The sequence below is a fragment of the Streptomyces sp. SAI-127 genome, from assembly GCF_029894425.1.
In the GTDB taxonomy this organism is placed as follows: Bacteria; Actinomycetota; Actinomycetes; order Streptomycetales; family Streptomycetaceae; genus Streptomyces.
The window spans coordinates 2,794,509-3,025,194 of sequence record NZ_JARXYJ010000001.1 but is presented as its reverse complement, the minus strand read 5'-3'; the positions used below and the strand labels follow the sequence as shown (position 1 = coordinate 3,025,194).

General features: G+C 70.3%; 176 protein-coding genes and 11 pseudogenes (2 of these 187 only partly in view). 118 read left to right on the top strand and 69 right to left on the bottom strand.

Annotated elements, in window-relative coordinates; translation table 11 throughout:
* On the top strand, positions 1-168 hold the 3' portion of the coding sequence (locus M2157_RS13765; protein ID WP_280862165.1) for a GntR family transcriptional regulator. The gene continues 528 nt to the left of window position 1, outside the view; 168 of the gene's 696 nt are visible here — the last part of the coding sequence; its start codon lies off the left edge, out of view; its stop codon occupies positions 166-168.
* Between the two features lie 127 nt (positions 169-295).
* Here M2157_RS13765 and M2157_RS13760 read toward each other — a convergent pair whose 3' ends face one another.
* The gene (locus M2157_RS13760; protein WP_007385204.1) at positions 296-577 is read right to left on the bottom strand and encodes an HPr family phosphocarrier protein; all 282 of its coding nucleotides are present in this window, start codon (positions 575-577) and stop codon (positions 296-298) included.
* 197 nt (positions 578-774) lie between these two features.
* Here M2157_RS13760 and M2157_RS13755 point away from each other — a divergent pair, with 197 nt between their 5' ends.
* Genes M2157_RS13755 through M2157_RS13740 form a run of 4 tightly spaced genes read left to right on the top strand, consistent with a single transcriptional unit; the run spans position 775 to position 6,163 of the window.
* Positions 775-3,618 carry a bifunctional GNAT family N-acetyltransferase/acetate--CoA ligase family protein gene (locus tag M2157_RS13755; protein WP_280865391.1) on the top strand — a complete coding sequence of 948 codons (2,844 nt, stop codon included), beginning with the start codon at positions 775-777 and terminating at the stop codon, positions 3,616-3,618.
* 42 nt (positions 3,619-3,660) lie between these two features.
* Positions 3,661-4,257 (top strand): DUF5998 family protein, encoded by a 597-nt coding sequence (locus M2157_RS13750; protein ID WP_266529629.1) that lies wholly within the window; start codon positions 3,661-3,663, stop codon positions 4,255-4,257.
* Positions 4,257-5,453 (top strand): alkaline phosphatase family protein, encoded by a 1,197-nt coding sequence (locus tag M2157_RS13745; protein WP_280865390.1) that lies wholly within the window; start codon positions 4,257-4,259, stop codon positions 5,451-5,453. The genes M2157_RS13750 and M2157_RS13745 overlap by 1 nt, the downstream gene beginning before the upstream one ends.
* Before the next feature lie 50 nt (positions 5,454-5,503).
* Entirely contained in the window at positions 5,504-6,163 is a 660-nt protein-coding gene (locus M2157_RS13740; RefSeq protein WP_280862161.1) for a thymidine kinase, read from the top strand.
* Between the two features lie 237 nt (positions 6,164-6,400).
* On the opposite strand, the gene M2157_RS13735 is transcribed toward M2157_RS13740, so the two are convergent.
* Positions 6,401-7,192 (bottom strand): VOC family protein, encoded by a 792-nt coding sequence (locus M2157_RS13735; protein WP_280862160.1) that lies wholly within the window; start codon positions 7,190-7,192, stop codon positions 6,401-6,403.
* A gap of 297 nt (positions 7,193-7,489) precedes the next feature.
* On the opposite strand from M2157_RS13735, the gene M2157_RS13730 reads away from it, so the two are divergent.
* Complete coding sequence (locus M2157_RS13730; RefSeq protein ID WP_280865389.1) at positions 7,490-8,347, top strand: sulfurtransferase; 858 nt, start codon at positions 7,490-7,492, stop codon at positions 8,345-8,347.
* A gap of 69 nt (positions 8,348-8,416) precedes the next feature.
* On the opposite strand, the gene sepH is transcribed toward M2157_RS13730, so the two are convergent.
* The 3 genes from sepH to M2157_RS13715 all read right to left on the bottom strand — a co-directional run bounded on the left by sepH (position 8,417) and on the right by M2157_RS13715 (position 12,394).
* Positions 8,417-9,445 (bottom strand): septation protein SepH, encoded by a 1,029-nt coding sequence (sepH, locus tag M2157_RS13725; protein WP_280862159.1) that lies wholly within the window; start codon positions 9,443-9,445, stop codon positions 8,417-8,419.
* A gap of 431 nt (positions 9,446-9,876) precedes the next feature.
* Positions 9,877-11,196 carry a D-arabinono-1,4-lactone oxidase gene (locus M2157_RS13720; RefSeq protein ID WP_280862158.1) on the bottom strand — a complete coding sequence of 440 codons (1,320 nt, stop codon included), beginning with the start codon at positions 11,194-11,196 and terminating at the stop codon, positions 9,877-9,879.
* The gene (locus M2157_RS13715; protein WP_280862157.1) at positions 11,156-12,394 is read right to left on the bottom strand and encodes an MFS transporter; all 1,239 of its coding nucleotides are present in this window, start codon (positions 12,392-12,394) and stop codon (positions 11,156-11,158) included. The genes M2157_RS13720 and M2157_RS13715 overlap by 41 nt, the downstream gene beginning before the upstream one ends.
* A gap of 167 nt (positions 12,395-12,561) precedes the next feature.
* Here M2157_RS13715 and M2157_RS13710 point away from each other — a divergent pair, with 167 nt between their 5' ends.
* Together M2157_RS13710 and M2157_RS13705 are read left to right on the top strand one after the other, a co-directional pair.
* Positions 12,562-13,689, top strand: a complete 1,128-nt coding sequence (locus M2157_RS13710) for a ferrochelatase (protein WP_280865388.1) — start codon at positions 12,562-12,564, stop codon at positions 13,687-13,689.
* 8 nt (positions 13,690-13,697) lie between these two features.
* Positions 13,698-14,513 carry an inositol monophosphatase family protein gene (locus M2157_RS13705; RefSeq protein WP_280862155.1) on the top strand — a complete coding sequence of 272 codons (816 nt, stop codon included), beginning with the start codon at positions 13,698-13,700 and terminating at the stop codon, positions 14,511-14,513.
* Positions 14,514-14,624: 111 nt separating this feature from the next.
* On the opposite strand, the gene M2157_RS13700 is transcribed toward M2157_RS13705, so the two are convergent.
* A complete protein-coding gene (locus M2157_RS13700; protein WP_020121920.1) occupies positions 14,625-14,789 on the bottom strand; it encodes a hypothetical protein in 165 nt (54 codons plus the stop codon).
* A gap of 413 nt (positions 14,790-15,202) precedes the next feature.
* Here M2157_RS13700 and M2157_RS13695 point away from each other — a divergent pair, with 413 nt between their 5' ends.
* From M2157_RS13695 to M2157_RS13680, 4 genes are all read left to right on the top strand, one after another.
* Positions 15,203-15,856 (top strand): response regulator transcription factor, encoded by a 654-nt coding sequence (locus M2157_RS13695; protein WP_030605557.1) that lies wholly within the window; start codon positions 15,203-15,205, stop codon positions 15,854-15,856.
* 6 nt (positions 15,857-15,862) lie between these two features.
* Entirely contained in the window at positions 15,863-17,101 is a 1,239-nt protein-coding gene (locus M2157_RS13690) for a HAMP domain-containing sensor histidine kinase (protein ID WP_280862154.1), read from the top strand.
* Between the two features lie 405 nt (positions 17,102-17,506).
* Positions 17,507-17,803 carry a DUF4193 domain-containing protein gene (locus tag M2157_RS13685; RefSeq protein WP_005481602.1) on the top strand — a complete coding sequence of 99 codons (297 nt, stop codon included), beginning with the start codon at positions 17,507-17,509 and terminating at the stop codon, positions 17,801-17,803.
* 13 nt (positions 17,804-17,816) lie between these two features.
* A complete protein-coding gene (locus M2157_RS13680; RefSeq protein ID WP_280862153.1) occupies positions 17,817-18,713 on the top strand; it encodes a hypothetical protein in 897 nt (298 codons plus the stop codon).
* 62 nt (positions 18,714-18,775) lie between these two features.
* Here M2157_RS13680 and M2157_RS13675 read toward each other — a convergent pair whose 3' ends face one another.
* Positions 18,776-19,240: a DUF3093 domain-containing protein gene (locus M2157_RS13675; protein WP_280862152.1), complete on the bottom strand. Its 465-nt coding sequence runs from the start codon at positions 19,238-19,240 to the stop codon at positions 18,776-18,778.
* 58 nt (positions 19,241-19,298) lie between these two features.
* On the opposite strand from M2157_RS13675, the gene M2157_RS13670 reads away from it, so the two are divergent.
* From M2157_RS13670 to M2157_RS13630, 9 genes and pseudogenes are all read left to right on the top strand, one after another.
* Positions 19,299-19,883: a PaaI family thioesterase gene (locus M2157_RS13670; RefSeq protein ID WP_280862151.1), complete on the top strand. Its 585-nt coding sequence runs from the start codon at positions 19,299-19,301 to the stop codon at positions 19,881-19,883.
* Positions 19,880-20,431 (top strand): dUTP diphosphatase, encoded by a 552-nt coding sequence (gene dut / locus M2157_RS13665; RefSeq protein ID WP_069761727.1) that lies wholly within the window; start codon positions 19,880-19,882, stop codon positions 20,429-20,431. The genes M2157_RS13670 and dut overlap by 4 nt, the downstream gene beginning before the upstream one ends.
* A gap of 1 nt (position 20,432) precedes the next feature.
* Positions 20,433-21,191, top strand: a complete 759-nt coding sequence (locus M2157_RS13660; protein ID WP_057611270.1) for a DUF3710 domain-containing protein — start codon at positions 20,433-20,435, stop codon at positions 21,189-21,191.
* 151 nt (positions 21,192-21,342) lie between these two features.
* Positions 21,343-22,519, top strand: a pseudogene (locus M2157_RS13655) (alginate lyase family protein).
* 97 nt (positions 22,520-22,616) lie between these two features.
* On the top strand, positions 22,617-23,309 hold the full coding sequence (locus tag M2157_RS13650; protein WP_062036008.1) for an ABC transporter ATP-binding protein: 693 nt from the start codon (positions 22,617-22,619) through the stop codon (positions 23,307-23,309).
* An 819-nt stretch (positions 23,310-24,128) separates the two neighbouring features.
* Positions 24,129-26,726 carry a sensor histidine kinase KdpD gene (locus M2157_RS13645; RefSeq protein ID WP_280865387.1) on the top strand — a complete coding sequence of 866 codons (2,598 nt, stop codon included), beginning with the start codon at positions 24,129-24,131 and terminating at the stop codon, positions 26,724-26,726.
* Positions 26,723-27,406 carry a response regulator gene (locus tag M2157_RS13640; protein ID WP_280862149.1) on the top strand — a complete coding sequence of 228 codons (684 nt, stop codon included), beginning with the start codon at positions 26,723-26,725 and terminating at the stop codon, positions 27,404-27,406. The genes M2157_RS13645 and M2157_RS13640 overlap by 4 nt, the downstream gene beginning before the upstream one ends.
* 222 nt (positions 27,407-27,628) lie before the next feature.
* Positions 27,629-28,027, top strand: a complete 399-nt coding sequence (locus M2157_RS13635; protein WP_037710883.1) for an OB-fold nucleic acid binding domain-containing protein — start codon at positions 27,629-27,631, stop codon at positions 28,025-28,027.
* Between the two features lie 3 nt (positions 28,028-28,030).
* Positions 28,031-28,795, top strand: coding sequence for a DUF3159 domain-containing protein (locus M2157_RS13630; RefSeq protein ID WP_280862148.1), 765 nt, complete (start codon positions 28,031-28,033; stop codon positions 28,793-28,795).
* 79 nt (positions 28,796-28,874) lie between these two features.
* On the opposite strand, the gene M2157_RS13625 is transcribed toward M2157_RS13630, so the two are convergent.
* Positions 28,875-29,552 carry a TrkA family potassium uptake protein gene (locus M2157_RS13625; RefSeq protein ID WP_057611264.1) on the bottom strand — a complete coding sequence of 226 codons (678 nt, stop codon included), beginning with the start codon at positions 29,550-29,552 and terminating at the stop codon, positions 28,875-28,877.
* Complete coding sequence (locus M2157_RS13620; protein WP_057611263.1) at positions 29,552-30,223, bottom strand: TrkA family potassium uptake protein; 672 nt, start codon at positions 30,221-30,223, stop codon at positions 29,552-29,554. Before M2157_RS13620 ends, M2157_RS13625 begins: the two co-directional genes overlap by 1 nt.
* A 381-nt stretch (positions 30,224-30,604) precedes the next feature.
* Here M2157_RS13620 and M2157_RS13615 point away from each other — a divergent pair, with 381 nt between their 5' ends.
* Both M2157_RS13615 and M2157_RS13610 read left to right on the top strand, forming a co-directional pair.
* A complete protein-coding gene (locus tag M2157_RS13615) occupies positions 30,605-32,653 on the top strand; it encodes an APC family permease (RefSeq protein WP_280862147.1) in 2,049 nt (682 codons plus the stop codon).
* A gap of 114 nt (positions 32,654-32,767) precedes the next feature.
* Positions 32,768-34,096 carry a class I SAM-dependent RNA methyltransferase gene (locus tag M2157_RS13610; protein WP_280865386.1) on the top strand — a complete coding sequence of 443 codons (1,329 nt, stop codon included), beginning with the start codon at positions 32,768-32,770 and terminating at the stop codon, positions 34,094-34,096.
* 621 nt (positions 34,097-34,717) lie between these two features.
* Here M2157_RS13610 and M2157_RS13605 read toward each other — a convergent pair.
* Entirely contained in the window at positions 34,718-35,086 is a 369-nt protein-coding gene (locus M2157_RS13605; RefSeq protein ID WP_280865385.1) for a hypothetical protein, read from the bottom strand.
* On the opposite strand from M2157_RS13605, the gene M2157_RS13600 reads away from it, so the two are divergent.
* The 6 genes and pseudogenes from M2157_RS13600 to M2157_RS13575 all read left to right on the top strand — a co-directional run.
* Positions 35,055-35,804, top strand: a complete 750-nt coding sequence (locus M2157_RS13600; RefSeq protein ID WP_280865384.1) for an SDR family NAD(P)-dependent oxidoreductase — start codon at positions 35,055-35,057, stop codon at positions 35,802-35,804. The two genes, M2157_RS13605 and M2157_RS13600, sit on opposite strands and share 32 nt — an antisense overlap.
* A gap of 511 nt (positions 35,805-36,315) precedes the next feature.
* The gene (locus M2157_RS13595; RefSeq protein WP_280865383.1) at positions 36,316-37,152 is read left to right on the top strand and encodes a helix-turn-helix transcriptional regulator; all 837 of its coding nucleotides are present in this window, start codon (positions 36,316-36,318) and stop codon (positions 37,150-37,152) included.
* A 246-nt stretch (positions 37,153-37,398) separates the two neighbouring features.
* A complete protein-coding gene (locus tag M2157_RS13590; RefSeq protein WP_280860308.1) occupies positions 37,399-37,992 on the top strand; it encodes a TetR/AcrR family transcriptional regulator in 594 nt (197 codons plus the stop codon).
* Between the two features lie 105 nt (positions 37,993-38,097).
* Entirely contained in the window at positions 38,098-38,835 is a 738-nt protein-coding gene (locus M2157_RS13585) for an NAD(P)-binding domain-containing protein (RefSeq protein ID WP_280865382.1), read from the top strand.
* Positions 38,836-39,040: 205 nt separating this feature from the next.
* Positions 39,041-39,784: an NAD(P)-binding domain-containing protein gene (locus tag M2157_RS13580; protein WP_280865381.1), complete on the top strand. Its 744-nt coding sequence runs from the start codon at positions 39,041-39,043 to the stop codon at positions 39,782-39,784.
* A 302-nt stretch (positions 39,785-40,086) separates the two neighbouring features.
* Positions 40,087-40,862: pseudogene (locus M2157_RS13575) on the top strand (IS5 family transposase); the annotation flags it as partial.
* A 12-nt stretch (positions 40,863-40,874) separates the two neighbouring features.
* On the opposite strand, the gene M2157_RS13570 reads toward M2157_RS13575, so the two are convergent.
* Both M2157_RS13570 and M2157_RS13565 read right to left on the bottom strand, forming a co-directional pair.
* Positions 40,875-41,267 (bottom strand): nuclear transport factor 2 family protein, encoded by a 393-nt coding sequence (locus M2157_RS13570; RefSeq protein WP_280865380.1) that lies wholly within the window; start codon positions 41,265-41,267, stop codon positions 40,875-40,877.
* 331 nt (positions 41,268-41,598) lie between these two features.
* Positions 41,599-42,252: a helix-turn-helix domain-containing protein gene (locus M2157_RS13565; protein ID WP_280865379.1), complete on the bottom strand. Its 654-nt coding sequence runs from the start codon at positions 42,250-42,252 to the stop codon at positions 41,599-41,601.
* A gap of 133 nt (positions 42,253-42,385) precedes the next feature.
* Here M2157_RS13565 and M2157_RS13560 point away from each other — a divergent pair, with 133 nt between their 5' ends.
* Positions 42,386-43,138, top strand: a complete 753-nt coding sequence (locus tag M2157_RS13560) for an NAD(P)-binding domain-containing protein (protein WP_280865378.1) — start codon at positions 42,386-42,388, stop codon at positions 43,136-43,138.
* 259 nt (positions 43,139-43,397) lie between these two features.
* Entirely contained in the window at positions 43,398-43,799 is a 402-nt protein-coding gene (locus tag M2157_RS13555) for a hypothetical protein (RefSeq protein ID WP_280865377.1), read from the top strand.
* A gap of 8 nt (positions 43,800-43,807) precedes the next feature.
* Here M2157_RS13555 and M2157_RS13550 read toward each other — a convergent pair whose 3' ends face one another.
* Positions 43,808-43,999 (bottom strand): hypothetical protein, encoded by a 192-nt coding sequence (locus M2157_RS13550; protein WP_280865376.1) that lies wholly within the window; start codon positions 43,997-43,999, stop codon positions 43,808-43,810.
* A gap of 50 nt (positions 44,000-44,049) precedes the next feature.
* On the opposite strand from M2157_RS13550, the pseudogene M2157_RS13545 reads away from it, so the two are divergent.
* A pseudogene (locus M2157_RS13545) lies at positions 44,050-44,283 on the top strand (hypothetical protein); the annotation flags it as partial.
* Positions 44,284-44,444: 161 nt separating this feature from the next.
* On the opposite strand, the pseudogene M2157_RS13540 reads toward M2157_RS13545, so the two are convergent.
* Together M2157_RS13540 and M2157_RS13535 are read right to left on the bottom strand one after the other, a co-directional pair.
* Positions 44,445-44,774 (bottom strand): annotated as a pseudogene (locus M2157_RS13540) (transposase); the annotation flags it as partial.
* A 182-nt stretch (positions 44,775-44,956) separates the two neighbouring features.
* Complete coding sequence (locus M2157_RS13535) at positions 44,957-45,538, bottom strand: helix-turn-helix domain-containing protein (RefSeq protein WP_280865375.1); 582 nt, start codon at positions 45,536-45,538, stop codon at positions 44,957-44,959.
* Between the two features lie 316 nt (positions 45,539-45,854).
* Between M2157_RS13535 and M2157_RS13530 the strand changes: the two genes are divergently transcribed.
* The 3 genes from M2157_RS13530 to cofC all read left to right on the top strand — a co-directional run bounded on the left by M2157_RS13530 (position 45,855) and on the right by cofC (position 49,858).
* A complete protein-coding gene (locus M2157_RS13530) occupies positions 45,855-46,328 on the top strand; it encodes a nitroreductase family deazaflavin-dependent oxidoreductase (protein WP_280865374.1) in 474 nt (157 codons plus the stop codon).
* A 282-nt stretch (positions 46,329-46,610) separates the two neighbouring features.
* Positions 46,611-49,199 (top strand): bifunctional FO biosynthesis protein CofGH, encoded by a 2,589-nt coding sequence (locus tag M2157_RS13525; protein ID WP_280865373.1) that lies wholly within the window; start codon positions 46,611-46,613, stop codon positions 49,197-49,199.
* Entirely contained in the window at positions 49,196-49,858 is a 663-nt protein-coding gene (gene cofC, locus M2157_RS13520; protein WP_280865372.1) for a 2-phospho-L-lactate guanylyltransferase, read from the top strand. The genes M2157_RS13525 and cofC overlap by 4 nt, the downstream gene beginning before the upstream one ends.
* 358 nt (positions 49,859-50,216) lie before the next feature.
* On the opposite strand, the gene M2157_RS13515 is transcribed toward cofC, so the two are convergent.
* Complete coding sequence (locus tag M2157_RS13515; protein WP_280865371.1) at positions 50,217-51,098, bottom strand: helix-turn-helix transcriptional regulator; 882 nt, start codon at positions 51,096-51,098, stop codon at positions 50,217-50,219.
* A gap of 172 nt (positions 51,099-51,270) precedes the next feature.
* On the opposite strand from M2157_RS13515, the gene M2157_RS13510 reads away from it, so the two are divergent.
* The 9 genes from M2157_RS13510 to M2157_RS13470 all read left to right on the top strand — a co-directional run bounded on the left by M2157_RS13510 (position 51,271) and on the right by M2157_RS13470 (position 60,531).
* Positions 51,271-52,287, top strand: coding sequence for a zinc-dependent alcohol dehydrogenase family protein (locus M2157_RS13510; protein WP_280865369.1), 1,017 nt, complete (start codon positions 51,271-51,273; stop codon positions 52,285-52,287).
* A gap of 84 nt (positions 52,288-52,371) precedes the next feature.
* A complete protein-coding gene (locus M2157_RS13505; RefSeq protein ID WP_280865368.1) occupies positions 52,372-53,055 on the top strand; it encodes an SDR family NAD(P)-dependent oxidoreductase in 684 nt (227 codons plus the stop codon).
* Positions 53,056-53,213: 158 nt separating this feature from the next.
* Positions 53,214-53,585 (top strand): cyclophilin-like fold protein, encoded by a 372-nt coding sequence (locus M2157_RS13500; protein WP_280865367.1) that lies wholly within the window; start codon positions 53,214-53,216, stop codon positions 53,583-53,585.
* A gap of 378 nt (positions 53,586-53,963) precedes the next feature.
* Positions 53,964-54,731 carry a glucose 1-dehydrogenase gene (locus tag M2157_RS13495; protein ID WP_280862059.1) on the top strand — a complete coding sequence of 256 codons (768 nt, stop codon included), beginning with the start codon at positions 53,964-53,966 and terminating at the stop codon, positions 54,729-54,731.
* Positions 54,732-54,767: 36 nt separating this feature from the next.
* Positions 54,768-55,181 (top strand): cupin domain-containing protein, encoded by a 414-nt coding sequence (locus M2157_RS13490; protein WP_280862058.1) that lies wholly within the window; start codon positions 54,768-54,770, stop codon positions 55,179-55,181.
* A gap of 229 nt (positions 55,182-55,410) precedes the next feature.
* The gene (locus M2157_RS13485) at positions 55,411-56,061 is read left to right on the top strand and encodes a (2Fe-2S)-binding protein (RefSeq protein ID WP_280862057.1); all 651 of its coding nucleotides are present in this window, start codon (positions 55,411-55,413) and stop codon (positions 56,059-56,061) included.
* Positions 56,062-56,073: 12 nt separating this feature from the next.
* Entirely contained in the window at positions 56,074-57,054 is a 981-nt protein-coding gene (locus M2157_RS13480; protein WP_280862056.1) for a xanthine dehydrogenase family protein subunit M, read from the top strand.
* A complete protein-coding gene (locus M2157_RS13475; RefSeq protein ID WP_280862055.1) occupies positions 57,051-59,246 on the top strand; it encodes a xanthine dehydrogenase family protein molybdopterin-binding subunit in 2,196 nt (731 codons plus the stop codon). Before M2157_RS13480 ends, M2157_RS13475 begins: the two co-directional genes overlap by 4 nt.
* Before the next feature lie 154 nt (positions 59,247-59,400).
* A complete protein-coding gene (locus tag M2157_RS13470) occupies positions 59,401-60,531 on the top strand; it encodes an XdhC/CoxI family protein (protein WP_280862054.1) in 1,131 nt (376 codons plus the stop codon).
* A gap of 6 nt (positions 60,532-60,537) precedes the next feature.
* On the opposite strand, the gene M2157_RS13465 is transcribed toward M2157_RS13470, so the two are convergent.
* A complete protein-coding gene (locus M2157_RS13465) occupies positions 60,538-62,010 on the bottom strand; it encodes an APC family permease (protein ID WP_280865366.1) in 1,473 nt (490 codons plus the stop codon).
* 50 nt (positions 62,011-62,060) lie between these two features.
* On the bottom strand, positions 62,061-62,786 hold the full coding sequence (locus M2157_RS13460; protein WP_280862052.1) for a GntR family transcriptional regulator: 726 nt from the start codon (positions 62,784-62,786) through the stop codon (positions 62,061-62,063).
* 138 nt (positions 62,787-62,924) lie between these two features.
* Between M2157_RS13460 and M2157_RS13455 the strand changes: the two genes are divergently transcribed.
* Together M2157_RS13455 and M2157_RS13450 are read left to right on the top strand one after the other, a co-directional pair.
* On the top strand, positions 62,925-64,352 hold the full coding sequence (locus M2157_RS13455; protein WP_280865365.1) for an amino acid permease: 1,428 nt from the start codon (positions 62,925-62,927) through the stop codon (positions 64,350-64,352).
* Positions 64,353-64,396: 44 nt separating this feature from the next.
* On the top strand, positions 64,397-65,572 hold the full coding sequence (locus tag M2157_RS13450; protein ID WP_280865364.1) for a pyridoxal phosphate-dependent aminotransferase: 1,176 nt from the start codon (positions 64,397-64,399) through the stop codon (positions 65,570-65,572).
* A gap of 52 nt (positions 65,573-65,624) precedes the next feature.
* On the opposite strand, the gene katG is transcribed toward M2157_RS13450, so the two are convergent.
* Entirely contained in the window at positions 65,625-67,841 is a 2,217-nt protein-coding gene (gene katG, locus M2157_RS13445; RefSeq protein ID WP_280865363.1) for a catalase/peroxidase HPI, read from the bottom strand.
* A gap of 24 nt (positions 67,842-67,865) precedes the next feature.
* A complete protein-coding gene (locus M2157_RS13440) occupies positions 67,866-68,312 on the bottom strand; it encodes a Fur family transcriptional regulator (RefSeq protein WP_266509129.1) in 447 nt (148 codons plus the stop codon).
* Between the two features lie 227 nt (positions 68,313-68,539).
* Here M2157_RS13440 and M2157_RS13435 point away from each other — a divergent pair, with 227 nt between their 5' ends.
* From M2157_RS13435 to M2157_RS13415, 5 genes are all read left to right on the top strand, one after another.
* The gene (locus M2157_RS13435) at positions 68,540-72,667 is read left to right on the top strand and encodes a bifunctional nitrate reductase/sulfite reductase flavoprotein subunit alpha (protein WP_280865361.1); all 4,128 of its coding nucleotides are present in this window, start codon (positions 68,540-68,542) and stop codon (positions 72,665-72,667) included.
* Between the two features lie 48 nt (positions 72,668-72,715).
* Positions 72,716-73,348 carry a hypothetical protein gene (locus M2157_RS13430; protein WP_280862048.1) on the top strand — a complete coding sequence of 211 codons (633 nt, stop codon included), beginning with the start codon at positions 72,716-72,718 and terminating at the stop codon, positions 73,346-73,348.
* Between the two features lie 41 nt (positions 73,349-73,389).
* Positions 73,390-74,103, top strand: a complete 714-nt coding sequence (locus tag M2157_RS13425; protein ID WP_280862047.1) for a YcnI family protein — start codon at positions 73,390-73,392, stop codon at positions 74,101-74,103.
* A 66-nt stretch (positions 74,104-74,169) separates the two neighbouring features.
* Positions 74,170-74,811, top strand: coding sequence for a hypothetical protein (locus M2157_RS13420; RefSeq protein WP_280865360.1), 642 nt, complete (start codon positions 74,170-74,172; stop codon positions 74,809-74,811).
* 200 nt (positions 74,812-75,011) lie between these two features.
* The gene (locus tag M2157_RS13415; RefSeq protein ID WP_280865359.1) at positions 75,012-75,596 is read left to right on the top strand and encodes a sigma-70 family RNA polymerase sigma factor; all 585 of its coding nucleotides are present in this window, start codon (positions 75,012-75,014) and stop codon (positions 75,594-75,596) included.
* Between the two features lie 119 nt (positions 75,597-75,715).
* Here M2157_RS13415 and M2157_RS13410 read toward each other — a convergent pair whose 3' ends face one another.
* Both M2157_RS13410 and M2157_RS13405 read right to left on the bottom strand, forming a co-directional pair.
* Positions 75,716-78,835: an FAD-binding and (Fe-S)-binding domain-containing protein gene (locus M2157_RS13410; RefSeq protein ID WP_280865358.1), complete on the bottom strand. Its 3,120-nt coding sequence runs from the start codon at positions 78,833-78,835 to the stop codon at positions 75,716-75,718.
* A 60-nt stretch (positions 78,836-78,895) separates the two neighbouring features.
* On the bottom strand, positions 78,896-79,375 hold the full coding sequence (locus tag M2157_RS13405; protein ID WP_280862043.1) for a MarR family transcriptional regulator: 480 nt from the start codon (positions 79,373-79,375) through the stop codon (positions 78,896-78,898).
* Between the two features lie 83 nt (positions 79,376-79,458).
* On the opposite strand from M2157_RS13405, the gene M2157_RS13400 reads away from it, so the two are divergent.
* Positions 79,459-79,974 (top strand): YceI family protein, encoded by a 516-nt coding sequence (locus M2157_RS13400; protein ID WP_280862042.1) that lies wholly within the window; start codon positions 79,459-79,461, stop codon positions 79,972-79,974.
* On the opposite strand, the gene M2157_RS13395 is transcribed toward M2157_RS13400, so the two are convergent.
* The gene (locus tag M2157_RS13395; RefSeq protein ID WP_280863758.1) at positions 79,955-81,625 is read right to left on the bottom strand and encodes a hypothetical protein; all 1,671 of its coding nucleotides are present in this window, start codon (positions 81,623-81,625) and stop codon (positions 79,955-79,957) included. The two genes, M2157_RS13400 and M2157_RS13395, sit on opposite strands and share 20 nt — an antisense overlap.
* A 268-nt stretch (positions 81,626-81,893) precedes the next feature.
* Between M2157_RS13395 and M2157_RS13390 the strand changes: the two genes are divergently transcribed.
* The 4 genes from M2157_RS13390 to M2157_RS13375 all read left to right on the top strand — a co-directional run bounded on the left by M2157_RS13390 (position 81,894) and on the right by M2157_RS13375 (position 84,527).
* The gene (locus tag M2157_RS13390) at positions 81,894-82,283 is read left to right on the top strand and encodes a cell division protein SepF (protein ID WP_280862041.1); all 390 of its coding nucleotides are present in this window, start codon (positions 81,894-81,896) and stop codon (positions 82,281-82,283) included.
* Between the two features lie 81 nt (positions 82,284-82,364).
* Entirely contained in the window at positions 82,365-83,561 is a 1,197-nt protein-coding gene (locus tag M2157_RS13385; protein ID WP_280865357.1) for an ATP-binding protein, read from the top strand.
* Positions 83,558-83,884, top strand: coding sequence for a nucleotide pyrophosphohydrolase (locus M2157_RS13380; RefSeq protein ID WP_266509161.1), 327 nt, complete (start codon positions 83,558-83,560; stop codon positions 83,882-83,884). The genes M2157_RS13385 and M2157_RS13380 overlap by 4 nt, the downstream gene beginning before the upstream one ends.
* A gap of 178 nt (positions 83,885-84,062) precedes the next feature.
* Positions 84,063-84,527 carry a DUF6099 family protein gene (locus tag M2157_RS13375; RefSeq protein ID WP_280862039.1) on the top strand — a complete coding sequence of 155 codons (465 nt, stop codon included), beginning with the start codon at positions 84,063-84,065 and terminating at the stop codon, positions 84,525-84,527.
* 196 nt (positions 84,528-84,723) lie between these two features.
* Here the strand turns inward: M2157_RS13375 and M2157_RS13370 are convergent, their stop codons facing one another.
* Complete coding sequence (locus M2157_RS13370) at positions 84,724-84,873, bottom strand: hypothetical protein (protein WP_280865356.1); 150 nt, start codon at positions 84,871-84,873, stop codon at positions 84,724-84,726.
* A gap of 174 nt (positions 84,874-85,047) precedes the next feature.
* Here M2157_RS13370 and M2157_RS13365 point away from each other — a divergent pair, with 174 nt between their 5' ends.
* The 3 genes from M2157_RS13365 to M2157_RS13355 all read left to right on the top strand — a co-directional run bounded on the left by M2157_RS13365 (position 85,048) and on the right by M2157_RS13355 (position 90,169).
* Positions 85,048-85,971, top strand: coding sequence for an LLM class F420-dependent oxidoreductase (locus tag M2157_RS13365; protein ID WP_280862037.1), 924 nt, complete (start codon positions 85,048-85,050; stop codon positions 85,969-85,971).
* 155 nt (positions 85,972-86,126) lie between these two features.
* Positions 86,127-87,605, top strand: a complete 1,479-nt coding sequence (locus M2157_RS13360) for a 3' terminal RNA ribose 2'-O-methyltransferase Hen1 (protein ID WP_280865355.1) — start codon at positions 86,127-86,129, stop codon at positions 87,603-87,605.
* A complete protein-coding gene (locus M2157_RS13355; RefSeq protein ID WP_280862035.1) occupies positions 87,602-90,169 on the top strand; it encodes a polynucleotide kinase-phosphatase in 2,568 nt (855 codons plus the stop codon). Before M2157_RS13360 ends, M2157_RS13355 begins: the two co-directional genes overlap by 4 nt.
* A gap of 53 nt (positions 90,170-90,222) precedes the next feature.
* On the opposite strand, the gene M2157_RS13350 is transcribed toward M2157_RS13355, so the two are convergent.
* Together M2157_RS13350 and M2157_RS13345 are read right to left on the bottom strand one after the other, a co-directional pair.
* Positions 90,223-91,116 (bottom strand): hypothetical protein, encoded by an 894-nt coding sequence (locus M2157_RS13350; RefSeq protein WP_280862034.1) that lies wholly within the window; start codon positions 91,114-91,116, stop codon positions 90,223-90,225.
* Entirely contained in the window at positions 91,113-92,117 is a 1,005-nt protein-coding gene (locus M2157_RS13345; protein WP_280862033.1) for an SPFH domain-containing protein, read from the bottom strand. The genes M2157_RS13350 and M2157_RS13345 overlap by 4 nt, the downstream gene beginning before the upstream one ends.
* A 120-nt stretch (positions 92,118-92,237) precedes the next feature.
* Here M2157_RS13345 and M2157_RS13340 point away from each other — a divergent pair, with 120 nt between their 5' ends.
* Entirely contained in the window at positions 92,238-93,461 is a 1,224-nt protein-coding gene (locus M2157_RS13340) for an arginine deiminase (protein WP_280862032.1), read from the top strand.
* A 115-nt stretch (positions 93,462-93,576) separates the two neighbouring features.
* Positions 93,577-94,584, top strand: a complete 1,008-nt coding sequence (argF, locus tag M2157_RS13335; protein ID WP_062036066.1) for an ornithine carbamoyltransferase — start codon at positions 93,577-93,579, stop codon at positions 94,582-94,584.
* Positions 94,585-94,587: 3 nt separating this feature from the next.
* Here argF and M2157_RS13330 read toward each other — a convergent pair whose 3' ends face one another.
* Entirely contained in the window at positions 94,588-95,040 is a 453-nt protein-coding gene (locus M2157_RS13330) for an ATP-binding protein (RefSeq protein ID WP_280862031.1), read from the bottom strand.
* 321 nt (positions 95,041-95,361) lie between these two features.
* Here M2157_RS13330 and M2157_RS13325 point away from each other — a divergent pair, with 321 nt between their 5' ends.
* Entirely contained in the window at positions 95,362-96,189 is an 828-nt protein-coding gene (locus M2157_RS13325; protein WP_280862030.1) for an enoyl-CoA hydratase family protein, read from the top strand.
* A gap of 2 nt (positions 96,190-96,191) precedes the next feature.
* Positions 96,192-98,468 carry a bifunctional salicylyl-CoA 5-hydroxylase/oxidoreductase gene (locus M2157_RS13320; RefSeq protein WP_280865354.1) on the top strand — a complete coding sequence of 759 codons (2,277 nt, stop codon included), beginning with the start codon at positions 96,192-96,194 and terminating at the stop codon, positions 98,466-98,468.
* 14 nt (positions 98,469-98,482) lie between these two features.
* On the opposite strand, the pseudogene M2157_RS13315 reads toward M2157_RS13320, so the two are convergent.
* The 3 genes and pseudogenes from M2157_RS13315 to M2157_RS13305 form a co-directional block, all read right to left on the bottom strand.
* Positions 98,483-98,759, bottom strand: a pseudogene (locus M2157_RS13315) (adenylyl-sulfate kinase); the annotation flags it as partial.
* A 47-nt stretch (positions 98,760-98,806) separates the two neighbouring features.
* Positions 98,807-99,619: a PaaX family transcriptional regulator C-terminal domain-containing protein gene (locus tag M2157_RS13310; RefSeq protein ID WP_280862028.1), complete on the bottom strand. Its 813-nt coding sequence runs from the start codon at positions 99,617-99,619 to the stop codon at positions 98,807-98,809.
* 15 nt (positions 99,620-99,634) lie between these two features.
* Positions 99,635-101,227, bottom strand: a complete 1,593-nt coding sequence (locus M2157_RS13305; RefSeq protein WP_280868198.1) for an AMP-binding protein — start codon at positions 101,225-101,227, stop codon at positions 99,635-99,637.
* A 137-nt stretch (positions 101,228-101,364) separates the two neighbouring features.
* On the opposite strand from M2157_RS13305, the gene M2157_RS13300 reads away from it, so the two are divergent.
* Together M2157_RS13300 and M2157_RS13295 are read left to right on the top strand one after the other, a co-directional pair.
* Positions 101,365-102,516: an acyl-CoA dehydrogenase family protein gene (locus M2157_RS13300; protein WP_280862027.1), complete on the top strand. Its 1,152-nt coding sequence runs from the start codon at positions 101,365-101,367 to the stop codon at positions 102,514-102,516.
* 16 nt (positions 102,517-102,532) lie between these two features.
* Complete coding sequence (locus tag M2157_RS13295; protein WP_280862026.1) at positions 102,533-102,931, top strand: RidA family protein; 399 nt, start codon at positions 102,533-102,535, stop codon at positions 102,929-102,931.
* Between the two features lie 118 nt (positions 102,932-103,049).
* Here M2157_RS13295 and M2157_RS13290 read toward each other — a convergent pair whose 3' ends face one another.
* Positions 103,050-103,244: a DUF5999 family protein gene (locus M2157_RS13290; protein ID WP_069761789.1), complete on the bottom strand. Its 195-nt coding sequence runs from the start codon at positions 103,242-103,244 to the stop codon at positions 103,050-103,052.
* Between the two features lie 241 nt (positions 103,245-103,485).
* Between M2157_RS13290 and M2157_RS13285 the strand changes: the two genes are divergently transcribed.
* On the top strand, positions 103,486-103,929 hold the full coding sequence (locus tag M2157_RS13285) for a DUF6299 family protein (protein WP_280862025.1): 444 nt from the start codon (positions 103,486-103,488) through the stop codon (positions 103,927-103,929).
* 45 nt (positions 103,930-103,974) lie between these two features.
* Here the strand turns inward: M2157_RS13285 and M2157_RS13280 are convergent, their stop codons facing one another.
* From M2157_RS13280 to modA, 4 genes are all read right to left on the bottom strand, one after another.
* A complete protein-coding gene (locus tag M2157_RS13280) occupies positions 103,975-104,181 on the bottom strand; it encodes a hypothetical protein (protein WP_266509228.1) in 207 nt (68 codons plus the stop codon).
* A 473-nt stretch (positions 104,182-104,654) separates the two neighbouring features.
* Positions 104,655-105,746 carry an ABC transporter ATP-binding protein gene (locus M2157_RS13275; protein ID WP_280865353.1) on the bottom strand — a complete coding sequence of 364 codons (1,092 nt, stop codon included), beginning with the start codon at positions 105,744-105,746 and terminating at the stop codon, positions 104,655-104,657.
* 22 nt (positions 105,747-105,768) lie between these two features.
* Entirely contained in the window at positions 105,769-106,632 is an 864-nt protein-coding gene (modB, locus tag M2157_RS13270; protein WP_280865352.1) for a molybdate ABC transporter permease subunit, read from the bottom strand.
* A complete protein-coding gene (gene modA, locus M2157_RS13265; RefSeq protein ID WP_280862022.1) occupies positions 106,629-107,453 on the bottom strand; it encodes a molybdate ABC transporter substrate-binding protein in 825 nt (274 codons plus the stop codon). Before modA ends, modB begins: the two co-directional genes overlap by 4 nt.
* Positions 107,454-107,664: 211 nt before the next feature.
* Between modA and M2157_RS13260 the strand changes: the two genes are divergently transcribed.
* Positions 107,665-108,354, top strand: a complete 690-nt coding sequence (locus M2157_RS13260) for a M24 family metallopeptidase (protein WP_280862021.1) — start codon at positions 107,665-107,667, stop codon at positions 108,352-108,354.
* 17 nt (positions 108,355-108,371) lie between these two features.
* On the opposite strand, the gene M2157_RS13255 is transcribed toward M2157_RS13260, so the two are convergent.
* Positions 108,372-108,764, bottom strand: a complete 393-nt coding sequence (locus M2157_RS13255) for a helix-turn-helix transcriptional regulator (protein WP_057611218.1) — start codon at positions 108,762-108,764, stop codon at positions 108,372-108,374.
* 476 nt (positions 108,765-109,240) lie between these two features.
* Here M2157_RS13255 and M2157_RS13250 point away from each other — a divergent pair, with 476 nt between their 5' ends.
* The gene (locus tag M2157_RS13250; protein ID WP_280862020.1) at positions 109,241-109,582 is read left to right on the top strand and encodes an acetyl-CoA synthetase; all 342 of its coding nucleotides are present in this window, start codon (positions 109,241-109,243) and stop codon (positions 109,580-109,582) included.
* 36 nt (positions 109,583-109,618) lie between these two features.
* On the opposite strand, the gene M2157_RS13245 is transcribed toward M2157_RS13250, so the two are convergent.
* Positions 109,619-112,285 (bottom strand): glycosyl hydrolase, encoded by a 2,667-nt coding sequence (locus M2157_RS13245; RefSeq protein ID WP_280865351.1) that lies wholly within the window; start codon positions 112,283-112,285, stop codon positions 109,619-109,621.
* Positions 112,286-112,687: 402 nt separating this feature from the next.
* On the opposite strand from M2157_RS13245, the gene M2157_RS13240 reads away from it, so the two are divergent.
* A complete protein-coding gene (locus M2157_RS13240; protein WP_280865350.1) occupies positions 112,688-112,831 on the top strand; it encodes a hypothetical protein in 144 nt (47 codons plus the stop codon).
* A 275-nt stretch (positions 112,832-113,106) separates the two neighbouring features.
* On the opposite strand, the gene M2157_RS13235 is transcribed toward M2157_RS13240, so the two are convergent.
* The 5 genes from M2157_RS13235 to M2157_RS13215 all read right to left on the bottom strand — a co-directional run bounded on the left by M2157_RS13235 (position 113,107) and on the right by M2157_RS13215 (position 118,638).
* Positions 113,107-113,676, bottom strand: a complete 570-nt coding sequence (locus tag M2157_RS13235) for a TetR/AcrR family transcriptional regulator (RefSeq protein ID WP_280865349.1) — start codon at positions 113,674-113,676, stop codon at positions 113,107-113,109.
* A 48-nt stretch (positions 113,677-113,724) separates the two neighbouring features.
* Complete coding sequence (locus M2157_RS13230; RefSeq protein WP_280865348.1) at positions 113,725-115,224, bottom strand: MFS transporter; 1,500 nt, start codon at positions 115,222-115,224, stop codon at positions 113,725-113,727.
* Between the two features lie 1,075 nt (positions 115,225-116,299).
* Positions 116,300-117,592, bottom strand: a complete 1,293-nt coding sequence (locus M2157_RS13225) for a transposase (protein WP_280865347.1) — start codon at positions 117,590-117,592, stop codon at positions 116,300-116,302.
* A 151-nt stretch (positions 117,593-117,743) separates the two neighbouring features.
* Positions 117,744-118,088: a hypothetical protein gene (locus M2157_RS13220; RefSeq protein WP_280862015.1), complete on the bottom strand. Its 345-nt coding sequence runs from the start codon at positions 118,086-118,088 to the stop codon at positions 117,744-117,746.
* Positions 118,089-118,158: 70 nt separating this feature from the next.
* Positions 118,159-118,638, bottom strand: a complete 480-nt coding sequence (locus M2157_RS13215) for a hypothetical protein (RefSeq protein WP_280862014.1) — start codon at positions 118,636-118,638, stop codon at positions 118,159-118,161.
* 761 nt (positions 118,639-119,399) lie between these two features.
* Between M2157_RS13215 and M2157_RS13210 the strand changes: the two genes are divergently transcribed.
* A complete protein-coding gene (locus M2157_RS13210) occupies positions 119,400-120,092 on the top strand; it encodes an LmbU family transcriptional regulator (protein WP_280865346.1) in 693 nt (230 codons plus the stop codon).
* Between the two features lie 61 nt (positions 120,093-120,153).
* On the opposite strand, the gene M2157_RS13205 is transcribed toward M2157_RS13210, so the two are convergent.
* Positions 120,154-120,798, bottom strand: a complete 645-nt coding sequence (locus M2157_RS13205) for an FMN-binding negative transcriptional regulator (RefSeq protein WP_280862012.1) — start codon at positions 120,796-120,798, stop codon at positions 120,154-120,156.
* A 271-nt stretch (positions 120,799-121,069) separates the two neighbouring features.
* Here M2157_RS13205 and M2157_RS13200 point away from each other — a divergent pair, with 271 nt between their 5' ends.
* Both M2157_RS13200 and M2157_RS13195 read left to right on the top strand, forming a co-directional pair.
* Entirely contained in the window at positions 121,070-122,422 is a 1,353-nt protein-coding gene (locus M2157_RS13200; protein ID WP_280862011.1) for a cation:proton antiporter, read from the top strand.
* 330 nt (positions 122,423-122,752) lie between these two features.
* Entirely contained in the window at positions 122,753-124,090 is a 1,338-nt protein-coding gene (locus M2157_RS13195) for a SidA/IucD/PvdA family monooxygenase (RefSeq protein ID WP_280865345.1), read from the top strand.
* A 90-nt stretch (positions 124,091-124,180) separates the two neighbouring features.
* Here the strand turns inward: M2157_RS13195 and M2157_RS13190 are convergent, their stop codons facing one another.
* Positions 124,181-124,417, bottom strand: coding sequence for an MbtH family protein (locus tag M2157_RS13190; protein ID WP_280862009.1), 237 nt, complete (start codon positions 124,415-124,417; stop codon positions 124,181-124,183).
* A gap of 395 nt (positions 124,418-124,812) precedes the next feature.
* Between M2157_RS13190 and M2157_RS13185 the strand changes: the two genes are divergently transcribed.
* From M2157_RS13185 to M2157_RS13170, 4 genes are read left to right on the top strand one after another with little or no spacing between them, the layout of a single operon-like run.
* Positions 124,813-125,763, top strand: a complete 951-nt coding sequence (locus M2157_RS13185) for a chlorinating enzyme (protein ID WP_280862008.1) — start codon at positions 124,813-124,815, stop codon at positions 125,761-125,763.
* Positions 125,760-127,382: an amino acid adenylation domain-containing protein gene (locus M2157_RS13180; protein WP_280865344.1), complete on the top strand. Its 1,623-nt coding sequence runs from the start codon at positions 125,760-125,762 to the stop codon at positions 127,380-127,382. The genes M2157_RS13185 and M2157_RS13180 overlap by 4 nt, the downstream gene beginning before the upstream one ends.
* Positions 127,379-127,651, top strand: a complete 273-nt coding sequence (locus M2157_RS13175) for a phosphopantetheine-binding protein (protein ID WP_280862006.1) — start codon at positions 127,379-127,381, stop codon at positions 127,649-127,651. The genes M2157_RS13180 and M2157_RS13175 overlap by 4 nt, the downstream gene beginning before the upstream one ends.
* A gap of 1 nt (position 127,652) precedes the next feature.
* Positions 127,653-128,417, top strand: a complete 765-nt coding sequence (locus M2157_RS13170; RefSeq protein WP_280862005.1) for a thioesterase domain-containing protein — start codon at positions 127,653-127,655, stop codon at positions 128,415-128,417.
* Here the strand turns inward: M2157_RS13170 and M2157_RS13165 are convergent.
* Complete coding sequence (locus M2157_RS13165; RefSeq protein ID WP_280862004.1) at positions 128,392-129,081, bottom strand: LuxR C-terminal-related transcriptional regulator; 690 nt, start codon at positions 129,079-129,081, stop codon at positions 128,392-128,394. The genes M2157_RS13170 and M2157_RS13165 overlap by 26 nt on opposite strands.
* A gap of 481 nt (positions 129,082-129,562) precedes the next feature.
* On the opposite strand from M2157_RS13165, the gene M2157_RS13160 reads away from it, so the two are divergent.
* From M2157_RS13160 to M2157_RS13125, 8 genes are all read left to right on the top strand, one after another.
* Positions 129,563-130,375: a hypothetical protein gene (locus M2157_RS13160; RefSeq protein WP_280865343.1), complete on the top strand. Its 813-nt coding sequence runs from the start codon at positions 129,563-129,565 to the stop codon at positions 130,373-130,375.
* A gap of 69 nt (positions 130,376-130,444) precedes the next feature.
* A complete protein-coding gene (locus tag M2157_RS13155; RefSeq protein WP_280865342.1) occupies positions 130,445-132,268 on the top strand; it encodes an FAD-binding protein in 1,824 nt (607 codons plus the stop codon).
* Entirely contained in the window at positions 132,265-132,540 is a 276-nt protein-coding gene (locus M2157_RS13150) for a hypothetical protein (RefSeq protein ID WP_280862001.1), read from the top strand. The genes M2157_RS13155 and M2157_RS13150 overlap by 4 nt, the downstream gene beginning before the upstream one ends.
* 96 nt (positions 132,541-132,636) lie before the next feature.
* The gene (locus tag M2157_RS13145) at positions 132,637-133,131 is read left to right on the top strand and encodes a YbaK/EbsC family protein (RefSeq protein WP_280865341.1); all 495 of its coding nucleotides are present in this window, start codon (positions 132,637-132,639) and stop codon (positions 133,129-133,131) included.
* A 234-nt stretch (positions 133,132-133,365) separates the two neighbouring features.
* Complete coding sequence (locus M2157_RS13140; protein ID WP_280868197.1) at positions 133,366-151,944, top strand: non-ribosomal peptide synthetase; 18,579 nt, start codon at positions 133,366-133,368, stop codon at positions 151,942-151,944.
* A gap of 3 nt (positions 151,945-151,947) precedes the next feature.
* A complete protein-coding gene (locus M2157_RS13135) occupies positions 151,948-160,080 on the top strand; it encodes a non-ribosomal peptide synthetase (RefSeq protein WP_280865340.1) in 8,133 nt (2,710 codons plus the stop codon).
* Positions 160,081-160,095: 15 nt separating this feature from the next.
* Positions 160,096-160,299 (top strand): ferredoxin, encoded by a 204-nt coding sequence (locus M2157_RS13130; protein WP_280861998.1) that lies wholly within the window; start codon positions 160,096-160,098, stop codon positions 160,297-160,299.
* Between the two features lie 438 nt (positions 160,300-160,737).
* Positions 160,738-160,887 carry a hypothetical protein gene (locus tag M2157_RS13125; protein WP_280861997.1) on the top strand — a complete coding sequence of 50 codons (150 nt, stop codon included), beginning with the start codon at positions 160,738-160,740 and terminating at the stop codon, positions 160,885-160,887.
* 121 nt (positions 160,888-161,008) lie between these two features.
* On the opposite strand, the gene M2157_RS13120 is transcribed toward M2157_RS13125, so the two are convergent.
* The 7 genes from M2157_RS13120 to M2157_RS13090 all read right to left on the bottom strand — a co-directional run bounded on the left by M2157_RS13120 (position 161,009) and on the right by M2157_RS13090 (position 168,732).
* Positions 161,009-162,415, bottom strand: a complete 1,407-nt coding sequence (locus tag M2157_RS13120) for a DoxX family protein (protein ID WP_280865339.1) — start codon at positions 162,413-162,415, stop codon at positions 161,009-161,011.
* 356 nt (positions 162,416-162,771) lie between these two features.
* Positions 162,772-163,620 carry a DUF4097 family beta strand repeat-containing protein gene (locus M2157_RS13115; RefSeq protein ID WP_280865338.1) on the bottom strand — a complete coding sequence of 283 codons (849 nt, stop codon included), beginning with the start codon at positions 163,618-163,620 and terminating at the stop codon, positions 162,772-162,774.
* 36 nt (positions 163,621-163,656) lie between these two features.
* Positions 163,657-164,913 carry a cytochrome P450 gene (locus M2157_RS13110; protein WP_280861994.1) on the bottom strand — a complete coding sequence of 419 codons (1,257 nt, stop codon included), beginning with the start codon at positions 164,911-164,913 and terminating at the stop codon, positions 163,657-163,659.
* Positions 164,914-164,958: 45 nt separating this feature from the next.
* Positions 164,959-165,750 carry an ABC transporter permease gene (locus tag M2157_RS13105; RefSeq protein ID WP_280861993.1) on the bottom strand — a complete coding sequence of 264 codons (792 nt, stop codon included), beginning with the start codon at positions 165,748-165,750 and terminating at the stop codon, positions 164,959-164,961.
* The gene (locus tag M2157_RS13100; RefSeq protein ID WP_280861992.1) at positions 165,747-166,715 is read right to left on the bottom strand and encodes an ATP-binding cassette domain-containing protein; all 969 of its coding nucleotides are present in this window, start codon (positions 166,713-166,715) and stop codon (positions 165,747-165,749) included. Before M2157_RS13100 ends, M2157_RS13105 begins: the two co-directional genes overlap by 4 nt.
* A gap of 579 nt (positions 166,716-167,294) precedes the next feature.
* A complete protein-coding gene (locus M2157_RS13095; protein ID WP_280861991.1) occupies positions 167,295-168,170 on the bottom strand; it encodes a DUF4097 family beta strand repeat-containing protein in 876 nt (291 codons plus the stop codon).
* Between the two features lie 31 nt (positions 168,171-168,201).
* Complete coding sequence (locus tag M2157_RS13090; protein WP_280865337.1) at positions 168,202-168,732, bottom strand: toxin-antitoxin system HicB family antitoxin; 531 nt, start codon at positions 168,730-168,732, stop codon at positions 168,202-168,204.
* Between the two features lie 338 nt (positions 168,733-169,070).
* Between M2157_RS13090 and M2157_RS13085 the strand changes: the two genes are divergently transcribed.
* From M2157_RS13085 to M2157_RS13045, 9 genes are all read left to right on the top strand, one after another.
* Complete coding sequence (locus M2157_RS13085) at positions 169,071-170,264, top strand: cytochrome P450 (protein WP_280865336.1); 1,194 nt, start codon at positions 169,071-169,073, stop codon at positions 170,262-170,264.
* A gap of 25 nt (positions 170,265-170,289) precedes the next feature.
* Positions 170,290-172,581, top strand: a complete 2,292-nt coding sequence (locus tag M2157_RS13080; RefSeq protein ID WP_280865335.1) for a prolyl oligopeptidase family serine peptidase — start codon at positions 170,290-170,292, stop codon at positions 172,579-172,581.
* Between the two features lie 11 nt (positions 172,582-172,592).
* The gene (locus M2157_RS13075) at positions 172,593-173,354 is read left to right on the top strand and encodes an alpha/beta fold hydrolase (RefSeq protein WP_280865334.1); all 762 of its coding nucleotides are present in this window, start codon (positions 172,593-172,595) and stop codon (positions 173,352-173,354) included.
* Between the two features lie 42 nt (positions 173,355-173,396).
* Positions 173,397-174,275, top strand: a complete 879-nt coding sequence (ddaH, locus tag M2157_RS13070; RefSeq protein ID WP_280865333.1) for a dimethylargininase — start codon at positions 173,397-173,399, stop codon at positions 174,273-174,275.
* Positions 174,272-175,216: a ParB N-terminal domain-containing protein gene (locus tag M2157_RS13065; RefSeq protein ID WP_280861985.1), complete on the top strand. Its 945-nt coding sequence runs from the start codon at positions 174,272-174,274 to the stop codon at positions 175,214-175,216. The genes ddaH and M2157_RS13065 overlap by 4 nt, the downstream gene beginning before the upstream one ends.
* Positions 175,217-175,379: 163 nt before the next feature.
* On the top strand, positions 175,380-176,975 hold the full coding sequence (locus M2157_RS13060) for an amino acid adenylation domain-containing protein (protein WP_280865332.1): 1,596 nt from the start codon (positions 175,380-175,382) through the stop codon (positions 176,973-176,975).
* Between the two features lie 27 nt (positions 176,976-177,002).
* Positions 177,003-177,263: an acyl carrier protein gene (locus M2157_RS13055; RefSeq protein ID WP_280861983.1), complete on the top strand. Its 261-nt coding sequence runs from the start codon at positions 177,003-177,005 to the stop codon at positions 177,261-177,263.
* An 18-nt stretch (positions 177,264-177,281) separates the two neighbouring features.
* Complete coding sequence (locus M2157_RS13050; RefSeq protein WP_280861982.1) at positions 177,282-178,229, top strand: chlorinating enzyme; 948 nt, start codon at positions 177,282-177,284, stop codon at positions 178,227-178,229.
* Between the two features lie 28 nt (positions 178,230-178,257).
* Positions 178,258-179,472 (top strand): alpha/beta hydrolase, encoded by a 1,215-nt coding sequence (locus M2157_RS13045; RefSeq protein ID WP_280865331.1) that lies wholly within the window; start codon positions 178,258-178,260, stop codon positions 179,470-179,472.
* 15 nt (positions 179,473-179,487) lie between these two features.
* On the opposite strand, the pseudogene M2157_RS13040 reads toward M2157_RS13045, so the two are convergent.
* Both M2157_RS13040 and M2157_RS13035 read right to left on the bottom strand, forming a co-directional pair.
* Positions 179,488-180,085: pseudogene (locus tag M2157_RS13040) on the bottom strand (amino acid transporter); the annotation flags it as partial.
* Between the two features lie 162 nt (positions 180,086-180,247).
* The gene (locus M2157_RS13035) at positions 180,248-180,799 is read right to left on the bottom strand and encodes a DUF1707 domain-containing protein (protein ID WP_280861980.1); all 552 of its coding nucleotides are present in this window, start codon (positions 180,797-180,799) and stop codon (positions 180,248-180,250) included.
* 138 nt (positions 180,800-180,937) lie between these two features.
* On the opposite strand from M2157_RS13035, the gene M2157_RS13030 reads away from it, so the two are divergent.
* The gene (locus M2157_RS13030; protein ID WP_280865330.1) at positions 180,938-181,195 is read left to right on the top strand and encodes a hypothetical protein; all 258 of its coding nucleotides are present in this window, start codon (positions 180,938-180,940) and stop codon (positions 181,193-181,195) included.
* A gap of 74 nt (positions 181,196-181,269) precedes the next feature.
* On the opposite strand, the gene M2157_RS13025 is transcribed toward M2157_RS13030, so the two are convergent.
* On the bottom strand, positions 181,270-181,788 hold the full coding sequence (locus tag M2157_RS13025) for a hypothetical protein (protein ID WP_280865329.1): 519 nt from the start codon (positions 181,786-181,788) through the stop codon (positions 181,270-181,272).
* 103 nt (positions 181,789-181,891) lie between these two features.
* Positions 181,892-183,847, bottom strand: a complete 1,956-nt coding sequence (locus M2157_RS13020; RefSeq protein ID WP_280865328.1) for an amino acid transporter — start codon at positions 183,845-183,847, stop codon at positions 181,892-181,894.
* 462 nt (positions 183,848-184,309) lie between these two features.
* On the opposite strand from M2157_RS13020, the pseudogene M2157_RS13015 reads away from it, so the two are divergent.
* Positions 184,310-184,450: pseudogene (locus tag M2157_RS13015) on the top strand (IS5/IS1182 family transposase); the annotation flags it as partial.
* A gap of 65 nt (positions 184,451-184,515) precedes the next feature.
* On the opposite strand, the pseudogene M2157_RS13010 reads toward M2157_RS13015, so the two are convergent.
* The 5 genes and pseudogenes from M2157_RS13010 to M2157_RS12990 form a co-directional block, all read right to left on the bottom strand.
* A pseudogene (locus M2157_RS13010) lies at positions 184,516-185,242 on the bottom strand (cation transporter).
* A gap of 1 nt (position 185,243) precedes the next feature.
* Positions 185,244-185,579: a metalloregulator ArsR/SmtB family transcription factor gene (locus M2157_RS13005; protein WP_280861975.1), complete on the bottom strand. Its 336-nt coding sequence runs from the start codon at positions 185,577-185,579 to the stop codon at positions 185,244-185,246.
* 143 nt (positions 185,580-185,722) lie between these two features.
* Complete coding sequence (locus M2157_RS13000; RefSeq protein WP_280865327.1) at positions 185,723-186,295, bottom strand: hypothetical protein; 573 nt, start codon at positions 186,293-186,295, stop codon at positions 185,723-185,725.
* An 82-nt stretch (positions 186,296-186,377) separates the two neighbouring features.
* Positions 186,378-186,620 carry a hypothetical protein gene (locus tag M2157_RS12995; RefSeq protein ID WP_280865326.1) on the bottom strand — a complete coding sequence of 81 codons (243 nt, stop codon included), beginning with the start codon at positions 186,618-186,620 and terminating at the stop codon, positions 186,378-186,380.
* 458 nt (positions 186,621-187,078) lie between these two features.
* Positions 187,079-187,429, bottom strand: a pseudogene (locus M2157_RS12990) (RHS repeat-associated core domain-containing protein); the annotation flags it as partial.
* Between M2157_RS12990 and M2157_RS12985 the strand changes: the two are divergent.
* Positions 187,414-188,177, top strand: a pseudogene (locus M2157_RS12985) (IS5 family transposase). The pseudogenes M2157_RS12990 and M2157_RS12985 overlap by 16 nt on opposite strands.
* A gap of 551 nt (positions 188,178-188,728) precedes the next feature.
* The gene (locus M2157_RS12980) at positions 188,729-190,141 is read left to right on the top strand and encodes a hypothetical protein (RefSeq protein ID WP_280865325.1); all 1,413 of its coding nucleotides are present in this window, start codon (positions 188,729-188,731) and stop codon (positions 190,139-190,141) included.
* A 322-nt stretch (positions 190,142-190,463) separates the two neighbouring features.
* Here M2157_RS12980 and M2157_RS12975 read toward each other — a convergent pair whose 3' ends face one another.
* Positions 190,464-192,038 (bottom strand): Na+/H+ antiporter, encoded by a 1,575-nt coding sequence (locus tag M2157_RS12975; RefSeq protein WP_280865324.1) that lies wholly within the window; start codon positions 192,036-192,038, stop codon positions 190,464-190,466.
* A gap of 244 nt (positions 192,039-192,282) precedes the next feature.
* Between M2157_RS12975 and M2157_RS12970 the strand changes: the two genes are divergently transcribed.
* Positions 192,283-194,802, top strand: coding sequence for an ATP-binding protein (locus M2157_RS12970; protein ID WP_280865323.1), 2,520 nt, complete (start codon positions 192,283-192,285; stop codon positions 194,800-194,802).
* 35 nt (positions 194,803-194,837) lie between these two features.
* Here M2157_RS12970 and M2157_RS12965 read toward each other — a convergent pair whose 3' ends face one another.
* Positions 194,838-195,368, bottom strand: a complete 531-nt coding sequence (locus tag M2157_RS12965; RefSeq protein ID WP_280865322.1) for a hypothetical protein — start codon at positions 195,366-195,368, stop codon at positions 194,838-194,840.
* A 240-nt stretch (positions 195,369-195,608) separates the two neighbouring features.
* On the opposite strand from M2157_RS12965, the gene M2157_RS12960 reads away from it, so the two are divergent.
* The 8 genes from M2157_RS12960 (at position 195,609) to M2157_RS12925 (ending at position 206,319) form a co-directional block, all read left to right on the top strand.
* On the top strand, positions 195,609-197,450 hold the full coding sequence (locus tag M2157_RS12960; protein WP_280861968.1) for an APC family permease: 1,842 nt from the start codon (positions 195,609-195,611) through the stop codon (positions 197,448-197,450).
* Between the two features lie 221 nt (positions 197,451-197,671).
* Positions 197,672-197,761: a K(+)-transporting ATPase subunit F gene (gene kdpF, locus M2157_RS12955; protein ID WP_037770757.1), complete on the top strand. Its 90-nt coding sequence runs from the start codon at positions 197,672-197,674 to the stop codon at positions 197,759-197,761.
* 8 nt (positions 197,762-197,769) lie between these two features.
* Entirely contained in the window at positions 197,770-199,434 is a 1,665-nt protein-coding gene (gene kdpA / locus M2157_RS12950) for a potassium-transporting ATPase subunit KdpA (protein ID WP_280865321.1), read from the top strand.
* The gene (kdpB, locus tag M2157_RS12945; protein WP_280861966.1) at positions 199,431-201,563 is read left to right on the top strand and encodes a potassium-transporting ATPase subunit KdpB; all 2,133 of its coding nucleotides are present in this window, start codon (positions 199,431-199,433) and stop codon (positions 201,561-201,563) included. The genes kdpA and kdpB overlap by 4 nt, the downstream gene beginning before the upstream one ends.
* Positions 201,564-201,568: 5 nt before the next feature.
* A complete protein-coding gene (locus M2157_RS12940; protein ID WP_280865320.1) occupies positions 201,569-202,237 on the top strand; it encodes a potassium-transporting ATPase subunit C in 669 nt (222 codons plus the stop codon).
* A 131-nt stretch (positions 202,238-202,368) separates the two neighbouring features.
* On the top strand, positions 202,369-203,052 hold the full coding sequence (locus M2157_RS12935) for a response regulator transcription factor (protein ID WP_280861964.1): 684 nt from the start codon (positions 202,369-202,371) through the stop codon (positions 203,050-203,052).
* 2 nt (positions 203,053-203,054) lie between these two features.
* Positions 203,055-205,601: a sensor histidine kinase KdpD gene (locus M2157_RS12930; RefSeq protein WP_280865319.1), complete on the top strand. Its 2,547-nt coding sequence runs from the start codon at positions 203,055-203,057 to the stop codon at positions 205,599-205,601.
* A 241-nt stretch (positions 205,602-205,842) separates the two neighbouring features.
* The gene (locus M2157_RS12925) at positions 205,843-206,319 is read left to right on the top strand and encodes an integrase (protein ID WP_348541789.1); all 477 of its coding nucleotides are present in this window, start codon (positions 205,843-205,845) and stop codon (positions 206,317-206,319) included.
* 130 nt (positions 206,320-206,449) lie between these two features.
* Here M2157_RS12925 and M2157_RS12920 read toward each other — a convergent pair whose 3' ends face one another.
* Positions 206,450-207,979, bottom strand: coding sequence for a UDP-N-acetylglucosamine 1-carboxyvinyltransferase (locus M2157_RS12920; protein WP_280861961.1), 1,530 nt, complete (start codon positions 207,977-207,979; stop codon positions 206,450-206,452).
* Positions 207,980-208,062: 83 nt separating this feature from the next.
* On the bottom strand, positions 208,063-208,263 hold the full coding sequence (locus M2157_RS12915) for a DUF4236 domain-containing protein (RefSeq protein ID WP_057611210.1): 201 nt from the start codon (positions 208,261-208,263) through the stop codon (positions 208,063-208,065).
* Positions 208,264-208,576: 313 nt separating this feature from the next.
* Between M2157_RS12915 and acnA the strand changes: the two genes are divergently transcribed.
* From acnA to M2157_RS12885, 6 genes are all read left to right on the top strand, one after another.
* Positions 208,577-211,294 carry an aconitate hydratase AcnA gene (acnA, locus tag M2157_RS12910; RefSeq protein ID WP_280865317.1) on the top strand — a complete coding sequence of 906 codons (2,718 nt, stop codon included), beginning with the start codon at positions 208,577-208,579 and terminating at the stop codon, positions 211,292-211,294.
* A 137-nt stretch (positions 211,295-211,431) separates the two neighbouring features.
* Positions 211,432-212,157, top strand: coding sequence for a response regulator transcription factor (locus M2157_RS12905; protein ID WP_280861960.1), 726 nt, complete (start codon positions 211,432-211,434; stop codon positions 212,155-212,157).
* The gene (locus M2157_RS12900; RefSeq protein ID WP_280865316.1) at positions 212,154-213,656 is read left to right on the top strand and encodes an ATP-binding protein; all 1,503 of its coding nucleotides are present in this window, start codon (positions 212,154-212,156) and stop codon (positions 213,654-213,656) included. Before M2157_RS12905 ends, M2157_RS12900 begins: the two co-directional genes overlap by 4 nt.
* A 121-nt stretch (positions 213,657-213,777) precedes the next feature.
* Complete coding sequence (locus M2157_RS12895) at positions 213,778-214,347, top strand: hypothetical protein (protein ID WP_280865314.1); 570 nt, start codon at positions 213,778-213,780, stop codon at positions 214,345-214,347.
* Positions 214,348-214,516: 169 nt separating this feature from the next.
* The gene (locus M2157_RS12890) at positions 214,517-215,098 is read left to right on the top strand and encodes an HD domain-containing protein (protein ID WP_280865313.1); all 582 of its coding nucleotides are present in this window, start codon (positions 214,517-214,519) and stop codon (positions 215,096-215,098) included.
* Positions 215,099-215,298: 200 nt separating this feature from the next.
* Positions 215,299-216,363, top strand: a complete 1,065-nt coding sequence (locus M2157_RS12885; RefSeq protein WP_280861956.1) for a lytic polysaccharide monooxygenase — start codon at positions 215,299-215,301, stop codon at positions 216,361-216,363.
* A 125-nt stretch (positions 216,364-216,488) separates the two neighbouring features.
* On the opposite strand, the gene M2157_RS12880 is transcribed toward M2157_RS12885, so the two are convergent.
* Both M2157_RS12880 and M2157_RS12875 read right to left on the bottom strand, forming a co-directional pair.
* A complete protein-coding gene (locus tag M2157_RS12880) occupies positions 216,489-217,697 on the bottom strand; it encodes an IS110 family transposase (RefSeq protein WP_280864096.1) in 1,209 nt (402 codons plus the stop codon).
* A 478-nt stretch (positions 217,698-218,175) separates the two neighbouring features.
* Positions 218,176-219,189: an acetylxylan esterase gene (locus M2157_RS12875; RefSeq protein ID WP_280865312.1), complete on the bottom strand. Its 1,014-nt coding sequence runs from the start codon at positions 219,187-219,189 to the stop codon at positions 218,176-218,178.
* Between the two features lie 203 nt (positions 219,190-219,392).
* Here M2157_RS12875 and M2157_RS12870 point away from each other — a divergent pair, with 203 nt between their 5' ends.
* The 6 genes and pseudogenes from M2157_RS12870 to M2157_RS12845 all read left to right on the top strand — a co-directional run bounded on the left by M2157_RS12870 (position 219,393) and on the right by M2157_RS12845 (position 227,453).
* The gene (locus M2157_RS12870) at positions 219,393-220,373 is read left to right on the top strand and encodes an ABC transporter permease subunit (RefSeq protein ID WP_280861955.1); all 981 of its coding nucleotides are present in this window, start codon (positions 219,393-219,395) and stop codon (positions 220,371-220,373) included.
* The gene (locus M2157_RS12865) at positions 220,367-221,239 is read left to right on the top strand and encodes a carbohydrate ABC transporter permease (protein ID WP_280865311.1); all 873 of its coding nucleotides are present in this window, start codon (positions 220,367-220,369) and stop codon (positions 221,237-221,239) included. Before M2157_RS12870 ends, M2157_RS12865 begins: the two co-directional genes overlap by 7 nt.
* Before the next feature lie 102 nt (positions 221,240-221,341).
* Positions 221,342-222,998: pseudogene (locus M2157_RS12860) on the top strand (extracellular solute-binding protein).
* Complete coding sequence (locus tag M2157_RS12855) at positions 222,998-224,509, top strand: glycosyl hydrolase (protein ID WP_280868196.1); 1,512 nt, start codon at positions 222,998-223,000, stop codon at positions 224,507-224,509. The pseudogene M2157_RS12860 and the gene M2157_RS12855 overlap by 1 nt, the downstream one beginning before the upstream one ends.
* A gap of 227 nt (positions 224,510-224,736) precedes the next feature.
* The gene (locus tag M2157_RS12850) at positions 224,737-225,447 is read left to right on the top strand and encodes a DUF624 domain-containing protein (RefSeq protein WP_280861952.1); all 711 of its coding nucleotides are present in this window, start codon (positions 224,737-224,739) and stop codon (positions 225,445-225,447) included.
* Positions 225,444-227,453 (top strand): beta-galactosidase, encoded by a 2,010-nt coding sequence (locus M2157_RS12845; RefSeq protein WP_280865310.1) that lies wholly within the window; start codon positions 225,444-225,446, stop codon positions 227,451-227,453. Before M2157_RS12850 ends, M2157_RS12845 begins: the two co-directional genes overlap by 4 nt.
* Here the strand turns inward: M2157_RS12845 and M2157_RS12840 are convergent.
* Positions 227,447-229,390 (bottom strand): alpha-glucuronidase, encoded by a 1,944-nt coding sequence (locus M2157_RS12840; protein ID WP_280865309.1) that lies wholly within the window; start codon positions 229,388-229,390, stop codon positions 227,447-227,449. The genes M2157_RS12845 and M2157_RS12840 overlap by 7 nt on opposite strands.
* Positions 229,391-229,410: 20 nt before the next feature.
* On the bottom strand, positions 229,411-230,686 hold the end of the coding sequence (locus M2157_RS12835) for a GH92 family glycosyl hydrolase (RefSeq protein ID WP_280868195.1). It continues 2,453 nt past the right edge of the window; only the last 1,276 of its 3,729 coding nucleotides appear in the window; the start codon falls outside the window, past its right edge — the gene reads right to left on this strand; its stop codon occupies positions 229,411-229,413.

Here is a 230,686-nt window from a genome sequence, read left to right as displayed (position 1 = left end):
GTGGATGCGGTGGCGCGCGGGGACGGCGAGCGCGCGCGGGCGATCACGGCGCTGCACACCGAGCGCTCGGGCGCGGTGCACCGGCTGCGGTTCGCCTCCGGGCAGGATCGCGCGGACCGTGTGAGGACCTCGCAACATCCTGTAAACGTGACAGGCCTGCGGCATTAACACGGGCGCCGTATACAAAGAGAGGGTAATTCGAGGGGGATTATTTCTGCTGCCCGCAAAAGGGAAATGCGAAGGGCCCGCCCGGTAATTCGGACGAGCCCCTCGGTGCTTTTTACGGCACTTTCCCTCAGACGGTCTCGGGAAGCTCCTCGAGCCCCTCGGCGACCAGCTTCGCGAGGCGGTCGAGGGCCGCGTCCGCGCCCTCGGCGTCGGAGGCGAGGACGATCTCCTCGCCGCCCTGCGCGCCCAGGCCGAGAACGGCCAGCATGGAGGCCGCGTTGACGGGGTTGCCGTCGGCCTTGGCGATCGTCACCGGGATGCCTGCGGCCGTGGCGGCCCGGACGAAGATGGAAGCGGGACGGGCGTGAAGGCCCTCGGCCCAGCCGACGTTGACGCGGCGCTCAGCCATGTGATGCTGCCCTTCGGTGTTCAGGGTTGTCTAGACCAGTTTCCCACACGTGAAGCGCCCCCGGACAGGACCTGAAGTCCCTCCGGGGGGAGTGGTCGGACCGCGGCCTCGGCCCGACTTCCGTCCTTGTGCGTCCTCGCGCGTTCTCCACAGACTGCCTCGCGCCGTTGTCGTACGCGAGCCGTACTCTGGGGCCCATGCAGAGCGCGTCGGACCGGCACGAGTACCCCGCCCACTGGGAGGCCGACGTGGTGCTGCGCGACGGCGGCACCGCGCGCATCAGGCCCATCACCGTCGACGACGCCGATCGCCTGGTCAGCTTCTACGAGCAGGTCTCGGACGAGTCGAAGTACTACCGCTTCTTCGCGCCCTACCCTCGCCTGTCCGCCAAGGACGTCCACCGCTTCACGCACCACGACTTTGTGGACCGGGTGGGGCTCGCCGCCACCGTCGGCGGCGAGTTCATCGCCACCGTACGCTACGACCGCATCGGCCCCGAGGGCATGCCCGCCTCCGCCCCCGCCGACGAGGCCGAGGTCGCCTTCCTGGTCCAGGACGCCCACCAGGGGCGCGGCGTGGCCTCCGCCCTCCTCGAACACATCGGGGCCGTCGCGCGTGAGCGCGGCATCCGGCGCTTCGCCGCCGAGGTGCTGCCGGCGAACGTCAAGATGATCAAGGTGTTCACCGACGCCGGGTACACCCAGAAGCGCAGCTTCGAGGACGGCGTCGTACGCCTGGAGTTCGACCTGGAGCCCACCGACCGCTCGCTCGCCGTGCAGTACGCGCGCGAACAGCGCGCGGAGTCGCGGTCCGTGCAGCGGCTGCTCACCCCCGGCTCGGTCGCTGTCGTCGGTGTCGGCCGCAGCCCCGGCGGCGTGGGCCGCAGCGTGCTCGGCAACATCCGGGACTACGGGTTCACCGGCCGCCTGTACGCCGTGAACAAGGCCTTCCCCGACGGGCAGAAGGAGCTCGACGGCATCCCCGCGCTCCGCTCGGTGCGCGACATCGACGGTCCCGTCGACCTCGCGGTCGTCGCCGTGCCGGCCGAGCAGGTCCCCGAGGTCGTCGCCGAGTGCGGGGCACACGGCGTGCAGGGACTCGTCGTGCTCTCCGCCGGGTACGCCGAAAGCGGCCCCGAGGGGCGGGATCGCCAGCGTGAACTCGTGCGGCACGCACGCGCGTACGGCATGCGGATCATCGGCCCCAACGCGTTCGGGATCATCAACACCTCCCCGGGGGTCCGGCTGAACGCCTCGCTGGCCCCCGAGGCGCCTCGCCCCGGCCGGATCGGCCTGTTCGCCCAGTCCGGCGCCATCGGCATCGCCCTGCTCTCCCGGCTGCACCGACGCGGCGCCGGCGTCACCGGCGTGACCGGCGTCTCCACCTTCGTCTCCTCCGGCAACCGCGCGGACGTGTCCGGCAACGACGTCCTGCAGTACTGGTACGACGACCCGGACACCGACGTCGTCCTCATGTACCTCGAGTCCATCGGCAACCCCCGCAAGTTCACCCGCCTCGCCAGGCGTACGGCGGCCGCGAAACCCCTGGTCGTGGTGCAGGGCGCGGGCACCGCCCCGCAGGGCCACGCCGTCCGCGCGACGCGCCTGCCGCACGCCACGGTCTCCGCGCTGCTGAGGCAGGCCGGCGTGATCCGGGTCGACACCATCACCGAACTGGTGGACACCGGCCTGCTGCTCGCCCGCCAGCCGCTGCCCACCGGCCCCAAAGTGGCGATCCTCGGCAACTCCGAGTCGCTCGGTCTGCTCACCTACGACGCGTGCGTGGCCGAAGGGCTCCGGCCGTCGACCCCGCTGGACCTCACCACGGCCGCCGCACCGGAGGACTTCCACGCGGCCCTCGCGCGCGCGTTGGCGGACGACTCCTACGACGCGGTGATCGTGACGGCCATCCCGGCGGTCGGCGAGGGATCCGCCGGCGACGCCGCGCTCGCCGAGGCGCTCAGGTCCGCGGCGGAGCAGGTCCCCGGCAAACCGGTCCTCGTGGTCCATGTCGAGCTCGGCGGCCTCGCCGAGGCCCTGTCCGCGGCGACCAGCACCGCGCCCCAGGCCGCCTCGGCCCCGCCGGCGATCCGCGCCGACCATCCCTTCCGCGCCCTGGACCGGCTGCGTGCCACGCCGGCCCCCGCGGAACCGCCCGCCGCCGAGACCCGCGAGCGCCTCATCCCCGCCTACCCCGCCGCCGAGCGCGCGGTGCGGGCCCTCGCCGACGCCGTGCAGTACGCCCAGTGGCGCCGGGAGGCCGCCGAACCCGGCAAGGTGCCCGAGTCCATCGACGCGGCCATCGACGAGAAGGGTGCCGCCGCCCTGATCGACGGCCTGCTCACCCGCGGGCAGGGCCTCACCCTCGGCAGCGAGGAGACCTGCGAGCTGCTCGGCACCTACGGCATCCAGGTCCACCGGGCCCTGCCCGCCACCACCGCCGACGCGGCCGTCCAGGCCGCCGCGACCCTCGGCTACCCGGTCGCCCTCAAGGCCACCGCCCCGCACCTGCGCCACCGCGCCGACCTCGGCGGCGTACGCCTCGATCTCGCGGACGAGGAGCAGCTGCGGCGGGCGTACGCCGAGCTGACCGAGTTGTTCGGCACCCCCGACGAACTGCGGCCCGTGGTGCAGGGGATGGCCCCGCGCGGGGTGGACACGGTGCTCCGGGCCGTCATCGACCCGGCCGCCGGCGCCGTGCTGTCCTTCGGACTCGCCGGGGCCGCCTCGCAGCTGCTCGGCGACACCGCGCACCGGCTGGTTCCGGTCACCGACCGGGAGGCGGCGACCCTCGTCCGCTCGATCCGGACCGCACCGCTCCTCTTCGGCTGGCGGGGTTCCACCCCGGTCGACACACCGGCACTGGAGGAGCTCCTGCTGCGGGTGTCCCGGCTGGTCGACGACCATCCCGAGGTCGTCGCGGTCACCTTGGAGCCGGTCGTCGTCGCCCCGCGCGGCCTGAGCGTTCTCGGCGCCTCCGTGCGGCTCGCGCCGCCGCCCGCCCGCGACGACCTCGGCCCGCGGACACTTCCCGCGTACTGAGCAGCGGCGAGCGGTGCCTCGTAGTCAGTGCGCCCCCGTAGGATGGACGTCATGGCCAAGACCAGTACGACGACCCAGGGGCTGCGAGCGGCGATCGAGCGCAGCGGCTACTACCCGGCCCTCGTGGCCGAGGCGGTGGAGTCCGCGCTGGGCGGCGAGCCCATCCGGTCGTACCTGGTCCACCAGGAGACGACGTTCGACCAGAACGAGGTGCGGCGGCACGTGACCGTGCTGGTCCTCACCGGCAACCGCTTCATCGTCAGCCACACCGACGAGCAGGCCGCGGACAGCACGTCCCCGACGCCGTACGCCACCACCTCCACGGAGTCCGTGAAGCTCGGCCGGATCTCGTCGGTCGTGGTCAGCCGGGTCGTCGCCAATCCGGAGCAGTACCAGCCGGGCACCCTGCCCCGCGAGGTCGTGCTGACCATCGGCTGGGGCGCCGTCTCCCGCATCGACCTGGAGCCCGCCGCCTGCGGCGACCCCAACTGCGAGGCGGACCACGGTTACACCGGCAGCTCCACGGCGGACGACCTCAGCCTGCGCGTCAGCGAGGCGGGGGACGGCCCGGACACCGTGCGCCAGGCGCTCGCCTTCGCCCAGGCCATCTCCGAGGCGACCGCGGACGTCACCCGCTGATGGCGCAGCCCGCCGCCTGGGACCACTCGGAACCCCTAGCCCTCGACACCGCGCCCGTCCCCGAGTACGGCACCGGCTCCCTGGCCGACCTGCTGCCCACCCTCGCCGCCGGCATGGCCGTACCGGACACGACCGCCGCGATCTCCGAGCTCACCCCCGCCGACCGGAACTGCGTGTTCCTGATCGACGGCCTCGGCTGGGAGCAGCTGAAGGCGCACCCGGACGAGGCGCCCTTCATGACCTCCCTGCTGGCCGACTCGCGCGGCGGCACCGGCCGCCCCCTGACCTCCGGTTACCCGGCGACCACCGCGACCTCCCTCGCCTCCGTCGGCACCGGCCGGCCGCCGGGCGCCCACGGCCTGCCCGGCTACACCGTGCGCAACCCGGCCACCGGCGAGCTGATGAACCAGCTGCGCTGGCAGCCGTGGACCAAGCCGCAGGTCTGGCAGCCGTACCCCACCGTCTTCCAACTCGCCGACCAGGCCGGCGTGCACGTGGCCCAGGTCACCTCGCCGACCTTCCAGAACACTCCGCTGACCAAGGTCGCGCTCAGCGGCGGCACGTTCCTCGGGCGGCTGTCCGGCGAGGACCGCATGGACCTGGCGGCCGAGCAACTCGCCGTCGGCGACCGCTCGTTGGTCTACACGTACTACTCCGAGGTCGACGGCGCGGGCCACCGCTTCGGCGTCGACTCCGACACCTGGCGCGGCCAGCTGATGTACGTCGACCGCCTGGTCCAGCGGCTCGCGGAGCAACTGCCGCCGAACAGCACGCTGTACGTCACCGCCGACCACGGGATGATCGACATCCCCTTCGACGAGCAGCACCGCATCGACTTCGACGAGGACTGGGAACTGCGCGCGGGGGTCGCCCTGTTGGGCGGCGAGGGCCGCGCCCGCCATGTCTACGCGGTGCCGGGCGCCGCTGGTGACGTCCTGACCTGCTGGCGTGAGGTCCTCGGCGAGCAGTTCTGGGTCGCTTCACGCGACGAGGCGATCGCCGCGGGCTGGTTCGGGCCGCCGGACCACTGCGACGAGCGGGTGTACGACCGGATCGGCGACGTGGTCGCCGCCGCCCGCGACGACGTGCTCCTCATCGCTTCCGAGCGGGAGCCGAAGGAGTCGGCGATGGTCGGGAACCATGGTTCGATGACCCCCGCCGAGCAGCTTGTCCCGCTGCTCGAAGTACGCTCCTGAGACCGACCCGGCCCTATCCGCCGCAGAAACCGAAAGGTGCTCGACCTCCCATGCCCGAGCTGGTGTTCTTCTCCGGAACCATGGACTGCGGGAAGTCCACACTGGCTCTCCAGATCGAGCACAACCGTTCGGCGCGTGGCCTGACGGGCATCATCTTCACCCGGGACGACCGGGCCGGCGAGGGCAAGCTGTCCTCGCGGCTCGGTCTGGTCACGGACGCGGTCGAGGTCGAGGACGGCCAGGACCTCTACGCCTACCTCGTCGACCACCTCTCCCAGGGCGGTCGCGCGGACTACGTGATCGCGGACGAGGCGCAGTTCCTCACGCCGGAGCAGATCGACCAACTGGCCCGCGTGGTCGATGACCTGGACCTCGACGTCTACGCCTTCGGCATCACGACCGACTTCCGCTCCAAGCTGTTCCCGGGGTCCCAGCGCCTGGTGGAGCTGGCCGACCGGGTCGAGGTCCTCCAGGTGGAGGCCCTGTGCTGGTGCGGCGCCCGGGCCACGCACAACGCCCGTACGGTCAACGGCGAGATGGTCGTCGAGGGGGCCCAGGTCGTCGTCGGGGACGTCAACCAGGCCGACGACATCGGCTACGAGGTCCTGTGCCGCCGGCACCACCGACGCCGTATGACCGCGGGGACGGCCCGCGCGGCCGCGCTGTCCCCGGACGTGCTGCCGGTCGCGTCGGCCGGGGCACGCTTCTGACCTGACGTCCTCGGGGCCGGTCTGCGCAGGTCGGGGTCCCTGCCGACGGCACCGGTCCTCGGTGCCGTGATTCCACAGCCGCGCGGACGCCCCTCCGCCGGCAACTCCTCGTGCGGGACGACCCGTCCGCCGTGGTGCTCCGCCACCCGCTCGGCGTGCTCTGCCCTCGTCATGCGAGGGCGGTGCCCTCGCCGGGGCAAGTGCGGCGCCGCCGGCACACGGCCCGCCCGAGAGGTCTCAGCGCGGGTTCTCGATCAGCGCGAACCGCGCCCCCTCCGGGTCCGCCACCGTGGCCACACGGCCGTGCGGGCTGTCGTGCGGGGGGCGCAGGACGTGGCCGCCCAGGTCGGTGAGGAGGCGGGTGGAAGCGGTCGCGTCTGCCACCTCGAAGTAGGTCATCCAGTGCGGCCCCCGGTCGCGGGGAAGGGTGTGACCGACGCCGTGCAGGCCGGCGACCGGACGGCCGCCGGCGTGGAGGGTGACGTAGTCGAAGCCGGCGGAGACCACCGGCTCCTCCTCGTAGCCGAAGACCGTCTCGTAGAACTTGGCGACGCCCACCGTCTCGAAGGTGAGCAGCTCGTGCCAGGCGGGAGTGCCCGGTACGCCCGCGACGGACGTGCCGAGGTGCGCCGCCGCCTGCCACACCCCGAAGACGGCGCCGGAAGGGTCGGAGCCGATCACCAGCCGTCCGGCGTCCCCGGCGTCCAGCGGTCCCACTCCCACCGTGCCGCCGCACAGGCGTACCGTTTCGGCGCTCAGGTCGATGTCGTCCGAGGCGAGGTAGGGCGTCCAGGCCACCGGAAGCTGGCGGTCGGGCGGCAGCTGGCCGATCCCGGCGACCTCCTGGCCGTCCAGGAGGGCCCGGACATAGGGCCCGAGCTGCTGCGGGCCCGGCACGAACTCCCAGCCGAACAGCGATCCGTAGAACTCCTGCGTCGCGGCCATCCCGTGCACCATCAGACTCACCCAGCAGGGCGTACCGGGCGTGTGCCGAGCGGGCGGGGCGGCCGACCCCCTTGCCTCGGTCATCGTCACTCTCTCCTCGGCCCCTCGCGGTGGCCGTGTCGTGTCCGCGGTCCGGACCTCCGTGCCGATGCTCGCACCACCCGCGGTGCCGCGCGCTCCGGGCACGCCGCCGCGAGGCCTCCTGTCCCAGGAGGGTGCCTGCCGCGCGGCTGCCTGACCGTTGCCACGCGATGGCCGACGGGTGTCGATCGGCTGTACAGCATGTGCCCGGTCCCGTACGCCTCGTGATCGGGCCTGTCCGGCGGAGCACAGTAGCCGGACATGGACGACGCGGCCACCCCGTGCGCAAGGATGGTGGCCATGAACGCCATCATCTCCGCATCCGAACTCGCGAGCGGCCTGGCCGGCCCGAACCCGCCCGTCCTGCTCGATGTCCGCTGGCAGCTGAGCGTGGCCAAGGCGGCCGGTGAGCCGCCCTTCGACGGCCGGGCCGAGTACGCGGCCGGGCACATCCCGGGCGCGGTCTACGTTGACCTGGACCGGGAGTTGGCCGGCCCGGCCGGCACCGGCGGGCGGCACCCGCTGCCCGACCTCGTCGAGTTCGGCGCCGCGATGCGCCGGGCGGGTGTCTCCTCGGGCAGGCCGGTGGTCGTGTACGACGGCGGACAGGGCTGGGCGGCCGCCCGCGCGTGGTGGCTGCTGCGCTGGACGGGTCACCCGGACGTGCGAGTCCTCGACGGCGGGTTGCCGTCCTGGCAGGGGTCGCTGCAGTCCTCCGTGCCGGGTCCGGCACTTGCCGAGGGCGACTTCGAGCCGGTGCCCGCGGCGGCCGGTCTCCTCGACGCCGACGCGGCCGCTGCGCTGGCCCGCGCGGGGGTGCTGCTGGACGCGCGCGCGGGGGAGCGGTACCGCGGTGAGGTGGAGCCGATCGACCGCGTCGGCGGCCACATCCCCGGCGCCCGGTCCGCGCCCACCACGGACAACGTCGGCCCGGACGGCCGCTTCCTGCCCGCGGAGGAGCTGAACGCCCGCTTCAAGGCCCTCGGTGCCGGCGACGACACCGAGGTCGGCGTCTACTGCGGCTCCGGCGTCTCCGGCGCCCACGAGGTCCTGGCCCTGGCGGTCGCGGGCATCCCGGCGGCGCTGTACGTCGGTTCCTGGTCGGAGTGGTCCTCGGACCCGGAGCGCCCGGTCGCCGTGGGACCGGATCCCCGGTAGCCCGCCCCTGTCCGGACCGCGAGAAAGGGCCGCACCCGGTGAGCGCGGCCCTCTTCCTCGTACGACCGACTACTCCTGCTTCTTCCGCCGCGTCCCGAACACGATCTCGTCCCAGCTCGGAACCGCCGCTCTACGGCCCGGACGGACGCCGTCCGCCTCGGCCTGGCGGTCGGTCGCGCCGATGAGGCGGTCGCGGTGGCTGGCCACCGAACGCGGCATGAGGACGTCCGCGTAGGCGGAACCGGCCGAGGCCGCGGGAGCCGGCGGCTCCTCCACCTCGGGCTCCGGATCGGGCGTTTCCTCGGCGGTCGCCGGCTCGGACGGCCGCTCCGGTACGACCATGTCGCCCCGGAAGCTCGGTACCGCCTCCAACAGGCTGGTCAGCGAGTCCCGTTCAGCGACGGCCTCCTCGACGGGCTCGGCCGGGGGCAGGCTCGGCCGGTCCAGGGCGCGGTCCAGCGGACGGTCGCGCGGCAGCCGTGCGATACGCGGCACGAACGGAAAGCTGGGCTCCGGCGCGCCGAGGTCCTCGGACTCGCCGATCAGCGAGCGCGCCTCCTCGTCGACGGCCTGGACGAGCCGCCGGGGCGGGTCGTAGGTCCAGCTCGCCGAGTGGGGTTCGCCCGCGACGCAGTAGACCAGCAGAACCTCCCAGGTGCCGTCGTCACGGCGCCACGAGTCCCACTGGACGGTGTCCTTCTCGGCGCCGCGCAGCAACAGCCGCTCCTGGACGGCCTCGCCGAGCTGCGGTCCGGCGTTCTCGCCGGGCCGGCGGACCGGAGTCTTGCGGGCTCGTTCGGCCATGAAGGCGCGCTCAGCGAGCACAGGGCCCTCGAAGCGCCGTACACGGTCTACGGGGATACCTGCGAGCTGGGCTACCTCTTCCGCGGTGGCACCGGCGCGTATACGCGCCTGGATGTCGCGGGGACGGAGATGGCTTTCGACCTCGATCTCGATCTGACCGAGTCGCGGACGGTCGCCGCGCACCGCTGCGCGCAGCCGCTCGTCGATCGGAAGCGTGTACTCCGTTGAGTCGGCAGCCTTCAGCACCAGCCGTGTGCCGTCATTCGAGACGGCCACGACACGCAGTTCGGGCATGGGGACCTCCCGGGTGGTGCCTGCCGACGTCACGTGCGTCGCTGCTTCCGCTAGTCGAGTGTGACCTGCCCGGGTGCAGCCTGCCACAACCTTGCCGAGTTGCCCGGCGTGTCGGGCACAGGCCCTGTATCGCCGTTATGGCACGGTTACTTATTCGCAACGCTGAGTGACCAACTCCGTCACCCTGTGCAACTAGCCCCCTCCCGGCGCCCTTTGAGATTCACGGACGCCCTGGCGGGAGACCGTACCCAGGGCTCGCAACAGTACTCCATTTGGGCCACCTGCGTGGATTGGCGCGCCACTCAACTTCGTTCAAGAAACGGCGCCCGGCCGTCCGTTGAGCGGTTTTCGGGATCTTGCACGTGGCGTACTTCACGGAATCGCCAGAAACGGAACTATTGGCATCCCGCGTACGTACGTCGATCGTCCCGCTACGGCCCCAACACCCGCCGCAGGTAGTCGTTCTGAAAGCGCCGTTCGGGGTCGAGCCGGTCCCGCAGCGCGGTGAACTCGCCGAAGCGCGGGTAGACCCCGGCGAAGTACTCCGCGTCGCGCGTGTGCACCTTGCCCCAGTGCGGGCGCCCCTCGTGCGCCGTGAAGATCCGCTCGGCGGTCGTGAAGTACGCCTGGTACGGCGTCCCCTTGACCATGTGGACCGCGATGTACGCGCTGTCCCGGCCCGAGGCGGTGGACAGCGTGATGTCGTCGGCGGGCGCGGTGCGCACCTCCACGGGGAAGCTGACCTTCAGTCCGGAGCGCTCGATCATCGTCCTCAGTTCGCGCAGCGTTTCGACGACGGCCTCGCGCGGGACGGCGTACTCCATCTCCACGAACCGCACCCGGCGGGGCGATGTGAAGACCTTGTACGGGATGTCGGTGTAGGTCCGCGCGGACAGCGCCTTGCTGGAGATCCGTGCGATCGAGGGGATCGTGCCCGGCACCGCGCGGCCGACCCACTGGGCCACCTGGAACACACCGTTGGAGAGGAACTCGTCCTCGATCCAGCCCTGGAGCTGCGGCACCGGCTTCTCGGGCCCCGCGCTGCGGTTGTTGCGCTTGGTGTTGGTGCTGCCGGTGTGCGGGAACCAGTAGAACTCGAAATGCTCGTTCTCGGCCCAGAGTTCGTCGAAGGCGCTGGTGACCTTGTCGAAGCTCATGGGCTCCTCGCGGGCCGTGAGCAGGAAAATGGGCTCGACGGCGAACGTGATCGCGGTGACGATGCCGAGCGCGCCCAGGCCGATCCGGGCGGCCGCGAAGACCTCGGGATTCTCCTTCTCGGAGCAGCTGAGGACCGAACCATCGGCCGTGACCAGCTCAAGTCCCCTGATCTGGGCGGCTATCGAGCCCGACTCGCGGCCCGTGCCGTGCGTGCCGGTGCTGGTGGCCCCGGAGACCGTCTGCTCCATGATGTCGCCCATGTTGGTCAGCGACAGGCCCTCGCGCGCGAGAGCCATGTTGAGCCTCTTGAGCGGCGTACCCGCCTCCACCGTGACGGTCATGGCGCCCCGGTCAATGTTGCGGATGCCGGTCAACAGTTGAGGGCGGATCAACACACCGTCGGTCGCGGCTATCGACGTGAAGGAGTGCCCGGTGCCGACCGCCTTCACCTTGAGACCGTCCTCGGCGGCCTTCCGCACGGCAGCCGCCAGCTCGTCGACCGAGGCGGGCGTGACCTCCCGGGCGGGACGCGCGGCCACATTGCCGCCCCAGTTACGCCACGTGCCGTTCTTCGCGCTCGCTGCCGTGCTCAACGCTGCCTCCCCGACGTGGAGCCGGCCTGCTGAGCCGGCGGTACCCCAGGAAACCGACCGCGACCGCGACGGCCCCGGACACCGCCGGAACCCCGTACCCGGCGCGCGCACCGGCCGCGTCGATCACCCAGCCGGCCACGGAGGAGCCGAGCGCGACCCCCACCGCGAGCCCGGTACTGATCCAGGTCATCCCCTCGGTCAGTTGCGCGCGTGGTACGTGCTGCTCGATCAGGGACATCGTCGTGATCATCGTGGGAGCGATGGACAGGCCCGAAACGAACAGCGCCACGGCCAGAAACGGCAAGTTTCCGACCAGTAGGAGGGGGATCATACTCACGGCCATGGCGCATATGCCCAGCAGCCAGCGAGGTTCGGGCCGTCCCCCGAAGTGCAGCAGCCCGAACACGAGGCCCGCGAGGCAGGACCCCGCCGCGTAGAGGGCGAGCACGAGGCTCGCGGCCCCCTTGTGGCCCTGCTCGTCGGCGAAGGCCACGGTGACCACGTCCACCGCCCCGAAGATCGCCCCGGTCGCCACGAAGGTGGCCACCAGGACCTGCAGGCCCGGTGCACGCAGTGCCGTGCGGCCGCCGTCGTGCTCGCGCGGGTGCGGGGCCGGTTCGGTGGCCCGCTGCGCGGTCAGCCAGAAGACGCCGACCGCCAGGAAGCAGGCGGCGAGCAGCGGACCCGCCTCCGGGAACCAGGCCGTGGACAGCCCGATGGAGATGATCGGCCCGAAGATGAAGCAGACCTCGTCGACGACGGACTCGAAGGAGTACGCGGTGTGCAGCTGCGGGGTGCCGCGGTACAGGGCCGCCCACCGTGCGCGGATCATCGCGCCGAGACTCGGCACCGAGCCGATGCCGACGGCGCACACGAACAGCACCCAGTCCGGCCAGCGGAAGTGCGCGGCGAGCAGCATCCCGGCGGACGCCACCAGCGCGACGAGCGTCGCCGGGCGCAGCACCCGCCGCTGGCCGTGCAGGTCCACCAGCCGGGAGACCTGCGGGCCGATCGCCGCGGCGGCCAGCGCGATGGTGGCCGACAGGGTGCCCGCGAGGCCGTACCTGCCGGTGAGCTGGGAGATCATCGTGACCACGCCGATGCCCATCATCGACAGCGGCATCCGGCCGACGAAGCCCGCGGCGGCGAAACCCTTGGAGCCGGGGGCGCCGAACAGGGCGCGGTAGGGGCTGGGCACAGGGGTTCTCCGGTCGGCCGGTGAGCAGCGGCTCGGGCAGTGGTAAGGCGCGAATGCGCCTCATACAGCTTACGAGTGAGGCGACCCTAACGCACCCGGTCGGCCGGGAACCCGGGTGGTCACCCCGCCGTTTCCCGGCTGTCAGCACCGGATGACAGGATCGACCCATGCGAGACGCGCTCGATGCCACCCCCTACGACGCCCTGCTCCTGCTCTCGTTCGGAGGCCCCGAGGGCCCCGACGACGTGGTCCCGTTCCTGGAGAACGTGACGCGCGGGCGCGGCATCCCCAAGGAACGCCTGAAGGGAGTCGGCCGGCACTACTTCCTGTTCGGCGGGGTCAGCCCCATCAACGACCAGAACCGCGCCCTGCTGGACGCCCTGCGCAAGGACTTCGCGGACCACGGCCTGGGCCTGCCGATCTACTGGGGCAACCGCAACTGGGCGCCCTACCTCACCGACACCCTGCGCGAGATGATCGCCGACGGCCACCGCCGCATCCTGGTCCTCGCCACCAGTGCCTATGCCTCCTACTCGGGCTGCCGCCAGTACCGCGAGAACCTCGCCGAGGCGCTGGCGGTCCTTCAGGCCGAGGGCCTGGAGCTGCCGAGGATCGACAAGCTGCGGCACTACTTCAACCACCCGGGTTTCGTGGAACCCATGGTCGACGGGGTGATCGAGTCCCTCGCCGAGCTCCCCGAGGGCGTCCGCGACGGCGCCCACGTCGCCTTCTCGACCCACTCGATCCCGAACGCGTCGGCGGACACCTCCGGTCCGGTCGAGGGCCATGGCGAGGGCGGCGCGTACGTCGCGCAGCACCTGGAGGTCGCCCGGCTGATCGCGGACGCCGTCCGTGAGCGCACCGGCGTCGACCACCCCTGGCAGCTCGTCTACCAGTCGCGCTCCGGCGCCCCGCACATCCCGTGGCTGGAGCCCGACATCTGCGACCACCTGGAGGAGCGCCACGGATCCGGCGTCCCGGCCGTGGTGATCGCCCCCATCGGCTTCGTCTCCGACCACATGGAGGTCCTCTACGACCTCGACACGGAGGCGAAGGCCAAGGCCGAGGAGCTGGGCCTGCCGATGCGCCGCTCGGCGACCGTCGGCGACGACCCGCGGTTCGCCGCCGCGATCCGCGACCTGGTCCTTGAGCGGGCCGGGGTGGAGCGCGGGCAGGAGGTCACGCCCTGCGCCCTCGGCGCACTCGGGGCCGACCACAACGTCTGCCCGGTCGGCTGCTGCCCGGCCCGTGCCGCCAAGCCCGCAGCCGCGGGCGTCGACAGCCCGTACGCGTGAGGAGCCACGTGACCGACCCCCTGCACGCGGAACTGCTTCGGCTCGCCCAGGAGGCGGCCCGTCGCGCCGGCGCCCTGCTGCGGGACGGCCGTCCGGCCGACCTCGCGGTCGCCAGGACCAAGTCCAGCCCCATCGACGTGGTGACGGAGATGGACATCGCGGCGGAGAAGCTGATCACGGACCTGATCTCCGAGCACCGCCCGGACGACGGCTTCCTCGGCGAGGAGGGCGCCTCCACCGAGGGCACGAGCGGTATCCGCTGGGTGATCGACCCCCTCGACGGTACGGTCAACTACCTCTACGGGCTGCCGACCTGGTCCGTCTCCATCGCGGCCGAGCAGGGCGGCGAGACCGTCGTGGGAGTGGTCGCGGCGCCGATGCGCGGCGAGACGTACCACGCGGTCCGGGGCGAGGGCGCCTGGGCCACGGGCGCGTGGGAGGGCGAGCGCAGGCTGACGTGCCGCCCGGCGCCGCCCCTGGACCAGGCCCTGGTGTCGACGGGCTTCAACTACGTCACCGAGGTCCGCACCCACCAGGCCGAGGTGGCCCAGAAGCTGATCCCCTTGCTCCGCGACATCCGCCGCGGCGGCTCGGCGGCGGTCGACCTGTGCGACCTGGCCGCAGGCCGCCTGGACGGCTACTACGAGCGGGGTCTGAACGCCTGGGACTACGGGGCGGGCGACCTCGTCGCCCGGGAAGCGGGCGCCCTGACCGGCGGCCGCCCCGGAGAACGCCCGAACCCCGGCCTCACCGTCGCCGGCACCCCCGGGGTCTTCGAGCCCCTCCAGGAGCTCCTGGAGGGCTTCGGCGCCTGGCACGACTGACGGACCGACTCCGGACCAACACGAGGTGAACGCGTCCGGACCCCGACGCGGCGGACCCCCGGCGCTGGATTCGCCGGGGGTCCGCCGTCGTGCCGCGAAGCCGATCAGACGCTAGGCGCTGACCTCCACACCGTGTTCGGCGGCGAGGCGGCGCAGGTCGTCGAGCTCTCCCTGCTCCACCTCGACGAGGAAGTCGTCGCCCTCGTTGCGAGCCCGTGTCAGATCGGTCTCGGTCGCCCTTATGCGCTGCAGAAGTCCTGCGGTGAATGCGTCCATGCTGCGCCCCCTCGTCCTGGGTCGTGGGTCGGTGGCACGGGGGTGTGCCGTTCGGAAGGGGCGATCACGTCTCCTGTAGGTGCCCAGCGCTGCCCTGCCGGGCGGCGACGGTGCCGGACACCCACGCCCGCTCTGCGGAAGCGGATCGCGTCGTGCCGCATGGTGGTACGGCACATGCAGAGCGTGATCGCGGGGTGTAAAGCCGTCCTCCCCCCGCTCCTTCCGACGGAAACCTCAACCGCGCGAGAAAATCCCGCATTCCCGCTCTCACACCCGTCTTTCAGCTGCCGCTCACCCGGCTTACAGCCGACTTATGGCCGAAAAGGGCAGGATGGAGGCCAACACTCACCCGGACCCCTGCCCGCGCGTTCCCGAAACGCGCTACGCGGGTGGACACAGGAAGGACAAGCGACGTGCGCGTACTCGTCGTCGAGGACGAGCAACTGCTCGCCGATGCGGTGGCCACCGGACTGCGCCGGGAGGCCATGGCCGTCGACGTCGTGTACGACGGTGCGGCCGCCCTGGAACGCATCGGAGTCAACGACTACGACGTGGTCGTCCTCGACCGCGACCTCCCCCTGGTCCACGGCGACGACGTCTGCCGCAAGATCGTCGAACTCGGCATGCCCACGCGCGTGCTGATGCTCACGGCGTCCGGCGACGTCAGCGACCGTGTCGAGGGTCTGGAGATCGGCGCCGACGACTATCTGCCCAAGCCCTTCGCGTTCAGCGAGCTGACGGCACGCGTGCGTGCCCTCGGCCGGCGCACCAGCGTGCCGCTGCCGCCGGTCCTGGAGCGCGCCGGGATCAAGCTCGACCCGAACCGCCGCGAGGTCTTCCGCGACGGCAAGGAGGTCCAGCTCGCCCCCAAGGAGTTCGCCGTCCTGGAGGTGCTGATGCGCTCCGAGGGCGCCGTCGTCTCCGCGGAGCAGCTCCTGGAGAAGGCCTGGGACGAGAACACCGACCCCTTCACCAACGTGGTGCGGGTGACGGTCATGACCCTGCGCCGCAAGCTGGGCGAACCCGCAGTGATCGTCACCGTCCCCGGCTCCGGCTACCGGATCTGATAACCCGTGGCCTCGACTCCCGCTCCTCCCCAGGCACCTCCGAAGCCCACCTGGGACCCCAGGCGGCCGGCACCGCCGCTGCCGTGGCTGCGCCCGACCATCCGCATAAGGCTCACGCTGCTGTACGGCGGCATGTTCCTGATTGCCGGCATTCTGCTGCTGTCGATCATCTACCTGCTTGCCGCGAACGCGTTGAACGTGGGGAGCAACCTGCCCTTCAAGATCGTCTCGGGCGGGGTGACCAGTGACATCTGCAAGCTGTCGGGCACTGAGCTGCCGGCGGACGAGCTCAACCACGCGCTGAACCAGTGCGTCAACGACCAGCGCCAGCACGCCCTGGACAACCTCCTCAGTCGCTCACTGCTGGCCCTGCTCGGCCTCGCGATCATCGCCTTCGCCTTCGGCTACGCGATGGCGGGACGCGTCCTGTCGCCGCTCGGCCGGATCCTGCGCACCGCGCGCTCGGTGGCGGGCTCGGACCTCTCCCGCCGTATCGAGCTGGACGGCCCGGACGACGAGATCAAGGAACTGGCCGACACCTTCGACGACATGCTGGAGCGCCTGGAGCGGGCCTTCACCGCCCAGCAGCGCTTCGTCGGCAACGCCTCGCACGAGCTGAGAACCCCGCTGGCGATCAACCGCACGCTCCTGGAGGTGCATCTGTCGGATCCGGCGGCACCCGTGGAGCTGCAGCAGCTGGGCAAGACGCTGCTGGCCACCAACGAGCGCAGTGAACAGCTCGTGGAGGGTCTGCTGCTGCTCGCCCGCAGCGACAACCAGATCGTCGAGCGCAAGCCCGTGGACCTCGCCGAAGTCGCCGAGCAGGCGGTCGACCAGGTGTACGGCGAGGCGGAGGCCAAGGGCGTGGCGATCCGCGGCGACCGGAACACTGCGGTCGTCCAGGGCAACGGCGTCCTCTTGGAGCGAATCGCCCTGAACCTGGTGCAGAACGCCGTGCGCTACAACGTGCCCGAGGACGGCTGGGTCGAGGTGACCACGGAGGTCCAGCACGGTCACGCGGTGCTCACGGTGTCCAACACGGGCCCGGTCGTGCCGGCGTACGAGGTCGACAATCTCTTCGAGCCGTTCAAGCGGCTGCGGGGCGCCGACCGCACCGGCAGCGACAAGGGCGTCGGGCTCGGCCTGTCCATCGTGCGGTCCGTGGCGCGGGCGCACGGCGGGCACATCACCGCTCAGCCGCGCGAAGGGGGTGGGCTCGTGATGCGAGTCACCCTTCCGGTCTGAGACCATGGCCCCCGCACTGAGATCGATACACAGGGATGTTCGCTTTGCGCGGAATTTTCTGGGCACCTGTTGGACCGCCCCATGTGTGATCGATCACAAGGGAGATTTTCCGGCCATCTACTCTCCGTGATCATGCACCCTGTCGGAAAGCCGGGATAATCCGGGTTTTCAGGGGTCCTGATCACGGGAAGTACACGGTGAGACGCCTTTGAAGTGCGGGATTCGGACCGTGTACGGTCCCGATCGCCATCCAACCCGATCACTCAAGAGGAGTCCGGTTGGGTGTCGATTGAGTAACAGACCTTGATGTGAGGCAAAATCTCCGCCTCGGGTCGGGCACAAGTCCGGCCTCTCACGCGTTACGTGCGCTGGAGACACCGCAGACACCCAGAGGGGGAGAGCGACATGGCTACGGATTACGACACCCCACGCAAGACCGACGACGACGTCGACTCGGACAGCCTTGAAGAGCTCAAGGCCCGTAGGAACGACAAGTCGACCTCCGCAGTGGACGTCGACGAGTTCGAGGCCGCCGAAGGCCTGGAACTGCCCGGAGCGGACCTCTCGAACGAAGAGCTGGCCGTCCGGGTACTGCCCAAGCAGCAGGACGAGTTCACTTGCATGAGCTGCTTCCTGGTGCACCACCGCAGCCAGCTGGCCCGGGAGAAGAACGGCCAGCCGATCTGCCGCGACTGCGACTGAGGGCGGGTCGGGCATGACTGGCTCGACCCCACCTTGGAAGCGCCGCTCTCCCCGGCAGGGAGCGGACCAGGGGCCGTCCGACGGCCCTCACCGCGCGCGTGACGACGAGCGGGGCTCTTCCGACACGGGAGCCTCGCTCGAACCGGTGGCCGACCGGGCTGACCTCCCGGCGCCGACCGATACGACCAGGACGCCCGCGCCCGTCGCCAGACGACGGGCGGCGGCGGTCCGGGACAGGGCCCGGGAAGGGGTCCGCAAGGGCGGCAGCCGGGCCAGGGCGGGTCTGGCGTACCTGGCCGACCGGATCATCGAGATCGCCCCGCGTGTCCCCGTACGGGACCTCGCGACCCTCCGCCGCCAGTTCCCCGGCCTCGGCCCCGAAGAACTCGCGGACAAGCTTGTCACGGGTGCTGCCAGCGCCACGGCGACGGTCGGAGCGGGGGTCGGAGCGGCGGCGATGCTTCCCGTGCCGCCGGCGATGCCGACCGAACTGGCCGCCGAGATCACCGGTGTGGCCGCGATCGAGCTGAAGCTGATCGCCGAACTCCACGAGGTCTACGGCGTACGGCCGCCCGGGAACCTCAAGGAGCGCAGCACCGCGTATCTGAACTCCTGGTCGGGAGAGCGCGGGATCGACGCGAGGAAGCCGTCGACCGTGAGCGGCGCGCTCAACAGCCAGATGAAACAGCAGCTGCGGCAGCAGATCATGAAGCGGACGATCCGCGACCTGCCGAACCTGATGCCGTTCCTGGTCGGCGCGGCTGTCGGCGCGGTCATGAACCGCCGGGACACCAGAAAGCTCGCCGAGCGGATCCGTAAGGATCTGCGCAGGATGCAGGTGCCGTGGGACGAACTGCCCCGGCTCCCGGCCCTGGAGACGCCTGCACATCCGCTGCAGCTGGAGAAGTAAGACTTCCGTGAGACTCGGGGCTCCACCGTCCGGACGGACGGGTGAAGTCCTGCACGAATGTTCTAGGCGGCGGCCGTCCGGGCGGCCTTCAGCGCCTCGGCCAGCAGCTCCGGCTCCCGCGTCGACAGATACAGATACGGCGTCGGGTCGTCCGGGTCGGTGACCTCCACCTTCAGCGCCCTGGGAATGTAGGAGCGCAACAGCAGGAAGGCGCGGGTGTCGGCCTTGTGGGTCCGCCAGGCCCGGGCCTCCTCCGGGTCCAGGATCTCCGCCTCGCCCAGCGCCGCCACCGGGATCTTCGCCTCGCCCGCGATGAGGGAGTCACCGACGACGCGGATGCGCAGCGAGCCGTAGGAGCTCGCGAGGATCGCTGCCACGGCGGTGCCACCGACCAGGCCGCCGAGCAGCGGAAGCGTCCCGAAGGGCAGCAGGATCAGCGCGAAGGCGACCCCGACCAGGAAGGAGATCAGCCACCAGGAGCGGGGGGCGGTGAGACGTTCGTCGTACGGGGCGGCGGAGGGCTGCATGGAACCAAGCTTGGCACGGTGTCCGGACCGGCTCGACGCGCGGGTAAGGTCTGCGCCTGTGAGTGGTACTTCCCCGGCTCTCAAGCCTCCCGCCGACGCGGCGCAACCTCTGCGACACCAGGACGCTCCCGCGCCCGGTGAGCTGCTCGGTGCGCACTACGGCCAGTGTTTCGGCTGTGGCGGCGAGCAGTCCCACGGGCTGCACCTGGAGGCGCGGGCCGGCGAGGGGGTCTCGGTCACCGCTGAGTTCACGGTGCGCCCCGCCCACCAGGGCGCTCCCGGGCTCGCGCACGGCGGCGTGCTCGCGACCGCCCTCGACGAGACCCTGGGCTCGCTCAACTGGCTGCTGCGCACCATCGCCGTGACCGGGCGTCTGGAGACCGACTTCGTACGGCCGGTGCCCGTGGGCACGGTGCTGTATCTGGAGGCCGAGGTGACGGCGGTGGCCGGGCGGAAGATCTACTCGACCGCGACCGGCCGGATCGGCGGACCCGAGGGGCCCGTGGCGGTCCGTGCCGACGCCCTGTTCGTCGAGGTCAAGGTCGACCACTTCATCGACAACGGCCGCCCGGAGGAGATCCGGGCCGCCATGGACGACCCGGACCAGGTCCGGCGTGCCCGTGCCTTCGAGGTGAACCCGTGAGCCGTGACCCCCTGAACGTGCTGATCCGGCGCGTCGACCCCGACGTACCGCTTCCGGCGTACGCGCACCCCGGTGACGCGGGAGCCGATCTGCGGACCACCGAGAGCCGTGAACTCAAGCCGGGAGAGCGGGCCGTACTCCCCACCGGGGTGTCTGTGGCGCTGCCGGAGGGGTACGCGGCCTTCGTGCACCCTCGATCCGGTCTCGCCGCCCGCTGCGGTGTCGCTCTCGTGAATGCCCCGGGGACGGTTGATGCCGGGTACCGTGGGGAGATCAAGGTGATCGTGGTGAATCTCGACCCGCACGAGTCGGTGCGGTTCGAGCGCTTCGACCGGATTGCCCAACTCGTCGTCCAGCAGGTCGAGAGGGTCCGCTTCCAGGAGGTCGCGGAGCTTCCCGACTCGGCGCGGGCCGAGGGGGGCTTCGGGTCCACCGGCGGTCACGCCGCCGTGGGCGACGGGGGCGATACAAGCGCTGAGGCCGCCGTGGGCGGCACAACGGGTGGGAATCGATACGCTTCGGTCGTATCCGACCGGGAAGGACAGTGACGTGTTCGGACGTCGCAAGAAGAAGGGTGCCGCCGAGGACGCGGCCGGCGAGGCCGAGCAGGTCGTCGACAGCGTCGACACTGAGGCGGACGACGTAGAGCGCGAGCGCGTACGGCTCGAGCCGGAGCCGCGCCCCGACGGGCCCTGGGACGACACCGAGGTCCGTGACCCCGCCGAGGGTCGCGTGGACCTGGGCGGTCTGTTCGTGCCGGGTGTCGACGGCATGGAGCTGCGGGTCGAGGTCGCGGGCGACGCCATCGTCGCGGCCACCGTCGTACTGCGCGACAGCGCCATCCAGCTGCAGGCCTTCGCGGCTCCCAAGCGGGAGGGCATCTGGGGCGAGGTGCGCGAGGAGATCGGCTCCGGCATCACCCAGCAGGGCGGCATCGTCGACGAGGTCGAGGGTCCGCTGGGCTGGGAGCTGCGTGCCCAGGTGCCGGTGCAGCTGCCGGACGGCACGGGCGGCTTCCAGGTCGTGCGGTTCGTGGGTGTGGACGGTCCGCGCTGGTTCCTGCGCGGGGTGATCTCGGGCCAGGGTGCGGTGCAGCCGCAGGCGGCCGGGCTGCTCGAGCAGATTTTCCGGGACACCGTCGTGGTCCGCGGCGAGGGCCCGATGGCGCCCCGCGACCCGATCGTCCTCAAGCTGCCGAACGACGCCCAGATGGTCCCCGAGGGCGTCCAGCAGCAGGACGAGGGCTCCCGCTTCTCCGGCGGGATGGGCCAGTTGCAGCGCGGACCGGAGATCACCGAGGTCCGCTAGTCGTACGACGTCGAGGGCCGTACCCCGTGAGGGGGTGCGGCCCTTTTCCGTGCGCGGGACCTTGACGCCGTATTGGTCTGTACCTACGGTCATCCGCCAACGCCTATGTTCATAGGGGCGCCTTACGTTCACATACGAGAACGGAGTCGCTATGCGTCATTCCGTACGGCTGGTGGTCGTCACCGCGTTCGCCGTGGGTGTCCTCGCAAGACCCGCCGACGCCGCCCCCACCGCCCCCGCCGCTTTCGTCCATCCCGGAGCCACGGTCTCGAAAGGGCAGTTGGACTTCGTCCGCAGCAAGGTCGACGCAGGTGCCCAGCCATGGAAGGGTGCCTTCGACACGATGCTGGCGAGCAAGTACGCGGACCTGAACCGCACGCCCAAGCCGCGGGCGGTCGTCGAGTGCGGGTCGTACTCGAACCCGAACCACGGCTGCACCGACGAGCGCGAGGACGCGATCGCCGCCTACACCGATGCCCTCGCCTGGTACATCACCCGGGACGAGCGGTACGCCAAGAAGGCCATCCAGCTCATGGACGCCTGGTCGGCGGTGATCACGGATCACACCAACAGCAACGCGCCCCTGCAGACCGGCTGGGCCGGCTCCTCGTGGCCCAGGGCGGCCGAGATCATCAAGTAACACGTACACCGGGAGTTGGGCGAACTCCGGACGCTTCGCGACCATGCTCCGCAGCGTCCATCTGCCCGAGATCATCAACGGCTCGAACTCCAACGGGAACTGGGAGCTGTCGATGATGGAGGCGGCCGTCGGCATCTCCGTCCTCCTCGAGGACAAGTCGTCGTACGACAAGGCCATGGCGAAGTTCCGCACCCGTACCGCGGCCTACGTCTATCTGGACTCCGACGGCGAGTTGCCGAAGACCGTGCCGAGCCAGAACCTCAACACCCGGGAAAAGATCGTCAATTACTGGCAGGGGCAGTCCACCTTCGTCACCGGGCTCACCCAGGAGACCTGCCGGGACCTCACGCACACCGGGTACGGCATCTCCGCGATCTCGCACGTCGCCGAGACGAGCCGTATCCAGGGTCAGGACCTGTACGGCACGGATGTGGGCGAGCGGCTGCGGCAGGCGCTGGGGTTCCAGGCCAGGTACGAGATGGGCACTGCCGTACCGAGTTGGCTGTGCGGCGGGTCGCTGAAACTCGGGCTCGGGCCGGTCACGGAGGTGGGGTACAACGCACTGCACCACAGGCTTGGCATGGGCATGACTAACACACAGGCGCTGACCGAGCGGAACCGCCCGGCCGGCAGCAACAACCTCTTCGTGGCCTGGGAGACGCTCAGCCACGGGGACAACCCGAACTGAAACCGTTGAAGGCCGGGCGCCGGACGGTGATACTGGCGCCCGGTTCCACGAGTTCACGGGGTTCGCGGGTTTTACGGGTTTCACGGGGGAGAGCGCAATGACTCAGGTGGTCACGGAGACCATGGTGCGGGTCGAGGACATCCACAGGTCGTTCGGCGAGGGGGCCGCCGCGGTGCACGCGCTGCGTGGGGTCTCCTTCGAGGTGCCGCGCGGTGAACTCGTCGCCCTCAAGGGGCGTTCGGGATCCGGGAAGACGACGCTCCTCAACATCGTCGGCGGGCTCGACCGGCCCGACCGGGGACGGGTCGAGCTCGACGGGGTCGACATCGCCGGGCTGGACGAGGACGGGCTGCTGGCGCTGCGCCGGGACCGCATCGGCTTCGTCTTCCAGTCCTTCGGGCTCATCCCGATCCTCACCGCCGCGGAGAACATCGGCGTTCCGATGCGACTGCGCCGGGTGGACGCACGCGCGCGTGAGGAGCGCGTCGAGCTGCTGCTGGCCCTGGTCGGCCTCGCGGAGCACGCGAAGCAGCGCCCCGGTGAGCTCTCCGGCGGCCAGCAGCAGCGCGTCGCCATCGCCCGTGCCCTCGCCAACAACCCCTCGCTCCTCGTCGCCGACGAGCCGACCGGCCAGTTGGACGCGGAGACCGGGCACGCCGTCATGGAGCTGCTGCGAGCCGTCGTACGCAGCGAGAACGTCACCGCGCTGGTGGCCACGCATGACGCGACCCTGCTGGATCTGGCGGATCGGGTGCTGGAGCTGGGGGACGGGGAGATCGTGGGGCACTGAGCGCGGCGCTCGCGGTGACGGCTGGGGCCGACTGGAGGAGCTCTGGGTCGCCCACGCCGCACTATGGGGCAAGCTCCGATGTGCTGCGCGGGCTCCAACCGCTCCTGACCTTTGAGGGCCACACCAGGTCCTGGCCTTCCCGCACCCTCCGCGCAGCGGTGAGCCGCAGCTGCTGGACCTCCAGGCGGCGGGTGTGACCGAGGACGCCGTGATGTAGCCGGGCCGAGCTGATCGAGGACCCGGAGAAGCTGTGGCTGCGCCCGGCGCTCGCGTGGCTCGGAATCGCCGAGCCCGGAGCCCCTGGGCACTGCTCGGGGACCGCGCGGGGCTGGTGGCGTAGCCTCCCGGTCCCGTCCGCGTTCCCCGGCCGGGGCGTTCGCCCGAGGGGCGCGTCAGAGTTGCGTCAGAGGCGGCCCTCCGCGCGTCGGCCGCGTGGCTCGTCCCCGCCGAACCTGGCCTCGGGGCGCTGCTCGGGACTGCGCGGGGCCGGTGACCCAGCCTCCCGGTACCGTCCGGGTGCTCCGGCCGGGCCTCCGCCTGAGGGGCACGTCAGTTGCGTCGCAGGCGGCCTCCCATTCCGGCCCCCGGGTGCCCGCAGGCGGCCTCCCATTCCGGCCCCTGGCGCCGGTCGGGGGCTGCGCCCGGGCCGGTGACGCAGGCTCCGGTACCTTCCGTGCTCCCCAACCGGGCCTTCGCCCGAGGACCGCGTCAGAGTTGTGTCAAAGGCTGGCTCCGTGTCGGTCCCGGGCCCCTTTGCCGGGATTGTTGGCCGTAAGGTCGGCGCTGCGTAGGCAGTAGTGAGCGGAAGACAATGGGCCCATGGGACGCGGCAGGCTTCGGATCTATCTCGGTGCGGCACCGGGCGTCGGCAAGACGTACGCGATGCTGTCCGAGGCACACCGCAGGGTCGAGCGGGGGACCGACTGTGTCGTGGGCTTCGTGGAGCACCATGGGCGGCCGCGCACCGAGGTGATGCTGCACGGCCTCGAAGAGGTCCCGCGCAGGGAGCTGGGGTACCGGAACGCCGTCTTCACCGAGATGGACGTCGACGCCGTACTGCGCCGTGCCCCCGCCGTCGCCCTGGTGGACGAACTCGCCCACACCAACATTCCGGGCTCGCGCAACGCCAAGCGCTGGCAGGACGTGGAGGAACTGCTGGCGGCCGGGATCGACGTGGTCTCGACCGTGAACATCCAGCATCTGGAGTCGCTGGGCGACGTCGTCGAGTCGATCACCGGAGTGCGGCAGCAGGAGACGGTGCCCGACGAGTTCGTACGCCGGGCCGAACAGATCGAGCTTGTCGACATGTCGCCGCAGGCGCTGCGGCGGCGGATGGCGCACGGCAACGTCTACAAGCCGGACAAGGTCGACGCGGCCCTGTCGAACTACTTCCGGCCCGGCAACCTCACCGCCCTGCGGGAACTGGCGCTGCTGTGGGTGGCCGACCGGGTCGACGAGTACCTCAAGCAGTACCGCAGCGATCACCGGGTCTCGAAGATCTGGGGTTCCAGGGAACGGATCGTGGTCGGACTGACCGGGGGACCGGAGGGCCGGACGCTGATCCGGCGGGCCGCGCGGCTGGCCGAGAAGGGCGCAGGCGGCGAGGTCCTCGCCGTCTACATAGCCCGCAGCGACGGGCTGACCTCCGCCTCGCCCAAGGAACTCGCCGTCCAGAGGACCCTCGCCGAGGACCTTGGTGGAACCTTTCACCATGTCATCGGCGACGACATACCGGCCGCGCTGCTCGACTTCGCACGAGGCGTCAACGCCACGCAGATCGTCCTCGGCTCCTCCCGCCGCAAGACCTGGCAGTACGTCTTCGGACCCGGTGTCGGCGCGACCGTGGCCCGGGAGTCCGGGCCCGACCTGGACGTGCACATCGTCACCCACGACGAGGTCGCCAAGGGGCGTGGACTGCCCGTCGCCCGGGGCGCGCGGCTCGGGCGGGCCCGGATCCTGTGGGGCTGGCTGGTCGGCCTGGCGGGCCCGGCGCTCCTGACGATCCTCCTCACCACCGTCGACCTCGGCCTCGCCAACGACATGCTGCTGTTCCTGGCGGTCGTCGTGGCCGCGGCTCTGCTGGGCGGACTCTTCCCGGCGCTCGCCTCGGCCGCGGTCGGCTCGCTGCTGCTGAACTACTTCTACACACCGCCCCTGCACCGCTGGACCATCGCCGACCCGAAGAACATCGTCGCCATCGTGATCTTCGTGGGCGTCGGCATCTCGGTGGCCTCCGTGGTCGACCTCGCCGCCCGCCGCACCCACCAGGCCGCCCGGCTGCGGGCCGAGTCGGAGATCCTGTCCTTCCTCGCCGGGAACGTGCTGCGCGGCGAGACCCGTCTGGAGGAGCTCCTGGAGCGCGTCCGGGAGACCTTCGGCATGGAGTCGGCGGCCCTGCTGGAACGGGCGAGCGAGGTCGAGCCGTGGACCTGCGCGGGCCGGGCGGGGATCGGACCGCCCGTGGAGCGGCCCGAGGACGCCGACGTCGACATGCCGGTCGGGGACCACATGGCGCTCGCGCTCACCGGCCGGGTGCTGCCCGCCGAGGACCGCCGGGTGCTGGCCGCCTTCGCCGCCCAGGCCGCCGTCGCCCTGGACCGCCGCAGGCTTCAGGAGGAGGCCGACCGGGCCCGCACGCTCGCCGAGGGCAATCGCATCCGTACGGCGCTCCTGGCCGCCGTATCGCATGATCTGCGGACGCCCCTGGCCGGGATCAAGGCGGCCGTCTCGTCGCTGAGGTCCGACGACGTGGCGTGGTCCGAGGAGGATCAGGCCGAGCTCCTGGAGGGCATCGAGGAGGGCGCCGACCGGCTCGACCATCTCGTGGGCAACCTGCTCGACATGTCCCGCCTCCAGACCGGCACGGTCACCGCGATCATCCGGGAGATCGACGTCGACGAGGTGGTGCCGATGGCCCTCGGCGGGGTGCCCGACACAAGCGTGGAGCTGGACGTCCCGGAGACCCTGCCGATGGTCGCCGTCGACCCGGGGCTCCTGGAGCGGGCGGTGGCCAACCTGGTCGAGAACGCCGTCAAGTACAGCCCGCCCGGCAATCCCGTCCGGGTGTCCGCAAGCGCCATCGCCGACCGCGTCGAGGTACGGGTCGTCGACCGCGGCCCCGGAGTCCCCGACGAGGCCAAGGAGCGCATCTTCGCGCCCTTCCAGCGTTACGGTGACGCCCCGCGCGGTGCCGGTGTGGGGCTCGGGCTCGCGGTGGCCCGGGGCTTCGCGGAGGCCATGAACGGCACCCTCAACGCCGAGGACACGCCCGGCGGAGGCCTCACCATGGTGCTGACGCTGCGCGCGGCGGACGCGCACGCGGAGCTCCTCGAAGCACCCTTCGCAGAAGCAGAAGCAGAAGCAGAAGCAGAAGCAGAAGCAGAAGCAGAAGCAGAACCCGAAAGGCAGGCCACATGACCAGAGTGTTGGTCATCGACGACGAGCCGCAGATCGTGCGCGCCCTCGTGATCAACCTCAAGGCGCGCAAGTACGAGGTCGACTCGGCGCACGACGGCGCCACCGCGCTCCGGATCGCCGCCGCCCGCCACCCCGACGTGGTCGTCCTCGACCTGGGCCTGCCCGACATGGACGGCGTCGAGGTGATCAAGGGGCTGCGCGGCTGGACCCGGGTGCCGATTCTCGTGCTGTCCGCCCGGCACTCCTCCGACGAGAAGGTCGAGGCGCTGGACGCGGGCGCCGACGACTACGTCACCAAGCCCTTCGGCATGGACGAGCTGCTGGCCCGCCTCCGGGCCGCCGTGCGCCGCGCGGAGCCCACCGGGGGCGGCGAGGAGGATGTCCTGGTGGAGACCGACGAGTTCACCGTCGACCTGGCCGCGAAGAAGGTCCAGAAGCACGGCAGGGACGTACGCCTCACCCCCACCGAGTGGCACCTCCTCGAGGTGCTGGTGCGCAACACCGGCCGGCTGGTCGGCCAGAAGCAGCTCCTCCAGGAGGTCTGGGGACCGTCCTACGGGACGGAGACGAACTACCTGCGGGTCTACATGGCCCAGTTGAGGCGGAAGCTGGAGGCGGACCCCTCGCATCCCAAGCACTTCATCACGGAGCCGGGTATGGGATACCGGTTCGAGAAGTGAGTTGCGGGGTCGGCTGGGGGTCCGGGGGTCGTCCCCCGGGGGATGCGGCATCACGGAGCCGGGTATGGGATACCGGTTCGAGAAGTGAGCTGCGGGGTCGGCTGGGGGTCCGGGGGTCGTGCCCCGGGGGATGCGGCATCACGGAGCCGGGTATGGGATACCGGTTCGAACGCCAGTGCTGCGGGTACAACGCTGTCGGCGCACCCCGGTAGGCTTTCGGATATGAGTGCTGTTCCGCGTTCCGAGAAGCCGGTGGGCCGGTTCCGGCGCATGCTCGACCGGCTCTCCTCGTCGCAGGAGGACCTGGAGTCCGAGGAGCTGCGGGAGGACACCGAGACCGCAGGCTGCACCCGGATAGGCGACTGTCACGACCGCCAGATCGTGACAGTTACTGGTACCTTGCGCACGGTCACCCTGCGGCCGCGCGCGGGCGTCCCGGCCCTGGAGGCCGAGCTGTTCGACGGCTCCGCCGCCCTGGACGTGGTGTGGCTCGGCAGGCGCTCCATCGTCGGGATCGAGCCGGGGCGCAAGCTGATCGCCTCCGGGCGGATCTCGATGAGCCGGGGCCGCCGGGTGCTGTTCAATCCGAAATACGAACTCCGACCCGTGGGACGGGAGTAGCCGGTGACGTCTCTCGACAAGCCGACCGAAGACACTCAGGCCGATGACGCACGGGCGGTGACCGAGGCAGCCCTGTTCGAAGCGTTCGGCGGCGTCCGGGGCATGGTCGAGACGGTTCTGCCGGGCCTGCTCTTCGTCACGATCTTCACGATCAACAAGGACCTGCACCTGTCGGCGATCGCCGCGCTCGCGGTGTCGCTGCTGCTGGTCGTGGTCCGCCTGGTGATGCGGGACACCGTCAAGCACGCCTTCAGCGGTGTCTTCGGCGTCGCCTTCGGTGTCGTCTTCGCGATGATGACGGGCAACGCCAAGAACTTCTATCTGCCGGGCATGCTGTACACGCTGGGCCTCGGCCTGGCCTACGTCATCACGACCCTCGCGGGTGTGCCGCTGATGGGGCTCATCCTCGGCCCGGTCTTCAAGGAGAACCTCTCCTGGCGGACCCGCAACCCGGGCCGCAAGAAGGCCTACTCCAAGGCCAGTTACGCCTGGGGCGCGATCCTGCTCGCCAAGTGCGCGATCCTCTTCCCGCTGTACTGGTGGGCCGACACCGCGCAGCTCGGCTGGGTCCTGGTCGCCCTCAAGATCCCGCCCTTCCTGCTGGCCGTATGGCTGACCTGGGTCTTCCTCGCGAAGGCGCCGGCTCCGATCGACGTGTTCGCGGAGATGGAGGCGGAGGAGAAGGCCGAGGAGGAGCGCAAGGCGGCGCAGGCCGCGGAGCGTGGGGACTCGGAGGCCGCTGCCGGGCGGCATCGGCGCGAGGCGTAGTTCCCGGTAGTTCCGTTACGACGACGGAGGGCGCCCTGCACACGCAGGGCGCCCTCCGTCGTCGTACCCCTCGAAGACCTCAGCCCGTCGCGTCCTCGCGGCGCACCGACAGCAGGTCCTCCAGTTGCTCCTCGCGGGCCTGGGCGGCCACGAACAGGAGTTCGTCGCCCGCCTCAAGGGAGTCCTCCCGCGACGGGGTGAGGACGCGGGTGCCGCGGATGATGGTGACCAGGGAGGTGTCCTCGGGCCACTCCACGTCGCCGACCGTCGTGCCGGCCAGGGCCGACTCCTCCGGCAGCGTCAGCTCGACCAGGTTCGCGTCGCCGTGGCTGAAGCGGAGCAGGCGGACCAGGTCGCCGACGCTCACCGCCTCCTCGACCAGGGCGGACATCAGGCGCGGGGTGGAGACGGCGACGTCCACGCCCCAGGACTCGTTGAACAGCCACTCGTTCTTCGGGTTGTTCACACGGGCGACGACCCGCGGGACGCCGTACTCCGTCTTCGCCAGCAGGGAGACGACCAGGTTGACCTTGTCGTCGCCCGTCGCGGCGATCACCACGTTGCAGCGCTGGAGCGCGGCCTCGTCCAGGGAGGTGATCTCGCAGGCGTCGGCGAGCAGCCACTCCGCCTGCGGGACGCGCTCGACCGAGATGGCGGTCGGCGCCTTGTCGATGAGAAGGACCTCGTGGCCGTTCTCCAGCAGTTCGCCCGCGATCGAGCGGCCGACCGCACCGGCACCGGCAATGGCGACCCTCATCAGTGACCGCTCTCCTCTTCGGGGCCCTCGGCGAAGGACGCCTCGACCTTCTCGATGTCGTCCGTGCGCATCATCACGTGCACCAGGTCGCCCTCCTGCAGCACGGTCTGCGAGGTGGGCAGGATCGCCTCGCCGAGGCGGGTCAGGAACGCCACCCGGACGCCCGTCTCCTCCTGCATCTTGCTGATCTTGTGGCCGACCCAGGCGGTCGAGGCGTGCACCTCGGCCAGCTGGACCCCACCGGTGGGATCACGCCACAGCGGCTCCGCGCCGGACGGCAGCAGCCGGCGCAGCATCTGGTCCGCGGTCCAGCGGACCGTGGCCACCGTCGGGATGCCCAGGCGCTGGTAGACCTCGGCGCGCCGGGGGTCGTAGATCCGGGCCGCGACGTTCTCGATGCCGAACATCTCGCGGGCCACGCGCGCGGCGATGATGTTGGAGTTGTCGCCGCTGGACACCGCGGCGAAGGCGCCGGCCTCCTCGATGCCCGCCTCGCGCAGGGTGTCCTGATCGAAGCCGACCCCGGTGACACGGCGACCGCCGAAACCGGAGCCCAGTCGTCGGAAGGCGGTGGGGTCCTGGTCGATCACGGCGACCGTGTGCCCCTGTTGCTCCAGGGTCTGGGCGAGAGCGGAACCCACTCTCCCGCAGCCCATGATGACGATGTGCACGACCGTCCTTCCGGTGTCAATAAGTACTGCTCAGCCACATCAGGGTCTCAGACCGACGCCCAAGCTACACACGGGCGGTAGGACGACGGCACCCCTGTGCACGGTTGCCCTGACTTCGTGTCGGTCAACGGCGGCTGATGCTGCGGACGCTCGCCAGAGTCAGGATGCCGAGGCCGACGAGGGTGGCCGCGGCGCCGATCAGCTCTGCGGTCGTGTGCATGGGACCTCCGGGGACAGTAAGGGGCGGGGTCTTGTCATATAGGCATGCCGCCTCTCTCACCTGCGGAATCCGTAGCCGGAGCGGGTCCGGATTTCACCCGGAGAGCAGATGCGGGGTGCCGGGTGGTTGCTCGCCCGTTCGAACGCTTACGCTTCACTGTTGTGTCCAAACTGACCGACGTGCCCAAACGGATCCTGATCGGGCGCGCACTGCGCAGTGATCGGCTCGGCGAAACGCTCCTGCCGAAGCGCATCGCCCTCCCCGTCTTCGCCTCCGACCCGCTGTCCTCCGTGGCGTACGCGCCCGGCGAGGTGCTGCTGGTCCTGTCCATCGCGGGTGTGTCGGCCTACCACTTCAGCCCCTGGATCGCGGTCGCGGTCGTCGTGCTGATGTTCACGGTGGTCGCCTCCTACCGGCAGAACGTGCACGCCTACCCGAGCGGCGGCGGCGACTACGAGGTGGCCAACACCAACCTCGGCCCCAAGGCGGGCCTCACGGTCGCCAGCGCCCTGCTCGTCGACTACGTCCTCACGGTCGCCGTCTCCATCTCCTCCGGCATCGAGAACCTCGGCTCGGCGGTCCCCTTCGTCGTCGAGCACAAGGTGCTCTGCGCGATCGCCGTGATCGTGCTGCTGACGCTGATGAACCTGCGCGGCATGAAGGAGTCCGGCTCGCTGTTCGCGATTCCGACGTACGTCTTCGTCACGGGCGTCTTCATCATGATCGCGTGGGGCGCGTTCCGCGGTCTGGTACTGGGCGACACCATGCGGGCACCGACGGCGGACTACCACATCAAGGCCGAGCACCAGGGCCTGGCCGGATTCGCCCTTGTCTTCCTGTTGCTGCGCGCCTTCTCCTCCGGCTGCGCCGCGCTCACCGGCGTCGAAGCCATCTCCAACGGCGTACCGGCCTTCCGCAAGCCCAAGTCGAGGAACGCGGCGACCACGCTCGCGATGATGGGCCTGCTCGCCGTCACCATGTTCTGCGGGATCATCGCGCTGGCCATGGTCACCAAGGTCCGCATGGCGGAGAACCCGGCCGTCGACCTGATCCACAACGGCGTCGCGCTCGGTTCCGACTATGTGCAGAACCCGGTGATCTCCCAGGTCGCCGAGGCCGTCTTCGGCAAGGGCAGCTTCCTGTTCATCGTGCTCGCCGCGGCCACGGCGCTGGTGCTGTTCCTCGCCGCGAACACCGCCTACAACGGCTTCCCGCTGCTCGGCTCGATCCTCGCCCAGGACCGCTACCTCCCGCGCCAGTTGCACACCCGCGGCGACCGCCTCGCCTTCTCCAACGGCATCGTGCTGCTGGCCGGTGCGGCCGGACTCCTGGTGTGGATCTACGGCGCCGACTCGACCCGGCTGATCCAGCTCTACATCGTCGGCGTGTTCGTGTCCTTCACGCTCAGCCAGACCGGCATGGTCCGGCACTGGAACCGCCACCTGGCCACCGAGAAGGACGCCGCTAAGCGGAGCCACATGATCCGCTCCCGCGCGATCAACGCCTTCGGCGCCTTCTTCACCGGGCTCGTCCTGGTCGTCGTCCTGGTCACCAAGTTCACCCACGGTGCCTGGGTGGCGCTGCTCGGGATGTGCATCTTCTACGCGACGATGACGGCGATCCGGAAGCACTACGACCGCGTCTCCGAGGAACTCGCGGCGCCCGAGGGCCCGAGCGACGACAGCCTGCGGCCGTCCCGCGTCCACTCCGTCGTCCTGATCTCCAAGATCCACCGCCCGGCGCTGCGGGCGCTGGCGTACGCCAAGCTGATGCGCTCGGACTCGTTGGAGGCGTTGAGCGTCAACGTCGACCCGGCCGAGACCAAGGCCCTGCGCGCCGAGTGGGAACGGCGCGGGATCGACGTACCGCTGAAGGTCCTGGACTCGCCGTACCGCGAGATCACACGGCCGATCATCGACTATGTGAAGGGGTTGCGGAAGGAGTCGCCGCGAGACGCGGTGTCCGTGATCATCCCCGAGTACGTGGTCGGGCACTGGTACGAGCATCTGCTGCACAACCAGAGCGCGCTCCGGCTCAAGGGCCGGCTGCTGTTCACGCCGGGGGTCATGGTGACCTCGGTGCCCTATCAGCTCCAGTCCTCGGAGGCGGCGAAGAACCGCGCTCGCAGGCGGCAGGAGTGGAACGCGCCCGGCTCGGTGCGGCGCGGTCCGGCCGAGCAGCGGGCGAAGGAGACGCCGGCGCCGAAGTAGACTGGATGGCTGTCGTCTCGGCCGCTTTGCTTTTGTGTCCGGCCGATTCGTGTCCGGTCCTTTCGTGGCCGGCCGCGTTCCCCTTTCCCCTTGACGTTGTGGAGTCACCCCGCCATGCAGGCAGAACCGAAGAAGTCGCTGGTGGGGCAGGAGTTCGAAGTCGAGGTCGGCCCCGTCGCGCACGGCGGGCACTGCATCGCCCGCACGGAGGACGGCCAGGTGCTGTTCGTCCGGCACACGCTGCCCGGTGAGCGGGTCGTGGCCCGGGTGACGGAGGGCGAGGAGGGGGCGCGTTTCCTGCGCGCGGACGCGGTGTCGGTTCTGGAGGCGTCCAAGGACCGCATCGAGGCGCCCTGCCCCTACGCCGGTCCCGGCCGCTGCGGCGGCTGCGACTGGCAGCACGCCAAGCCCGGCGCCCAGCGGCGCCTCAAGGGCGAGGTCGTCGCCGAGCAGCTGAAGCGGCTCGCGGGTCTCACCCCTGAGGAGGCCGGCTGGGACGGCACGGTGATGCCTGCCGAGGGCGACAAGCTGCCGGCGGGCGAGGTGCCTGCCTGGCGCACCCGCGTGCAGTACGCGGTGGATGCCGACGGCAACGCCGGTCTGCGCCGCCACCGTTCGCACGAGGTGGAGCCGATCGAGCACTGCATGATCGCCGCGCCGGGCGTGAGCGAGCTGGGCATCGAGGACCGCGACTGGTCCGGGATGGCGTCCGTGGAGGCGATCGCGGCGACCGGCTCCCAGGACCGCATGGTCATCCTGGAGCCCCGGCCGGGCGCCCGCCTGCCCCTCGTGGAACTCGACAAGCCCGTCTCCGTCATGCGCGTCGAGGAGAAGGACGGCGGCATCCACCGCGTCCACGGCCGCGCCTTCGTGCGCGAGCGGGCCGACGGCCGCACCCACCGGGTGGGCAGCGGCGGCTTCTGGCAGGTCCACCCGCAGGCGGCCGACACGCTGGTGAAGGCGGTCATGCAGGGCCTGCTGCCGCGCAAGGGCGAGATGGCGCTCGACCTGTACTGCGGTGTGGGGCTGTTCGCGGGGGCGTTGGCCGACCGCCTCGGCGACAAGGGCGCGGTCCTCGGCATCGAGTCGGGCAAGCGCGCGGTCGAGGACGCCCGGCACAACCTCGCCGCCTTCGACCGGGTGCGGATCGAGCAGGGCAAGGTGGAGGCCGTGCTGCCGCGCACCGGGATCACCGAGGTCGACCTGATCGTGCTGGACCCGCCGCGGGCGGGGGCCGGCCGTAAGACCGTCGAGCACCTGTCGTCCCTGGGCGCGCGGCGCATCGCGTACGTCGCCTGCGATCCGGCCGCGCTGGCGCGGGACTTGGGGTACTTCCGGGACGGGGGGTACCGGGTGCGGATGCTCCGGGTGTTCGACCTGTTTCCGATGACGCATCACATGGAGTGTGTGGCGATTCTCGAACCGGCTTCAAAGGCGCTCTGACCTGCGGCTTTCTTGGACTGCTCAGGTGCGTCGAGGTGTGCCCGACCTGTTTCCGTCAGTCCATCGCGTGGAGTGCGTCGCAGGCTCGCGCCACATGCCTCACCTGCTGCTTCGAACAGCGGGGTGCGGGCGATGAAAGCTCTGCCTCGGCTTCGTGAGGGGGCGGTGGAGGACGTGTCTTGACGCTCGTTCGACGCTGCTTCTGATGGGGCGTCACGAGGCTCGTGCGCCTGAAACAGCAGCGAGGTCAATGATCAAACTCAGACTGCACGCGGGCTCAGGAGTTGGACGCCAGGCGCGGGTCGAGTCCGTACTGATCCGGCACGCCAAGGTGGCCCCGCAGTGTGCTGGTCTCGTAGTCGCCACGTGACCTCACGGTCAGCGGTCTCGACACGCCTTGTCACGTCGGTCCAGAAGCCTTCGGATTGCGACCGACAACGCTGCCCGCGGCTCCGGGGTCGGTCTGGAGCCTCGACCGCGCCTGCCGTCCCCTCGTGTACGGGGCGCGGCGAGATGGTGAGTGACGTGCAGGCCCTCAGCGCAACGCGTGCCGTGCCGTCGATGGCACGGTCGATGACAGCGGCGGCGACGGCGGGCGCGGCGACTTTTACGGCTGCTGTCTCAGCACGCGCTCTTGGCGACGTGCCGGTCGATCAACCAGGCGGTCTCGAGCACGAGCAGGCTCGCCTGCGCGAAGTCGCTGCGTGAGCGCGCGACGAGCTCCTGGACGACGCCCTCGTCGGCGAGCGTTTTGCCGACGTGATGCGCCGGCGCGACTGCTCGGCCAGCGGCCCCCGTCCAGCTTCTGCAGGACCCGGCCCGACGGCCGGCGTTCTCTTCACGAGGCAGAGACCGCCGATCCATGGACAAACCTTCCTCTCCCGCCCTTGCGCGGGCGCTCTTACGGTCGAGGCTGCGGGCGCTCACCGGCCCGCCGTACCGAAGGAGCAGGACCCCCATGAAGATGACCGGCAACACGATTCTGATCACCGGCGGCACCTCTGGCATCGGTCTCGGCCTGGCGGTGCGTCTGCACGAGGCCGGCAACAAGGTGATCGTCGCCGGCCGGCGCAAGGAACTCCTCGACGAGATCACGGCCGAGCACCAGGGTATCGACGCGCTCGTCCTCGATGTCGCGGACCCCGACTCGATCGCCCGGGCCCGTGAGACCGTGGCGGCGAGCCACCCGGAGCTGAACGTCCTGGTCAACAACGCCGGCATTCAGCTGCTGGAGAGCGTCCTCGACCCGGCCGGACTCCAGGTCGCCGAGGATCACGTCGCGACCAATCTGCTCGGCACGATCCGGATGACGTACGCCTTCCTGCCGCTGCTGGTGGGCAAGGACGACGCGGTCGTCATGAACGTCACCTCCGCGCTGGCGTTCGTACCGTTCCCGATCACGCCGACCTACAGCGCGACCAAGGCCGCGCTGCACTCCTTCTCCGAGAGCCTGCGCATCCAGCTCGCCGGTGCTGACGCCGGCGTCCAGGTGATCGAGGTGGTCCCGGCGGGCGTGCGCACGACCCTGATGGGCCAGCAGGACAGCGAGCAGGCCATGCCGTTGGACGACTTCCTCACCGAGGTCCTCGATCTGCTGCGCGAGAACCCCGACGCGAAGGAGCTGGTCGTCGAGCCCGCAAGGTTCATCCGCGACGCGGTGGCCACCGGCTCCTACGACGACGTCCTCGCCATGATGACCGGCAGCTGACCGACCCGTAGTTGACCGACGCGGAACAGCAGCACGCGGGCGGGTCCCGTGGGGCCACATGAGGGACGAACGCGAGCCGGACCCGCTTCGGCGTGGTCCTCACCGAGGATGCGGAACGGTAAGGAAGCGTCTTCGGCTTCGCCCCGGTCGTCGCACGAGAGGGGGCCGGCTGCGTCCTGAGGGCCGACGGGCACGCGAGCGCCCGGCCGGCACGGCGAACATCGTCGGGCCGGCCGGGCCGGGCGACGAGGCCCGGGACCGGTCCCAAGCGGGCGTCCTTGACGGGGGACCGTCGCCGCAGGCCGTCTTCCGTACCGGCGGCCTGCGGCGCACTGCCAAGGGGCGGCGCATTGCCCAGCGGGTCATGCACGTCCGGTGACCATCGAGACTTCTCGCTGCGAGTGCCTCGACGTCGGCCGACCGAGTGGGCTTCGCGCAGGCGGGAAAGGACTGCTCAGCCATGGATCGGCGGTCTCTGGATAGCCGGGTGGGTTGCGGCGAGGATGAGGGCATGGACAAGAGAGAACTGGCGGCATTCCTGCGCCACCGGCGCGAGACGCTACGGCCCCGCGACGTCGGGCTGGTCGAGGGGCCGCGCAGGCGTACACATGGGCTGCGCCGCGAGGAGGTCGCGCAGCTCGCCGGCATGTCCACCGACTACTACGCCCGGCTGGAGCAGCAGCGTGCTCCGCAGCCCTCGGTCCAGATCACCGCGGCTCTCGCGCGGGCGCTGCGGCTGACCCTGGACGAACGCGACCATCTCTTCGTCCTCATCGGCCACAACGCTCCGGCCCGTTTCCACCGCTCCGAACACGTCAGCCCGACGCTGATGCGGGTCCTGGACCGACTGGACGACACCCCGGCCCTGGTGACGACCGACCTGGTCGACACCCTCGCGATGAACCCCTTGGCCGCCGCACTGCTCGGCGACCAGACCCGCCACACCGGTCTGGCCAGTAGCGGCTACTACCGTTGGTTCATGGACCCGGCCGAACGTCTGGTCTATCCCGAGGAAACCCACGAACGCCACGGCCGCGCCCAGGCAGCACGCCTGCGGGCCGCGCTGACCGCCGGCAGCGACACCACCCGAGCCGCCCGGATCCTCGCCGAACTCCAGGAACACAGCCCCGAGTTCGTCCGCATGTGGGAACTCCAGGAGGTCGCCCGCTACGGCGACTGCAAGACCCTCCTCCATCCCGAACTCGGCCGCATCGACGTCGACGCCCAGCTCCTGTACACCGAGAACCGCGCCCAGACCCTGGTGGTGCTGACCACGCGCCCCGGCACGGAGAGCCACAGCAAACTCGAACTGCTCTCCGTCATCGGACACCAGCAGCTCACCCCCTGACGTCCCGGGCCGGGGACCGGGCCGGGCTCGCGCGGCAGGGGCCGGACAAGGGCACCCTGGAATGGTGCAGCCGGCACGAGTTCTGCCCTGCACTCTGCGGCCAGATATGTCGGCCCCCGCACTGTCCGGGCTCCCGTGGTCGGGCCGCCGGTTTGACCGGATGCCGCCTCCGTTTTACTCTCGAGTGCATACGGAGGCGGCATCCGGTTTGGTGCGGTCGCAGGGTCACGGCAGGCGGGAGGGCGTATGAGCGCCGTCGAACAGCGGGGACGTAAGCCGCGCGCGGACGTTCAGCGCAACCGCGCGGCCCTTCTGGAGACCGCGCAGCGTCACTTCCTGCAGCACGGGGTCGGCACCTCCCTCGAGGCGGTGGCCAAGGAGGCGGGTGTCGGTCCCGGCACCCTGTACCGGCACTTCCCCACCCGGGAGGCGCTGCTGGCGGCGGTGCTGCAGACGCGGTCCGAGGAGCTGGTGGCCCGTCAGGCGGACATCGACCGGCTCGGCGACCCGGCCGAGGCGCTGGAGCAGTGGCTGCGGGCGATGGAGGAGTACTTCAGCGCCTTCAGCGGGCTGCCGGACCCGCTCATGGCCGCGGCCAGGGCGCAGGAGCCGGACAACCCGCTGACGATTCCCTGCGACATCCTGATCTCCGCCACCGACCAGTACGTGCGCGCCGCGCAGCTGTCGGGGCGGGTGCGTGCCTCGGTGCGGGGGCACGACCTGTTCCTCGCGGCCTGTTCCATCGCCTGGATCAAGGGCACCGGCACCGAGGAGGAGTCGCTCGACCGGCTCCGCACCCTCATCGCGAGCGGCTACCGCCAGCGGGACACCCAGGCGTAGACCGCCAGGCGCCCCGCCCCACACCCACATGGCCGGGCGGCACCACCGCACGGCCATCACCTCGTGCTGCCCGCAGGGGCGGCACGACCTCTCAAGGGACACATCATGAAAATTACTGTCATAGGCGCCGGTGCCATCGGCGGGAACCTCGCTGCCAAGCTCAGCACGGCCGGTCACGACGTCCAGGTGGCCGACGCCCGCGGCCCCGAGGCCGTCCGGGCACAGGTGCTGGAGTCCGGGGCCCGCGCGGTGGACCTTGCCGACGCCGTCCAGGGCAGGGATGCCATCGTCCTGTCGATCCCGTTCGGGGTGGCGGGCCAGCTGGCCGGCCTGTTCGCGTCGGTGCCCGACGAGACGGTGGTCATCGACACCGCGAACTACTATCCCGGCATGCTCAGCGAGCCGATCGAGGCGGTCGACAACGGTCAGGTGGAGAGCGTGTACACCGCCGAACTGCTCGGCCGCCCCGTCATCAAGGCGTGGAACGCCGCCCTGGCAGAGACCCAGCGGACCAAGGGTGTTCCGGCCGGAACACCCGGCCGCCTCGCCATCCCCGTCGCCGGTGACAGCGAGGAGGCGCGGCGCGTGGCCATGAGCCTGGTGGACGACACCGGCTTCGACCCCTACGACGCCGGCACCCTGGCCGACTCCTGGCGCCAGCAGCCCAACGGTCCCGCCTACTGCACCGAGTTGACCCTCGACGAGCTGCCGGCGGCCCTGGCCGCAGCCGACCGCGCCAAGGACGCGGCCATCCGCGACAGCCTCCCGGAACGCTTCGCCGCCCTCGGCGCCAACCCCACCGTCGACGACGTCGTCGAGATGAACCGCGCCGCCCACCGCTGAGACACCGACCTGCCCCTCGTGCACCCAACGACACGAGAGCGGCAGCGCCGGCACGCCACGAACACACACGACGAACACGAAGAACGGCGCTCACTTCGGCAAGGCCGCCATTACTCACCCGCACCACCGCGTCCGCGGCCGGCCCGCAGCTCCAAGAACCCCGGTCACCGAAACCGGGGTTCCTTTCCGGACAAGGAGTTTCACCATGAAGATCGGCATTCTCGGCACCGGGAACATCGGCAAGACGCTGATCAGGCGGTTGAGCGCGGCCGGGCACGAGGTGAAGGTGGCCAATTCGCGCGGCCCGGAGACGATCGAGGCGGACGTGCTGTCCTCGGGTGGACGCGCGGTGACCGCGGCGGAAGCCGTAGTGGACGTCGACGCCGTGATCCTCTCCATCCCCTTCGACCGCATTCCGCAGGTCGCACCACTGATGGCCAACGTGCCGGCTGACACGGTTGTCATCGACACGTCGAACTACATCCCGCATCGGGACAACGGAATCGCGGCGATCGAGGCCGGCCAGGCCGAGAGCGTGTGGGCTGCCCAGCAGCTGGGCCGGCCCATCGTCAAGGCGTGGAACTCGATCGGAGCCGAGTCGTTCGCGTACAGGAACAAGCCGACGGGAAGTGCGGACCGCATCGCGCTCCCCGTCGCGGCCGACAGTCCTCGAGAGCGTGAGCTGGCAATGGCACTCGTTGAGGACACCGGGTTCGACGCCTTTGATGCGGGGCCGCTCGCGGAATCCTGGCGGCAGCAGCCCGGCACGCCCGCCTACTGCACGGATCTCACCCGTCAGGAGCTGCCGGACGCACTGGCGACGGCCGACGCGGCGCGATCACCGAAGCGGCGCGACCTCGGGTTCGCCGTGGTCCAGGAACGCTTCGGGGCCGGCGTGCAACCAGACGCGGAATTCCTTGTCCGCCTGAACCGCGCAATTTGCATGTGAGCAGGGACGGGGGCTGACGCGGTGACCCGTCATTGTCGAAGTCGAACGGCTTATCGCTCTGTGTAGGAGTCTCACCATGTCATCCCCCCCACCAGACGCCCATTGGCGTGGGCATCGTCGGTCTTTCCGCCAGGCGCGGCTGGGCTTCTCAGACCCACCCTTTTTCGGGACGGCCGGAAAGCTGGCGGCGGCCGACGGGTCGACCTGATGGTGGTCACAGTGAAGGCGCGTCGGAGCCGCCCCCCGTCAGGTCGCGCTGGATCTGCCAGCCGCAGCGGAAGCCGTGAGAGGTCAGTGACGGGTTGCGGGCGGTGATCGACCGCTGTTGCCGAAGCACGAGCGGCGGTCCGGTAGCCGGGGCGTAAGCGGATCGATGACCGCAAGGCGCTCCAGGGTGTGCTGTTCGTCCTGTACGCAGGTGTCCAGTGGGAGTTCCTGCCGCAGGAGTTGGGGTTCGGTTCCGGTCCTACCTGCTGGCGGCGGCTGGCCGAGTGGCAGGAGGCCGGGTGTGGGAGGAGCTCCAGCGGGTGCTGCAGGACGGATTGCGGGCGGCGGACCGTCTCGACTTCTCCCGCGCCACCATCGACGCCTCTCATGTGCAGGCCAAGCGGGGCGACGCAGCCCGAAAGTCGGTCCGAGCCCGGTTGGCCGCGGGCGGCCGGGCTCGAAGCATCACGTGCTGACCGATGCCCGCGGCACTCCGCTGTGGGTGTCGCTGACCGGTAGCCACCGCGACGATGTCACCCAGCTTCTGCCGCTGATCGACAGCCTTGGGCCGGTGCGGGGCAAGCGGGGCCGCCCCCGGCGCAAACCCAGGATGCTGTGTGCCGACCGCGGTTACGACGACGACCTCTATCGCCGCCGACTGCGCGAGCGCGGCATCACACCGAAGATCGTTCGACGGAGCCGGCCGCACGGCTCGGGCCTGGGCAAGGTCCGCTGGAACGCCGAGTCCGCCATCGCCTGGCTCCATGGCCCTCGCCGCCTGTGGATCCGGTGGGAAGTACGCGACGACATGCACGACGCCTTCCTGCAACTCGCCCACTGCATGACACTCGCCCGCAAGCACCCGGCTTTTTTGAAAGCACCCCTAGAAGCGATGTGGCCACGTGAGATGGATGACCCGCCGGGAAATGCGCCAGCCGTCATCGGTGCGTCGCAGGTCGTCGGCGTAGACGACGCTGGCGACAGTGCCGCCCTCCAGCAGGCTCAGGCCTTTGGATCGGGCCCGCACCTCGTCGCCCGGGCCTTCCGACACGACGATGTTCGTCGTGTGGTGGGCTTTCGCGTGTCCGGGAGCGTTCATGAAGGCCGCGATCGCGTCCAGCCCGACGACCGGGTCGCCGCCGAAGACGCTGCCGTCCCACACCGCGTCTTGGGTGAGGCATTCGCCGAGACGGTCCAGTTCATGGTCGTCCATGATGTGCGCCCACAGCGCCACGGCCCTGCTGATTTCGACAGTGTCCTCATTCGTGGGTTTCACGTTCGGCTCTCCATTGTGTGCGCTGCTGGATCAGGCCTTGGCCCCGCTCAGCATGGCCGGCACCTGGTCGTAGGCGCCGTTGACCGCGGCGATTCCCTCCCTCGCCGCAAGGGCCGGGCGCGCCCGGCAGTCTCGACTATGGGGGTGTATCGGCGGGGGCGGGAGAGGACCACATATCCATGGACCGACAATCCTCCCCAGCTCCGGACGAGCTGGAGCGTCGGTCGGCTGGGTGCCGACCGAAGACCGCAGAGAGGAGGCCTGTAGGAGCCGGATTCGGTTGTGTCGGCAGCCCGCGCGTCGGTGACCTTCTGGCGCATGCCGGCCGGCCCTACCGGATCGTCGGCAGCAAGGAGTTGTGGACGAGTGCCGGGGGCAGAGGCCCGGTGCCGGTGGCGCACATGCCGTCGAAGGTGAGCCGCAGGTAGCGCCGCCAGGCCGACGGATCGGCAGCCAGCAAGGGTGCGGCGGCGTAGTACACGCCGCAGATCAGCAGCATCACGTCCTGCCCGTTCAGATCCGCACGGAGTGAGCCGTCGCGTTGCGCCCGCCGCGCCAGTGACCCGGCTGTTGCGATCAACTGCTCCTGTCCGGCCTGTATCTCCGGGTGCCGGACATCCGACACCATACGCAGGGCCTCCGCGAGCGCCCGGTTGTTTGCGTAGAGATCGACGCCCGCGCTCATGAACTGCAGCAGGGCGGCGTCGGCGTCGGCCTGCTCGGCCTGCTGGCGGCCCACTGCCACCAGCCCGTCGATTGCCTCGCCGATGATCGCGGCGAACAGGTCCTCCTTGGTGGGGAAATGCCGGAAGACGGTTCCCTTCCCGATCCCCGCCCGTGCCGCGATCTGCGCAATGGACGCTTCCGCGCCGTGCTCGGCGAACACCTCCGCGGCAGCCTTCAGCAGCGCCTTGCGCGTCCGTACCGCGTCGGCTCTCATCCGTCGCGCGGGAGGCGCTGCAACGGCTTCTTCTTCAGTGCTCATGGGTCCACTCTACGCAATATGACCGGGCGGTCCGGTTAGGTGGTACGGTAGTTAAAGTGACCAGCCGGTCCGGTTACGGTTCGTGGCTGTGACCGGTCCGGCATTCCCTCATTCCATTGGAGAACAGAGCACCATGAACAAGACACTCGCCTTCATCGGCAGTGGCACCATCGGCGGCATCTTGGCCCGCCTTGCTGTCGCCGCCGGCCTGGACGTCGTCCTGAGCAACTCCCGCGGCCCCGAGTCCCTCGCCGGTCTCGTCGCCGAACTCGGCCCCCGCGCCCGGGCGGCCACTCCCGCCGAGGCCGCCGAGGCCGGGGACCTGGTGGTGGTGTCCATCCCGCTGAGCGCCTATGAGCAGATCCCGGCAGAGCCGCTGGCGGGCAAGATCGTGATCGACACGCTGAACTACTACCCGGAGCGCGACGGCCGCATCGCCGAGCTGGACGCGAACGAGCTGACGAGCAGCGAGCTGGTGCAGCGCCACCTGGCCGACTCCCGTGTGGTCAAGGCGGCCAGCAACATCGTCTCCAGCCAGCTGTTCAGCCTTGCCCGCCCCTCGGGTGCGCCGGACCGCAGTGCCATGCCGATCGCCGGCGACGATGCCGCCGCCAAGGCAGAGGTCGTGGAGTTGCTCGACCTCCTCGGCTACGACGCGGTGGACATCGGCCCGCTCGCCGACAGCTGGCGCAGCGAACCAGGCACGCCCGTCTACGGCAAGGCCTACTACGGCGAAGTGCCCAAGGACGTGAGCTTGGACAAGACGATGGAATGGATTTTCCAGACCCCGGGCGTTCCGATACCCGCCGACCGCGTGAGGGAACTGACCGCCACGGCTGTCCGGGGCCCCGCGGGCGGCAGCTCCTCGGTCGACGCCTGGACCTGAGTGCAGAACATCGCGGAAGAGGTGGAACCGGAACTCCTGCCCGGGTCCGCACACCGACCCACCGCGGTGGTTCCGGCCGCCAGCGGGAAGACAGACGCCCGCGGCTGCCGCCCCGGCTGCGACTGCTGCGGCTGATCCGACACCTGCACGAGGCAGAGAGACCCCGGCCGTCACACGGCCGGGGTCCTCTTCGGCCCAGACCACCTCCGCGAGCGTGGTTTTCCCGCAGCCCCCCGAACCGTGCAGTCAGGCCACAGCGGTGATCCCCCGCGCCGAGCTGATCGAACTCGCCGTCGACCACTCCCTGCAGTGGATGCAGGACCAGATCGACGCGATCGACGCGCGGACCCCGCAGGACGTGGTCTCCGGCTACCTCGACATCTGGCGCAGAGTGGTCGAAGGCACGGACTTCCGCGCCGGCTGCACGATGGCCGGGGTCACGACCGGCGGACACGACCCCGCGATCCTCGATCGGGCCGAGGCCGCCTTCACCGCCACCGGCGAGGCGCTTGCCGCCCGGCTCGAACAGGTCGGAGTAGCGCCCGCCGAGGCCGCACAGCGCGCCGCCCTGCTGGTGATCGCCGCTGAAGGAGCCGTCATCCTGGCCCGCGCACGACGAAGCAGCGAACCACTCGCCCTCGTCGCCGCACAGCTCGGCTGAGCTCAAGCTCAGAACTTCGCGCTCTGCGTACCACCGCCGGCCACCGCCCTGCGGCCGCGAGGGAGCGGGGCGGAACCACTCGCCCCTGGGCTCGCCGCGTCCTTCCCGGTGATCTCCCGCTGCTCTCCGAGGAGAGCGCCGAAGAGCCCGGCTACGGCAAGGAGCGTCTCCACGACGGTCAGGGCGCGAGCCGCGTGCATCAGCGTGAGGCTGCCGCTCTGGTGGTGGTTCTGGAGACGGTTCGTGATCCATCGCGGGCTGGACCGTCGGCCGTTCCAGAGCGGAGCCCCGGACGCTCTCGTCGACTCCCTCTTCCGCCGCCAAGGAACTCGGCACCACCACCAAGCGAGACACGATCAACAACGCCCTGCGCGAGATCACCGCCCGTTACCGGCGCCTGCGCGCACCCGAGGACGCCCGGCAACTGGTGGCCGAAGGCGCCCTGGACATCGACATCCTCCTGGACAAGGCGCAGTACCGGCCGTGCCAGTCGCCGACTACCTCATCGACACCTCCGCCCTCGCCCGCGTCCTGCTTGGTCAACACAACCGAGTGGGAGGACCTGATCGCCGGCGGACTCGTCGCGATCTGCTACATCACCGAACTCGAGGTCGGGTCTGATGCAGGTTTGGGTGACAGGTTCGATCACGCGGCCTGGAGGGCCGGCGTGGTCATGACGGTTTCGTATTCGACAGGTGTCAGTCGGCCGAGCGAGGCCTGACGGCGGCGTCGGTGGTAGGTCCGCTCGATCCAGGGGACGTTGACTCGTCGGCGTGCGAGGGTCATGACGGCCTGGCTGTGCCGTTTGCCTTCTGCGCGATTGCGGCCGTAGAAGCGGCGGGACTCGTCGCAGCAGCGGATGCTGATCAACGCGGAGGTGTAGAAGGCGCGTTGGCGGCGTCGGCCGTAACGGGTGGGGCGTTGCAGGTTGCCGCTCACCTTCCCGGAGTCACGGGGCACCGGGGAGGCGCCGGCGAAGGCAGCTGGCCGGATTGACCTTCCCGCGCCCAGAGGCTCCGCCCCGGCACTCGGGGCGGAGCCTCCGCGTCCGTTGCCGCAGGCCCTGAGCCTGCGCACAGGAACTCGATCGACGGCGCACTCCACCAGGGCGAGCTGGTGGCCGACAGGGGACCTGGCATGCGCCGAGCAGCCGTGACTCAGCCTCGCGGTCCTGCGCCATGCAGCAGGGTGTCGATGACGAGCGCGGCCAGCGCGTCCGGGTCCTGCGCTGCCGGATCCTGATCGGCGCCGGGCCTGTTGAGGGCTTCGCTGAGGAGGGCGTAGTACACCTGCCGCGTCCACTCCAGGTCCGCGTCCGGAGCGAGCAGTCCCTCTCCCTGCACACGGGTCAGGAGTTTCATGGTGTGCGCGTCGATCTCGGCCCAGAGGGCGACCGCGGCGGCGGGGGTGCGGGCCGTGGCGTGGCTGAGGGTGTAGCGCCAGGTGTTCTTGACCCGCAGGACGTTCGCGGTCACCCGGTACAGCGCCACGAGCGCGGGGGCGGAGTCGGGCCGGGCTTCCTCGATCGCGTCGATGATCTGCTGCTTCGCGGAGACGGCGAGCGCCTCCAGCAGCGCCTGCCGGTTCGCGAACCGGCGGTGCACCGTGATCCTCGTCAGCCCCGCCGCCTCGGCGATCTGCTCCATGGAAGCGCCGGCGTCCTGGGCGAGGACCCGCTCGGCCGCCTCCAGAATCGCGCGCACACTGCGCTCGGCATCTGCCCGCAGTGCTCGGCCCATGTCTGTCTCCTGTCTGGTTCGCTACCCGGCTCCCTTGTAGAGGATACGTGAACGCTACGCATACCTCATTACTCGATTCTCCAGTGTTGCAACTCCAGATGTATTCGATACAGTGGTGACACGGATAAGGGTCGCCCGGAGCTTCATGTACCTGCCTACCCGGGGCTGGATCTGTCCAGCTCGACCCTTCGGTTCCTGTCCCGCAGGCTCTGCTGGTGCTGGCCCACCTGCGGTGCGGACACACCCAGCTCGCGGCCGGTTTCGGCATCGGAACCAGTACAAACGAAAACTCTTCGACAGTAGGGAGATAGGCGACATGCCACTTAAAGGCGAGTACGAGCCGAGCGCGATGCAACCGGTACGTGACCAGGTGGAGCTGTACGAAAGTTCCGGTGGTACGGAAGGATTGACGCTGAACGAGCTGATGGGTCCGGATGCGGGGCGGGACCTGCCTGTCGTCATCCTGACCACCCTGGGCGCGAAGAGCGGCAAGATCCGCAAGTCCCCGGTCATGCGGGTGGAGCACGACGGCTCCTACGTCGCCGTCGCCTCCATGGGAGGAGCCCCCAAGCACCCGGTCTGGTACCACAACGTGGTGGCCGACCCCCGGGTGGAGCTTCAGGACGGCCCGGTGCGCCAGGACGTGGTGGCACGCGAGGTGACCGGGGACGAGAAGACCGTCTGGTGGGCTCGCGCCGTCGAGGCGTTCCCGGACTATGCCGACTACCAGACGAAGACGGACCGGGAGATCCCGGTCTTCGTTCTGGAGCCGGCGGCCGAGGAGCACTGACACGGCACAGCTGGTTCAGATCCGAAGAGAGGCCATGGCGCTCGCCAACAGAGCGCCTCGTGGCGCACATCGCCCGCTCGGTGACCCAGCGGCGTCGCTCTCAGCGTTCGCTGGACTCGACGCCCTTGCGGGCGATGCGCCCCCGATCCGCTTGCCGCGCAGCCAGACCCCTGCCCCCAACCTCGCCTGGAAACGGACATCAACTCACGAACCGCCCTGTCCATATGCGGCAGCGCAGCGGCGGGACGGAGCACGAGACGCGAGCGAAAGAGAACGATTCCCATGATCCCGGCAGCCGGTCCCACCGAGAACTCGATGCGTCGCGCCCTCAAACGCGCCCGGGACGGCGTCGCCCTCGACGTCGCCGAGGCGGCCGTGCTGCTCCAGGCGCGCGGTGCGGCCCTCGCCGACCTCACCGCGTCCGCCGCCCGGGTCCGTGACGCGGGGCTGGAAGCCGCGGGCCGGCCCGGCGTCATCACGTACTCGAAGAGCGTCTTCATCCCCCTCACCCGGCTGTGCCGGGACAAGTGCCACTACTGCACCTTCGTCACCGTCCCCGGCAAACTGCGCCGTGCGGGCCACGGGATGTTCATGTCCCCCGACGAGGTCCTCGACATCGCCCGCAAGGGCGCCGCCCTCGGCTGCAAGGAAGTCCTCATCACCCTCGGCGACAAGCCCGAGGAGCGGTGGCCCGAGGCGCGGGAGTGGCTCGACGCGCACGGTTACGACGACACGATCGCCTACGTCCGCGCGATCTCGGTCCGGATCCTGGAGGAGACGGGGCTGCTGCCCCATCTCAACCCCGGTGTGATGTCCTGGACCGACTTCCAGCGGCTCAAGCCCGTCGCGCCGTCCATGGGCATGATGCTGGAGACCACCGCGACCCGCCTGTGGTCCGAGCCGGGCGGCCCGCACTACGGCTCCCCGGACAAGGAGCCCGCCGTACGGCTGAGGGTGCTGGAGGACGCGGGCCGGTCGTCCGTCCCCTTCACCTCCGGGCTGCTCATCGGTATCGGTGAGACGTACGAGGAGCGCGCCGAGTCGCTCTTCGCGCTCCGGAAGATCTCCCGGGCCTACCACGGCATCCAGGAACTGATCATCCAGAACTTCCGCGCCAAGCCGGACACCGCGATGCGCGGCATGCCCGACGCGCAGCTGGACGAGCTGGTGGCCGCGGTCGCCGTCGCCCGGCACATCATGGGCCCGGCCGCCAACATCCAGGCGCCGCCCAACCTCGTCGACAGCGAGTACGAGCGGCTCATCGGGGCCGGCGTCGACGACTGGGGCGGGGTCTCCCCGCTCACTATCGACCACGTCAACCCCGAGCGCCCCTGGCCGCAGATCGAGGAACTCACCGAGCGGTCCGCGGCGGCCGGGTTCGAGCTGCGGGAACGTCTGTGCGTCTACCCGGAGTTCGTGCGGCGCGGCGAGCCCTGGCTGGACCCGCGGCTGCGCCCGCACGTACGGGGGCTGGTGGACGGGGAGACCGGGCTCGCGCGGCCCGACGCCGTGGTCGAGGGGCATCCCTGGCAGGAGCCCGACGAGGTCTTCGTCGCCTCGGGGCGCACGGATCTGCACTCAGCCATCGACACCGAGGGCCGTACGTCCGACCGGCGCGACGACTTCGACGAGGTGTACGGCGACTGGGCCGAGCTGCGGGAGGCCGCCGCGCCCGGTATGGTCCCCGAGCGGATCGACACCGACGTACGGGCGGCGCTCGCGACCGCGGCCGACGACCCCACGAAGCTGACGGACGCCGATGCCCTCGCCCTGCTGCACGCGGACGGGCCCGCGCTGGACGCGCTGACGCGCATCGCCGACGACGTGCGCAAGGCGGCCGTCGGCGACGAGGTGACGTACATCGTCACCCGGAACATCAACTTCACCAACGTCTGCTACACCGGCTGCCGCTTCTGCGCCTTCGCACAGCGCCGCACGGACGCCGACGCCTACACCCTCTCCCTGGAGCAGGTCGCCGACCGGGCGCAGCAGGCGTGGGACATCGGCGCGGTGGAGGTCTGCATGCAGGGCGGCATTCATCCCGACCTCCCCGGCACGGCCTACTTCGACATCGCGAAGGCGGTGAAGGAACGGGTGCCGGGCATGCATGTGCACGCCTTCTCGCCCATGGAGGTCGTGAACGGGGCGACCCGTACCGGTATGTCCGTCCGGGAGTGGCTCACCGCCGCCAAGGAGGCCGGGCTCGACTCCGTCCCGGGCACGGCGGCCGAGATCCTCGACGACGAGGTCCGGTGGGTGCTTACCAAGGGCAAGCTGCCCACGGCCACCTGGATCGAGGTGATCACCACGGCGCACGAGGTCGGCATCCGGTCCTCGTCGACCATGATGTACGGGCATGTCGACCAGCCGCGCCACTGGCTCGGGCATCTGCGGACCCTCGCCCGGATCCAGCAGCGGACCGGCGGTTTCACGGAGTTCGTGACGCTCCCCTTCATCCACACCAACGCACCCGTCTACCTCGCTGGCATCTCACGCCCGGGTCCCACGGTGCGGGACAACCGGGCGGTCACCGCCATGGCCCGCCTCCTCCTGCACCCGCACATCCCCAACATCCAGACCAGCTGGGTCAAGCTCGGCACGGAGGGTGCGGCTGAGATGCTCCGCTCCGGCGCGAACGACCTCGGCGGCACGCTCATGGAGGAGACGATCTCCCGGATGGCGGGCTCGTCCTACGGCTCGTACAAGTCGGTCAGGGACCTGATCGCGGTCGCGGAGGCGGCCGGGCGCCCCGCCAAGCCGCGTACCACGCTGTACGGCGAGGTCTCCGAGGAGCGGCAGCGGGCCGCCGCCGTGTCCGACGGGCATCTGCCGGAACTCCTGCCCGTGCTGGAGAGGGACGAGAACCCGTGAGAGGGCAAACGTGGACGGCGATCGTCCCGGTCAAGTCGTTCTCGGTCGGGAAATCCCGTCTCGGCCCTGCGACCGTGCACCGGGAGCGTCTGGCACGCGCATTCTTCCTGGACACGCTTGACGCGGTGCTGAGCGCGGTCTTGGTGTCACACGTCATTGTTGTGACCGGCGGTGAGGATGCGGCAGCGGACGCGGCGAGCAGGAATGCGGAAGTGGTGCACGACTCGTCCAGCGGGGGGCTCAACCGCGCCATCGTGCGTGGTGTCACGAGCGCCCGGCGGACACTCGCCGGTTCCGCCGTGGCCGTCGTCACAGCCGATCTGCCGTGTCTTCGCGCGGCAGACCTGGACACGGTACTGCGAGCGGCGCAACGCCACCCGCGTGCGTTCGTCGCCGACCACACGGGCAGGGGCACGACGGTGCTGACCGCCCGGCGCGGACATCGCTTGCGACCGGCATTTGAAGGGCCGTCCCGGCAACGCCATCTGGACTCAGGGGCGATGGAGTTGCGTCTGCAGCGTGCTCCCAGCGCCCAACTCGACGTGGACACGATCGAGGACCTGGGAGCTGCGGCCGCCTTCGGCGTCGGCGCACACACCGCGCAACTGCTCGCCGTTCACCCCGGTCGGCGCTATGACGCCGTGACCGGCTGGAGTTGATGGTCAGGGTGTGTGTCGTCGCCGGTCCCTCATCCCGCCGGGCCGCCCGGGGCCGCCACCGTCCTCGGTCCGACACCTCAATCCGGATCGACGCCTCTTCATCGAGAAGCCGGAGCAAGACGTCGGCACTGCCGCTGTGCAGCTGAACGTTGGCTGTCAGCTCACTGACAATGATCAACAATGCGTCCTCCGTCTCGGCCGGCAGGCTCCGGTCCCGGCCGGTCTCACGGGTGAAGTGAGCTGGTCGCGGCGGCCTCTTCCGCCCGAAGAGGAGGGAGGGGCTGTTGGCCATGACGCTCATTTGACGGTGCTGGAGCCTGCGGCGAAGGGTGACTGACCTGCACGTCCTCGGGCGGGGTCAGCTGAGGGGGGAGGAGGCCGGCAGGTTCTGGTCGGCCGCCCAGGAGGCGAGGATGCGCAGCCGCTCGTGGGTGGGGGAGCCGGGTGCGGCCGTCCAGACGGTCAGGTGCTGGTCGGGGTCGGTGTTGGCGGTGAGGGTGTCCCAGTCCAGGACGAGTTCGCCGACGCCCGGGTGGTTGAGGGTCTTCGTGCCCACCGTGCGTGCGGCGACCCGGTGATCGCCCCACCACTGGGCGAACTGCTTGTCCCGCATGGACAGTTCGCCGACCAGCTCGATCAGGCGAGGGTCCTCGGGATACTTCGCCGCTTCCATCCGCAGCTGTGCCACGGCGATGTGCGCCGAGGTCTTCCAGTCCGCGTACAGGGTGCGCATCGCCGGGTCCGTGAAGATGATCCGCGGGTAATTGCGGTGCTTTTCCGGGACCTGGGAGAAGTCGGTGACCAGTGCGGCGGCCAGTGCGTTCCAGGCGAGGATGTCCCCGCGGCGGCCCTGCACGATGGCCGGGGTGGCGGTGAGGTCGTCCAGGACGCGCTGCAGCTGCGGCTGGACCCTCTGCCGGCCGCGCCGCCGGGTGCGGCCGGTGGTCTTGCCCGCGAGCTGGAAGAGGTAACCGCGCTCGTCGTCATCCAGATGGAGTACCTGGGCGAGAACCTCCAGCACGGGCGCCGATGCCTGCATACGGCCCTGTTCGAGACGGGTGTAGTAGTCGGTGCTGATGCTGGCGAGCTGGGCGACCTCCTCGCGGCGCAGCCCGGCCACCCGGCGGGGCTTGCCGCTCTCGGGCAGTCCGACCGTGCGCGGGCTCAGCTCGGAGCGGCGCTTCTTGAGGAATTCTCCCAGCTCATTGAGGGGAACGTTGGCGGTCATGCGTCCCAGCATGACACCGATTCCACTCGGGAAAGGGGGGAGAATTTACTCCCAGGATGTTCTCCTCCCAGGATGAATTTCTCCGCTTTTCGCGCCTGCTCTCGCGTGTGAGGCTCGATGTCGAGCGGCCGATCGCTGTCACCGGCTGCGGCTCACCGACCCCCGCACCGAAGGAGTCATCCCCATGCGCGGAGCAGTCATCCACGCCCCCGGCGACGTGCGCTTCGAGAACCTGGACGACCCGAAGATCATCAACCCGACCGACGCGGTGATCCGCACGGTCGCCACCTGTGTGTGCGGCTCGGACCTGTGGCCCTACCGCGGCGCGGAACCCATCGGCGACCCGCATCCGATGGGCCACGAGTACGTCGGCATCGTCGAGGAGGTCGGCAGCGAGGTCGCCAACGTCAGGCCGGGCCAGTTCGTGGTCGGCTCCTTCGCCACCTCGGACAACACGTGCGTCAACTGCCAAAACGGCTGGCAGTCCTCCTGCCTGCACCGCGAGTTCATGAGCACCTGTCAGGCCGACTACGTACGCATCCCCAACGCCCACGGCACCCTCGTCGCCACCGACGAGCACCCGTCCGGCGAACTCGTGCCGAGCCTGCTTGCAGTCTCCGACGTGATGGGCACCGGCTGGTACGCCGCCCTCGCCGCCGAGGTGAAGCCCGGCTCCACCGCTGTGGTCGTCGGGGACGGGGCGGTCGGCCTGTGCGGGGTCATCGCCGCCAAGGAGTTGGGGGCCGAGCGGATCATCGCCATGAGCCGCCACGCCTCCCGGCAGAAGCTCGCCCTCGAGTTCGGAGCCACCGACATCGTCGCCGAGCGCGGCGACGAAGGCATCGCCCGCGTCAAGGACCTCACCGAAGGGATCGGCGCCGACTCCGTGCTGGAGTGCGTCGGCACCGCCGAGTCGATGCGGCAGGCCCTGAGTTCCACCCGGCCCGGCGGCAACGTCGGCTTCGTCGGCGTCCCGCACGAGGTGGCGGTCGACGGCCAGGAACTCTTCTTCTCCCACGTCGGCCTGCGCGGCGGCCCCGCCCCGGTCCGCCGTTACCTCCCCGACCTCATCGACCGGGTCCTGACCGGCCGGATCAACCCCGGCAAGGTCTTCGACCTCACCCTGCCCCTGGACCAGGTCGCCGAGGGCTACAAGGCGATGGACGAACGCCGCGCCGTCAAGGCCCTCCTCAAGCCCTGAGCGCAGCGCGTCCACCCCCGGGGCCACACCGAGGCGGTGCGGCCACAGGACCGGCAACCACCCCCGCTCGCACAAGGACTGACCATGACGACCTTCGCCCTCGTCGGCGCCGGCCCCGGTCTCGGGCTGGCCACCGCCCGCCGTTTCGGTACCGCCGGCCATGCCGTCGCCCTCATCTCCCGCAATGCCCAGAAGCTGGACGAGCTCACCACCGAGCTGGCCCGCGACGGCATCCGGGCCCGCGGCTTCACCGCCGACGTCCTCGACAGCGAGTCGCTGACCGCGGCCCTGTACGCGGCCGGGGCCGCCCTGGGGTCCATCGAGATCCTCCAGTACAGCCCGGTGCCCCGCGCCGACTTCATGAAGCCGGTCCTCGACACCGGCGCCGACGACCTCGACGCGCCGCTCGCCTTCTCCGTCAAGGGCCCGGTCACCGCGGTGAACGCCGTCCTGCCCGGCATGCGCGAACTCGGCCGCGGCACGCTGCTGTTCGTCAACGGCGGCAGCGCCGTACGCCCCAACCCGAACGTCGCCGGCACCTCGATCGCCTTCGCCGCCGAAAGCGCCTACGCCCGCATGCTCCACGACACGCTCGCCCCGGAGAACATCCATGCCGCCCAGCTGATCATCCCCGGCGCCATCCGCCCCGACGCCGAGCACAACAGCCCCGATGTGCTGGCGCGGCGGCTGTACGACATCCACCAGCAGCGGGACGGCTTCCGCCACTACTCCGAGCCCCTGCCCGACCAGCCACTGGGCGACGCGTGAATGCCGTACCCCTTCGCGCTTTCACGCGTGTGGTCCCGGCGGCCACCCTGTTGCTCGTCGTCACCGCCTGCACCAGCGATTCCCCGGCCTCGTCCGCCTCCGCGTCGCCACGGGCTCCGACAGCTGCGGCTGCCACATCACCCGGCAGGACAACCGTCATGAACATCCGGCTCACGCTCAACGGCCACCGCGTCGCCGCCACCCTGAACGACAGCGCCACCGCCCGCGACTTCGCCGCCCAGCTTCCGCTCACCTTGTCCCTGCGCGACTTCCACCAGGCCGAGAAGATCGCCGACCTGCCGCGAAAGCTGTCCACCTCCGGTGCCCCGGAGGGCGCCGACCCCGAGGTCGGTGACCTGGCGTACTACGCGCCCTGGAACCAGCTCGCCACCTACTACCGCGACGCCCCCTACGCGGCGGGACTGGTCCCCCTCGGGCGTATGGCCCAGGGCGGCGCGGAGCAGCTCGCCACCGCCGACGAGATCACCATCGAAGTCGCGCCGGGCGCGGGTCACCGCTCAGGGCGCTGAGCCGGCCGGGCCCGCCACGCGGGCCACAACGCCCCCCGATTTCCACGCAAACGCCGTCTGCCCCGGCATCATCGACACCGAGCTGATCCGGCGCTTCGCCGAAAGCACACCCGGAGGACGGGACGCCCTGATCGCGGACGAGCCCATCGGATGCCTCGGCACACCGGACGAGATCGCCGCCGCCGGCTCCGGCTCTGCTCGGACGCCGCCTCCTTCGCCACCGGCCACGCCCTGTTCGTCGACGGCGGCCAGACCGTCTGACGGCGGACGGGCAAGGCGCCCTGCCGCGAGAGACCGTCCAGGCGGCCCGGGCACCCTTCGCGCCGCCACACCTCAGCACTCGAAAGCACTCGAAAGCACCCGTACGGAGACCAAGACATGAACCCCACCTACGACTTCACCGGCCAGGTCGCCCTCGTCACCGGCGCCGGCGCCGGTATGGGCCTGGCCACCGCCCGCGCCTTCGCCGAGGCCGGAGCCGCCGTCGCCCTCACCGACATCGACGAAGCCGCCCTTAACGCGGCCGCGAAGGAACTCACCGACGCCGGCCACCAGGCCCTCGCCCTCACGTGCGACGTCAGCGACGAGGACCAGGTCGCCGCTGCTGTCGACCGGACCGTGGAGACCTTCGGCCGCCTCGACATGGCCTACAACAACGCCGGCATCCAGATCCCGCCCAGCGACGCCGCCGAGGAACCCGCCGAGAGGTTCGACCGCGTCAACGCCGTCAACCTCCGCGGTGTCTGGGCCTGCATGAAACACGAACTGCGCCACATGCGGGCACAGGGCAGCGGCGCCATCGTCAACTGCTCCTCCCTGGGCGGTCTCGTCGGCCTCCCCGGCCGCGCCTCGTACCACGCCTCCAAGCACGGAGTGATCGGCCTGACCTCCAGCGCCGCCCTCGAATACGCCCCGCGGGGCATCCGCGTCAACGCCGTCTGCCCGGGCACCATCGACACCCCCATGGTCAGCGACATGATCGCCAAGGGAGAACTCGACCGCGCCGAGGCCGAGGCCAACCAGCCGATCAACCGGCTCGGCACCGCCGAGGAGATCGCACAGGCCGTCCTGTGGCTGTGCAGCCCTGGAGCGGGCTTCGTCGTCGGTGTCGCCCTGCCCGTGGACGGCGGCTACGTCGCCCGCTAGAGACAGCCCACGCATCGGCAACACCGGAGAGACACCATGGAATTCATCAAGCAGCAGCCCAGCAGCAAGGCCCCGTCGGACTGGTTCACCGGCGACGTCTGGTGGGACGTCATCGTGGCCGGCCAGGCCCCGTCCAGGATGCGCGCCAACATGGTGCGCTTCTCGCCCGGCGCCCGCACCAACTGGCATTCGCACGCCCTGGGCCAGACCCTGCACGTCGTTTCCGGCACGGCCCTGATCGGCACCCGGGACGGCACCGTCCTCGAGGCCCACCCCGGCGAGACCGTCGCGTGTCCGCCGAACGAGGAGCACTGGCACGGCGCCGTCCCCGACCGGTTCATGGAGCACATCGCCCTGTGGGAGGGCACGGGCGACGGCACCCCCGAGACCGCCTGGGCCGAGCCGGTCACCGACCAGCAGTACAACGGCCCGCGCACCCGCAACCAGTAGCCCGGCCACGCGAAAACGCCTCCAGGACGTCGGCTACCCGCTCCTCACGGAGCGTAAAGGGGGAGAAAAGTCTCCCTGCCACGAGCGTTGCCGGTGGTGCGAGACTCCCGAGGTGAGCGGTCGCCGCTGCCGAAGCGCGCGGTTGCCCGATTCCCCGCGGTGACGACGATCCAGTCTCCCGTCCCGCTGTTGTGTACGGCCGATCCGTCAGCGATACGAAGGCGTACGTATGTCAACTGAACTCCCCGAGCCTGCCGCTCCACCCCGCACCGGAGCCGGCGAATCCTCCCCGGCGCCCACTCGGCGCACGTTCATCGCCACCAGCACCGCGGTCGGTGGTGCCGTCGTCGCGGGCGGCGTGATCGGAGGCACGTTCCTCGCCGACCCGGAGGAAGCGACGGCGGCCGAGGGGCCGCCCACCAGCCGTGTCTCCCTGACGGTCAACGGCACCCGCCACACCGTGACGGTCGACAACCGCACCTCGCTGCTGGACCTGCTCCGCGAGCACCTCGGCCTCACGGGCTCCAAGAAGGGCTGCAACGCCGGGGCCTGCGGGGCGTGCACGGTCCTGGTCGACGGGCAGCGGCACAACGCCTGCCTGACGCTCGCGGTCCGACTTGAAGGGGCCGACGTCACCACGGTCGAGGGCCTGGCCGAGGGCGATCAACTCCACCCGCTGCAGCAGGCGTTCATCGACCAGGACGCCTTCCAGTGCGGCTACTGCACCCCAGGACAGATCGTCTCCGGTGTCGGCTGCATCCAGGAAGGCCACACCGGCTCGCCGGAGGAGATCCGGGAGTGGATGAGCGGCAACATCTGCCGCTGCGGCTGCTACGTCAAGATCGTGCGCGCGGTGGAGCAGACCGCGGGCCGGAAATGAGGATCGGCCGCCATGCATCCCTTCTCCTACACCCGCGTCTCCGACACCCGTGAAGCCCTCAACGCCGGTCGCGGCGGCGGGCGTTACATCGCCGGGGGCACCACCCTGGTCGACCTCATGCGGGAGACCGTCGAACGCCCCGAGACCCTCGTCGACATCACCGGCCTGCCGCTGGGCGAGATCACCGTCAGCGAGCGCGGGGGCTTGCGCATCGGCGCCCTGGTGACCATGTCCGAGGCCGCCGCCCACGCCAAGGTGCGCACCCTGTATCCCGTCGTCTCCGAGGCGCTGGAGCTGAGCGCCTCCGCCCAGCTGCGGAACATGGCGACCATCGGCGGCAACATCATGCAGCGCACCCGCTGCACGTACTTCCGGGACGTGACCGCCGACTGCAACAAGCGCGAGCCCGGCTCCGGTTGCGCCGCGCTGCACGGCGTCAACCGCACCCACGCCATCCTCGGGACCTCCGGCGCCTGCGTGGCCACCCATCCCTCCGATGCCGCCGTGGCCTTCGCCGCCCTGGAGGCACGGGTGCACCTGCTGGGCCCGGACGGGGCACGCCAAGTCCCCTTCGCCGACTTCCTGTTGCGGCCCGGCAGCACCCCGCAACGCGAACAGGCCCTGAGCAAAGGTGAGTTGATCACGGCGGTGGAGATCCCGGCTCTTCCGCGCCCGCTCAGGTCCGGCTATCTGAAGGTGCGTGACCGGCAGTCGTACGAGTTCGCCCTGACGTCGGCGGCCGTAGCGCTGCATGTACGCGGTGGGGTGATCCGCGAGGCCAAGGTCGCCGCCGGGGGCGTGGGCACCGTGCCCTGGAAGCTGCCCGCCGTCGAGCAGCACCTCGTCGGTGAACGCCCCTCGGGAGCCCTCTGGTCGGCCGCCGCCGCGAAGGCGGCGGACGGCGCCCGTCCCCTGCAGCACAACCGCTTCAAGGTCGAGCTGCTCAAGCGCACCGTCGAACGCCAGCTGCGCGTCGTAGGAGGTACCAGGTGAGTCCCCAGCCACAGGCAGCCGTGGGTGCGCCGCTGTCCCGGGTGGACGGCCGGCTCAAGGTCACCGGACAGGCCTTGTACGCCGCCGAGCACGACGTCGACGGGGCGGTGCACGCCGTCATCGTCGACGCGGCCATCGGCCGCGGCCGCATCACCTCGATCGACACCGGTGCCGCCGAAGCCCTGCCGGGCGTACTGAAGGTGCTCCACCACCGCAACGCGCCGAAGCTGCCGTACCGCGACAACGCCGGGTCGAACAACCCGCCCGGCCGGCGACTCCGCGTCTTCCAGGACGACCGTGTCCGCTTCCACGGCCAGCCGGTCGCCGTCGTGGTGGCCACCACCTTGGAGGCCGCACAGCACGGTGCGAGTCTGGTCAAGGTCGGCTACGACGCCGCACAGCCCTCGACCGACCTGACTGAGGCCGAGCCCGACGAGCCGACCAACTATGCACGCGGCGACGCCGAAGCGGCCCTGCGCTCGGCGGCCGTACGCCTGGACCTGACGTACCGCACGGCGCGCAACCACCACAACCCGATGGAGCCGCACGCCACCATCGCCCGCTGGAACGGCGACAAGCTCACCGTGTGGGACAAGACCCAGTGGGTGGTGGGCACGCAGACCGAACTCGCGGCGGTGTTCGGCCTGGACACGGCCGCGGTGCGGGTCATCTCGCCGTTCGTCGGCGGCGGTTTCGGCACGGCGCTGCGCTGCTGGCCGCACGTGGTCGTCGCCGCGCTGGCCGCCCGCGAGACGAAGCGCCCGGTCAAGCTGGTCCTCAGCCGCAAGCAGATGTACCTCGGGACCGGATTCCGGCCCTCCTACGAGTACCACCTGCGCCTCGGCAGCGACCGGCGCGGCCGGCTGTCCGCCGCGGTGCACGAGCTGGACGCCGAGACGTCCTCGTACGAGACGTTCACCGAGTCCGTCCTGGCGGCCGGGCAGATGCTCTACAGCATGCCCAACGTCAGCCAGAGGTACCGGACGGTGCCCCTGGATCTGCCCACGCCGCTGTACATGCGGGGCCCCGGCTTCCAGACGGCCTCCTTCGTCATCGAGTCGGCCATGGACGAACTCGCCCACGAGCTCGGCGTCGACCCGATCGAGCTGCGCCGGCGCAACGAGCCGGCGGAGGACGAGTCGTCCGGTCTGCCGTTCTCCACCCGCCGGCTGCGCGAGTGCTACACCGTCGGCGCCCGCGAGTTCGGCTGGCACCGCCGCGATCCCGAGCCCCGCTCCACGCGCGAGGGGGACTGGCTGATCGGCAGGGGCATGGCCGCCGGCGTCTACGACACCGCGCGCATGCCGGCCCAGGCCCGGGCCCGCCTGGACGCCGACGGCACCGCGCTGGTCGAGGCCGCCGCCACCGACATGGGCCCGGGTACGTACACCTCGCAGACCCAGGTCGCCGCCGACGCCCTCGGACTGACCGTGCGCACGGTCACCTTCCGGCTGGGGGACTCCCTCTACCCGCCGACCCCGCCGCACGGCGGCTCGATGACCATGGCCAGCGTCGGCTCCGCCACCCTCGACGCCTGCAACAAGGTCCGCCGACAGGCGATCCGACTGGCCGTCGCGGACCGCGAGTCGCCGCTGTACGGGGTGGCGGCAGACGACGTCGTGGTGCGGGGCGGCCGACTGCACGTGAAGAGCGATCCCACGCGCGGGGAGACGTACCGGCGGCTGCTGGCCCGCAACGGCCGCACCCACCTGGAGGCGGACGGCTCCTTCGCGCCGCCGTCGGGCCCCGAGCGGCACTCCTTCTACGGCTACAACGCCACCTTCGCCGAGGTGGCCGTCGACGCGACGCTCGGCCTGGTGCGGGTGCGGCGCGTACTGGGCGTGTACGACGCGGGCCGCATCATCAGCCCCGAGCTCGCCGACAGCCAGGCCCTCGGCGGCATGGTCGGCGGCATCGGCACGGCCCTGCTGGAGCACACGGTCACCGACCACCGAGACGGGCGGATCGTCAACGCCAACCTCGCCGACTACCTCGTGCCCGTCAACGCCGACATCCCCGACCTCAAGGCGATCTACCTGGACGGAGAGGACCCCGAGGCCGACCCGCTCGGCGTCAAGGGCCTCGGCGAGCTCGTGATGATCGGGGTGGCGCCCGCCATCGCCAACGCGGTCTTCAACGCCACCGGCCGCCGCATCCGTGAACTGCCCATCACCGCCGAGGCGTTGCTCTGATCCGCGGACCTCGGTCCGGCCGGGTGCGCACCACTCGTCCGGCAGCCTGCCCCGCCCGGCTGCCGGACCTCCCGGGGCCGCCGCCGCGTGACGTTTCCCCGCGTCGTGGCGGCGGCCCGCTCACCTTCCCGTCCTGGTCCCGCCGTGGAGAACCATGCTGAACATCGCGGACACACTGCACCGCTGGTGCCGCGAGGCACGCCCATTCGCCCTGGCCACCGTCGTCGCCGTACGGGGCAGCGCTCCTCTGCCGGTCGGTACGTCGGTCGCCGTGGGAGACGAAGGCGACGCGGTCGGCAGCATCTCCGGCGGCTGCGTGGAGGGCGCGGTCCACGAACTGTGCCGACAGGTACTGCATGACCGAGGTGCCCCGCAGCGTGCCTCGTTCGGCTACTCCGACGACGACGCCTTCGCCGTCGGACTGACCTGCGGCGGCGAACTCGACGTCCTCGTCCAGCGCATCGACCCCACGACCCGGCCGCACCTCGCCGACGCCCTCACCGAGGTCGTACACAGCCGACCTGCTGCCGTGGCGCAGGTCGTCGACGGCCCTGACGACTTCCTCGGCTCAACCCTCGGCGTCTTCGGTGACGATCAGTCCGCCCACGGACGCGTGGACGGCGGGCCGGCGGACCGGGCGGTGGCCGACCGGGCCAGGGCTCTGCTGCGGGCCGGCCGCACCGCTCGCGTCGACCTCGGGGGGACAGGGGAGGGGTGCCCCGAGCACCTGTCCGTCCTGGTCCACGTGGCGGCCGCCCGCCCCCGCATGCTGATCTTCGGCGCGGTCGACTTCGCCGCCGCCCTCAGCCAGGCCGGCCGCTTCCTCGGTCACCGGGTCACCGTCTGCGACGCCCGCCCCGTCTTCGCCACCCCCGCCCGCTTCCCGCACGCGGACGAAGTGGTCGTCGACTGGCCCCACCGCTACCTGGAACGCACCGAGGTGGACGAGAGAACCGCCGTCTGCGTCCTCACCCACGACGCCAAGTTCGACATCCCCCTGCTGCGCCTGGCACTCGACCTGCCCGTCGCCTACGTGGGGGCCATGGGCTCCCGGCGCACCCATGAGGAGCGCCTGCGCCTCCTGCGCGAGCAGGGCGTCACGGAAGACCGGTTGGCCCGGCTGCGTTCCCCGATCGGCCTCGACCTCGGAGCCCGCACGCCCGAGGAGACGGCCGTCTCCATCACCGCGGAGATCATCGCCCAGGCCCACCAGGGCACGGGCCGACCCCTGACCCGGACCACCGGCCCGATCCACCGGGCGCCGAGGCTGCCGAGCTACTGGTAGGCCGGCTCACTCCGCGTCCGCCACCACCGATCCCACCCGCTCCGCGAGGCTCGGGTCCCGGCGGACCAGGAGGGTCGCGTAGCCGATGGCCGCGAGCAACGTGACCAGAGCGGCGTTCGGGAACCAGCTGTACGGGGCCGGCTGGCCGGGCTTGGCCAGGTAGTAGAGGGGGACCAGGATGGCGAGGGCGCCGATCGCGGGCAGGACGAGGTGGCGGACGGGCCGGAACTCCTGGGGGCGGTATCGGCGGTAGTAGAGGGGGAGGGCGATGTTGGACGCCAGGTAGACCAGCAGGATCAGGATGGCGCCCAGACTGGAGGACTCCGTGAAGAAGACCACGGGGTTCATCGAACCGCCGCCGGAGCCGAGCAGATGGCCCAGGCCCCAGCCGCCGATGATCAGCAGCGCGATGACGGCGAAGGCGACGATCGCGTTGTTCGGCGTACGGCGCGTGGGATGGACGTACCCGAAGAAGGACGGCAGCAGCCCCTCGCGCCCCGCGTTGAAGACCAGGCGGGCCTGGGAGTTGATGCCCGCGATCAGGACGCCGAGGGTGGAGGTCAGGCCGCCCACGTAGGCGAGGAACGCCAGCGCGCCGAGGGTGTGCTGGGCGACGTCGATGAACGGGATGGGGGAGGCGCCGAGCCGGTCCAGGTCGTAGCCGAAGCCGGTCACCGTGGCGTAGGAGAAGAGGATGTAGCTCACCGTCATGATCGCGACCGAGGAGAACACGGCGCGGCCGACGTTGCGCCGTGGGTTCTCCGTCTCCTCGGCGAGGGCCGCCGAGTTCTCCCAGCCGATGAACAGGTACACGGCCAGCGGGAATCCGGCCGCCAGCCCCTTGAGGCCGTGGGTGAGATGGCCGGGCAGGAACGGCGCGGCGGAGAGGGCGCCGCGATGCTCGACGATCGCCGCGACCGAGACCACGACGAGCACCAGCATCTCCACGCCGAAGAAGTAGCCGGCCCACTTGGTGGAGACGACGATCCCGCGCAGCATCAGCACCACCGAGCAACCGGTGAGCAGCAGCGTCCAGACGATCCACGGCACGTCGACGCCCGTGTAGTGGTGCAGGGTGATCTGTACGAAGCCACCCGAGATCGCGATCACCGAGGCCATCGCGATGATGTAGCCGAGTCCGGCCAGCAGGGCTGTGGTCACCGCGCTGACCGGACCGAAGGTCTTGCCGACGAAGGTGGTGAAACTGCCCGCCGAGGGGTGGGCCCGGGAGAACTCGGCCAGTGTGTTGCCGAGCAGCGCGACCGCCACCCCAGCCGCCACGATGGTCAGCGGGGACGCGATCCCCGCGGTGGTGGCGAGGAAGGCGAAGCCGAAGAAGAAGCTCATCGCCGGACCGACGTTGGCCATCGTGGCGGCGGCGATGTCCGCCATGCCGAGGACACCGCCGCGCAACCGCTGCGGCGCGCCGCCGGCGGGGCCCGACGTCGACGAGGGGCCGACAGGCTCGGGTACCGGCATGGGACAGCTCCTTCTGCGAGGTCGGCGGCACGGGAAAGGGGGAGAAGTGATCAGTTCAGGCCGGCGTGCCGGTGCGCCTTCACCGCGCGTACCGCCGGGTCCATCGCGCCGCGGGTGAGTTGGTCGAGCAGGTCGGCGTGGCAGCGGTTGCGGGCCCGTACGACCGAAGGGGCGGGCGCGGGCCCCAGCAGGCACTGGCGGCCGAGCAGGTCGGCGGCGAACTCACGGATCCCGACGCCGCCGAGCGCCTCGGCCAGGTCGAGGTGGAAGCGCGTCTCCAGTTCGAGCAGCCGGGCCGGGTCCTCGGCCAGGTCCAGCTCCTCGACCAGGGCGTGCAGTCCGTCGAGCCGTCCGTCCGGGATCTCCCCCGTGCCGTGCGCCACGAGACCGCATTCGAGCAGCAGATGGAAGGATTCCAGCGAGGCCGCCTCCTCGGCGTCGTGCAGCACGGCGACGACCGTGTCCCAGTCGGCCGCGACGAAGGTGCCGCCCGAACGGCCCCGACGGCGGTCGAGCAGGCCGTCCTGGCACATGGCCTCCAGCGCGCGGCGCACGGTGATCTCACTGATCCCCAGTTCCTCGGCGAGAACGCCCGCGTCCGGCAGCCGGTCGCCCGGCGCCACGGACCTCAGCCGTATCCGCAGGGCGATCCTGGACCGGACGAGTTCGGCTCCCGTGGTGCCCCGGCCGGCCAGGACGCGGGTGTCCCACACCCCGCCGACCTGCGCGGCCGCCGCCTGGTTGTAGGGCCCGAACTTGCCCGCTGCGTTCACCACGACGCCACCCTAACGGCCTGCTGAGCGGGGTTACGGGGGACGGTGGCACGGCGTGCTCTGCATGTACGGAAAATAGAGCAACATGAACACTTAAACAAGACTGTTTTTTCTGATCGTGCTGAACTAATTTCCCGGTCCATGACAGCAACCCTCCCCGAAACCCCTCCCGCGGAGTCCGGTGGCCTGCAGGCCGGTCTCAAGAACCGCCATCTGTCGATGATCGCGATCGGCGGTGTCATCGGCGCCGGCCTGTTCGTCGGCTCCGGCTCCGGCATCGCCGCCGCAGGCCCCGGCATCCTCGTCTCGTACGCCCTCGTCGGCGTCCTCGTCGTCCTCGTGATGCGCATGCTCGGCGAGATGGCCGCGGCCAACCCCACCTCGGGCTCGTTCTCCGCCTACGCCGACCGCGCGCTGGGCCGCTGGGCGGGCTTCACCATCGGCTGGTTGTACTGGTTCTTCTGGGTCGTGGTGCTCGCCGTCGAGGCGACCGCCGGGGCCAAGATCCTGGCCGGCTGGATGCCGGCGGTCCCGCAGTGGGGCTGGGCCCTGATCGTCATGGTCGTCCTGACCGCCACCAACCTGGTCTCGGTCAGCTCCTACGGCGAGTTCGAGTTCTGGTTCGCCGGCATCAAGGTCGTCGCGATCGCCGCGTTCATCGTGGTCGGAGGGCTCGCGATCTTCGGGCTGCTGCCCGGTTCGGACCACCCGGCCTCCGGTTTCTCCAACCTCACCGCGCACGGCGGTTTCCTGCCCAACGGCCCCGGAGCGATCCTCACCGGCGTCCTGATGGTGGTCTTCTCCTTCATGGGCAGCGAGATCGTCACCCTCGCCGCGGGTGAGACCGCCGACCCGCGGGCCGCCGTCACCAAGGCCACCAACAGCGTGATCTGGCGGATCGCGGTGTTCTACCTGGGCTCGATCCTGATCGTGGTGTCGCTGCTGCGCTGGAACGACCCGGCCATCCTCAAGGACGGCTCGTACGTCGCCGCCCTCAGCTCCATCGGCATCCCGCACGCCGCCCAGATCATGAACACCATCGTGCTGACCTCCGTGCTGTCCTGCCTCAACTCCGGCCTGTACACGGCCTCGCGCATGGCCTTCTCGCTCGGCCGCCGCAGCGACGCCCCGGCCGCGTTCGGGCGGACCACGGGCCGCGGTGTGCCGCAGGCGGCCATCCTGGCCTCGGTGGTCTTCGGCTTCGTCGCGGTCGCCTTCAACTACCTGTGGCCCGACACCGTCTTCCAGTTCCTGCTCAACTCCTCCGGTGCGATCGCCCTGTTCGTCTGGCTGGTGATCTGCTTCTCCCAGCTGCGGATGCGCAAGATCATCCAGCGGGAGTCGCCGGAGAAGCTGGTCGTCCGGATGTGGCTCTACCCCTACCTCACCTGGGCCACCATCGCCCTGATCACTTTCGTCCTGGGCTACATGCTCACCGACACCGCGGACGGCGGAGGCCGGGACCAGGTCGTCCTGTCCACCCTGGTCGCCCTGGCCGTTGTGGCCTACGCGGTGATACGCCAACGTCGGGCGGCCCGGACCGAGCCGAAGCTCTCCGACCAGGTCTGACCTGCGGGTTCTTAGGCCTTCGTCGACTTTGGCATGATTCCCGCATGAGGATCTCGCAGCGCGCCCAGTCCGTCGCGCCGTTCTACGCCATGGAGTTCGGCAAGCACGCCGCGGCGCTGGAGGCCGAGGGGCACCGCGTCGTCAAGCTCAGTCTCGGGGAGCCGGACTTCGGGGCGCCGCCGGCCGTGCTGGACGCGCTGCGGGAGGCCGTGGGCAGCAGGCCCATGAGCTACACCGGAGCGCTCGGGCTGCCCGAACTGCGGCAGGCCATAGCGCGGTTCTACGGCGATCAGCACGGCGTCGACGTCGATCCGGGCCGGGTCGTCGTGACCGCGGGGGCGTCGGCGGCGCTGGTGCTGGGCGCCGCCGCCCTCGTCGACCCGGGGGACGAGGTGCTCATCGCCGACCCGTCCTACCCCTGCAACCGGCAGATCGCCGAGAGCTTCGGTGCGCGGGTCACCCTCGTGCCCACCAGTGCCGAATCGCGGTACCAGTTGGACACGGCCTCGGTGCGGTCGTACTGGACGGACCGCACCCGCGGGACCATGGTCGCCAGCCCCTCCAACCCGACCGGCACCTCCGTCCCGGCCGACGAGCTGGCGGCCATCTGCGAGCTCGCCCGGGAGCGGGACGCCTGGCGGATCGTCGACGAGATCTACCTCGACCTCGGCGATCACGACGCGCAGGGACGGCCGCCGCGCAGTGTGCTGTCGTACGACCGGGAGGCCGTCGTCATCAACAGCTTCTCCAAGTACTTCGGGATGACCGGCTGGCGGCTGGGGTGGTGTGTCGTGCCCGAGGCGCTGGTGCCCGCGCTGGAGCGGCTGGCCCAGAACTACATGATCTGTGCCTCCACCCCCGCCCAGCACGCCGCGCTCGCGTGTTTCACGCCCGAATCGCTCGCCGTGTGCGAGGAGCGGCGGGCCGAGTTCGGGCGGCGGCGGGCGCTGGTCCTCGAGGGGCTGGAGCAGATCGGGCTGCCGGTGCCCGTGCCGCCCGACGGGGCGTTCTACGTGTACTTCGACGTCAGCGGCACCGGGCTCAGCTCGTGGGAGTTCTGCGGACGGGCGCTCCAGGAGGCGCATGTCGCCCTCACACCGGGGCGGGACTTCGGGGTGGGGACCGCCGAGACCCACGTACGGCTGTCCTACGCCGCCTCGGCCGACGAACTGCGCGAGGGGATCGCGCGGCTCGGGAAGTTCGTGGCCACGCTCGACTAGACATGCCAGAGGGGCCGGTCCATGTGGACCGGCCCCTGTGGCGTTCAGTCGATCAGACCAGGTCGAAGCGGTCCAGGTTCGAGACCTTGACCCACGCGTCGACGAAGTCCTTCACGAACTTCTCCTTCGCGTCGTCGCTCGCGTAGACCTCCGCGAGGGCGCGCAGCTCGGAGTTGGAGCCGAAGACCAGGTCGGCACGGGTGCCGGTCCACTTCAGCTTGCCGGTCTCCGCGTCGCGGCCCTCGAAGGCGGTCTGGTCCTCCGAGGTGGACTTCCACGTCGTGCCCAGGTCGAGCAGGTTGACGAAGAAGTCGTTGGTCAGGACGCCCGGACGGTCGGTGAAGACGCCGTGCGTCGTGCCGCCCTGGTTGGCGCCGAGAACACGCAGACCACCGACGAGGGCGGTCATCTCGGGGGCGCTCAGGGTGAGCAGGTTCGCCCTGTCGAGCAGCAGGTACTCGGCCGGCAGGCGGTTGCCCTTGCCGAGGTAGTTGCGGAAGCCGTCCGCGACCGGCTCCAGCGCCGCGAAGGACTCCACGTCGGTGTGCTCCTCGGTGGCGTCCACGCGACCCGGCGTGAAGGGGACCTCCACGTAGTAGCCCGCGTCCTTGGCGGCCTGCTCGACCGCCGCGGCACCCGCGAGGACGATCAGGTCGGCCAGGGAGACCTTCTTGGCACCGGTGTTGAACTCGGCCTGGACGCCCTCCAGGACACGCAGGACCTGGCCGAGCTGCTCCGGGTCGTTGACCTCCCAGCCGCGCTGCGGCTCCAGGCGGATGCGGGCGCCGTTGGCGCCGCCGCGCTTGTCGCTGCCGCGGAAGGTGGACGCCGAGGCCCACGCCGTCGACACCAGCTGCGAGACGGTCAGGCCCGTCTCCAGGACCTTGGCCTTCAGGGACGCGACGTCGCCGGCGTCGATGGTCTCGCCCTCGGCCTGCGGCAGCGGGTCCTGCCACAGCAGCGTCTCCGCCGGGACCTCCGGGCCGAGGTACAGGGACTTCGGGCCCAGGTCACGGTGGGTCAGCTTGTACCAGGCGCGGGCGAAGGCGTTCGCGAACTGGTCCGGGTTCTCGTGGAAGCGCTTCGAGATCTCGCCGTAGATCGGGTCGAAGCGCAGCGAGAGGTCGGTGGTGAGCATCGTGGGCCGACGCTTCTTCGACGGGTCGTGGGCGTCCGGGATGATCTCCTGCGAGTCCTTGGCCACCCACTGGTTGGCACCGGCGGGGCTCTGGGTGAGCTCCCACTCGTAGCCGAAGAGGATGTCGAAGAAGTCGTTGCTCCACTGGGTGGGCTTGGTGGTCCAGGTGACCTCGAGACCGGAGGTGATGGCGTCGCCGCCCTTGCCGGTGCCGTGGGTGGACTTCCAGCCCAGGCCCTGCTCCTCCATGGAGGCGGCCTCGGGGTCGTTGCCGACCGCGTCGGCCGGGCCCGCGCCGTGGGTCTTGCCGAAGGTGTGGCCACCGGCGATGAGGGCGACGGTCTCCTCGTCGTTCATCGCCATCCGGCGGAACGTCTCGCGGATGTCGCGGGCCGCGGCGAGCGGGTCCGGGTTGCCGTTGGGGCCCTCGGGGTTGACGTAGATGAGGCCCATCTGGACGGCGCCGAGCGGGTTCTCGAGCTCACGGTCGCCGGTGTAGCGCTGGTCGTCGAGCCAGGTGGTCTCGGGACCCCAGTAGACGTCCTCGTCGGCCTCCCAGACGTCGGCGCGGCCGCCGGCGAAGCCGAAGGTCTCGAAGCCCATGGTCTCCAGCGCGACGTTGCCGGTGAGGATCATGAGGTCGGCCCAGGAGATGGACTGGCCGTACTTCTTCTTCACCGGCCACAGCAGACGGCGGGCCTTGTCCAGGTTGCCGTTGTCCGGCCAGCTGTTCAGCGGCGCGAAGCGCTGCTGGCCACGGCCGCCACCGCCGCGGCCGTCACTGATGCGGTAGGTGCCGGCGCTGTGCCAGGCCATCCGGATCATCAGCGGGCCGTAGTTGCCGAAGTCCGCGGGCCACCAGTCCTGCGAGGTGGTGAGCACCTCGGCGATGTCCCGTTTCACGGCGTCCAGGTCGAGGGCCTGGAAGGCCTCGGCGTAGTCGAAGTCCGCACCGAGCGGGTTCGCCACGACGGGGTCCTTGGCGAGGATCTTCAGGTTCAGCCGCTCCGGCCACCACTGGCGGTTGCCACCGCCCTGGGTCGGGTGCGGGGCGCGCCCGTGCGCGACCGGGCAGCCACCGGTGCCCTCAGTCTTGGCGTCGGTGACGATTGCATCGGGGTTCTCAGACATTTCAGTCCTTCCGAACTGGGTGGATCACGGTGCTGAAATAAGCCTTTGGGGGGAACAGTCGGGGCACAGGCCCCAGTAGATGACCTCGGCCTCGTCGATCGAGAAGCCGCGGTCGTCCGAAGCTGTCAGGCAGGGCGCGTGACCGACGGCACAGTCGACGTCGACGACGGCCCCGCACGACCGGCAGACCAGGTGATGGTGGTTGTCCCCGACCCGTCCCTCGAACCGTGCCGGGCTGCCGGGCGGCTCGAGGCGGCGCACGAGACCCGCCGCGGTGAGCGAGTGCAGGGCCTCGTACACGGCCTGGAGGGATATGTGGCCGAGACGGTCACGCACTCCCGTGGCGAGCGCGTCGGCCGCGAGGTGGTCACCGGCCCGGACGGTCTCGAGCAGTGCGACGCGCGCGGCCGTCACCCGCAGGCCGGCACCGCGCAGCTCGTCGGCGGTGTTCGGAAGCCGGGGGGCGGTCATGCGACCAACCTACCCCCACAAACACGAATGGTTCAAGAAATGGAACCGTTCCAAATCTGTGGCGCCTCGGTTCGGGGCTCCTCCGGCACGCAAAGGCGCTCACAACACTGGCCGGTGAGGTGTGCGGGCGGTGTAACCCCTGATGAACGGCTCGGGAGACATCTGCGTAATGGGCATTTCGTACGGTCGGAGGAGATCGAAACGACTGAGCTCAGGGAGGCGTGCCCGTGGTGCGGACGGTCTGCTCGTACTGCGGTGTGGGCTGCGGCCTGGTCCTCGACATCGGCACCGGCCCGGACGGACGGCGTACGGTCCTGAAGGCGTCCGGGGACAAGGAGCACCCCGCCAACTTCGGCAAGCTCTGCACCAAGGGCGCCACCACCGCCGACCTGCTCGCCGCGCCCGGGCGGCTGTCCACGGCCCTGGTACGGCCCGAGCGGGGCGAGGAGCCGGTGCCACAAGCCGTCGGCGTGGGGATCACCGAGACGGCCCGGCGGCTGCGGGAGATCATCGACGAGCACGGTCCCGACGCGGTCTCGCTCTACGTCTCCGGCCAGATGAGCCTGGAGGCGCAGTACCTGGCGAACAAGCTCGCCAAGGGGTTCATGGGCACCAACCAGATCGAGTCGAACTCCCGGCTGTGCATGGCCAGCGCCGGCACCGGCTACAAGCTGTCGCTCGGGGCGGACGGTCCGCCCGGCTCGTACCAGGACTTCGAGCAGGCCGACCTCTTCTTCGTCATCGGCTCCAACATGGCCGACTGCCATCCCATCCTGTTCCTCAGGATGATGGAGCGGGTGAAGTCGGCGGGCGCCAAGGTGATCGTCGTCGATCCGCGGCGCACCGCCACGGCCGCGAAGGCGGACCTGTTCCTGCAGATCAAGCCGGGTGCCGACCTCGCGCTGCTGAACGGCCTGCTGCACCTGCTGCACGCCGAGGGCCGCATCGACCCCGAGTTCGTCGCCGCCCACACCGAGGGCTGGGAGGCGATGCCGGAGTTCCTCGCGGACTACGCGCCCGCCGCGGTGGCCGAGATGACGGGCCTCGCCGAGGAGGACATCCGGGAGGCGGCGCGGCTCATCGGATCGGCCGGTGAGTGGATGAGCCTGTGGACCATGGGGCTCAACCAGTCCACCCACGGCACCTGGAACACCAACGCCGTGGTCAACCTCCATCTCGCCACGGGTGCCATCTGCCGCCCCGGCAGCGGCCCCTTCTCCCTCACCGGCCAGCCCAACGCCATGGGCGGCCGCGAGATGGGCTACATGGGCCCGGGCCTGCCCGGCCAGCGGTCCGTCCTCGTCGACGACGAGCGGGCCTTCATGGAGGACCTCTGGGAGCTGCCCCCGGACACCCTGCGCGCCGACGGCGTCGGCAAGGGCACGGTCGAGATGTTCCAGAAGATGGCCGACGGCGAGATCAAGGCCTGCTGGATCATCTGCACCAACCCGGTCGCCTCGGTCGCCAACCGCCGCACGGTCATCGAGGGACTGGAGGCCGCCGAGTTCGTCGTCACGCAGGACGTCTTCGCCGACACCGAGACCAACGCCTACGCCGACGTCGTGCTGCCCGGCGCGCTGTGGACGGAGGGCGAGGGCGTCTTCGTCAACAGCGAGCGCAACCTCACGCTGACCCCGGCGGTGGCCGACCCGCCCGGCGAGGCGATGGCGGACTGGCGGATCATCGCGGCCGTCGCGTGCGAGATGGGGTACGAGAAGGGGTTCTCCTACGACAGCGCGGAGGCCGTCTTCGAGGAGATCAAGCAGGCCTGGAACCCGAAGACGGGCTGGGACCTGCGCGGGGTCTCGTACGAGCGGCTGCGGGAGACGCCGGTGCAGTGGCCCGCGGCGAGTCCGGACGGGCCGGACCGGAACCCGATCCGGTACGTGGGGGAGGACGGTTCGCTGAGGTTCCCCACCGCGAGCGGGCGGGGCGTCTTCTACGCCCGGCCGCACATCCCGCCGACCGAGATGCCGGACGACGACTACCCGTTCGTCCTCAACACCGGACGGCTCCAGCACCAGTGGCACACGCTGACCAAGACGGCGAAGGTGGCGAAGCTGAACAAGCTGAACCCCGGGCCCTTCGTGGAACTGCACCCCCAGGACGCGTCGGCCCTGGGGGTGGCCGACGGCGACTCCGTCGAGGTGGCCTCCCGGCGCGGCCGGGCCGTGCTGCCGGCCGTCGTGACGGACCGGGTGCGGCCCGGGTGCTGCTTCGCGCCCTTCCACTGGAACGACCTGTTCGGGGAGTACCTGAGCGTCAACGCGGTGACGAGCGACGCGGTGGACCCGCTGTCGTTCCAGCCGGAGTTCAAGGTGTGCGCGGTGTCGCTGACGAAGGTGGCCGTGCCGGTGACCTTGCGGGCTCCGGCGGCCGCGGTGGCTCCGGCTCCGGAAGCTGCGCCGGCGGTCGCTGAGGCGGTTCCCCCCGCGTCCATGGCCGCGTCCGTCTTCGGCCTCCACCCCGCACCGCCGCCCGTCCTCACCGCGCAGGAACGTCAGTACCTGGTCGGCTTCCTTGCCGGGGTCCCCGCCGGGGTGCCCGGCGTGCCGGTCCTGCCGCCCGACGCGCCCTTCACCCCCGAACACGCCCTGTGGGTGAACGGCACACTCGCCGGGATGTACTCACGGGCGGGGGCCACACAGCCCTCGGCCACACTGCTGCGCCGTGAGGTCGTCATCCTGTGGGCCTCGCAGACCGGCAACGCCGAGGAGTTCGCGGCCGCCACCGCCGAGCGGCTCACCACCTCCGGCCACAGCACGTCCATGGTCGGCATGGACCAGGCAGACCTCGGCGAACTGCCGCCCGGAGCCGACCTGTTGCTGATCACCAGCACCTTCGGCGACGGCGACGCCCCCGACAACGGCAGTGGCTTCTGGGAGACGCTGGCCGACCCCGGCACCCCCCGCCTGGAGGGCCGCCGGTACGCCGTGCTGGCCTTCGGCGACTCGTCGTACGACGACTTCTGCGGGCACGGCCGCCGCCTGGACCAGCGCCTCGACGAACTGGGCGCGCGGCGGCTCGCCCCACGCACGGACTGCGAACCGGACTTCGAGGACGCGGCGCACGGCTGGCTGGACCAGGTCCTGACGGCGCTGTCCGACACCCCGGCGGCCGACACCGGGATCTCCGACACCAGCGCGGCCGACACCCGCCCCTCCGCCCCCACAGTGATCCAGGCACCCCCGGTCACACCCCCGGCGCCCCCGGCCGCCCGGCCCCGCTCCAAGAAGCCCGTCCCCGTCCTCGCCCGCCTCACCGGCAACCGCCTCCTGAGTCTGCCCGGCGCCGGCAAGGAGGTCCGCAGGTTCACCTTCGACACCCGCGACAGCGAGAGCCCGCTCCTCTACGACGCCGGGGACGCCCTCGGCATCCGGCCGCTCAACTCGGTGGACCTGGTCGAGGAGTGGCTGGCGGTCACCGGCCTGGACGCCGGGGCCGCGGTGGACGTGAACGGCGTGGGAGAGGTCCCGCTCGGCGAGGCGTTCCTGCGGCACCTCGACATCACCAGGATCACCCCCGGCCTGCTCCGGTTCGTCGCCGAACGCACCCGGGACCCAAGGGAGTTGAAGAAGCTCCTGCGCCCGGACAACAAGGACGAGCTCGCCAAGTGGGGCTGGGGCCGCCAGGCCGTGGACGTGATCACCGAGTACGGCGTGACGGCCGGCCCGCAGGAGTGGACGCAGACCCTCGGACGCCTCCAGCCGCGGCTGTACTCCATATCGTCCAGCCCGCTGACCGACCCGCACCTGGTCTCGCTGACCGTCTCCGTCGTGCGCTACGAGAACCTGCACGGCAGGCCCCGCCAGGGTGTCTGCTCGCCCTTCCTCGCCGACGCCGCCGCGGACACCCCGGTGCCCGTGCACGTCCAGCGTTCCCCGCACTTCCGCCCGCCGGCCGACTCCGGCACGCCCATGGTCATGGTCGGCCCCGGCACCGGCGTCGCCCCCTTCGTCGGCTTCCTGGAGCAGCGCCGCGCTCTCGGCCACCGGGGCCCGAACTGGCTGTTCTTCGGCGAACAGCACAAGGCGACCGACTTCTACTACGAGGACGAGCTGACCGGGTTCCTCGCGGACGGCACCCTCGCCCGCCTGGACACCGCCTTCTCCCGTGACCAGCGCGCGAAGGTCTACGTCCAGGACCGGATGCGCGAACACGGCCCGCTGCTGTGGTCCTGGCTCCAGGACGGCGCCCACTTCTACGTGTGCGGCGACGCCTCCCGCATGGCGAAGGACGTCGACCAGGCGCTCAGGGACATCGCGGTCCTCCACGGCGGCTTGGACCAGGCGGGCGCGGCGGCCTATGTGAAGCAACTCGCCACGGACAAGCGCTATGTGCGTGACATCTATTGACCGGGCCCGTCAGCGAGCCCCGGGCCACAGGTGGGAGTATCGGTCGCCATGAGAGCGTCCCCAGCGGTCCGGAGCCTGCGCGCGGCGGTGTTCGCCGCGCTGTGCGTGCTGCTGGCCACCGGGGGCCACGCACTGGCGACCGGGATGGCACCGCCGGTGTGGGCGCAGGCGGCCGGGTTCGTGCCGATGTTCGTGACCGGCTGGCTGCTCGGCGGCCGGGAGCGGTCGCTCAAGGCCATCGGCGGAGCGACCCTCACTTCCCAGGGCGGGCTGCATCTGGGCTTCGGCGCGGCTCGCTCGCGCTCTACGGGGACGCCGTACGGCATGGCGATGCACCACATGCCGGCGACGCACACGATGACCCTGCACGGCCTGCGCATGGCGCATATGGCGGCACCGCACCCCCACGCCCTGACCCCGCATGCCACCGCCGCCCATGTCTCGGCCGCTCTCCTGCTGACCTGGTGGCTCCGACGCGGCGAGGCGGCCCTGTGGTCCCTGCTGCGCCGGGCGGTCGCGCTCGTACCGGGCCTCGCGGCCTGGTGGCGGGGGTACGGCGAACCGGTCGCCCCGGACCCGGTACGCCCACCGGCCGACGGCCCGTGCGCACCTCGTCCCCTCCTGCTCCGCCACACGGTCCACCGGCGCGGACCGCCCACCACGATCCCGTACGCGATCTGACCCTTTCCTCCCTTTCCTGTCAGTACGGAGATTCCTCAGCCATGTCCTCAGCACGCACCTCCCTGCGCCGAGTCGGCGTCGCCGGCGCCCTCGCCGCCGCCGCGGTACTGACCGCCGCGGGCGCCGCCTCCGCGCACGTCACCGTCCACCCCGACAGCTACGCCAAGGGCGCCACCGACGGTGCCCTGACCTTCCGGGTCCCCGACGAGAGCGACACCGCGAGCACCACGAAGGTCCAGCTGTTCCTGCCCACCGACCACCCGCTGCTCGGCGTGCTCGTCTCCCCGCACGACGGGTGGACCGCGAAGGTCACGGACACCAAGCTCACGACACCGGTCAAGACGGACGACGGCACGATCACCGACGCGGTCTCCGAGGTCACCTGGACCGGCGGGAAGATCGGCCCAGGGCAGTACGAGGACTTCGACGTAGCCTTCGGTCAACTCCCCGACGACACCGCCCGGCTGACCTTCAAGACTCTCCAGACCTACTCCGACGGGAAGGTCGTCCGCTGGATCGAGGAGGCCGCCCAGGGCGACGAGGAGCCGGAGAACCCGGCGCCGGTCCTCAAGCTGACGCCGGCCGGGACCACGTCGGCCACCGCGTCGCAGACCTCCGCGGTCGCGTCCAAGGCGTCGAAGACCTCCGCGAGCGACTCCACCGCCCGCGGTCTCGGCGTCGCCGGGCTGGTCGTGGGCGTGCTGGGGCTCGCGGCGGGGGCCCTCGCCGTCGTACGGAGCCGCCGTACGCAGTGAGCGGGAACCTGTGGATCTGCGTACCCACAGGTGGTGATCGGTGCCCGGGTGGAAGGATGAGGCGCCATGACGGCAGGGTGGTGTTCTCGCACGGTACGGGCCGCGGTGTTCGCGGCCGTCTGTGTGCTGCTCGCCGCCCTGGGCCACGTCCTCATGTCCGGCACCCATGTGCCCGGATGGACACTGGCAGCGAGCCTGGTCCTCACCGGGGGCGCGGGCTGGTGTCTGACCGGCCGTGAACGCGGACTCCCGCTGATCGTGGCCGTCGTGGTCGCTGCCCAGACGGCCCTGCACTCGGCGTTCACCCTCGCGCAGCCCGCACCGGCGGCACAGGACACTGGCGCGATGCACATGGAGTCCATGCACACGAGTGGCATGGACTCCATGGATATGTCCCCCATGGGGACGTCAGCGGGCGTCGGTGCTCTCTCGTTCTGGATGCCGTTCGGGATGTACGCCGCCCACCTGCTCGCCGCGCTCCTGACCGGCCTCTGGCTGGCGTACGGCGAGAGGGCCGCGTTCCGTATCCTGCGGGCCGTCGCGGGACGGCTCGCGGCCCCGCTGCGGCTGTTGCTCGCCCTGCCCGCCACTCCGCACCGCCCGCGTCTGCGGGTGCGCCGGCCCCGCTCGGAGCGGGAGCCCCGGCTTCTCCTTCTCGTCCACGCGATCACCCACCGGGGACCGCCCCCGGGGACCGCTGTCGCCTGACGACAGACGGCACCCCGAGGAAGCCCCTGTGCGCCTCGGGCTCGGTCGTGCCCCCACGTATGTGCTGCCCGCACACGTGGTCGCCGCACGGCCGCATCCCCTCACCGGACCGCCGCGCACCCCTGTGCACCGCCATCACATCGGTGGCACCGCCATGACAGCGGTGGCCCGGATCCCGGCTGACCCGAGAAGGACACCTGGTGATCACTTCCGCCCCGCCCGCCCCGGCCGAGTTCCGCACCCGACGGGAGTCCGCCGACGCCTCCGCCACCGCCTGGGCGCTCGCCGCCCGTGCCGGTGACGCCGACGCCGTCGACCACTTCGTCCGCGCGCTGCACCATGACGTGCTGCGCTATGTCTCCTACCTGTGCGCCGACCCGCAGGCCGTGGACGACCTCGCCCAGGACACGTTCCTGCGGGCGCTCGGCAGTCTGCACCGGTTCGAGGGGCGGTCCTCGGCGCGGGCCTGGCTGCTGTCCATCGCCCGCCGCGCGGTGATCGACGGTTTCCGGCATGCCGCGGCCCGGCCCCGCCGGTATGACGGTGCGGACTGGCAGGCCGCGGCCGAGCGCGCTCAGCCGCGGGGCGTGCCCGGCTTCGACGAGGGGATAGTGCTGCTCGACCTGCTGGCCACGTTGCCCGAGGAGCGGCGTGAGGCATTCGTTCTGACGCAGATGCTGGGGCTGTCGTACGAGGAGGCGGCTGTGGTGAGCGGGTGTCCCGTGGGGACAGTGCGGTCCCGCGTGGCGCGGGCCAGGGCGGTGCTGGTGGAGCTGGTGGGGTGAGAGCGCCTATGGGGGTGCCGCGACGTGTTGTCTTGCGGCTGCGGCACGCCTGTGGCTGGTCGCGCCCGCGCGGCGGAGCCGCACATCGACGCAGCCCCGCGCCCCCGAAAACATTCCAGTCACCGTTTGTTTCGGAGGAACCTGGCTGTCGTTCCCGCTGCGGCCAGGGCCGCCATGCTGGTGCCGGCCAGGGCCAGCGCCCTTGCCTTCCGGCTCGGCGGACTGGGCCTCGCGCCCGGCGCCACGCCGTACGCGCTGCCCGGCGCCCCGGGCAGGGCGGACGCCAGCAGTTCCGCCAGGTGCACCGCCTCGTGGCCGCCGCTGTCGAGTTCGTGGATCTGGGTGCGACAGCTGAAACCGTCGGCCAGGACCACCGTCTCGGGGGGCTCGTCGCGCAGACGCGGGAGCAGTACGCGTTCCGCACATGCCTCGCTGACCTCCAAGTGGCCCGGTTCGAAGCCGAAGTTGCCGGCGAGGCCGCAGCAGCCGGAGTCCAGTTGTTCGGCGTCGACGCCGGCGCGGTGCAGGAGTGTGCGGTCGGCCTGCCAGTCCAGGACCGCGTGCTGGTGACAGTGCACCTGGGCGAGGGCCTTCGTTGAGCGTTCCGGGACGTGCGGGGGCTCGTAGCCGGGGGAGTGCTCGGTGAGCAGTTCGGCGAGCGTGACCGTCTGGTCGCGCAGCCGCCGTACGTCACGGTCGCCGGGGAACAGCTCGGGCGCGTCCGACCGGAAGACGGCGGTGCAGCTGGGCTCCAGTCCGACCACCAGGCCGCCCGCCCGGACGTGCTCGGCGAGACGGGGCACGGTCCGGCCCAACACCCGCTCGGCGGTGGCGAGTTGTCCCGTCGAGATCCAGGTCAGGCCGCAGCACAGCGGCTCCTCGGGCAGCACGACCCGCCAGCCCGCGTGCTCCATGAGGGTCACGGCCGCCTGGCCGATGTGCGGGTGGAAGTGGTTGGTGAAGGTGTCCGGCCAGAGCAGGACGCTGCCGCGTGCCCCGTCGCCGTACGGCTCGTGCCGGGCGAACCAGTGCTGCAGCGTCTCACCGGCGAACAGCGGGACTTCGCGGTTCTCCACGCCCGCGATCGCCACGGCGGCCCTGGACAGGGGCGGGGTGTGGGTCAACGCGTTGACGACGGGCCCGAGTCGGGTGCGTCCGACCACTTGCGCCACGGCGGGCAGCCAGCCCATGGACAGATGGGCGCGGGGCCTGCGCCACCAGCGGCCCTCGTAGTGGTGGGACAAAAACTCCGCCTTGTACGTGGCCATGTCGACGTCCGCCGGACAGTCCTTCCTGCAGCCCTTGCAGGCCAGACACAGGTCGAGGGCGTCCCGGACCGCCTCGGACCGCCAGCCGTCCCGCAGCGCGCTGTCGCCGTGTCCGTCGAGCATCTCGAACAGCAGCCGGGCCCGCCCGCGCGTGGAGTGCTCCTCCTCGTGCGTGACCTGGTAGGACGGGCACATCACCGCACCGCCATCGGTGGTGTGCTGACGGCATTTCCCCACGCCCACACAGCGGTTGGCGGCCTCGGCGAAGGACCCGCCGTCGTGCGGGAAGCGGAAGTGCAGATCGCGGGGGTCGTACGGCGCCCAGTCACCGCCGAGCCGCAGGTTCTCGTCCAGCTTGTACGGCGCCACGACCTTCCCGGGGTTCATCCGGCCGAGCGGGTCGAAGACGGCCTTCACCTGCTCGAAGGCGGTGACGAGTCGGTCCCCGAACATCCGCGGCAGCAGCTCGCCCCGGCTCTGCCCGTCGCCGTGCTCGCCCGAGAAGGAGCCGCCGAACTCGACGACCAGGTCGGCTGCCCGCTCCATGAACCGCCGGTAGGCGGCCACTCCGTCTGCGGAGTACAGGTCGAAGGGGATCCGGGTGTGCACACAACCGTGGCCGAAGTGGCCGTAGAGACTGGGCCCGGTGTCACTGAGGTAGCCGAACTCGTCGTACAGGCCCCGCAGTCGGCGCAGGTAGTCGCCGAGCCGCTCGGGCGGGACCGCCGAGTCCTCCCAGCCCTCGAAGGTGTCGGGGCGGCCCGGAATGTGTGCGGTGGCGCCGAGTCCGGCCTCGCGGACCTGCCACAACTCCTGCTCGTGGGACGGGTCGTCGAGGAAGGCGACCTCGGGATCGTGCTCGGACTCGTGCAGGCCGTCCAGCATGCGGTGGGCGTGTTCGTCGGCCTCCTGGAGGGTCTCCCCGCCGAACTGCACCATCAAGTAGGCGTTTCCCTCGGGGAGTTCGGCGCGGGCCTTCGGGTTGAGGTGCTTGATCCGCTCGTCCTGGAGCAGTCGCGAGTCGATGCCCTCCAGCGCGATGGGCTCGTACGGCAGGATCGTCGGTACGGCGTCGGCGGCCGTCTCGATGTCGGGGAACCCGAGGACGACCAGGGTTCGTTCCTTGACCACCGGCACCAGTTCCAGCTCCGCGCGCAACACCGTGACCAGGGTCGACTCGCTGCCGACCAGCAGCCCGGCGACGTCGAAGCCGTGCTCCGGGAGCAGCGAGTCGAGGTTGTAGCCGGAGACCCGGCGCGGGATGTCCGGGAAGCGGGCACGGATCTCGTCGGCGTAGGTGTCGCGCAGGGCGCGCAACTGCCGGTACAGGGAGGCCCGTAGATCTCCGTGCCGCTCGATCTCGGCGTACTCCTCGTCGCTGGTCTCCCCGCACCAGAAGCGGGTGCCGTCGTACAACTGCACTTCCATGCGGGCGATGTTGTCGACGACCTTGCCGTAGGCCTGCGCTGTGGCCCCGCAGGAGTTGTTGCCGATCATTCCGCCGATCGTGCAGTTGGCGTGGGTGGCCGGCTCGGGGCCGAACCGGAGACCCGTCGGGGCGAGTCGGCGGTTGAGCTCGTCGAGGACGATGCCGGGCTGGACGACACAGGTGCGGGCGTCCGGGTCCACGGACTCCAGACGGTCGCAGTACTTCGACCAGTCGATCACCACGGCGGTGTTGGTGCACTGCCCGGCGAGGCTGGTCCCGCCGCCCCGGGACAGCACCGGCGCGCCGTGCTCGCGGGCCACGGCCAGCGCCTCCGCGGCCGCCTCGGGTGTCCGGGGCACGACCACGCCGATCGGGGTCTGACGGAAGTTCGAGGCGTCCGTCGAGTAGGCGGCCCGGCTCCCCGCGTCGAAGCGGACCTCGCCGTCGACCTGCTCGCGCAGTGCGCGCTCCAGGGCCGCCGTGTCCGGCGGGGGTGCGTCAGACCGTCGTACGAGAGGAACGGGCAGGTCGGAGGTCGCCATGAACTCCTCCTTCGGTGTCTGCGCGGGCACCGGCCCGGGTACCCGCAACCGCACCGACGACTACTCCGGCCCCGCCTCCACGGCGAGGTCGGGCAGCAACGCGCGCAGCGCCTCGCGCTGGTCGGCGCCCATGAACCGGGTGAGCGCCTCCTTGACCGTCGCGGCGAGAGTGCCGGAGGACTCCGCCAGCAGGCGCCGGCCCTTCTCGGTGAGGGACACCTCGACGCCCCGCTTGTCGCCGCACACCGACTTGCGGGTGACCAGACCGGCGTGCTGGAGACAGGCGATCTGATAGGTCAGCCGGGTCTTGGGGCGGCCGAGGAGCTCCGCGATCTTCGTCATGCGCACCCCTTCGGCGGGGCGCGCGCCCAGCAGGCACAGCACCAGGAACTCGTCGTGCGAGACGTCCAGACCGTCCTTGACGGCGGAGCGCAGCTCCTGTTCCACGGCTCCCGTCGCGGCCAGCAGCAGCATCCAGGCATGCAGTTCGGGCGGCAGGAGCCCTTCGGACACGGAGGGACATTCGGACGGGTCGGCCATGGATTCAAGTGTAGCTGTTGTCCAAATTTGAAGTATCGGCTAGCGTGATGTCATCCAAATTTGGACCACCTGAGTGAGGAATCATGACCGTCGCCGTCGAAACCGGAACCTGGCAGCTCGACCGGACCGCCACCACCGTGGCCCTGAAGCACAAGACGATGTGGGGCCTGGTCACCGTGAAGGGCGCCTTCACCACCGTGGACGGCCAGGGCGAGGTGCGGGCCGACGGTTCCGCCGTCGGCACCGTGACCCTCGACGCCGCCTCTCTCGACACCAAGAACGCCAAGCGCGACGAGCACCTGCGGGGTGCCGACTTCTTCGACGTCGCGAACCACCCCGAGATCACCTTCGCGGTGCGCAGCGCCGAGCTGCGGGACGGCGACCAGGTGCATGTGATCGGCCAGCTGACCGCGCGCGGCATCAGCCGCCCCCAGTCCTTCACCGCGCAGCTCGCCGACGCGAGCGCCGACGCGGTCACCCTGAACGCCGAATTCTCGGTGGACCGCGAGCACTTCGGCCTGGGCTGGAATCAGATGGGCATGATCCGCGGCCTGACCACGGTCACCGCCACGCTCCGCTTCACACGGTCGGCAGCGTGACGTCGGCGCTCGACAGCGTCTGCGGCGAGGACGTGAACACCCGGAGCCGGATCCGCTGACCCGGCGTCGGCAGGGCGTACGTCCCCTCGGGCGGCCGGAGCTCGTACGTCGCCGTCGCGTGCGCGGGCAGCGTGGCCGGCCCCCGCAGGACCGAGAAGTACGGGTACATGCCCTGACCCCGGGTCAGCGTGAAGTGCGGCGTGAGCGAGTCGTCGTCCGTGTTGGTGACCCGCAGGGTCAGCCGGGACAGCGTGCGGACGTCGTGGCGCACGGAGGTGACCTCCATGCGCAGCGGCGGTGAGCCGGTGGCCGCCAGCGCCGCGCTCGCCACCGCCGGGCTCAGCAGCAGCACGGCCGCGGCGATCCGCGCCGGACGCCGGTACGGACCGGCCGGCCGGCACGTGAACGGCTGCCAGGCCCCCGCGAACTCCGCTGCGGGCGCGGTCACCGCCGCCGCCAGCCACAGCGGGGTCATCATGAGGTAGTAGCCGTCCTGCGAACGGGTCGCCAGCCAGAAGGCCAGCCACGGCAGCACGGTCGCCGCCGGGCCCAGGCGGCGCACGAACAGCACGAACAACGCCAGCAGGCCGGCGAGCAGCAGCAGACTCGCGTACCCGTACCAGTCGAGCCGGTCGCTGCCGTTCGTGAGATACAGCGACACGCCCACCAGGCCCTGGCCGTGCAGCACCGCACCCTGGAGCAGCGGCAGCGCGATCCCCTTCAGCCAGGCGACCGGCTGGCTCACGATGAAGTACGTGTTGATCAGCAGCCATGCGGTGGCGGCGACACCGGCGAGCCGCAGCACCACCAGGCCCGCCGCCCGCGCGCCGAGCTCCCCACGTCGTACGGCGTAGACCCCGGCGAGCAGGAACGGCGCGAGGAACCACGGCAACTGCTGCGCCGCGCATGCCGCGCCCAGACAGGCGGCCTGCGCCATCCCGGCCGGACCCAGCCGCCCGCCCCGCCCGATCCGGGGCCAGCGCACCACCACCGGCACCAGCAGGGCCAGCGCCAGGATCGCCGGGTAGCCGAGCCGGCCGTACATGGAAATCATCGAGAACCCCAGGCACGCCATGGTCGCCACCGACCGCCACGGCACGGGCAGCAGCCACCACAGCACGACCGTGCCGACGAGCAGCGCCCCCGTGCTCATCGCTATGGCCGGCAGACCGCCGTGGCCGAGCCAGAGCAGGGGTGCGGTCAACAGCGGCGCGAGCGGGGGATAGCCGTACGTGTAGTCGTAGCCGCCCGTGACGGTCGGGGTGAGCGCGATGCCGTTGCCGCCGAAGAGCCAGGGCCAGGGGTGGCCGTAGACCCCGTGCCCGGCGACCAGTTCGCGCGCCGCCTGGGCGGTGAGGACGGACTCGTCGGAGCCGCGGTGGAACAGGACGAACGCGCACAGGGCGAGCGTCAGCCCGGTCACCAGCACACACAGGTCCACCCGCGCCAGGGCCCGCCGGCCGCGCACCACCAGCGCGAGAACGCCGCAGACCAGGATCGAGGCGTAGCAGACGGAGATGACCGCGGCCACGGCCGGACGGTGGGTGGCCGCCTGCGTCCACACCTCACGTGTACCGATGAAGAGGCTGACGTCCGCGAGCAGCGTCAGGACGCGATGCCACTGCGTGGGAGGTTCCGGGGCGGTGGACACCGCGGGCTGGGTGGGCCGGCCGGGTGCCGACAGCTGAGTATCTGCCAGGAGCACGACATCGGACGCTAATCGGACCCGGTGAGCCAGGTGTCGCGGGAGGCCAAGAGTCCGGTGTGAGGCGAGTAAGACCCTTTTCGGCACGGCGGGCCGCGGTGCGATGTGTGAGCCGGCGCGGTCGCGCACCGTGTCGCTGTTGGGCCGAACGGGTGACTTGGCGTAAGAATTGGCTGGTGCAGGCATTGAAGGCGAGTCGGAGCGGGGGCAACCGGTGAACAGGTACGACGTCACCGATGAACAGTGGGAGGGGCTCGCCCAGGTCGTTCCGTTGCGCGGGCGGGACGCATGGCCGTCCGCGGTCGGCCACCGGTCCATGCCGGAGGCCGAGACCGAGGCCCGGCGCCGCTTCGTGGTCCTGCGGATCAACGTCTTCGCGGACGCCCGCGAGGTCGCCGAGACCCTGATGGCGGGCATACCCGTCCTGCTCGACCTCACCACCGCGGAGACGGAAGTCGCCAAGCGGGTCCTCGACTTCAGTACCGGCGTCGTCTTCGGCCTGGCGAGCGGGATGCACCGCGTGGACCGCAACGTGTTCCTGCTGACACCGGCCGGGACCGAGGTCACGGGGCTGATGGAGGGCGCGGGCATGCCGGGGTCGTGAGCCTCGGGGTGGTTCGCTCGTTCGTAGGAAGGGCGCTGCGGAGGAACGGTTCGTCCGGTGGCGGAGTCCTACGGTCCGGATATGCGTGTGTCCCCCACATCCTCTGTCGTGCCCGCTCAGTCGGCTCCTCCGCGCCCGGAGCGGTCGCAGGGCGGTGAGCGCCGCCCCGACCGGCCGTGTCTCACCGAGCTGCGGCTGTCCGCGTACGCCGTCCACCGGCGTGCCGGGCTACCGCTCGCGCCGCTGACCCTGTTCGCCGGGCCCAGCGGGAGCGGCAAGACGAGCGCGCTCAGGGCGTACGAGGCACTCGCGCGGCTCGGCGGCGGCGCGAGCCTCGGTGAGGTGTTCCCGCACCCCCTCTCGTACGTCCCCGACCGGGCGCGCCCCGACGCACAGCGCCGCCGCGGCTTCCGGATCGGCTGCACGGCCGACGGGCCCGAAGGGCCGGTCCGGCTCGACGTCGCGGTCCAGGCCGAGCCCGAACTGCGCATCGTGGGCGAGCGGTTGACCTCCGGCGGGCTCGTGCTGCTCGAAACCGCCCTGCGCGACCCCTCCCGCCGGGCCGTGCAGGCCGCCTGGCACACGGCCGGGACCGCGCCGGTCACCCGCGCCCCGCTCCCGGACGACCAGCTCGGCACCGCCCTGCTGCCGCTGCGCGTGGCCGGCAAGACGGACGGACAGCGGCGCGTCCTCGCCGCCGCCGAGCAGATGGTCGTCGCCCTGCGCTCCGTCTTCGGCTGCGACCCACGGCCCGGCCGCATGCGCCTGCCCGTCCCGACCGGCTCCGGACGGCTCCTCGGCGGCTGCGACAACCTCGCCGACGTCCTGTGGCGTACGCGCACGGAGTGCGGCCGGCGCCACGCGCAGCTCGTCGCCGCGGTGCGCGCCGGATGTGCGGGCCCCGTCGCCGACGTCCTCGCCGAGCCCCTTCCCACCGGGACGGTCCGGGCACTTCTCGACCGCGGGGACGGCAGCCGTACGGCGCTCGGGCGGCTGGGCGACGGCGAGTTGAGGTACCTCGCGCTCGCGTTGGTGCTGCTCACCGGGCCCGGGGTGCTGGAGGTCGATCCGGTCGGTGAGGTGCCCGCGGCGATGCAGACGCTCACCGTGCTCGCCGACAACCTCGACCGGAGCCTGGACCCACGGCAGCGGACCGAACTGCTGCGGCTGGCCGTGCGGATGTGCGAACGCGGACACATCCGGCTCGTCGGCGCGGTGAGCGACGCCTCCTGGGCCGCCGGGGTGGACGGGGTCACGGTGGTACACCTGGAGCCGTGACAGAACCTCTCGACGTGGCGAAACTGCAGCGCCGGCTGGCCGAGTTCGCGGCGGCCCGCGATTGGCAGCCGTACCACACCCCCAAGAACCTCGTCGCCGCGCTCAGCGTGGAGGCCTCCGAACTGGTCGAGATCTTCCAGTGGTTGACGCCCGAGGAGTCGGCGCGGGTCATGGACGACCCCGACACCGCGCACCGTGTCACGGACGAGATCGCCGATGTGCTCGCGTATCTGCTCCAGTTGTGCGAGGTGCTCGGCGTCGATCCGCTGGCGGCGCTGGACGCGAAGATCGACCGGAACGAGCGGAGGTTTCCGGCGCCGTAAGGAAGGGTTCAGTCCTCTTTCACTCTCCGTGATGAAAAGTTGGTCCGAAACCGATTTGTTGTCCACAGATTTCCGTCTACCTCTGGTTTTTCGTTCCGAGCGAGCTCACTCTGGGTAGTGGACAGGCAGGCGCGGGCGGACGTGCCCGGGCGTACGCCGGGACAGACGGGGGCAGCCGATGGACGCGGTGCGGCTCATCGTGACGAGCAGGCGTGCCCTGGCCGGGGGCGGCGAGGCGCCTCAGGTCATGGCGGAGGTGTGGCAGGCGCAGGCACTGGCCCAGGCGATAGGGAGCCGCCTCGCGGTCGCCGGGCCTCCCGAACTCCGGGGCGAGGCCTTGGGGCTGACCGAGCTGGCGGGCCGCGGTTGCGGTGTCCTCGACCGCCCCGACATCGCCATGGCGGAGTTGCGGGCCGCCCAGCTCACCGAGCTCGGTGACGCCCGCCAGGCCCTCGTCTACCTCGGCGGCCTCCTCGGCGAGGTGGGCATAGCCCTGGTCGGCCTCGCGTCCGCGGCGGACGACGAGACGACGTACTGGCAGTGCATGGAGGCGATCGACGCGGCGGACGAGTCGCGGGACCGGGTGCTGCAGATGCTGCGAAGACTGGCGGATCGGGGGGAGGAGTTGCCGGAGGCGGGGTGAGTTCTTCGGCTGCGGGCCGGTGGGGGCTGGTCGCGCCCACGCGGCGGAGCCGCATATGGATACAGCCCCGCGCCCCTAGGTGGGTACAGCTGGGCTTGCTTCGACTGCACCCACTCAGGGGCGCGGGGCTGTGACATCAGCGGCTCCGCCGCGGGGCGCGACCAGCCACGACGCAACCCGCAGCCGAAGACTGTCCTCAGCCCGCCTCCTGCTCACCAACCCCCCGCCCCGAACCCCCGGCCCCCTGAAGTTCCGCATCCAGCGCCGACAGATCCGCGTTCAGCGCCGCCATCAACTCCTCCATCTGCTGCAGCAACCCCTTCGGCGGCACGGTTTCTTCGGACAAGACGGCCTCCTCGGCCCAAGGACCCCGGCGGAGGGGCCGACGCGGGTAACGGATCACGCACCGGCGACGACAAGCCGGCTCCGCCTGGGCCAACGATCACCACAGGACTCGGTCACTGGTGCGGCCACGGGGACCGATGGGACCACGGTGAACCCCTGCGTGCAGGATGGAGTCATGGATCTCCGTATCTTCACCGAGCCCCAGCAGGGCGCGAGCTACGACACCCTCCTCACCGTCGCCAGGGCCACCGAGGACCTCGGCTTCGACGCGTTCTTCCGTTCCGACCACTACCTGAAGATGGGCGACGCCGACGGCCTCCCCGGCCCCACCGACGCCTGGATCACCCTCGCCGGCCTCGCCCGTGAGACCAAGCGCATACGCCTCGGCACCCTGATGACCGCGGCCACCTTCCGGCTCCCCGGCGTCCTCGCCATCCAGGTCGCCCAGGTCGACCAGATGTCCGGCGGCCGCGTCGAACTGGGCCTCGGGGCCGGTTGGTTCGAGGAGGAGCACGCGGCGTACGGCATCCCGTTCCCGAAGGAGAAGTTCCCGCGCCTGGAGGAGCAGCTGGAGATCGTCACCGGCCTGTGGGCCACCGAGCCCGGCGAGACCTTCGACTTCCACGGCGAGCACTACGACCTCACGAAGTCACCCGCGCTGCCCAAGCCCGCCCAGAGCAGGATCCCCGTGCTGATCGGCGGCCACGGCGCGACCCGCACCCCGCGCCTCGCCGCCCGTTACGCCGATGAGTTCAACATGCCGTTCGCCTCGCCCGAGGACAGCGAGACGCAGTTCGGCCGGGTCCGTGCCGCCGCCCAGGAGGCGGGCCGCGCGGCCGACGCGATCACCTACTCCAACGCGCTCGTCGTCTGCGTGGGCAAGGACGACCAGGAGGTCGCCCGCCGTGCCGCCGCGCTCGGCCGCGAGGTCGAGGAGCTCAAGACCAACGGCCTGGCCGGCACCCCCGCCGAGGTCGTCGACAAGATCGGCCGCTATGCCGCCGTGGGCTCGCGCCGGATCTACCTCCAGGTCCTCGATCTCGACGACCTGGACCACCTGGAGCTGATCTCGGCGCAGGTCCAGTCGCAGCTGTCGTAAGCGGTTCGGCGCCTTTCGATTAATCGAAGGCGCAGGTCGGACGGATCGTGCGAAGCTGAGGACGTCGTCCTGCCGGCCCCCCAGGATCACCCTCCTCGGGGGCCTTCGCGCGTACGGCGTCAATGTCCCGTCCACCGGCCGGAGAGGCCACTCGTATGTTTCTGACGATCAGTACCACCGGCACTCCCGAGCGCCCCGCCACCGATCTCGGCTTCCTGCTGCACAAGCATCCCGAGAAGGCGCAGGCGTTCTCCACCTCCTACGGCAGGGCGCACGTCCTGTATCCCGAGGCGGACGATCAGCGTTGCACGGCGGCGCTGTTGCTGGAGGTCGACGCGGTGGCGCTGGTCAGGCGCGGCAAGGGCAAAGGGCGCGGCGGCGCCCCGGACGCGGCGCTCGCGCAGTACGTCAACGACCGCCCCTACGCGGCGTCTTCGCTGCTCGCGGTGGCGCTGAGCGCGGTCTTCTCCAGCGCGATGCGCGGGGTGTGCAGCGCCAAGCCCGAACTCCCGTCGCAGACACGGCCGTTGCGCATCGAGGTGCCCGCTGTGGCGGCCCGCGGCGGCCCGGAACTCGTACGCCGCCTGTTCGAGCCGCTCGGCTGGACCGTGACGGCCGAACCGGTCGCGCTGGACACCGAGTTCCCCGAGTGGGGCGACTCGCGCTATGTCCGCCTCGAACTGGAGTCCGCGCAGCTGACCGTCGCCGAGGCCCTGCGTCATCTGTACGTCCTCCTCCCCGTCCTCGACGACGCCAAGCACTACTGGGTGGCCCCCGACGAGGTCGACAAGCTGCTCAGGGCCGGTGAGGGCTGGCTGCCCGCGCACCCGGAGCAGAAGCTGATCACCAGCCGTTACCTGTCCCGCCGCTGGTCGCTGACGCGTGAGGCGATGGAACGCCTGGAGCTGGTGCGGCTGGCCGAGGCCGACGACAGCGAGGTCGAGGACATCGACAACGCCGTCGAGGCGGAGACCGAGACCGAGGAGAAGCCGACCCCGCTCGCCGTCCAGCGCCGTGAGGCCATCCTGGAGGCGCTGCGCGCGGCCGGCGCCGCCCGCGTCCTCGACCTCGGCTGCGGACAGGGCCAGTTGGTGCAGGCACTGCTCAAGGACCCGAAGTTCACCGAGATCGTCGGCGTCGACGTGTCGGTGCGGGCGCTCACCATCGCCTCCCGGCGGCTGAAGCTGGACCGCATGGGGGAGCGGATGGCCTCGCGCGTCCAGCTCTTCCAGGGCTCGCTGGCGTACACCGACAAGCGGCTCAAGGGGTACGACGCCGCCGTGCTCAGCGAGGTGATCGAGCACCTCGACCTGCCCCGGTTGCCCGCCCTGGAGTACGCGGTGTTCGGCGCGGCCCGTCCGCGGACCGTCCTCGTGACGACCCCGAACGTCGAGTACAACGTCCGCTGGGAGTCGCTCCCGGCCGGGCACGTCCGGCACGGCGACCACCGCTTCGAGTGGACGCGGCAGGAGTTCCGGGCCTGGGCCTCGTCGGTGGCCGAACGGCACGGCTACGACGTGGAGTTCATGCCGGTGGGGCCGGACGACCCGGAGGTGGGGCCGCCCACGCAGATGGCCATTTTTGCATTGAGCACAGCTGTGATCAGGACCGAGAAGGAGGCGAAGGCGGCATGACCGAGATCCAGCGCACGGGACGGACTCTTCCCGTCACCGACCTCTCCCTCGTCGTCCTCGTCGGCGCCTCGGGCTCCGGCAAGTCCACCTTCGCCCGCCGGCACTTCAAGCCGACCGAGGTGATCTCCTCGGACTTCTGCCGGGGCCTGGTCTCCGACGACGAGAACGACCAGGGCGCGACGAAGGACGCCTTCGACGTCCTGCACTACATCGCGGGCAAGCGCCTGGCCGCCGGCCGCCGCACGGTCGTCGACGCGACCAGTGTGCAGGAGGACAGCCGACGGCAGCTGATCGACCTGGCGAAGAAGTACGACGTGCTGCCCATCGCCATCGTCCTGGACGTGCCGGAGGAGGTGTGCGCCGAGCGCAACGCGGCCCGCACCGACCGGGCCGACATGCCGATCCGGGTCATCAAGCGCCACATCCGTGAACTGAGGCGATCGATCCGCCGCCTGGAGCGCGAGGGCTTCCGCAAGGTGCACGTCCTGCGCGGCGTGGCGGACGTCGAGAACGCCACCGTCGTCACCGAGAAGCGCTTCAACGACCTGACCCACCTCACCGGCCCCTTCGACATCGTCGGTGACATCCACGGCTGCGCCTTGGAACTGGAGTCGCTGCTCGGCAAGTTGGGCTACACCGACGGCGTCCACCCCGAGGGCCGCACCGCGGTCTTCGTCGGTGACCTCGTCGACCGCGGCCCGGACAGCCCCGGTGTGCTGCGCCGCGTGATGTCGATGGTCAAGTCGGGCAACGCGCTGTGCGTGCCGGGCAACCACGAGAACAAGTACGGCCGTTACCTGAAGGGCCGCAAGGTCCAGCACACCCATGGCCTCGCGGAGACCATCGAGCAGATGGAGAGCGTCTCGGACGAGTTCCGGTCCGAGGTGAGGGAGTTCATCGACGGTCTGGTCAGCCACTACGTCCTCGACGGCGGCCGCCTGGTCGTCTGCCACGCCGGTCTGCCGGAGAAGTACCACGGCCGCACCTCCGGCCGGGTCCGCTCGCACGCCCTGTACGGCGACACCACCGGAGAGACCGACGAGTTCGGACTGCCGGTGCGCTACCCGTGGGCGGAGGACTACCGCGGCCGGGCGGCCGTGGTCTACGGCCACACGCCGGTTCCGGAGGCGACGTGGCTCAACAACACGATCTGCCTGGACACCGGAGCGGTCTTCGGCGGCAAGCTCACGGCGCTGCGCTGGCCGGAGCGGGAGCTGGTCGACGTACCGGCGGAGCGGGTCTGGTACGAGCCGACCAAGCCGCTGAAGACGGAGGCGCCCGGCGGGCACGACGGCCGGCCGCTGGACCTCGCCGACGTGCACGGCCGCCGGGCGGTCGAGACCCGGCACACGGGCCGGGTCGCCGTCCGGGAGGAGAACGCGGCCGCGGCCCTGGAGGTCATGAGCCGCTTCGCGGTGGACCCGCGGCTGCTGCCGTACCTCCCACCGACCATGGCACCGACGGCCACCAGCCACATCGAGGGGTACCTGGAGCACCCCGCCGAGGCCTTCGCGCAGTACGCGCAGGACGGTGTCGAGCGGGTCGTGTGCGAGGAGAAGCACATGGGCTCGCGGGCGGTGGCCCTGGTCTGCCGGGACGCGGAGACGGCCCGCAAGCGCTTCGGCGTGGACGGCCCGACCGGCTCCCTCTACACGCGCACCGGCCGCCCCTTCTTCGACGACGAGTCGGTGACGGAGGCGATCCTGGACCGCTTGCGAGAGGCGATCGGCGAGGCGGGCCTGTGGTCCGAACTCACTGCGTCCAACAGCGCCTCCGGCGCGGGGGACTGGCTCCTGCTGGACGCCGAGCTGATGCCGTGGTCGCTGAAGGCCGCCGGCCTGCTGCGGTCGCAGTACGCGGCCGTCGGCGCCGCGGCCGGCGCGGTCTTCCCGGGCGCGCTGGCCGCGCTCCAGGGGGCGGCCGACCGGGGCGTGGACGTGACGGACCTGCTGGCCCGCCAGCGCGAACGGGCCGACGCGGCGGACGCGTTCACCGACGCGTACCGGCGCTACTGCTGGACCACCGACGGTCTGGACGGCGTCCGCCTGGCGCCGTTCCAGATCCTCGCGGTGCAGGGCCGCAGTCTCGCCGCGCTCCCGCACGACGAGCAGCTGGCCCTGCTGGACCGCCTGGTGGAGCACGACGGCACCGGCCTGCTCCAGACCACCCGGCGCCTCTACGTCGACACCGGTGACCCGGAGTCGGTGCGGGCGGGCGTCGACTGGTGGCTGGAGATGACCGGCCGCGGCGGCGAGGGCATGGTCGTCAAGCCGCTCGGCGCGGTGGTCCGCAGCCCGGAGGGCCGGCTGGTCCAGCCCGGCATCAAGTGCCGCGGCCGGGAGTACCTGCGGATCATCTACGGTCCGGAGTACACCCGCCCGGAGAACCTCGACCGCCTGCGCAAGAGGTTCCTGAACCACAAGCGCTCCCTCGCGATCCGCGAGTACGCCCTCGGCCTGGAGGCCCTGGACCGGCTGGCGGAGGGCGAGCCGCTCTGGCGGGTCCACGAGGCGGTGTTCGGGGTGCTGGCGCTGGAGTCGGAGCCGGTCGACCCACGGCTGTGAGGCGCGGGTCGGGGGGTGAGGGGTGATCTGCCGGTCACCCCTCCCCCCCCGGTTCACCCCACCAACCGCAACCGCTCCCCACACACCCCCACCTCCACCGTCTGCCCCCACGTCAGCTCCACCGCGTCCCCTTCCATGCCGTCCCCGAAGGCGATCAGCCGTTCGGACTCGACGGTGAGGCGGAGGCGGGCGCGGGCGGGGAGTTCGCCGGCGATCAGGGACGTTCCGGTGGCGGGGGACGGCCAGGCCTCCCGTACGAACCACAGCAGGCGGTCCTCCGTCGGGCCAGGCAGCCGCAGCCGGCCGCCCCGCTCCTGCCAGAGCGAGCGGAGCCAGCCGGTGGCCCCTGTCCCCGTCCCCACCAGCACCCCGGACGAAGCCTGGGCCTCGACGACACCCCCGTCGCCCTCCAGGCCCAGGCGGTATCTGGCTGTCTGGTGTCCGGCGGCGCCCAGGTAGATCTCGTTCAGGGCGACCAGCCGCTGTGTGTCGTCGGCGACGGCCTCGACCATGGTGAGTTCGTCCACGGTGGTGTCGAGGGCCGCCGGGAGCAGGGCCGCGGCCTGCGCGGGACGGTGGCGTACCAGGACGCCGGGGTTGCGGCCGGGGTCGGTGTCGATGCCCAGCACCCGTTGCCCGGAGAGGTATTTGGCGACGTTGGCCACCAGACCGTCCTGCCCGACCACGATCACGACGTCCTCGGGTGCGAACAGGAAGCGGTCCAGGTCGGCTCGTTCCACCCGCGCCTGACGCCAGGTCAGTGGGATGGCGGAGGTCACCTCGGCGAGCGCCCGCCGGGTGCGCTCATGACGTTCGGCGACCTCCGCGATGTCCCGGCCCCGGGAGGACAGGAAGAAGGCGGCCTGGCCATGGGTGCCGTGGTGGGCCACCAACTCCTCGTACTCCGTGGTGCGGTGAACCAGGACGGCCCGCGGTGCGAGGCTCACTCCGGCTCCCGTGCGCCCAGCTTCGCCAGCAGCCCCGTCAGTACGTCCGGCGAGATCGTCAGGCTGTCGATGTTCGGCAGGTTCTCCGCGAGCCGGGTCCCGGCGAGGGCGTGCAGCGTGGCGACCTCGACCTCCGCGTGCACCCGCAACCAGGCGGCCTGCGCCTGTGCCTTCGCGTCGCCCACCGTGCGCGCGCCTTCGGCCTCCGCGCGAGCGAGCCGTACCGACCGTGTCGCCTCCGCCTCGGCCCGTACCGCGTCCGCCGCCGCGTGCTCCTCCGCCTCCCGGCGTGCGTTCGTGCCCCGCTGCTCCACCAACTGCTCCTCGCGGCGGGCGAGTTCGATCTGGCTGGCCAGTTCGTTCTCGGCGATGGCCCGTTCCCGCTCCACGGCGACGGCCCGCCGTTCGTAGGTCGCCCGGTCGGCCTCCTGCTGGATCTGTTCGCGGGCCGGGGTGCGCAGGGCGCGCTCCACCTCCGGCTCGGGGCGCAGCGCCATCACGCGTACGGCCACCACCTCGATGCCGGTGGCCGGCAGCCGTGGTTCGGCGTCCAGGCCCGCCGCGATCCTCTCCCGCACCGCCGAAACGCCGTCGACCAGGGCGGAGGACAGGGATGTCCGGGTCAGTACGTCGAGCGCGTGCTGCTGGGCCGTCTCCGTGAGCAGCGTGCCCAGTTGCTCCAGGGGCGCGCCCCGCCACACGCCGGTGTCCGGGTCGATCGAGAAGTCCAGGCGGGCGGCGGCCAGTGCCGGGTCGCCGATCCGGTAGGTCACGGTCGCCTGTACCGCCACGTCCTGGAAGTCCGACGTACGGGCATGGAACGTCATGGCCAACTCGCGGTCGTCCACCGGAACTTCGGAGAGCGCGGCCGTCAGTGCGCGGAACCAGAAGCTGAGCCCCGGACCGTCGTGCAGCAGTGTGCCGCCGCGGTGGTGCCGGATGTGCGCCGTGGGCGCGCCGCGCAGATGGCGCCAGCCGAGGCGCCGGGTGATGTCGGCCATCGAACCCCCTCTTTTCGTCTGTTGGACGATAACCGCGTGAGATGCTTGTCGTCAAGTGGACGAGAAAGAAGCTGGGCGGACTGAGGGGTCAAGACGCCCCCCGTTGGTCAGGATGGAGGCATGGGATTCCATGTCGACTCCGAGGCCGGGCGGCTGCGCCGCGTCATCCTTCACCGGCCGGATCTCGAGCTCAAAAGGCTCACCCCCAGCAACAAGGACGCACTGCTCTTCGACGACGTGCTGTGGGTGCGCCGGGCGCGCGCCGAGCACGACGGGTTCGCCGACGTGCTGCGCGACCGCGGTGTCGCCGTCCATCTCTTCGGTGACCTGCTCACCGAGGCCCTGGAGATCCCGGCGGCCCGGTCACTCGTCCTGGACCGTGTCTTCGACGAGAAGGAGTACGGCCCGCTGGCCACCGACCACCTCCGGGCCTCCTTCGAGACACTGCCCGCCGCGGAGCTGGCCGAGGCCCTCGTCGGCGGCATGACCAAGCGGGAGTTCCTGGAGGCGCACCCGGAACCGACCTCCGTGCGCTTCCATGTCATGGACCTCGACGACTTCCTGCTCGCCCCGCTGCCCAATCACCTCTTCACCCGCGACACCTCGGCCTGGATCTACGACGGTGTCGCCGTCAACGCCATGCGCTGGCCGGCCCGTCAGCGCGAGACGGTCCACTTCGAGGCGATCTACCGCCACCACCCGCTCTTCCGTGACGAAACGTTCCACATCTGGTCGGAGGGGCAGGCCGACTACCCGTCCACCATCGAGGGCGGGGACGTCCTCGTCATCGGCAACGGCGCCGTCCTCATCGGCATGAGCGAGCGCACCACGCCCCAGGCCGTCGAGATGCTCGCGCACAAGCTGTTCGCCGAGGGCTCCGCGCAGTCGATCGTGGCCCTCGACATGCCGAAACGCCGGGCCTTCATGCATCTCGACACCGTGATGACGATGGTCGACGGCGACACCTTCACCCAGTACGCCGGACTCGGCATGCTCAGGTCGTACACCATCGAACCGGGCGTCGGTGACAAGGAGCTCAAGGTCACCGACCACCCGTCGGAGCACATGCACCGCGCGATAGCCGCCTCACTCGGGCTGAGCGAGATCCGTGTGCTGACCGCCACCCAGGACGTGCACGCGGCCGAGCGCGAGCAGTGGGACGACGGCTGCAACGTCCTCGCCGTCGAGCCGGGTGTCGTCGTCGCCTACGAGCGCAACGCCACCACCAACACCCATCTGCGCAAGCAGGGCATCGAGGTGATAGAGATCCCGGGCAGCGAGCTGGGGCGGGGGAGGGGCGGGCCGCGCTGTATGAGCTGTCCGGTGGAGCGGGAGGCCGTATAGGAGGGATCTCTTATGGAACGCGCGAGCGCATAGTCGTACAGGAGTCTGTATATAAATGCTGAGTATCGTATAGACTTCCAAGGGTCCGCTGTTCACGTACCTCTGGAGCGCCCCCATGGCGACAGTCCCGACCGCCCTCGCCGGCCGCCACTTCCTCAAGGAGCTCGACTTCACCGAGCAGGAGTTCCTCGGGCTGGTCGAGCTGGCAGCCGAGCTGAAGGCCGCCAAGAAGGCGGGGACCGAGACGCGGTACCTGAACGGGAAGAACATCGCGCTGATCTTCGAGAAGACCTCGACGCGCACGCGCTGCGCGTTCGAGGTCGCGGCGGCGGACCAGGGCGCCTCGACGACGTACCTGGACCCGTCCGGCTCGCAGATCGGCCACAAGGAGTCCGTACGGGACACCGCGCGCGTGCTCGGTCGTATGTACGACGGGATCGAGTACCGCGGGGACAGCCAGCAGAAGGTGGAGGAGCTGGCCGCGTATGCCGGGGTGCCGGTGTACAACGGGCTCACCGACGACTGGCATCCCACGCAGATGCTGGCCGACGTGCTGACGATGACCGAGCACACCGCGAAGCCGGTCCGGGAGATCGTCTTCGCCTACCTCGGTGACGCGCGGTTCAACATGGGCAACTCGTATCTGATCACCGGTGCGCTGTTGGGCATGGACGTACGGATCGTCGCCCCGAAGGCCTACTGGCCCGCGCAGGACGTCGTCGAGCGGGCCCGTACGCTCGCCGTGGACAGCGGGGCGCGGATCACCCTCACCGAGTCGCTGGAGGAGGGTGTGCGGGGGGCGGATTTCGTCGCGACCGATGTCTGGGTCTCCATGGGGGAGCCGAAGGACGTGTGGGACGAGCGGATCGCCGCGCTGTCGCCGTACGCGGTGACCACGGACGTGCTGCGGGCCACGGGGAACGCGGACGTCAAGTTCCTGCACTGTCTGCCCGCCTTCCACGACCTCGGTACGAAGGTGGGACAGGAGATCTTCGAGACCCACGGCCTGGAGTCCCTGGAGGTCACGGACGAGGTGTTCGAGTCGGTGCACTCGGTGGTCTTCGACGAGGCGGAGAACCGTCTGCACACGATCAAGGCGGTCCTGGTGGCGACGCTGGCCTGAGCGTCACGCCGGATGCCACTGCCGCGGCACCACCGGCAGACGGAACCACACCGCCTTGCCGGTCTCGGTCGGGCGGTGCCCGCACGACGAACTGAGCGCCCTGATCAGGAGCAGGCCCCGGCCGTGCTCCTGCCAGGGGTCCGGGTCCCTGGTGTCCGGCTGGGTCAGATGGCCCGGGGGTGCCGGGTCCGGGTCGTGCACCTCCACCTGGCAGCCGGTCGGCAGCAACTCCACGACCAGCTCTATCGGGGTCTCGCCGGAGGTGTGTTCCACGGCGTTCGCCACCAGCTCGGCCGTCAGCAGCTCCGCGGTGTCGCAGTCCGCCCCGTGCTCCAGCTCGGCCAGCGCGGTGCGGACCAGAGCGCGCGCCACGGGCACGGCCGCGGCGGAGTGCGGCAGCGCGATGCGCCAGGAGGCGGAGGCCGGGGGGCGTTCTTGCAAGGCGGGTCCGTTCATGAGCAGGCTGTCCTGCTTTCAACCTTATGAATGGTACGGCGCCGTCGGCAGAGTCGTCCGGCGGGCGCCGTACGGGACCTTCGGCCCCGTTGGCAGGCGGCTTACCCGTAGCAACGGCTTGCCTCCCGCCGCTGATCCCGCCGTTGCCGGTCTGTCGACGAGCCGTGACGGATGTGACCGGGCCAGGTCACATCCGTATGCCTTATCGCGCACTCGTGACGACAGTCAAAGAGGGGTGATAGCTTCGAGGGAAGAGCGCACCCGGGTGCGCCTGGAACCTCGCCACTCGCACTTCGTCCGAGCACGAGGAGGCCGCACGCCATGAGTCCCTTCACCGGCTCCGCCGCCCGCACCTCCGACTGGCGGCACCTGCGCGTCGACCTCACCGACGGGGTCGCCACCGTCACCCTCGCCCGCCCCGAGAAACTCAACGCGCTCACCTTCGGCGCCTATGCCGACCTGCGCGACCTCCTCGCCGAACTGTCCCGCGAGCGTTCCGTCCGCGCCCTGGTCCTGGCCGGCGAGGGACGCGGTTTCTGCTCCGGAGGTGACGTCGACGAGATCATCGGCGCGACCCTCGCCATGGACACCGCCCAGCTCCTCGACTTCAACCGGATGACGGGCCAGGTGGTGAGGGCCCTGCGGGAATGTCCGTTCCCCGTGATCGCGGCGGTGCACGGGGTGGCGGCGGGCGCGGGCGCGGTCCTCGCCCTGGCGGCCGACTTCCGGGTGGCGGACCCCTCGACCCGCTTCGCCTTCCTCTTCACCCGGGTCGGCCTGTCCGGCGGCGACATGGGCGCGGCCTATCTGCTGCCTCGCGTGGTCGGCCTCGGCCATGCCACCCGGCTCCTCATGCTCGGCGAACCGGTCCGCGCTCCCGAGGCCGAGCGCATCGGCCTGATCAGCGAACTGACCGAGGAGGGCGGCGCGGACGAGGCCGCCGCGCGCCTGGCCCGCCGGCTGGCGGACGGCCCGGCACTGGCGTACGCCCAGACGAAGGCCCTGCTGACCGCGGAGCTGGACATGCCGTTGGCCGCCTCGGTGGAACTCGACGCCTCGACGCAGGCCCTCCTGATGAACGGCGAGGACTACCGGGAGTTCCACGCGGCCTTCACGGAGAAGCGGCCGCCGAAGTGGCAGGGACGGTGATCATGTCCCTCTCCGTCCCCCGCATCGCGATCATCGGCGGCGGCCCCGGTGGGCTGTACGCGGCAGCTCTGCTGAAGCGGCTCGATCCCGGGCGTGCGGTCACCGTGTGGGAGCGCAACGCCCCCGACGACACCTTCGGCTTCGGCGTGGTCCTCTCCGACGAGACCCTCGGCGGCATCGAGCACGCCGACCCGGTGGTCCACGAGGCGATGCAGTCCGACTTCGTCCGCTGGGACGACATCGACGTCGTGCACCGGGGCGTACGGCACACCTCCTCAGGCCACGGCTTCGCCGCACTCGGCCGCAGACGACTGCTCGAGATACTGCACGAGCGCTGCCGCGCTCTCGGCGTGGATCTCCGCTTCCGTACGGTGGCCCCGGCCGGCCTCGATGAGACACACGACCTCGTCATCGCCGCCGACGGCGTCAACAGCACGACACGCGAACGCCACAGCCATGTGTTCCGCCCCCATGTGACCCCGCACCACTGCCGCTACATCTGGCTCGCCGCCGACTTCCCCTTCGACGCCTTCCGGTTCGAGATCGCCGAGACCGAACACGGCGTGATGCAACTCCACGGCTACCCCTACGCACCCGACGCCTCCACCGTGATCATCGAGATGCGCGAGGAGGTCTGGAGGGCGGCCGGCTTCGACGAGGTCACCCCACAGGAGTCGACGGAGAGCTGCGCCAAGATCTTCGCCGAAGCACTCCGCGGCCGCCCGCTGCGCTCCAACAACTCCACGTGGACCACCTTCCGCACGGTCGTCAACGACCATTGGTCGCACGGCAACACCGTGCTGCTCGGCGACGCGGCCCACACCGCCCACTTCTCCATCGGCTCCGGCACCAAGCTCGCCGTCGAGGACGCCCTCGCCCTGGCCGCCTGTCTGGAGGAACAGCCTTCACTGGAAGGCGCGTTGGCGGCCTACGAGGCGGAGCGCAAACCCGTCGTCGCCTCCACCCAACGCGCCGCCCGCGCCAGCCTGGAGTGGTTCGAGAACCTCGGCCTGTACCTCGATCAGCCGCCCCGCCAGTTCGCCTTCAACCTGCTCACCCGCAGCCGCCGCGTCACCCACGACAACCTGCGCCTGCGCGACCCCCGCTTCACCGGTGCCGTGGAGCGCGAGTTCGGCTGCGCGCCGGGCACGCCCCCGATGTTCACCCCGTTCCGGCTGCGCGGACTGACCCTGCGCAACCGGGTCGTGGTGTCGCCGATGGACATGTACTCCGCCACCGACGGCATCCCCGGCGACTTCCACCTGGTCCACCTGGGCGCCCGGGCCCTCGGCGGTGCCGGGCTGGTGATGACCGAGATGGTGTGCGTCTCGCCCGAGGGACGGATCACGCCCGGCTGCACCGGCCTCTACGACGGCAGGCAGGCCGCGGCCTGGAAACGGATCACCGAGTTCGTGCACGCGCAGTCGCCGGGCACCGCGATCGGCGTGCAGCTCGGACACAGCGGCCGCAAGGGTTCGACCAAGCTGATGTGGGAGGGCATCGACGAGCCGCTGCCGGAGGGCAACTGGCCGGTCGTGGCGCCGTCCCCGATCCCGTACAAGCCCTCCAACCAGACCCCGCGCGAGCTCGGCCGTGCCCAACTGACCGACATCCGTGAGCAGTTCACGGCGGCGGCCTGGCGTGCCGCCCGGGCCGGCTTCGACCTCCTCGAACTGCACTGCGCGCACGGCTATCTGCTCTCAAGCTTCCTCTCCCCGCTGACCAACCGGCGCACGGACGCCTACGGCGGCTCGCTCGCGAAGCGCCTCCGCTTCCCGCTCGAAGTCTTCGACGCCATCAGGGGAGTGTGGCCGCAGGAACGGCCCATGACCGTCCGCATCTCCGCCACCGACTGGGCCGAGGGCGGCAACACGGCCGAGGACGCCGTCGAGATCGCCCGCGCCTTCGCCGCGCACGGCGCCGACGCGATCGACGTGTCGACCGGGCAGGTCGTGGCCGAGGAGCACCCGGAGTACGGGCGGTCGTACCAGACGCCGTACGCCGACCGGATCCGTCACGAGACCGGTGTCCCGGTGATCGCGGTCGGTGCCATCTCCTCCTGGGACGACGTCAACTCGCTGATCCTGGCCGGGCGTACGGATCTGTGCGCGCTGGCCCGCCCGCATCTCCACGACCCGCACTGGACCCTGCACGCGGCCGCCGAGCAGGGGTACGACGGCCCCGGCGTCGTCTGGCCGGTCCCGTACCGAGCGGGCAGCCGCCGCCCGCAGACCGGACGCACGGATGCCCCCAAGCCCCGGCTCACGCTGGGGACTTGAGCAGCCCCGTTCCGCACCGGGGTCGCCACATGCACCTCTACGTAAGGTGTCCCGCTCGCGTGATGCCGTGCGCGGACGGCCTCGCGGCTGTCGGTACGGGGCGATCACCGGGACGACGGACAGGACGCTGTTGCGCGCGAGGACCTCGGAGACCAGGCCGATCCGCTGCACGTTCGTGTTGCGGTCCGCGCGGGAGAAGCCGAGGCCGGCGGAGAGGAAGCGGCGTATCTCGTCGAGGACCTCCACGCGGTGCCCCTCGGCCTTCAGGCGGTCAGCGAGCAGATGGGCGATACGGTGACGTGGAGGGTGGTCTCAGGGGGCTGTGATGTGCCCTGGGATCACAGACCGACGAAGCCGGCGCCCGCGTCCCGCAGCCGCTCGTGCAGGCCCCGGAACACCGCCGCCGCCCGCCTGCCAGGCCAGTCCTCCGGGAGCAGCGGGGCGGGCAGGCCGGGGTCGGCGTAGGGGAGATGGCGCCAGGAGTCGAGGGCGAGCAGATAGTCGCGGTAGGCCTCCTCGGGCGGGGTGTCGGCCCGGACCTCCCAGTCGTGCAGCACACGCGCGTGCCGGTCGAGAAAGGCTTCGTGCTCCTTGGCGATCGCGGCCAGGTCCCACCAGCGGGACACGGCCTCGACGGTCGCGGCGAAGCCCAGATGCTCGCCGCGGAAGAAGTCGACGTACGGGTCGAGCCGCAGCCGCTGGAGGGTGTGACGGGCCTCCTCGTACAGTCGCGCCGGGGCGATCCACACCCCGGGGGCCGCCGTGCCGAAACCCAGTCCGGCCAGCCGTGAACGCAGCACGTGCCGCTTCTGCCGCTCCGACTCCGGCACCGAGAACACCGCGAGCACCCAGCCCTCGTCCTCGGGCGGGGTCACCGCGTAGATGCGCCGGTCGCCGTCGTCGAGCAGCTGACGGGCCTCACGCGACAGTTCGTACCCGGCCGAGCCCCGTGCCGTGCGGGCCGGCAGCAGCAGGCCGCGCCGCTTGAGGCGGGACACCGAGGAGCGTACGGAGGGGGCGTCCACGCCGACCGCGGCCAGCAGCCGGATCAGCTCGGCGACGGGCACGGGGCCCGGCATGAAGCGGCCGTAGGCTCCGTAGAGCGTGACGATGAGAGACCGTGGTGCATGCTGGTCGGACACGTTGATCATCTTAGTTCGTGTGGATCACTGCTGGTCACCATCGGTGCGCAGCCTGAACCGCTGGAGTTTGCCGGTCGCCGTGCGCGGCAGAGCATCCAGGAAGACGATCTCGCGCGGGCATTTGTAGGGTGCCAGTTCGGTCTTCACGAATGCGCGCAGCGCCTCGGCGTCCCGCTCGGCGCCCTCCTTGAGGACGGCGAAGGCCACGACCACCTGACCGCGTGCCTCGTCGGCCCGCCCCACGACGGCCGCCTCGACCACGTCCGGGTGCCGCAGCAGGGCGTCCTCGACCTCCGGTCCGGCGATGTTGTACCCGGCGGAGATGATCATGTCGTCCGCGCGCGCCACATAGCGGAAGTAACCGTCGTTCTCGCGGATGTATGTGTCGCCGGTGATGTTCCAGCCGTCCCGCACGTACTCCAGCTGCCGGGGATCGGCGAGGTAGCGGCAGCCGACGGGACCGCGCACGGCGAGCAGGCCGGGCTCGCCGTCGGGCCTGTCCCGGCCTGTCTCGTCGACCACGCGCGCGTGCCATCCGGGTACGGGCACCCCGGTCGTCCCGGGCCGGATGTGCTCGTCGGCGGCGGAGATGAAGATGTGCAGCAGCTCGGTGGCGCCGATGCCGTTGACGATCCCCAGGCCGGTCCGCTCCTGCCAGGTCCGCCAGGTGGCCGCGGGCAGGTTCTCACCCGCGGAGACACAACGGCGCAGCGACGAGATGTCGTACGCGTCGAGTTCGTCGAGCATCGCGCGATAGGCGGTGGGGGCGGTGAACAGGACCGAGACCCGGTGCTCGGCGACGGCCGGCAACAGTTGCTTGGGACCGGCCTGTTCGAGGAGGAGCGAGCTGGCGCCCACGCGCATCGGGAAGATCACCAGGCCGCCGAGTCCGAAGGTGAAACCGAGCGGGGGACTGCCCGCGAAGACATCGTCCACCTGGGGCTTGAGCACATGCTTGGAGAAGGTGTCGGCTATCGCGAGCACATCCCGGTGGAAGTGCATACAGCCCTTGGGCCGCCCGGTGGTGCCGGAGGTGAAAGCGATCAGCGCCACGTCGTCGGCCGCGGTCCGCACGGCGGGGTACGGCGTCCCGGGCGCCTCGCGGTTCAGGAGGTCGTCGGGAGCGTCACCCCCGTACGTCGTGATCCTGAGGCCCGGTATCTCGGCCTTGGCGAGATCGTCGACGGCGCGGATGTCGCAGAGGGCGTGCTCTATGCGCGCGATCTCGCACATCGTGGCCAGCTCGTGCGGCCGCTGCTGGGCCAGCACCGTCACCGCGACCGCGCCCGCCTTCAGTACCGCCAGCCAGCAGGCCGCGAGCCAGGGTGTGGTCGGGCCGCGCAGCAGGACCCGGTTGCCGGGGACGACCCCGAGGTCGCCGGTGAGCAGATGCGCGAGCCGGTCGACGCGGGCTCGGAGTGTGCCGTACGTCCATGTGGTCCCGGCCGGGGTGTGGAACACCGGGCGGTCGTCGGGTGGGCCCGTCAGCAGCTCGGCGGCACAGTTCAGCCGATCGGGGTAACGCAGCTCCGGAAGGTCGAAAAGGAGCTCCGGCCACCGGTCGGGGGGCGGAAGGTGGTCGCGCGCGAAGGTGTCGACGTGGGCCGAGACGTTCATGGCGGGTCGCCCCCTTGCCTTGTGGGCCGCCTTGTGGGCGTCGATAGTGGGCTCGCACAAGGAGCGTATCGTGTTGGTGACGACAGTCAACGGCACGCGATACTGTCGTAGGGCCCTGTCGAGAGAGGGGACCGGCAATGCCCGCATTCTCGCTCGAACCGTCCCGGACCGCCCGGTGTGCGGAACTGCGCACCCTCGCCGCGGAACGGCTGCGCCCGCTCGCGGAGAAGGGCGAGCCGGGCCGTGTGAACCGTCCGCTGGTCGCTGAGCTGGGCCGACTGGGCCTCCTGGAGCGCCTGTTCACCTCCGGCGCGCTGGATCTGTGCCTCATGCGGGAATCCCTCGCATACGCCTGCACGGAGGCGGAGACGGCCCTCGCCCTCCAGGGCCTCGGCGCCCACCCCGTCCACGCGTACGGCACTCCGGTCCAGCGGGAGCGCTGGCTGCCGGCGGTGAGCGAGGGAAACGCGGTGGCCGCGTTCGCGCTGAGCGAGCCGGGGGCGGGGTCGGACGCGGCGGCGCTGTCCTTGTCCGCTGACCCCGACGGCCCCTCCCGCTGGCGGCTCACCGGGGAGAAGTGCTGGATCTCCAACGCCCCCGAGGCCGACTTCTACACCGTCTTCGCGCGGACCACCCCCGACGCCGGCGCCCGGGGAGTGACCGCCTTCCTCGTGCCCGCGGACCGGCCCGGGGTGAGCGGTACCGGCCTCGACATGCTCTCCCCGCATCCCATCGGCGCCCTCGCCTTCGACGCCGTGCAGGTGAGCGCCGACGACGTCCTCGGGGAGCTCGACCGCGGCTTCCGGGTCGCCATGGGCACCCTCAACCTCTTCCGGCCCAGTGTCGGCGCCTTCGCGGTCGGCATGGCACAGGCGGCGCTGGACGCGACCCTCGCGCACACCTCCCGACGGGAGGCGTTCGGCGGCAAGTTGAGGGACCTTCAGAGTGTCGCGCACACGGTCGCCGAGATGGCCCTGCGCACGGACGCGGCCCGCCTCATGGTGTACGCGGCGGCGACGGCGTACGACGAAGGCGCCCCGGACGTGCCCAAGCGCGCGGCGATGGCGAAGCTGCTCGCGACCGAGACCGCGCAGTACGTCGTCGACACGGCGGTGCAACTGCACGGCGCACGCGCACTGCTGCGCGGCCATCTGCTGGAGCACCTGTACCGGGAGGTGCGCGCCCCGCGCATCTACGAAGGGGCTAGCGAGGTGCAACGGGGCATCATCGCCAAGGAGTTGTACGCGGAACTGGCGACCGTGAAGGCCGGGGAAGCCGTAGAGCCGTAGAGACGATGGAGGCTTCATGACCGCCGAGCGCATCAACCCACCCGAACTTTCCCCGCCCACCGGCTTCTCCCACGCGGTCGTCGCCACCGGGTCCCGGGTGGTCTTCCTCGCCGGGCAGACCGCCCTCGACGCCGACGGCAAGGTGGTCGGGGAATCCCTGCCGGAGCAGTTCGAGAAGGCGCTCGACAACCTCCTCACCGCCCTGGCGGCCGCGGGTGGCACTCCGTCCGACCTCGCCCGCGTCACCGTCTACGCCACCGACATCGCCGCCTACCGCACCCACGCACCTGAACTGGGCCGCATCTGGCGGGAGTCGGCGGGCCGGGACTACCCCGCGATGGCGGTCGTGGAGGTCGTACGGCTGTGGGACGACCAGGCGGCGGTGGAGCTCGACGGCTTCGCGGTGCTGCCGTAGCGGGCCCCGCACCGGGGGCCGGGAAGTTGCTCGGGGTGGCGTTCCTGGTGCCGGCGTCGGGCCGGAGCCGCTGCTCGGACCACCGGTCGGATCGGCCGGCTGCGGCCGCAGGGACTGATCAGGCGGCGACGGCCAGCTGTCCGGCCGGCACCCGGTGCGGCGCGACGATCCGGCCGTCGGGCAGCAGCTCGCCGCTGTCGTCGAAGACGATCGCGCCGTTGCACAGCAGGTTCCAGCCCTGCTCGGGGTGGGCCGCGACGATGTGCGGGGTGGTGCTGTCGGACGAAGCGCACGAAGACTGGTGAGAACACATGGCGCACCTCCATATTTTTGGGACCGTCCCCATGGGGTCCGTATCCGTATGGGTAGACCATGCCCCCGTCGCGAACTCATCGGAACGGCCCAGCATGAAGCGTGACAACACGCGGACATCCCTCGGACGGTTCCACGACGCTCGGTGCGGACTCGCCACCAAAGGAGTGACGATCACGGCTGTCGGCGCGTGTTCCCGGTAGCAGTGGAGGCCCTCATTCCACTCGACCGGGAGACACACCATGTCCGTCCGCCCCCTGCTCCTGCGCTCCGCTCTAGCCACCGCTGCCGGTGCCGCGCTGTTCCTGCTGGCCGCCCCGGCGCTGCCCGCGAGCGCCGCCCCGTCCGACACCGTCACCATCGGCCCCGTCGGCCGTATCGCCGAGGACGGCACCGTGACCTTGTCCGGCACCTACCGCTGCACCGGGAGGACGGGTCCCGTGTTCGTGAGCTCCTCCGTGAGCCAGCGCTCCCCGTTGGTCCGCCAGGGCATCGGCGGCACCCGCGCGGTGTGCGACGGCGCGGAGCACAACTGGGAGAACACGGGCAAGCCCGGCTCCGACGACCTGGAACCGGGCCAGGCCCACGTCGAGGCCACCCTCATGGAACTCAGCCCCGAGGGCGGTCTGCCGCTGCCCCGCTTCCACGCGGCCGCGCAGCAGGACGTGACGTTGACGAAGGGCTGAGCGCGGCTCACGCGTGCCGACGGGACCCGCTCATCCGTCGGCAGCTCACCGCACCAGTCTGATCTCCGGAGGCCACAGCACACCGTCGGCCAACAGCAGTGCGGGGCCCAGGTGTTGAGGACACACGAGCAGCGGTGGCCGCGCGTGACAGGAGATCTCGAAGCGGGCGCGGGCCCCGCACTCCTCGCCGTCCCGCGGGCCGGAATGCCGGCTCGCGCAGCGCAGGGCGGGGGTGGGGTCCGCGGCCGTCATCGGACGGCCGACGTCGCGTCGGAATCGTGGTCGGGGGTGGGCGACGTCATGGTCCGCTCCTCCTGGCCGGGGTCATGGTCTGCTCCTCCTGCGGTGCTGCGGTCCGGTGATCCCGCGTCTTGCCGTCCCGCGGTCGGGCGGTTCTGCGGTTCTGCCGTCCCGCGTCCGGTCATCCCGCGTCCCGCGGTCTTGCCGTCCCGCGGTCCTGCGACCTGTGGCCTGGGGTCCGGCAGTCTGCGGTCAGGCAGTCCTGTGGTCTGCTGCCCGGCAGCTGGGCGGGCCTGCGCTGCATGCCCTCACGCTAGGAACGGGCAGGCCGGGCAGCCTGTCGGGGCGGCCGTTCGGGTGAAGGGGGACGACCGTGTGCTCCGGGCGTTACAGGGGTGCGGTGCGCCCAAGCGTCCCGTTCCGCCTCGCCTCGCCAGGAGAGTCGACGCCAGGAGAGTCGACGGCTCGGACCCCGGACAGCCGTCTCAGACGGGATACGCGTGCGTCTGCGCCGCCTTCACCGCCGCCCAGACCTCCGCGCCCGGGTGCAGGTCGAGTTCCGCCGCGGCCACCGTGGTGAGGTCCGCTGCGAGGGGGAGCTCGCCGGTGAGGTCGGCGCGGATCTGGTCGCCGTGGGTCTCCAGGCCGGCCACCTCGCAGCGCCAGTGGTTGCGGGCGCTGGAGCCGGCGGGCGGTTCACGGTAGAGGGTCACCGCGCTCGGCGGGAAGGCGACGAACACGGGTCCGGAGAGGTCGTCCGTGGTGGTGAGCGCGGGCCCGGCGTCGAGGCGGACCGTGTGGCCGTCGGCCTCGCCCCGGTAGAGGTTCAGGCCGACCAGCTGGGCGATGTAGTCGGTGCGCGGATGGCGGGCGATGTGGGACGGGGCGCCTTCCTGGACGACCTCGCCGTGCTCGACGACCACGAGACGGTCGGCGAGGACCATGGCGTCCAGCGGGTCGTGCGTGACGAGTACGGCGACGGCCTCGAACTCCGCCAGATGGCGCCGTAGTTGGGCACGGACCTCGAGTCGGGTGCGGGCGTCGAGGGCGGCCAGGGGCTCGTCGAGGAGAAGCAGCCGGGGGTTGGTCGCCAACGCGCGGGCCACAGCCACGCGTTGAGCCTGACCGCCGGACAACTTGCGCGGCTTGGCGCCCGCGTGGGCGGCGAGACCCATTCGCTCCAGCCATGCGGCGGCCCGCGCCCGGGCCGCCGTCTTGGTCACGCCCTGACAGCGCGGGCCGAACGCGACGTTGTCGAGCGCGGTGAGGTGCGGGAAGAGCAGATAGTCCTGGAAGACGACGCCGACGGGACGGGATTCCGGCGGCGTTCGCTCCAACGCGGTGCCGTCCAGCCGTAGATGACCGTCGGTGAGCGGGGTCAGACCGGCGAGTGCGCGCAGGGCGGTGGTCTTTCCGGCACCGTTCGGACCGAGGAGGGCGACTACTTCGCCGGGGGCGACGGTGAGCGAAACGTCGAGGCGGAAGGCGCCACGGTCCACGACGAGACGGGCGTCGAGGCCGTCGGGGATGATGTCCGGGCGGCTGCCGGGGACGGCGGCTTGACTCTTCTCGATCATCGAGTGCCTCCACCCATACCGCTCATCCCGCCGTCATCCAACGATCGCGCAGCCCCGCCAGCACCGCCACGGACACGGCCAGGAGGACCAGGCTGAGGGCGATGGCCGCCTCCGGGTCGCTCTGGAGGGCGAGGTAGACGGCGAGCGGCATGGTCTGGGTACGGCCCGGGAAGTTGCCCGCGAAAGTGATCGTCGCGCCGAACTCGCCCAGCGCCCGCGCCCAGGCCAGTACCGCGCCCGCAGCGATGCCCGGTGCGATCAGCGGCAGCGTGACCCGGCGGAACGCGGTGAAGCGGGAGGCGCCCAGGGTCGTCGCCGCCTCCTCGTACCGCGGGTCGGCGGCCCGCAGGGTGCCCTCCACGCTGATGATGAGGAACGGCATCGCGACGAACGCCTCGGCGACCACGACGCCGGCCGTGGTGAAGGGGAGCGTGATCCCGAACCAGGAGTCGAGCCACTTGCCCACGACCCCGTTGCGGCCCAGCGCCATGAGCAGAGCGACACCGCCGACGACCGGCGGCAGGACGAGCGGCAGGGTCACCAGGGCCCGGACCAGGCCGCGGCCGGGGAACTCGACGCGGGCCAGCAGCCAGGCCAGGGGAACCCCGAGGACGAGGCACACCGCGGTGGCGGCCGTGGCGCAGACCAGGGACAACTGAAGCGCCTGCCACACATCGGCGCTGGTCAGCTGCTCGGGCATGCTGCGCCAGGGCGCCCGTACAAGAAGCGCGACCAGCGGCACGATCAGGAACGCCAGACCGATCAGCGCCGGCACGAGCAGCGGCAGCGGCACACCGCGGCCGACCGCACCCGTCCGGAGACGCCGGCGCCGCGGACCGCCCTTGAGGGTCTCGGCCGTGGCCTCGGGCAGGTCTGCGCGGCTCACGGCTTCAGGAACCCGGCCTCGGTCAGGACCTTCTGGCCCTCGGCGGACCGCACAAGGGCGATGAACGCCTTGGCGGTGTCGGTGTGCTGCGCGTCCTTGAGCAGGGTGATCGGGTAGTCGTTGACGGCGTCGGCGGACTCGGGGAATTCCACGCCCCCCACCTTGTCACCCGCGGCGTGCACATCGGTCTTGTAGACGACGGCCGCGTCGGCCTCCTTCAGCTCGACCTTCGTCAGCGCGGCCTTGACGTCCTGCTCGTAGGAGACCGGCGTGAGCTTCAGCCTGCTCGCGTCGAGGGCCTTCTGGGCGGCGGCGCCGCAGGGCACCTCCTTGTCGCACAGCACGACCTTCAGGTCCGGGTTCGTGAGGTCCTTCAGCGACGCGACCTTGTCCGGGTTGCCGGGCAGGGTGGCGATCTCCAGCTGGTTGCGCACGAAGGTGACGGGCGTGCCGGAGGCGTCCCCGGCGTCCGTGACGATCTTCATCGTCTTGGGGCTGGCCGAGGCGAACACGTCCGCCGGGGCGCCACCGGTGATGCTCGCGGCCAGTGAGTCGCTGCCGCCGAAGCTGAAGGTCACCTTCGTGCCGGGGTGGGCCCGCTCGAACTGCTCGCCCAGCATCGTGAAGCTCTCCTCGAGTGAGGCCGCGGCGAAGACGGTCACCGTGCCGGAGAGCTTGTCCGAGGCGGCCGCGGAGGAGTCCGACGCCGTGGAGGAGGAGCCCGAGCCGGACGACGAGCAGGCGCTGAGGGCCAGCAGCGCGGCGGCGCCTGCCCCGGTCACCTGCAGGGTCCGGCGGTTCCGGCGCGCGGTACGGGTCATCACGGTCCACTCCCTCTGGGTCCTGACGGACACCTTCACCTGCGGTCCTGGCGGACCTTCCACCACCCACGATACTGGCGCAGATGCGAGGTGAAAGTATCCTGTCGCATCGCATGAGCCTGGAACAGGATTCGTCAGGGTGGCATGTGCGTTTGTACGGGATGCGGCAATTCCGTTGCCGGGGACGATCCCGGTGATTACGTTCGCCTCCATGGCGGACGACGAACCCACGCGCGCAGCGAGGCTGCTGGACGCTCAGGCGAAGGCCGTTCGGCTCTTCGCGGAGATCGAGGAGCGCGGGCTGGTGGCGCCGGGGGAGGGGGAGCGGGCGGTCAGCGACCGGATCCGGGATCTGGCGAACGAGCTGTTCGGCACCACGCGGCACTGGCACAAGCGGATCGTGCGCTCCGGGCCGAACACGCTCGAGCCGTACCGGGAGAACCCGCCGGACCGGGTGATCGGCACGGACGACATCGTCTTCGCCGACTTCGGCCCGATCTTCGAGGAGTACGAGGCCGACTTCGGCCGGACCTTCGTCCTCGGCGACGACCCGGTCAAGCACCGCCTCCGCGACGACCTGCCGAAGATCTTCGCCGAGGGCCGGAGCCGCTTCGAGGCCGATCCGGACATCACCGGCGCGCGGCTGTACGCCGAGATCGAGGGGCTGGCCGCCAAGTCCGGCTGGGAACTGGGCGGTTGGCATGCGGGCCACCTGGTCGGTGAGTTCCCGCACGAGTGGATCGACGGCGCCGACGTGGAGTCGTACATCGCGCCCGCCAACGGCACCCCACTGCGCCGTACGGACAAAGCCGGACGCCGATGCCACTGGATCCTGGAGATCCATCTCGTCGACACGGAACGGCGGTTCGGCGGCTTCCACGAGGAACTGCTCACCCTCTGACCCCGCACGACTCCCGCTCAGGCGCGGTCGATGTGCACGTTCGTCGACTTCACGCGGGCCGTGGCCTCCACCCCGACCTCCAGGCCGAGTTCCTCCACGGCCTCCCGCGTCAGCAGTGACACCAGCCGGTGCGGGCCTGCCTGGATCTCCACCTGGGCCGCGACATCGCCCAGCTTCACGGCCGTGACGATGCCGGGAAAGGCATTGCGGACCGAGGTGTACGAGGTCTCCTCGTCGCCGCCGCTCTTGGCCAACTCCACCGAGAACGCGGCCAGGTCCTTCCCGTCGATGAGGCGTCGCCCGGTCTCGTCCCGATGGGTGGCCACCCGGCCGGCGTCCGCCCACCGCCGCGCGGTGTCCGGGCTCACTCCGAGCAGACGCGCCGCCTGGCCGATCGTGTAGGACTGCATACGCGCCAAGATAGGCGATCAACGCCGGCGGGACCGCCCCGGACCCTCGCGCGAAGCCGCGCTTTCCGGCCCGGTACTGGCCGAAAGGCCCTGCCTCCACTGAACCGCGGGCCGCGGGACCGAGGCGGACCGATGACCGGCACACGGCACGAAACACCCACCGCCATCGGCACTCCCCGCGATCACGAATACGACTCGCACGGCACGCGGGCCCCGGTCCGCGTCGACGAGGCATGCTGGTGTCCGTACGCGGGCCAGGAGGTGCCGGAATGCGATGGTGGGCCGGAGTGTGGGCGGTGGCCGGGGTGACCGTCCTGGTGGCGTGCGGGACGTCGGCGCGAGGGCCTTCGGGGCCTTCGGGGCCTTCGGGAGGAAGCGGCGGTGTGACAGAGCCGTCGGGGGGTGCGTCGACGCGCGCGTCCGCCGTTCCGTCCCCGTCTCCATCATCGTCCTCGTCCTCGTCTCCGTCCTCGTCCGTGAGCTGTGTCTCCGGACGCGCTGAGGTCCTCGTCAGCCCCGGTGACGCGGTCGTCCAGCGGCTGTGCCTGCGGCCGGGAGCCGTCGTGTCCCTGGTGCTGGAGCCCCGGACGGACGACAGGCGTTGGACGGCCGTGCTCAGTTCCGCGCCGGCCTTCGTCCTGGCGTCCGGATGGCGGGTGGACGCGGACGGCACGGCCCGCGCATCGCTGCGGTGCGCGGGCACCCGGGGCGGTACGGCCGCGATCACCGCGCGGGCGAAGGCCCCGGACGTGGCGGGCGCGGCGCGGGTCGCCTTCACCCTGCATGTCGACGTGCTGCCGTACCCGAAGCAGGGGTGACCCCGGAAGCCGGAGCCACCCCCTGTCACGCCGCTGTCAGCCGCAGTCGCGCACCTTGATCGCGTAGATGCCGCGGCCGTGGGTGGCCGCGTACAGCGTGCTGCCGTCGGGGCTCAGCTTCACCTGGAGCACGGCGACCGCCGGGAGGTTGCCGACGCGCTGCCAGGTCGTACGTCCCGGCGCCCGGTAGACGACACCGAGGTCGGTGCCCACGGCGAGACCACCGTTCGGTGTGACGACCGCGGAGTCGGCCGGCACGTCGGGGAGGTTCTTCGAGATGTCCTTCCAGGTGGTACCGCCGTCCTTGGACTCGAAGACGTGACCCACGCCCGCGCCCGGCCCCTCGGTCCACTGCCGGGAGAAGCCGTTGACCGTGAGGTAGACGTGGTCGGCGTTCTTCGGGTCGACGGCGAAGCCGCTGAGGTAGCGGTTGGGTACGGTCCCGTCCGCGCCGGTGGCCGGCAGGGCGATGTCGTGCCAGCCGGTGCCGTCCGTGTTGCCGACGGAGATTCCGCGGGCGAAGCCCTGGTTGTTGCAGGGCCCGCACCAGGCCGCGTAGACCTTGCCGCCGGAGGTGGCGACGGCGGTCGCGGTGCGGCCTTCGCCGAGGTCGTACAGGCTGGTCCACTCGCTGCCGCTGCGGATGGCGTAGCCGTGGGTCTGCACCCACACGTGACGGCCGCCCGCGATCCAGGTCGAGGGGTTCTTGGCGTCGGCCGCGAGCGGGGCGATGAAGCGGGCCTCGCCGGTTGCGTTGTCCGCCGGGGCGACGTTGTACGACGTGGCCTTGGCGGCGTCGTCGATCCAACTCCCGTCGTTGACGGCACAGTTCTGGGTCACCTGGATGGAGAGGTAGACGTACTCCTCGGCCATGTTGCACCCGTTGGCCGGGTCGGTGAGCGTGTCGCCGCCGTCCCCGCCGAAGTTGGAGCCCATCACCTTGTCGTTGCTGCGCAGGACGGACTGGCCGTTGTCCTGCAGGCCGCCGGTGACGGAGACGCCGCCGTGGTCCAGGTCCTTGCCGATGCCCACCGAGTAGTACTGCAGGGTGTCGATGGTGCCGTCGTTCAGCGAGGTCCAGTCGGTGGCGTGCCCGGAGGAGTCCTGGGAGCCGTTGACCGGCCGCTTGTAGACGCCGCCGTCGTTGCCGACGTACACGAAGCTCTTGCCGTGGTAGCTGCCGATCGCCACGCCGTGCTGGTCGGAGTGGGTGGTCTGGCTGCAGTCACCGGTCTGCTTGGCCGGGTCGATGTTCCAGCAGGGGAAGGAGAAGTTCCAGTACGGGCCCACGGTCGACCAGGTGCTGCCGCCGTCCTTGGTCTCGTAGACCTCCTCCAGACCCGCGTACACGTGCTCCGCGTTCGCCGGGTCGACCGTCAGGAACTGGTTGTACCAGGCCTGCACGCCCGGCATGTAGCCGCTGGTGGTCAGCGCGGAGCCGTCGGCGGCCAGGCCCTGATAGTCGGCGATCTTCGTCCAAGGGCCCGTGGGGGAGCCGGACTTGGAGACGTAGATGCCCTCCAGGCCGCTGTCCGGGTTGGTGTTCAGCTGCTCCGGTGACTGGTCGATGGCGTAGTAGCGGGAGCCGTCGGCGGAGCGGGCGAAGGTGACGTTGCCGACGTCGTCCGCGTCGGCGGGCAGGTCGCCCAGGCCGCTGGTGATCCGTGTCCAGGCGCCGCCCGCGCCCTTGGTGTAGAAGCCGTTGTAGTCGTCACCGCTGCGCCAGCCCACCGCAAGAACGACCTTGCTCGGGTCCTTCGGGTCGATCGCGATGTCGTTGGCGATGTTCTTGTACGGGGCGTCGGGGTCGTCGGCCTCCGAACGGCCGGGCAGATAATCGGGGTTGGGCGCGAACTCCAGCTTCCAGGCGCCCTTCAGCGTCTTCGTGGAGTGGCTCCACACGCCCTCGCTGGTCGCCGCCCACACCTTGCCGCCGCCGAAGCGCAGCTCGTGGATGGTGGTGGACTCCAGTTCGTCGCCGCCGACCCGGCTGCGGGTGGAGAAGGTGCCTTGGTGCGGGTGGGACAGGACGTAGACACCGCTGCCGAGGTAGGCGTCCGCGTTGGTCGTCGCCTCGCCGGTGCCCAGCCACAGGCGGCCGGTCCCGTCGAGCGCGAGCGCTCCGGTGGACTGTGCGGGCAGCCGGTCGCTGATCGGCTGCCAGTGTCCACCGCCGGACCGGGACCGCCACACGCCGCCGCCCGCACTGCCCGCGTACACGTACCCGTCGTCGTCGGAGGCGATCGCGGCCATCCGGCCGGTGACGTTGCCGGAGCCGCCGCTTGAGTTGGAGTCGATGTCGCGGTAGCGGGGGTCGTCGGAGTTGTACGGCAGGTCGGTGACGTTGCGCCAACTGCCGCCGCTGCTCGGCAGTTTGGTCAGGCTGGACCAGGCGGCACCGTAGGCGCCCGGCGCGACGACGCCGGGGGAGGTGCGCGCCTCGGCGTACTGGTCCGCGCCCTCGGCTATCTCGTCGGCCTCGTTGCCGTCGTCGCCGTCACCGTCGCCGTCCTCGGCCTTCGCCTTGGGGCTCATGGCGCCCACCGAGTCCGCGCGTTCGGCGGCGAGTTGAGCGAGCGCGCGGGCGCCGAAGGGGCTGCTGCTCTGGCCGGACGCGGCGCTTGCGGGTATCGCGACGAGTGCGGCGGATGCGGTGATGGCCCAGGTCGTGAGCCATCGTCTCTTACGGGTCGGTACTGACACGAGGTCCTCCCAAACAGGCATACGTACGGCCTTCGTTGGGACCCGACCATGGGTGGAAGGGAGTGTCACGGCACTTGGGAAGCCTTTGACCGGGGCCTGTCACTTCGTGTACGGGACGTCGATCGGGGGAAAGGTTGGGGGCTTGCCGGTCTGCTGCTTTCGATACTCCGGGCTTGCTCTGGGCTTGCTCCGGAAGGCGTCGGCGAGGCAGCGCAGGGCCTGGTCGGACGGCGGTGTCGACGATCTCGATCGGACCGTTGGGGAGGCGCCGATCGCCGTGTCCTTCCCCCCGGGGCCTTCGACGAGCAGATCCACAAGCTCAGCCGGCCAGTCGGCTGACGCCGTCACCGAGCGCAGCGCACTCGCAGGCACGTCAGCAGCGGGTCATGGTGAAGTCGCGGCGTGCTCGCGCGTCCGGCCCGGGATCCGGCGATGCAGCGCGGCTTCGGCCTCGCGTCGGTCGCCGCCGCGGCGATCACCTCGGCGACGATGGCGGGGGCGCCGCCTGCGGACTCTCGGCGAAGTTGGCGCGGAGCGCTGCCGTGACGCGCAGCGATCCGGGGCTGCGTCTCATGGCCGTCGGCATTCCGTGGCGTCTCCACGAGGCCCCAGCGGGCCCGTGCTTTCCAGACGGGGCAGGGGGACGTCGCCGAGCCGGCCTCCGCGCCATGGTGAACGCATGCACGCGGTTGATCGCGGCGCACCCCGCAAAGGGGGTCGAGGTCGACGAGACAACGGCCTCACTCGCGTCGGCATGCTCATCAACGCCCACGGCCGACGGGATTCGGCTGGGGGCGAGGGCGTGACCCCGTGAGGTCGCGTCAGCGCACTCCTGCCGTATCGAGCAGGGTCGTCACCGTGGGTGCGATGAGCCCCGTCAGGTTGTCGGCCTGGATCCCCGCGCGGGCGCTGGCGCCGTCGAAGACCAGGATCAGCTGCCGGGCCAGCAGATCGGGATCGCTCGCGCCACCCTGTTCGGCCTCGGAACGGAAGAACCCGGTCAGGTTCGCCTTGATCCGGTGGGCCACCCGGCTCGCAGGGTGGCTCTGGTCCTTGAGCTCGACCTGAACGGTCAGATACCGGCAGCCCAGGAACTCGGGGGCGCCGGCCTGCGACTCCAACTGCTCGAAGACGTGCAGGATCCGCTCGCGGGGTGGACGGCCGTCGTCCGCCGCGGGCAGGAGCCCGGCGACGAAGGCGGCGGCGCGTTCCTCCAGGCTCGCTGCCAGCAGTTCGTCCTTGCTCTCGAACAGCTGGTACATGGAACGCTTCGACACCTTCGCCGCCTTGCACAGCGCATCGACACCGATGCCGACCCCATCCCGGTAGGTGAGCCTGGCCGCCGCCTCCAGCAGCCGCTCCCTTGAACTTGACTTCGCCTCGGTGGTCATACCGCGAGGTTAACCCGGTTCCGGAGAAATGAAAACTGATCGGTTTACTCAGTGGGCGATGACGGGCTCGCCTTCCGACGGTGCCAGGGGTGCGTTCGGTACCAGGAACGCTGCGAGCACCGCACCGACCACGAAGAACCCGGCGCCCCACGCCAGGGTGGCCGTGTAGCCCTCGACCCCGGCCTGCGCCACGGTCAGCGCGCCGGGCTTGTGCGAGGTCAGATAGTCGGTCGCGGCCGATGAGGCGACGGTGGTCAGCAGGGCCGTGCTGATCGAGCCGCCCACCTGCTGGCTGGTGTTGATCAGCGCCGAGGCGACGCCCGTGTCCTCGTGGTGCACACCTGCCGTCGCACCCTGGAACGCGGTGGTCATCACCCCGCCGAGGCCGAGACCCAGCAGGATCATGCCGGGCATGATGTCGGCGACGTAGCCGCTGTCCAGGGCGAGCCGGTTCAGCAGGGCCATACCGGTCGCGGCGACCAGGAAGCTGGCGGAGACCACGATCTTCGGACCGACCCTGGGCAGCAGCAGCGAAGGCGCCGTGGTCGCCGCGGCAACGATTCCCCCGACCATCGGCAGGAACGCCAGACCGGTCTTGATCGGCGAGTAGCCGATGCTTGCCTCCAGGTAATAGGTCAGGAACAGGAAGATCGAAAACATCCCCATGCCCACGACGAACACGGCCAGGAAGGAACCGCCCCGGGTCCGGTCCAGCACGAGACGCAGCGGCAGCAGCGGATGCGCGACCCGGGACTCCAGCCACACGAACACGGCGAGCAGCACCACGCCGACGATCATGGAGCCGAGGGTGACCGGGTTGGTCCAACTGGTGGATTCGACGTGCGCGAACCCGTAGACGACGGCGAACAGCGCGGCGCTCACCACGACGGTGCCCGGAATATCGAGCTTGGGCCGCTCGGTGACCGCGGGCTTGGCCAGCAGCAGCAGCGCGCCGACCAGCGCGACCGCCGCGAAGACGACGTTCACGTACATCACCCAGCGCCACGACGCCCATTCGGTGAGCATGCCGCCGAGCAGCAGCCCGACCGCGCCGCCCGCACCGGACAGCGCGCTGAAGATGCCGAAAGCCTTCGCCCTCTCGGACGGTCGGGTGAAGGTCACGCTGAGCAGTGAGAGGGCCGCGGGTGCGAGCAGCGCGGCGAAGAGTCCCTGGGCCACACGTGCCGCGACAAGGATTTCGAAGCTGCCGGCCGCCCCGCCGGCGACGGAAGCGGCCGCGAAACCGATCAGGCCGATGACGAAGGTGGTACGCCGGCCGAACAGGTCACCGAGTCGGCCGCCGAGGAGGAGCAGGCTGCCGAACGCCAGGGCGTAACCCGTGATGACCCACTGCCGGCTGCCGTCGCTGAAACCGAGGTCATGCTGCGCGGCGGGCAGCGCGATGTTCACGACGGTCGCGTCGAGCGTGACCATGAGCTGTGCCACGCCCAGCACGACGAGCACCCACCAGCGCACGGCGTGTGAGCCGCGGCGGCCAAGGTCTGTTTTCCCGGAGGCGGGCGCCCCACGGTCGTAGGTGGTGGTCATCTTTTCCCTCTGTCGCTGGTCGTGCCCGAGCACCGGTAGGAAACCGATCTGTTTCCAGGTAGGAAAACAGATCGGTTTCCGCAGTGCAAGCGAGGGGGCCGACGCGTTGGATGAGGGAACGGATCAGACGGACCCGCTGGATGTGCTCCTTGCCGTCCGGCACTCCGGACCGCCGGACGACGCGGACACCGACCAGCTCATGGCGCGGTCAGATGTCCCGGAAGAGACGAGCCAACGCCGTAGCCTGCGGTGTCTTGCTGTCGCAGGTCGTTGACCTGCATGAATGCTCTTTCGGTTGTTTCACGCTCGTACTGGCTGATGCGGCCGGAAGTCCCAGGAAAGTCCCAGGGCTCGCGGCCGGTGAGGAAAATCTCGCAGCCTGGGCGCCGGGGGCTTGGCGGTCGGCATATGCATTGCGTGATCGAGGGTTGTTGAGGATCAGTCGGGGCGGATGGGGAAGCGATCGTGGAGGCCACCGAGGATGGTCGCTACTTCCTGTCCTGGGGAGCCGACGTCGACTGCAGGGGGCGACCAGGCGGCATCCGGCGGACCTGCCGGGCGCGGGCGTAGCTCCGTGTCCCACGCCGAGCGGCCCGTCGCTCGTGCGCGACAAGCCGAGGCGACCGAGTTGGTCGAGCGGCTTCTCACCGTGGAGCGTGTCCTGTCGCCGATGACGACCAGGGCGCCAAGTGGCGGAAGGTCATCGGTTGTGCGAAGCGGCACGGACTGGAACCTCCCGGCAAACGCATCGAGAAGGTCCGCATCGGGGCAGGTGTGTGGGAGCTGTACCTCGCAGAGGGGCCCAACTCACGGAGCCGGAAGCCGACGGGCGATGCCCCGGTGATTCCGGTTCTCACGCGGCTGACTTCTCCTCATCCGGTCGTGGGCGCGCTCAGACACGCGAAGGAGCGACTGGTGATGCCTCCTCATGTCGGCGAGTTCTGGCAACGAGTCGACGTACGACGCGTCGCCTGCCGCCGCGACCGCGTCCCTCATCCCTCCCATACACGTGGTATGGAGAAGCTTCTCGCGTTCCGCTGTGTGCCTGCGGATGTCAGGAGGACGACGGCGTGCGCTACTGAATCCTGCAGGGGGCGGGTGTGGTTTCCCGGCATGGGGTGGGCACGTGGAGTTTTTGACCTGACGATCGGCCGAGGCGTCTGTAGGCGTACGCGGAAGAGACCAGGCACATGTGATGGTGCCAGCCGGGAAACGAGCGTCCCTCGAAGTCCAGTAATCCGAACCACTGGGCCATTGCAGTCACGGCGACCGCAGGGCCGGCCGCATGCGATGCCAGGTTGACGGCGATCGGCAGACCCTGGTGCGGAAGATTGGTGAGCCAGACAGGACCGGGGCGGTTGTCCGCCCGCATCTCGGTGAAGAGCTGATACGGCCGGTCCGGGGCTGCACCGGACTTCGTCCCCTGCAGGTGCACCGGCACGGACAGGATGTGGGCAAGGCGGCGTCCGCCGCCCCGCGTGGCGAGGGCCAGCGTCTTCAACGGACCGCCCAGGGAAGCGAGTTGCGTTGCGGCGCGCCGCATTCGGTGGGTGCCGAGGCGCTCGTCCACGGTCACCGGCATATTGCGCGGCACAGCGATGACGAAGGTGTGACCGCGTTGGGTGAGGCCGTCGACGAGAAGTCCTACGTCCTGCTCGTCGTCCAGGTCCGCCACTATGGGCGCGGGTTTCCGACGGACCGCTAGGGTGTCCACCAGACCGAGGACGTGGGCCCATGGCGGACGATAGCGTTCGGTGTCCGGAACGCGGGAGCGTTGACGCAGTTTGGGACTGTCGTTCCATGGCCCGGGCAGCGACAGCTCCCATGCCACGGGTATGTACGCGGCGCCGATGTTCAGGAATGCCCCGTAACCCACTTGGCAGTTGAGGGTGCGGTTGGAGAATGGGTCGTAGTGGCGGTGCACCCCGACCGAGCGCTCCCCGCACTTGGGCAGGAAGGCACGACCGATGGACCAGGCGTTGACCGGGCCGTGCCCTTCGGCCCAAGCGGCGAGTTCGTGCATGGCCGGTTCCCAACTCCAGGGGCTGGCGTTGACGAACTGACGCAATGACTGGGCTGCTGCAGGGGAGGCGGAAACTGTGCGGGCCAGGCGCTGGATGGACTTCTTACCAGGAGTGGCGAGAAGAGCCTCCAGGTAGGCGTGCGCGCAGCGGCGCTGGTCGACCCGCGAAAGGTGACGGAAGATCTGTGAGCAGAACTCTTTGAGGTGCTCACCATCAGCCGCTGGTGCGTGGTCACCGATGATTTCGTCGAGTGTTTCAAGTCCGCAGTGTTTCGCCACACTTCCCCCGTAATCTGAAACTTTCGGCTTCTCATTGAGCGGGCGGTGGTTGGTCGCGGGAGTCACTGGGACACGCGGCGGTCGAGACCGTGCCCGTCACCGTGGCTCGCCCGGCCCAGTGGATGTGCGAGGTCGGAAGAGTGCCATGGAAGTACGGCGGCCGGGAGGAGGCTGCCTTCCTGGTCTGCCTCTCGCTCGAGGAACCGGCGAAGGACGGCTACTCGGAAGAGAGTTCGATGAGCTGGTCGGTGGCTGTGCTGTTGCCCTGGTCGGCGAGGCGGCGCAGTTCTTTCATGTCGCCGTTCTCGGTGGCGAGTTCGATGAGTTGGTCGGTGGCTGTGCTGTTGCCTTGGTCGGCGAGGCGGCGCAGTTCTTTCATGTCGCCGTTCTCGGTGGCGAGTTCGATGAGTTGGTCGGTGGCTGTGCTGTTGCCTTGGTCGGCGAGGCGGCGCAGTTCTTTCATGTCGCCGTTCTCGGTGGCGAGTTCGATCAGCTCGTCGGCCGCGGCGGTGTCGCCTTTCGCGGCTCGTTCACGCAGGTCGGACAGATCGGAGTCGGTCATGCCGGACGCTCTCCCATGGTCTCTCCCAGAGCCGGTCGGCCCTGGCCGGTGTGCCCCCGCAAGGACCCGCCTATTCAGGCGACGCGGGCTGGCTCGTCGGTGCTCGAAGCTGGTCGCGGTGTTTGTGCCACTCATTCAGGAGCGCGGGCAAGCGCGCGGCCAGGAACTCGGCCAGTGCGATCATTTCCTCCAATGGCGCTCGACGCTCCGGTGGGGCATCGGCCAGCAAGGCCAGGCCCTCGCGGAACAGCTCTGCATGCTCCTTGTGGACGGCTGAGTCGAAGTGCTGGGGTTGCTGGCTCACCGGGTTCAGGCTCACCCGGTCCACGCGCTCGCCGGCGGTCCGCGTTCGGCGTGCCATCTGGTAGCCCTCCAGCAGCTTGACCGCCCCGGTGATGGCACTTCGGCTGGCCAGTAGAGCCTCGCTCAGCTCGTCGATCGTCTGCTGCGGCGGATCACAGACGAAGAGGTACCCGAGCAGGCGGCCGGCCATCGGAGGGAAGCCGTACTGGCGCGCGTAAAAGCGGCCGAGGTGATCGGCGAAGATCAACTGCGTATCATGCGGCACATTAGCAGCATAGCTGCCCTGACTGTCATGACACAAATTTGTGTCATGACAGTTTTGATCTTGCTGGAGTGTCATGCAGCCGGTGCGGGACGGTGTGCGCGGCTCTGTGGGAATGATCGACTTCGGCCCTGAACTGCGGAGAGTCGCTCCATGCCTGTCCCACTTCCGTCACCCTTCCGGTGTCGAGAGGTCGCTTCGGAACCCTCGGCAAGCATCCGCAGCCAGAGGTGTAGGTGCAAGGGGAACCGATCTTCCAGCGGCTCCTTTGAGACAGCAGTGACAGGTGTGCGCGCCCGCCCGGTCGGACGTCGCCCGTGGCGGCGGCCACGCATCGGCATCGGTCGTCACGAAGGTAAAAGGGTCTGTTCAGCGCGGCAGGAATGACCAGACGCTTCAGCCTGGCGGGACGTATAAACATTCCAAAGTCCCGGTGGGTCGCAGTGTGTTCCTTGCTGCTGCTGTGCGCGCTGGGTTTGACTTGCGTCCGTCCCGCCGAGGGATGACTGCCTTGGCGGCTCGGCCTCAATGTGGCCGGATCAGCGCATCCGGATGTGCGTGAGGGAACGCGAGTGAAAGGCCCTGCGGCGCCGTGTGTCAGGGGGTGACCGCCAGGTGCTCCGGTTGAGCCGGTGGCCTTCGACAACTAAGAATTTCTCCGACCTCGACCGTCCGCATCGACTGCGTGAGCAGGAGTATCGGCACCGTTTGTTGACTCGATTCAATGGCCAACGGGAGGAAAGATCATGAGTGCTGTCCGTAACATGACCTCGCCCGGTGTCGCCCTGTCCGCGAGAGCCTCGGCGTCAGGACGCGGAAACTCGAGATCGGCGCACACCGCGCCGCAGGGAAACGAGGTATTGACTACACGAGTCGGTCTGCAGATACCGTCCGGCCTGAATTTTGAAACCTGGGAGCGGGCCGGCCGCACCCTAGCCGGCGTTGTGGACTCGTCCGCTTGGTGGCTGGGCGACTGGCTCGTTTACGGGAAGGACAACTACGCGGACCGGTACGAACGGGGCATTCGATCGGCCGGGCTGAAATACCAGACACTGCGCAACTATGCGTGGGTCGCCCGCCGTTTCGAGTTCGGTCGTCGGCGCGCCAGGCTGAGCTTCCAGCATCACGCCGAGGTGGCTTCACTGACGGTGGATGAACAGGAGTATTGGCTCAACAGCGCGGAGCAGCGGAACTGGACCACCAAGCAGTTACGCAAGGCCATCCAAGGCTCGCGCGAGAAAGAGGTGAGTGGTAAGGAACAATCCAACGCCACTCGCCGCCTAGAGGTTCCCGGCAATCGTTTCCGACGATGGCATGAAGCGGCGGAGCATTCCGGCATCGAACTCGAGAAATGGGTCCTGACGACGCTCGACCGCGCGGCTGAACGGGCGCTGGAGGATCTTGAAGCGCTGGCGGACCGGCCTGAGGCCGAAGTCTGACCAGCGGGTCCGCCGTGGTCGGTCCCACGACAGGGGCGGGACCGGCCCGGGTCCACCGCCCCTACGGCAGTCGGCCCATGTAATCCGCGGTTTCCCGGTGGATGCCGCGCGAACTGTCGGCGAACGACTGTCGCACTCGCTCGCGGATCTGGGGCTCCTGTTCCTGGCTGAGTTTGAACATGCCGTCCGCTCCGGACACTGTGACGCGAAATGCGCCCACGCCAGGGAGAATTTTGCGGAAGTAGTCGACGGAGTCCGCCATGTCCCAGTCGGTGCCGAATTCAGCCTCGAAGGTGCGGACCGTGGACTGTACGACGTCCAAGGTCTCTTCGGTGCGTTTGATTTTCTCGGCCACGCCGTGCACGTGAACAGAAGTGAAGTTCCAGGTGGGAGCAGCGGGGGCCTTCTCGTACACCGTCGGCGAGACGTAGGCGTGCGGACCGGTGAAGACCAGCAGGACCGGGTCACCGTCCCTGAGCGCTGACCAATGGGGGTTCTGAACGTTCATGTGTCCGAGCAGGAGGCCGCCTGACAGGTCGGCGGCCCACTCCCCGGTCATCCGGGGATCCGGAATTACGGGCAAGTGTGTGGCGAACGGCTCCCGATGGTCTGTGCCATTGGTCGTCAGCAACGCCAACGGATTTTTGCGGATCAGGTCAGCCATCCAGGTACCGTTCGGTTGGCGATATTGGCAGGGAACGAACATGACAGCAGTCCCTTCCTTTGGAATGCATCTCCGTGAATGTACCTCTGGTGTCCTGGTTGTTTGAGCCAGGTTGTAGACGGCCTGCTCTATTTTCGCGCCCGGCGTACCGTACCAGACGGGCGGCGAGTTGGAATCAGAATGCGCCTTGTCCTGTCAGCGGGACAGGATGGTGTCGTCATGGGGGTGCATTGGCTCGTACTGTCATCGAAGGGCGTGAAAACGGTCGCAGCAGACTCCGGTTTGCCGCTGATCACCGTCGACCAGTGTCCTGGTGAATATATCTCGCGTTTTTTTAGTGACGGGAAGGGTGTTGATATTGGATGTCAATTTGGCCGCCGCCCGCTCCGGCGACGCTGTGACTGGCGACATGCTCGCCGGGCTGGCCGTGATTCTCGCCGCGGCATTCGTGTTCGCCCGGCTGGCCAGAAGCGTTCGCCAGCCGGCGGTCATGGGAGAGATCGTCGCCGGTCTGGCGCTGGGGCCGAGCCTGCTGGGCCTCCTGCCGGGCAACCTCACCGAAGACCTGTTCCCGTCAGACACACGGCCGATCCTCCAGGCCCTGTCGCAACTCGGGCTCGTGCTCTTCATGTTCGGCATCGGTTACGAGCTGGACTTTCGCCGGCTGCGAGGCGCCGGCCGCCAGGTCACCGTGGTGTCCCTCAGTTCTGTGGCGCTGCCGTTCGCACTGGGTGCGGGACTCGCCGTGCTCCTGTACCCCTGGTACGACAAGTCGCAGCTGAGCACCGAGGGCGTGTTGGCCCCGGCGCTCTTCCTCGGGGCGGCTATGTCGATCACCGCCTTCCCGGTGCTGGCCCGGATCATCTCCGAAGGGGGCCTGCAGCGCAGCCGTATCGGTGCCCTGTCACTGGCCTGCGCTGCCATCCAGGACTTCCTCGCCTGGTGCGTACTCGCCGTCATCGTCGTCATCGCGACTGCGAGCGGCCCCTCTCCTTTGGTGCGGATGGTGCTGGAATCGGGCATGTTTTTGATCTGCCTGGTCTACATCGTGCGTCCGGGACTGCGCTGGCTGCTGGCCCCGCAGCGACGGTGGGCGGCGGGCGGCGCCCTCATCCACGCCCTCCTCGTCACCGGGGTCCTGCTGTCAGCCTGGGCGACCAACGAGATCGGACTGCACGCCGTGTTCGGTGCCTTCGCCTTCGGTGCCGCGGTGCCACGCGAGCACATCGAGGCACAGGCCCCGCAGGTCGCCGAACGCATCGAACAGACCAGTCTCTTCCTGCTGCCGGTCTTCTTCACCGTGACCGGGCTGTCGGTGGATCTGGGTGGCCTCGGCGGGCACGGCGTCATCATGACCGTCGCCGTCATCGTGGTGGCCTGTGTGGGCAAGTTCGCCGGAGCCGCCACATCGGCCCGGCTGACGGGAGCGTCGGGACGGGAATCGATGGCGCTCGGCGTCCTTCTCAACGCCCGCGGTCTGACGGAACTGGTCATTCTGAACGTGGGCCTCGGCCTGGGGGTGCTGGACGACCGCGTGTTCAGCGCGATGGTCGTCATGGCGCTGGTCACCAGCCTCATGACGGGACCGCTGCTGCAACGCCTGCGCCTTGAGTCGAAGTCGCTTCCGGCGCCCATTCCTCAGCCGAGTGTGGAGAAAGGTGTCTGACCCCGGGCCGGCCGTGTGCAGCGGGTCCGCCAGGATGCCGGGACGTGGAAATCCCGGAATCCGCGCTCGTCCTGTCAGCGGGACATTGCTCCAGGACTCAGGGACTCTTGAAAGGGAGAAGGGCGCGTTCTAGATTGACGCCGGTAATTCCGCTGCGTCCCCATCCCGAACCCGCCTTCGTTCCGCTGCTTCTGGCAGCGGTCGATCCTGTCCGACGTGACACCAACGATACTCGTCGGCATATTTTTCACCCGGATTCACCGGGAGCTAGGGAATTGACCGATCAAGAATGTGGCTGCCTGATGGGGCAGCGCTGGCGGGAGGTTTCTCATGGATGCTCGTGCGGCTGAAGTCTACGACGTGGTGGGTATCGGTTTCGGGCCGTCCAACCTATCGCTGGCCGTGGCCCTGGAAGAGCACAATATCCAGGCACCGGACGATCCGGTCACGGCGTTTTTCTTCGAACGGCAGGAAGCGTTCGGCTGGCACCGCAATATGCTGCTTCCGACCACGACGATGCAGATACCCTTCCTGAAGGACGTCGCCACTTTCCGCAATCCGGCGTCCCACTACAGCTTCGTCTCCTACCTGCACGCTTCGGGCCGGCTGGCCGGCTTCGTCAACAACCAGACGTTCTTCCCGACTCGGTTGGAGTTCCACCAGTACTTGGAGTGGGTGGCGTCCAACTTCACCGATCGGGTCTCCTACGGAGCCGAGGTCATCGGCCTGCGCCGTCCGGAAGGCGGCTCGGGCGTGCCCACGTGCCTGGAGATTGAGGTACGTGGGGGAGCGAGTCGGGAAAGGCGATCGGTCCGCGCGCGCAACGTAGTGGTCTCGACGGGGCTGGTCCCCCGTATGCCCGAAGGCGTGCCGTGTGACGACCGGGTCTGGCACAGCTCGCAGTTCCTGACCAGCTTCCGCCGGCTGGACCGGACCGGCCTCAGGTCCGTCGCGGTGGTGGGGGCGGGCCAGAGCGCGGCCGAGATCACGCGCTACCTGCATGACTCGGTGCCCCACGCCCAGGTCCATTCGATCATCCCGGCGTATGGATACTCCCTCGCCGACGACACGCCTTTCGCCAACCAGGTGTTCGATCCGAACGCGGTGGACGACTACTACTTCGGAACCGACCGGGCCCGCCAGGCGTTCTGGGACTACCACAAGAACACCAACTACTCGGTCGTCGACGACGACGTGATCAGGGATCTCTACCGCCGTTCGTACGAGGAGGACGTCCGCGGCGCGAGGCGACTGCACTTCCTCAACCTGACCCGGGTCAGCGAGGTCAAGCGGGCTGGAGACGACACCCGCGTGCTGCTCATGAACGGCGAGACACGGGAACTCGAGGTCGACCTCTGCGTGTTCGCCACCGGATACCAGGCGATGGAGCCCACCGGCCTGCTCGGGGAGCTCGATCAGTACTGCCTGCGGGACGAGGCCGGTCGGCACCGGGTCGAGCGCGACTACCGGCTGACGGCCGGACCCGAACTGCCCGGCGGAATCTATCTGCAGGGTGGGACCGAGCACACCCACGGGCTGTCGTCGTCGCTCCTGTCCAATATCGCGGTGCGCAGTGGTGAGATCGCGGAGTCCATCGTCAGCCGTCGCCGGATCGAGCGTGAGCTCGAACGGCCGATCCCCGCAGAGCACGCCGGTAATCCGCGCTGACCGGCACCGACACAGACGTACCCGGCGCACGAAGGGGCGGGTACGGCGCTCCCGCAGCGCCGTGCCCGCCCCTCGGCCTGTCCGGACTCGCTATGCGCTGCCGGTGGACACCTGGTCGGCGGCCATGGCGTCCCGGAGACTCTTCGGCCGCAGATCGGTCCAATGGGTCTCGACGTAGTCGAGGCACTCCTGGCGGCCGGCCTCGCCGAAGACGACCCGCCAGCCGGAAGGGACCTCTGCGAAGGTCGGCCACAAGGAGTGCTGCTCCTCGTCGTTCACCAAGACGAAGAAGCGTCCCTCGTCATCGTCGAAGGGGTTGCCACCCATGATCAACTCCAATTTCTGCTGCTGTTCGGCGGAGAATTCCGGACTGCACAGCCGCTTCCGGCGGAGTGCAGAGCGCACCGATCCGTGAGCCGGGGCCCCATGTGAAACAAGGACTGTCGAGGCGGGGCGGAGTCGGGTCAACTCGCATCACAACTCATCGCGCCGCCGCCATTTTGGCACGCCATTCCTGCTTGGCGTAGGGGATACCGGAGAAATGCGCCCGGGGCTCGCCCGTAACGCCAACATGCCTCTCCGGGTAGCCGATCGGCTACCCCTTTGGTGCGCACCGTCCGGCGTTCCGAGGGCTCTTCTCTCCACACCGAGACGCGTCCTAGGGTCGGACCACACGGTGTGGAACGCGGTGGACCTCACGTACTCTGGAAGGGTGATGCCACATGGCGAATGCCGTCGGCGCGGCCGTCAATCACGCACTGAGCTCTCAAGAACTCGATCAATTCCAGCGCGATGGATTCATCGGTCCATTCGACGTGTACGAGCCCGAGGAGATGGAGCGGGCGCTTCAGGCCATGCGGCCGAAACTCATCGACAGTCGAAAGGGCGTCTACCATCAGGGCAACGCACTGTCCGGCACGACCAACCTGGCCAGCTATGATCGGCACCTGGACGTCGATTTCCTGGCCAAGCACGTCACTCGGCCGGAGATCGTCGACCGGGTGACAAGCGTCCTCGGTGCCGATGCGCTGTGTTGGCGGACGGAGTTCTTCCCCAAGTACCCCGGCGACGAGGGTACCGACTGGCACCAGGCGGACAACTTCGCCAACGTGGGGAAGCATCCGCAGATCGTCTGGCCGGAGGACGCCGGCTTCGGCGGCGCCCTCACCGTGTGGACCGCCTTCACGGATTCCACCATCGAGAACGGCTGCCTCCAATTCATCCCGGGCTCGCACCGGACGATGAACTATGACGAGAACAAGGCCATCGAGTACGACGCCGACCGCATCAACCAGAGTGTCAAGAACGGTGTCCGGCGCGGCTTCTACGGCTACGACTACCGGCAGCTGCAGAAGGACCCGAACTGGAGCCCCGACGAGTCCAGGGCCGAGTCGATGGTCATGCGCCAAGGCCAGGCGATCATGTTCTGGTCGACGCTCATGCATGCCTCGCATCCGCACAGCGGCCTGACCGACAAGATGCGCCTCGGCTTCACCGCGCGGTACGTGCCCACGGCGGTGCGGGTCTACCCGTATCAGGACACCCTGGCGGAGTACGGAGTCGAGGTCAGCTTGGAGAAGTGGGGCTGCGTGCTGGTCTCCGGCAAGGACGAGTTCGGCCACAACCGGTTCGTCGACCGCACGATCAACGGCACACCCTTCGAGGGGCGATGAAGACGGAAGAAGCCGCCGCCCCGGCTGTGGCCTGTTCCTCAGCGGCCCTGGCCGTGCACCGGCAGATCAATCGGACGACGACGCCCTATCCGCGCGACAGCAGCGTGGTGGCACGGTTCGAGTACTGGGCCGCCCGCCGCCCGCACGCAACGGCCGCCGTGCAGGAGGACCGTACGCTCACCTACCGCGAACTCGACCGACTCGCCAACGGGCTGGCCCGTGAACTTGGCGAGGACGGGGTGGGTCTGGGAACGGCCGTCGCGGTGTGCGTGGCCCGCTCGCCCGAGATGCTCGTCGCCCTGCTCGGAGTGCTCAAGTGCGGCGGAACCTACGTGCCGGTGGACCCGCTGTGGCCGGACGAGCGCTTGCGCGCCGTGCTCTCGGACGCCGGCTGCACCCGGGTGCTCAGCGATCGGCCCGGCACGCTGGCGCAGCGGCTGGAGGGTACCGGCTGCCGTGTGCTGGAGGTCATGGAACGGACGCTGGTCCCGCTCGACACCGGCCCCGAGTGCCCGGCCGGCCCCGAGAGCGTCGCCTGCATCAACTTCACCTCGGGCTCGACCGGCCGTGCCAAGGGTGTGCCCATCCTGCACCGGGGCATCGTCCGGCTGGTGCACGGCGCCAGCTACGGGCCGCTGGACGAGAACAGCCATGTCCTGCAGGTGACACCGGTGACCTTCGACATCGCCACGTGGGAGATCTGGGCGGCGTTGCTCAACGGCGGGACGTCCGTGATGTACCCCGCCGAGTTCGTCCAGCTGTCCCACCTCGAGCGGGTCATCAAGGCGGGGCGCGTCACCATCCTCCTGCTCACCACGGCCCTGTTCAACTCCGTCGTGGACGAGGCACCCGAAGCGCTGGAGACGGTGGCGACCATCACCAGCGGTGGCGAGGCCCACTCGCACCGGCACATGACCAAGGCGGTGCGGACCTACGGGTCCGGCCGGGTGGTCAACCTCTACGGGCCCACCGAGTGCACCTGCATCGCCACGTACTATCCGGTCGACGAGCCGCCGCGCCCAGACGTGCCGCTGCCGATCGGCCGGCCCATCCAGAACACGCGGCTCTACGTGCTCGCCGACGACGCGCGCAGGCTCTGCGAGCCGGGCGAGACGGGGGAGATCTGCCTGGCGGGCGACGGTCTGGCGGTCGGCTACCTGGGCCGGCCCGATCTGACGGAAGCGGCCTTCGTCCACCGGGACATCGGCGGAGTGCCCGAGCGCCTCTACCGGACCGGCGACATGGGCCGGCTGCTGCCCGGCGGGGACGTGGTCTTCGAGGGTCGGCGGGACGACCAAGTCAAGATCAACGGTTTCCGCATCGAACTCGGCGAGATCACCCACCACCTGAACAGTCACCCGCTGGTTAAGCAGAGTTGTGTGGCCGTGCACGACAACCGGGGCGACAAGTCCCTGGTGGCGTTCGTCGTGCCGACCGGGCCCGACGCCTCGCCGGACGGTTTCCGCGAGCACCTGGTGGCCAAGTTGCCCCGCTACATGGTCCCGGCGCAGATCCACCTGTGCGAGCGCTTCCCGCTGACGTCCAACGGGAAGATCGATCGCCGTGCCTTGCTCACCGCACATTCATCGCCAGCCCCGTCAGGAGAGTTCATCCGATGAGCGAAGCGACCCACCAGTCCGCCGTGGAGACGATGACCCCCACCGAGTCGGCACTCGCCGAGATGTGGCGCGACCTGCTGGCGCGCCCGGACGTCCGCTCCACGGACGACTTCTTCGAAGCCGGGGGCACCTCGCTCACCGCGATCAAGCTGCTGCAGCGCGTCGAGAAGAGGTTCGGGCCCGACGTCCTGTCGCCTGACACCCTCTACGAGGACCCGAGGCTCGGCAGCCTGGCCCGCGCGATCGACCGCGCGACCGGGCGCGGCTGAGGTGCCCTCTCCCTGGTTCTCCGTCTACGCTCCCCGTCCGGCCGCCGCGGTACGGCTGTACTGCCTGCCGTGCGCCGGCGGGGACGCGACGATGTTCCGGGCGTGGGCGCACCGTCTGCCGCCCGGTATCGAGTTGCGGGCGATCCGGCTGCCGGGCCGGCATGCCTGGCACCCCGAGCCGGCGTTCACGGACTGCACCGCGGCGGCGGACCGACTGGCCGCCGGTCTCGGACCCGAACTGCGGCCGCCGTACGTGCTGTTCGGGCACAGCATGGGCGCGCTCCTCGCGCACCAGCTGATCCGGGCCGTCCAGCGCCGCCGACTGGCCCCGCCCGCTCTCTATGTCTCTGCCTCCTGGCTGGTGGAGGGCACGCCGCAGGAACGACTGCCGGACCCGGCCGCACCGGACGACCGGTTCGTCGAGGTGCTCGGGCGGCTCGGCGGGGTGCCGCCGGAGGTCCTGGCGGACCCGGAGGTGCTGGCCTTCACGCTGCCGGTGCTGCGGGCCGACTTCCGACTCTGTCGGACATACGTGTACGAACCGGATGGGCCGCGGCTGGGTGTGCCGGTGCGTGCCATGGGCGGTGTCGCCGACACCGTGACCCCGGTCGAGGAGATGGCGAGCTGGGCCGGCCACGCGAGCAGGTTCCTCGGGGTCACCCACTTCCCCGGGGATCACTTCTTCGTCCGCGACCATGTGGACCAGGTCGTCGAGGCCCTCGTCGAGGACGTGGCGGCGGTCAGCGCCGGCGCGTGGGTGCCGTAGCGGTGGGGACGGCCGTCGCCGAGAACGTACCGTTGAACTCTCCGGCGGACAGCGCGCCGGACTGCAGGACCAGGGAGACGAGATGGACCCGGTTGGGTGAGTGGAACTGGCTGAGCAGCGCCGAGACATGGCGCTTCACCCCGTGAATGGAGATGCCCATCCTGCTGGCGATCTCCTTGTTGCTCGCCCCGGCGACCAGGAGGCCCAGCACCTCGGCCCCGCGTGAACTCAAGTGGTAGAGCTGAGGCAGTAGCACGGAACTCGTGCCGCGGGAGCGGCTGAGCAGATAGGCGGCCACCGTGTCCGGAACGGCCAGTTGCCCCTCCCTCACCTGTACGAGAGCGGTGTGCAGTGATCGAGACGTCAGCTCGTCCTGCATGAGATAGCCGTCGGCCGGCTGCCGCGTCGCGATCTCGAACAGATGTGGTTCGGCCGCGGGAACTATCACGATCACCGGCCGCAGGTGTTCCACGCCACATCCGGCACGTTCCGCGCTCACCAGCGCGGAAGTGGAGATCAGCGTGACGTCGAAGTCCGCGGACATCTGCTCGTCCCGGGCCGGCACGCACGCCACGGCGGAGGCGGAGACCCCCGGTATTGACGACATGAGGGCGAGCAGGCCGCGACGGATCACCTCCTGCTCCTCGACGACCACAACCCTCATGGCATTGCCGGACGAAGGACGTGGGTTCCAGGTGTCGGTCAATTCCTCCTCGGGATGCGGATTCGAAAGATCGCGAACTGCGTCCTGGGAAAACCGGGTTGTCATGTCGGCGATGCTACCGCCTCGCTTTCGGAAAGGTCCTGGGTAATGCGGCCGGTGCGCCTTGACCGTTCCGGGGGCCGTCAATTCCCTGTCCTGTCGACGGGACGGTCGAGCTGCGGCGGGCAGCGCTCAGGGGTCATGGGGCGAAATATCCGCTAGGCTCGACGTGCCACCTTCCTTCATGACGCGACAATCAGTCGCAGTTTTCGCCGATTTCGCGAGTCGAACCACGCCGTGCCACGAGCCCTCGACTTTCCTCGGTAGCCCGGTCGGTGAAGCAAAAAAAGGGGGCAGGTCGCTGCGGAATCGACCGTCCGGATATTCCCGCGCGGTGCCGACCAGATACACGACCACCTTTCGCCAAGAGGAGTGCTACGCCATGCCCGTCACCATCGACGACCTCGTCGACCGCATCCGCGGTCACCGCTGCTACAACCACCCGATCTTCGAGCACTGGGCCGAAGTCCGGCCGGAGAGCACGGTGGTGGGGGCGCTCTTCCACCAGATCCGCAACTTCTGCGACGCCACCCGCCCGGGCGGCAAGTTCCCCCAGGCGCTGGCGATGCACAAACTCTCCAAGGAGAGCGACCTGCTCCAGGAGATCATCGAGAGCGAGGAGAACCACGCACCCGAACTCGCCACGATGGCCGGCTACATCGTCAACCAGGCGGCCGGCCACACGGTCTTCAGCGACCTCTACGACCAGGAACTGGTCGAACAGGGACTCAAGGAGTTCTCCGACCAGCTCCTGAAGAACCTGCCCGGCTACGACCCGAAGACCGGTCTCCTCGCCCAGACCCGCCGGGCACGTGCCGTGTTCGACGGCCGCCAGCAGGTCGATCGGGACTCCACGCTGCGCAATCTCGGCACAGCGCTGGCCCTGGAGATGATCTCCAACCGTCATCTGATCCCGGGTGAGAAAACCGCGCTCGTCGACGCCGGCAACTACGGCGCCGAGCTGGAGGACGCGGAAATGCACTACCTGCTCGAGCACTGGGGCGAGATCGGCGCCGAGCAGCAGCACGAGAAGAACGCGGTCGCCGCTGTCGGCTCCGTGCTGAACGAGCAGAACCAGGCCCTGGTCCTGGAAGGAGTCGACACTTTCCTCGACTCGCTGGTCGCCCTGTGGGACGTCCTCGACTCCGCGCTGCTGACTTCCGGTCGGCCGGCGACCGACCTCATATCGGCCTGACCGGAACCGGGAGCCCGCTGCTCACGAGGCGGCGGGCTCCCGGGCGTTCCCGCAGACGACGAAGGGGATGTGACTGTGGTACGTCCGTTGAGGATCGCGGTTCTCGTCAAGCAGGTGCCGAACTTCGAGAGCCTGCGGCTGGGCGGTGACCGCAGGCTGGAGCGGACCGGGCAGCAGCTGGAGATGAACCCCTACTGCCAACGCGCCGTGGCCAAGGGCGTGGAACTGGCACGCGAGTCAGGCGGCGAATGTGTCGTCCTCACCCTGGGGCCGCCGGCGGCCGAGGACTGCCTGCGCGAGGCCGTCGCCTGCGGCGCCGCACACGGCGTACTGGTCAGCGACGAGGTCTTCGCAGGCAGCGACACCCTGGCCACCGCACGTGCGCTGGCGGCAGCGCTGCTCCGGCTGGGCCCGTTCGACCTCGTGCTCTGCGGACGCAACTCGGTCGACGCGGAGACGGGTCAGACGCCCGCGCAGATCGCCGAACTGCTCGACTTGCCCATGGCGGCCGGCGTGCGCGAGCTGACGCTGAAGGACACCACTCTCGTCGTGCGCTGCGAACACGACGACGGCTGGCTGCGGACCGAACTGCCGCTGCCCGCGCTGCTCACCTGCGCGGAGCGGTTGATCCACCCGGCGAAGGCGGCCCCCGTCGAACGCGCCGGCGTGAGCGCCGACCGCATCCGCCGCATGAACGCGACCGAGCTGGGCCCGGGACCGTGGGGCGACGCGGCGAGCATGACGGTGGTGGGCGCCAGCCGCCGGCTCGACGGCACCCGCTTGCGGCTCCGGTTCGACGGCGACGTCGACACCCAGGTGGAGCGCGCGGTGGTCAAGCTGGCCGAACTCGGCGCCTTCGACACCGCTCCCGAGCCACCGCTGCTCCCGGTGCCCGAGCCGTCCGGGGACAGCGGCTCCGGCGACGTCCTCGTGCTGGCCGAACCCGGCCGTGACCGGCTCACCCGGGAGCTGCTGGGGCGCGCCGCCCTGCTGGCGGCATCCACCGGCAGGCGCGTCGTGGCCCTCGGCCCGGCTCCGCCGTCTCCGGTGCTCGCCGGGTCGTGGGGCGCCGACACGGTCGGCACCATCACCGGTTCGGATGCCGAGCAGGACATCGCCGAGGGGCTCGCCGCGTGGTGTTCCGCCCGTCACCCCTGGGCCGTCCTGGCCCCGTCGACCATGTGGGGACGCGAGATCGCCGGACGAGTGGCCGCTCGGCTGGGGGCCGGCCTGGTGGGTGACGCCGTCGACGTGATGACGAACCCGCAGGGCGAACTGGTCTGCTGGAAACCGGCGTTCAGTGGCGGTCTCGTCGCCGCGGTGACCTGCCGGTCCACCACCCGGTTCGCGACGGTCCGCGGGGGCACGCTGCGGCTGCTCGTGCCGCGCGGCGCGGTCGCCAGGCGGGCGCCGGACCTGGTCGTGGTCCGCCGGCGAGAAGCAGGGGGTGGCGTCCGCGAGTTCGACGACGACCTCGAAGCCCTGGAGGTCGCCCCGGCCGTGGTGTGTCTGGGGGCGGCCGTACCGCCCGAGGACTACCCCCTGCTGGACCCCCTGCTGCACGTACTGGGCGCCGAGCTCGCCGCGACACGCAAGGTCACCGACCGGGGATGGCAGCCCCGCGCCCGCCAGATCGGTGTGACCGGTCGCAGCGTGGCACCACGGCTGTACGTCGCGATCGGCACCAGCGGCAAGTTCACCAACATGGCCGGCGCCCGCGGGGCCGGTCTCGTCCTGGGGATCAACAGCGATCCCACGGCTCCCCTGTTCGAGGCCGTCGACGTCGGGGTGGTCGCTGACTGGCGGGACGCCGTCGCGCGGCTCGTGACCGCCGTGGAACAGCACGGGCTCCCGCACGGCACCCCCCTGCTCGCGAGAGGAAGTACGCGATGAGGCACAGCGACACCCGCCCCACGGCGGTTCCCGGAGTCGTCGACGGTTCGCTGACGATCAGCATGGGCGCCGACCGCGAGGTCTCGTTACACGTCGAACTCGGTTCCGACGGCGGTCTGTCCGGACGGGCAGCCCAGTTCGAGATCATTCTCGGGCCGCAGGACGCGGAGATCGTCCGCGCCGCACTCGCGGCCGATTCCGGCGGGGCGGCCCCGTTCGGGATGTGGCCGTCCTCGGTGCCCTGCCAGATCGGGATCCACGTTGGCCTGTGAAGCGGTGTCCGATCCCAGGCCTGCGCGCCGCTTCGATCTTCCCGAGGAGGACTCGGTCCACATGCCCGTTGCCCCGCGACCACGAAGGACCGGCCGATGAGTGAGGTCTACCACCGGTTGGTCGACCATCTCAGGAACAACGGAGTGCCCTTTCAGGAAATCGAGCATCCGCCTGCCGCCTCCGCCGAGGAATACCGCCGGGTGGTGGGTTCGGCACTGCACGAACAGGCGAAGGCGCTGCTCCTGCGACGCCACCGCCGCGGCGGTGGCAAGGACCTGCTCATCCATGTGCTGCCCGGCGACCAGCGGGGTGATCTCGATGCGCTGGCCGGTCCCCTGGAGGCCAAGCGCCTTCGCATGGCCCGCGGCGGTGAACTGAGGGAGGCCACCGGCTGCTCCTTCGGGGAACTGCCGTCCGTCGGCTCCGTCTTCGGACTGCCGCTGAGCATGGACGCCCGTCTGCTCGCACAGAAAAGGATCTTCTTCAACGCCGGCGTGCTCGACCGGTCCGTGATCCTCGACCCGAAGGACCTCGAGGCCGTCGAGTCGCCGATCGTCGTGACCCTGCCCCACGCGGCGCCCCGGCCATGAATGGGTGACCGTTTCTCGAAATGCCCCGCGGTTCCACGGGTGAACGGCGCAGCGGCGTAACCGATTCAACTCCGCAGTGCCGCGCATTCCCTAGGGAATTCCGCGCTGTCCTGCCGGCAGGACAGCACCGACATTGACCGACCAGGTGTGCGCGGCTGAGAGTGAGAAATGCGCGAGTCCGCGTCGATCCGGGAATTGAAGTGACGAGGGAGCAGAACCTTGCGTTCGTTTGGCGTGTCGTCGGCCCAGCAAGGACTGTGGCTTGCACAGAAAATGGCTCCGGAGTTTTCCAACAACGCGTCGATGCTCTGGGACATCGTCGGCGACGTCGATCCGGGCGTCCTGGAGACCGCAATCCGGCAGGTGTTCCACGAGGCTGATGCCACGCTCGTGAACTTCGTGGAGCAGGGGGACGCACTCCGGCAGGTGATCGGCGACCCGGGCCGACTGCGCCCGTTCCTGCACGATGTCAGCGACCGACCGGATCCCGAAGCGGCCGCCTACACCCTCCTCACCGACCTGATCGGTCGCCCCTTCGACCTGGCCCGCGACCTCCTGTACCGCGTCGGCGTGATCCGCCTCGCGCCCGCCCGGCATTTGCTGGTGCAGGTGTTCCACCACGTGGTGGCCGATGGCTACGGCGTGATGTCCCTGCTGTCCGGTCGTACGGCGGAGATCTACACCGCACTGGTCGGCGGACGGCCCGTGCCCGAGGCACGGTTCGACGGAGCCGAGGGGATCGTGGACGCCGACCGGCGGTACCGGACGTCGCAGCGGTACACCGACGACGCGCGCTTCTGGCAGGACTACCTGGCGCAGGGCACCGCACCGGCCCGGCTGCCAGGTCTCGGCACCACCGCGTCACGGCTGCTGGGCCACGGCCTTCACGAGCGGACCGAGCCGGCGGACCGCTGGGCCGGCCTGAGCGACGCCATCGGCGTGGTGAGCCGCGTGGTGGCCGTCCCCGGGAGCGAGGCGGCGGCGTGGGAGAAGGCGGCCGGTGACCTGGGCGTACGCATGCCGGCCTTCCTCGCCGCAGCCGCGGCCACCTACCTCGGCCGACGGTGCGGACTGCGTGAACTGGTGTTCTCCCTCAGTACGAAGAACCGGGACGAGGCAGTGCAGCGCGCCCCCGGACTGACCATGAACGTGGTGCCCATCCGGGCCCGGGTCCCGGTCTCGGCGAGCTTCGCCGAGATCACCGCTGCCGTGGCCGCGGAGCGCCGGGTGGTGTTCGCCCACGCCCGGCACCACGTGAGCGACATTCAGCGCGGCACCGGCGCGGTCGGGACCACGCGGAGCCCGTTCGGAGTCCTGGTCAACGTGATCCCGTACGTCACCGCGCTCGACTTCGCGGGCAGCCGGGCGCACCTGTACAGCGGGGCATGGGGCACCGTCGACGAACTGACGATCTCCACGTACCACGACGGTCGCGACGGCGGAGACCTCAACATCCGCCTGGATGCCCCGCCGTCTCTCTACGGCGCCGCCGAACTGCGGCTGCTCGCCGAGGAACTGCTCCAGCTGACACGCGCCGTGGCGGACCGGCCCGACGTGCCCGTCGGGCGGCTCGACGTGGTCCGGCCGGACCATCGCGACCTGCTGGTCACCGAGGTCAACGACACCACCAGGCCGACCCCCGAGCGGACCGTTCCGGACCTGGTGCGGCGGCAGGCCCGCGCCACGCCCGACGCGGTCGCCGTGGTCGACGGTGAGACCTCGCTCAGCCATCGGGAACTCGACGAACGCTCGGATCGGCTCGCTGCCGGGCTGCGACGGCGCGGCGTCACCCCCGACTCCCTGGTGGCGGTGGTGCTGCCCAGGTCGTCCGACTTGGTGGTGGCACTGCTCGCGGTCCTCAAAGCGGGCGGCGCCTACCTGCCGATCGACCCCGGGTACCCGCCCGAGCGGGTGACGCGCATGGTTCGCGACGCCCGTCCGGTGCTGACGCTCACCACCACCGCACATGTCGGTGCCGTCCCCGACACCGTCTGCCCCTCGGTCCTTCTGGACAGTCCGGGTGCTCTGCCGGACGAGACGATCAGCGAGGGCGGTCAGGCCGACCGGCTCGCCTACGTCATGTACACCTCTGGATCGACCGGGGTGCCCAAGGGCATCGGTGTGACCCACCGAAACATCGTCGACCTTGTGCTGGATGAGCGGTGGGAGTCCGGCCAGGAACGGGTGCTGCTGCGGTCGCCGCACGTCTTCGACGCGTCGACGTACGAGATCTGGGTGCCGCTGGCGCACGGCGGACGCATCGTCGTGGCGCCCCCTGGGGACCTCGACTGTGCCGCGCTCGCGGACCTCGTGGCCGTAGAGCGCCTCTCGTCGGTGTTTCTGACGACCGCACTCTTCAACCTCCTGGTGGAGCAGGATCCCGGCTGCTTCACCGGCTTGAGCCAGGTGTGGACGGGCGGCGAGCGGGTCAGCCCCGAGACCGTCCGCACGGCGGTGCGCGCCTGCCCGGGGACGACGTTCGTCCACGTCTACGGCCCCACCGAGACGACCGTCTACGCGACCTGCCACCCGGTGGGCACCGAGGGGAACGCCGGCGACGACATCCCGATCGGCCGCCCGATGGACAACACCCGCGCCTACGTGCTGGACGACGCGTTGCGGCCGGTGCCCCCCGGTTGCCCCGGTGAGCTGTATCTGGCCGGTTCCGGCCTCGCCCGGGGCTACCTGGGCCGAAGCGCGCTGACGGCGGAGCGGTTCGTCGCCTGCCCCTACGGCGGGATGGGCGAGCGGATGTACCGCACAGGGGACGTCGTTGTGTGGACGGCCGACGCGGAGCTGGTGTTCGTCGGCCGCGCCGACGACCAGGTCAAGATCCGCGGCTTCCGGATCGAGCCCGGCGAGATCGCCGCCACCCTCGAAAGCCACCCGGAGCTCTCCGGGGCCGTCGTGGTCGCCCGCGACGACCCGGGCGCGGGCGGCGGGAAGCAACTGGTGGCCTATGTGGCCGCGGCCGAGCCGCCGGCCGTGGACGACCTGCGCCGGTTCCTGACCGACCGACTGCCGGAGTTCATGGTGCCCGCGGCCTTCGTCGTGCTCGACCGACTGCCGATCAACCCGAACGGCAAGGTGGACCGCGCCGCGCTGCCCGACCCGGAGCTCCACCACGAGCGCTACCGGGCACCCCGCACACCGCGCGAGGAGACCCTCGCACGGCTGTTCTCCGAGTTGACCGGTGTGGAACGGGTCGGCGTCGACGACAACTTCTTCCTGCTCGGCGGCCATTCGCTGCTCGTCACCCGGCTCGTGAACCGTATCCGGGCCGAGCTGGGTGCCGAGCTCTCCATCGGCGTGGTCTTCGCCGGGCCCACCGTCGCCGAACTCGCCGGCCGGCTGGACGCAGAGGCCCCCGCGCGCCCGCCGCTGCGGCCGGCGCAGCGTCCGGACCGCCTGCCGCTGTCCTACGCACAGCGGCGGCTGTGGTTCCTGCACCGGTTCCAGGAGCCGTCGGCCGACTACAACATCCCCGCGGTGTTCCGACTGAGCGGCCCGCTCGACCCGGCCGCCCTCGGCGCCGCGCTGCGGGACGTGGTCGGCCGCCACGAAGCCCTGCGCACGGTGGTCGCCGAGGACGAGCACGGCGTCCCCCACCAGCGGGTCATCCCCGCGGCCGAGGCCGTGATCGACATCCCCGTCCTGCAGGCCCGGCCGGAGACGCTCGACGCCGCGGTGACCGAGTCGGCGGCTCGGCTGTTCGACCTCGCCCGCGACCTACCGGTCCGCGCGGACCTGCTCCGCCTCTCCGCCGAGGAGCACGTACTGGTCCTGGTCCTCCACCACATCGCCGGGGACGGTGAAAGCGTCCTGCCGCTCGGACGGGACCTGTCCACGGCGTACACGGCCCGGCTGCGCGGCACTGCTCCGGACTGGCCCGCACTGCCCGTGCAGTACGCCGACTACACCCTCTGGCAGCGGCAGTTGCTGGCGGACGGACCCGACGCGGACGGCCTGCTGGCCCGCCAGCTGACGTACTGGCAGCGCGAACTCGCGGGCCTGCCGCAGCCGATGCGGCTGCCGGCCGACCGACCGCGCCCGGAGGTGGCCGACCACCGCGGCGGTGTCGTCGAGTTCGGCGTCGAACCCGAACTGCTCTACGCAGTACAGCAGTTGGCTCGTGACCGGGGTGCCACGCCGTCGATGGTGCTGCAGACGGCGCTGGCGGTGCTGCTCCACCAGATGGGCTGCGGGGACGACCTCGCCCTTGGCTCGCCCATCGCGGGCCGCACGGACGAGGTCCTCGCCGACCTGGTGGGCTTCTTCGTCAACACCTGGGTGCTGCGCGTGCGGCTGTCCCCGCACCAGCCGTTCGAACGCGTGCTGGCGCAGGTCGGAGCCAAGGCACTGGCCGCCTACGACAACCAGGACGCGCCGTTCGACCAGCTCGTCGAGCACCTCAACCCCGAGCGCTCCCTCGGCTACCACCCCCTGTTCCAGGTGATGTTCGCCTGGCAGGACGTATTGCCAGGGTTCGACCTGGCCGGGGTGCGCGCGGAGTGGACCTTCGCTTCCACCGGCACGTCGAAGTTCGACCTGCTGTTCAACGTGGGACCGGACGCCCAGGGGCGGGGGCTGCGCGGCGGGATCGAGTACGCGACCGACCTGTTTGACCGGGCCGGCGTCGAACGGATCGCGGACCGGTACGTCCGGGTGCTGCGCCAGGTCGTGGCCGACCCTGCGCTGCCCGTGGGCGCCGTCGATGTCCGCACCCCTGGCGAGCGGACCGGCGGGCGGATCCACGCCGCCTCACCTGTGCCGCAGACCACCCTCACCGGCGAGTTCGCCCGGAGGGTGGCGGAGACACCGGATGCCGTCGCGCTGGTCCACGGCCCGGCGGAGCTGACCTACCGCGAGCTGGACGCCCGAGCCGACCGCCTGGCCCACGTCCTGATGGACTATGGCGTCGTCCCGGAGAGCGTCGTGGCGATCGCCCTTGCGCGCTCCCCGGAGTGGGCCGTGGCCGCCCTCGCCGTGCTCAAGGCCGGCGGGGCCTGTCTGCCGGTCGACCCGGCCCACCCCGCCGACCGGACCGCCCTCGTCCTGGCCGACGCCGCCCCACGACTGGTGCTGACCGACGTGGCGTGCGCCGACCGGCTGCCCGCCGTCGGCATCCCGAGACTGCTTCTCCCGCCGCAGGAGAACACCGGCGAGCAGACGGCCGGCGTCGACCTCGCGCACCCCGACGGCCTGGCCTTCCTGTTGTCCGTGTCCGGCCCGGACGGGCGGCCGCGCGGCGTCGCCCTGACCCACCGCAACGTACTGTCGTCGATCACCACCAGCGCCGACCGCGGTCCGGGCCGGGACGACGTAGTGGCCTGGAGCCACTCGCCCGCGACCGACATCGCGGTGTGGGAAGTGTGCGCGGCCCTGCTGAACGGCGGCCGCACGGCGGTCGTGACGGAGGAGGTACGGCGGTCTCCCGCCGCGCTGTGGGGACTGCTCGCCGACGGCACCGTCACCACGCTCACCCTCGATCCGGCCACGCTCGACGCGCTGGTCACGCACGCACACACCGCCGCCGAACGACCCGACTCCGACGCGAGGTCCCGCACCGTGCTCCTGGTCGGCGAACGCCCCGACAGGGCACGGCTGGCCGAGTGGACCGCCCAACTGCCCCGGTCCCTCGCGTTGGCCGACCTCTACGGGAGCTCCGAGACGGCCACGGACACTCCCCTCGCCCATGTGCGTCTGCTCGGGCCCGGTCTGACACCGCCGCCACCGGGCTCGGTGGGCGAGGTGTACGTCGCCGGTGCCGGTGTCGCGCGCGGCTACCGGGGACACGCCGGGCTGACCGCCGTGCGGTTCGTTCCGGACCCCTTCGGGCCACCCGGCGCGCGGATGTACCGCACCGGTGACCTGGCGCGGATCACCCCGGACGGGGCGCTGGAGTTCGTCGGCACGACCGCCACGCGCGTGCGGGTGGACGGTCTCCTCGCCGAACCGGCCGAGGTGGAGACGGCGCTGCTGGCCTACCCGGGTGTCACACAGGCCGTCGTCCTGCCGAGCGAGGGGGCCAGGGGCGAACGGCGGCTGGTGGCATACGTGGTCGCGGCCTCCGGGGCGACCGGCGACACCGATGTCGACCTGACGGCAGGCGTCTCCGTCGCCGAACTGCGGGCTTTCGCGGCCCGCCGGCTGCCGGAACCCATGGTGCCCGCCGCGCTCGTCGTCCTGGACCGGCTGCCGATGACCGACGCCGGTGAGCTGGACCGTGCCGCCCTGCCCGCGCCCGACACGACGTCAGAGACTTACCGGGCCCCGGAGTCGGCGGTCGAGGAGATCTTGGCCACCATCTACGCCGAGGTGCTGGGGCTGGACCGGGTCGGCGTGGACGACGACTTCTTCGCCGCCGGGGGAGAGAGCATCCGCTCCATCCAGGTGGCCGTACAGGCTCGCGCGGCCGGCATCGGAATCGACCCCCGGCAGGTGTTCGAGCACCGGACCGTCGCCCGCCTCGCCGCGGCCGCGGACACCACCGGCGAGCGAGGCACGGCGCTGGCCGAACTCGACGGCGGCGCCGCCGGGTGGATGCCGCTGTCGCCGATCGCGCGATACGTCCTCCAACTCGGTGGGGACTGTGCGGCCTTCGCACAGAGCATGGTGCTGACCCTGCCGCCCGACGTGGACGAGGCCGGGCTCACCGCGACCGTGACCGCGGTACTGGACCACCACGCCGTCCTGCGGTCCTGCCTGGTTCAGGAACCCGAGCCCGGTCTGGTGGCCGGCGAACCCCTGCGCACGGACGGCCTGATCCGGCGCGCCGCGTGGGCCGGGGACACGGACGGGGAGGACTGGCGACGGCTGCTGGACGAGGAAGCCCGGGCCGCCGCCGCCGAACTCGACCCGGCCGCGGGCGTGATGGCGCGCATGGTCTGGTTCCCCACCGCCCGCCGGTTGTTGGTGGTGTTGCATCACTTGGTGGTGGATGGGGTGTCGTGGCGGGTGTTGGTGGGGGATTTGGCTGCGGCGTGGCGTGTGGTGTGTGGGGGTGGTGTGCCGGTGTTGGCGGTGGGGTCGACGTCGGTGCGGCGGTGGGCGCATGCGTTGGTGGAGGAGGCGTCGCGGCCGGGGCGGGTGGCTGAGGTGGCGTGGTGGCGGGGGATGTTGGCGGGTGGGGATCCGCTGGTGGGGTCGCGGGGTGTGGATCCGGTGGTGGATGTGGTGGGGACGGTGGACAGCGTGCGGGTGGAGTTGTCGGCCGGGGTGACGGGTGCGTTGGTGCGGGGGGTTCCTGGGGCGTTTCGGTGTGGTGCTGGGGATGGGCTGGTGGCTGCGTTGGCGGTGGCGGTGCGTGCGTGGCGGGGTGGGGGTGGGTCGTCGGTGGTGTTGCGGTTGGAGGGGCATGGGCGGCAGGAGGAGGTGGTGGCGGGGGCGGATCTGTCGCGGTCGGTGGGGTGGTTCACGAGCATGTTCCCGATGCGGGTGGATGTGTCGGGGGTGGATGTGGGTGAGGTGGTGTCCGGTGGGGGTGTTGTCGGTGGGTTGGTGAAGTCGGTCAAGGAGCAGTTGGCGGCGGTGCCGGACAAGGGGCTCGGTTATGGGTTGTTGCGGTTTTTGAATGCGGAGACGTGTGGGGAGTTGGCGGGGCTGCCGGAGGGGCAGATCACCTTCAACTACCTCGGCGACCTGGCCCGGACCCCCTCCGGTTCGGGACACGACGGCTGGGTCCCCGCTCCCGAGGCCGGCGGCCTGCAGGCACCGCCGGCCGCGGACATGCCCGTCATGTCCGCCCTCGACGTGACCGCCGCGGTCACGGGCGAGGAGCCTCGGCTGTCCGCCGTGTTCAGCTTCCCCACCGGTGTGCTGTCCGCGGCGGAGGTACAACGGCTGGCCGACCTGTGGGTGGCCGCCCTGGAGGGCATCGCCGGTCACGTCAGCGGTCCCGGCGCGGGCGGCCTGACCCCCTCCGACCTGCCGCTGGTCACGGTGAGCCAGCAGGACATCGACCGGTGGGAGGCCCGGTATCCCCGCCTCGCCGACGTATGGTCGCTGACCCCGCTCCAGTCGGGACTGCTGTTCCACGCCGCCCTGGCCGACACGTCGTTCGACGCCTACCGGATCCAGCTCGTCTTCCACCTGAGCGGACCGGTGGACGCGGACCGTATGCGGGCGGCCGGTCAGGCCCTGCTCGACCGGCACACCAGCCTGCGCACCGCGTTCGTCACCGCGGACGACGGTGAGCCCGTGCAACTCGTGGTCGACGGTGTGACCCTGCCCTGGCGGGAGATCAACCTCGCCGACCTGCCCGCCGACGGCGTCGGCCGAGCCGTCGACCGGTTCCTGGCCGAGGACCTGGGCGACCACTTCGCCCTCGACACCCCGCCGCTACTGCGGATGACCCTGCTGCGCACCGGCACCGAGCGCGCCGAACTCGTCCTCACCTCCCACCATCTGCTGTTCGACGGCTGGTCGCTGCCGGTCCTGATGACCGAGCTGCTACGGCTGTACACCACCGCGGGTGACCCGGCCGCGCTGCCCCGGCCACGCGACTTCCGGCAGTTCCTGGACTGGCTGGCCCGGCGGGATCCCGCCGCCTCGGAGTGGGCATGGGCCGACGAACTCGACGGCGTCGAGGAACCCACCCTGCTCGCCCCCGTCCTCACCGGCCCGGGCACCGCGCCCGGCGACGACCCCGTTGGCATCGGGCGGCTCGACGTACCGCTGTCCGCCGCGGACGCGATGCTCCTGACCCGGCGCGCGGCCGACCTCGGCGTCACGGTCAACACCGTGCTCCAGAGCGCCTGGGGACTGCTGCTGGCCCAGCTCACCGGACGGCAGGACGTCGTGTTCGGCGTCACTGTCTCGGGCCGGCCGGCCGAGGTCGCCGAAGTGGACACGATGATCGGACTGTTCGTCAACACGGTCCCGGCACGCGTGCGGTTCACCCCGGGCGACACCGTCGGCGACCTGCTGACCGGGTTGCAGCGGCGGCAGGCCGCACTGCTCGAACACCACCACCACCCGCTCACCGAACTGCACCGGCTGACCGGGCTGGACGTGCTGTTCGACACCCTGGTCGCCTACGAGTCCTACCCGGTCGACCGGGCGGGCATCAGCGAGGCCAACACCGCCGCGGGCGTCGAGATCACCGGCATCCGCCCCTTCACCGTCACCCACTACCCGCTCACCCTGCTCGCCGCCGCCGACCCCCACCTGCGCGTCACCCTCCAGTACCAGCGGCAGGTGCTCGGCCCCGAGACGGCCGAGGACCTGGCGGAGCGGCTCGGCCATGTCCTGTGCCTGCTCACCGGGGACCCCGCCACGCCGCTGGCCGCGCTGGACACGCTGCTGCCAGGTGAGCGCGACCACCTGCTGCACGCGCACAACGACACGAGCGTGCCGCTGCCCGACCTGACTGTTGTCGAGTTGACCGCACGACAGGCCGCCCGCACCCCCGGGGCGGTCGCCGTGGCCGACGAACACGATTCGCTCACCTACCGAGAGCTCGAAGCCGAGGCCAACCGGCTGGCGCACGCGCTCATCGCCCGCGGCGCGGGCCCGGAGTCCGTGATCGCCGTGGCGCTGCCGCGATCGGCCCGGCTGGTGACGGTGATCCTCGGCGTCCTGAAGTCAGGAGCGGCCTACCTCCCCGTCGACCCCGACTTCCCCGGCACACGGCTCGACCACGTACTGTCCGACGCCCGGCCCCTGCTGATCCTGACCGACGAAGCGACCTGCGCGGCACTGCCCTGCCCGGACCTTCCCCGGCTCCTCCTCGCCGACGCGATCCCCGCGACCGCGGACACCGATCCGGGCCGCCGGGCACGGCCCGGCAACGCCGCCTACGTGATGTACACCTCGGGGTCCAGCGGCACCCCCAAGGGAGTGACGATCACGCATCGCAACGTGGTCAACGGAGTGCTGGGCCTGCTGGACAGTCCGGGCATGCCGTCCGGCGGCCGGACGCTGGCCGGCACCTCGATCTCCTTCGACGTCTCGGTGTTCGAGATGTTCACCACGCTGAGCACGGGCGGCACCGTGGACGTGGTCCGTGACGTGCTGGCACTCGGTGAGCGGGAGAACTGGTCCGGCGGAGTGCTCAGCACGGTGCCGTCCGCGTTCGGCGAGCTGGCCGGGCGACTGGCCGGCCGGGTCACCGCGGACGCGGTGGTCTTCGCCGGTGAGGGGCTGTCCGCCGGACTGGCCGACCGAGTCCGGCAGACACTGCCCGGCGCACGTGTCGTCAACGCGTACGGACAGAGCGAGACGTTCTACGCCACCACGTTCACCCTGCCCGACGACCGGGACCTGCCGGCCGACGCGGCCGTGCCGATCGGCCTGCCGCTGGGCAATGTACGGGTGTACGTCCTCGGCCCGGGACTCCAGCCCGTCCCGGCGGGCGTGCCGGGTGAACTCTACGTCGCGGGCGCGTGCGTGGGCCGGGGATACCTGGGCCGCTGCGGGCTGACCGCCGAACGCTTCGTGGCCGACCCGTTCGGACCGCCCGGTGCCCGGATGTACCGCACCGGAGACCTCGGCCGGCGCAACGCCCACGGCGAACTCGAGTACACCGGGCGGGCAGACGCACAGGTGAAGGTCCGCGGATACCGCATCGAGCCCGCGGAGGTGGAGGCCACGCTGGCCGAACATCCCGCGGTGGGTCAGGTCGTGGTCGTGGCCAGGGCTGCCGGCGCCGAGCGGCGGCTGGTCGCGTACGTGACGCCCGTCGGCCCTGTACCGGCGGAAGAGATACGCGCCTTCGCCGAGACCCGGCTGCCCTCGTACATGGTGCCCTCCGCCGTGGTGCTGCTGGACCGGTTCCCGCTGACACCGAGCGGAAAGCTGGACAGGCGCGCCCTGCCCGAGCCGGAGTTCACCGGCACCACCTACATCGCCCCGCGCACCCGGGGCGAGGACGCCCTGGCCCGGCTGTTCGCCGAGGTCCTCGGGGCGGACCGGGTCGGCGTGGACGACGACTTCTTCGCACTCGGCGGCCACTCCCTGCTCGCCACCCGGCTGGTCGGCCGGATCCGCGCGGACCTGGGCGCGGAGGTGCCGATCCGCGCCGTACTCGAAGCACCCACGGTCGCCCGGCTGGCCGCCCGGCTGCGGGACGGCGCACGCGTCCGGCCGGCGCTGACCCGCGCGCAGCGCCCGGACCGCATCCCGCTGTCGTACGCGCAGCGCCGCATGTGGTTCATCGACCGCTTCGAGGGACCGTCCGCCACCTACAACCTGCCGCTCGCGGTGCGCCTGCACGGTCCGCTGGACGTGCCCGCGCTCGGTTCGGCGGTCCTGGACGTGCTCGCCCGGCACGAGAGCCTGCGCACCCTGGTCACCGAGGACGAGGCGGGGACCGGGTACCAGCGCGTGATCCCCGTCGATCAGGTGATGCCGGACATCCCGGTCCTGCCGGCGACCGAGGACGACGTACCCCGGCTGGTCGCCGAGTTCGCCGCGCACGAGTTCGACCTGTACACGGAGCTGCCACTGCGGATCCGGCTGCTGCGCCTCGCCTCCGACACGCACGTGCTGGTGCTGGTGGTCCACCACATCGCCGCCGACGGCGGGTCCGCGGCACCCCTGACCCGGGACCTGTCCGCCGCCTACGCGGCACGGCACGCGGGCCGGGCGCCGGCGTGGCCGGACCTGTCGGTGCAGTACGCCGACTACACCCTGTGGCACGCCGAGCTGCTCGGCGCCGAGAACGACCAGGACAGCCTGCTCGCCGAGCAGTTCGCCTACTGGCGTGCCGAACTGGCCGACGCCCCCGGACCCATCACGCTGCCGGCCGACCGGCCCAGGCCCGCGGTGGCCGGCCATCAAGGTGACCGCATCGCGTTCTCGATCGACGCGGACCTGATGGCGGCCGTCGACGAGCTGGCACAGTCGCACGGGGCGACCACGGCCATGGTGCTGCAGGCGGCGTTGGCCGTGCTGCTGCACCAGCTGGGCGCGGGCGACGACATCACCATCGGTTCGCCGATCGCGGGACGCACCGACGAGGCGCTCACCGACCTGGTCGGCTTCTTCGTCAACACCTGGGTGCTGCGCACCGGACTGTCCGGCAACCCCTCCTTCACCCGCCTCCTGGAGCAGGTCCGCGGCAAGGCGCTGGCGGCCTACGATCACCAGGACGCGCCCTTCGAACGGCTGGTGGAGCTGCTCAACCCGGACCGTTCCACCGCGTACCACCCGCTGTTCCAGGTCATGTTCGCCTGGCAGAACACGGCCCCACTGGACCTCGACCTGCCGGATCTGCGGGTGACCGCCGAGCCGGTCCCGGCCCTCACCGCCAAGTTCGACCTGCTGGTCAACCTCGCCCCGGACCCGGACGGCGGTGCCTCGGGCGCCCTCGAGTACGCCACCGACCTGTTCGACCGGCAGAGCGTCGAACGGATCGGCGACCGCTTCCTGCGGGTGTTGCGCCGGGTCGTCACCGAACCGGAGACGCGGGTCGGCGCCGTCGACGCCCTCGACGACGGCGAACGGGACCGACTGCTGGGGGAGGTGAACGACACCCACGCCCCGCTGCCGGAACTCACCGTCGCCGGTCTCTTCACCCGGCAGGCGGAGCGGACGCCGGACGCGACCGCTCTGGTGTGGCGGGACACGGAGTTGACCTATCGGCAGCTGCACACCCGGGCCGCCCGCCTCGCCCGGACGCTGTCCGGGCGCGGGGTGCGCCCAGAAGCGCTGGTGGCCGTCGCGCTGCCCAGGACTCCCCACCTGGTCGTGGCGATGCTGGCCGTGCTCATGTCGGGCGGCGTCTACCTGCCGGTCGACCCCGCCCACCCCAGCCGGCGCCTCGGCCACATACTGGCCGACGCGCGGCCGCACCTGGTGGTGACCGACACCGCCACCGCGGCCGAGCTGCCGCTCGACGGTCTGCCCCGGCTGACGCTCGACCGGCCGTACGACGCATCCGAGCGGAACCCGCTCGGCGCACGGCCGGACAACCTGGCCTATCTGATGTACACCTCCGGGACCACCGGCACGCCCAAGGGCGTGGGCATCACCCACGAGGCACTCACCAACGGTGTCCTCGCCCTCATCCGCACGGTCGGCGTGACGGAGCGGACCCGGATGCTCGCCGGCACCTCGGTCAACTTCGACGTGTCACTGTTCGAGATGTTCACCACGCTGTGCGCGGGCGGGACCGTCGAACTGGTGCGGGACGCCCTGGTCCTGGGCGAGGGGGACCAATGGACCGGCGGTGTGCTCAGTACCGTGCCGTCGGTCCTCGCCGGGCTGGCGGACGACATCGCCGGACGCGCCGGCGTGGACACGGTCGTTCTCGCCGGCGAGGCGCTGACCACGCGGCTGGCCCGGCAGGTCCGCACGGCACTGCCCGGTGCGCGCCTGATCAACGCGTATGGGCAGAGCGAGTCCTTCTACGCCGGCGCGTTCGAGGTGGCCGACGCCGACGCACTGCCGGACACCGGCGTGGTGCCGGTCGGCAGGCCGCTGGCCAACATGCGGATGTACGTCCTGGGGGCCGGGTTCGCCCCCCTGCCGCCGGGCGCCGTGGGCGAACTGTACGTCGGCGGCCTGGTCGGCCGCGGCTACCGGGGACGCGCCGGGCTGACCGCCGAGCGGTTCGTTCCGGACCCGTTCGGCTCGCCCGGCGCCCGGATGTACCGCACCGGCGACCTGGCGCGGATCACCACCGACGGACAGATCGAGTGCGTCGGACGTGCCGACGCCCAGGTGAAGGTGCGCGGGTTCCGCATCGAACCCGCGGAGATCGAAGCCGTCCTCACCGGCCACCCGGGCGTGGCCCAGGCCGTGGTGACCGCCCGGGAGGAGGCCGGCGGGGGCAAACGGCTGGTCGGATACGTCGTCCCGGTGGGCCCGGGCACTCTCGAGGACGTCGACCTGACGGCGGGCATGTCGGTGACCGAACTGCGCGGGCACGTCGCCGCCAGACTGCCCGACTACATGGTCCCCTCCGCCTTCGTCGTGCTCGACCGGCTCCCACTGAACGCCAACGGCAAGCTCGACCGGGCCGCGCTGCCCGAACCGGAGTCGGCCGGTGGTGCCTACCGGGCGCCCGCCTCGGTGCCGGAGCAGGTCCTGGCCGGCGTCTACGCCGAGGTGCTGGGGCTGGACCGGGTCGGCGTGGACGACGACTTCTTCGCCATCGGCGGCGACAGCATCCGCTCCATCCAGGTGGTCGCCCGCGCGAAGACCCAGGGTCTGTCCATCACCCCGCGCCAGGTCTTCGAATGCCGGACGGTGGCCGAACTCGCCCGGGCCGCCCTCCAGGAGGGCGCGGACGGCGGCGCCCCGGTGCTCGCGGAGCTGCCCGGCGGCGGCGTGGGCTGGATGCCGCTGCTGCCCATGGCCAGGTACCTGCTCGAACTGGGCGGGAGCCACGACCGGTACGCCATGTCGATGGTGCTCGAACTTCCGGACGGCATCACTGAGGACGGCCTGACCGCGACGCTGGCCGCCGTGGTCGAGCGCCACGACGTACTGCGCTCGACCCTCACCACCGAGCCCGAACCGGGCCTGGTGGTCGGCGCCCCCGGGTCCGTGGACGCCGCCGCATGGCTCCGCGTCGTCGACGTCGGCGCGGCCGACGCGTGGGAACGGCGCACGGCGGCCGAGCTCGACGCCGCCGCGGCCCGACTCGCCCCGGCGGCCGGGGTGATGGGGCAGTTCGTCTGGCTGCGACCGACGGCGGGACCCGGCCGGTTGTTGGTGGTGTTGCATCACTTGGTGGTGGATGGGGTGTCGTGGCGGGTGTTGGTGGGGGATTTGGCTGCGGCGTGGCGGGTGTTGTGTGGGGGTGGTGTGCCGGTGTTGGCGGTGGGGTCGACGTCGGTGCGGCGGTGGGCGCATGCGTTGGTGGAGGAGGCGTCGCGGCCGGGGCGGGTGGCTGAGGTGGCGTGGTGGCGGGGGATGTTGGCGGGTGGGGATCCGCTGGTGGGGTCGCGGGGTGTGGATCCGGTGGTGGATGTGGTGGGGACGGTGGACAGCGTGCGGGTGGAGTTGTCGGCCGGGGTGACGGGTGCGTTGGTGCGGGGGGTTCCTGGGGCGTTTCGGTGTGGTGCTGGGGATGGGCTGGTGGCTGCGTTGGCGGTGGCGGTGCGTGCGTGGCGGGGTGGGGGTGGGTCGTCGGTGGTGTTGCGGTTGGAGGGGCATGGGCGGCAGGAGGAGGTGGTGGCGGGGGCGGATCTGTCGCGGTCGGTGGGGTGGTTCACGAGCATGTTCCCGGTGCGGGTGGATGTGTCGGGGGTGGATGTGGGTGAGGTGGTGTCCGGTGGGGGTGTTGTCGGTGGGTTGGTGAAGTCGGTCAAGGAGCAGTTGGCGGCGGTGCCGGACAAGGGGCTCGGTTATGGGTTGCTGCGGTTTGTGAATGCGGAGACGTGTGGGGAGTTGGCGGGGCTGCCGGAGGGGCAGATCACCTTCAACTACCTCGGCCAGTTCACCGCGGCCGACATGCCCGGCCGCGCCGAGGGCTGGCGGGCGATCACCACCGTCGGCGCCCCCGCCCCCGACAGCGACCTGCCCGTCATGTCCGCGCTGGAGATCTCCGCCGCGGTCACGGGCGAGGAGCCTCGGCTGTCCGCCGTGTTCAGCTTCCCCACCGGCGTGCTGTCCGCGGCGGAGGTACAACGGCTGGCCGACCTGTGGGTGGCCGCCCTGGAGGGCATCGCCGGTCACGTCAGCGGTCCCGGCGCGGGCGGCATGACCCCCTCCGACCTGCCGCTGGTCACGGTGAGCCAGCAGGACATCGACCGGTGGGAGGCCCGGTACCCCCGCCTCGCCGACGTATGGCCGGCCACCCCGATGCAGTCCGGGCTGCTGTTCCACAGCATGCTCGCCGGGTCATCCTTCGACGCCTACCACGTCCAGCTGGTGCTCCACCTGGAGGGAACCGTGGACCCTGACCGCATGCGGGCGGCCGGTCAGGCCCTGCTCGACCGGCACGCGAACCTGCGCACCGCGTTCGTCACCGACTCCTACGGCCGACAGGTCCAGCTCGTACTGGAACGGGTCGAGCTGCCGTGGCGCGTGTACGACCTGCGCACGCCGGACGCGCTCGAACAGCTGCTGGCCGAGGACCACGCGACCCACTTCCGGCCGGACGTACCGCCGTTGCTGCGGATGACCCTGGTCAGCACCGGTCCCGACCGTGCCGAACTCGTCCTCACCGCACACCACGCGTTGTTCGACGGCTGGTCGCTGCCGCTGCTGATGAAGGACCTCCTGCGACTGTACGGAACCGGCGGTGACGCCTCGAAGCTGCCGCGGACGCGCGGCTACTCGGACTTCCTGACCTGGCTGTCCGGGCGGGACCGCGCGGAGTCGCTGCGCGCCTGGGCGCGGGAGCTCGACGGGCTTCAGGAGCCGACGACGCTCGTCCCCGGCGCCGGCGCCGAAGCCGCCCACGGGGGGCTCGCCCAGCTCGAAGTGCCGGTACCGCCGGACGTCGCCCGTGAGCTGTCCCGGCGGGCGGCCGAGCTGGGCGTCACGATGAGCACCCTCGTCCAGGGAGCCTGGGCCGTCCTGCTCGGACGGCTGACCGGCCGGCGCGACGTCGTGTTCGGTGCCACGGTCTCCGGCCGTCCGCACGCAGTGCCGGACGCCGAGGAGATGGTGGGGCTGTTCGTCAACACGCTGCCCGTACGGGTCCGGTACGCGCCCGGGGACACGTTCACCGATCTGCTCACGGCGCTGCACGACCGGCACGCCGCCCTGATGGACCATCATCACTGCGGCCTGCCGGAGATCCAGCAACAGGCGGGCCTGGGAACCCTGTTCGACACCCTGGTGCTGTTCGAGTCGTATCCCATCGACCGGGCCGGGCTCACCGAGGCGAACACGGCAGCGGGCATCGCCATCACCGGCATCCGCCCCTCGACCGGCACCCACTACCCGCTGATCGTCGCCGCCGACGCGGCCCCCCACCTGCGGGTGGGCCTGCAGTTCCGGCCCGAGCACGTCACCGAGGAACGGGCACGCGACATCGCCGGCCGGCTCGCCCGCGTGCTGACCGGTATCGCGGCCGACCCGGACGCACCGATCGGATCGGTGCAGGTACTGGATCCGGCCGAACGGAACCTGCTGCTGCGCGAGTACAACGCCACCGCGCGGCCGGTGCCGACCCAGACGGTCCTGGATCTGTTCGAACGCCAGGCGAGGGCCACGCCGGACTCCGCCGCGCTGGTCTTCGACGGCGTCACGGTCACCTACCGGCAGCTGGACAGCCGCGCGAACCGGGTCGCGCACTGGCTCGTGGAGCGCGGAGTCGGCCCCGAGAGGCGGGTGGCGCTGGCGCTGCCGCGGTCGGCGGACCTGGTGGTGGCCGTCCTGGCCGTACTGAAGGCCGGCGGCGCCTATGTCCCCGTCGACCCCGACCACCCCGCGGCACGGACCGCGTTCGTCCTGCGTGACGCGGAGCCGACGCTGGTGGTCGACACGGATGCGCTGACACGGGACTTCACGAGGTACCCGGACATCGCGCCGGACGTCCGGCGCGCCGTCGCCGACCAACTGGCCTACATCATCTACACGTCGGGCTCGACCGGGACACCGAAGGGCGTCGCGGTGTCGCACGCCTCGCTCGGCAACTTCCTGAGCGCGATGGCGGGACGGTTCCCCCTGCGGCCGCACGACCGGCTGCTGGCGATCACGACCACGGCGTTCGACATCGCGGCACTGGAAATGTTCCTGCCGCTGCTGTCCGGCGGCACCGTGGTGATGGCTGCCAAGGAGGACGTCGCCCAGCCCGCCGCCCTGGCCGGTCTGATCGAGCGGCACGGGATCACCGTCGTCCAGGGCACGCCCTCGCTGTGGCAGATGCTGGTGTCCCACGACCCGGAACGTCTGCGTGGCGTACGGGCCCTGGTGGGCGGAGAGGCGCTCCCGGCCGACCTGGCCGAGGCACTGCTGAGCTCGGCGGACGAGGTCACCAACCTGTACGGGCCGACCGAGACGGCCATCTGGTCCACGGCGTCACCGGTCACCAGGGCCCCCGGCCCGCCGCCGATCGGCCGGCCGATCGCCAACACACGGGTCTACGTGCTGGACGAGGGCCTGTCTTTGGTGCCACCCGGCGTCGTCGGCGAACTCTACATCGCGGGCGCGGGCGTGGCCCGCGGCTACATCGGCCGGCCGGGGCTGAGCGCGGGCCGCTTCGTGGCCGACCCGTTCGCGCCGGGGGAGCGGATGTACCGCACCGGCGACCTCGTGCGATGGCGGCCGGACGGTGCCCTCGACTACCTCGGCCGGGCGGACTTCCAGGTGAAGGTCCGCGGCTACCGCATCGAACCCGGCGAAGTGGAGGCGGCCCTGCTGTCGCACCCCGAAGTGGCGCGGGCCGTGGTGACCGCCCGGGACGCGGGCCCCGGCGACCGTCGGCTGGTCGGCTACGTGGTCCGCCGAACAGACGGCCGGGCCGGGGAACGCGAATCCGGGGCGCTCGCCGCCGAACTGCGCGAACACCTCGCGGCACGGCTGCCGGACTACATGGTGCCGTCGGCCGTCGTCGTCCTCTCCGAGATCCCCCTGACGCCCAACGGCAAGGTCGACCGGCGCGCTCTGCCCGCGCCCGACTACGCGCCCGCCGCCACACGCCCGCCGCGCACACCCGAGGAGAGGGCTCTGTGCCGGTTGTTCGCCGAGGTCCTCGGGCTCGAGCGGATCGGTCTGGACGACGACTTCTTCGCGTTCGGCGGCCACTCGCTGCTCGCCACCCGCCTGATCGGCCGGATCCGTGCCGAGCTGGGCGTCGACGTACCGATCAGGACGTTCTTCGGGCACTCGACGGTCGCCGCCCTGAGTACCCGGTGGACCGATCTGTCCGCCTCCGTCCGGCCCCGCCTGCGCAAGATGACCGAGGAGTGAGACATGGTTCCCCTGTCCTTCGCCCAGCGTCGGCTGTGGTTCCTGTACAGGTTCACCGGGCCGTCGCCGACGTACAACATCCCCGCGGTGCTGCGGCTGCACGGCCGGCTGGACGTCGGAGCGCTCCGTGCGGCCCTCCGTGACGTCGTGCTGCGGCACGACAGCCTGCGCACGCTCATCGTCGACGACGCCACGGACTCCCCTGCGCAGCGGGTGCTGTCGGCGAGCGAGACGACCCTGGACGTGCCGCTGGTGCCCGTGGACCCGGCCGACATCGCCTCCACCGTCGCGCAGGCGATCGAGTATCCGTTTGATCTGTATACCGAGATCCCGGTGCGCGCGCGGATCCTGCGGTGCGCGGCGGACGAGCACGTGCTCGTGCTGGTCGTCCACCACATCGCGGCCGACGGCGGTTCCTCGGCCCCGTTCACCCGCGATCTCGCCCTCGCCTACAAGGCCCGGACGAACGGCTGCGCGCCGAGCTGGTCCCCGCTGCCCGTGCGGTACGTGGACTACACGTTGTGGCAGCGGGAGCTGCTGGGTGACGAGTCCGCCGAGAACAGCCTGCTGGCCAAGCAGGTGGCGTACTGGCGGAGCGAACTGGCGGACCTGCCGCTGCCGCTGCCGCTGCCGCTGGACCGCCCCCGTCCCACGATGGCCAGTTACCGGGGCGACGTCGTCGACTTCTCCATCGACCCGGAGCTTCTCACCGGCATCGAGGAGCTCGCCCGCAGCCGCGGCAGCACCGTGTCCATGGTGTTGCAGGCCGCTCTTACGGTCCTGTTGCATCGGCTCGGCGGCGGTGACGACATCACCGTCGGGTCGCCGATCGCGGGCCGGACGGACGAGGCGCTCACCGACATGGTCGGGTTCTTCGTCAACACCTGGGTGCTGCGGGTGGATCTGGTCGGCAATCCCTCCTTCGACCAGGTGCTCCAGCAGGTGCGGGACAAGGCCCTGGCCGCCTACGACAACCAGGACGCGCCCTTCGAGCGGCTGGTCGAACTGCTCAACCCCGACCGCTCGCTGGCCTACCACCCGTTCTTCCAGGTGATGTTCGCCTGGCAGAACAGCGCCCGGCTCGACCTCGAGATGCCGGGATTGCGGGTCACGGCCGAGCCGGTCGCGACCAGGACCGCCAAGTTCGACCTGTTCTTCAACATCGTCCCGGACCCGACGGCACGCGGCGCCGGCGGCGTCATCGAGTACTCGACGGACCTGTTCGACCGGGACACCGTCGAGCGGCTCGCCGCCCGCCTGCGGACGGTGCTCCGCCGGGTCGTCGCACACCCCGACGTCGGGATCGACTCCGTCGACGTCCTGGAACCCGGCGAACGGGACCTGCTGCTGCACGAGTTCAACGACACCGAAGCCCCGCTGCCGCCGCTGCCGCTCCACGCCCTGTTCGAGGCGCAGGCGGCGGCGACTCCCGACGCCGTCGCGGTCGAGTCCGGCACCACGACCCTGACGTACCGCGAACTCGACCGCCTGGCCTCCGCCGTCGCGCGCAACCTCGTCCGCGGGGGAGTGGGTCCGGAGACTTTGGTGGCGGTCGCCCTGCCGCGGTCGGCGGACCTGGTGGTCGCCCTGCTGGCGGTGCTCAAGGCGGGCGGCGCCTACCTCCCCCTCGACACCGCCTACCCCGCGGAGCGCCTGGCCTTCATGCTGCGCGACGCCGCCCCGGCTCTCGTGATCACCGAGGGCGGGTTCACCCCGCCCGGCGGTATGACGGGCGTACGGATCGACGAGTTGACCGGTGCCGCCGACGACCCGCTGCCCGACGCACGGCACACCGATCACCTCGCCTACGTCATGTACACGTCGGGTTCGAGCGGTGTCCCCAAGGGCATCGCGATCACCCACCGCAGCGTCGCCGGCCTGGCGCTGGACCGGCGGTGGAGCGACGCGCACGACCGGGTGCTGCTGCACTCTCCCCACACGTTCGACGCCTCGACCTTCGAGCTGTGGGTGCCCCTGCTGCGCGGAGGCCGGGTTGTCGTCGGCCCGCCGGGAAACCCGGACACCGCAGCCCTGGCCGCCCTGGTGAAGGACCGGCAGCTCACCGCGATGTGGCTGACCGCCGGGCTGTTCTCGGTGGTCGCCGACCAGGACCCGGGCTGTCTGAACGGGTTGCGCGAGCTGTGGGTGGGCGGCGACGTGGTCTCCCCGGACGCGGTGGCGCGCGTACGTGCCGCGTGCCCCGGGCTGAAGGTGGTCGACGGGTACGGCCCCACGGAGACCACCGTCTTCGCGACCGCCCACGTAGTCCCGGCGGGGCAGCCGGTCACGCGGGTGCCGATCGGCGGGCCCATGGACAACATGCGCACCTACGTGCTCGACCCCGGACTGCGGCCGGTTCCGCCCGGCGTGGTGGGGGAGTTGTACGTCGCCGGGGTCGGCCTCGCGCGCGGCTACCTGGGCCGGGCCGGCCTGACCGCAGAACGGTTCCTGGCCTGTCCCTTCGCCGGGCCCGGGGAACGGATGTACCGCACCGGGGACCTGGCCGCCTGGAACAGGGCGGGGGAGTTGGTCTTCCACGGCCGGGCGGACACCCAGGTGAAGGTGCGCGGGTTCCGGATCGAGCCGGGCGAGGTCGAGGCCGCGCTGACCGAGCACCCCGCCGTGGCCCAGGCGGTCGTGGTCGCCCGCGAGGACAACGACGACGACCAGCGCCTGGTCGCCTACGTCGTGCCGGACCTCGAGGAGGCCGACTCCGCGGACGATCACATCGACGAGTGGCAGCAGGTCTACGAGCGGATGTACGCCGCCCCGGAAGCCGGTTTCGGCGAGGACTTCTCCGGCTGGAACTCCAGCTACACCGGAAAGCCCATACCGCGCACCGAGATGCGCCAGTGGCGTGACGCCGCGGTCGAGCGGGTGCTGTGCTGGGCGCCGCGGAAGGTCCTGGAAATCGGCGTCGGCTCCGGGCTGTTGCTCGCCCACATCGTGCCGCACGTCGAGGAGTACTGGGGCACGGACTTCTCCGCCGTCGCCGTCGACCGGCTGCGCGGCCAGGTTGAGGCGGCGGGCTGGGCGGGCCGGACACACCTGCGCTGCCAGGCCGCCGACGACATCTCGGGCCTGCCCACGCGGCGATTCGATACAGTCGTACTCAACTCCGTTGTGCAGTACTTCCCGGACGCCGACTACCTCGACCGCGTGCTGCGCCAGGCCTTCGACCTCCTGGCCCCGGGCGGCCGCCTGGTCGTCGGTGACGTGCGGCACGCGGGATCGCTGCGCCTGCTGCACCACGCCGTACAGCGGGCCCGGCGCCCCGGCGCCGCACCCGGCGTGCTGCGGGCCGCCGTGGAGCACGCCGTCTTCCTGGAGAAGGAACTGGTGCTCGACCCCGAGTGGTTCACCCGGTGGAGCGAGCGGGCAGGAGCCACCGTCGACATACGGCTCAAGGCGGGCCGTGCCCACAACGAGCTGACCCGGCACCGCTACGAGGTGGTCCTGCACAAGGCACCGGTCACCGCCGTCTCCCTCGCCGGCCTACCGACACTGGTGTGGGGATCCGACATCGAGGAGCTGACGGACCTGGACCGACCGGGCCGCCTGCGCGAAGGAACCCCCGTGCGGATCGCAGGCATCCCCAACGCGCGTCTGTCCGGGGAAACCACGACGGACGAACCGGCACCTCCCGGCCCCGCCGCCGTCGATCCGCAGTGCCTCCAGGAGTGGGCCGCCGCCCGCGGCCGGGACGCGCTGGTGACCTGGTCCGCCGACGCGGCCGACCGGTTCGACGCGGTGGTGCTGCCCGACCGCCCCGCACCGGGACAGGTGTTCGGCGGCGGCTTCGTCACCGCCGGCGCGCCCGCCCGGCCACTGGCCAACCACCCCACCCGCGTACGCGAGTCCGGCAAACTGCTTGCCGCCCTACGCGGGTACGCCAGGGAGCGACTGCCCGAGTACATGGTGCCGTCGGCGGTCGTGGCCGTCGGCAGCATCCCGCTGTCGCCCAACGGGAAGCTGGACCGACGGGCCCTGCCGGCACCGGAGTTCACCTCGGCGTCCGACGGACAGGCACCGCGGACGCCGTACGAGGAGATCCTGGCCGGCCTGTTCGCCGAGGTGCTGGGCCTCGACCAGGTCGGCGTGGACGACGACTTCTTCCTGCTGGGCGGCCACTCCCTGCTGGCCACCCGGCTCGTCGGCCGTATCCGCGCCGAACTCGGCGTGGAGACACCGGTCCGCACCGTGTTCGAGGTCGGCACGGTCGCCGGGCTCGCCGCACGGCTGGCCGCGGCGCAGACGGCACGGCCGCCGCTGACCGCCCAGCCGCGGCCCGAGCGGGTGCCGCTGTCGTTCGCCCAGCAACGGCTGTGGTTCCTGCACCGGTTCGAGGGCCCCTCGACCACCTACAACACGACCACCATGCTGAGGTTGCGCGGCGAGCTGGACGTGCGGGCCCTGCGGGCAGCCGTGGGTGACGTGGTGCACCGGCACGAGAGCCTGCGCACTCTGATCGCCGAGGACGACGACGGCGCCCCGTATCAGCGGATCGTGCCCGCCAACGACATCACGCCGGACGTGCCCGTCACCGAGATCCCGCGTGCGGACCTCGGGAACGCCCTGACCGCGGAGGCCGCCCACCGTTTCGACCTGGCGACGGAGATCCCGCTGCGCGCCAAGGTGTTCCGCAGCGCCCCCGACGACCACGTGCTCGCGCTGGTCATCCATCACATCGCCAGCGACGGGAGCTCGGCGGCACCACTGGTCAAGGACCTCACGACGGCGTACACCGCGCGCCGGGACGGCCGCTCGCCGGCCTGGCGGCCCCTGGCCGTGCAGTACGCGGACTACGCGCTGTGGCAGCGCTCCCTGCTCGGCGACGAGTCCGACCCGGACAGCGTGATGGCCGCCGAGGTCGAGTACTGGCGGCGTGAGCTGGACGGCGCCCCGGAACCCCTGCCCCTGCCACTGGACCGCCCGCGCTCGGCGGCCGGGGAACGCCGCGAGGACCGGATCGAGTTCGCGCTTGGGCCCGATCTCATGGCCGCCGTCGAGGAACTGGCGCGCCGGCGCAGCGTGACCGTCTCCATGGTGCTCCAGGCCGCGCTGGCGACCCTGCTGCACCGCATGGGCAGCGGCGACGACATCACCATCGGATCGCCGATCGCGGGCCGGACGGACGAGGCCATGGCCGACCTCGTCGGTTTCTTCGTCAATACCTGGGTGCTGCGGGTCGACCTCGGCGGCGACCCCTCCTTCGAGACGGTGCTCGACGCGGTCCGCACCAAGGCGCTGGCCGCCTACGACAACCAGGAGGCGCCCTTCGACCGGCTGGTCGAACTGGTCAACCCCAACCGTTCCGCGGCCCACCACCCGCTGGTCCAGGTCATCTGCGCGTGGCAGAACAGCCCCGAGGCCGAGCTGCGCCTGCCCGGCCTGGTGATCGAGGTCGAGCCCTTCGCCCGTACGACCACCGCCAAGTTCGACCTCGCCGTCTCGCTGGGCCCCGACCCGAGCGGCTCGGGCGCGCTCGGCCTGGCCGAGTACGACACCGACCTGTTCGACCGCGACACCGTGCGCGGACTCGTCAACCGCCTGCTCAGCGTCGTCCACCAGGTCGTTGCCGACCCGGCGGTGCCGCTCAGCGCGGTCGATCTGTTCGAACCCGGTGAGTTCGACCGGTTCGTCCACGAGGTCAACGACACGGCCGCGGACCTGCCGGGGGAGACGATCACGGAACTGTTCGCCCGGCAGGCAGCGGCCACACCGGACGCGCTCGCCGTGACGGGCGACGCGGCGTCGCTGACGTACCGGGAGCTGGACGCGGCGGCCGACCGTGTGGGGGCGGAGCTGGCGCGGCGCGGAGTCACCGCCGAATCCCTGGTGGGCGTCGCCCTGCCGCGGTCCCCGGAGATGATCGTCACGCTGCTGGCGGTGCTGAAGGCCGGCGCCGCCTACTTGCCCGTCGACCCCGAGTACCCGGCGGAGCGGCTGGCGTTCGTGCTCGACGACGCCCGTCCGCAACTCATCGTGGGAGACGAGGAGTTCACCCGACGGCCAGCCCAGGACGACTGCCCGCGAGTGGCCTACGGCGACCTCGCCGGCCACGGCGCTCCCTTCGACCTCACCGGCCGGGCCCTCTCCGGCGACCAGTTGGCCTACGTCATCTACACCTCGGGATCGACCGGACGTCCCAAGGGCGTGGCCATCTCCCACCGCGGCGTCGTGCAGTTCGCGGTCGACAAGTGGTGCCGCCGGGAGGGCAACGAACGGGTACTGCTGCGCACCCGGCACACCTTCGACCCCATGACGTACGAGCTGTGGCCGACGCTGCTGCGCGGCGACTGCGTCGTTCTGGCGCCGCCCGACGACCTCGACGCCGATGTCTTCGAGTCCTTCGTCACCCGGCACGGCGTCACCAGCACGCTGCTGATCACCCCGGTCTTCAACCACCTGGTCGAGCAGAACCCGCGCTGCCTCGCCCGCCTGAACGAGGTGTGGATCGGCGGCGAACGCCTCTCGCCCGCCGCCGTCGACCGAGCCGTCACGGCGTGCCCGGACACCACGTTCGTGAACGCCTTCGGACCGACCGAGATCACCTGCAACTCGACGGTGCACGAGATCGGCCCCGGACCGGTGCGCACCGACGTACCCGTCGGACTGCCGATGGACAACATGCGCGTCTACGTCCTCGACGGGCGGCTGCGTCCCGTCCCGCCGGGCGTCCCGGGGGAGCTGTACATGGCGGGCCACGGGCTCGCCCGGGGCTATCTGAACCGGGCGGGGCTGACCGCCGGCCGGTTCGTGGCCTGCCCGTTCGGCGAACCGGGGGAGCGGATGTACCGGACCGGCGACCTCGGCCTGTGGAACTCCCGCGGGGTCCTGGAGTTCCGCGGCAGGGCGGACCACCAGGTCAAGGTCCGCGGATACCGGATCGAGCCCGGTGAGGTGGAGTCGGTGCTCACCGAGCACCCGGCCGTGGGGCAGGCCGTGGTGATCGCCCGTGAACTGCGCGACCTCGGTACCCACCTGCTCGCCTACGTGGTCGCCGACGGCACCACCGACGACGAGCTGCGCCAGTACCTGGCGAGCAGACTTCCGGACTACATGGTGCCGTCGGCGATCGTGTTCCTGGACCGGCTGCCGCTGACCTCACACCAGAAACTGGACCGCGCGGCCCTGCCGGCCCCGGACTTCGCCGCCGACGAGTACCGCGCGCCGCGTACCGCCGACGAGCAGGCCCTGGCCGACCTGGTCGGCGAGGTGCTCGGTGTCGAACGGGTCGGCGTGGACGACGACTTCTTCCTGCTCGGCGGCCACTCCATGCTCGTGGTCCGGCTGGTCAACCGGATCGCCGCAGTGCTGGGGGTGTCCGTGCCGGTCCGGACGGTGTTCCAGCACCCGGTGGTGGCCGACCTCGCCGCCCGGTTGCGGAGCGTCGCCGATGCGGCCCCGGAGGACCCGTTCGCCGTGGTGCTGCCGATCCGCACGGAGGGCGACCGGCCGCCCCTGTGGATGATCCACCCGGGCAGCGGACTGTGCTGGGCTTACATGAGCTTCGCCGACCACCTGCCGAACCAGCCGATGTACGGCATCCAAGCACGCGAGTACGACCCGACGCAGCCGCAGGCGACCTCCGTCGACGACATGGTCACCCACTATCTGCGGCACATCACCGCGCTCCAGCCGAACGGGCCCTACCTGCTGTTCGGCTGGTCGGGCGGTGGCACCCTGGCCCACGCGATCGCGGTGGAGCTGCGCCGGCGCGGCAAGGCGGTGGGCCTATTGGCCATGCTGGACAGCGCCGTCGCCGGCGGTCTGGGCACGGAGAACGACTTCGCGGAGGCCGACGTCATCGAGGACGCCAACACGCAGGCGTTCGTCAGGGACTACCTCGGCCGGTCCGCGGGCGCGGCCGACTATCAGTCGGTCGTCGAGACCGTGGCGGCCGTGACCGTGCGCCACACGAAACTCCTCGACGAGTACGCCACCCCGCTCTTCGACGGTGACGTGCTGTTCTTCACCGCCACGGTCGACGACCACGGCTTCGCCGCGCAGTGGCCGCCCTATGTGCGCGGCCGGATCGAGGAGCACCGGATCGCCTGCAAGCACCGGGACATGTCCCAGCCGGAGTACGCGGCCGAGATCTGCTCGGTGATCGACCGAGCCCTGCAGGGCTGAGCGAGGAGATGAACCATGCGGATCCATGTGGACATCCACCGATGCGTGGGTGCGGGCATGTGCGCCCTCACGGCGCCGGGCGTCTTCACCCAGGACGACGACGGGTACGGCGCGGTGCTGCCTGGACGGGACGACGGAGCCGGCGACCCGCTGGTGCGGGACGCGGCCCGCTCCTGTCCGGTGCAGGCCATCGCGCTGGGGGAGTCCGCCGACCGCTGAACCGCGCCCGCGCCCGCGCCCGCGCCGGCAGGAGGTACGCCGTGGCAGGCCGGGCGGGCCGTAAGGGGCGGAGGGACGGGCACGCCGTGCCGGGCACGGTCGGCATCCGTCTGCGCCAGACCGCGACCGGATCGTCACGGCGGCGGTCCGGCCTCGGACGCCGAGGGCCTGCCGAGGTTCTCCACGCGCTGGCCGCCGGGGTGGACGTCACCTTCGGCGGCTGCGGCTGGCCGAGGCGGACGCCGACGAGGACCGGCGGGAGCAGGGATCATCCGCGGAGCCGGACTGCCCGCCCACCGGCACGCGGCCGCCCTGTGTACCGTCCTCCGGTTCGTGTACCGATTCGCACGATCGACGACCACTCCGTGCGCCTGTCGGGCGGACGCCGGGTCGACCCGGGACGCCGGTCACCGGCAGGCGACGAGTGCGGTGACTCAGGTGCCCGAAGCCGCCGACGTCGTACGGGAGGCGGAGGAGATCCTGGCGGCCTGCGGCGGCGACACGGTGGAGGAGAGGCGCGAGAGGGACTTCCGGTTCGCGCGGGAGCTGCCGACGGCGGGGCTCGGGGCGATGGTGGTGCGCGGTTGAACGAGGCGCTGCGCCCTGTGCCGGCGCCTCGGCGCACGGCCCGCCGACCAGCGGGCCGTGCGCCGAGGCGCGCGCCGGCCCGCCGGTTTCCCTGTGTCGGTCCGCTGACGGCTCCGGTGCGTCACCGAAGTTCCAGACGCGGCTGGTAGGGACCGTCCTGCACCCAGCGCGGACCGTTGTGAGTGAGGGGGAAGGACGAGAGGTCGGCCTTCTCCAGCCGCATACGGACCTTGTGACCGTGCAGCACGCCGTTCAGCGTCAGCCGGTCGGGCGTGGACTGGGTGAAGACCAGCCGCGCGGACCAGGTCGGGTCGTCGAGCCGTGCCAGGGCCATCGTCCGGCTCTTCGCGTCGAAGGTGGCCGCGTAGTCGACGATGGAGCCGTCCATGCGCTGGCTGGACACGGGCCCCGGTTGGTAGGAGTGGCTGGTGTCCACGATGAGGCGGTTCCACCGCTCGCCGTCCGTCGTCAGGGGCGGGCGGTCGTGCCCGTCCAGAGAGAACTCGGCGACGTTCCAGATGCCGTACAGCGGCGGCTTCGGCCCCGACGTGCCGATCGAGTCCCACAGCTTCCATTCCTCGTGCACCTGGGAGCCGGCCAGCCATGCCCCGAAGAGGATCTGCACGGCAAGGGCGAGGGACGCGGCCCGGCGGGTCCGGAACAGTTGTGGCCTGCGGAGGGGGCCCACACCCCGGTCCGTCACGAAGAACCCGACCAGACGGACCGCGTGCGGAGCCAGCAGGATCAGGGCCAGCAGCAGCAGGTGGAACGTGAAGATCTTCAGCGGCACCTGGTAGGTGACGTTGAGGATGAGCACCTGGGTCAACTCGACCGACGCCAGGAGCGCCCCCAGGATCGCGGTCCGGGGGACCAGGAGCAGGACAGCAGCGGTGACCTCGGCGCACCCGAGCAGGATCTCGTACGGCTGGGAGCTGCCGACCTGTGACCACAAGACGTTCAGCATCCCGAAGTCGCCGTACGGTTCCACCAGCCGGGTCAGCGGCAGCGACATCTGCAGCGGGAACACCTTGGCGAACCCGAAAGAGAACAACTGGGCCGCCAGGCACAACCGGACGACGACGTGGAACCACTTGTGCAGCCACACGTAGTCGGTGCGGTGCCGGTCGATCACGGACCACACCGCCGTGACCACGAGGGCACCGACGAACCAGCAGAAGGCCAGCACCCAGAAGAATCTCTGGTCGCCGCTCTGCACGGGCTCGATCAACGCCGCGTCGACGCCGAACACATGCTCGCCGACCCAGGTCACCACAGGGCGCACGAGGTGGTACTGCCAGACCAGTGCCCCCGCGGGCAGGTCATTGCCGAAGACTCCGAGCAGCGGATACATGATCCGCATCTCGGTCAGGAAGAACAGGGCGACATAGGCCAGCCCGAACCGGAACGCCACACGCGTGGCAGGGCTCCACGGCACCACCAGCGGGACGTCCGTCTGCTGGTCGGGCGTATCGAGTTGGTCGGGTGTCTCCGGACTCGCGGGCCCGGCGGCTTTGAGCACTCGTGTCATGCCAACCTCCTGCCTTGGGATCTGTCACGGCGACCGGCACCCGCACTGACCGCGGCAACCCGCGCGCCTCCGCTGTGGATTGCTGGACGGCCGGGTGAATTCTTAAGGCGCAGAGCAAGGTGGAAAGCGCCGTGCTGGGCGCAGCGCCGCGAGAAGAGAAAGGCGGGCCGGAAAGCGTTCGCCGGAATCGGCTGCCAGTTTGGACCGGTGGCCGACCGATGTCCACGCGGAATTACCAAGGGTGCGAAATTCCTGCGGTCGCGCCCGATTTCGCGTGCGTGACGTGATGTTGTCCGGTCGACAGGACACCCGTGCGCGGGCGAACGCCGTACGGCCGGCGCGCGCCCGCGTGGTGGTCACGTGCCCGGCCGCGGCCGGAGCGGTGTGAGGGTGACGTCCCCCTGGTGCGAGCGGGCCCGGACGGTGATGCTCCGGTCCGGCTTTCCGGCCGTCCCGCTCCGGGGCACCGAGTTGCGCACCCGTCCGTTCGGGGATTCGAGGTCGACCGCCACCGCGGCGTCCTCGGGAACGGAGATGTCGATGTTTCCCGAGTCGGACGTCGTGTCGACCGTCCCGCGGGTGACTTCCGCGATACGGATGTCACCGGATTCGCTGAAGGCCTCGACATCGCCGTGGGTACGGCCGACGAGGAGATCGGAATCGCGACCGCGTGCGCGTAGTACTCCGGTGATTTCGCGAATTTCCGTCTCACCGTATTCGTTGGTGATGGTGGCGCTCCCGTCGATCCTCTGGATCTGGATCACGCCGGAGTCGCTGGTCACCTCGGCGTCACCGGTGACCTGCCGTACGGCGATGTCGCCGCTGTCGGTGGTGACCGTCAGGGGACCGGTCTCGTCCAGGAAGATCTCGCCGTAGTCGGTCCGGAACGTGCACGCGCCCAGCCTGCCCATGCTGCGGAAGCCGCCCTCCAGGGCCACGCCCCGCACGTTCGAGCCCTCCGGCAGATCGATTCTCGCTTCGAACGACTCACCGAATCCGAGCCAGCTGGCGAAACCGTTGCGCGGTTGCGGGCCGTCGACGACGAGCCTGCCGTCGGCGTAGGAGACGCGCAGACCGGCGGAGTCGTCATCACCGGCGTGCGGCAGCACGACGGTGTCCGTCCGGTCGCTCGCGACGAGCAGCAGATCGCCGGCCGGCAGGTTGACGGTGACGGAGACCCCGCCGGGGGTCGAGAAGGTGGGCATGAAGTCCGTCCTTGGACGTGATGGGGGAGTGGCGCGTCACCGGTCGGCGGGAGCGAGGACGACCGGCAGTTCGGCCAGCCGCCGCAGACCCGGCAGCTTCTGCCAGGGGAGGTCCGCCGGATCCACCGCCAGCGCCAGCCGGGGGAAGCGGCCGAACAGCGCCGGAAGGGCGACGCCCAGTTGCAGCTTCGCCAGGTAGGCGCCGAGGCAGTAGTGCGGACCGTGCCCGAAACCGAGGTGGCCGTGGCCGGGCGCCTTCATACGGCGACCGACGTCGAACCGGTCCGGATCGGCGTAGCGGCGCGGATCGTAGTTGGCAGCCGTGAGCATCGGTTGGACGACGTCTCCGGCTCGTATCAGGACGCCGCCCAGTTCGACGTCGACCGCCGCGTACCGCGGCACGGAGACCTGCGTCGGGCCGCACCGGCGCACCAGTTCGTCGACCGCCGTCTGCCACAGTTCGGGGTCCTGGCTGAGCCGGGCGAGCTGGTCGGGATGGGTCAGCAGTTCGGCGATGCTGTTGCCGAGGGCGTGGGCGGACGGTTCGTGACCGGCCGTCATCAGTGTGATGACGAAAGTGACCAGCTCCTCGACGCTCAGGCGGTCACCGTCCTCGTCGTGGGTCCTGATCAGCGTCGTCAGCAGGTCGTCGGCCGGCGAGTCGCGGCGCCGCTCGACGAGCTCGCGCACTCCCGTCACCATGTCGTGCAGCGCGCGCGGCATGACACCCGGCTCCAGCGACGCCAGCCCGCTGCTCCACGCATGCCAGTCCGCGTGATCGGACTCCGGGATGCCCATGAGCTCGCAGATCACTGTGAGGGGCAGCGGGTAGGCGAACCGAGCGATCAGGTCCACGCGCCCGGAGTCGTCGAACGCGTCGATGAGGGATGTGGTGATCGCCTCCAGCCGCGGGCGCAGTTCGGTGATCCGGCGGACCGTGAAGACGCGCATCACCAGCTTGCGCAGCCGCGAGTGGTCCGGCGCGTCCTGGCCGAGCATTCCGTTGGCGAGGTACGGATAGTCCTCGGCCGGCACCCCGAGCCGCTCCGCCATTTGCGTCCGGGCGTCCTCGCCCTGAGACCCCGACACCGAGGCGATGTTGCTGACGAACCTGCGGTCGCCGAGGACCGTCATCGCCTCCTCGTACCGGGTCACGTACCAGACCGGCACGGCGCCCATGAGCCGACCGCGTACCACCGGCGCCTGTTCGCGCAGCAGACCGGCACCGTGGTACGGGTCCGTCATCATCGCGTCCGACATGACGTCCGGCGGATCGAGTGCTTCCGTTGCCATCGAGAGCCTCCTCGTGTGAGGGATGGGGGGTGAGGGGGTGGTGCGTCAGGTGTGCCGCGGGTCGCGCTTGTAGAGCTTCTTCGACCACAGGTAGCCGACCAGTGCGATGCCGAGGCACCAGGCGACGCCGATGATCCAGTCGTTGCCGACCGGCCGGTCGAGGAGCAGGTTGCGCAGGGTGTCGGTGATCGGGGTGAAGGGCTCGTTCTCGGAGAACCAGCGCAGACCGGAGGCCATCGACTCGGCCGGTACGAACGTGCTGGACAGGAACGGCAGGACCTGCAGGATCATCGGCATGTTGCTCGCCGAGTCGACGGTTTTGGCCAGCAGGCCGAAGCCGACCGCCACCCAGGTGAGCGCGAAGCTCACCAGAGCCATCAGGCCGAAGGCCGCGAGCCAGCCCAGCACACCCGCCGTGGGGCGGAAACCGACCGCGACCGCGATGCCGATGACCACGATGATGCTGACCATCGATTGGATCACGCTGCCCACCACATGTCCGGTCAGGACCGACGCGCGGGAGATGGCCATGGTGCGGAACCGGTTGATGATGCCCTTGGTCATGTCGACCGCGACCGCGATGGAGGTGCCCATCGCTCCCACGGTCAGGGCCAGCAGGAAGATGCCCGGGGCGAGGTAGTCGACGTAGTCGATGCCCTGTGCGGCTCCGCCCAGCCCGTTGCCCATCGTGCCGCCGAAGGCGAAGACGAACAACAGCATGAGCACGCACGGCATGACAACCGACCCGAGCAGCGTCGACGGGTTGCGGGTTGCGTGCCGCAGGTTGCGGCGCAGCATCGTGGAGGAGTCGTGCCATGCGAGGGAGAGGGTGCTCATCGTGCTGCCTCCTGCTTTCCGCCCGTCGTGGCGGTCTGGGACGTCAGGGTCAGGAACACGTCGTCGAGGTCGGGGCTGTGCATCGACAGGCTGGACGCGGTGACCGATGCCCGGTCGAGCCGGTCGATGACCTGCCGCATCGAGCCCAAGTCGCCCTCGCTGGGCACCCGCAGGCTCAGCGCCTCCTCGTCGACGTCGGAGACCCCCAACGCCGCCGCGGCCGTGGCCAGTTGCTCGGCACTGTCGAAGGTGAGTCGGATGTCGCCGCCGGGAACGAGACGCTTGAGCTCCGCCGGGGTTCCCTCCGCGACGAAGGTGCCGTGGTGCAACACCGCGATCCTGTCGGCGAGTTCGTCCGCCTCTTCCAGGTACTGCGTGGTCAGGAAGATCGTGACACCGTCGGCGACCAGATCCCGGATGATGTCCCACATGGTGCGCCGACTGCGGGGATCGAGACCGGTGGTCGGCTCGTCGAGAAAGATGATCCGCGGGCTGCCGACGAGGGTCATCGCGAGATCGAGCTTGCGGCGCATGCCGCCCGAGTAGGCTCCGGCGAGCTTCTTCGCGTCGTCGCCCGCCAGCTCGAACCGTTCGAGCAGTTCAGCGGTGCGCTGCCTGCTCTCCTGCCGGCTCAGCCGATGCAGGTCGCACATCAGCAGCAGGTTCTCCTCGCCGGTGAGCAGTTCGTCGACGGCCGCGAACTGTCCGGTGACGCCGATCGCCCGGCGTACCGCTTCGGGCTCGCGCTGCAGGTCGTGACCGGCGACCTGTACGGTCCCGGCGTCCGGACGGATGAGCGTGGAGAGGATCTGCACGAGGGTCGTCTTACCGGCGCCGTTCGGTCCGAGTAACGACCAGATGCGACCTGCGGGAATCACGAAGTCGATTCCGTCGAGAACCAGATTTTCGCCGTACGACTTGCGTAGCCCGGTGGCTGTGATGGCCGGTGGGCTGGTGGTGGTCATATCCCTCTCCTTTTGACGTGGGGAAGATTTCTGGCGCGCGGTCGGAAGACTTGTCCGAGCGGAATGGGTGGGGGCGCCCGTGTTGCCGTTGCTGCGGGACGACGTGTCCTGTCGCCGGGACGTCCAGGGCGGTGCGTCTGCCGGGAGCGCCAGCTTGGCGCATGGATGGCGCCAATACAAGTGGAGTTGGCGTTCCATTGGCGCCATATTGACAAGCTGATCGCAGCTCTGCGAGTGCCGCCAGGCCGCGTATCCAGCCCGCGTTGGCCGCAGTGCGGCGGGGTCCGCTGAGCGCCACGGTTCGAGCCGCTTCCCGGTCGACTGAGTCGGCGGCTGGTGTGCGGGGTCAGGCGCTGTCGCCGGCAGCGATCCAAGGTGCTACGGCTGATGCGCGAAGGTCGTGGGCTGCGCGCCACGGCTGATGCACGGGCTGCCCGCTGCAACAGATGCGCGGGCGCCGGCTGGACAGGAGCCGCCGTCCCTGAAGGGCGCGTCCGATCGCCGCGCCCGCTGAAGTCTCGGCCGCCCGGCGTGGGGGCGGGGTGAACGCACGCCCTGACGTGCGTCACCCCGCGCCGGTCACACGTTCGCCGACGGGCTGGGCTGCGGGGAACGGTGGATCATGATGTCGCCGTGTCGCGACCTGGCCCGCACCTTGACCATGTCGGCCTGCTGCGTGGGCCCGTCCTGGGCCGGCAGCGAGTTGCGCACCGACCCGGTCGCGCTCCGCGCGTCGATCCAGGCCGTCGAGCCCTCGCCGATGCCGATCTCGACCTCTCCCGTGGAGGTCAGCAGTTCCACCTCGCCTGTCGTCACCCGGCCGACGCGGATGCTGCCGCCGGCGGTTTTGGCCGTGGTGCCGGGGCCGGCACTGTCCACGAAGATGTCGCCGCCGGCCGCGCTGAGGTGCAGCTCGCTGTCCGCCTCGCCGATCCAGATGTCGCCGTTGACGCCTTTGACCACTGCGCTGCCCCGGGCGCGGCGCACCCGTACCTTGCCCGAGACTCCGTTGACGTTCGCGTACCCGGACACGTCGTCGACGGCGATGTGCCCGGAGACGGTGTCGGCGTGGAGCGAGCCGACCCTGTCGAGGTGGACGTGGCCCGACACGCTGTTGAGGTGGACCTCGTCCAGCAGGCCCTCGGCCTGGATCTGCGCCCTGTTCACCTCGGCCTGCAGGTTCGAGCCCACCGGCAGTTCGATGGTGACGTCGATCGAGGGGCTGTTCCCGAGGATGCCGCTCAGCCAGTGCGGGTCGGGGGCCTTCACCTGCAGCCTGCCCGCGGTGTAGTCGACCACGGTCTGCTCGGCCGCCTTGACGTCTGCCGGGGCCGTCTCGTCGCCGGGCCGGACCCGCACGACCGTGTCGGTGCGGTCCCCGGCCACGAGGGACAGCTTGCCGCTGTTCATGGCGAGTACGACGGTGATGGGCTCGGGGGTGGTGAACTCGGGCATGGGAACCGTCCTGTCTCGTGGTTGGCGGGGCTCAGCCGACCCAGCCGACGAAGTGACGCGTCGGTCCGGGGCTGCGGCGGCCTGAGCGGGGCTGGGTGGCGCCGGCGTCCAGCGCGGCCGTGGCGACCCGGACCAGCCAGGCGTTGACCGAGAGCCCCTCCTTGGCGGCCGCGGCCTCGATACGGGCCTTGAGCTGCTCGGGCGGCCGGAAGTTGATGCGGCCCACCGCGCCTTCGGTGCCGCTCGGCGCCGGAAGCGCCTCCTCGGGCGTGGGTGCGTCCTCGGGTGGCTCGAGGTCGTCGTCGGGCGCCTCGTGGAAGCTGGGGGACGTGACCACGAAGTGCGGGTTGCGTCCGCGCAGCCGGATCTCCACCGACCCGGGCACGAGGTCTCGGGTGATCTCGTCCGCGGCGGCCGACAGGACGTCCAGCATGGTGAGCCGGGTTGCGGACGCGACCGAGGCGGCCAGCCGCTCGGCCAGCGCCATGGCTTCGCCGTCGCCCGCCCCGGCGGAGGCCAGGAGTTCACGGTGGAGACCGTCGACGTAGGGTGTGAGATCCATGGCGCAAGTATGGCGCCTGCGTGGCGCCATCGCAAGCCGCGGGGGGAAGGGGAGCGAGTCGCCCGGCACCGCACCCGCTCCGGTGGTGCGCCGACGACCCCGTGCGGACCACTCCGGAACCCCCGCCCCCGTTTCGCATGGCGCCATCCGTCGGCGCCCCCGCCCCCGCCCCCGGCTTGTCCCGCCGACAGGACGCCCGGTGGATTGCCGTACCGTCGACAGGCGCGTCGCCGGTCTGAAAGAATCAGGCGGTATTCATTCCGGTGCGGAAATCCATGGACGAATTCCCCGGAAAATTAGATGGCCTGTATCGCCGAATCCGTGACGACGGGAGTGTCATGTCTGCGCTGGCCGAAAAGTGGAAACTGGACCGACAGCGATATTTCTGGATGTACGGCGAGGACAGGTCGTCCGGACGGGTCGTGCTCGACGAGGCGACCGGCATCTGGAACGTGTACGGCCACGTCGAGGCGGTGCAGGTGGCGAACAACCCGCACATCTTCTCGTCGGACACCGGACGGCTGATCCCGGAGCGACGCGAGTTCGACGAAGGCTCCATCACCCAGCTGGACCCGCCGCGGCACACCGCGCTGCGCAAGCTCATCACCCACGCCTTCACCCCCCGCGCGATCGACGAACTCGAACCCCGGGTCCACGCCATCGTGGGCGACCTGCTGGACAAAGTTGCCGACCGCAAGAGCTTCGATCTCATTGCCGAACTGGCCTATCCGCTGCCCATCACCGTGATCGCCGAACTGCTCGGCATCCCCGCGAGCGATCACGCCCTGCTCAACGGGTGGGTCGACAAGATGATGAGCATCACCTCGGAGTTCTCGCTCGGTGAGCGTGACGAGAGCGTGGGGAACGAGGTGGAGTTCGCGATGGAGCAGGTCCGCCACATCACCGACTACCTGCGCGAACACGTCAGGGACCGGTGCTCCGCCCCGCGGGACGACCTGCTCACCCGGCTCGTCGAGGCGGAAGTGGACGGTGAGCGGCTGACCGAGAACGAGGTGGCCAACTTCGCCAACGTCATGCTCGTCGCCGGCCACGTCACGACCACACTGCTGATCAGCAGTACCGTCCTGTGCCTCGACGCCCATCCGGACATCGACCGGACGGTCCGCCAGCAGCGCGGGCTGGTCCCAGGGCTGCTGGAGGAGTCGCTGCGCTACCTGAGCCCCATAGCCTCCATGGTTCGGGTGACCAATGCACCGGCCGAGGTGGGCGGCGTGACGATCGGGGCCGATCAGATGGTCGGTGTGTGGATCTCGACCGCCAACCGCGACCCGCGAGTCTTCTCCGATCCGCACACCTTCGACCCCACCCGTGAGCACAACCCGCACCTCGCCTTCGGCCGGGGCGTGCACTTCTGTATCGGGGCGGCGCTGGCCAGGCGGGAAGGCCGTATCGCGATGAACGCGCTGTTCGACCGCTTCCCGGACCTGCGCTGCGACCCGGACAACCCGCCGGCGTTCATGACCAACCCCAACCTCAACGGCGTGGCCCGGCTCCCCGTCGTCGTCGGCTGACCGGCCGGTCTGGAGGACCACCCCGATGAACCCGACCAGGCTCGACGCAGACGCGTACCGAACCGCGGAACGCCTGTTGCGGCACAACCGCGGCGAACTCGTGCTCGACGGGAGGATCCGTCCGAGGTGGATCGACGGCGGCGCCCGCTTCTGGTACACGAGCGACGCCCCGGACAGCCCCCGCTTCCTCCTCGTCGACCCCGTCGAGGGCACCCGGGAAGCCGCGTTCGACCACGCGCGGCTCGCCACCGCGCTGGCGACGGCCTCGGGCCGGGACGTGGACGCCGGCGCGCTGCCCTTCGCGGCGTTCGAACCGACCGATGGCGCCATCGAGTTCGACGCGCTCGGTGCCCACTGGCGGTGCTCACTGGACGACTACGACTGCGCCGGCGTCGAGGGGCCACCGCCCCGTGGACTCCTCGACGTCGTCGCGCCGGACGGCCGGCACGCGGTGTTCCGGCAGGAGTACGACATCCGGGCCCGCTCCCTGGCGGACGGGCGGGACTGGGCGCTGACCGACGACGGTTCGGCGGACCGTGACTACGGCGCCAACCCGGACTACTTCATGTACTCCACGCTGCTCGGCAAGCTCGGCATCCCGCACCTGCCGCCCGCGGTGCTGTGGTCGCCGGACTCCCGACGGGTGCTCACCCATCGGACCGATATGCGCGGGGTCCGCGAGACGCACCTCGTCGAGGCGCTGCCGGCGGACGGAGGACCGCCGAAGCTGCGCACGCAGAGGTTCGCTCACCCCGGTGACGAGCGGATGCCGCTGGCCGAGTTCGTGGTGCTGGACGTCGAATCCGGGAAGGCGGTGCCAGCTCTGGCGGAACCGGTCGCGATGCCGCTGATGTCGCCCATCTCCCGCCGCTGGGCCTGGTGGACCGAGGACGGCTCGGCGGTGTACTACCTGAGCTCGGCACGGGACATGAGGACCCTCACCCTGCACCGGCTCGACCCGACCTCGGGCGAGGTGCGCACCGTGCTGAACGAGTCGGGAGCGACCCGTGTGGAGCCCACCCAACTGCTCGGCCAGGCACCGATGGTCAGGGTCCTGTCCGATGGCACGGAGGTGCTGTGGTACTCCCAGCGCGACAACTGGGGCCACCTCTACCTCCACGGCACCCGGGACGGCGAGCTCCGCGCACAGGTGACGCGGGGCTCGTGGGCGGTCCAGGAGATCCTCCATGTCGACGAGGAACAGCGCGTGGTGTACTTCCTGGCGTCCGGCATGGTCGCCGACGACCCCTACCGGCGCACGGTGTGCCGGGCAGCCCTGGACGGCTCGGGGTGCGCCAAGGTCACCGACGACGACCTCGACCACGTGGTAACGGTCCCGCCCGGCGCGGCGTACTTCATCGACTCGGCATCCACCAACGCGCTCCCGCCGGTGACCACCGTGCGCGGGTGGGACGGGCGCGTACTCGTCGAACTGGCGCGCGCGGACATCTCACGCCTGACAGAGACGGGATGGAGCCCGCCGGAACGGTTCCGGGTGACAGCGGCCGACGGGCACACCGAGATCCACGGCATGCTCCACCGGCCGCACGGCTTCGATCCGGCCGCGCGGTACCCGGTCCTGGACCACCCGTACGGCTTCCCCAGCGCGACCCGGGTCGTGCCCTCCTTCGACCCCGGCTACTACGGGTACGACGCCGAGGCCATGGCCGCCCTCGGGTTCGTCGTGGTGGCGATCGACGGCCGCGGCTCTCCGGGGCGGGACAAGGCGTTCCACGACGCCTCCTACGGCCGGGTCGGCGACGCGGCCGGCCTCGCCGACCACGTGGCGGCACTGCGGGAACTGGGCCGCGACCGCCCATGGATGGACCTCAACCGGGTCGGGGTGTTCGGGATGTCCTCCGGCGGGTTCGCCGCTGTACGGGCCCTGCTCGACCACCCCGAGGTGTTCAAGGCCGGCGTCGCCGAGTGCGGGGTCCACGACCTGCGCTACGCCGAGCAGGGCGTCGCCGAGATGTACAACGGCCCGTTCGACGCCGACACCTATGCCGCCGCCTCCAACGTCGACATCGCGGACCGGCTCACCGGCAAGTTGCTGCTGGTGCACGGCGGCCTGGACGACAGCTTCTCGCCGCATCTGACGATGCGTCTGGTGGAGCGCCTGATCGCGGCGGACAAGGACTTCGAGCTGCTCATCGTGCCCGGCTCCGACCATGCTTTCGTCGGTTACGACCACTACCTCAACCGGCGCCGGTGGGACTTCCTGGTCCGCCATGTGAGGGGCGCCGAACCGCCGGACGGGTACCGGCTCACGCCCGTCTCGCTGGACCCGGAAGCGATCGCCGGCCTGTTCGGATGAGGGGGAGATTCATGCACACCAGGAAAGCGACCACGGCCGAACTCTGGCTGCGCCCTTGCGGCGACGCCGTCTCGCGGCCCCGCCGACGGCTCGTCTGCCTGCCGCACGCCGGCGGCACCGCCAACACCTACACCTCCTGGCCAGCACTGCTACCGTCGGACATCGGCGTGTACGCGGTGCAGTACCCCGGACGCCAGGACCGGTACGGCGAGCCCGCCGCGGACAGCATCGAGAAGATGGCCGACGAGATCGCGTCGGCGGTCGAGCCGTTCACCGACGAGCCCCTGACCGTCTTCGGCCACAGCATGGGCGCCTACGTCGCCTACGAGGTGGCCGTGGAACTGGAGCGCCGTCGCGGACCGGTCGTGGACCTCCTCGTGGTCTCCGGCGTGACCGCACCACACCGCAAGCAGCCGGGCGAGGTGCACCGGCTGCCCGACGCCGAGTTCGCCGCCGAAGTCGCCCGGGACAACGAGTCGTTCGCGGATCTGCTGGCCAGCCCGGAGCTGGTCGAGGTGCTGCTGCCGATGATCCGCGACGACTACCGGTTGTTCGAGATCTACCAGCCTGGCGACCCGCCCGCGGTACGCGCACCGGTGCTCGCGACGGGCGGTGTCGAGGACCCGGACGTCGACCACGCCGGACTGGCGTCGTGGGGTGAGCTGACCACGGGCGGATTCGACGTCGGCGCGTTCCCCGGCGGTCATTTCTACCTGGTCGACAACGAAGCCGCACTCGCCGGCCGGATCGCCGAGCGGATGCCGTCCGCCTGACCCGCCGTCGCACAAAGCGGACCCGAGCAGAGGGGGAGCGAAATGTCGCGGACAGCGACCGGGCAGTCTCCGGCGTCGGGCGGCGTGGTACGCCCTCGGCGCTATCTGATGTGCCGTCCCACCCATTTCACGGTGAACTACTCGATCAACCCGTGGATGGACCCGGTCGTGCCGACGAGCACGGAGACCGGCCTGGCGCAGTGGAAACAGCTGCACGACCTGTTGGTGGAACTCGGCCACGACGTCGAGCTGATGCCGCCGGATCCGGGACTGCCCGACATGGTGTTCGCCGCGAACGGGGCAGTCGTCGTGGACGGCAAGGTCCTGGTCGCCCGGTTCCGGCACGCGCAGCGGACCGGTGAGTCCGCGGCGTACGCGCAGTGGTTCAGGGCGCACGGATGGACGGAGATCCAGCAGGCGACCAGGATCAACGAGGGGGAGGGGGACTTCCTCCTCGCCGGGGAACTGCTGTTGGCCGGATCGGGGTTCCGCAGCGAGACGGCCGCATGGGCGGAGGCCGCTGAATTCCTCGGCAGGCCCGTGCTCGGGCTCACGCTGGTCGACCCGCGCTTCTACCATCTGGACACCGCGCTCGCCGTGCTCGACGACGAGCAGATCATGTACTACCCGGGCGCCTTCAGCTCGCAGAGCCGCGAGGCGCTGGCCGAACGGTTTCCGGAAGCGGTCCTGGCCTCCGAACAGGACGCGAGGGTCTTCGGCCTCAACGCCGTGTCCGACGGCCGGCACGTGGTGCTCGCACAGGCGGCCCGGCGGCTGGCGGGACAACTGCGCGAGCGGGGGTTCGAGCCGATCGGCGTGGACCTGTCCGAGCTGCTGAAGGCCGGTGGCGGGGTGAAGTGCTGCCTCCTGGAGCTACGGCCCGCCGAGCTGTCGCCGCCGGCGCGCGGGGCGGACGGATGAGCGACCGCCCGGATCCGGGCCGGTACGTCGTAACGGACGACGAGGTGGTGCGCCTCCCGGTCGCCGCGCTGGTGCTCAAGGGCTCACCGCGCGCTGCAGGCGAGGACGAGGAGCACGTACGGTCCCTGATCGCCGCGGAGCGGGACTTGCCGCCGATCATCGTGCACCACGCGACGATGCGGGTGATCGACGGGGCGCACCGGGTGCGTGCCGCACGGCTGCGCGGGCAGGAACACATCACCGCCCGCTATTTCCGCGGCAGCGTGGAGGATTCCTTCGTGCTGGCCGTCCGGGCGAATATCGGACACGGACTTCCGCTGTCCCTCAAGGACCGGATTTCGGCCGCCGAACGCATTGTCACGACCCACCCGCAATGGTCGGACCGGATGATCGCGTCGGTCGCCGGTATTTCCGCCCGAACCGTCGCCGAAATACGCCGGAGAAAAACGGCTGACGCATGCTCCGGGGTCCGCATCGGGCAGGACGGCCGCGCCCGGCCGGTAGACGCCTCGCGGCGGCGCAGCCTGGCGACCGCGCTGCTGACCGAGAACCCGGACCTGTCGCTGCGGCAGGTCGCCCAGGCAGCCGGGATATCGCCCGAGACCGTGCGCGCGGTCCGCAACCGCCTGCTCTACGGCAGGCAGTCGGCGCCCGCGCGAACATCGAAACCACCCCCGCGAAACCAGGCCAGGCCTCCCGTCGACCAGGACGAAGTACTGCGTCGGCTGGCCGCCGACCCCGCCGTCCGGCAGACCGACGCCGGCCGGGCCCTGCTGCGCGTCCTTCGGGTGCAGGCGATGACGGGCGAGGAGTGGCAGAAGATCGTCGACAACGTGCCGGCGCACTGCGCGCAACTGGTCGAGCAGGCGGCACGGGAATCCGCGCGGGTGTGGGACGACATCGCCGCGCGCATTGCGCAGAAGACGTCATTGGCTGATTGAGCGCCACTCCGTCCAACTGCGGAAAACCGGCGGTTGGACACCCCGTACCAGCTTCTGCGCGGCGGGTGCCGCTCGCTAGCATCTGATTGTTCGCGATTATCGACCGACCGCCGTAAATGGGTCGCTCATTCGTCGCTTTCCTGCCACACGAACGGAATTCGTGATGTCGGCTGACTTCCTCCACGCAATTTTCTCCGAACGTGCCCGGGCGGCACCCGGTCGGGTCGCCCTGTCCACACCGACCGGACCGGTGTCGTACGGCGAACTCGACGCACGCAGCGACCGGCTGGCCGCACGCCTCGCCGGGCTCGGCGTGCGGCCGGGCGGCCTGGTCGGGCTGTGCGCTCGGCGGAGCACGGAAGCCATCGTCGCCATGCTGGGCATCCTCAAGGCGGGCGGGGCCTACGTGCCGATCGATCCGGGCTATCCGGCCGCCCGGATCGACTATCTGCTCGCCGACAGCGCGGTGCCCCTCGTGGTGGCCGCACGGGAGACCGCCGACGTGCTCGGCGGGCGTCACCCCGCCATCGTGTGGGTCGAGGGGGACGACGTCTCCCTCGACCCGGGAACGACCGCGTCCGGCCGTATCCCCGCCGACCGCGGGGCCACGACGCCGGAGTCGGTCGAGCCCTCCGCGGACGACCTGGCCTACGTCATCTACACCTCCGGTTCCACCGGCGCGCCGAAGGGCGTCACCGTCACACACCGGAATGCCGTGCGGTTGTTCGAGCAGACTCGGTCGTGGTTCCACTTCGACCACCGTGACACCTGGTCGCTGTTCCACTCCATCAGCTTCGACTTCTCGGTCTGGGAGATCTGGGGCGCGCTGCTGCACGGCGGGCGGCTGGTGCTGCTGCCGGAGACCGTCTCCCGGTCGCCCGAGAACCTGGTCGCCCTGCTGCGGGACGAACAGGTGACCGTGCTGAACCAGACCCCCTCGGCCTTCCACCAGTTGCTGGGCGTGCTGTTCTCCGGCCGGGGCGGCGCACCGGACACGGACGGCCTCGCACTGCGGCTGATCATCTTCGGCGGCGAGCGACTGGACCCGCGGATGCTCGCCCCCTGGATCGACCGGCACGGCGACCACACACCCGAACTGGTCAACATGTACGGCATCACCGAGACCACTGTGCACTGCACGTACCGCCGGATCACCACCTCGGACGTCACCCTCGGCACGGGAACCAGCCCGATCGGCGTGCCGCTGCCCGACCTGCGCGTGTACGTCCTCGACGAACTCGGCACGCCCCAACCGGACGGTGTGCCGGGAGAGATGTACGTCGCCGGCGCGGGGCTCGCCCGCGGCTACCTCAACCGGCCCGAACTCACCGCCGAACGGTTCGTGCCGTCGGTGGCCGGGATCGATGAGGAGCGGCTCTACCGCACCGGCGACCGCGCGATGCGGCTGCCAGGCGGCGAGCTGGTCTATCTCGGTCGCACGGACGACCAATTGAAGATCCGCGGCTACCGGATCGAACCCGCCGAGATCGAGGAATGCCTGGCACGCCTTCCGGACGTGGCACGTGCCGTCGCCGCGCCTCGCGACTTCGGCGACGGCGACGTGCGGCTGGTCGCCTACCTGCTGCCCGTACGTCCGGCCGACCCCGGCGGACAGGAGGCGGCCCGGCTGGTCGCCCTGGCGGAACGGCACATCAGGAGCCAATTGCCCAGACACCTGAGGCCGTCCCGCTACGAGGTCGTCTCGGAGTTCCCCATGACCCTGCAAGGAAAGGTGAACCGCGATGCGCTTGGCAAATGAGTCGAGTAGGGGAGAGGAGCCCACATCATGACCGTGTCGCCGGATGTGTCCGCGACCGCGATCCGCCGCTCGGTGACGGAGATCGTCAGCACGGTGCTGGAGGGGGGCGGCATAGACCCCGTCGTCGACCTCTTCGACCAGGGCGTCACGTCGCTGGCCTTCATACGGATCGTCGCCCAGCTCAACGAGAAGTACGACATCACGCTCGACGTCGCCGCACTGGAGGAAGCCAGCATCGACACGTTGTCCGCGCTCGTCGACACCCAGACCGCCGGCACAGACCACTGACGCAGAAGGGCCTTCACGATGACGCACACGGTGCAGCAGACGTTCACACCGACCCCCGAAGAGGTCGCCAGGTTCCACGAGCTGGGCTACCTGGGCCCGTTCAAGGTGTACGAGGAGGAGGAGATGCGGCGGCTGTGGCGCCGCGAGCGGCTGCGGCTGATGGACCGCAGCGGCGCCGTCTACGACGAGGGCGACGCCCAGGCCGGGAACACCAACATCGCGAACTACGACCGGCACCTCGACTCCGCCTTCCTGGCCGACCACATATGCCGGCCGGAGATCGTCGACCGGGTGACCGCGGTGCTGGGACCGAACGTACTGTGCTGGCGCTCGGAGTTCTTCCCGAAGTACCCCGGTGACGAGGGCACCGACTGGCACCAGGCGGACACCTTCGCCTTCGCCTCGGGCAAGCCGCAGATCGTGTGGCCGGAGTCGGAGAAGGACTTCGGTGGCACCATCACCGTGTGGACAGCGTTCACCGAGGCCTCCGAGGACACCGGCTGCCTGCAGTTCATCCCCGGCACGCAACGGACCATGTACTACGACGAGTCGAAGGAGATGCACTACCAGCCGGACGCGATCAACAGGCAGCACAAGGAGGGTGTTCCCCGCGGGTTCTACGGCTACGACTACCGGCAGTTGCAGAAGGATCCTGACTGGCGCCCTCCGCAGGAGCAGGCCGTCTCCATGGTGATGCGTCCCGGTGAAGCGGTGATGTTCTGGTCCACGATGATGCACGCCTCCAAACCGCATTCCGCACCGGAGAAGGAGATGCGGCTCGGCTTCGCCGGCCGGTACGTGCCGACTTCCGTGGCGGTGTACCCGGACACCGACGAAGTCGACGAGTACGGCGGCCGGGTGAGCCTCAGCGAGTACGGCACGGTCCTGGTCGCGGGCACCGACACCTACCAGCACAACCGACGGGTCACGCGCACCACCAAGGGACACGAGTTCCCCAAGCGGTGACGGCGTAGGCCCGAAGGAGGCGAAACGCATGCTGGGACCGGAAACGAGGTCGGCGGTGGCCCGCCTGGCCACGGCCGTGCAGTCGGTGAAACCGCTCCTCGAGGGGATCGCCGCCCCGGTGCGGGTGGTTCCGGTCGCCCGCACCGCGGACGCGTCCCCCGGTGGCCGGTCTCCCGGTCAGTGGCGAGCACTGCGCGCGCTGCTGGACCGGGTGGCCCGCCGGGCCGGAGTCGACGGGCTCGTGCTGTCCGGCGCGGAGGGCTTCGACGACCTGCAGGTCTTCGAACGCGTGGTGAGCGAACGGCTGGCGCTGGCAGACGTGCTGGACTCCGTCGGCGTGGTGCCGGTGGACCGACTCGGTGAGGTGGACCGGGTGGTCGCCGACGCCCTGGCGAACACCTTCGAGGGGTACACCCGCAGGGAGACCGTCCTGTCGCCGGACGGCGTGCCGCTGAACGTGTACACGGCGGGCGAGGGTGAAGAGACCGTGGTCCTGGTCCCCGCGTGCGGTATGCCGGCGGCCCTCGCGGAGAACTGGGTGCGCTTCTTCGCGTGTGACCGCAGAGTCCTCACCTGGGAGAGCCGCGGGCTGTTCGGCGCCGCAGGGCTCAGCGGCGAGCACGCCACCGACATCCACGCCCAGGCGGCCGACCTGTTCGCGGTGATGGACCATCACGGCCTGCCCGACGCACACGTGATCGGGCTGTGCGGAGGGGCGGCGATCGCGCTGGTCGCCGCGGCCGGACAGCCGTCGAGAGTCCGCTCGCTCAGCCTGTGGCACGGCGCCTACGGGTTCGCCGAGGACTACCCGAAGACATCGCACCAGCAGGGGCTGATCGAGCTGATGACCGCGGCGGCCCGCAGCCGGTCCGCCGCGCAGGCCGTGCACTCGGCCTTCTGTCAGGCGGTCCTCACCAGCACGCCCGCCGACGTGGCGCACCTGGTGCTGTATCCGTACGCCAGTCCGGAACTGCTCTACCGCTACTGCCGGCTCAACCTCGGCATCACCGGTGCCCCGGTGGAGCCGTACCTCGCCAAGGTCGAGCCGCCCACCCTCGTCGTCACCAGCCGGGACGACGACATCGCCCACCCGGAGGGCTCACGACGCGTCGTCGTCGGTCTGCCGCGCGGGCAGCTCCGGGTGGAACCGCACGGTGACCACATCTCCTTGTTCACGGCGGACGATTCGCTGCTGAAGGTGGCTGAGGACTTCATGGCCCGCAACCCGCACCCGACCGCGTGAGCCGTTGCACCCGATGTTCAGCGTGAGGTGGGCGCCCACCAGGACGACGGCGACGCCGATGGCCTCCAGGAAGCCCTTGAGGAACACCGCGCCGAGAAGCGCCACGAGGGTCAGGGTGATCAGCATCTGCTTGTCGTGCAGGGTGCTGGTCAGATGCGGGTTCTCGACCAGGTGGGTCGAGGCGTCCGCCGCCGAGAGCGTGATGGTGATCAGGAAGTCGGTGGCGGCGAAGCCCAGCAGGGTCAGGACGAACAGCTTGCCCTTCCAGGAGGTCAGCAGCCGTTCCAGCATCGCGATCGAGCCCTCGCCGTGCGGGCTCTCCTCGGCCACCCGCCGGTAGACCGGCAGAGCGCCGACCAGGGGGTGACTATGACGAGCACGATGGTCGCGATCGGGGAGAGCAGGCCGGCCGCAGGGGCGGCGATCCCCGGCTGGTAGCCGAGGGTGGAGAAGTAGTCGACACCGGTCAGGCACTTCACCCGGTACCAGCCCGGTGCGGGGGCTCGGGTTCCGCGTGCGGGCCCGTGTGGCCGCCCCTCCTGCCCATGTCGGACAAGCCCTGAAGCATCCACGTCAGCAGACGGCTCGACGGTGGGTGTTCGGTGACGGCCATCACGCGGACGGCGACATCAACATATGCATCACACGTTGGCGTCAGGGTTGCGTTAAGGCGGCCGCGCGAACACCTGTGGCACAGCAAGGAGTGGCTGTTCTGGTGGTGCCGGTGAGGGGTGGGCCGCACGGGGGCCTGCCATGGGTAGTGACCGCAGCGGCCTCAACGCCGCACGTGGCGGATCTTCAGCCGTCCGTACCCCATGGTGCCGAAGATCCGGATCCTCGGCCCCCCGGAGCGCGGGCGCCGCGGGGGTTTGTAGTGCGTGTCCTTCCACCCGGTGTGCAGATCCTCGTACTCGACGACCGCGTCGCGAGGCACCGTGATCTTTGCCCCGCCGGTGCCGAGCTGCAGCTCGATGTCGACCACAGGATGCTCGAAGACCGCCCGGGACAGGTCCAGGCGCACCCTTCCGTACGCGGACTCGACCTTGACGATCCGAGGTACCCGCCATGCGCCGCCGCGCTTGATCCGTCCGCCGGCGGCGGCGATCGTAGCGATTGTGGACGTGGTGCCAGCATTCTCCGCCGGGAGCGAGGCCAGCGCCGACACGAGTTCGCTGTCTGTCCTGGCGGTGAGCACCTGGTGGAGGCGTTCGTCCAGCTCCTCGTGGGGGATGTGCCCTTCGGCGTACGCCTCCTGCAGGCGCAGCACGGCCGCGTCGCGGTCGTCTTCACTGAACAGTGACGGCGAGTTTTCCGGCAGAGAGGTCACTTTTTCACTCTACTGCCGAGCCGGCGACGTGCGGACGCCGTCAGGTCCCGTCAAACCGACCTGAGAAACCATCAGGAGAGCGTCAACGTCGGCCATCGATGTCCGGAACCGGTCGCACACTGATCGGCATCGGGGGCCGTGGCCGCGCGGGCCGCTCTGGGCCGCCGCTTCTGGGCCACCGTGCCCGCACGGCTGCGCCTCCTGCGCGCGGCCACGGTCTCGCTCACCGCCGCTCTGGCCGCGCTGCTGCTCGTTGCCGGGTTCGCCGCGAACGGCGCCTGGGACAGTGTGGCCGACAGGGACGCACCCCGCACCACCAGCGCCGCCGACCTTGACCGCGCCCTCAACGACATGGACGCGCAGGCCGCCAACATCACCGCTGTTGACCGTGGTTGACCAGTCTTAAGGGCACGCTATGGGCACGCAGCATGCTCGGAGTGACAATTATTTCTGTCATCTCAGTCTTCTGATCAGGAGAGTCCGGAGGCCCTCAGAACCGCTCGCGCGGTCTCGTCGTCGATCCGGTGACCGAGCTGTCCCAGGACGTCCGTGCCCTGGAGGAGCGTGCCGCGGTCGACGGAGCGGTGGACGCCGGTGTCGAGCTCGTGCCAGATCAGGGGGTTGGCGGCGAGGACGCGGGGGTCGAGTTCCAGGCGCCCGCCGTGGGTGTCGCGCAGGACCAGGTGCGCTGACACGCCGCTGTACTGCCGTACGGCCACCAGCGCGTCGGTACGCACGATGTGCCTGCGCCAGGGTGTGCGTACCTCCAGCCATCCGGGGCCCGCCGTCACCTGGGGCGGGAGCAGGACGGCGAAGACGGTGGCGGACAAGGTCAGCCACAGCAGAGCTCGGAGGAGCGTCAGGGTGCCGGCATCCCCGTCCACGAGCAGGGAGAGGGTGCAGAACACCAGGGCGCAGGCCACCGCCAGTCGAGCGCTGCTGCCCCAGTGGCGGTCGCTGGCCAGGACCCGCCGGTCGATCCCTGTCATACAGCTGACGCTATGCGGCTGTATGGGTCCTGGCGGCTGTCCCTGACGGGGTCCTGACGCCGTACGGGTGAATCCTGACGGGGCCCTGACGGCGGCGTCGGATTCAGCCGGTGTGGACCCGGGGACGCCGGGCGCGGTCCGGTTCCGCCTCACGCAGGACCTCTCGGGTGACCGGGGCGACCTCGCCCTGTCCGAAGAGGAAGAAGCGCAGGAAGTTGGCGAAGGGGTTGCCCTCGGTCCACTCGAAGTACATGTGCGGGGTGCAGCTCGTTGAGTCGCGGACGTGGAGGAGCAGCGCGGCGAGGGCGTTGGGGACGGAGGAGGACTCCAGGGTCAGGACGCGGTAGCGGTTGTGGAGGACCTCGCCGCGTACGGTCAGGCTCGCCTCGAACTCGGAGGGGTCCGTCACCGTCACCTCGACGAAGACGAAGTCCTCCTGCTCCGGCATGTCGTTGTCGGCCCGGATCTGCTCGATCTTGTCGCGGTACTCGGCCTTGTCGCGCTGGTCGGGCTCGTTGGCGATGAAGCGCATCTTGCGGCTGGCCATGTCCCGGACGAATCGTTCCGCCATGTCGTCCAGCGTGACGCTGGTGACGCGGAGTTCGAAGGCGCGGGCCAGGCGGGAGAGCAGGGAGATGAGGATGATGCCGGCGATGAAGCAGGCGCCGATCTTGACGCCGTCGGGTCGTTCGACGACGTTCGCGACGGTGACGTAGAGCAGGACCGCCGAGACGACGGCGAAGCCGATGGTCCAGCCCCGCTGCTGGGCGCGGCGGGCGGCGATGGTCACGGCGATCGCGGCGGAGGACATCAGGACCAGGACGCCGGTGGCGTACGCCCCACCCTGCGCGTCCACGTCCGCGTCGAAGATCCACGTGACGAGGAAGCCGACGAGCGTGAACACGATGACCATCGGGCGGACCGCCCGTGCCCAGTGCGGGGCCATGCCGTAGCGGGGCAGATAGCGCGGCATCAGGTTCAGCAGGCCGGCCATCGCCGAGGCGCCCGCGAACCACAGGATCGCGATCGTCGAGACGTCGTAGACCGTGCCGAAGGTGCCGCCCAGGTATTCATGGGCCAGGTAGGCGAGGGCGCGGCCGTTGGCCTGGCCGCCGGACTCGAACTCCTTCTCCGGGATCAGCAGTGTCGTGATGAAGCTGGTGGCGATCAGGAAGACGCTCATGATGAGAGCGGCGGCCGTCAGCAGTTTCTTCGTGTCGCGGATACGGCCCCGGGGGTCCTCCTCCGTGTCGCCTTCGTCGCCCTGCACGTGCGGCATGACCGCGACGCCGGTCTCGAAGCCGGACAGGCCGAGCGCGAGCTTGGGGAAGACCAGGAGCGCCACGCCGACCATGGCGAAGACGTTGCCGTGCTCGGCGGTCAGCGCGCTGGACCAGTCGGTGATCACGTGGCCGGCGGTGGCGACGTGCCACACGCCGACGATGACCACCACGACGTTCAGCGCGAGGTAGACGGCCACCAGGGCGACCGCGACGCCGATGGCCTCCAGGAAGCCCTTGAGGAACACCGCGCCGAGCAGGGAGACCAGGATCAGGGTGATCAGCATCTGCTTGTCGTGCAGGGTGCTGGTCAGATGCGGGTTCTCGACCAGGTGGGTCGAGGCGTCCGCCGCCGAGAGCGTGATGGTGATCAGGAAGTCGGTGGCGGCGAAGCCCAGCAGGGTCAGGACGAACAGCTTGCCCTTCCAGAAGGTCAGCAGCCGTTCCAGCATCGCGATCGAGCCCTCGCCGTGCGGGCTCTCCTCGGCCACCCGCCGGTAGACCGGCAGAGCGCCGGCCAGGGTGACTATGACGAGCACGATGGTCGCGACCGGCGACAGGAGACCGGCCGCCAGGGCCGCGATGCCCGGCTGGTAGCCGAGGGTGGAGAAATAGTCCACACCGGTCAGACACATCACGCGCCACCAGCGCTGGCCCTTGTGCGGGGGCTCCGGCTGGGCGTGCGGTCCCGTGTGGCCGCCCTGCTTGCCCATGTCGGACAGACCCTCGAGCATCCACGTCCGCAGACGGCTCGGCGGCGGGTGTTCGGTGATGGCCATCGGCGGGGTCTCCTGATGTGCGGCTCGGCGTCGGGTTCCGGCCATCACGCGGACGGCGGCACCAGCGTATGCAGAGCGTGACGCAGGGGCCCACGGATGGGGCATGCGACGGCGTCAAGCTTGCGTTAAGACGGACCACGGAAGCGTCTACGGCACATCAAGGTGTGGATATTTCGGGCGCATGGGAACGGGTTGGGCCATTTGGGGGGGGCGGTCAGGGGATCAGCGGCAGGCACCCAGCGTCATCTCGTACGCCGACCCTCGTGGTCGTGCAGCCCCCGCCTACTACAGAGCCGGGCCGGTGAGGTGAGGTGGTCGCCGCTGCGGAGCCTGGGTCCTGGCGGATCGGTGCCAGGTCCGCGCCCACCCGGGATGCTGCGACCCCTCCGATACTCGGTGATACCGCGGTACTCGGTACGCAGTACCGGAGCTGAGGGGGAATCGCGATGGACGACCTGACGGGTCGAACGCAGCCTGGCCTGGATGATGCACGCGCGCCGACACGCCCGCGACTACGAGCGCCTTGTTCAACACTCGGAGACCTTGATCACGTGGGCTGCCATCACGCTGATGACTCGTCGGCTCACCCAGGGCGGGAAGAGCCTGGCCCGCCTGCCGTCACTCCGCCCCCGCTCACGCAAGCTGCCTGAACGACGTGGCCAGGCTGGTCAGCTGCAGCAGTCGCATCCAGGACGGCAGCCGCAGGCATCGGTTTCGGCGTCCGATGACGACACCGTCACGGCGGCGGCCGGTGTCGTGCAGCAGCCCTTGCCCTGCCAGGCATCGCGGCCCTCCTTGACCGCGATGGCGGCGATGACCAGGGCGGCGATCGGGTCGGCCCAGGACCAGCCGAGCGTGGCGTTCAGGACCAGGCCGACCAGGAGAACGGCGGACAGGTACGTGCACAGCAGGGTCTGTTTGGAGTCGGCGACCGCACTGGCGGAGCCGAGCTCGCGGCCTGCCTTGCGCTGAGCAGCCGACAGAAACGGCATCACCGCGAGCGACAGCGCGGCGATGACGATGCCGGGGATGGAACGTTCGGCCCCGCCGGTGCCGGCCAGCGCGCGAGCGGCGTCGATACCGACATACGCAGCGAGCGCGAAGAACGACACCGCGATGATCTGCAGCGTGCGCTTCTCCCGCGCCTCACGCACCGCGTGCTCGCGGGGGGAGAACTGCCAGGCCACGGCGGCCGCGGAGGAGACCTCGATGACCGAGTCCAGGCCGAAGCCGATCAGCGCGGTGGAGGAGGCGAGCGTCCCGGCAGTGATCGCGACGACCGCTTCGATGACGTTGTAGGTGATGGTCGCCGCGACCAGCAGACGTATCCGGCGGGCCAGAGCGTCCCGGCGGGCAGCGGACCGGGCCTAAGCCGATGGACATCTCGGCAGTCATCTCAGCAGCAGCCCTTCTCATCCGCGTCCGTACACATCTTGTCGGCCTCGACCGCCACCACGGCGGTGCGCAGGTCGTCCAGCGCGTGCCCGAGTCGTTCATCGGCGAGCTCATAGCGGGTGCGGCGGCCCACCGGCACCGCGACAACCAGGCCGCAGTCGCGCAGGCACGCCAGATGATTCGACAACCGGGTCCTGGAGACCTCCAGGGCGTCGGCGAGGTCCGCGGGATGGGCCGGGGCCTCGCGCAGGGCAAGGAGGATCCGGCAGCGAATCGGGTCGGCGAGGGCGCGGCCGAACCGCGCCAGCATCTCGACGTCAGCAGCGAGAGTCAGCACGCCAACGACAGTACATGGATTGCTGAATTCAGGAAACCTTGCATCGTCGCTCCGGCCCGGATTGGAAACAGGTATTGCCCGGCGGCGAGAACGGCGTGGAGGCCCTGGGCCGTTTCGATGCTGTCGTCGCCGAGGGCGGCCCTTCAGCGAGTAGGAGCGGCCGCGCCGGCCGGGCCACTGTCCTCGGGGAAGGTCCCTTCCGGGCCGAAAGGGTGTTCCTCCCACAGGAGGGCCTGCCAGCCCTGGTCGGGTGAGCCGGAGAGGACGACGATGCCGGTGTTGCCCAGTGGGTGGCTGGACGCGTACGCCACATCGACGTTGGCCGCTCGGGCTGCGACCCAGGTCCGGATCATCGCGCCGTGGCTGACCATGCCCACTGTCTCCGCACCGGTTCCCGCTGGTGGCTGCCGTACCGCTCTGCCGAGACGTGGCGGCCTGCAAGCCGACAGACCCCGGCCCTCGAGCTCCGGCCGCAGGCCCCGGCGGGCGACGCCCGCGGCCCCGCCGTCGCGCGAGCAACACCAGCGGCGCCCGATCCCCTCGCCCGCGGCCCGGCCCGACCACGCCCGTACGGTGGGGGTGACCTGCACGAACGCGGCGGCGTCGGCGAGGCTCGCGCAAGAGAAGTCGCAGGAGATGCCGCAGGAGTTGCCGCAGGAGTTGGCGCAAGGGTTGGCGCAGGAGATGTCGCCGCGCGGCAGACCTGTATCGAACATAATCCGAACATAGCGACTCACCCCTGCCCCTGGCCCTTTCCGGTAGAGGTGACCGCATGCGCATAACCGTCTTCGGCGACACTCACCCGGTGCCGTCCTGGCTCTTGCTTCTCATCGCGCCGATCGTCTGACCGGCCATAAGGAGGGAGGCGACCAGAGCGAAGGGCCAGATCCAGAGGGGGGCGTCGGCGTTGTAGACGGGGGTGAGGACCGACAGCACCGACAAGGCGGCCCAGACGGCGAGTCGGGCAGAGAGCAGGGACCAGGGGTTGGTAGGGCGTGCGAAGAGGATGAGCCCGCGCACCGAGTCGGGGGGAATGGCCATACGTGTCTCCGTGTCTGTTCATGTCTCGGCGGCGGGGGGTGCCTCCGCGACCGAAGCGGTCGCTGAGGCACCTGTGAACCGTCGGTTCAGATATAGCGGTGGTAGGAGCCGTACCGGTATCCGGGGGCGTAGTAGGTCCGCCGGTAGCTGGTGACCGGGCCCCTCGTGTGCCAGTAGTCCAGACCGGTCGCGACCAGGCTTACCTCCCAGCCCAACGTCCGGGCGACGCCCCTCCCGAAGAGGTGCCAGCCGCTGCGCCGGGCATGGCGTGCCCCGTACCGGCAGAACCGGTTGCAGAAGCTGCCGTGGAAGTACCCGGCCGTGACTGAGCCGGTACCACCGGACGCGTAGTGCCACGCTTTGCGGTAGTGCCCGTGAAGCCCCGCACCGCCCGCGTCGATCCAGGAGCGGTAGCTGAAGAAGGACACCGCGTTCCAGAAGGAGCGGTGACCCCACCAGCGTCCGTCGAGGTCGTAGTGGTCGAGCGGCTCGGCGTCGCCGTAGTCGTACGCGTTCGCCGACCCTCCCGGCACCGGATCCGTCTGCAGGAACCGCCCCGTCGTCGGGTCGTAGAGACGCACGCCCATCAGGGTGGCGCCGGTGAGGGTGTCGCTGGAGCGCTCCTTGCCACCGAGCCAGCCGTAGCGGGTGGCGGCTGTGCTGTCCTCCGGGTTGCCGTACTCGTCGTAGGACTGTGCGGTCGGCGCTACGGACGTGTCCAGGGGGAGTTGGACCGTGACGTCACCGTGGATGTCGGTCAGCTGGAGCACCGTGCTGCCTGTGGCGCTGGTGACTGCGTCGAGGCCGCCGTCAGGATCCGAGTGATCTGTCCGATGCCCGGTGGGAGTTGATTGAACCGGTCCTGTCCGCGTGGCGCTTCGAACTCCGCGGCCGGCCCTGGCGAACACGGTCTACGGCTACTTCGCCAATTGGCAGGCGGACGGCATCTTTGCCCAACTCAATGGCCTGCTGCGAGAGTTGGTGCGACAGCGAGAGGGACGGAACGCCGAACCGTCCGCCTGCGTCATCGACGCACAGAGCGTGAAAACCGCCACCAGCATCCCCGCCACGAGCCACGGCACAGACGCGGGCAAGAAGATCGTCGGACGCAAGCGCAGCATCGTGACCGACACCCTCGGCCTCCTCCTCGCGGTGCTGGTCACCGCGGCCAGTGTCCAGGACTCCGTGGCCGGCACCCAACTGATCGACCGCGTCGCCACCACTCACGCCTCGATCCGCAAGGTCTGGGTCGACGGCGGCTATCCCAGGCATTTCGTCGAGCACGCCGCCACCCTCGGCATCGACATGGAAATCGTCCAACGTACCCCCGGGGCCAGTGGCTGCACCCCGATCCCGAAGCGGTGGACGGTCGAGCGGACCTACGGCTGGCTGATGCTGCACCGCCGCCTGGCGCGAGACTACGAGACCCTCCCTGTCCGCTCCGAAGCCATGATCTACCTCGCCATGACCGACCTCATGGCCCGCCGCCTCACCGGCGAGAACACCATCTCCTGGCGCGACCCGACATCACCGGACCAACTACGCATACCGGGATGAAACAACGGGTGAAAACGACCTCTCAGGTTTACAGGCGTCGACCTCGCCGACATGGCTCTTCGACCGGGTCCGGTAAGGATCCTGATCCGACGCTGTCGTCACGTGCCGGTGCGCCCTAGTCCCGCCGGCTGAGGTCAGCACGTGGTGGTTCTCGCACTGTGTTGGCGCCACGTGGAGCACCGGTCGTGGTCGACGTCGTAACTGACCGGTCCGGCAAGGAATGTGCGGCACTCACATGGCTCTCGCCTGAGTGCCGTCAACGCCCCGTCAAACAACCCTGAGGAACCGTCAGGGAGGCATCAAGGCCTGCCGCTGGTGGCCGGATCCGGTCGCAGACTGATCGGCGACTGAGGACGGGTGACCGTCCGTGGCTGGACCTGGGAGGGACCGTGACGATCACGGCCGGCACAGCGCGGACACCGCAAGAGGGTGTCGCACAGCCACCGCGAAAGGTGGTCGGGCCGCCGGGCGGCCCCGGACCACGGCCAGGAAGCGGATCGCGGCCGGGTGATCCCGGTCCGGGGCCGCGGCCGAACCCGAGACAGCAGGCCGTGGCCGCGCGGGCCCTGCTGAGCCGCCACTTCTGGGCCACGGTGCCCGCGCGGCTGCGTCTCCTGCGCGCGGCCACGGCTGTGCTCACCGCCGCCCTGGCCGTGCTGCTTCTCGTCGCCGGGCTCGCAGCGAACGGCACCTGGGACGGCGTGGCCGACCGTGACGCACCCCGCACCACCAGCGCAGCCGACCTCAACCTCGCCCTCAACGACATGGACGCGCAGGCCGCCAACATCCTGCTGTCCAACGGGGACGCAGGGAAAGGGCGCCTGAAGACGCCGTACGAGAAGTCGGTCGGCTTCTACGGCGACGCGCGGCGCGGTATCGGTCATGACCTGCGGACGCTGGCCGTCGCGGCGCAGGGGAACCGGGCCGACGAGAAGACGGTCGAGTCCCTCACCGACGACTTCGCCGAGTACCAGGAACTCATAGGCCGCGCGCTGGAGAGCGACGACCGCAGCGGCGGCAAGGCGTCCGCGGTCGATGAATACCGCCGGGCTACGGACCTCCTGCAGAACAGGCTCCTGCCCGCCTCACGCGTGCTGGTGTCGTCCAACGACGGCTCCTTCGAGACGCGGTACACCGCCGCCCGCTCGACGCTCTCCGGCCGGCTCATAGCAGTCGTCGCACTCGGGGTCCTGCTGCTCACCGCGCTCGGCATCCTGCAGTGGTACCTGGCCCGCCGCTTCCGGCGGATCCTCAACCCCGCTGTCCTGGCCGCCACTGTCTGCGCCCTGCTCGCGGTGATCCTCGGTGCGCAGATGCTGATCTCCACCTCCGGCCAACTGCGGGGCGCCCGCCGCGACGCCTTCGACTCCGTCGTCGCGCTCTCCCGTGCCCGGGCCGTCGCCTACGACGCCAACGCCGATGAGAGCCGCTACCTTCTCGACCCCCAGCGCCGAGACCAGTACGCGGGCGCATTCCTGGCCAAGTCGCAGAAGCTGTACGGCATCCAGGGCGCGACCCTCGCCACGTACGACGCCGGGCTCGCCACCACCTGGAATGCGTACGAGTCCGACCACCACGACCTGCGCTTCACCGGCGAGTTCCGGCGCGAGCTGGACAACATCACCTTCAACGGGGAGCGGGCGGCGGCCGAGAAGACGGTGGAGACGTACGCCGTCTACCAGCGCGACGATCGGAAGATCCGGGCGCTGGTGGCGGCCGGGAAGGAACAGGAGGCCGTGGAGTTCTGCATGGGCTGGGAGCCCGGCACGTCCAACGCGCACTTCGGGGCCTGGATGACCGCGCTGGACAAGGTGACGGACATCAACCAGGCCCACTTCGCGGCGTCCGTGCGGACGGGCCGGTCGGCGGTGAGCGGTCTGCTGCCGTGGGCGGCCGGTCTGCTGCTCGCCGCGATGCTGCTGACCGCGCTCGGGCTGCGGCCACGGCTGGCCGAGTTCCGCTGAGTTCCTGTGCTGCTCAGGGAAGGAGATTGATGATGTCGCCGCAGAGTGATCTGCCCTCCGTGCCCCAGTTCTCGTCCCGGGAGTTGGTGCAAGAGGTCCTCATCTGCTTTGACGCCTACGCTCGGATCCGCGGAGGTCGCGACAGCATCTTGTCGGCTTCCCGTACTACCGGGCAGCAGGAGAACAAGGCTTTCAACGATCTGGCGGAAGCCGTTGACCGGCTCCGAAACGCAATCGGTTGAGCTGTCAGACGGCGGTCGTCAGGGCGAGGAGCCCCAAGTCCCTGCATCGTCGGGCTTCGCGGAGCCTCGCCGAGCGCCGCTCAGGCATCCGCCAGCCGGGCCTCCTCCAGGTCGAGGGAGCGCTGGAGCCTCCTCCGCGTTGTGTCGCTGATGGCGTGGTCGTCGTAGAGGCGTTGCAGTTCCAGGGCTTCCACGGCGATCAGGTCGCGGCGCAGCCGGCGGTAGACAAGGTCGGCGGACCCGGCCGGAGCCGCGTTCGTGTTGTCTTCGGCGAGGCGGTCGCGGGCGTCGTCGAGGCGGGCGGTGAGGCCCCGGCGGAGGCGTTCGACGACGACGTCCGGTACGGCTTCGAGGTCGGAGAGCTCGTCGAGGCGGCGGATGCCGGCGTCGGCCAGGTGGCAGCGGGCTGATGCTTCCTCGCGCTCGGTGTGGTCGGGCTCCAGGGCGATGCCGGAGCGGCGCACCACCGGGGCGAGGGTGAAGCCCTGGACGACGAGGGTGACGACCACGACCGAGGTGGTCAGGACGAGGACCAGGGGACGGTCCGCCAGTGCCGCACCCGCTTTCGTGGTCTCGGGGATGGAGAGGGCTGCGGCCAGGGGGACGACTCCCCGGGTGCCCGCCCAGGTCAGGACGAGCGGCACCCGCCAGTTCATCCGCTGGATGCCGCCCTTGCGCTGCACCACGGCCGACAGGGGCGCCAGCCACAGCAGCCGTACCGCGATCAGCGTGCCTGCCACTGCGAGGGCGTACAGCGGCCAGGCCCGGTCGCCGTCGTCCAGTGCCTGCACCTGTGCGGGCAGGGCCAGGCCGATGAGGGAGAACACCACGCTCTCCAAGAGGAACACCACGGTGCCGTAGACAGCGTGCAGTTGGAGCCGGATGCGGGCGTTGGTCAGCCGGTCGCCGCGGCCGCCGAGGACCACGCCCGCGACCACCACGGACGTGACCCCGGAGGTGTGTGCCGCCTCCGCGAGGACATAGGCGGCGTACGGCGTGACCAGGGCGATCACCGTCTCCAGCACCGGGTCCTCGGTGCGCCGTCGGATCAGCGCGACCACCCCGGCGACCGCGGCGCCGATGAGCGTGCCGCCGCCCGCGAGCACCACGAACTCACTGCCTGCCGAGCCCCAGCCGACCGCCGCGGTGGCCACGGCGACGCTCACCGCGACGCGGTACAGGACGAGCGAGGTCGCGTCGTTGAACAAGCTCTCCGCCTGCACGAGCATCTGGACCTTCGGCGGCAGCGCGAGCCGTCGGCCCAGGGCCGTGACCGCGACCGGGTCGGTGCTGGCCAGGATCGCGCCGAGCACGAAAGCCATCTGCCACGACAGGGGAGTGACCAGCGACGCGACCCAGCCGACGGCCGCCGCGGAGGCCAGCACCAGTCCGATCGCGAGGATCCCGACCGGCTTCCACACCGCGCGCAGCTCACGCCAGGACAGTTCCTCCGCACTGGCGTACAGCAGTGGTGGCAGTACGACGAGGCCGATGATTTCCGGGCTGATCTCGATGTCCGGGGTGCCCGGCAGCATGGCGACAGTCAGGCCGGCGACGACGAGCAGGGAGGGCGCGGGAATGCGCCAACGGCGGGCGAAGGTCGCCACGACGGTGGCCAGGATGACCAGAGCCAGAACCGTGCCGACGCCGCGCATGCCGTCCCCCTGGGACTACGAAGGAGCCACTCTGACTCCCCGCCGACCAGACTTCCCGGCACACCGCGTTCACCCTATCCGGCCAAGGGATGTCAAGACAGTGTCAAGGTCGCCGTGATCGGCGCCAAGAACGCGCTAACACCCGCACCGGCCGGCCCTCGAAAGCGCTTCGGTAGGGATCGGTAGGGGGAAGCAACCCGTCTCCCGTGGGAGTTGAGCCAGTGAGCGGAGCGCGTCGGCGGCGATGAGTGACGTACGGCCCGGACGACTGAAGGTCTACCTCGGGGCGGCCCCGGGGGTGGGCAAGACCTACCGGATGCTCGACGAGGGGCGGCGCCGTGCCGCCCGCGGCGCGGATGTGGTGGTCGGCTTCGCCGAATGCCACGGCCGGTCCCGCACGGAAGAGATGCTCGACGGCCTGGAGGTCATCCCGCGAACCCGATGTTCGTACCGTGGCGGGCAGTTCGAGGAGATGGACCTCGCCGCGGTCCTCGCGCGCCACCCGCAAGTGGCGATCGTCGACGAGTTCGCCCACAGCAACGTCCCCGGGAACGGCCGCAATCCCAAGCGCTGGCAGGACATCGAGGCCTTGCTCGCCGCCGGCATCGACGTCGTCACGGCGCTGAACATCCAGCACCTGGAGTCCCTCAACGACGTGGTCGAGAAGATCACGCACGTGCCGCAGCACCAGACGGTGCCCGACGACATCGTCCGGCGCGCCCACCAGGTGGAGCTGGTGGACATGCCGCCCGACGGACTGCGCCGCCGCATGGCGCACGGCAACATCTACGCCCCCGACAAGGTCGACGCGGCTCTCGCCAACTACTTCCGGCCCGGAAACCTCACCGCACTGCGCCAGCTCGCGCTGCTGTGGGTGGCCGACCGGGTCGACGAGGCCCTCCAGGACTATCGCTCGCAACACGGCATCGGCGGCGTGTGGGAGACACGGGAGCGGGTCGTCGTCGCGCTGACCGGCGGGCCGGAGGGCGACACGCTGGTCCGGCGGGCCGCCCGGATCGCCGCCCGGTCGGCCGGCGGCGATCTGCTCGCCGTGCACGTGGCCCGCAGCGACGGACTCGCCGCCGGGGTCTCGCACGCGTCACTGACCCGTCAGCGCCAACTGGTGGAGGACCTCGGCGGCAGCTACCACTCCGTCGTCGGCGACGACATAGCCTCCGCGCTGGTGGACTTCGCCCGGGCCGAGAACGCCACCCAGCTGGTCCTCGGCACGAGCCGCCGGGGCCGCCTGGAGCGGTTCCTGACGGGGCCGGGCACGGGAGAGACCGTGACCGCTCTGTCGGGCGACATCGACGTCCACCGCGTCACCCACGAGCGCGCCGGCCGTGGCACCCTGCTGCCGTCCCGGCGCCGCACCCTGTCCACGGCCCGGCAGATCGCGGGGCCGGTGGCCGGTCTGGTGCTGCCGGTGCTGCTCACGGTCGTCCTCACCCAGGTACGCGGGACGGTCAACCTGACCAGCGAGGCGCTGCTGTTCTTGCTCACGGTGGTCGGCGTGGCCTGCATAGGCGGGGTCCTGTCGGCGCTGATCGCGTCGGTGACGGCGTCCCTGCTGCTGAACTACTGGTTCATCCCACCCATCGGCTCGTTCACGCTCGAGGACCCCAACGCGCTTCTCGCGCTCGGGGTGTTCGCGACGGTGGCCGTCACCGTGGCCGCCGTCGTCGACCGCTCGCTGCGTCTGTCCCGCCGCTCGGCCCGGGCCACGGCCGAGGCCGAGACCATGTCGTCACTGGCCGGCAGCATCGTGCGGGGCGGAGCGACGATCCCGGCACTGCTGGAACGCACCCGGGAGACCTTCGGCATGGAGACGGCGGAACTCGTCGATGAGCCGCCCGATGCCGAGGACATCACGGTGGTGCCCGCGGGGCCGGAGGCGTGGCTGGCGCTGCGTGGACGCACCCTGTCGTCCTCCGAGCGGCGGGTGCTGGCCGCGTTCGCCGCGCACGTGGGGTCGGCCGTCGAGCGGGCCCGGCTGGCGGAGGCGGCGGCAGAGGTGGAGCCCGTCAGGGCCGCCGACCGGATGCGTACGGCGCTGCTGCGGGCCGTCGGACACGACCTGCGCACTCCGCTCGCCGCCGGCTGGGCGGCCGTGACCTCGCTGCGCAGCCGTGATGTGGAGTTCTCGCCGGAGGACCGCGACGAACTCCTGGCCACGGCCGACGAGTCCATGGCCAAGCTGAACCGCCTCGTGGAGAACCTCCTCGACCTCAGCCGCCTGGAAGCGGGGGTCCTCACACTGAATCTGCGGGCCACGACCCTGGAGGAGGTGCTCCCGATGGCGCTGGCGGACGTGCCGGGGGCCGAGGTGCGGGACATGGAGGAGGTCCCGGCCGTGCTGGCTGATCCGCCGCTGCTGGAGCGCGTCGTCGCCAACCTCGTCGGTAACGCTGCCCGCCACAATCCACCTGGGCAGAAGGTGCTGGTCACCGCCAGCGCCCTCGCGGGCCGGGTCGAACTGCGGGTCGTGGACCGCGGCCCTGGCCTCCCGCCGACCGGCCGCGACCGCCTCTTCGAGCCCTTCCAACGGCTCGGCGACACAGACAACACCACCGGACTCGGCCTCGGACTCGCCCTCGCCCGGGGCCTGACCGAGGCGATGAACGGGACCCTCACCCCCGAGGACACCCCCGGCGGCGGCCTGACCATGGTCGTGTCGCTGCCCTTCGCCGAGCAGACGGAGTCGGTGCCCTCCCCGACCGGCCCGCACCACCCGCGTGGTGCGCGCAACGTAGGTGGTGCGTGAAGGGACGACTCCAGAAAAGGCTGTCTCCGAGGGCGTCACTCCAGCCCGGAAACCTTGAAGACGGCCTGGGCGGCCTCGCGGTCGACGCGCAGGGAGAGGCGGCGCAAGGCGGACGCTCCGCACAGTAGCGTGCCACCGGCCGCCGCCTTTCTGGCGCCGGCCTCCAGACGAAACCACAACGGCGGGTTCGTCACCAGGACTTCGGGGTCGATCTCCACCCGGCCGCCGAACGCGTCCCGCAGCACGAGCCGTTGGGAGACGCCGTCAAGGCAGCGGATGGACACCAGCAGATCCGTACGGACCCGCCGCTCGCGCAGCAGCCGGCGCACCGACAACCAATCCTCACCGGCCCGGACGCGGGCGGGACACAGCACGAGGAAGAGGAGCAGCGCCGAGGCGACCCACAGGGCGCCGCGCCAGAGCGACAGCCGGTCCGTTCCCCAGTCGAGGAGGAGGGTCAGGGCGAGCAGCACGCCGGCGCAGCGCACCGAGTCCCGCACGTCCCGCGCCCAGAGGAGGTCGTGCGCCGCGTCCGCGGGGCCGCGCGCGCCGTTGCGGGGTGCCATGCGCCGACCGTAGGTATCCGCATGGCCGGATCGCCTCCCTTTTGACGCCACTCTGACGGCCTTGTTCTCACGGCTCTGTCACCTGGGCCACATCACCGTCAAGGACCCGTCAAAGTCGGCCCGTTCGGCGCGAAGAACTCGCAAGGAGCAGTCGGTCCCAGCCGGAAACGGACACACCCTGAGTGCACCGCGCACACCACAGCCCTCGTGCGCGGCCAAGGGAAGAAGGAGCACGCACTCATGTCCGTCCTGACTGTCGAGCCGGGCGCGACCCCCGCCGACGAGGAGCCGCCCGATACCGGCGAGCGCCACCGGCTGACCGCCGTCACAGGTCTTGCCGCACTCTCCCTCGACGCGATGGCGTCCGTGGCCTACGGCCCCGAGGCGATCGTCCTCGTGCTGGCCGCAGCCGGCGCCCACGGCCTCGGGTTCACCCTCCCGGTGACCCTGGCGATCGCGGGTCTGCTGGCGGTGCTGGTCGCCTCGTACCGGCAGGTGATAGCCGCCTTCCCCGACGGTGGCGGGTCGTACGCCGTGGCGAAGACCCATCTGGGCGCACGCACGAGCCTGGTCGCGGCCGCCTCGCTGGTCCTGGACTACGTCCTGAACGTCGCTGTCGCCGTCACGGCCGGGGTGGCCGCGCTGACCTCGGCCTTCCCGGCCCTGTACGGCGACCGGCTGTGGCTGTGCCTGGCCGTGCTGGCGCTGATCACGGCGGTCAACCTGCGGGGCATCGTCGAGTCGGCGAAGGTGTTCATCGTGCCGACCGTGGTGTTCGTGGGGTCGATCTTCGTGCTGATCGGCGTTGGGCTGTTCCGGTCCGCCCCCGTCAGTACGGCCACGGCGGACGGGCACGCCTCGGTGCTGGCCCACAACGCCACCACCGTGGGCGCCCTGCTCCTGCTGAAAGCTTTCGCCTCCGGGTGCAGTGCCCTGACGGGCGTCGAGGCCATCGCCAATGCCGTCCCCTCCTTCCGCGTCCCGCGCGCCAAGCGCGCCCAGCACGCGGAGGTCGCGCTCGGTGCCGTCCTCGGTCTGATGCTGATCGGGCTGTCGGTGCTGATTTCCCGCTTCCACCTTCAGCCGGTCGAGGGCGTCACCGTCCTCGCCCAGCTCGCGGACGCCTCCCTCGGCCACAACTGGGCCTTCTACCTCCTTCAGTTCGCCACGGTGATCCTGCTGGCCCTGTCCGCGAACACGTCGTTCGGCGGGCTGCCGGTGCTGCTGAAGCTGCTGGCGCGCGACAACTACCTGCCGCACGTGTTCGCCCTGAGGGCCGACCGTCAGGTCCACCGTCACGGTGTGCTCGCCCTGGCCGTGGTCTCGGCAGCACTGCTGGTGTTCTCCGGCGGCGATACCAACACCCTGGTGCCGCTGTTCGCGATCGGCGTGTTCGTTGGCTTCACCATCGCCCAGGTCGGCATGGTGCGGCACTGGCGGCAGGAGCGAGGGCGGGGCTGGCGGGGCAAGGCCCTGCTGAACGGCTTTGGCGCGCTGCTGACCGGCGTCTCCACCGTCGTCGTCACGGCGAGCAAGTTCGAGGAGGGGGCCTGGCTGGTGGCGGTGACCCTGCCGCTGCTGGTGGCGGCCTTCGTCGCCGTGCACCGCGCCTATGCCCGTATCGGGGAGCGCCTGGGCCTGGGCAGCATCCCCGAGACCCCTCATCGCGAGCGCTCGCTGGTGATCGTCCCCGTGTCCTCTCTCTCCCGCCTGACGTCCGAGGCGCTGACCGCGGCGGCCTCCCTGGGCGACGAGGTGCGCGCGGTCACCGTCTGCTACCCCGACCCGGAGGACAGAGCCCAGCTGCACGCGCTGGAGCGCTCCTGGGCCCAGTGGGACCCCGGGGTGCCGTTGGTCCGGCTGACCTGCGAAAGCCGCAGCCTGGGCCGTCCCATCGCCGCGTACGTGCGCGAGGTCGCCGCGGCGGAACCCGCCACCCAGGTCACCGTGCTGATCCCGGAGACCGAGCCGGAGCGGCTGTGGCAGCGGCTGCTGCAGAACCAGCGCGGCGCAGTCGTCGCCCACGCCGTGCGCAGGGAGACCGACGCGGTCATCTGCCGACTGCGCTTCCGGCTGCTGTGACCCTCGCCTCCCGCGCCGTAAGAGTCCCGTCAAAGGTGCCCGGGCCGCCGTAAGAGAGGCGTCAACGGCGGCCGAATCCGGCCACAGAAGCGGTTACCTCTAATCGTCCGTTCCACCCGAACCTCACTCCAGGAGTTCGCGATGGCCGATCTGGCCTTCGTCGTCACCACAGTCGCGGTCTTCGCGCTGGTGGCCCTCGTCGCCAAGGGGGTGACGAAGCTGTGACCGTCGAGAACGTCGTCGGCCTGGTCGTGGCCGTCGCCCTGCTGGGCTATCTCGTCCTCGCGCTGATCTTCCCCGAGAGGTTCTGAGACACAGCATGGGTCCCGTACTCGCCGGCGTGCTCCAGCTGCTCGCGCTCATAGCGGCGCTGGCTCTCGCCTACGTCCCCCTCGGCAACTACATGGCCAAGGTCTACTCCTCCGACAAGCACTGGCGCGTCGAGAAGTGGATCTACAAGGGCATCGGTGCCAATCCGAACACCGAGATGCGCTGGCCGGCCTACCTGCGCGGCGTCCTCGCCTTCTCGGCCGTGAGCGTCGTCTTCCTCTACCTGCTCCAGCGGCTCCAGGGCCACCTGCCCGGCTCGCTCGGCTTCAAGTCGATCGACCCGGACCAGGCGTTCAACACCGCCGTCTCCTTCGTCACGAACACCAACTGGCAGTCGTATTACGGCGAGCAGGCCATGGGCCACGTCGTGCAGACGGCCGGCCTCGCCGTGCAGAACTTCGTGTCGGCCGCGGTCGGTATCGCCGTCGCGGTGGCGCTGGTGCGCGGATTCGCCCGCTCCCGCACCGGTGAGCTGGGCAACTTCTGGTCGGACCTGGTGCGCGGTGTGACCCGCATCCTGCTGCCGCTCTCCGTCGTCGCCGCGATCGTCCTGGTCGCCTGCGGTGCCATCCAGAACTTCTCCGGCATCCACGAGGTCGGCCAGTTCATGGGCGGCAACCAGCAGTGGAACGGCGGCGCGGTCGCCTCGCAGGAGGCCATCAAGGAGGTCGGCACCAACGGCGGCGGCTACTTCAACGCCAACTCCGCCCACCCCTTCGAGAACCCCACCCCCTTCACCAACCTCTTCGAGATCTTCCTGCTGCTGGTCATCCCGTTCGCGCTGACCCGCACCTTCGGCATCATGGTCGGCTCCATCAGGCAGGGTTACGCGATCCTCGCCACCATGGCCACCATCTGGGTCGGCTTCATCGCGCTGATGATGTGGACCGAGTTCGCGCACCACGGCCCGGCACTGCAGATCGCGGGCGGGGCGATGGAGGGCAAGGAGACCCGCTTCGGGGTCGGTGCCTCGTCGATCTTCGCGGTCTCGACCACGCTCACATCGACCGGCGCGGTGGACTCGTTCCACTCGTCGTTCACCGGTCTGGGCGGCGGGATCACCATGCTGGGCATGCAGTTGGGCGAGATCGCGCCCGGCGGTACCGGTTCGGGTCTCTACGGCATGCTGGTCATGGCGATCATCGCGGTGTTCATCGCCGGGCTGATGGTCGGCCGCACGCCCGAGTACCTGGGCAAGAAGATCGGCACCCGCGAGATCAAGTTCGCGGCCTGCTACATCCTCATCACCCCGGCGCTGGTGCTCATCTTCACCGCCGCCGCGGTGGCCCTGCCCACCCCGGGCCACTCGATGACCAACAGCGGCGCGCACGGATTCTCCGAGATCCTGTACGCCTACACGTCCGCCGCCAACAACAACGGTTCGGCCTTCGCCGGTCTGAACGCCGACACCCAGTGGTTCAACACCACCCTGGGGCTGGCCATGGTGCTGGGCCGTTTCCTGCCGATGGTGTTCGTGCTGGCGCTGGCGGGCTCGCTCGCCGAGCAGAAGCCGGTGCCCGCCACCGCAGGCACCCTGCGCACCGAGAAGCCGCTGTTCACCGGCCTGCTGGTGGGCGCGATCCTGATCATCACCGGTCTGACCTACTTCCCGGCCCTCGCGCTGGGGCCGCTGGCCGAGGGGCTGGCGTCATGACCACCGACGTAACGAACCAAGAGGACGCGATGTCCACAGCCACTCCGGCCCGGGCGCCGCACAGCGATGTACCCACCGGGCACAAGTCCCCCGAGGGCCGTGTCGGCGCGGGCCTCTTCGATCCCAAGCAGCTGCTGAAGTCGCTGCCGGACGCCTGCCGCAAGCTCGACCCCCGGGTGATGGTCAAGTCGCCCGTGATGTTCGTGGTGTGGATCGGCTCGGTACTGACCACCGTCTTCTCCTTCAAGGACCCGGGTGACTGGTTCGGCTGGACCATCAGCGCCTGGCTGTGGCTCACCGTCATCTTCGCCAACCTGGCGGAGGCGGTCGCCGAGGGCCGCGGCAAAGCGCAGGCCGACACCCTGCGCAAGGCCAAGACCGACACCGTGGCCCGGCGGCTCGTGGGGGAGTCCGAGGAGCAGGTGCCCGGCACCGAGCTGCGGATCGGTGACCTGGTCGTCTGCGAGGCGGGCGACGTCATCCCCGGCGACGGTGACGTCGTCGAGGGTGTGGCCTCCGTGGACGAGTCGGCGATCACCGGTGAATCGGCGCCCGTCATCCGGGAGTCCGGCGGCGACCGGTCCGCGGTGACCGGTGGCACGAAGGTGCTGTCCGACCGGATCGTCATCAAGATCACGACGAAGCCGGGCGAGACCTTCATCGACCGGATGATCAACCTCGTCGAGGGCGCGGCCCGGCAGAAGACGCCGAACGAGATCGCGCTGAACATCCTGCTCGCCTCGCTGACCATCGTCTTCCTGCTGGCGGTGGCGACCCTGCCGCCGTTCGCGGACTACGCGGGCACCCACCTCACGATGGTCGTGCTGGTGGCCCTGCTGGTCTGCCTCATCCCGACCACCATCGGCGCGCTGCTCTCCGCGATCGGCATCGCAGGCATGGACCGGCTGGTGCAGCGCAACGTGCTGGCCATGTCCGGGCGTGCGGTCGAGGCCGCGGGTGACGTGTCGACGCTGCTGCTCGACAAGACCGGCACCATCACGCTCGGCAACCGTCAGGCGTCCGAGTTCGTTCCGGTGAGCGGGACGACGGAGGCCGGACTGGCCGACGCCGCTCAGCTGTCGTCGCTGGCCGACGAGACGCCCGAGGGCCGCTCCGTCGTCGTACTGGCGAAGGAGAAGTACGGGCTGCGCGAGCGCCACCAGGGCGAGTTGACCGGCGCCGAGTGGATCGCGTTCACCGCGCAGACCCGGATGTCGGGTGTGGACGTCGACGGTCGGAAGATCCGCAAGGGCGCGGCCGGTTCGGTCGTCGCCTGGGTCCGGGAGCAGGGCGGTGAGGTGTCCGAGGACGCCGGCGCACTCACCGACCGGATCTCCGAGGCGGGTGGCACTCCGCTGCTCGTCGCGGTCGAGGACACCGACGGCGCCCGGGTGTTGGGCGTCATCCACCTCAAGGACGTCGTCAAGGAGGGCATGCGGGAGCGGTTCGACGAGCTGCGGCGCATGGGCATCAAGACCGTCATGATCACGGGTGACAACCCGCTGACGGCCAAGGCGATCGCCGAGGAGGCCGGTGTCGACGACTTCCTCGCGGAGGCCACTCCCGAGGACAAGATGGCGCTCATCAAGCGGGAGCAGGCGGGCGGCAAGCTGGTCGCGATGACCGGCGACGGCACCAACGACGCGCCCGCGCTCGCACAGGCGGACGTGGGCGTGGCGATGAACACGGGCACGTCGGCCGCGAAGGAGGCCGGCAACATGGTCGACCTCGACTCGAACCCGACCAAGTTGATCGAGATCGTCGAGATCGGCAAGCAACTCCTCATCACCCGGGGCGCGTTGACGACGTTCTCCATCGCCAACGACGTGGCGAAGTACTTCGCGATCATCCCGGCGCTGTTCGCGGCGGTCTACCCGGGGCTGGACAAGCTCAACATCATGAACCTGTCCTCGCCGGACTCAGCGATCCTGTCCGCGGTCATCTTCAACGCGCTGATCATCATCGCGCTGGTCCCGCTGTCGCTGAGGGGTGTGCAGTACCGGCCCGTCAGCGCGGACAAGATGCTCCGCCGCAACCTCACGATCTACGGCATCGGCGGCCTGGTCGCCCCCTTCGTCGGTATCAAGCTCATCGACCTGCTCATCTCCCTCATTCCCGGGATCGGCTGACCGCCATGAACAACTCGATCACGAACACGGCCCGGTTGCTCTGGGCGGGCCTGCGCGCTCTCCTCGTGCTGACCCTGGTGACCGGCGTCATCTACCCGCTGGTGGTGACCGGTATCGCCCAGGGGCTGTTCCGCGACCAGGCCAATGGCTCCGAGATCAAGGCGGACGGCAAGGTCGTCGGCTCGTCCCTGATCGGGCAGTCGTACAACCTGCCGCTGACGAAGGGCCAGGAGACCCCGGAGCCGGACCTGAAGTGGTTCCAGGGGCGTCCGCAGAACGGTCTCGGCAGCAACAGCGTCAACACCCAGTACAAGCTGATCCTCTCCGGCGCCACCAACCGGTCCGCCGACAACAAGGACCTGATCGACTGGGTGACCGCCGCCAAGAAGGCCGTCATCGAGGACAACTCGGTGAACGGCTACACGGTCAAGCCCTCCGAAGTGCCCGCCGACGCGGTGACCTCCTCCGGCTCCGGCCTGGACCCGGACATCTCCCCGCAGTACGCGGACCTCCAGGTCCACCGGATCGCAGCGAAGAACGGGCTGTCCGTGGCGCAGGTGGAGAAGCTGGTCGACGACCACACCGAGAGCCGCACCCTCGGCTTCATCGGCGAGCCCCGGGTGAACGTCCTCGAACTCAACATCGCGCTCAAGGAACTCGCGGCGAAGAGCTGATGGCGTTACGCGATCCACAGGGGAGTTGGCGGGTCCGGGGAGAACCGGGTTCCGCCAACTCCCGCCGCCATGAGGTCGGTTGTACGGCCTCCGGCACTCATGGCCCGATACGACAGGAAAGGCGTACGCCCATGACACGGGTGCTGGTGGTGGAGGACGACCCGCAACTCGTACGTGCCCTCGTCATCAATCTCCAGGCACGCCAGTACGGGGTCGACGCGGCCCCCGACGGCACCACCGCACTCCGGCTCGCAGCCGCCCGTCAGCCCGACGTGGTCCTCCTCGACCTCGGGCTGCCCGACATGGACGGCGTCGACGTCATCAAGGGGCTGCGGGCCTGGACCAGGGTGCCGATCCTCGTCCTGTCCGCGCGGCAGGCGTCCGATGAGAAGGTCGCCGCGCTGGACGCCGGCGCCGACGACTACGTCACCAAGCCTTTCAGCATGAACGAACTGCTCGCCCGGCTGCGGGCCGCTGTCCGCCGCACCGAGGAGGTGCCGCTCGCGCCGGGGGCGACCCTGGTCGAGACAGCTGACTTCACCATTGACCTGCTCGCCAAGAAGGCCGTACGGGGCGGTCACGACGTGCGGCTCACGCCCACCGAATGGCACCTGCTGGAGATCCTGGTCACCAGCCCGGGGCGGCTGATCACTCAGAAGCACCTGCTCCAGGAGGTCTGGGGCGTCTCCCAGAGCAACAAGACCAACTACCTCCGCGTCTACATGGCCCAACTGCGGCGCAAACTGGAGACAGACCCCGCCCACCCCCGCTATCTCATCACCGAGCCCGGCATGGGCTACCGCTTCGAAGGATGAACATGGCACGCGGCAAGCTCCGGATCTACCTCGGCGCGGCCCCCGGCGTCGGCAAGACCTACGCCATGCTGTCCGAGGCGCACCGCCGCGTGGAGCGGGGCACCGACTGCGTGGTCGCCTTCGTCGAGCACCACCACCGGCCGCGCACCGAGGTGATGCTGCACGGCCTGGAGCAGATTTCGCGCAGGGAACTGGCCTACCGGGACAGCACCTTCACGGAGATGGACGTGGACGCGGTCCTCGCGCGCCGCCCCGATGTGGCGCTGGTGGACGAACTCGCCCACACCAACATCCCCGGCTCGCGCAACGAGAAGCGCTGGCAGGATGTGGAGGAACTGCTGGCGGCGGGGATCGACGTCGTCTCCACGGTGAACATCCAGCACCTGGAGTCGCTCGGTGACGTCGTGGAATCGATCACGGGCGTACGGCAGCGGGAGACCGTGCCGGACGAGGTCGTACGCCGGGCCGACCAGATCGAGCTGGTCGACATGTCCCCCCAGGCGCTGCGCCGCCGTATGGCCCACGGCAACATCTACAAGCCCGACAAGGTCGACGCGGCCCTGTCCAACTACTTCAGGCCCGGAAACCTCACCGCCCTGCGGGAGCTGGCGCTGCTGTGGGTGGCCGACCGGGTCGACGCCTATCTGACCGAGTACCGCAGCGAGCACCGGGTCTCCACGATCTGGGGCTCGCGCGAGCGGATCGTGGTCGGGCTCACCGGCGGCCCCGAGGGCCGGACGCTCATACGCCGCGCGGCCCGGCTGGCGGAGAAGGGCGCGGGCGGCGAGGTCCTCGCCGTCTACATATCCCGCAGCGACGGCCTGACCGCCGCGTCCCCGAAGGAACTGGCCGTCCAGCGCACCCTCGTCGAGGACCTCGGCGGCACCTTCCACCACGTCGTCGGCGACGACATACCGGTGGCGCTCCTCGATTTCTCGCGCGGGGTCAACGCCACCCAGATCGTGCTGGGGGTCTCCCGACGCAAGGGCTGGCAGTACGTCTTCGGTCCGGGCGTCGGTGCCACGGTCGCCCGCGACTCCGGGCCCGACCTCGACGTCCACCTCATCACCCACGACGAGGTCGGCAAGGGGCGGGGACTCCCGGTCGCCCGGAGCGCCCGCCTCGGCCGGTCCCGCCTGATCTGGGGCTGGCTCGCCGGCCTGGGTGGCCCCGTCCTGCTGACCTGGCTGCTGAGCAGTGCCTTCCCGGACGTCGGGCTCGCCAACGACATGCTGCTGTTCCTGGCCATGACGGTGGCGGCGGCCCTGCTGGGCGGGCTCTTCCCCGCCCTGGCCTCGGCGGCGGCCGGTTCCCTCCTGCTGAACTGGTACTTCACCCCACCCGTCCACACCCTGACCATCGCCGACCCGAAGAACATCGTCGCCATCGCGATCTTCGTCGGGGTCGCCGTGTCCGTCGCCTCGGTCGTGGACCTGGCCGCCCGCCGCACCCACCAGGCCGCCCGTCTGCGCGCCGAGTCGGAGATCCTCTCCTTCCTGGCCGGCAACGTCCTGCGCGGTGAGACCACGCTGGAGGCGCTCCTCGAACGCGTCCGCGAGACCTTCGGCATGGAGTCGGTGGCACTGCTGGAGCGCGAGAGCGACGTCGCACCGTGGACCTGCGCAGGGAGCGTGGGCCCGCAGCCCTGCGTCGTCCCCGACGACGCGGACGTCGACGTACCGGTCGGCGACCACATGGCACTGGCCCTGACGGGACGCGTGCTGCCGGCCGAGGACCGCCGCGTCCTCGCGGCCTTCGCCGCCCAGGCCGTCGTCGTCCTGGACCGCCGGAGGTTGCAGGAGGAGGCGGACCGGGCCCGGACGCTGGCCGAGGGCAACCGCATCCGCACCGCGCTGCTGGCCGCAGTGAGCCATGACCTGCGGACCCCGCTCGCCGGGATCAAGGCGGCGGTGACGTCCCTGCGCTCGGACGACGTCGAGTGGTCGGAGCAGGACCAGGCGGACCTGCTGGAGGCCATCGAGGAGGGCGCCGACCGCCTCGACCACCTCGTCGGCAACCTCCTCGACATGTCCCGCCTGCAGACCGGCACCGTCACCCCGCTCATCCGCGAGACGGATCTCGATGAGGTGATCCCGATGGCGCTCGGCGGCGTCCCCGAGGACAGTGTCGACATGGACGTGCCGGAGACCCTGCCGATGGTCGAGGTCGACCGGGGCCTCCTGGAGCGGGCCGTGGCCAACGTGGTCGAGAACGCCGTCAAGTACAGCCCTGCGGACACACGGGTGCTGGTGAAGGCGAGCGCCATAGCCGACCGGGTCGAGGTCCGGGTCGTGGACCGCGGCCCGGGCGTCCCCGACGAGGCCAAAGACCGCATCTTCGAACCCTTCCAGCGCTACGGCGACTCCCCGCGCGGCAACGGCGTCGGCCTCGGACTCGCCGTCGCCCGCGGCTTCACGGAGGCCATCGGCGGCACCCTGCACGCCGAGGACACACCGGGCGGCGGCCTCACCATGGTGCTGACCCTGCCCATGGCGGCGAGCCACCCGCCACCGCCGGAACCGGACCTCTCTACTGCTGCGATCGCGTAGGACTGTCGAGTGACAAGCGCTGATGCAGAACGCCGCCGGGGCGGCGTACCCCGACGTGGTGTCGGGGCACCGCCGTCGCGGTGGGCGAGCAGGGCATCGGCGGCGTCCTCCATGCGGCGGGCTCGGCCTGTCCGCGGAGGACATCGACTACGACGAGGAGGTCGTCCACGTTCGACGCCAGGTCAAGATGGTACGGACGAAGCTGTGCTTCGCGCTTCCCAAGGGGCGCAAAGTCCGAGACGTGCCTCTGCCCTCAAGCGTGGCCGAGGCCGTACGGCAGCACATGAAGGTCTTCGAACCCGTCCCGGTCACCATGCCCTGGGACGACCCGCGCCCGGCCGAGACGCCGGTCGAGGCCAAGCACCGGCGGCCGAGGACGTACAACCTCCTCGTAACAGGGCGTGAGCGCATGGCGATCAACCGGAACTACTTCAACTCCTACGTCTGGAAGCCCGCGCTGGCCGACGCCGACGTCATCGCCACGCTGGAGGAGAGCGCCCTGGACGGAGCCCGCGTCTGGGAGCCCTCCCGAGAGCACGGTTACCATGCCCTGCGCCACTTCTACGCCTCCGAGCAGCTGGAGGCCGGCGAGTCGGTCGTCTCCCTGGCCCGGTGGCTCGGTCACTCAGACCCCGGCTTCACGCTCCGGAAGTACGCGCACTTCCTGCCCCGCGCGGGCGCGCGCGGCAGCGTGGCCATCGACGCGGTCTTCGCGTAGCCCGCAGCCCCGAGAGACCAGCGACAGCCCGCTCGCGGCCCAAAGTCCCAGAGAAGTCCCAGAGATGCCGCCGCACCCTCCCCAGAGCCGCATTCACGCAGGTCAGGTAGTATGCGGCGGCATCGGCGTTTCAGATGTCCCGGAAGATCTCGATCTGCGCTCCCACCGAGTTGAGCCGCTCGGCCAGGTCCTCGTAACCGCGGTTGATGACATAGACGTTGCGCAGCACGGACGTGCCGTCGGCCGCCATCATCGCCAGCAGGACGACCACGGCGGGGCGCAGGGCCGGCGGGCACATCATCTCGGCGGCACGCCAGCGGGTCGGGCCCTCCACCAGCACCCGGTGCGGGTCGAGGAGTTGGAGGCGCCCGCCCAGCCGGTTCAGATCCGTCAGGTAGATCGCCCGGTTGTCGTAGACCCAGTCGTGGATGAGGGTCTGACCCTGCGCGACCGCCGCGATGGCCGCGAAGAACGGGACGTTGTCGATGTTCAGCCCGGGGAACGGCATCGGGTGGATCTTGTCGATCGGCGCCTCCAGCTTGGAGGGCCGGACCGTGAGGTCGACCAGCCGGGTACGGCCGTTGTCCGCGAAGTACTCCGGCGTACGGTCGTGGTCGAGCCCCATCTCCTCCAGGACCGCGAGTTCGATCTCCAGGAACTCGATGGGCACCCGGCGCACGGTCAGCTCCGACTCCGTCACCACGGCCGCGGCCAGCAGGCTCATCGCCTCGACCGGGTCCTCGGAGGGGGAGTAGTCGACGTCCACGTCGATGTGCGGCACGCCGTGCACAGTGAGGGTGGTGGTGCCGATGCCCTCGACCCGCACTCCCAGGGCCTCCAGGAAGAAGCACAGGTCCTGGACCATGTAGTTGGAGGAGGCGTTGCGGATGACGGTGACGCCGTCGTGGCGGGCGGCCGCGAGCAGCGCGTTCTCCGTCACGGTGTCGCCGCGCTCGGTCAGCACGATCGGACGGCCGGGGCGGACCGACCGGTCCACGCGCGCGTGGTACTGGCCCTCGGTCGCCGCGACGTCCAGACCGAACCGGCGCAGCGCGATCATGTGCGGCTCGATGGTCCGGGTGCCGAGGTCGCAGCCGCCGGCGTAGGGCAGCTTGAAGCCGTCCATGCGGTGCAGCAGCGGACCGAGGAACATGATGATCGAGCGGGTGCGGACGGCGGCCTCGGCGTCGATGGCGTCCATGTCCAGCTCGGCCGGCGGCACGAGTTCGAGGTCGACTCCCTCGTTGATCCAGCGGGTGCGGACCCCGATGGAGCTCAGCACCTCCAGGAGGCGGTAGACCTCCTCGATGCGGGCGACCCTGCGCAGCACCGTGCGCCCCTTGTTGAGGAGCGAGGCGCACAGCAGGGCCACACACGCGTTCTTGCTCGTCTTGACGTCGATCGCGCCGGACAGCCGGCGACCGCCGACCACGCGCAGATGCATGGGACCCGCGTAGCCCAGAGAGACGATTTCGCTGTCCAGTGCTTCACCGATACGGGCGATCATCTCAAGGCTGATGTTCTGGTTGCCGCGCTCGATGCGATTGACGGCGCTCTGACTGGTGCCGAGCGCCTCGGCCAGCTGCGACTGTGTCCAGCCCCGGTGCTGCCGGGCGTCACGGATGAGCTTGCCGATGCGTACGAGGTAGTCGTCTGCCATGAGCTCGAGGCTATCTCAGATATGAGATGGCGCATTCCGGGAGGTCCATTCGGGTGACGGGCCTCCGCGGAGCTGAGGGAGCCTCAGTGGCGCTTGGCGGTACGGGTGCGACGCCAGCCGAAAGGTCCGGGCAGATCCATCGATGTCGTACGACGTCCCGTGCTGCTGTGCGTGTGCCGCGGGCCGTGCTTGCCGCCGCCGGTGGTGATGGACCAGGAGTGCCGGTTGATGTTCAGCCGCACGCCGGGCAGGATCCGGAAGCTCTTGCGGAACGTGAGGCCCATGCGGGTCTCCCCTCGGGTCGGTCTGGTGCTGCCAACTCCCTCCGTATACCCCGACTTGGCGAACTGATGACCGCGACCGCGTCGACCCGGGGCCATGGCGGCGGACATCACAAGGAAGCCGGGCATGACCATCCGGGCCTCATGTACTAGAGTTATCTCGACATCGAGATATCTGCCGAGGCGTACCGCAGTCGCACGCTTTCGCTGGGTCTGGCAGTAAGGCATACCTAACTTAGCCTTACCTTAGCGGATCGGCCAAGACGGCGTGGCGGCAGGATGCGGTGGTAAGCGCACAAAAATGAAGGAGACTGTCGTGTCGGCGAACAGCTTCGACGCCCGCGCCACGCTGAGCGTGGGCGACGAGTCGTACGAGATCTTCCGGCTGGACAAGGTGGAGGGCTCGGCCCGCCTGCCGTACAGCCTCAAGGTTCTCCTGGAGAACCTGCTCCGTACCGAGGACGGCGCGAACATCACCGCCGACCACATCCGCGCTCTCGGCGGCTGGGACTCCCAGGCCCAGCCGTCGCAGGAGATCCAGTTCACGCCGGCCCGCGTGATCATGCAGGACTTCACCGGCGTGCCCTGTGTCGTCGACCTCGCCACCATGCGTGAGGCCGTCAAGGAGCTCGGCGGCGACCCGGCGAAGGTCAACCCGCTCTCCCCGGCCGAGCTGGTCATCGACCACTCCGTCATCGCCGACAAGTTCGGCACCAACGAGGCCTTCGCGCAGAACGTCGAGCTGGAGTACGGCCGCAACCGCGAGCGCTACCAGTTCCTGCGCTGGGGCCAGACCGCCTTCGACGACTTCAAGGTCGTCCCGCCCGGCACCGGCATCGTCCACCAGGTGAACATCGAGCACCTGGCGCGCACGGTCATGGTCCGCAACGGCCAGGCCTACCCCGACACCCTCGTCGGCACCGACTCGCACACCACGATGGTCAACGGTCTCGGTGTGCTGGGCTGGGGCGTCGGCGGTATCGAGGCCGAGGCCGCGATGCTCGGCCAGCCGGTCTCGATGCTCATCCCGCGCGTCGTCGGCTTCAAGCTGACCGGTGAGCTCAAGCCCGGCACCACCGCCACCGACCTGGTGCTCACGATCACCGAGATGCTGCGCAAGCACGGCGTCGTCGGCAAGTTCGTCGAGTTCTACGGCGAGGGCGTGTCCGCCACCTCGCTCGCGAACCGCGCCACCATCGGCAACATGTCGCCGGAGTTCGGCTCCACCGCCGCGATCTTCCCGATCGACGACGAGACCATCAAGTACCTGAAGCTCACCGGCCGCCCGGAGCAGCAGCTCGCGCTCGTCGAGGCGTACGCCAAGGAGCAGGGTCTCTGGCTGGACCCGAAGGCCGAGCCGGACTTCTCCGAGAAGCTGGAGCTCGACCTCTCCACGGTCGTCCCCTCCATCGCCGGCCCGAAGCGCCCGCAGGACCGCATCGTCCTCGCGAACGCCGCCGAGCAGTTCAAGGTCGACGTCCGCAACTACGTCGACAGCGTGGACGAGGCCGGCCAGGAGTCCTTCCCGGCCTCCGACGCCCCGGCCGTCGCCCCGAACGGCGCCCCGTCCAACCCGGTCACCGTGACCGCCCCCGACGGCTCGACGTACGAGGTCGACCACGGCGCGGTGACGGTCGCGGCCATCACCTCCTGCACCAACACCTCCAACCCGTACGTCATGGTCGCCGCCGCGCTCGTCGCGAAGAAGGCCGTGGAGAAGGGCCTGACCCGCAAGCCGTGGGTCAAGACCACCCTCGCCCCGGGTTCCAAGGTCGTCACCGACTACTTCGACAAGGCGGGGCTCACCCCCTACCTCGACAAGGTCGGCTTCAACCTCGTCGGCTACGGCTGCACCACCTGCATCGGCAACTCCGGCCCGCTGCCGGAGGAGGTCTCCAAGGCCGTCAACGACCACGACCTCGCGGTCACCTCGGTCCTCTCCGGCAACCGGAACTTCGAGGGCCGTATCAACCCCGACGTCAAGATGAACTACCTGGCGTCCCCGCCGCTGGTGGTCGCGTACGCCCTCGCCGGCTCCATGAAGGTGGACATCACCAAGGACGCCCTGGGCATCGACCAGGACGGCAACCCGGTCTACCTCAAGGACATCTGGCCCTCCGAGGCCGAGGTCAACGACGTCGTGGCGAACGCCATCGGCGAGGACATGTTCAACAAGTCCTACTCCGACGTCTTCGCGGGCGACGCCCAGTGGCAGGCGCTGCCGATCCCGACCGGCAACACCTTCGAGTGGGACGCGGAGTCGACGTACGTCCGCAAGCCCCCGTACTTCGAGGGCATGACGATGGAGACCACCCCGGTCTCCGACATCACCGGCGCCCGCGTGCTCGCCAAGCTGGGCGACTCGGTGACGACGGACCACATCTCGCCCGCCGGTGCCATCAAGGCCGACACCCCGGCCGGCAAGTACCTCACCGAGCACGGTGTGGAGCGTCGTGACTTCAACTCCTACGGCTCGCGCCGAGGCAACCACGAGGTCATGATCCGCGGCACGTTCGCCAACATCCGCCTGCGCAACCAGATCGCGCCGGGGACGGAAGGCGGTTACACCCGCGACTTCACGAAGGACGACGCCCCCGTCTCCTTCATCTACGACGCCTCGCGCAACTACATCGAGCAGGGCACCCCGCTGGCCATCCTGGCCGGCAAGGAGTACGGCTCCGGCTCGTCCCGCGACTGGGCTGCCAAGGGCACCGCGCTCCTCGGCGTCAAGGCCGTCATCGCCGAGTCGTACGAGCGCATCCACCGCTCGAACCTCATCGGCATGGGCGTCCTGCCGCTGCAGTTCCCGGAGGGCGCCAGCGCCGAGTCCCTCGGCCTGACCGGCGAGGAGACCTTCTCCTTCACCGGTGTCGAGGAGCTCAACAACGGCACCACGCCGCGCACGGTCAAGGTCACCACCGACACGGGCGTGGAGTTCGACGCGGTCGTCCGCATCGACACCCCCGGTGAGGCCGACTACTACCGCAACGGCGGCATCATGCAGTACGTGCTGCGCAGCCTGATCCGCAAGTAAGTCCTTTCGGGCGCCTGAGGGCCGCACTCCCGGTGACGGGGGTGCGGCCCTTCGCTTCGCCGTACCCCGCCGCAGGACATCACCCACCCTCAGGTGGAACACAGGATTCCCTCAGCCCACCGGGACACGATCGGTACATGACTGGCACCGCCGGGTCCCGAACCGGCCGCGTAAGAGTGCTCATCGTCGACGACGAGCCCGCACTCAACGAAGTGCTGTCCGTCGCCGTCACCGAGGCGGGCTGGCGTCCCTATCCGGCGCTCGACGGGCGCAGCGCACTGAGTACGGCGCGCGGCTGCGCACCACACGCCGTCGTGCTCGACGGGATGCTGCCCGACCTGGACGGCCTCCAGGTGCTGCGCCGGCTGCGCCAGGAGAACCCGAAGCTGCCCGTCCTGATGCTCACCGCCCGCGACGCCCTCGAACACCGCCTCGACGGCCTGGAAGCAGGCGCCGACGACTACGTCACCAAGCCCTTCTCCCTGGAGGAGGTCGTGCTGCGGCTGCGCGGACTGCTGCGCCGGGCCGCGGCCCGGGACGGCCGCACCGACGACTCGGTCCAGGTGCTCGGCGACCTCGTCATGACCGGGGACACGCGCGAAGTGCGCCGGGCGGGTGTGCCCGTCCAGCTCACCGCGAAGGAGTACGACCTGCTCAGCCTGCTGCTCGGCCATCCACGCCAGGTGCTCAGCAAGGCACAGATCCTCGACCACGTCTGGAGCAGCTCCTTCGACGGCGGCGGCAATCTCGTCGAGGTCTACATCTCCAGTCTGCGCAGGAAGATCGACAAGGGACGGGCACCGATGATCCACACCGTGCGCGGCCTCGGGTACGCCATCAGGGCCGCGGAGGACGGGAGATGAGCCGGCGACCGAACGCGAGGACGCGCACCCGGTCCCTCCGTACCCGCCTGCTGGTCTTCGTCAGTGCCACGCTGGTCGTCGTCTGTGTCGCGATGGGCCTGATCACCACGCTCTTCCAGCACGCCTATCTGATGGGCAACCTGGACGACCGCGTCCTCGACACCGCCGAGCGGGCCCTGGGAGGGGCTTCGTTGCACCCGGACATCGAGGACGACCTGACGTTTCTGAGGGAGACCGGGCAGCCCGCCGGAATGCTCGCCGCCCGGCTCGACGAGGACGGCGCCATCGTCTCCGCGGCCGTCGTCGTCCAGGACGCCACCCAGAACCTCGGCACCGACCAGCGCGCCGCCCTGGCCGGGATGCGGGCCGACGGCGCGATGCACACCCGGACCGTGCCCGGCCTCGGCACCTATCGGCTCACCGTCCTCGTGGACGGAGGCGTCCGGGTCCTCGCCGGCCTGCCCATGGACGACGTCCAGGACATGATCAGCGGCCTCGTGGTGATCGAGACGGGCGTCGCCGTGGCGGGGCTCGCCGCCGCCGGCTGTGTCTGCACGGTGGTCATACGACGGCAGCTGCGCCCCCTCGGCCGGGTCGCCGCCACCGCCGCCGAGGTCTCCCGCGCCCCGCTCGGACACGGCGAGGTCACCGGCCTGACCCGGGTGCCGGAACGGGACACCGACCCCGGCAGCGAGGCCGGCCAGGTGGGCGCGGCTCTCAACCATCTGCTCGACCACGTGGAGTCCTCCCTCGCCGAACGGCAGCGCAGCGAGGAGCGGATGCGGCGGTTCCTGGCCGACGCCAGCCACGAACTCCGTACACCGCTCGCCTCGATCGCCGGATACGCCGAGCTGATGAACCGCGGCACCGACCGGATCGAGCCGGTGCTGGCCTGGCGCCGGGTCTCGGCGGAGTCGGCGCGCATGACGGGTCTGGTGGAGGACCTGCTCCTGCTCGCCCGACTCGACGAGGGCCGCCCTCTTCAGTCCCGCGAGGTCGACCTGGCGGCGCTGGTCGCGGAGGCGGTGTGGGACGCGCGAGCCGCGGGCAGCGGCCACGAGTGGCAGCTCGAACTGCGCCTGGACGCCCCGGCGTTGGTCACCGGCGACGACGCCCGCCTGCACCAGGTGGTGGCCAACCTCCTGTCCAACGCGAGGATGCACACACCGGCGGGCACGAGGGTGGTGGCGTCGGTGGAGTCGACGGACGACCGCCGAGTGATCCGAGTCCACGACAACGGCCCGGGCATCCCGCCCGCGCTCCTCCCCACTGTCTTCGAACGCTTCACCCGAGCGGACACGTCCCGCTCCCGAGCCGACGCCAAGTCCGGCGGATCCGGGCTCGGCCTGGCCATCGCGGCCGCGATCACGAGCGCGCACGGCGGCCGCATCCAAGTGGGCAGCACCCCGGGCCGTACGGAGTTCACGATCGAACTTCCGGCGGTCCTGGAGGCCGGGGGTGAGGAGTGGACGGTCTCAGGGAAATGGGCTTCGGTGTAACCCGCCCGGGGCCGCCGGGCCGTATCGATATACGGCGCCGCCGTGCGGGCGAAACACCGTCGCGGAGCCTGCTCGCACACCTGGTGGAGCCAAGCCGGTGCCGGCGTCTTATGGTGCCGGGATGAGTAACTCTGCCGCGGCTGCTGTCCTGACGACGGCCGACCTGCCGGAAGCCATACGCGCGGTGCGCACCCTGTTGGGGCTCGCGGACATCCGCCGAGGAGAGGTCGACTTCGAAGGCGTGATCAGGTCGCCGGATGTCATGAAGCACGTACGTCACGTACTGCCCGATCTCGAATGGTGGGCGCTGGTCGGCGAAGAGCACGGATCGTCAAAGGCCGGTGACAACCCTGCAGACCATCTGCCGATCCGGGTGTTCGACTGGGGGCGCCCGCTGGACCGCGCGGAGCCCTTCATCACCGCTCTGGGGCCGGATCCCGCGGCAGTTCGGTGGGATCTGGACGCATGGCCCGCGGTTCCCGAAGCCGGGCTGGAAGCGATCTCGCAGAAGTGGGCCTACCTCACGCTGACGGTCAATTCCCGGGACCTCTACCAGGACGAACCGTCGCAGGACCACACCGTCCACGTTCACGCCCGGGACCGGAACGGCGACCAGATCGGCCGCGTCCACTGGCTCGCCGATCAAGTGGGCGGCCGGTTCACAGGGAGGGTGGAGTTGGCGCCGCTGTAAACCCTTCAGCAAACAGACAGGGCCGCCGTCGCCATCGGCTCTGCGGAATGATCGGCCGGAACCCCCTGCCGCCCTCACGCCTATCACCCTGATCGTCAACCACCCGCACAGACCAACCAAGTCAGCAGAGAGCCGGCTCCGACTCCCATCCCACTCCTACCCTTGCCCCGTGACCACCCCCGACCCCCTGCACCGAGCCCTCGACGCCCCCGGCCCCCGCCCCCTCCCCGACGAGGTGGTCCGTCTCCTGCGTGCCCTCGACGCCCCGCCCCGCCTGGCGGCCCACCTGAGGCTTGTGCACGACGTGGCGTACGAGCTCGTCGAGTGGCTGGAACAGCGGTACCCGGCGCTGCCACTCGACCGCGAGGCAGTGCTGTTCGGGGCCGCGACGCACGACGTGGGCAAGGCCGTGCACATCCGCGAGCTTTCCGGTTCCGGCTCCGCACACGAGGAGGCCGGACGCGAGCTTCTCCTGGCCCACGGCACAGCCCCCGAACTCGCCCGCTTCGCCGCCACCCACGCGAGCTGGACCCACCCGGACATCGGTCTCGAAGACCTGCTCGTCAGCGTCGCCGACAAGATCTGGAAGAACAAACGGGTGCCGGAGCTGGAGGACCTGGTGGTCAGGAGGCTGGCCGAGGTGAGCGGGCGGGCGGTCTGGGAGGAGTTCCTGGACCTCGACGACGCGCTGACGGCCGTAGGAGAAGGTGCTCAGGAGCGGCTGGCCTTCCAGGCGGCCCACCCCGTGTGACCCCCGCACGACCGTGATCGCGTGCAGATGAAAGACCGTCAGCTGTTTACAGTCGCCCCGGTTCGCGCTACCTTCCGCAACACGTGGGGTGGGAGCGCTCCCATGCGGACGGACCGGAACCCGCCCGCGTGCCGCCCCCACCCCACGGCAACCTCACACACCCGCAACGGCCCGTACCTCAAGGAACGGACTGGAATGTCATGATCCTGACAAAGTTATCGAGGGTGACCCGCCCCAGAGCCCTCTTCCTGGTCCTCGTCTCCCTGCTCGCCACCATCCCCGCCCTCAGCCTCGTCCTCACCGCAGGCGGCAAGGCCGAGGCCCACGGCACCCCGATGAAACCCGCCAGCCGCACCTTCCTGTGTTGGCAGGACGGCCTCACCGACACCGGTGAGATCAAGCCGATCAACCCGGCCTGCAAGAACGCGCAGGCGGTCAGCGGCACCACGCCGTTCTACAACTGGTTCTCCGTGCTCCGCTCGGACGGCGCCGGCCGCACCCGCGGCTTCGTGCCGGACGGCGAGCTGTGCAGCGGCGGCAACACCAACTTCACCGGCTTCAACGCCGCCCGCGACGACTGGCCGCTCACCCACCTCACCTCGGGCAAGACGGTCGACTTCTCCTACAACGCCTGGGCCGCGCACCCGGGTTGGTTCTACGTCTACGTCACCAAGGACGGCTTCGACCCGAAGAAGACCCTCACCTGGGACGACATGGAGGCCCAGCCGTTCCTCAGTGTCGACCACCCGCCGCTCAACGGCAGTCCGGGCACGGTCGAGGCCAACTACTCCTGGACCGGCCAGCTTCCGGCGAACAAGTCCGGCCGCCACATCATCTACATGGTCTGGCAGCGCTCGGACAGCGCGGAGACCTTCTACTCCTGCTCCGACGTCGTCTTCGACGGCGGCAACGGCGAGGTCACCGGCATCCACGAGCCGGGCAACCCCACCGAACCGGTGCCCGGCACCTGCACGGCCACCCGTAAGACCACGGGCAGTTGGAGCGGCGGCTACCAGTCCGAGGTGACCGTCACCAACTCCGGCGACGTCCCGATGCTGGGCTGGATGGTCGACTGGACCCTGCCGACCGGCCAGAAGGTCGACAGTCTCTGGAACGGCAACGCCACCTACACCGGCCAGGGCGTGATGGTCCACAACGCCAACTGGAACGGCTCGCTCAGTCCGGGGCAGAGTACGACGTTCGGTTACGTCGTCACCGGCTCCGGAGGCGACACGGCCACGACCCTTCCCTGCCGCGTCGGCTGAGCCGCCGTCAGAACGCGCTCGAACCCTCCGCTCAGGGCGGACCCGGTGGGGCTGTGCGCCACCGGGTCCGCGAGCCGTGCCGACGCAGGGGGGTGCCTCTATGTTCTTCGTCAATGCTGAGTGGGTCATGCGGGGGCGGTTTCGGGGGTGCGGGGCTCGTAGAAGGTGCCGTCGCGGAGCATGGCGAACAGCACGCTGATGCGGTGACGGGCCAGGCGGAGAAGGGCCTGCGTATGGGTCTTTCCGCGGGCCCGGCATTTGTCGTAGTAGGTGCGGGAGGCGGGATCGTGCAGGGCGGCGAAGGCGGAGAGGAACATGGCCCGTTTGAGCTGCCGGTTTCCGCTTCTGGGTGCATGTTCGCCGTGGATCGAGGTCCCGGAGGATCTGGTGGCCGGTGCCAGGCCGGCGTAGGAGGCGAGGTGGGCGGCGGTGGGGAAGCTGGTGCCGTCGCCGACGGTGACCAGCAGCACGGCAGCGGTCCTGACCGCGACCCCCGGCATCGAGGTCAGGACCTTCGAAAGAGGGTGATCCTCCAGGAGGGTTTTGATCTGGGCTTCCAGGGCCCGGCGTTGTTCGTGGACGGCGGCGAGGGAGCGGGCCAAGGACGGGATCACGGTGTCGAGGGTGCCGGTGCCGGGGACGACGACGGTCTGTTCGCCGAGTGCGTCGAAGACCTCGTCGATCAGGCGCTGGGCCATGCGCGGGGCCTTGGGCCGGATCACCTCAACGAGCTTGCGGCGACCGGCCTTTCGCAGTGCGGCCGGGGATCCGTAGCGTTCCAGCAGCCAGGTCACGGCGCTGTGGTCCAGGCGGGGCCCGAGTACGCGTTCCAAGCTGGGGTGGAACTGGGTGAGCAGGCCGCGTATTCGGTTGGAGGTGCGGGTGGCCTCGGCCGCCAGGTCCTGGTCGAAGCCCACCAGGACCGTGAGTTCGGCGGTGATCTCATCGGTCAGTTCCAGCGAGCGCAGGGTGTGCGGCATGGTGCGGGCGGCGTCCGCGATCACTGCGGCGTCCTTCGCGTCGGTCTTCGCCTCGCCCGGGTAGAGATCGGCGATCCGCCGCATCGACAGGCCGGGCAGGTAGGCGACCTTGCAGCCGGCGTCCCGGGCGACCGTCAGGGGCAGGGCGCCGATCGAGGCGGGCTGGTCCACGATGACCAGGACGGTGCCGAACTTCGCGGCCAGCTTGTCGAACACGGCCCGCAACTTGGGCTCGCTGTTGGGCAGCTGTTTGTCGAAGACCTTCTTGCCGGCCGGGGTCAGCCCGTGCCCGTGGTGAGCGGTCTTGCCGACGTCCAGGCCGAGGAAGACGCCCACGTCGTCGATGTCGTCCAACCCATCCTCCCGAGCAGGGTTCGTGTGGTGCTGGCCAGGGCTTCGGTGTCGTATGCGCGCATCCACGTTATGCAGACCTGCCGCCCGCAAGCAGCCGGGCATTGCGCCAGGCCGGGCGGTAGTCGGACCTCTCATCAGCGTCTCCAACGGCACCCCGCGGACCCGGTGACACCACCCCCCAGGTCATCCCTGCGACAGGGGGGAACAGTCATGCCGGGCCCGGAGGCCAGCGGTCCCATTGCGGAACCGCGAAGAACATAACGGGGGTGATGGCCGACGCGGATGGTGCATGGCTGGTGACGACCCGACGTACGACAACGTTGTCGAGCGGTCTGTGTATGACTCTACCGCGTCAACAGACAACGATGTCAACTCAGTTGGGCAATCGGCTGGACCACGGAGAACGGCGCCTACGTCGCGCCGGAAGGGCAGAGCGTCGCCGGCGTGAAGCTGGCCGACAGCACGGACCCGCACGTCTTCATCCTCGCTGTGAGCTGACCGGGCCAGGCTCCAACACCTCGCGCAGCCAGTCGAGTTGGCGCCGCACCTGCACCGCGTCGCCTCCCTCGTGGCCGTTGTACGGATAGGCGTGGATCTCCTTGCGGGGGTCCGCGCCGGTCAGCTCGCCGTAGCGGTTGAAGGCCGCGTACGCCCCGCTCGGCGGGCACACCGTGTCGCGCAGGCCGATCCCGAAGTGGGCCGGGGCGGCAGCGCGCCGCGCGAAGGAGATGCCCTCCATGTACGCGAGGGTGCGGTACGCGGCCTCCTGCGCACCCCGGTGCACGGAGAGGTACGCGCCGATCTCGCCGTACGGACTCGCGTCGGTCAGATCCAGAGCCCGTCGGATGCCGCACAGGAAAGGCGCGGTGACCAGGACCGCCGCCAGGTCCGGCACCAGTCCCGCGACGGCCAGCGCCAGCCCGCCGCCCTGGCTGTTGCCGACGGCCGCGACGCGGGAGGCGTCCACCCCGGGAAGGGCGCGCACGGCGGCCACCGCGCGCACCGCGTCCGTGATCAGCCGCCGGTAGTGGTAGTCGCGGGGGTCGAGCAGGCCGCGTGCCGCCGGTCCCGGGCCGCCCGGTGCCGAGGCGTGCGGGTCGGGGGTGGCTCCGCCGTTGCCGTACTGGTCGCCCTGTCCGCGGTTGTCCATCAGCAGATGCGCGTACCCGGCGTTCACCCAGGTCAGCCGCTCGTGCGGCAGGCCGCGCCCGCGGCCGTAACCGGCGTACTCGACGACCGCGGGCAGGGGCTCGCCCACCCCGGCCGGTCTGCTGTACCAGGCGCGCACCGGATCGCCGGCGAAGCCCCGGAAGGTGACGTCCCAGGTCTGCGTCAGCCGCAGCCCGCTCTCCACCGGGCGCACCGACCCCAACACGTCCCTCTGCGCTGCCTCTTTGAGGGTGTCACGCCAGAACCCGTCGAAATCCGGGGGCTCCTGGACATCGGGACGGTAGCGCTCCAGCTCCCTCGTCGGCAGGTCGAACGCAGTCACAGGACACCTCGCATGAGTCGGTCCAACTAGTGAAACTTGCGGACGGCGCCGGGTCTTGGCCCCTCTGTCCTACCCCACACGTACCCCAGGTATCTCACGTCTGACCCATTGACAGCGCTTTCTTCGTGCCTCTAAGTTGCCGCGCAGTTACCGGTAAGCGCTCGAAAGTTTCGGTTCCGTGCCTCCGTCTGAGAGGACCGAGCATGAGCACATCCGTCAAGTCGGCCTCTCCACCACCCGGCATCGAGGACCCGCCCGCCGCAGTCGCCCGTCCGGCGCCGCGCAGCGGATGGCGCCGGGCCCTGCGCCGCGACTGGCAGCTGTACTCGCTGGCGGTCCTGCCGCTGCTGTTCTTCCTGGTCTTCCGCTATCTGCCGATGATCGGCAACGTGATCGCGTTCCGGCGCTTCGAGCCCGGCGGCTCGATGTTCGGTGAGGACTGGGTGGGGCTGCGCTATGTGCGCATGTTCCTCAGCGACCCGACCTTCTGGCAGGTGTTCCGCAACACCCTGTGGCTCGGCGGGCTCACGCTCGTGTTCTGCTTCCCGATCCCGCTCGTCCTCGCCCTGCTGCTGAACGAGGTGCGCCGACGCTCCCTGAAGCGGTTCGTGCAGTCGGTGTCGTACCTCCCGCACTTCCTGTCGATCGTGATCGTGGCGGGCCTCACCCTGCAGATGCTCGCCACGGACGGCCCGGTCAACCACGCCCTCGGCTGGCTCGGCCACGACGAGATCCGCTTCATCCAGGAACCCGGCTGGTTCCGCACGATCTACGTCGGCTCGGAGATCTGGCAGACCGCGGGCTGGGGCACGATCCTCTACCTCGCCGCACTCACCACCATCGACGAGGACCTGTACGAGGCCGCGCGCATCGACGGCGCCAACCGCTGGCGGCAGATCTGGCACGTCACCCTGCCCGGCATCCGCCCCACCATGATCACGCTGCTGATCCTCAACGTCGGCACGTTCATGGCGGTCGGCTTCGAGAAGGTCCTGCTCCTGTACAACCCGCTGACCTACCCGACCGCCGACGTGATCTCGACGTATGTGTACCGGGCGGGCGTGGAGTCCAACAGCTTCAGCTACGCCGCCGCCATCGGGCTGTTCGAGGCGGTCATCGGCCTGGTCCTGATCACCACCGCCAACACGCTCTCGCGCCGCACAGTGGGGACCAGCCTGTGGTGAAGCCGAGCCGTTCCCACCGGGTCTTCCAGGGCGTCAACGGGGTGATCCTCACCCTCGTCGTGGTGGTGACCCTCTATCCCTTCGTCAACATCGTCGCCCGGTCCTTCAGCGGGGAGCGGCAGATCCGGGCCGGTGAAGTGACCCTGTGGCCCAAGGGGTTCAACCTCACCACGTACCGGATCGTGTTCCAGGACTCGATGTTCTGGCGGAACTACGGCAACACCGTGTTCTACACCGTCGTGTCGACCGTCGTGGCCATGGTCCTGACGACCTGTTACGCCTACGTCCTGTCGAAGAAGAACCTCAGGGGGCGCGGGCTGCTCGTCGGCATCGCCGTGTTCACGATGTTCTTCACCGGCGGGCTGATCCCCAACTACATCCTGGTCACCGAGCTCGGACTGAAGAACAGCGTCTGGGCGATCGCGCTGCCCAACGCGATCAGCGTCTTCAACCTGCTGGTGATGAAGGCCTTCTTCGAGAGCCTGCCGACCGAGCTGGAGGAGGCCGCACAGATCGACGGCCTGAGCACCTACGGCATCCTGCTCAGGATCGTGCTGCCGCTGTCCAAGGCGGTGGTGGCGACCATGGTGCTCTTCTACACGGTGTCCTTCTGGAACTCCTGGTTCAGCGCGTTCCTCTACATGGACCACTCCGACCTGATGCCGGTCACCGTCTATCTGCGCAATCTCATCGCGGGCGCCACCGGCGGCGGCAACGCGGGCGCCGGCACCGCGGACCTCAGCCAGGTCGGCGCGAGCATCCAGGCCGTCACGATCGTGCTCACCGCGCTGCCGATCATCTGCGCGTACCCGTTCGTCCAGCGCTTCTTCGTCTCGGGCGTGATGCTCGGCGCGGTCAAGGGCTGACGGCGTGCCGGCCCACCGGCGCGGCGCCGGAGTGTCCTGCGACGGCGCAGGCAGCCCGGTCGGCACCAACCACAACCGTGTCCCAAGACCAGGAGGATCTGAGTGATGAACGGTGGACAACTGTCACGGCGCCAAGTCCTCGCCGCCGCAGGCTTCGTCGGCCTCGCCACCCTCACCGGCTGCGGTGGCGGCGAGGACGGAGGCGACTCCAAGGACCTGTCCAAGAAGCAGAACGGCGCGATGAAGGAGTACCGGGCCGGCCAGCAGTTCAAGGCCACCAAGGCGCTGTCCTTCTCCATGCTGCACAACGACAACCCGGTCTACCCCCTCAAGAACAACTGGCTGTTCTGGAAGGAGGTCACCCAGCGCACCGGCATCACGATCAAACCCCTCGACGTCCCGCTGGCCGACTACGAGAAGAAGCGCAGCGTCCTCATCGGCGCGGGTGACGCACCCTTCCTGATCCCGAAGACGTACCACCCCGCGGAGGTGGCGTTCGTGTCCTCGGGCGCGATCCTCCCGGTCAGCGAGTACGTCGACCTGATGCCCAACTTCCGCGACAAGGTGAAGAAGTGGAGTCTGGAGCCCGAGCTCGACTCCATCCGCCAGTCCGACGGCAAGTACTACCTGCTGCCCGGCCTGCACGAGCGGCCCAAGTCCGGCTACTCGCTGTCCTTCCGCACGGACATCCTCGACAAGCACGGACTGACCCTGCCGACGACCTGGGACGAGGTGTACACCGTCCTCAAGGCGCTCAAGGCGGAGTACCCCGACAAGTACCCCTGGACCGACCGCTGGAGCACCAACTCCCCGTTCCCGTGCGGCGCGTTGTTCGGCTACCTCGGCCAGGCGTACGGCGTCAAGGCGGGGTGGTCGTACGACAACATCAGCTTCGACACCAAGGCGCAGAAGTTCGTCTTCACCGCGGCCCAGGACGCCTACCGGCAGATGATCGAGTACCTGAGAAAGATCGTCGCCGAGAAGCTCCTCGATCCCGAGAGTTTCACCCAGCAGGACGACCAGGCCGTGCAGAAGCTGCTGGCAGAGAAGTCCTATGTGATCAGCGCCAATCCGCAGGAGCTGGTGCAGAACTACCGCTACAACCTGGCCAAGCAGGTCAAGGGCTCGGAGATCGAGATGGTCCCGGTGCCGCTGGGCCCGGCCGGCCCGATCCTGCTGAGCGGCATCCGGCTGGAGAACGGCGTCATGATCTCCAGCAAGGCCCTCAAGAGCGCCGACTTCGTCGCCATGATGCAGTTCGTGGACTGGCTCTGGTACTCCGACGAGGGCCAGAAGTTCTGCAAGTGGGGCGTGGAGGGCGTCACCTACACCGAGTCCGGCGGCACGTACACGCTGAAGCCCGGGATCTCGCTGATGGGCTCCGACCCGGACGCCCCGAAGGACCTCCAGAAGGACTACGGCTTCTTCAACGGCGTGTTCACCTACGGCGGCAGCTGGGAGCTGGTGTCCCTCCAACTTCAGCCCTGACGAGAAGAAGTTCCAGGACGTCATGTCCCAGCGCAAGGAACTGCCCGTCGACCCGGCCCACCCCCTGCAGTCCTTCGAGCAGGAGCAGGCGACCCTCTGGGACACCCCGCTCAAGGACCACGCCATCCAGAACACTCTCCAGTTCGTGCTCGGCAAACGCCCGATGTCCGAATGGGACGCGTTCGTCACCGAGTTGAAGGCGAAGAACATGCAGCAACTCGTCGACCTGCACAACAAGGCGCACGACCGGTTCAAGAAGGAGAACGGGTGATCTTCCGCGTCCCCGCCGAACCTTCCGGCCCCCTGTCCGACGCCTGGCGGCACTGCGTCGGTACCGGCCGGATCGAACTCGCCCTGCGCCGCGACTACCAGGACTCCCTGAAGCTGCTCCAGCGCGAGATCGGCTTCCGGTACATCCGGGGACATGGACTGCTGAGCGACGGTATGGGCGTGTACCGGCCGTACGAGTGGCAGGGCACCCGCCGCGTCCGGCACTCCTTCATGTACGTCGACCAGGTCGTCGACGCCTACCTGGAACTCGGCGTCCGGCCCTTCCTCGAACTCGGCTTCATGCCGACGGAGTTGGCGTCGGGGGAGCAGACCGTGTTCTGGTGGCACGGGAACGTCACCCCGCCCCGGGACATCGGGGAGTGGGCCGACCTGGTCCGGGCGACCCTCACCCATCTCATCGACCGCTACGGCCTCGACGAGGTGCGCACCTGGCCCGTCGAGGTGTGGAACGAGCCCAACCTGCCCGACTTCTGGCAGGGCGCGGACGAGAAGGCGTACCACCGCCTCTACGAGGTGACAGCCGGCGTGGTGAAGGAGGTGGACGCGTCCCTCCAGGTCGGCGGACCCGCGATCTCACCCGGCGCGGACGCATGGCTGGACCGGTTCGCGGAGTTCGCCGAACAACGCGATGTCCCCGTGGACTTCGTGTCGAAGCACGCCTACACCTCGGGCCCCGCCCGGCACGTCCCCTTCGGCGTCCACCAGACACTGGAGCCCGCCCAGCACCTCCTGGACCAGTTCGCCACGCCCCGCGAGCGTCTGAAGGGCACCCGACTGGCTGAACTCCCGGTCCACATCACGGAGTTCAACTCCTCCTACCGCCCGGACAACCCGGTCCACGACACCGCCTTCCACGCGGCGTACCTGGCACCGGTCCTCGCCCGCGGCGGCGACCACGTCGACTCCTTCTCGTACTGGACCTTCAGCGACATGTTCGAGGAGGCGGGGCCTCCCACGGCTCTCTTCCACGGTGGCTTCGGTCTGCTCACCCACCGACAGGTGAAGAAACCGACGTACCACCTGTACGCCTTCATGGCCCGCATGGGCCCCGACCTCCTCACCCGGGGCGCCGACCACCTGGTCACCCGGCACCCCGACGGCCGGGTGACCGTCCTCGCCTGGGCACCGGTCGACGCGAGCGGGCGGACCCCCGGGCCGTCCCGGCACCGGCTGCGCCTGTCCGTGCCGGTGCGGGGCGCGAGGGAGGCGTTCGTACGGCGGTCCGTGGTCGACGAGGAGTACGGCAACGCCCGCACCGCCTGGCAGCGGATGGGCAGCCCGCGCTCACCCGGCCCGCACCGGCTCGACGTACTTCACGAGGCCGCCGAGCCCGGCCGGCAGCACCTGCGGCTGCCCGTGGAGGACGACCGGGCCGTACTGGACCTGACGCTGGCCCGCCACGAGATCACACTCGTGGAGGTGACCCCGGTCGTGGAGGAGGCACCGGAGTGGTGGGACGAACGCCGACTGCTCGGGGCGGGACCGCGGTGAGCGGAATGAGCCGAGCGCGGGCGGCGGCCGGTCACGCCAGAGCGCGGTCCCAAGGCGCCCCGGCCGCCGGCCGACCCGGTCCTGCGCCGGTGAGCCGCGCGGGAGGGGCAGGAGTGCGGCCGCCCGGTGTCCCTGCCGCCACGCCCGGGCCCGGCGTCACATCCACGGTGGGCGACGACCGACCCGGCACCGCCCCACGCTGCTCACCTGCCGGGCAGCGGCCGCCGGTGAACCGTGAACCCCCCGCCTCCTACCCCGCCCACTCCGCCGCCCCCACCTTCGGTACCGGCTCCCTCTCCCGGGCCGCCGCCCTCATCCACACCCTCGTCACCGTCGAGGCCCTGCTCCTCGTCGCCGCCTCGCCGGGCCTGGCGGGTCTGCTCCTGCTGGGCCCCGCCCCCGCCAACCTCCCCCTCGCCGCCGTATGCCTGCTGCCCCTCGGACCGGCGACGGCCGCCGCCCTGTACGCCCTCCAGCACCGCGACCGCGACCTCACCGAGCTCCACCCGGCCCGTGCCTACTGGCGCGGCTGGCGCCTCAACGCCGTCCCCTCCCTGAAGCTGTGGACACCCCTGCTGGCCTGGCTCACGGTCATCGCCTTCACCCTGACCCACTTCGCCGCCACCGGCCTGCCCGGCTGGTGGGCGGTGCTGCTCGCGGCGATCGGCCTCGGCTCCCTGCTCTGGGGCGCGCACGCGCTGGTCCTCACCGCCCTGTTCGCCTTCCGGGCGAGGGACACCGCACGCCTCGCAGGACACTTCCTGTTCCGGCACCGCAGCGCCACTCTCGGCGCCGCCTCGCTGCTCGTCCTGACCGCCGCCGGGACCGCCGCACTGACCGAGGCCCTGCCCGCGCTGCTGGCCGCCCCGCTGCTGCTGTCCCTGCTGCACAGCAGCCGTCCGGTGATCGCCGAGACCCAGGAGGACTTCACCGCATGAGCCCGTCGAGCTCCAAGATCCCCTATGGCGGCGACTACAACCCCGAGCAGTGGCCGCAGGAGTTCTGGGACGCGGACCACCGGCTGTTCACCCGGGCCGGCATCGACACCCTCACCGTGGGCGTCTTCTCCTGGTCTCTCACCCAACCCGCCGAGGACACCTACGACTTCACGGTCCTCGACCGCGTCCTCGACCGGGCGGCGGCCGAGGGCCGACAGATCTGTCTGGCCACGGGTACGGCAGCCCTGCCGCCCTGGCTGGCCAAGGCGTACCCCGAGGTGAACCGCACCGACTTCGAGGGCCGCCGCCACCGCTACGGCCAGCGCCACAACTTCTGCCCCAACTCACCGGCGTACCGCCGGCTCGCGACCGCGATGGCGGCACGGCTCGCCGAACGGTACGCGCACCACCCGGCGTTGCTCGCCTGGCACATCAACAACGAGTACGGCGGAGTCTGTTACTGCGACCTGTGTGCCGGGGCCTTCCGTGACTGGCTGCGGAACAAGTACGTCACCCTCGACGCCCTCAACGACGCCTGGTGGACGGCCTTCTGGTCGCACCGCTACACCTCCTTCGAGGAGATCGAGCCGCCCAGCGCCCTCACCGAGCACTGGCGGGGCCCGGACCACACCGCCTTCCAGAGCATCACGCTCGACTACTTCCGCTTCACCACCGACGCGCTGCTCGGCTGCTTCCTCGCCGAGAAGGAGGTGATCCGCACCCATGATCCGGTCACCCCCGTCACGACCAACTTCATGGGCATGTTTCGCCCCCTCGACTACCACCGCTGGGCACCCCACCTCGACTTCGCGTCCTGGGACAGCTACCCGCCCCTGGACGCCCCGCCGACCTGGCCCGCCCTGGCCCACGACCTGATGCGCGGCCTCAAGGACGGAGCCCCCTTCTGGCTCATGGAGCAGACCCCCTCCACGACGGCCTGCCGTGACGTCAACCCCCTGCGCCGACCGGGCGAGTTGCGCCTGGCCACCTTCCAGGCGATCGCCCACGGCGCCGACGCGGCCCTCTACTTCCAGATGCGCGCCTCCCGCGGAGCGTGCGAGAAGTACCACGGGGCGGTCATCGGCCACGCGGGCCGCGACGACACCCGGGTGTTCCGGGAAGTGGCCGCACTGGGCGCGGAGTTGGAGACGCTCGGCGACGCGACCCTGGGCGCCCGCACTCCCGCCCGCACCGCCCTGCTCTTCGACTGGGACAGCTGGTGGGCCCTGGAGATCTCCGACGGCCCCTCGCGGCTGGTGAAGTACCAGGAGGTGGTCCACGCCTACTACCGGGCCGCCCGCGGGGCCGGCGCCGACGTGGACGTCGTCCCGCACACCGCCGACCTCACCCCGTACGACGTGGTCCTCGCCCCCGCCCTGCACATGGTCAAGGGTGACCTCGCCGCCCGCCTCGAGGCGGTGGCGGAACGCGGCGGCACCGTCGTGGCCACCTTCCTCTCCGGCCGCGTCGACGAACACGACCGTGCCTTCCTCACCGACGTCCCCGGCCCCCTCGCCCCGCTCATGGGCATCCGGATCGACGAATGGGACTCCCGCCAGGCGGAATTCGCCCAGCCGATCCCGGAGCTTGCCTCGGCAGGACGGCTCGTCTTCGAGATCGTGCAGCCCCGGGGTGCCGAGACGGTCGCCACCTACGGCTCCGACTTCTACGCGGGGACCCCCGCCGTCACCCGCAACCCGTACGGGCGGGGCGAGGGCTGGTACGTCGCCACCGCCCTCGACCAGCCGGGCGTCGACCGGGTGGTCCGCCGGGTCCTGTCCCGTCACGATCTCATCGGCCCGTACGCCGACCACGAGGGCCTGGAGACGGCCGCCCGGGTCGCCCCCGACGGCACCCACCTGCTCTTCCTCCTCAACCACTCGGCACAGCCGGCCGGGCTGACGGCCCACACCACCGCGACCGACCTGCTCAGCGGCAAGAAGGTGGAGGCGGGCGACCCTCTCACCCTCGACCCGCTCGGCGTCGCCGTACTCCGTGCTCAGTAGATCGTCCGCCCCCGCTCGTCCGCCGCCCCCGACTTCCGGAAGAAGTAGCTGTTGACCTGATCGCGCCACTCGCGGGCGCTCCGGAGCTGCTCCTCGAACCGCTCCGCCACCCGTGCGTGGCGCGCCGGGTCCACGAGGTCCACCAGCGAGGCCCACCGCTCACAGGCTGCCTCCACCTCCGCCACACCCTCGAAGCGCGTGTCGTAGATGTGCTGGATCACCGTCTTGCCGCTGTGCAGCATGTGCCCGTACGACACGTGGTGGAAGAACAGCAGCAGCTCGTCCGGGCACGAGAGAGGCGATTCGTACACGTCGGCCCAGGGCTTGGCGTACTGCCCGGCGTACCCGGTCCCGCTCGCCACGCTCCGGTCGACACCGACGCCGTCGCGGTCGGCGAAGTGATAGGTGCCCCAGGGGCTGTACTCGTAGCCGTCGACGCTCGGCCCGTAGTGGTGCCCCGGCTGGACCATGAACCCCACACCGAGAGGAGCGGTGTACTTCTCGTACGTCCGCCACGAGCCGCCCAGAATCGAGCGCAGACCCGCCGCGAGGCCGGGCCCCGACCCGAAGGTGAGCCGGATCCACTCGTCGAGGACGCGATGCGGGTCGGCGTCCGGGTCCCAGGCCAGCCGGCCGAAGGTGTACAGGTTCGCCTGTGCCAGCGGATGACCCGTCCAGAACGGGTCGTCCCCGACGTTCGCCACGGCGACGAGCCCGCCACGTTCCAGCGCGCCCACCGAGGACTCCCCGTCGATCGCGAACCGCAGCACCTCGCTCCACATCGGCCCCAGCCAGCACACATGCCGCTGCTGCCCGGTGTACTCCTGCGTCGCCTGCAGCTCCACGGCCAGCCGGGTGCCGGGCATCGCCCCGATCAGCGGGGAGACCGGCTCCCGCACCTGGAAGTCCATCGGCCCGTGCTTGACCTGGAGGACGGCGTTGTCGGCGAACTCCCCGTCCAGCGGCACGAAATGGTCGTACGCGGCCCGTGCCCGGTCCGTCGAGCGGTCCCGCCAGTCCTGGTGGTGGTTGTAGACGAAGGCCCGCCAGTGGACCGTGCCGCCGTGCGGCGCGAGCGCGGCGGCGAGCATGTTCGCGCCGTCCGCGTGACTGCGCCCGTACGCGAACGGGCCCGGCTGCCCCTCGGAGTCGGCCTTCACCACGAACCCGCCGAAGTCGGGGATCGCCGCGTACACCCGGGCGGTCGCCCCGGCCCACCACGCGCGCACCGACTCGTCCAGCGGATCCGCGCTCACCAGTCCGCCCAGCACGATCGGCGCGGCGAAGGTGACCGACAGATGCGTCCGGATGCCGTACGGCCGCAACGCGCCCGCGATGTCCGCCACTTCACCGATCCGGTCGGTCAGCAGCCGTGCCTCGGTCGCGTGCACGTTGACGTTGTTGACGGCCACGGCGTTGATCCCGCAGGCCGCCAGCAGCCTGCCGTAGGCCCGCACCCGCTCCAGGTCCCCGCGCGCCCGCCCGTCCTCCCAGAACAGTGACCCGCCGGCGTAGCCGCGCTCCACCTGCCCCATGACCGGATGCACGGCCACGTTGTCCCAGTGATCGAGCATCCGCAGCGCCGACCGGGGCTGATACGAGGCGGGGTGAGCGTCATCGAGGAACGCAGTCTCGCCGAGCCGTACGACCTGGAAGAACCCGTACAGCAGCCCGCGCGCGCCGGACGCGGTGACGGTCGTGCACCCGTCAGCCCGCTCGTACACGAACCCCTCGGAGCCGTCGTCCCCGTCCAGCTCCAACACCAGGTCGTACGAGCCGGGTTCACGCGAGACGCTCCCTCCGAACCGCTCGCAGGCCTTGGCCACCTCCCCGTACACCGTGTCCACGAGTGGACCCGAGCCACGGATCAGGGTCCGCCGGGTGCCGATCGGCCGGAACGCCCCGTCCGGCAGCCAGGCCGGATCGACACCCTGCATGAGACCCCCAACGCTGCTGCTCAGGCGAGCAGTTCGACTTCCGACACCACCGCCTCGCCGTCGAGCACCAGACGGTACTTCCCGTACGTACCCGGAGACCTCACGGTGAACGCCCGTGTCTGCCGGTCCCATGCGAAGGACTCCCCGGACCGCCGGTCCAGGGTCTTCCACGTGGTCCCGTCGTCCGAGCCCTGGAGGGTCCAGCCGCTCGGCGCCCTCGTGTGGTCCGAGGACGACGTCACCGTGTACTGGACGCCCTTGACCTGCTGGGACACCGGCAGATCCACCGAGGTCACGGCCGCGTCCGTCGCCGAGGTGTTGTCGAACAACGCCCCGTCACCGACGAGCACGTCCGCACGCGGTGTGGGCACCTCGTCGTCCTGGGTGATGGACACCGGAGCCGCGTTCTTCCCCGTGCCCCACTTCGACGGCCGGGAACCCATGTCGAAGTCCAGCACGCCACCACGGGCCAGCAAGGAGTGGGGCAGTGAAGTCGACTCCCACGCACGGCCGTTGACCTTCAGCCCCTGCACGTACACGTTCCGCGCACTGTTCTCGGGCGCCCTGACCACCAGGTCCCGCCCGTTCTCCAGATGGACCGTCGCCTTGGTGAACAGAGGTGATCCGACCGCGTACTCGCCGCTGCCCATCACCAACGGGTAGAAGCCCAGCGCCGAGAACAGATACCAGGCCGACTGCTCGCCGTTGTCCTCGTCACCGTGATAGCCCTGACCGATCTCGCTGCCGACGTACAACCGGGACAGCACCTCACGGACATTGCGCTGCGTCTTCCACGGCTGACCGGCGGCGTCGTACATGTAGTTGACGTGGTGGGCGACCTGGTTGGAGTGCCCGTACATGCCCATCCGGACGTCCCGCGCCTCCGTCATCTCGTGGATGACCCCGCCGTAGGAGCCGACGAAGTCCGGCGAGGCCGTCTCGGGTGTCGCGAAGTACTCGTCCAGCTTCTCCGCGAGCCCGGAGCGGCCGCCGTACAGGTTGGCGAGGCCCCGGCTGTCCTGCGGGGCGGTGAAGGCGTAGCCCCAGCCGTTGGTCTCGGTGTAGTCGTAGCCCCACACACGCGGGTCGTACCCCGCCGACTCCACACGCCAGTCGCCGTCGGCGTCCCGGCCCTGGAAGAAGCCCGCCCTGGAGTCGAAGAGGTTCACATAGTCGCGGGCCCGGTTGAGGAAGTACTCCGACTCCTCCTTGTAGCGCTTCTCGCCGGTCTTCGCGTGGAGCGCCTGTCCCATCCGCGCGATGCCGTAGTCGTTGAGGTAGCCCTCCAGCGCCCAG

Coding starts and splice junctions, on each gene's coding strand:
- M2157_RS13760 (WP_007385204.1), bottom strand. CDS start 577: ATGGCTGAGCGCCGCGTCAACGTCGGCTGGGCCGAGGGCCTTCACGCC.
- M2157_RS13755 (WP_280865391.1), top strand. CDS start 775: ATGCAGAGCGCGTCGGACCGGCACGAGTACCCCGCCCACTGGGAGGCC.
- M2157_RS13750 (WP_266529629.1), top strand. CDS start 3,661: ATGGACGTCATGGCCAAGACCAGTACGACGACCCAGGGGCTGCGAGCG.
- M2157_RS13745 (WP_280865390.1), top strand. CDS start 4,257: ATGGCGCAGCCCGCCGCCTGGGACCACTCGGAACCCCTAGCCCTCGAC.
- M2157_RS13740 (WP_280862161.1), top strand. CDS start 5,504: ATGCCCGAGCTGGTGTTCTTCTCCGGAACCATGGACTGCGGGAAGTCC.
- M2157_RS13735 (WP_280862160.1), bottom strand. CDS start 7,192: ATGACCGAGGCAAGGGGGTCGGCCGCCCCGCCCGCTCGGCACACGCCC.
- M2157_RS13730 (WP_280865389.1), top strand. CDS start 7,490: ATGAACGCCATCATCTCCGCATCCGAACTCGCGAGCGGCCTGGCCGGC.
- sepH (WP_280862159.1), bottom strand. CDS start 9,445: ATGCCCGAACTGCGTGTCGTGGCCGTCTCGAATGACGGCACACGGCTG.
- M2157_RS13710 (WP_280865388.1), top strand. CDS start 12,562: ATGCGAGACGCGCTCGATGCCACCCCCTACGACGCCCTGCTCCTGCTC.
- M2157_RS13700 (WP_020121920.1), bottom strand. CDS start 14,789: ATGGACGCATTCACCGCAGGACTTCTGCAGCGCATAAGGGCGACCGAG.
- M2157_RS13685 (WP_005481602.1), top strand. CDS start 17,507: ATGGCTACGGATTACGACACCCCACGCAAGACCGACGACGACGTCGAC.
- M2157_RS13680 (WP_280862153.1), top strand. CDS start 17,817: ATGACTGGCTCGACCCCACCTTGGAAGCGCCGCTCTCCCCGGCAGGGA.
- M2157_RS13675 (WP_280862152.1), bottom strand. CDS start 19,240: ATGCAGCCCTCCGCCGCCCCGTACGACGAACGTCTCACCGCCCCCCGC.
- M2157_RS13650 (WP_062036008.1), top strand. CDS start 22,617: ATGACTCAGGTGGTCACGGAGACCATGGTGCGGGTCGAGGACATCCAC.
- M2157_RS13645 (WP_280865387.1), top strand. CDS start 24,129: ATGGGACGCGGCAGGCTTCGGATCTATCTCGGTGCGGCACCGGGCGTC.
- M2157_RS13640 (WP_280862149.1), top strand. CDS start 26,723: ATGACCAGAGTGTTGGTCATCGACGACGAGCCGCAGATCGTGCGCGCC.
- M2157_RS13635 (WP_037710883.1), top strand. CDS start 27,629: ATGAGTGCTGTTCCGCGTTCCGAGAAGCCGGTGGGCCGGTTCCGGCGC.
- M2157_RS13625 (WP_057611264.1), bottom strand. CDS start 29,552: ATGAGGGTCGCCATTGCCGGTGCCGGTGCGGTCGGCCGCTCGATCGCG.
- M2157_RS13610 (WP_280865386.1), top strand. CDS start 32,768: ATGCAGGCAGAACCGAAGAAGTCGCTGGTGGGGCAGGAGTTCGAAGTC.
- M2157_RS13600 (WP_280865384.1), top strand. CDS start 35,055: ATGAAGATGACCGGCAACACGATTCTGATCACCGGCGGCACCTCTGGC.
- M2157_RS13595 (WP_280865383.1), top strand. CDS start 36,316: ATGGACAAGAGAGAACTGGCGGCATTCCTGCGCCACCGGCGCGAGACG.
- M2157_RS13590 (WP_280860308.1), top strand. CDS start 37,399: ATGAGCGCCGTCGAACAGCGGGGACGTAAGCCGCGCGCGGACGTTCAG.
- M2157_RS13585 (WP_280865382.1), top strand. CDS start 38,098: ATGAAAATTACTGTCATAGGCGCCGGTGCCATCGGCGGGAACCTCGCT.
- M2157_RS13580 (WP_280865381.1), top strand. CDS start 39,041: ATGAAGATCGGCATTCTCGGCACCGGGAACATCGGCAAGACGCTGATC.
- M2157_RS13565 (WP_280865379.1), bottom strand. CDS start 42,252: ATGAGCACTGAAGAAGAAGCCGTTGCAGCGCCTCCCGCGCGACGGATG.
- M2157_RS13560 (WP_280865378.1), top strand. CDS start 42,386: ATGAACAAGACACTCGCCTTCATCGGCAGTGGCACCATCGGCGGCATC.
- M2157_RS13550 (WP_280865376.1), bottom strand. CDS start 43,999: ATGCACGCGGCTCGCGCCCTGACCGTCGTGGAGACGCTCCTTGCCGTA.
- M2157_RS13535 (WP_280865375.1), bottom strand. CDS start 45,538: ATGGGCCGAGCACTGCGGGCAGATGCCGAGCGCAGTGTGCGCGCGATT.
- M2157_RS13530 (WP_280865374.1), top strand. CDS start 45,855: ATGCCACTTAAAGGCGAGTACGAGCCGAGCGCGATGCAACCGGTACGT.
- M2157_RS13525 (WP_280865373.1), top strand. CDS start 46,611: ATGATCCCGGCAGCCGGTCCCACCGAGAACTCGATGCGTCGCGCCCTC.
- M2157_RS13515 (WP_280865371.1), bottom strand. CDS start 51,098: ATGCTGGGACGCATGACCGCCAACGTTCCCCTCAATGAGCTGGGAGAA.
- M2157_RS13510 (WP_280865369.1), top strand. CDS start 51,271: ATGCGCGGAGCAGTCATCCACGCCCCCGGCGACGTGCGCTTCGAGAAC.
- M2157_RS13505 (WP_280865368.1), top strand. CDS start 52,372: ATGACGACCTTCGCCCTCGTCGGCGCCGGCCCCGGTCTCGGGCTGGCC.
- M2157_RS13500 (WP_280865367.1), top strand. CDS start 53,214: ATGAACATCCGGCTCACGCTCAACGGCCACCGCGTCGCCGCCACCCTG.
- M2157_RS13495 (WP_280862059.1), top strand. CDS start 53,964: ATGAACCCCACCTACGACTTCACCGGCCAGGTCGCCCTCGTCACCGGC.
- M2157_RS13490 (WP_280862058.1), top strand. CDS start 54,768: ATGGAATTCATCAAGCAGCAGCCCAGCAGCAAGGCCCCGTCGGACTGG.
- M2157_RS13485 (WP_280862057.1), top strand. CDS start 55,411: ATGTCAACTGAACTCCCCGAGCCTGCCGCTCCACCCCGCACCGGAGCC.
- M2157_RS13480 (WP_280862056.1), top strand. CDS start 56,074: ATGCATCCCTTCTCCTACACCCGCGTCTCCGACACCCGTGAAGCCCTC.
- M2157_RS13470 (WP_280862054.1), top strand. CDS start 59,401: ATGCTGAACATCGCGGACACACTGCACCGCTGGTGCCGCGAGGCACGC.
- M2157_RS13465 (WP_280865366.1), bottom strand. CDS start 62,010: ATGCCGGTACCCGAGCCTGTCGGCCCCTCGTCGACGTCGGGCCCCGCC.
- M2157_RS13455 (WP_280865365.1), top strand. CDS start 62,925: ATGACAGCAACCCTCCCCGAAACCCCTCCCGCGGAGTCCGGTGGCCTG.
- M2157_RS13450 (WP_280865364.1), top strand. CDS start 64,397: ATGAGGATCTCGCAGCGCGCCCAGTCCGTCGCGCCGTTCTACGCCATG.
- katG (WP_280865363.1), bottom strand. CDS start 67,841: ATGTCTGAGAACCCCGATGCAATCGTCACCGACGCCAAGACTGAGGGC.
- M2157_RS13440 (WP_266509129.1), bottom strand. CDS start 68,312: ATGACCGCCCCCCGGCTTCCGAACACCGCCGACGAGCTGCGCGGTGCC.
- M2157_RS13430 (WP_280862048.1), top strand. CDS start 72,716: ATGAGAGCGTCCCCAGCGGTCCGGAGCCTGCGCGCGGCGGTGTTCGCC.
- M2157_RS13425 (WP_280862047.1), top strand. CDS start 73,390: ATGTCCTCAGCACGCACCTCCCTGCGCCGAGTCGGCGTCGCCGGCGCC.
- M2157_RS13420 (WP_280865360.1), top strand. CDS start 74,170: ATGACGGCAGGGTGGTGTTCTCGCACGGTACGGGCCGCGGTGTTCGCG.
- M2157_RS13410 (WP_280865358.1), bottom strand. CDS start 78,835: ATGGCGACCTCCGACCTGCCCGTTCCTCTCGTACGACGGTCTGACGCA.
- M2157_RS13405 (WP_280862043.1), bottom strand. CDS start 79,375: ATGGCCGACCCGTCCGAATGTCCCTCCGTGTCCGAAGGGCTCCTGCCG.
- M2157_RS13400 (WP_280862042.1), top strand. CDS start 79,459: ATGACCGTCGCCGTCGAAACCGGAACCTGGCAGCTCGACCGGACCGCC.
- M2157_RS13385 (WP_280865357.1), top strand. CDS start 82,365: ATGCGTGTGTCCCCCACATCCTCTGTCGTGCCCGCTCAGTCGGCTCCT.
- M2157_RS13375 (WP_280862039.1), top strand. CDS start 84,063: ATGGACGCGGTGCGGCTCATCGTGACGAGCAGGCGTGCCCTGGCCGGG.
- M2157_RS13365 (WP_280862037.1), top strand. CDS start 85,048: ATGGATCTCCGTATCTTCACCGAGCCCCAGCAGGGCGCGAGCTACGAC.
- M2157_RS13360 (WP_280865355.1), top strand. CDS start 86,127: ATGTTTCTGACGATCAGTACCACCGGCACTCCCGAGCGCCCCGCCACC.
- M2157_RS13355 (WP_280862035.1), top strand. CDS start 87,602: ATGACCGAGATCCAGCGCACGGGACGGACTCTTCCCGTCACCGACCTC.
- M2157_RS13345 (WP_280862033.1), bottom strand. CDS start 92,117: ATGGCCGACATCACCCGGCGCCTCGGCTGGCGCCATCTGCGCGGCGCG.
- M2157_RS13340 (WP_280862032.1), top strand. CDS start 92,238: ATGGGATTCCATGTCGACTCCGAGGCCGGGCGGCTGCGCCGCGTCATC.
- argF (WP_062036066.1), top strand. CDS start 93,577: ATGGCGACAGTCCCGACCGCCCTCGCCGGCCGCCACTTCCTCAAGGAG.
- M2157_RS13330 (WP_280862031.1), bottom strand. CDS start 95,040: ATGAACGGACCCGCCTTGCAAGAACGCCCCCCGGCCTCCGCCTCCTGG.
- M2157_RS13325 (WP_280862030.1), top strand. CDS start 95,362: ATGAGTCCCTTCACCGGCTCCGCCGCCCGCACCTCCGACTGGCGGCAC.
- M2157_RS13320 (WP_280865354.1), top strand. CDS start 96,192: ATGTCCCTCTCCGTCCCCCGCATCGCGATCATCGGCGGCGGCCCCGGT.
- M2157_RS13310 (WP_280862028.1), bottom strand. CDS start 99,619: ATGATCAACGTGTCCGACCAGCATGCACCACGGTCTCTCATCGTCACG.
- M2157_RS13305 (WP_280868198.1), bottom strand. CDS start 101,227: ATGAACGTCTCGGCCCACGTCGACACCTTCGCGCGCGACCACCTTCCG.
- M2157_RS13300 (WP_280862027.1), top strand. CDS start 101,365: ATGCCCGCATTCTCGCTCGAACCGTCCCGGACCGCCCGGTGTGCGGAA.
- M2157_RS13295 (WP_280862026.1), top strand. CDS start 102,533: ATGACCGCCGAGCGCATCAACCCACCCGAACTTTCCCCGCCCACCGGC.
- M2157_RS13290 (WP_069761789.1), bottom strand. CDS start 103,244: ATGTGTTCTCACCAGTCTTCGTGCGCTTCGTCCGACAGCACCACCCCG.
- M2157_RS13285 (WP_280862025.1), top strand. CDS start 103,486: ATGTCCGTCCGCCCCCTGCTCCTGCGCTCCGCTCTAGCCACCGCTGCC.
- M2157_RS13280 (WP_266509228.1), bottom strand. CDS start 104,181: ATGACGGCCGCGGACCCCACCCCCGCCCTGCGCTGCGCGAGCCGGCAT.
- M2157_RS13275 (WP_280865353.1), bottom strand. CDS start 105,746: ATGATCGAGAAGAGTCAAGCCGCCGTCCCCGGCAGCCGCCCGGACATC.
- modA (WP_280862022.1), bottom strand. CDS start 107,453: ATGACCCGTACCGCGCGCCGGAACCGCCGGACCCTGCAGGTGACCGGG.
- M2157_RS13260 (WP_280862021.1), top strand. CDS start 107,665: ATGGCGGACGACGAACCCACGCGCGCAGCGAGGCTGCTGGACGCTCAG.
- M2157_RS13255 (WP_057611218.1), bottom strand. CDS start 108,764: ATGCAGTCCTACACGATCGGCCAGGCGGCGCGTCTGCTCGGAGTGAGC.
- M2157_RS13235 (WP_280865349.1), bottom strand. CDS start 113,676: ATGACCACCGAGGCGAAGTCAAGTTCAAGGGAGCGGCTGCTGGAGGCG.
- M2157_RS13230 (WP_280865348.1), bottom strand. CDS start 115,224: ATGACCACCACCTACGACCGTGGGGCGCCCGCCTCCGGGAAAACAGAC.
- M2157_RS13220 (WP_280862015.1), bottom strand. CDS start 118,088: ATGACCGACTCCGATCTGTCCGACCTGCGTGAACGAGCCGCGAAAGGC.
- M2157_RS13210 (WP_280865346.1), top strand. CDS start 119,400: ATGAGTGCTGTCCGTAACATGACCTCGCCCGGTGTCGCCCTGTCCGCG.
- M2157_RS13205 (WP_280862012.1), bottom strand. CDS start 120,798: ATGTTCGTTCCCTGCCAATATCGCCAACCGAACGGTACCTGGATGGCT.
- M2157_RS13195 (WP_280865345.1), top strand. CDS start 122,753: ATGGATGCTCGTGCGGCTGAAGTCTACGACGTGGTGGGTATCGGTTTC.
- M2157_RS13190 (WP_280862009.1), bottom strand. CDS start 124,417: ATGGGTGGCAACCCCTTCGACGATGACGAGGGACGCTTCTTCGTCTTG.
- M2157_RS13185 (WP_280862008.1), top strand. CDS start 124,813: ATGGCGAATGCCGTCGGCGCGGCCGTCAATCACGCACTGAGCTCTCAA.
- M2157_RS13180 (WP_280865344.1), top strand. CDS start 125,760: ATGAAGACGGAAGAAGCCGCCGCCCCGGCTGTGGCCTGTTCCTCAGCG.
- M2157_RS13175 (WP_280862006.1), top strand. CDS start 127,379: ATGAGCGAAGCGACCCACCAGTCCGCCGTGGAGACGATGACCCCCACC.
- M2157_RS13165 (WP_280862004.1), bottom strand. CDS start 129,081: ATGAGGGTTGTGGTCGTCGAGGAGCAGGAGGTGATCCGTCGCGGCCTG.
- M2157_RS13160 (WP_280865343.1), top strand. CDS start 129,563: ATGCCCGTCACCATCGACGACCTCGTCGACCGCATCCGCGGTCACCGC.
- M2157_RS13150 (WP_280862001.1), top strand. CDS start 132,265: ATGAGGCACAGCGACACCCGCCCCACGGCGGTTCCCGGAGTCGTCGAC.
- M2157_RS13145 (WP_280865341.1), top strand. CDS start 132,637: ATGAGTGAGGTCTACCACCGGTTGGTCGACCATCTCAGGAACAACGGA.
- M2157_RS13135 (WP_280865340.1), top strand. CDS start 151,948: ATGGTTCCCCTGTCCTTCGCCCAGCGTCGGCTGTGGTTCCTGTACAGG.
- M2157_RS13130 (WP_280861998.1), top strand. CDS start 160,096: ATGCGGATCCATGTGGACATCCACCGATGCGTGGGTGCGGGCATGTGC.
- M2157_RS13120 (WP_280865339.1), bottom strand. CDS start 162,415: ATGACACGAGTGCTCAAAGCCGCCGGGCCCGCGAGTCCGGAGACACCC.
- M2157_RS13115 (WP_280865338.1), bottom strand. CDS start 163,620: ATGCCCACCTTCTCGACCCCCGGCGGGGTCTCCGTCACCGTCAACCTG.
- M2157_RS13110 (WP_280861994.1), bottom strand. CDS start 164,913: ATGGCAACGGAAGCACTCGATCCGCCGGACGTCATGTCGGACGCGATG.
- M2157_RS13105 (WP_280861993.1), bottom strand. CDS start 165,750: ATGAGCACCCTCTCCCTCGCATGGCACGACTCCTCCACGATGCTGCGC.
- M2157_RS13100 (WP_280861992.1), bottom strand. CDS start 166,715: ATGACCACCACCAGCCCACCGGCCATCACAGCCACCGGGCTACGCAAG.
- M2157_RS13095 (WP_280861991.1), bottom strand. CDS start 168,170: ATGCCCGAGTTCACCACCCCCGAGCCCATCACCGTCGTACTCGCCATG.
- M2157_RS13090 (WP_280865337.1), bottom strand. CDS start 168,732: ATGGATCTCACACCCTACGTCGACGGTCTCCACCGTGAACTCCTGGCC.
- M2157_RS13085 (WP_280865336.1), top strand. CDS start 169,071: ATGTCTGCGCTGGCCGAAAAGTGGAAACTGGACCGACAGCGATATTTC.
- M2157_RS13080 (WP_280865335.1), top strand. CDS start 170,290: ATGAACCCGACCAGGCTCGACGCAGACGCGTACCGAACCGCGGAACGC.
- M2157_RS13075 (WP_280865334.1), top strand. CDS start 172,593: ATGCACACCAGGAAAGCGACCACGGCCGAACTCTGGCTGCGCCCTTGC.
- ddaH (WP_280865333.1), top strand. CDS start 173,397: ATGTCGCGGACAGCGACCGGGCAGTCTCCGGCGTCGGGCGGCGTGGTA.
- M2157_RS13065 (WP_280861985.1), top strand. CDS start 174,272: ATGAGCGACCGCCCGGATCCGGGCCGGTACGTCGTAACGGACGACGAG.
- M2157_RS13060 (WP_280865332.1), top strand. CDS start 175,380: ATGTCGGCTGACTTCCTCCACGCAATTTTCTCCGAACGTGCCCGGGCG.
- M2157_RS13055 (WP_280861983.1), top strand. CDS start 177,003: ATGACCGTGTCGCCGGATGTGTCCGCGACCGCGATCCGCCGCTCGGTG.
- M2157_RS13050 (WP_280861982.1), top strand. CDS start 177,282: ATGACGCACACGGTGCAGCAGACGTTCACACCGACCCCCGAAGAGGTC.
- M2157_RS13045 (WP_280865331.1), top strand. CDS start 178,258: ATGCTGGGACCGGAAACGAGGTCGGCGGTGGCCCGCCTGGCCACGGCC.
- M2157_RS13025 (WP_280865329.1), bottom strand. CDS start 181,788: ATGACAGGGATCGACCGGCGGGTCCTGGCCAGCGACCGCCACTGGGGC.
- M2157_RS13020 (WP_280865328.1), bottom strand. CDS start 183,847: ATGGCCATCACCGAACACCCGCCGCCGAGCCGTCTGCGGACGTGGATG.
- M2157_RS13000 (WP_280865327.1), bottom strand. CDS start 186,295: ATGTTCGATACAGGTCTGCCGCGCGGCGACATCTCCTGCGCCAACCCT.
- M2157_RS12995 (WP_280865326.1), bottom strand. CDS start 186,620: ATGGCCATTCCCCCCGACTCGGTGCGCGGGCTCATCCTCTTCGCACGC.
- M2157_RS12975 (WP_280865324.1), bottom strand. CDS start 192,038: ATGCGCGGCGTCGGCACGGTTCTGGCTCTGGTCATCCTGGCCACCGTC.
- M2157_RS12970 (WP_280865323.1), top strand. CDS start 192,283: ATGAGTGACGTACGGCCCGGACGACTGAAGGTCTACCTCGGGGCGGCC.
- M2157_RS12965 (WP_280865322.1), bottom strand. CDS start 195,368: ATGGCACCCCGCAACGGCGCGCGCGGCCCCGCGGACGCGGCGCACGAC.
- M2157_RS12960 (WP_280861968.1), top strand. CDS start 195,609: ATGTCCGTCCTGACTGTCGAGCCGGGCGCGACCCCCGCCGACGAGGAG.
- kdpA (WP_280865321.1), top strand. CDS start 197,770: ATGGGTCCCGTACTCGCCGGCGTGCTCCAGCTGCTCGCGCTCATAGCG.
- kdpB (WP_280861966.1), top strand. CDS start 199,431: ATGACCACCGACGTAACGAACCAAGAGGACGCGATGTCCACAGCCACT.
- M2157_RS12940 (WP_280865320.1), top strand. CDS start 201,569: ATGAACAACTCGATCACGAACACGGCCCGGTTGCTCTGGGCGGGCCTG.
- M2157_RS12935 (WP_280861964.1), top strand. CDS start 202,369: ATGACACGGGTGCTGGTGGTGGAGGACGACCCGCAACTCGTACGTGCC.
- M2157_RS12930 (WP_280865319.1), top strand. CDS start 203,055: ATGGCACGCGGCAAGCTCCGGATCTACCTCGGCGCGGCCCCCGGCGTC.
- M2157_RS12920 (WP_280861961.1), bottom strand. CDS start 207,979: ATGGCAGACGACTACCTCGTACGCATCGGCAAGCTCATCCGTGACGCC.
- M2157_RS12915 (WP_057611210.1), bottom strand. CDS start 208,263: ATGGGCCTCACGTTCCGCAAGAGCTTCCGGATCCTGCCCGGCGTGCGG.
- M2157_RS12905 (WP_280861960.1), top strand. CDS start 211,432: ATGACTGGCACCGCCGGGTCCCGAACCGGCCGCGTAAGAGTGCTCATC.
- M2157_RS12900 (WP_280865316.1), top strand. CDS start 212,154: ATGAGCCGGCGACCGAACGCGAGGACGCGCACCCGGTCCCTCCGTACC.
- M2157_RS12895 (WP_280865314.1), top strand. CDS start 213,778: ATGAGTAACTCTGCCGCGGCTGCTGTCCTGACGACGGCCGACCTGCCG.
- M2157_RS12885 (WP_280861956.1), top strand. CDS start 215,299: ATGATCCTGACAAAGTTATCGAGGGTGACCCGCCCCAGAGCCCTCTTC.
- M2157_RS12870 (WP_280861955.1), top strand. CDS start 219,393: ATGAGCACATCCGTCAAGTCGGCCTCTCCACCACCCGGCATCGAGGAC.
- M2157_RS12845 (WP_280865310.1), top strand. CDS start 225,444: ATGAGCCCGTCGAGCTCCAAGATCCCCTATGGCGGCGACTACAACCCC.
- M2157_RS12840 (WP_280865309.1), bottom strand. CDS start 229,390: ATGCAGGGTGTCGATCCGGCCTGGCTGCCGGACGGGGCGTTCCGGCCG.